This is a genomic window from Sphingomonas aurantiaca (assembly GCF_003050705.1).
In the GTDB taxonomy this organism is placed as follows: domain Bacteria; phylum Pseudomonadota; class Alphaproteobacteria; order Sphingomonadales; family Sphingomonadaceae; genus Sphingomonas; species Sphingomonas aurantiaca.
In genome coordinates this window covers 57,358-230,298 of the sequence record NZ_QAOG01000008.1, presented here as the reverse complement: position 1 = coordinate 230,298, position 172,941 = coordinate 57,358, and the positions used below count along the sequence as shown (strand labels likewise).

The window sequence follows — 172,941 nt, the reverse complement described above, 5'->3', positions numbered from 1 at the left end:
TTCGCTAACGCGAATGTCGCGGGGTGGAGCAGCCCGGTAGCTCGTCAGGCTCATAACCTGAAGGTCACAGGTTCAAATCCTGTCCCCGCAACCATTTCCCTACTACGACAACGCCGCCCTTACGGGCGGCGTTGTCGTTTGTGGCGCAGGTCTTAAAGCTCGACCAAAACCTTGGCGGGGGGGCGTTGCGTACGTTCGGCGCCGTCGGCGTCAGTTCCTACGCGGTTCGACTATAGCGCTCGACGCGCGAACGCCCCCTGTAGTCGACCGCTATATCCACGATGCACCCCAGGCATTCTCGGCTGTCGTCATCGATACCGCGTACACATATGGAATCGTCTATTGCAGGCCAACGCGTCCGGGTGTGTTGCCTAGCGACCAACGCTGGTTGGGTGCCTGCGGGCCGGCTGTTGCGTTTGCGCGCCGTCGCTGGTGCTGGCGGTGCAGCCGGTAAACGGAGTTGCTGCATCGCTTCTCCCGCTGATCCGCTCCGCTACCAGCGATAGATTTCTGGCGAGCAGGTCAGGGGTGGTAGCGGGTACCGATATGGCATTGGCGTATCGAGACGCGGTCCGACCGGAAAAGGGCAGATCGGTTTGCCGACCAGAGAGTGCGCGCAGAACGGAAATATAGAACGATCCGCTTTCTAGAGCCGCTGAAACCATCGGCGTCAGGCCGACGCCCCCGGAAAGCAGTATTACAGGCCGCCGCGGCATGTCGGCGAGGCAAGAGTCGCCAGCGGGAGGTGTGGTCTCCAACCGGTCGCCGATCTGGATATCATCATGCAGAATGCAGGAATCGCCTTGGCCTGCCGCTTCCCGCTTGACCTAGATCCGGTAGTATTCCCCGTTCGACGGACAGGATATCGGGGAGTTTCGCGCGCGTTTCGGGGCACCGTTCGGTTTCAACCGGAACGTCAGATATTGGCCCGGCTTGTGGCGGAGCACGGGGTGGCCGTCCTGCGGCGTCAGAATGAATGACGTGATGTGGCTGCTCACGCGGATGCGCTCGACCACCGTAACCGAACGCCAACCGGTCCATCCGCCCTCTGCGGCCAATATCTCGTCCATCAGAACCGGCATTTTCGCGGGCGAGGGCACCAATCAGCCTGACTCCACGGTCGCTTACCTAACCGCCGTACCGAACTGCATCGGCCTGACGTCGATCCGCGTCCTGCCGCTACAGGGCACCACGTTTTTGAGCGCGGCGACGCTTTCGGACATCAGGCCGCACCCGTCGGCCAGGTCGGTGCCCCGTTCCTACCGATGAAGGTCGTGGCGTAAGGGATTTTGTGTAGCGCCTGCCGTCTCAGGTCGAGCCACCGTTCGAAATTTCGATCGCATGGGGACTCGCGACGCACCGTTGTGCATCGTGCCCGCGGAGGCATCGGCTTGGGGTCTGCGAGAAGACGAAAAAGGGCGGCAGGTGGATGACCTGCCGCCCCAGATATCGGACCCGAAGGTTCGATTACATGTCGATAGTCAGGCCGACGAACAGGTAGCGGCCGATAGCCTCGTAGATGCCCGGATAGGTGTTGCCATTGCCGAGCGAGCCGATCGGCGATGCTGCCGCACTCAGGATCGGCGGCGTCTTGTCGAGGATGTTGTTCACGCCCATGCGGTAGGTGAACTTGTCGGCGACCCGCACGGTTGCGGCCAGATCGAAATAGTTCTGCGCCTTCACGCGGGCATCGTTGACGAAGAACGGACCGGCGAGATCGCTGTCGCTGCTGGTGCGCTCGAACTTCGTTGCCGATAGGTACCGCCAGTTGCCGGACAGACCGATACCGTTCGGCGTCGTCAGCGATACACGAGCCTGATGACGCCACTTGGACATCGGATAGCCGCACTGCGCGCCGTACAGGCCTGCGCAATCGAACTTCGCGCCAACCTTGTCCGACGTGAACTTGTCGACATAGGTGCCGTTGAACGACAGCCCGATCGTGCCGATGCTGTCCGACCGGTAGGTGTAACCCGCCGACGTTTCGATGCCCTGTGTCGTCAGCGTACCCGCATTGACGTTGGTATCGACGATGTAGCCGGCATTACCCTGCCACAACGTGCCGCTGGCATCGCGTTTGATGGCACTGCAGAACTGCTGGTCGGCGGTCTGGAGGCACTGCGCGATGATCGTGTCCGCGCCGATGACGCCGATGCGGTCCTTGAGCTTGATGCGGAAGCCATCGACCGACAGGTTGAAGCCCGGCAGGAACGACGGACGCAGGATCACGCCGGCGGTGAACGTATCGGCCTTTTCGGGACGAAGGTTCGGGTTGCCGCCCAGTAGCCCGTTATACTGCTCGGACGGGTTGGCCGCGATCAGGCCGAAACGGTTCGCAGGCACGCCGGTGAGTGCGCACTGCGCCGCGGTGTTGCCGTTGACCAGGCCGTTGACCGCGGCGCCTGCGCAAGGGTCCGTCGCACCGTCCAGCTGGACCGATTGCTGTGCGAACAATTCCTGCGTGTTCGGTGCACGCACCGCGCGGTTGTAGCCACCACGGAAGCGGATGTCCGAAATCGGCGCCCAGACCAGTTCACCCTTGTACGAGCTTGCCGACCCGGCGGTGCTGTAGCTCGAATAGCGATAGCCACCGTTGACGGTCAGCTCATTGAAGAACGGACGATCGCTGACGAGCGGCACCTGGATTTCGCCGAACGCTTCCTTGACGTTGTAGCTGCCGCGGATCGGCAATGTCGCACCGCCCTGGCCGGCCAGATCGCCGCTCAGGAACGCGTTGTCGACTTCGAGGCTCAGCGATTCCTTGCGATACTCACCACCGACGTTCAGCGCGATGCCCTCGTTCGCGAACGGCGACTGAACGCCGTATTCGGCGCCCTTGAAGGTGAACGACGCGTTGAGGACCGTCTCCTTGTTCTCACCCGACTGGAAGCCCGGCGTCTGGACATAGTTCAGCGCTGCTGGGGAGATGCCAGCTGAACCGAAGATGTTCAGCGGTACGCAGTTCGGATCGGTACCGTCGACGACCGACCGGCAGACCGCCTGGCCGTTCGTCGCCGAACCCGGGCGCGTATCGGTGATGGCATCGAGCGCGCGCGTCGTACGCGACACCGAGAACTCGTTGCGATACACCTGGTTGAACACGGTGCTGCCGAACTGGCCGTACGCCTCGTACGAGATACCCTTGTCGAGCGTGCCGCTCGCACCGGCCACGAAGCGGTATTGCGTGTGGCGGAGATCGGCCTGGCGACCGCCACCTTCGACGTTGCGGCGGCCGATGCGGACATTGGCCTGCTGGTACTGCGAACCGTCCGGGTTGGTCAGGTTGATGACGTTGCCGTTCGCGTCCCGCACCAGGTTGGTGTCACGGAAGAAGGTAGCCTTCTGTGCAGCCGACAGGAACGGGTTGTTGCTGTTCAGGACCGAGGTGTTGTTGAAGTCGCCCGACGGTGCGATCTGCGCCACCGAACGGTCGTCCATGAACATGAAATCGGCGTAGGGCTTGAACGCGTCGCTGACTTCGTACTTTGCGAGGAAGCCTGCGGTATAGCGCTTATCCGGACGCTGATAATAGTTCAGCGGGTTGGCGTTATACAGCGTCGTACCCGGGACGAGCTGGCCTGCGGAATTAAGCGTATAGCCGGTTGGCGGCCCGCCCTCGACAGCGTCGTTGAGCGAGAAGTTTGCCGGGAACGCGGTTGCGGATCCGCCGCAGACATAGTCGTTGCCGACATTGCCCGTCGGTGCGTTGAGGCCGCACGCGCTGTAGTCGCGCGAACCCTGCAGGATCGCGCCGATCTTGCGGTAGCCGCCATAGCCGACGATGTGGCCGCGGCCGTCGCTGGTGCCGACGCCAACCTTGAAGTTGATGTCGAACTGCGTCCCGTCGAACGATTGACCGGTCGGCGCCGAATTGCCGGCGGTGGTGTTCAGCGCCTTGAAGCGGTCGCTGCGGTTGTTGTGGTTATAGATGCCGCCCGATGCATCGACGCTGAAGCCCTCGTAATCGGTATCAAGCACGAAGTTGACGACGCCGCCAATCGCATCCGAACCATAAACCGAGCCTGCGCCGCCGGTCAGCACATCGACGCGCTTGATCAGCGACGCCGGGATCATGTTGACGTCGGCAGCAGCACTTGCGGTGCTGCTCGACGACGGGTTGCCCGGCATCAGGCGGCGGCCGTTGATCAGCACCAGCGTGCGCGATTCACCCAGATTGCGCAGGTTGACCGTCGCCGTGCCGGTCGAGCCGTTCGATACCGACGAGTTCTGCGCGGCGAAGGCCGATGGCAGGCTGTTCAGAACGTCTTCGATGCGCGTCGCGCCGCGCAGCTTGATCTCTGCTGCGTTGACGACGGTCACCGGGCTGGCCGACGTCAGGTTCGGGTTCGAGATACGCGAACCGGTAACGACGATGTCGCCGCCGCCGGTCGTCCCGGCTGCGGCCGGATCCTCGCTCGGCGTGTTGGAGATCGCAGGCGTCGTGGCGGCTGCGCCGTCATCGCTTGCCGTGCCCTGAGCCGCGGGGGCGGGGGCCGGCGCCGGCGCCGTTGCGGTCTGGGCAAAGGCCGGCAATGCGCCAACCGCGCCTGCCATCATCGTCGATGCCAGCAGGCAATCTCGAAACATGTGGTTACGCATAGTCTTAATTGGTCCCTTTTCGGTATCGGCGAATTCTCGCGTCACGCGATCATTTGGGGGTCGAAAAGCCCCGATGGCGTCGATTTTTACAAGGCGAGCCCGGCTTGTCCAAAACAAAGTTACAAATTGGTCCCAGTTCATCGCATTGCGACGGTGTTGTTGCTTAATGGCAACATTGCTGACGTGATGCAGCACCGGACGGCGCCAGGCGCCGATTGCGGCATTCGGCATGTCGGCCTATCGATCGGCCTCACCGTAAAACCAGGGGGCGACATGCGGGTCACGATGACGTCGACAATCACCGGCTTGATCGGGGTCGCGGCGATTGCAGCGACGACCACCGCGGCCAAACCGCGCGATAGCGAACGTCCGCCTGTATTGCGCGCGGTAACGCAGTGCCGCGCCGTAGCGGAGGCTGCTGCCCGCCTCGCCTGTTTCGATCGATCGGTAGCCGCACTCGATGAAGCAGAGACCAACAAGGTCGTTGTCGTCATCGATCAGCAACAGGTGCGCGAAACGCGTCGCAGCCTGTTCGGCGTCTCGCTTCCCGATGCGGGCCTGTTCGGCAATGGCAACGCTCTGCCGCAGATCGAAACGACGCTCACCAGTGCGTCGGTGGATGACGCCGGGCGGTGGAGCTTCGTCCTCGCAGACGGCGCACGGTGGACGCAGACCGACGATTATATCATCGCGCGGCGGCCGCGGGCGAACGACACAGTCATCATAAAGCGCGCCGCGCTCGGCAGCTTTCGATTGAGCGTCGGCGGGCAGCCCGGTGTAAAGGCCAGGCGGCAGAATTAGCGCATAGGCAATGCTGGCGTGCCGACATGGATTTCGCGACCGCGCGTGAGTTGCGGCAGCCGACGAGATCCTGCGCTGCCGCGGAAAACAAGAAGGCACCGATCGATGAAGGCGACTGTCCATCGCGTTGTACATTGGGCCGCGCGCGCAGGTTTCTGTCTGTTGGCCACCAGCGCGATGGCACAGAGCGGGCCTATCCAAGCTGACCACAATCCCAATCTTCAACGCCACTGGAATCAGAAATTTGATGTCACTCTTCCCAAGGGCGTGGCGTCAGATGATCTGAAGGGGCGTTGCTGGTCCCAGCCGGCGCTGGAATCATACGTGCTCAATGGCCGCTTCTGGATCGAAGACATCTACGGACTTCCCTACGGTTACGTCGACAGTCACTGCCTCAGAGAACAGCTTTCGAAGATGAATTCGAGCCTTAACGCGTCCTACAAGCTTCTTCTGCGGTCACTTGCCGCGAACCGACGTCAGACTATCATCGCGTCTGAACGGCGTTGGGTTGTCGAGCGAAACAGGGAATGCAACGTCGCGGACGGGGTCAGTTACGTGATGTTGGGGTCGTTCGTGTGCCTCATGAACATGACAAATGACCGCCTGAATTGGATCACCTTGCGCCAACGATCGCTGGTCGCCCGATGGTTGAGGACGAATGTTTATGTGGTTTGATCGAGCATTGGTGGCACTCATGGTGCTGTCTGCCCCCGCGACCGCGCAAACGTCGAAGGACCGGGCACGCGCCATGGCGGGCGAACCGGCAAGGGCCGCCCAGCGGCTGACGCTGACGGACATACCCGTGCCGACCAGCAAGCCGACCGCGTTGTTCGACGGGCGCAGCCTGAAGGGCTGGACGCCTTGGCTGGGCTATGCCGATCCCTCGATCACCTACCAGCCGAACCCGGGTGTGCCGCCGATCGGTACCAGCCGGAATACCAGCGGCGACTTCGCCGTGCGCTCCGTCGAAGGTGCGCCTGCGATCTGGGTGAAGGGCAAGACCTGGGGCAGCCTCGTCCACACGGCCGACCTTGGCGACTATCACCTGCGGCTGCAGTTCAAATGGGGGGCGAAGACCTGGGCGCCCCGCGCGACGCTGCCGCGCAACAACGGGCTGCTCTATCATACCCACGGCACCGCCGGCGCAGTCTTCGGCACATGGCGTCCATCGGTCGAGTTCGAGATCATGACCGGATCGACCGGCATGATCGTCGCGGTGGGCGGCAAGCTGCGTGGGCGCACCGGCGTGACGTTCGATCCCGCGTTGGTCGAACCGCATCTTCGCTTCCGCGCCGGAGGCCGCGAGATCGACATCGTCAACGGCACCCCGACCTGGAACGTCGAGGCCGCGACCGATGCCGAGCGTCCGATCGGCGCGTGGAACACGCTCGACCTGTATGTCGTCGGCGATCGCGCAGTGCATGTCGTCAACGGCGTACCGGTCGCCGAAGTACACGACCTGGCGACGATCGCGCCCGACGGCACCCGGCGGCCGCTGACGCATGGCCAGATTCAGCTGCAATCCGAAGGCGCGGAGACGTGGTTCCGGGCGATCACGGTCGAACCGATCACGACACTTCCGAAGATCGTCGTCGCGGGACGGTAAACGTCCGGGTTCGCCGCGACGTCATCACGCCCGCTGCAAGCCGGGCTTGCCGCGCTTGGTGACGAAGCTGTCGTCAGTCGACAGCGTCCCGTTCCGCGTAGCGATCGTGTCCAGCACCCTCAGGTGGTCGCGGCCGACGTCACAGAGAACATAGCCACGGAAGTCCGTCAGCGCCCTAAGGTTCGAGTTCTCGGCGCGCGACGACCGTGTGTAGTCGTCGTTCTCGCCGACTCCGTCCGCGCCCGAACTGATCGAGGTCGCGAGATATTCGCTGCTGATGATCTGGCCGTTGCCGTGATCCTCGATCAGGGCTCCGAATCTTGCACCGCGGTACATCTGCATAGGGGATCCGTCGGGCATCGACGTGTCGACAACCCGCAAGCTAGCGGGGAAACGGGTGCTGCGCTGTCACGTGATGAACCCGCTGTTCATCGTCGTTCGCTTGCGTCCCTCGAACAGTAGTGCCCTGGCATAGGCGATCGGCGGTCTGTTTCGACCGTGATCCGCCATTGTCAGCCACGCCATGGCTTCGGCGACGCGTGCGGTGGGTTCGAGCGGGATGCGCGCGAGTTCGACGTCGAAGGGGGCGAAGTAGGCGGGTTCGCCCTGCCATTCGATCAGCCGCTCGCGGGCGCGTTCGATCGACCAGCCGTGTAGATGAATGCCGAGATCGACGAGCGCGCGGGCGACGCGGAAGAGGAGCCAATGGACATGGCCGAGCGCGTCATGGGCGTCGGCATAGGCACCAGCCCGGTCCGCCAGTTGCTCGGCGTAGATTCCCCATCCTTCGACGAACGCGGCGGCGTAGTCGACCCGGAGCGGGTGGGGCGGCCTGGCCCCCTCGAGCCCGAGCTGGATCATATGCCCGGGGAGGAGTTCGTGCGCCACGACGCTGGGCAAGGTCCAGCGGGGGCGGCGGCGGATTTCCTTGAGGTCGACGACATAGGTGCCAGGGCGGGTCGGCGTCGGAACGTCACGATAGCCGCCGCGGCCCGCGGCCATCTCCTGCGTCGTCAGCGCGCGGGCGCCGGCGGCGACGGACCATGGCGGAACTTCGCCGAACGCAGACCGGATATGCGCGCGCGCAGTGCCGAGCATGCGGTTCATGTCGGCGACCGCGCGCGCGCGCCCATCATCGGTGTCGGGATAGAGAAAGCGCTCGTCGCGCCACAGTCTGGCGTAGCGATCACCGATCGATGCCTTTGGCGCGCCGACGCTGTCGAACAGATCGGCGGCCCGTGCCTGGAGGCGGCTCAGTTCGGCGTAGAGTCGACGTTCGGCACAAGCAGGCGTCATCGATCCGAGCGAGCGCTCGAGTTGAAGCGCGTACCAGTCCGTTCCCCCGCGGAACCTCCCCACCCCGGGTGCGGAGGGGGCGGTGTCGCGCAGGCTTTCCAGCACCGCGATCTGTCGGTCGATAGCGGGATGTGCAGCCGCGGCGCGGAGCGCGGCGACCGTCCGATCGAGCGAGAGGCGCGGGAGAATTATGCCGGTTTCCGCGTCCGCCAGAACGGCCGCGGTGTCCGCGTCGATCTTTGCCGGATCGGGGCGTTGCGCTTTCCAGGCTCCGGTCGTCGGGGTGACCCGGTAGAGGCTGCGTCCGGTCCGGCCGAACCGCGATCGCGCGATGGCGGCGTCGATCGATAGACCGCTGCGGGCGGTAATCAGGTCCAGGCGGTCACCCGGTTTCAGCGCGCCCGCGTCGAAGCGAGCGAGCAGGCGTAGCGCGTCGTCCGGGTCGGTTGCGCCGGCCGCGTCGAGCGCCTCGCGCAGGGACGCACTGGACTGCGCGCCTGCGCTCACGGGCAGGATGATCGAGGACGCCAGGCCGCCCAGCACGCTTCGGCGGTTCGGGGTCATCGACGTCACGGTAGCGGGACTCGGTTGTTGGCCTGGGTGATCTCGGGCTCGTCACCCGCGAGTGTGACGCGCACGGCCAACGTAGCGCGATCGATGCGCGCCGGGCGTACCAGGTTGACGACCGCCGTTTTCGGCCGAAGATCGAGCGGGGCGGATAGCGGCGGAATGCGTGCGGTCGCGACGACGTGTCCCGCCGCGTCGATCAGATCCGCCCGCCCGCCTTGGACAGCCTTCGCGCCGAGGCTGTGGACGGTGACCATCACGTTGCGCCCCTTCGCGACCACGTCGTCGGTGCCGATGCCGAGGTCTGCGCGCTCCTCCACGGGGGATCCCGGCTGTACCAGCGTGAAATCGAACACCGTCGTTCCGGGGGCGAACGTCACGTCGGTGCCGGCGCTGCGTTCGAGCGTCATGGCCTGCGCGTGGCCGATCGGCGTCAGCGTCTTGCCGCCGTCGGTGCTGCTCGACGCCTGCATCGACCAGCGGCCTGCGGTGACGGTCCAGGTCGACATCGTCGCGCGCTGCGCATGGTCGGTCGTGTTGTAGGCGATTACGCGGAACCTGGTCGGCGTCGCGCCCGGCAGCAGGATCGCGACGCGCTCGGCGGCGCCCGGCTCGGCGAAGCGCCAGCTGACCGTGTTGCCGGGCCAGCTCTGATTACGGCGCAGCGCGATGCCGCCGAGGCGTTCGCGTTGCAGGATCTCGCTTGGCTGGTCGACGCGGTCGCTCCACCAATGCCCATCGGTGTACATGTCCATGTGCTGCGACTTGTCCGCGATCGCATCGGCATGGAGGGCTGCCAAGGGAGCTGTGTCACCGGTCGCGACCCAGGCGGTATAGCGCGCGAACGGATCTTCGGATTTGCCCGCTGCCAGTGTCGCGCGCGCCGCCGCGCCGCCGGGGAGCGCGTCGAACGCGTTTTCGTTGAACTCGGCGAGCGCGCCGGGTCCAGCCTTGGCCAACCGCGCGTCGATCGGGCGAAGATATTTCGCATCGCCGGTATAGCGCCACGCGGCCCAGGTCGCCTGCAACGACGTCGAAATACCCCCGCCGTCGCCGACTCGTTCGGCATCGGTGCGCCAGTTGATCTCGTTGGGATAGCGCCAGCTTCCGTCCGGACCCTGTTTGCCGTGCGCCATCCAGCCGTCGATCACGCCGGTGACCAGGCCTCTGGCGAACGGATTGGCGTTGTAGAGGCCGACCAGCATCGGGCCGTGCAGGACCGTGAAGGCATAGGGCTTCTGCCATTCCCACGCGCCCTCGCGGTACATTTTGCGGCCGCCATACCAGTTGCTGGCGAAGTGCATGTGGCCGGCGGGATTCTTGAGGATGACGCTCTGGAGTGCGCGCGTGGTGTCCATCAGGCGTTCGACCGCCTTCGGCTCGCCCCAGTTGAGATACAGGCGCTCGGCGTTGCTGTTCAGCCCTTCCTCATAGGCATGGAGTTCGTCCGCGGTGACATAGCCGAGGCCATTCACGATCATGCCGTTCCTGTAGACCGCGTCCGACAGCGCGCGGAGCGAGGCGTTGATCTTGTCGGGCTCGACCCCCATCAGCGCGAGGCCCGGCCATTGCTGGGTAAGATCGGTGTCGTCGGAGATGCCGCCGCCAAAATCGCCGTACGCGACCTGCCGCTCGTCGATCCACCAGGTGACGAACTGGCGGACGCGCTTCAGGTCCTCGAGCTGGCGGAACGCCCAGAGCGGGACGCCGGCGGGGGCGACCGGCTGAACGAACGCCGGCAGGTTCTCCGGGCGATAGTTGATGTCGGCCCAATAGGCGCGCGCACGCGCGTTGTCGGGGTCGACGCGAAGCAGATCGGACATGTCCGCGAACAGGCGCCGGTACAGCCCGGCGCGCTTGGAGGCGGTGTGCTCCTCGACGAGGAAGCCCCAATTGTCCTTCACCTGCGCCATGCGGTCGGCGACGTGTTCGGACAGGGCCGCAGCGCGGGGTTTGAAGACGAGGCGGATCCTGGCGCCGTCGAGTGCGGTGGCATCGAAGTCGGGGGCGGCGCTGGCGATCGTCAGATAGAGGCTGTCGTTCGGAAGGATGCGGTCGCGAAGGTCCAGCCATAGCGTGCGCGCCGCGTTGGGCCGCACCGAGACGGACAGGTCGATCATGTCGCGGCCCGGCCAGATCGGGTCCTTTACGCGGATATTGAGCGCGATCAGGCCGGCGCCATCGGGCTTGGCGTTCAGCGCGGGGATGTCGATCGCGATGCCGTCGAGGCCGTCGCTGAGATTTTGCCAGCCATAATCGAACGCGCGCGCGAGCGGCCGGTCGGGGAGCGCGTCGCCGAAGCTTGCGGGGATCAGGATGTGGATGATCGGCGCGGCGTCCTTGCGACGAACCGGTGCGCCCGATGCGCCGCCGCTGCCTGCGCCGACCGCGGCTTTCAGCCCGGCGGACGGCATCGCGACGACGGTGCTGCGCTCGTCGGGGGCGAAGCGACCGGTGATATAGGCGTTGAGCGGCGTGAGCGCGGCCAGGTCGGCGGACGCGTTCAAGTCGACGGTGTAGGATAGCTTGAAGCTGCCGGCGGGTTCTTCGCCTGCACCGATGTCATAGGCCCAGAGTTCCTGGATCGGCTGTTCCTGCATCGCATTGATGAAGCTGAGCGTGCCGCCGGTGCGGGGCGCGAACTGGTCGACGCTGCGAACGATGCCTTGGCTACGGTTGGCGATCGGGATGGTCCTCGTCCCGTCGCTCCAGTCGAGCCGGCCATAGGCCGCGCCACGGATCTCGACGCGGTTGACGCGTTCGCCGGCGGGGATCGTCAGGTCGTAGCGCTTGCCGCCGTCGACATAGGTGTTCCAGTCGGGCAGCTGGAAATAGTCGTCGCGGCCGGGCAGGCGCGAGCGGTTGTAGACGCCGGGCCAGGTTGTCTCGGCAATGCCGTCGACGCCTTTCCACATCCATTGCTTGAGGTCCTTCGCGTCGGCGAATTCGACCTTTCGAACGCGGGTTACGGCAGCGTCGAGAACGGGCGGGGCGGTCTTGTCCCAGCCGTAGCGGTGGAGCCATGCGGTGCGTTTGGCGGCGGGGTCGGATGGCCGCGCGGGGGAAGGCTCGCGCTTGTCGGCGAGCGCCGCGACGTCAGGGGCCGCTAGCATATGGTCGTAGACGCGGATCTCGTCGAGGTCGGACCCGCGCATGAAATTATAGCGGCTCTGGACCTGGTGCGGGGACATCACGCGACCGGCGAGACCGAACTGGTCGAGGCCGCTGTCGAGGTCGGCCTTCTGATCCTTCCGGGCGACCAGCGCGCCATCGACGTAGAGTTGCACGCCGACCGTTTCGTCCCAGACGAAGGCGATGTGCGACCAGGCGTCGGGGGCGGGGGCTTGCGGAATAGTCCAGGAAACGCGGATGCGCGACAGGTTCGCGTCGGTGACGAAAGCGTCGAAGCCGTGGCCGTTCCAGTCGATCCGCAGGAACGCCATGTCCCAGCTGGAATGGTCCGCGAACCCCGCGCGGAAGATCACGAACGGCGCTTCGCCGACCGGCGTGCGGGCCCGCCAGAAGAAGGCGAGCGTCCCGCGGTCGGCGCGCATGTTGCCCGGCGCCTTCCACGCGACATAGCCGTCGTCGGCCCAGCGTGCGGCACCGCCGATCGCGCCATCGGGGGTGACGTCGACGCCGCTGCGGAAATTGGGCACGGGGTCGCCTGTGGCGTAGTCGGCGGTCAGCGATGTGTCGGCGGAGGCGCGGAACAGAAGGCCGGTCGCGTCCTGCGCGGCGGCGGGCGCGATGCTCGCGGCTGCCAATGCGAGGACGGACGAAGTGGCAAAACGCTTCACGGCTCTCTCCTTGGGGCCAATCGACATTGCGCGATCTGGCCGGGTATCTCTGCGTCTCAAGCCTGTCCGCCGGTGCGCGCGGACAGGGAGGGCGGAGCGTCAGTCGGCGTCCACGCGCGCCAGCCTGGGCGAGAGCAGGTGCACGACGGTGATCGCGATCAGATACGTACTGCCCGCGACCGCGAAGATCAGCGTGTAGCTGCCCGTGGTCTGCAGGATATAGCCGGTGAACTTGGCCATCATCATGCCGCCGATCGCGCCGACGGTGCCGCCGATCCCGACGACCGACCCGACCGCGCCGCGCGGGAACATGTCCGAGGGGATCGTGTAGAGGTTTGCCGAGAACGCCTGATGCGCCGCCGTCGCCAGCCCGACGATCCCGACCGCGAGCCATAGATTGTCGACATATTGCGCGAAGAAGATCGGCATCACCAGAAACGCACAGGCCAGCATCGTGATCTTGCGCGCGAAATTGGCGCTGTACCCGCGCTTCATCAACTTCGACGACGACCACCCGCCCGCCACGCTGCCCAGATCGGACAGCAGATAGATCGCGACCAGCGGCGGGCCGAAGCTCTTGAGATCCAGATTATAGGTTTTGGCGAGAAAGTCCGGCGTCCAGAACAGGAACAGCCACCAGATCGGATCGATCAGGAACTTGCCCAGCGCGTATGCCCAGGTCTCGCGGTAGCCGAGCAGCTTGATCCAGCCGATCTTCTTCGCCGGATCCGCCGGATCGCTTTCGATATGCGCGAGTTCGGCGGGCGAGAGCTTCGCCACCTCGCGGGGACGGCGATAGATCGCGATCCACGCGACCAGCCAGACGAGGCTGATCGCACCGGTGATGATGAACGCCATCCGCCAGCCGAACGCGATCGTGATGATTGGGACGATCAGCGGCGTGATGACCGCACCGATATTGGCGCCTGCGTTGAACACCCCGGTCGCGAACGCGCGTTCCTTGGCGGGAAACCATTCCGACACCGCCTTGATGCCCGCGGGGAAATTGCCCGCCTCGCCAAGTCCCAGCACCACGCGCGCCGCCGAGAACTGGAACGCGTTGCCCGCGAACCCGCACAGCGTATGCCCGAGCGTCCAGATCACGAACGCGACCGAATAGCCGATCCGCGCGCCGAGCACGTCGACGATCCGGCCGAAGCTCAGATACCCGATCGCATAGGCCGCCTGGAACCAGAAGATGACGTCCGCATAGGTCGTCTCGTTCCAGCCGAGTTCGGCGGAGATGGTCGGCTTCAGCACGCCAATCATCTGCCGGTCGACATAGTTGATCGCGGTCGCGGCGAACAACAGGCTGCAGATCAGCCAGCGATAGCGGCCGATGGTGCCGCCTGCGCCTGCGCCGTCCGAGCCAGCCCCGGCCGCGCCCGGGTCCACCATGTTGATGCTCGCCATTGGCTCTTCTCCTAAACCAGCCTCTAGCGGGCCTTGATGGTGCAATGGACGGCAAAGCGTCCGTCGAAACGCGCCTCGACGCGGTCGCCGACCGCGACCGGATGGACGCCGGTGACCGCGCCGGTCGATATCCATTGTCCCGGCGACACCGTTATGCCGCGCGCCGCCAGATGTTCGAGCAGATAGCGGACCGCACCGAACGGCCCGTCGAGCATCGCCGCACTCGTGGCGGCGCCGATCAAGGCGTCGTTGATCCACAGTTCGACAGGCCAGTCGTTGATGTCGGCGTCGCGCCAGCCCTCGGCATCGGCGCCGACGACCAGGCCGTTGTTATTGCCGAAATCGGAGACCGTGACGGTCGGCCCCAGCGCGTTGATGCCGGGGAACGGCGAACTCGCAATCTCTATGCCGACATGGACCGCGTCGATCATCGCGCGCGCTTCGTCCGTCGTATAGGTCCGCTTGGCGGGGTCGGGGGCCGTGCCGATCCGCAGCAGGAACTCGGCCTCTGCGGCGGCAAAGCCTTGCGCGAACACCGGCATCGCCACCGGATCGGCACCGGCCTGGACGATCTGGTCGGCGAAGATCGGCCCCGTGAGGCGATCGATCCCGTCGAGCGGCGGGTTGATCCGGCCGACCTTCCACCCGGCAACCACGCCGTCGGCCAGCAGCAACGCTGCGTCCTGCACCGCATAGCCATCGTCGAGCGTGACCGGCACGTCGCCGGGAAATTCGGGAACGACGCCACCCTCCCGGCGCGCCTCGACAAAGGTCCTGGCGATCCGTGTTGTGTTGTCGTTCGTGTTCGGCCGTGCCGCCAAGAACCCCTCCTGTCATGTCATTCTATTTTGCCGAACGGTATGGGAAACCGGTGTCATTGACAAGCGGGCACGTTCCCCGCCTGGATTTGACGATGCTAACGCCGGGTGTTCGACCGGTTTTCGAGGGGCCGTACGGAACGCCGCAGGGTAATGAGGCTTGCCGGAGACGGCCGGATCACAGCGTCACGCCGCGCTTCCAGATGGCGATCTCGCGCTCGCCATTGCGCTCGGCGGCGGTTTCGGCACCGGACGCGACCTGCAGGATCCGCGCGAGCAGTGCCGCTTCGGTCGCCGCAAAGCCGTCCTCCAGCACTGCGCCTGCGTCGAAATCGATCCAGCCCGGCTTGCGCTTGGCGAGGTCGGTATTCGAGGCGATCTTGATCGTCGGCACGGGAAAGCCGAGCGGCGTGCCGCGCCCGGTGGTGAACAGGATCGCGGTCGCGCCAGCCGCGGCCAGCGCGGTCGAGGAGACCGCGTCGTTGCCGGGCGCCTCCAGCAAGGTGAGGCCGTCGACCCGGATCCGCGCGCCATAGCCTATGACGTCGGCCACTGCGGCGCGGCCCGCCTTCTGGACCGCGCCGAGCGACTTTTCCTCGAGCGTGGTGATGCCGCCGGCGACGTTGCCGGGGGAGGGGTTCTCCGACACCGTCTCGCCGTGATCGAGGAAGTAGCGTTTGAAATCATTGACCACGTCGACGATCCGATCGAACACGCCTCCGCTTGCCGCGCGGTTCATGAGCATCTGTTCGGCGCCGAAGATCTCCGGAATCTCGGTGACGAGGACGCGGCCGCCGGCGGCGGTGACCTGGTCGCTCATCCGGCCGACCAGCGGGTTGGCGGTAAGCCCGGACAGCCCGTCCGATCCGCCGCATTTCACACCGAGCACGAGCGTGTCGAGACCGACCGTCTGCCGCGGCGCCCTTGCCAGCGGGGCGAGTTCGGCGACCAGCGCGCAGCCTTCGGCGATCTCGTCGCCGCTGGCCTGCGTCGTCAGCGTACGGATCAGCGGGCGCCGCGCCGTGGGGATCGTCGCGAGCAGCGCCTTGATCTGGTTTTCCTCGCAACCGAGCCCGACGATCAGCACGCCGCCGGCATTGGGATGGCAGGCAAGGCTCGCTATGATCGTCCGCGTGCCCTCGAGATCCTGGCCGAGCTGCGAGCAGCCATGCGGGTGCGTGAAGGCGTGGACGCCGTCGACCGCATCGCCGACGAGCGCGGCGGCCTTCGCGGCGATACGCTCGGCCGTGCGGGCGACGCACCCGACGGTCGACAGGATCCAGATCTCGTTGCGCGTGCCGACGCTGCCATCCGCGCGGACATAGCCTTCGAACGTCGCGGCCGATGCACGGGGCGCCGCCACGGTGTCGACCGGATCGAATCGATAGGCGAGCGTGCCTTCGAGCGCGGTCTTCAGATTGTGCGAATGGACGTGCGCGCCGGCGGCGATCGCCTGCGTCGCGGTGCCGATCGGATAGCCATATTTGAGCAACGGGTCGCCCGCCGCGATCGACGCGAGCGCAACCTTGTGGCCTCGGCCGATATCGTCGGACAGCGTCAGCTCGCTATCGCCAACCGTCACGACAGCGCCTGCCTGCGCGTCGTCGAGCAGCGTTGCGACGCTGTCGCGCGGATCGACCCTCAAAGCCTTGGCCATCGCATCCTCTTAATCGGTAACCGGTGTCAAGATTATGAGGCGGTGACGGCTTTTCCGCAAGACGGCTCGATCGCGTCGGGCTATGTCGTTGTTATGCAGAAGACCGGTCAGCCGACGATCAACGATGTGGCCCGGATCGCCGGGGTTTCCAAGAAGACGGTGAGCCGGGTGATCAACCGATCGCCGCTGCTGAACGACGATACGCGCAAGCGGGTCGAGGACGTGATTGGCGAGCTCGGCTATATTCCCAATCCGCAGGCGCGCGCGCTGGCGCTCCGCCGCAATTTCCTGATCGGGCTGGTGCACGACAATCCCAATGCGCAGACCGTGCTGAACGTGCAGCAGGGCATGCTCGAGGCGTTGCAGGGGACCGAATTCGAGATGGTCGTGCGACCGCTCGATCGCGGTTCCGCGACGATGCTCGACGATCTGCGGCATTTTCTCGAGCGGCAGCGGCTGTTCGGGGTGCTGCTGATGCCACCGGTCAGCGAGAATGACTCGGTCGCCAAGCTTTGCGACTCGATCGGCTGTCGCTACGTCCGGATGGGCTCTGCGGTGATCGACGACAGCGAGCATATGGTCGCCTCGAACGACCGCGAGGCGGTGCGGACCGCGACCGAATATCTGATCGAGCAGGGGCATCGCCGGATCGGCCTGGTCGCCGGGCCGCACGGTTTCCGGTCCGCGCGCGAACGCCGCCTGGGCTTCGAGGATGCGCTGGCCGCGGCGGGAATCGCCTTGCCGCGCAGCATGATCGCGGACGGGAATTACACGTTCGAGTCGGGGCTGGTCGCGGCCGAGCGGTTGCTCGACGTGATGCCGCGGCCGACGGCGATCTTCTCGTCCAACGACGAGATGGCAGCGGGGATCATCCACGCCGCGCGGCAACGCGGGCTCGATATTCCGCGCGACCTGTCGATCATCGGGTTCGATGACACGCCGATCGCCGCGCATGTCTGGCCGCCGCTGACGACGGTGCGCTGGCCGATCGCATCGATGGCGCGCTCGGCGGCGCTGAAGCTGATCGCGGGCGCCGACGACGGCAGCGATCTCGTCGAGGAACCGTCGCTGTTCCTCTCGACGCTCATCCGCCGTGCATCGGTCTCGCCGCCGGCAGACGCCGATACCTGACGGCATGGCTCGAAATCGCGGTTGCACGATCTCCTGACACCGGTTACCAGATCACCTGAGGATCGCGTCAAGCGGCGAGGAGGATGGATGATGGCTAGGGCGCTGGAACTGCATCCGGACCGTCTTTTCCCGGCGGACCCGAGCGCAGGGGCGGGCGCGGCACTACGTCGAGCGCGCGGGATCGACTGCGGTTTCCTTGCTCGGTTGGTGACGGGCCACCGGCTAGCCGACCGGGAAGCCGCTGACCTCGCGCACGATCTTGCCAGCGGCCTCGTCCGCCGCGCCTGCCGTATCGACGACCCCCTTTTTGCCGCGCAAGCAGCCTGAACCGGAGCTCTTTATGTTCGACCGCACCTATTACGCCACGCATCCCGACATGATGGAATGCGTCTCCAACGACGAACTGCGCGACCGCTACCTCATCCAGAACCTGTTCCGCGATGGCGAATGCGTGCTCAATTACACGCACGCCGAGCGCTTCGTGATCGGCGGGGTCGCGGTCGCCAGCGGCAGCGTCAGGCTGCCCGACCAGGCCGAGCCGGCGTCCGCTGCCGGGCATCCGTTCCTCGAGCGCCGCGAGCTGGCGGTCGTCAACGTCGGCAAGGTAGACGGCACCGTCACCGTCGACGGCGAGACGTTCACGCTGGGCAACAAGGATTGCCTCTACGTGACGATGGGCGCGAAGGAGGTGCAGTTTGCCGGCGACGGGGCCCGGTTCTACTTGGCGTCGTGCCCGGCGCACAAGGCGTTCACGACGCGCGTGATCTCGGTCGGCGACGCGACGACGCTGGAGCGCGGGAGCCTGGAGGAGTCGAACGAACGGACGATCTACCAGATGGTCATCCCCGGTATCTGTGACAGCGCCCAGCTGGTGATGGGGCTGACGGTCCTGAAGCCCGGCTCGGTCTGGAACACGATGCCGCCGCACATCCATGAGCGTCGCAGCGAGATCTATTTCTACTTCGAGCTCGACGACCTCGAGAAGGACCGCGTGTTCCATTACATGGGCGAGGGCGACGCGACCCGCCACATCGTCATGGCGAACGAGGAGGCGGTGATCAGCCCGCCCTGGTCGATCCATATGGGGTCCGGGACGAAGGCATACGCCTTCATCTGGGCGATGGCGGGCGAGAACCAGGATTATACCGACATGAGCGTGCTGGATATCTGCCAGCTGGCGTAAAGCTCCCCTCCCGCGTGCGGGAGGGGTCGGGGGAGGGCGTGTCCACATGGGCCGGCACGCGTTTCCCCTCCCCTAGCCCCTCCCGCAAGCGGGAGGGGAATGAGCGAGGACATATGACCAACCCCTTCGACCTGACCGGCAAGGTTGCCATCGTCACCGGCGCGAACACCGGCATCGGCCAGGCGATTGCGGTCGCGCTCGCCACCGCCGGCGCGGATGTCGCGTGCGTCGGCCGCACCCCCGCCGAGGACACCGCCGCGCAGATCCGTGCGCTCGGACGCAAGGCGGAGATCGTCTCCGCCGACCTGTCGACGATCGAGCCGGTCCAGCGCGTCGTCGACGAGACGATCGAGAAGCTCGGCGGGCTCGACATCCTGATCAACAATGCCGGCATCATCCGCCGCGCCGACGCGGTCGACTTTACCGAGGCGGATTGGGATGCGGTGATCGACACCAACCTGAAATCGGTGTTCTTCCTGTGCCAGGCCGCGGGCCGACACATGATCGCGCAAGGCTCGGGCAGAATCGTCAACATCGCGTCGATGCTGACCTTCCAGGGCGGGATCCGCGTACCGAGCTATACCGCGTCCAAGTCGGGCATCGGCGGGCTCACCAAGCTGCTGGCGAACGAATGGGCCGCCAAGGGCATCAACGTCAACGCGATCGCGCCAGGATATATCGCGACCAACAACACGGCGGCGCTGCAAGCCGACGCGGTGCGCAACACATCGATCTTGGAGCGTATTCCTGCGGGGGCCTGGGGCGAACCGTCCGATCTCGGCGGGGCGGCGGTGTTCCTGTCCTCGGCCGCTGCGAACTATGTCCAGGGCCATATCCTGGCGGTCGATGGCGGGTGGTTGGCGCGCTAGCCTCGCCACCGCAGCGCGACGTACCGGCTCCATTACCGCTTCGGAAAGCGGTTCACCGCCCCGTGCCGGGCATGAACGAGAGGAGGGCGATATGGCGAAGTTTCTGGCATTCGGCGAAATCATGCTGCGGCTTTCTCCGCCGGGCCGCGAGTTGCTGCTGCAGACGGCCAGGCTCGACGTCTGGGTCGCCGGCGCGGAGGCGAACGTCGTCACGCAGCTTGCGCGATTGGGGCATGACGTCGGTATGGCGACGGTCGTGCCCGACAACGACCTCGGGCGGGCAGCGATCACCACGCTGCGGGGGCATGGCGTGGACACGTCGGCCATCACCCTCGGCGGCGAGCGGATGGGGCTGTATTTCGTCACCTCCGGGGCAGGCCTGCGCGCCACCGAAGTCATTTACGACCGCGCCTGGTCGTCGTTCGCGCAGGCACCGCTGGGCGCCTGGGACTGGGATGCATTGCTCGCGGGCGTCGATCGCTTCCACCTTTCCGGCATCACGCCCGCGCTGGGCCCGGTGCCGGCGCAGAGCGCGCTTGCCGCCGTGGAAGCGGCGGCTCAGCGCGGCATTCCCGTATCGTTCGACGGCAATTGGCGTGGCAAGCTGTGGGAGCGCTGGGAGTCGAACCCACGCGCGATCCTGACCGACCTCGTCGCGCATGCCGATCTGATGTTCGGCAATCACCGCGATATAGCCCTGCTGCTCGACCGTGACTTTTCGGGCGATGCGCCGCAGCGGCGGCGCGAGGCGGCGGAGGCGGCGTTCGACGCGTTCCCGCGCTTGCAGACGATCGCGTCGACCGCGCGGCATGTCGAGCATGTCGATCTCCACCGGCTTTCGGCGCGGATCGATACGCGCGCGACGCATGTCCAGACGGACGAGGTCGTGCTCGCCGGGATCGTCGACCGGATCGGTGGCGGCGACGCCTTTGCGGCGGGCGTGCTGCACGGGTTGCGATCGGGCGGGGACATCGGCGACGCCGCACGGATCGGGCTGGCGCTGGCCGCGCTCAAACACTCGCTGCCGGGTGACGCGAGCCTGTTCCGACAGGCCGATATCGACGCGTATCTGGCGGGTGGGCTCGATGTCCGCCGCTGACGGCTGGACGCGGCGCGGCGCTCTCGGCGGAGGCGCTGCGCTGATCCTGGCGTCCGGCGTGCGCGCGGCGTCCCCGCCCGCGGTTCGCGCCCCGGCAGGCGATTTCATCGGAACGGCGGACCGGAACGTCCTGGCCTTCAAGGGCATCCGCTATGGTCGCGCCGAACGGTTTCGCGCGCCGGTGGCCGTGGCGATGCCCGGCCAGACTCGTCCGGCACGGGAGTTCGGGCCGGTCTGTCCGCAGTCCGGACCCTATGGTCCGCAGGCCGAGGACTGCCTGTTCCTCAACATCTGGACGACTGCCGCCGACCCGCGCGCCCAGAAACCGGTGATGCTCTACATCCACGGCGGCGCCTATTCGAACGGCAGCGTCACCGATCCGCAGAATGACGGGCAGGCGCTGGCGGCGCGGGGCGACGTCGTGGTCGTGACGGTCAACCACAGGCTCAATGCGCTCGGCTATCTGTATCTCGCCCGGCTCGATGCGCGGTTTCCCGACAGCGGGAATGCCGGGCAACTCGACCTGATACTGGCGCTGCGCTGGGTGCGCGACAACATCGCGGCATTCGGCGGCGATCCGTCTCGCGTCATGGTGTTCGGCCAGTCCGGCGGCGGCGCGAAGATCGCGACGTTGATGGGGATGCCCGCCGCCGCCGGCCTGTTCCACCGCGCCGCGACGATGAGCGGGCAGCAGGTCACGGCGTCGGGACCGCTCAACGCAACATCGCGCGCGCGCGCATATCTGGGGAAACTGGGCGTGGCGGAAACCGACCTTGCGCCGCTGCTTGCGATGCCGGTCGAGACGCTCGTCGAGGGGCTCTCGGCAACCGACCCGGTCATGGGCGGCGGTGTGTATTTCGGGCCCGTGCTCGACATGACGTGGCTGGTTCGCCACCCGTTCTGGCCGGACGCCAATCCCCTCGGCAACACCATCCCGATGATGCTCGGCAACACGCATGACGAGACGCGGGCGTTCATCGGGTTGGACTCCCCGAAGGTCAGGGGCCTCGACTGGAGCAACGTGGCCGCGCGCATGGCCCCCGAACTCAGGATCGACATCCTGCCCGAATGGGTCGTGGCGCAGTATCGGGCGCGGTACCCGGACTGGTCGCCGACCGACGTGTTCTACGGCGCGACCACGGCGGGGCGCAGCTGGCGTGGGCAGGTGATCGAGGCCGAGGCGCGCGCCGATGCGGGGGCGCCGACCTGGGTCTATCAGGTGGATTTCGCGTCGCGGATGGATCCGCGGCGCGGCGCGTTCCACACGATGGATATCCCGTTGGTGTTCGGCACGCTGGGCGCGACCGGATCGCAGACGGGTGTGGCAGCGGATGCGCAGGCGGCGTCGAAGGCGATGCAGGACAGCTTCGTCGCGTTCGCGATCACCGGCGATCCCGATCATGCGGGCGCACCGAACTGGCCGCGATACGATCGGGCACAGCGGGCGACGATGGTCATCGACGCCCGGTCCAGGGTGGAACGCGATCCGCGCCGCTGGGAGCGCGAACTGTTCGCCCGCGTGCCGTATATCCAGCCCGGGACCTAGCTGTCGCGCCAAGTGCCGGGCGGAACGTTCAACGGCCGCCAGCGCAACGTTTCCCCGTCGTTTCATCGAACAATCATCGCCCCGTCACAGCGCGCCACACGGCGTGTTGACACGCCAAAGATCATGCGACATTGTTCTGACACCGGTTACCTAGGCAGGTAGGGGACGGTGGGGGGACCAGCAAGAGTTGGCCTTTCGGGAGAGGATCGGGTGCCCCCGTGGTCAGCAACGGGCCCAAATCTCCAATATAATCAGGTCGAAAGCGCAGCGGCGACATGTCGCGCGCGCAACCGGTGTCATCGGCGATGGCCGAATGGGGAGTGGATGCAATGGAAGTTCAAGCAACGGTTGCGATTCGGCGGACGGGCTGGCTTGGCGGCGTGTCCGCGGGCAGCCTGGTTCTCGCGCTCGCACTGCCTTCGATCGCAACGGCGCAGGCGGCCCAGATCCCCAGCAGCGTGACGCCGGGAACGCCGGCGCAGGTCGATCCCTCGCCCGCGCAGACCGCCGTCGTCCCGCAGGGTGGCGCAGCCGATCCTGCCGCGACGACCGCGCCGCAGGCCGCCCCCGAGACCGTGCCCGCCGACGGCCAGACCGCCGAGATCATCGTCACCGGGTTTCGCAAGTCGCTCGACGCCGCGCTCAACGTGAAGCGCCAGTCGGTCGCGGCGGTCGATGCGATCGTTGCCGAGGATATCGCCAAGTTCCCCGATCAGAACCTCGCCGAGTCGCTCCAGCGTATTCCAGGCATCTCGATCCAGCGCGACGCCGGCGAGGGCCGCGCGATCACCGTCCGCGGTCTGGGCGCCCAGTTCACCCGGGTCCGCGTCAACGGGATGGAAACCGTGGCGACGTCGACCGATGGCGCCAGTTCCAACCGTGATCGCGCGTTCGATTTCAACGTCTTCGCCTCCGAGCTGTTCAACTCGATCGTCGTCCACAAGACGGCGGAGGCCTCGCTCGACGAAGGGTCGCTCGGTGCGGTCGTCGACCTCAACACCGGCAACCCGCTTGGCGGCAAGATCGGTTTCACCGCGGTCGGCTCGGCCCAGGCCAGCTACAATGATCTCAGCAAGAACACCGGCCCCCGCCTCGCAGGGCTGCTGTCGTGGAAGTCGGCGGACGGCAAGTTCGGCGTTGCGGCGTCGGCAGCCTATTCGAAGACCAACAATTTCGAACTCGGCAACAACACCGTGCGCTGGGCCCAGGCGCCGTTTGACTCGGTCGACGGCACGCGCTGCTACACCACGCAGAACCGGGGCGGAGTCTATGTTCCCAGCACCGCCTGCACCGCGGCCGCGCTCGCCTTCCACCCGCGCATTCCGCGCTATGGCTCGGTGCGACACGAACGCGAGCGGTTGGGGATCACGGGCAGCGTGCAATGGGCGCCGAGCGATGCCACCAAGATCTCGATCGACGGGCTGTATTCGCGGTTCAAGGAAACCCGCGAGGAAAAATGGGGCGAAGTCCTGCTGCGCTCCAACGAGCGGTCGATCGACCTCAGCAACTACACGATCGATTCGAACAACAACCTGATCAAGGCGACGCTCAACGACGCCTGGGTGCGGACCGAGCATTATCTGCGCAAGTCGCAGACCGAATTCTATCAGCTCGGCGGCAGCTGGGATCAGGACGTCACCGACACGCTGCGCTTCACGCTGATGGGCGGCATCTCGAAGTCGGACGCGACGATCCCGGTCGAGACGACGTTCGTTTTCGACGACCGCGATGCGCAGGGCTATAGCTACGACTATACCGACATGAAGAGCCCGAAGCTGACCTTCGGCACCAGCGTCACCGATCCGGCGAACTTCCAGCTCGCCGAAATCCGCGATCGCCCGTCGGAAACGGTCAACAAGTTCCGCACCGCGCAGTTGCGGACCGAATGGGACGTCGCCGAAGGGTTCCAGATCAAGGCCGGCGGGCTGTACCGCAAGTTCACTTTCGACACGCAGGGCTTCTCGCGCGATGCCGTCGTCTGCCCCAATGCCGGCGGCCGCGACGTCGTGTTGGGTACGCTGACCTGCTCGCCGAACACGCTGTTCGGGCCGACCGCGGTCTACGGCTTCCCGGCCGGCAGCCTCGGCGAGATCTTTAACCTCGGCAAGGCAGGCCAGCCTTCGGGGACGACGACCAGCTTCCTCATACCGAACATCGATGCGTCGGCGGCGTATACGGGGCTCTATAACCGTCCTGCCACCGTGCTGGTCGGCGACACGCGCAGCGTCTCCGAGCAGGTGACCGGCGGCTATACCGAGTTCAACGTGAAGGGTGACATCCTCGGCCTGCGCTACGCCGCCAATGCGGGCATCCGGTACGTCCACACCAAGCAGCGCTCGACCGGGCTGTCTTCGGCGACCGTCGCCGGCGTGACCGTCAACACCCCCGCGACGGTCGGCCGCAGCTATGACGATTGGCTCCCCGCGATCAACGTCGCGCTGTTCCCGACGGAGGACGTCATCATCCGCGGCGCGATCGCCAAGGTGCTGACGCGGCCAAGTCTGGGCAGCCTGACGCCGGGCGGGTCGGTCGACGGCTTCAACTACCGCGTTACGTTCGGCAATCCGCAACTCGATCCGTTCCGCGCGACCGCGTTCGATATCTCGGCGGAATGGTATTTCGCGCCCCAGTCGATCTTCTCGGTCGCGCTGTTCAAGAAGACCGTCGAGAGCTTCCCGGTCTCGGCGACGCGCAGCGGCACGTTCGCATCGACCGGCCTGCCCTTGTCGGTCATCCCGGCAAGCTCGCCCGCGGCGGGCAACCCCGAAGGCCAGCTGTGGCAGATCACCTCGCCGGTCAACGGCACGGGCGCGTCGTTGAAGGGGGCGGAAATCTCGCTGCAGACCACGTTCCGCTTCCTGCCCGGGTTCCTGCGCAACTTCGGCGCGCTGGCCAACGCGACGTTCGTCGATTCGAGCGCAGGCTATTCGCAAGGCGGGCCGGCGACGGCGATCGTCCAGCCCGGCGGCACGCTCGGCGCGTTGCCCAACACGACCCGCACGGCAACGCTCTACGGCCTGTCGAAGCGTGCCTATAACGGCACATTATACTATGAGGATGCCAAGTTCAGCGCGCGCGGGTCGATCAGCTATCGCAGCCCGTATATCGACGGCGCGTCGGCGACCGGCAACTTGTTCGAGGGGTATGGTGCGACGACCAACGTCGACGCGTCGATGCGCTACAAGCTGACGCCAGCGGTGGAGGTCTCGCTCGAGGGGACCAACCTGACCGACAATTACCGCAGCCGGTACACCGATCTCGACGCCCAGCGGAACTATGAGAATAATCACTTCGGCCGCACCTTCCTCGTCGGCGCACGCTTCAAGATGTAGGTCCCGATCGACATCGTCTCTCTCTATCCTCGGGCGCATTCCTTCCGGCGTGCGCCCGTTTCTTGTGGACCCGAGCATATGATCGATCGTCGGCATGCACTGCTGGGAACGCTGGCCGCCGGCCTGTCTGTCGGCGTGCACGCACAGGCACCGCCGCCAGCGCGGATCGGACGCCGACGACCCAGGCAGCCCGACCCGACCGAAACGATCGAGCTCTGGCCGGATGGCGCGCCCGGCTCGCCCTCGAGATTGCCGATCGAGGTGGTCGAGGATCGAGCGACCGGTGACGCGGTTGCCGATCGCGCCGTCCACGGCATCGCGCGCCCGCGCATGGTCGTGTTCCGGCCGGCCAGGCCGAACGGATCCGCCGCGCTGGTGATGCCGGGCGGCGGCTATGCCCGGATCGTCGTCGACCGCGAGGGGTATGAGATCGCGCGCTGGCTTGCCGATCGCGGCTGGACGGTGTTCGTGCTGTTCTACCGGTTGCCCGGCGATGGCTGGGCGGCCGGGCCCGACGTCGCCCTGTCCGACGCGCAGCGCGGCCTGCGGCTGGTCCGATCAAGCGCAACGCGGTTCGGGATCCACCCCGATCGGGTCGCCGCGATGGGGTTCTCCGCCGGCGGCCATGTCTGCGGCGATCTGGCGACGCGGTTTGCGCAGCCAATCTACGCGCCGGTCGACGCCGCCGATCGCGTCAGCGCGCGGCCCGATGTCGCGGCGTTGCTCTATGCGGTGCAATCGATGGCGCTGCCGCTCGCGCATCCAGGCTCGCGAGCGCTGTTGCTCGGCCCCTCGCCGACGCCGGCATTGGAGCGCGCGCATTCGACTGCCGCCAACGTGACGTCGGCGACACCACCCTGTTTCCTGGTCCATGCCGAAGACGACCGAAGCGTCGCCGTCGACAATAGCCTGGCGTTCAGAGCGGCGGCGATAAAGGCCGGCGTCGCGGTCGAAACGCATCTGTTCGCCGCGGGCGGGCACGGCTTCGGCCTGAGCCGCGCCGTCGGCAAACCGGCGGCGTCATGGCCGATCCTGTTCGAAGACTGGTGCCGCGCACAAGGCCTTGGCTAACAAACTTCGCCTGCGATCACAGCGCCTCGTACCGGAAGTCGCGAAAGCGCGCCGCGCCGCTGCCGGCCGAATACAGACCGGGGCGCAGCATCAGGAACCCGCCGCGGACGTTGTGGTGATAGCCCGACACCTCCATCCCGCGATCGAAACGGTGCCAGGTCGTGCCCGCATCGCCGCTGGTATGGATCGCGACGATGTGCCGCGTATTCGTGATCCGGATGCGCATGCGGCGTCCGTGCGGATTGGCGGGACGGCCGCGCTCGTTGCCATATTGATGCGTGACGAACCGGTGTTCGTCGAAGCCCAGCCCGCAATACAGCTTGTCGTCGTAGAACAGCACCAGCCCCGCGGTTCCCCCCGGCGCGATCTCGATGTCGCAGTCGAACCGGTACGCCTGGTCGCCGGCGATCAGCAGCAGCGGCGATGAATCGACCGGGGCGGTGCCGCTGGCCTGCAGGATCAACGCGCCGCCTTCGGTGCGCGCGCGATCACGTTCGCCCGGCCCCGGTCGAAAAAAATTCCATTTGCTGCCGATTTGCAGCGTGCGGAAATCGTCCGAAAGCGGTTGGCCATGGGGTAGGGCCGTACCGCCGCGTGGCTTGGCGAGAGGTTTCGAAAGATCACCGCCGGTCATCGCGAACCAGCCATCGGCGGTCCAGCGGATCGGGTCGAGCAGCGCCTGCCGCCCGAGCGTCCAATACCCGTTCTCGAAGCCGTGATAGATCGACCACCAGCTCCCGTCGGGCGCCTCGACGAGGCTGGCATGGCCGCGCGACCACCATTTTTCGTCGGTGCTGACGGTCCGCACGACGGGGTTGGCGGGATCGTTCGTCCACGGGCCGTGGATCGAGCGTGACCGTGCGACGATTACCATGTGGCCGGTCGGTGGCCCGGCGGTGCCGCCGACCGCGGTGATCATGTAGAACCAGCCGCCGTGGCGGGTGATCTTCGGCCCCTCGGGACTGAAACCCTCGACGTCCCACGTGTCCGGATAGCGCCACGGGTCATAGACATGCTCGACCTTGCCGACCGTCGACAGGCCATCGTCGGCCAAGCGGATTCGGTCGCCGCCCGACAGGAACAGCCAGCGCGATCCGTCCTCGCCGACTGCATGGCAGGGGTCGATATGGTTGGGTAGTCCGAGGTCGATCGGGTCGGACCAGGGGCCGTCGATATGGTCGGACCAGATGACGTGGATCCCGTTCGGCTTTGCCTTGACCGGAATATACAGAAAGTACCGGCCGTTATGCTTCTCGAGGCTGACCGCCCACACCGATCCGATATTCCGGGTCAGCGCGGCCTTGCGCGGTTGCCAGTTCACCAGGTCGCGACTGTGCCAGATCGTCAGCCCCGGATAGGAATCGAAGCTCGAAAAGGTCATGTAATAGTCCGCGCCGTCCTTCAGGATGGCGGGGTCGGGATGGTCGCCTGCGATCAGCGGGTTGAGGAACCGGCCGTCGCCGAGGTCGGCCCTGCGCTGTCCTTCGAAGCCACGCCGCCAATCGCCGTCGAACCGCGGCACGCCCGCGCCGGGTTCGAGACCGTCCGCGCCCGAGGCTGTCGCGGGACCAAGTGCCGCGGCGCCACCCGCGAGCGCCAGTCCGAACGTCTCCCGGCGATTATAGACCATCCGCATCTTCCGTCCTGATTTCGCGCTTCTACCAAGTACGTCGTACCAGCAGGTCGCACGCAATACAGGGGACCATGGTCCTCGCCACCACTACGCCGCGGATCGGAAGGCGTCGTGCGTGGCGAGAAGGCGGCGGGCGCGGTCGACGACGGGTTTGTCGATCAGCTTGCCGTCGACCGCGACGGCACCGAACGCGCCGTCGATCGCGGACATGACCCGCGTCGCCCAGTCCACGTCAGCGTCCGAGGGCAGGAACGCGCGGTTGACGATCGCCACCTGGCGCGGGTGGACGCAGAGCTTGCCGCCAAAACCGAAGCGCCGCGCGTGTTGCGTGTCGCTTTCCAGCGCAGCGTCGTCCGAAAGGTCCGTCGAAACGCCGTCGACGGGTGCCGCAAGCCCGGCGCTGCGCGACTGCAGCACGATCTGCGTGCGGACATGATCGATTTCGGCCCGGTCGCCGTCGATGCCGGCATCGGCCTGGAAGTCGACGGTGCCGAACGACAGCCGCGACAGGCCGGGCGCGGTGACCAGATCCGCCAGGTTCAGGATTGCCGAGACGGTCTCGACCAGTGCGTGCAACGGCTTGCCCCCCGCCGCCTCGCGCATCGCGGCGAAATCGGACGCGCGCTCGGCCTTGGGCAGCATCAGCCCGGCGACGCCCGGCAACGCGGCGAGCGCGCGGACGTCGTCGGCATGCCAGTCGGTGTCCAGGCTGTTGACGCGCACGACGAAGCGCGGTTCGGTCAGGCTGGCGAGCGCATCATGCACCGCGTCGCGCGCGGCGCACTTGCGATCGGGGAGCACCGCGTCCTCGAGATCGATCACCACCATGTCCGCGCCGCTCGCGCGCGCCTTTTCGAAACGCTCGGCGCGATCGCCGGGGACGAACAGGATGCTGCGGGCGGCAATGGTCATGGAAAATCCTTTAGAGGCCGGATTCGGGATCGCGGCGGAAGGTCTGGGAATAGGAATAGCGGTCGGCGGGATGGGTATTGATCGCCATCTCGATCACCTCGGCGCGTGCGTTCAGATATTGGCGCGTCAGCCGCAGCCCGGGCGCGTCGGTCTCGGTTTCGAGCAGCGTGGCGATCGGTGCGCGGATCGCCACCGCCTCGATCTGCTGGCGAACCTCGGCGACGCGCTCGCCGAACTGTTCCTCGATCCGGCTGAAGATCGGCATCGACCCGACATCGTCGTCCAGCTTCAGGCTGCGAAACGCCGGATGGAGATAGATGTCCGAATAGGAGATCGGGCTGGTCCCGGCGGCGCGGCGCAGCGCGCGGAGATGGAGCCAGGTCTGGCCCGGCGTCGCGCCGACCTGATCGGCGATCGGCCCCTCCAGCACGATCGTCTCGCGCGCGATGATCGTGAGGCGGGTCTCGTTGGTATATTGCTGGAGATCGGACAGCCCCTCCATCACCTGGCGATAGGCGGCCGGTCGCGACAGCCCGAGGACTCGCGTGCCGACCCCCGCCTGGCGCGAGACCATGCCCGACTGCACGAGCCGCTTGATCGCCTCGCGGACGGTGAAGCGGCTCGCGCCGAACTGATCGCACAGGTCGAACTCGGTCGGCAGCAGCGTGCCGATCGGATAGCGCCCATCCTCGATCTCGTTGATCAGCGTCTGGGCAAGTTGCAGGTAACGCGGTTGCTGACGAAGCTGGGGCATTGGATATCCATCGGTCGCTTTGTCGGGTGATCCGGACAATAACTTATCGTTCAATGCCTTGGCTCTCGATGCAAGCGCTGGTGTCACCGTATCGCGCCACGCGTCCGCAAGTCCGCCACATCGTCGCCGCTATAGCCGAGTGTCGCGAGGATCGCGTCGGTGTCCGCACCGAGCGCCGGCGCCGCCTTGTCGGGATGTTCGACGCCGCCCGCGCGGATCGACGAGGCGATGCCGGGCAGGGGGCCGTGCTCGGGATGCTGGAAGTCGATGATCCGCTTCGACTCGGCGAGAAACGGATTGTCGAGCGCCTGCTGGACGTCGAGCACGGGCGCAGCGGGCACGCGGCCTTCGAACAGCTGCATCCACTGCGCGGTCGTGCGGGTCGAGAGCACCGCATCCAGGTCGGCATTGAACGCGGGCCTGTTCTCCAGCCGTGCGGCGAACGTCGCATAGCGCGGATCGGTCGCCCATTCGGGACGCTCGATGAGGCCGCACAGGACCTCGAAGAACTTCTCCTTGTTGCACATCACGAAGATCCAGCCGTCGCTGGTGGTGTAGAGCTGGCTCGGGGTCAGCGACGGGTGGCTCGAGCGCGACGTGCGTTCGACGGTGACGCCGCCGTTGAGATACCATTCGGCGACATAATTGAGGTTGCCGAGCGCGACGTCGAACAGGCTGACGTCGAGATCGCGGCCGATCCCGCTGCCGCGCGCCGAGACGACGCCCGCCAGGATCGCGAGCGCCGCGGTGGTGCCCGTCATGAAGTCGACGATCGACAGCCCGAAGCGCGCAGGCGGTGTGCCAGGCTCGCCAGTGAGCGACAGATAGCCCGCCTCGGCCTGCATCAGATAATCATAGCCCGGCCACGCCGCGCGACTGCCGGTGCGGCCATAAGCGGAGAGGTGGACGCACGCGATTGCCGGGTTGAACGCCGACAGCGCGGCATAATCCAGCCCGAGCTTGGCGGGCAGGTCGCCGCGCAGGTTGTTGAACACCACGTCCGAGTCCGCGACGAGTTTCTCCAGCACCGCCCGTCCGTCCGCGCTCTTCAGGTCGAGCCCGATGCTGCGCTTGTTGCGGTTGAGCGATTCGTAGAAATGGCTGTCGCCCGGCGCGAAGAAATACGGGCCGACATGGCGACCGATATCGCCGCCATCCTTGTGGTTCTCGATCTTGATGACCTCGGCGCCGAGATCGGCGAGCTGCTGCGTACCGAAGGGGCCCGCGCCATATTGCTCGACCGCGACGATGCGCAGCCCGGCGAGCGGCTGATTGGGGGCTGGCTGGCTCATGCCGGGTTCCGCGCGATGATCTGCTTGGCGATGATGATCCGCTGAAGTTCGTTGGTGCCCTCACCGATCGTCAGCAGCGGGGCGTCGCGGTAGAGCCGCTCGACATTATATTCCTTCGAATAGCCATAGCCGCCGAAGATCCGCATCGCCTCGATCGCATTCTCCAGGCCGGCTTCGGTCGCGAAATACTTCGCCATGCCCGCCTCCATGTCGCAGCGCTCGCCGCGGTCATACGCATTGGCCGCAGCCTCGGTCAGCAGGCGCGCGGCGTAGGTGCGCGTGGTCATCTCGCCGAGCTTGAGCTGGATCGCCTGATGCTCGCAGATCGGCTTGCCGAACGTCTTGCGCGTCTGCGCATAGGCGACCGCCTCGTCGAGCGCCGCCTGCGCGATCCCGACGCCGCGCGACGCGACGTTGATGCGGCCGAGCTCGAGCCCGCCGAGCACCTGCTTCAGCCCGACGCCTTCGACGCCACCGATCAGGCGGTCGACCGGCACGCGATAGCCGTCGAAGGTCAGCGCGTTGCTGTCGATGCCCTTGTAGCCGAGCTTTTCGAGCTTTTTGGAGACGATGAACCCGTCGCCCTTCTCGGCGATCAGCAGGCTCATGCCCTTGTGGCGCGGCTCGGCGGTCGTGTCGGTCTTCACCAGCAGCAGGATGGTGTTGCCCGAGCCCGAATTGGTGATCCACATCTTGCTGCCGTTGACGACATAGTCGTCGCCGTCTCGGACCGCAGTGGTGCGGATCGCCTGGAGGTCGGTGCCCGCGTCGGGCTCGGTCAGGCCGATTCCGCCGCGCAGCTCGCCGGTCGCGAAGCGGGGCAGATAATGATCCTTCTGCGCGTCGGTGCCGCAGCGCTGGACGGTCATCGCCATGATCATATGGCTGTTGATGATCCCCGCGACCGACATCCACACGGTCGAGATCTTCTCGATGATGCGGGCATAGGTCAGCGTCGAGACGCCGAACCCACCGAATTCGGGCGCGATCATGAGCCCGAACAGGCCCATTTCCTTCATCGTGTCGACGATCTTCTGCGGATATTCGTCGTCATGTTCGAGCTGGTGGACGAACGGCTTCACATCGGTTTCGAGGAACTTGTCGATCGAATCGAGGATCATCACCTCTTCGTCGGTCATCGAGGCGGGGGGGAGAGCGGACTGAGTCGTCATGAGGGATCTTCCTTGAATTCAGGCGCGCTGGGCGAGGATGTCGCCGAGTGCGGAAGCGGGGTGGCGGTCCATGTCGAGCACGGCGGCGCGGATGTGGGCGGCGCGGGTCGCGTCGACCGTGCGGTCGGCGTTCTCCGAATATTTCGCGTCGATGTCGGCATTGCTCAGCGGTCGGTCGGACGCGCCGCGATTGATCCCCTCGCGGTGCGCGAGCCTGCGGCCATCGCGGGTTTCGACGATCACTTCGCCGGTGAAGTGCTTGGGATAATCGCTGTCGGGATCGATCGCGTAGGTGACGCGCGCGGCCAGATCGAGAACCTCGGGATCGTTCAGCGCGGCCGGATCGAGCGCATCCAGCGTGAACTTGCCCGTCAGCAGCGCGGTGGCCACGGTGTAGGGGATCGAGAATTGCGCGTCGTAGCCGGTGCGCGGCGTCCGCTTCGGTGCGACGGGTTCGCACACGATCGGGATCACCGCCTCGGGCACCAGCACGGTGACCTGCGCAATATCGGCTGCGGTCAGCCCGTGCTGCGACCGCAGCGCGATCGCCGCGTCGATCGCGGCGTGCGTCATGTGGCAGGCGGGCAGCGGCTTGACCGACACCGCCTCGATCTCCCAGGTCTCGCCGAGGCCTGCGGTCGCCTGGTCGAGCAGCGCAGGGGCGGCGTCGCGCAGATAGAGCGCGAACAGCCCGAAGCGCCCCTCATAGGCAGCGGGAGGTCCGACGAAGCCGCGCTTGGCGAGCGTCGCCGCGGTCAGCGCGGAACTCGCCGCCCAGCCGGGGTGGAGCCGCTTGGTCCAGGCGCCATCGGCGAGGAATTCGAGGCTGCCGCCTGCCATCGACAGGACGATGCCCTGCGCCATCGCGATCTGCCGCGCGTCGAGGCCGAGGAGCCTGCCCGCCGCGAGTGTCGACCCGAACGCGCCGATCAGTCCGGTCGGGTGAAAGCCGAAGCCATGGAACCCGCCCGCACCGACCGCCGCGACGCGGGTCGAGACCTCCATCGCCGCGATATAGGCGACGAGCAGGTCGGCCCCCAATGCACCCGCCTTGTCCGCCGCGACGAGTGCGGTCGGAAAGGCGCTGACGGTGGCATGGATGATCCCGCGCGCATGCGTGTCGTCATAGTCGAGCCCGTGCATGACGAGGCCATTCATCAGCGCCGCATCGCGCATCGCCAGCCCGCGGCCATAGCCGAGCACGGGGGCGGTGCCGCTTCCGAGATCCCCGGCGGCGGCAAAGCTCGCCTCCGCCCAGGGTGCGCCGACCGCGGCGAGGCCAGTGCCGACCGAGTCGAGGATCAGGTACCGCGCGCGTTCCCTGACCCGCTCGGGGATGGCATCGATCGTCAGACGCGTCGCGAAGTCGGCATAGGTTTGCGAGAGCGTCACTTGGCGCCCCCCCCGGTCACCAGCGAGTCGTCCGAGACGTCGTCGAGCGACTGGCCCGTGGTCTCGATGTTCAGCAGCCCGACCGCGGCGATCATGCAGGCGAGCACCACCCCGACCATGCCGAGCACCCCGTGGAGCCCGAAGCGTTCGAACAGCGCAACGGTGGCATAGGGCGTGAGCATCGACGCAGCACGCCCGCACATCCCCGCGAACCCGGTGCCGCGCAGGCGGTAGGCGGTCGGGAACAGCTCGGGGATGTAAGCGAACAGCGCGAGCGTCACGAGCGTGTAGATGCTGGAGACGAGCAGGAAGCCGGTCAGCGGCACCATCAGGTCGCCCTGCGCAGTGGGATAGAGAAAGCCGAAGATCATGATCGCGACGGCCGCCGCGATCAGCGAGGCGCGGCGCGAGATACGGTCGGCGATGCCGATCGCGACGACCGCGCCGAACACGCTGCCGAACGACATCAGCGTCGTATACCAGAGCGAGGTGACGATGCCGGTGCCATGGCTGACCAGGAAGGTCGGCAGCCACGCGACGAAGCCATAGACCGAGACGTTGACCGCGATCGCGGCCAGCGTCGCGGCGATCAGGCGGCGGCGCAGCTTCGACCCGAACAGCGCGCTGAGCGGGGCGTGGACCTGCTGCACGGCGCGGACCTCGGGGACCTCCGCCAATGGGCCCTTGTGCGCGACGACTTCGGCTTCGATCTCGCGCAGCGTCGCCTCCGCCTCGTCGTTGCGACCGACCGATTCCAGCCAGCGCGGCGATTCCGGCATCTTCTTGCGCATCACCCAGACGATCAGCGCGAGGATGCCACCGATCGCGAACATGTAGCGCCAGCCGAGCGTCGGAATGACGATGTACCCGACCGCGGTCGCGACCAGCAGGCCCGAATTGACGACCATGCCCATGATCGAAACCCAGCGCCCGCGATAGGCGGGCGGGATGAACTCACCCAGCGTCCCCGCCGCAACGACCAGTTCGGCACCGAGGCCGATGCCCATGACGAAGCGGCAGACGATCAGGAACGTCATGTTCGGCGAGAAGATCGCGACGATCGACGCGAGCCCGAATAGCGCCAGGTTGAACTGGTACGACGCACGGCGCCCGAAGCGATCGCCGACATAGCCGGCCATGCCCGCCCCGATCATCATGCCGAGGAACGTCATCGACATGAACACCGCGGCCTGCGCCAGCGTCGAGAAGCCCTCCGCCTTCAGTGCGGCGATCACGCCACCGGCCAGATACACGTCGAACGCGTCGAGGAACGCGCCCGCGCTGATCAGCCCCAGGATACGCCAGTGGAATCGGGAGATGGGCAGACGGTCCAGCCTGGCTCCGGCGTTGACGGCGATGGTACTGGCCATGGGGCTACCTCTCAAGGGAATGGCGATGCGTCGGGGCGTCTTGGTCGAAGCTCTCGCGGCGCATGCGGGGGATGTCCGGCTACCAAGGGCAGCCGGTTAGCCGGTCGGATTACTTGTCGTCGGGGGACTCGCCGCGCTTGTAGACCAGCGAGTTGCGCGTGAACTCCATGATCTGCTTGGCGTCCTGGTTGAAGGCGCGCGTCCGCGTCGTGACGATCCCCTGGGTCGGACGCGACTTCGACTCGCGGATCTCGAGCACTTCGGTTTCCGCGGTCAGCGTGTCGCCGCCGAACACCGGATGTGTCAGCTTGATCTCGGTCCAGCCGAGATTGGCGGGCGACTTGCCGCTGACGTCGTTGACGGTCATCCCCAGCACGATCGCCAGCGTCAGCCCGCTATTGACCAGCAACCGTCCGAACTCGCTCTTCGCGGCATATTGCGCGTCGCAGTGCATCGGGTGCGCGTTCATCGTCATCAGCGAGAACTGGATATTGTCCGCGTCGGTGATCGTCCGTCCGGGGCGGTGCTCGTAAATGTCGCCGACGACGAAATCCTCGAGATAGCGGCCATAGCTTGCGCGGTAGCGCTGCTCGCCGACCTTGATAGCCGATAGGCTCATACATCCTCCTTATCGCTTTGTACGGACATTACCGAACTTGCTCCAGGTTTACAAGTCCGCTGCGGTGCCGGCGTTTAGAACGCCACTTCGGCGCGGGCGGCAAACGTGTCGCCGGAATCGCGCCCGACGAAACTGCCCGTCCGGTTGTCGGTACGGAAATGCGTATAGTCCGCCATGAAGCGGAAATTGTTGGTCAGTGACCAGTTCAACCCGATCGTGCCGGCCGTACCGGTGCCGCCAAGCGGAAGGCTCGAACTGTCGAGATCCTCGTAGCGCACCACCGCCTCCAGCGCGCCCCAGCCGCCATCGAGAACCGAGTTCAGCACGTTCGGCGCGACATAGGTGCCGCTCCGCGCCGAATAGGTCGGCGTCTCGCCGGTGATCCAGAACCCGCCATTGACCGACAATGCCTTGATCTTGCCACTGCGGAAGGTCGAGGTCGGCCCGCCATGCACGGTGCGCTGGCCATATTCGCTGAAGGCATAGAACGGTCCGAGCGTTCCGCCGAGTTCGAGCCCGAACGCCTTCGACCCATCGGCGCCGGTCAGCGCGGCGGATTCGACGCGGACGCTGTTGTTGAGTGCCCCCGCCATGCCCTGCGCGAAAGTAGTCGGCAGCGTCGTGTCGGGGATGTTCTCGCTATACGCCCAGCCGCCGATATGGATCAGCCCGCGCTTGGTCAGGACCGGGTTCCAGTGCGCGCGGCCCAGGAACATGCGGTTGTCGCTGCGCGTGAAATCGCTGTCGATCGCATCGCCGTGCACGCCGAAGCTCGCATGCCAGTTCTTGCCGCCCGCGCGGCCGACCGCGCCCATCAGGAAGACCTTGCCGCCCTGCGTCGCGAGCGCGGTGGTGTTGATGTTAGTGGTGATGAACGGGTTGGCGGTCGATGCGGTGCCGATGTCGATGCCGCGATCGGTGATGAGATTGCCGAAGCGGACGTCGGCGTCGGTCTTGCCGAACTTCTCGCGGTAACCGACGAACGCCTGCACGACCTCGGTCGCGTTGCGGCGGAAATCGGTCTCGAACTGGTAGAACAGATGATCGCCGATCGTGCCGATCGCGCCGACTCGGAACTGGCGCAGCGTCGAGACGGTAATGTTGCGACGGTCGAAAGCCGATCCGCCCGTGGACGACACATCGGCGAGCAATCGCCCGCGCATCTTGAAGGTGAACTTGCCGTCGCGGCTGCTGAACACCGGCGCGCCCCGGCTCCAGTCGACCGCGAGGTCGGCGGGCAATGCGACCCCGCCGGTGCGGGTCACCTGCTCGTTGCCGACCGGGACGGGGGCGATCTTGGCGCCGGCATCACGCTCCTGCTTGGCGACCTGCACGGGAGTCGACACGCGTACCGGGGCGGCCGGTATCGGGGCAGGGGGTAAGGGCGCTGCCGGCGCATTCGCGGCCAGTGCGCGTCCTGCTCTCGCCTTGGCGGTGGCGATCAGCGTATCGGCGCGTTCGCGGCTGACCAGCTTGTTCTCGACCATCTCGTCGATCAGCGCGAGCATCGTCTGGTACGATGCATCGGTATCGAGCGGCGATGGCGACGGGGACAGCGGCGGCGACGAAGTCTGGGCATGCCCCGCCGATGGCAGCATGGCGAGCAACGCGCAGAGCGATACGGCGTACGAATGACGCATACAGACATCCTCAAGTGACCGGGCTCACGTCATCGGCATCGTCCGTCTTCAGCGGCGCGACGTCCCGAGATCAGCCTCGCTAGTTCGACTTGATCTTAATGTCCGTACAAATGCGCTGTCAACGTCGTTCTGTGCGGTGAACGGAGCGGCGACCCGATCAGGGCATGTGCGGAATGGTGGTGCGCGGTGCCAGATCCGGCCGCAGCCGGATCAAACCCTCCTGCGTCACATGCGCGATCGCCCGCCCGTCGCGGCTGTGGAAGACGCCGCGCCCGATACCGCGTCCATGGCCCGACCACGGGCTTTCGCTCGAATAGAGCAACCAGTCGTCGAGCGGCACGTCCTCGTGAAACCACATCGCATGGTCGAGGCTGGCGGTCTGCATGCTGCGATCGAACATGTTGACGCCGTGCGGGATCAGCGATGCGCTGAGCAGCGCATAGTCCGACAGATAGGCGAGGATGCCGCGCCGCAGCGCCGGGTCGGCCGGCGCGCGGCCGCGCAACCGAATCCAGACATGCGACACCGGCGCGCCGGGCTCGGTCTGGAGAAACGCGGGGACGCCGCACGGTCGGATATCGAAGGCGGACGGTCGGCGGAGGAACGCGGCGGCCTGCGCCGAGCGGTCCGCATAGTCGCCCGCGAGCAGGTCGAGCGAGCGGAGCGCCTCCGGGGGCGGAAGATCGGGCATCGCGACCGCATGCTCCAGCCCGGCTTCGGGCCGTTGGAACGATGCGGCCAGCGTCAGGATCGTCGCGCCGCGCTGGCTGGCGGTGACGCGGCGGTTCGCGAACGACCTGCCGTCGAAATCGCGTTCGACGCGGAAGATGATCGGGTGCGTCTCGGCGCCCGCGCGCAGGAAATAGGCGTGCATGCTGTGCGCAACCGCGGGTCCGTCGACGGAGCGCTGCGCCGCCATCAGCGCCTGCGCGGCGACCTGGCCGCCGAACACGCGCGCGCTCGCGCCGGGTCGCTGGTGTCCCCGAAAGAGGTCGGTATCGAGCTGTTCGAGGTCGAGCAGGGTGACGAGTTCGGCGGTCAGGTCTGGCGTTGAGGGTCGATCGATCATGGTCGCCCGTACCCCGCGATCGCCGTTGATCAAAGCCGGCGCGTCAGTTGCGCTCGGCGGCAAGCGGCTTGGTTGGCGCGATCTCGTCGACGCGTCCGGCCAGGTCCAGCAGGTCGCGGTGCAGCCGACCGGCCGCGAAGGCGAGGCCGAACACACGGCCCGACGCCTCGAAATCCAAGGTCGCCGCGGCCTCGGTCCGGCGGAACAGATCCAGCGCGGTGCCGAATGTGCGATAACAGGTCTCGACATCGGCGCGGTCGACGGTTCCGCGCGTGCGCAGCGCCTCCGAACACCGTGCCGCCAGCGCCGCATGCGCGGTCAGCATCGTCGCCGATGGCGTGGCGAGCGCCGCCATCGCCGCAGGCGGCAGCGGCTCGTCGAGCGCGCGCCCGCTCAGCACGAGGTCGTTGCGGATCCGCCAGAGCGTGCGCGGCACCGCCGCCGGAATGCCGTGATCGGCAAGGCGCGACGCCCGTTCGCGGTCGGCGTCCTTCATCGCCAGTTCGACCGCGGCCAGCGCCTGGCGGAGCGCTGCGTGATCGGGTGACGAGGGCAGCGCGAGCCCGGCCGTCAGTGCGTCGGCCTGCGTGTGCAGCATGCGTTCGATGTGCCGCAGCACGGCGCGCGTGCGCGCGATCACGACGCCGTGCGACCGCGCCGGCAGGATCAGCATCGCCGCCAGCACGCCGATCACGCCGCCCAGCCCGATCTCGATGATACGGTCGCGGACGAACAACTGCACCGAGGCGCCCGGCGGCGCGCTCAGCAGCATGATCGCCGCGGTGACCGGCGCGATCCGCAACCGCGGTCGCAGCGACGCGACGAGTGCGGCAATACCGGTGACGGTGACGAGCACCAGGCCGAGTTCGAGCGTGTCGGTTCGCCCGAGCGCCGCGCCGATGCCGCCGAGAACCGCGCCCAGCAACGTGCCGAGCAGGCGATCCGTCGCCGCGCCGAGCGTCCCGCCGATCGACGCCTGCATCACGATCAACACGGTAAAAACCGCCCAATAGCCTTCGTGCAGCCCCATCGTCTTGTAGGCAGCAAACGCCGCAGCGGTCGCCACGATCACGCGCACCGTCTGGCGCAGGCTGTCCGCATTCGCCTTGATCAAGGCACTCGGCCGCAATTCCACTGTCAGCGGGCTTTCCTTCGATCGTTGCCGGACAGGTCGTTAGCAGCAATGCCGCGGCCCGTGATCGTAAATCGCAGCACGCCGGGCGATCCATTGCGGGGCCGATGAGCATGGACCTGGTCGGCAAAGCGCGGCATCCTCTCGCCATGAACGACGATACTGGTCCGCAACAGCCGATGATCCACCGGGCGCGCACGATCGCGACCGGTCTGGCCGATGTCGGGCTGACGCATGCCGAAGAGCTGCTCCGCCGCCTGTCGCCCGAAGGCCGCGAGCAAGCCCGCCGCGAGCGCGAGGCGAAGGCGCGACGGCAGAAGCGGGTGATGATCCGGCTGGTCCTGGCGGCGATGGCGTCGTTGGTGGCTTTCGGATTGGTCGCGATCGTCGCCCCGGCCGGGCTGTCGCTGGCCGTCGCGTCGGTGCTGATGCTGCTGCTCGTCACTTTGGTGTTCCTGCGCGCCGATCCCCCTGCGCCGGGACGCGAAGCCTTGACCGAGGCGCCACTCGCGACCCTGGCCGAGCACGCCACGATCTGGCTGGCCGCGCAACGCCGCGGGCTACCACCGCCCGCGCTCGTGCTGGCCGACGCCATGGCCGGTCGGCTGGAAGCGCTTGCGCCGCAGCTTGCGCGCCTCGATTCACGCAGCCCCGCGGCGGCGTCGCTGCGCAAGCTGATCGCGGAGGAGCTCCCGGCCCTGGTCCAGGGGTGGCGGATGGTGCCTATTCCGGCGCGGCGTATCCGCCATGCCGATGGCCGCACGCCGGACGAGCATCTGGTCAACGGCCTGCAGATCATCGACGCGGAGCTCGGTCGGGCATCGGAGCAGCTCGGCAAGACGACGCTCGACGATATCGCGGTGCAGGGGCGCTATCTGGAACTGAAATACAGCGACACCGGCCACGCCATATGACGCGTGTGCCGCGCTAGCCGCACGCTGGTCTGACCGCGCGCTGTTCGCCGTACCGGCGGCCGCGCGTCCGCGGCATCGGATCACCCCGTGGTCGCGGCGTTTAAATTCTGGACCAAGGCTGTGCGCTGACCGAGCGGCGGCGATACCGCGACGGCTTCCCCGATCAGCAGTAGCGACGGATCGGAGTCGCTGATCGTCTCGACCAGGAACGCGAGCGCCGACAGCCGGCCGCGCAGGATACGTTCGGTCGGGAGCGAGACGTTGACGGCGACCATCACCGGCGTGTCGGGCGCGCGGCCGGCGGCGATCAGTTCTCGCGCGACTTGGGCAGCGGCGGCGCGACCCATATAGACCGCGAGCGTGGCGTCGGGCGCGGCCAGCGCGGTCCAGTCGAGATCGAGCGCCTCGCCGGCACGGGCATGTGCGGTGACGAAGGTGAGTTTGCGCGCAAGACCGCGTAGCGTCAGCGAGGCGCCGCCCGAGGCTGCGGCGGCGCTGGCGGCGGTGATGCCGGGGCAGATGCGGACCGCGATGCCATGCGCGGCGAGGTGGTCGAGCTCCTCGGTCGAGCGGCCGAAGATCGACGGGTCGCCGCCCTTGAGGCGGACGACCCGCTTGCCCGCGAGCACTGCGGCGGCGAGCAGCACGTTGATCGAGACCTGGTCCTTCGAATGGCGTCCCGATCGTTTGCCGACGCCGACCATTTCGGTGCCGGGCGGGACGAGCGCCAGGACGCCGCTGCCGACCAGCGCGTCGTAGAAGACGATGTCGGCCACCGCGAGCAACCGCTCCGCCTTGCGCGTGAGAAGGTCGGGATCGCCGGGGCCGGCGCCGACCAGCCAGACCGAACCGGGCGGGAAATCATGCGACATGCGCGGATCCTTGCGTGACGAGGAGTTTGGCGAGCGCGGGACGGCACGATCCGCAATTGGTGCCGGCGTTGAGCGCGGCACCGATGGCGGGGACGTCAGCGAGATGCTGGTCGGCGATCGCGGTCAGGATGGTCTTCAGCCCGACGTCGAAGCACGCGCAGACGATCGGCCCGCGATCGACCTGCACGCCCGGCGCGCGGCCTGCGAGGAGGGTGGGCGCGGCGACCGGTTCGTTCAGTTGCGCGACGAGCCAGTCGCGGGGTGGCAGCGTGGCGTCGCGGGTGACGAACAGGACGGCGGCGAGTCGGCCATTGTCGAGGATCGCGATCCGGCGGCTGCCGCGGGCGGAGTCGATCGCCTCGATTCGCTGGCCTTTGGGGAGCAGCGCTTCGAGTGCGGCCGCGTCGCCATCGCCCGCCATGTCCCACGCCGTTCCGCACGGCACCGCGACGCGCGTCGCCCACAGGCAATCGGGGCGGCGCGCGAGTTCGCCGCGCACGACGATGAAGCCACGCCATTCGGTGGCCACCGCCTCGATCCGCACGGGAGTCGACTTGAACCCCGGCTGGCCCGAGATTGGATCGGCGAGCGGGCGGGGGAGCAGCCCGGCACGGCCGCCGGTCGCGGTCCGATCGGTCCAGTGGATCGGCACGAACAGCTCGCGGATCCGCTGCGTCGCGGCGACACTCGCGCGAAACACGCTGTCGCCCTGCGGCGTCGACACGCGCGCCAAGCCGCCATCGACGATCCCCAGCCGCGCAGCATCGTCGGGGTGGATCTCGACCAGCGGCTCCTCGCGGTGCCGCGCGAGCTTGGGCGACAGACCGGTGCGCGTCATGCTGTGCCACTGGTCGCGATACCGCCCGGTGTTGAGCGTCATCGGCCATTGCTTGAGCGGCGCGGCGACCGGCTTCTGCTCGACCGGGATCAGCCGTGCGCGGCCGTCCGGCGTCGAGAACCGGCCATCCGCGAACGGCGTGCCGCCCCAGCGGAACGGGGTCATCGCGTCGTACTCGGCATTGCCCTTGGCGGCGTGGCCGGGAAGCGCGAACAGCCGCGCGCCATTATTTTCATAGGCCGACAGCCGGCAATGTTCGCGCCAGATCTCGGCGGGGCGATCATAGGGGAAGGCGCTCTTCCACCCCATCCGCCGCCCGACCTGCGAGACGATCCACCAGTCGGGTTTCGCCTCGCCGGGCGCGGCCAGGAACGCGCGCTGGCGGCTGATCGTGCGGTCGGAGTTGGTGACGGTGCCGTCCTTCTCGCCCCAGGCGGCGGCGGGCAGGCGGACATGCGCGTGGACCGACGTGTCGGTCGTCGCGACCACGTCGGAGACGACGACGAACGGGCACGCGGCCAGCGCCTCGCGGACGCTGCCGGCGTCGGGCATCGAGACGGCCGGGTTGGTCGCCATCACCCAGAGCGCCTTGATCCGGCCGGTACCGAGCTCGCGGAACAGGTCGACCGCCTTCAGTCCCGGCTTGGTAGCCATGTTGGGGGCCGCCCAGAACCGGCCGACGCGCGCGACGTTCTCGGGCGCGAAATCCATATGCGCGGCGAGGCTCGAGGCGAGCCCCCCGACCTCGCGACCGCCCATCGCGTTGGGCTGGCCGGTGATCGAGAAGGGGGCCGCACCCGGCTTGCCGATGCGGCCGGTCGCAAGGTGGAGATTGGTGATCGCGTTGACCTGATCGGTGCCCGACAGCGACTGGTTCACGCCCTGGCTGAACAGCGTCACGGTGCGCGGCGTCGCGGCGAACAGCTCGAAAAAGCGCCTGAGGTCCTGCGGCGATACGTCGCAGGTGCGCGCCACCGACCACAGGTCGCTGCCGTCGCCGACCTGATCCCAGAACGCGTCGGGTGTCGCGACGTGGCGCGTGAGATAGTCATGGTCGACCACGCCCGCGTCGCGGCACCAGGCGAGCAGGCCGTTCATCAGCGCGACGTCGGTGCCGGGCCGGATTGCGAGATGCAGGTCCGCCTCGTCCGCGGTCTCGGTCCGGCGCGGGTCGATCACGACGAGCTTGGCGTCGGCCTCGCAGCGCGCGCGGATGCGTTGATAGACGATCGGATGGCACCAGGCGGTGTTCGATCCGACCAGCACGATAAGGTCGGCGACGTCGAGATCGTCGTAAGCGGCGGGCACGATGTCCTCGCCGAACGCGCGCGTGTGCCCGGCGACCGCGCTCGCCATGCAGAGCCGCGAATTGGTGTCGATGTTGGCCGAGCCGATAAAGCCCTTCATCAGCTTGTTGGCGACGTAATAGTCCTCGGTCAGCAACTGCCCCGAGACGTAGAAGGCGACGCTGTTCGGCCCGTACTGAGCGATCGTGTCGCGGAAGCGTCTGGCGACGAGGTCGAGCGCCTTGTCCCAGGAGGCGCGGCGCTGGCCGATCATCGGGGTGAGGAGGCGGCCTTCGAGCCCGATCGTCTCGCCGAGATGCGTGCCCTTCGAGCAGAGCTTGCCCGCGTTGGCGGGGTGGTCGGGGTCACCCTTGATCGTGACGCCGCGCTCACCGGTCGGCGTCGCGAGGACGCCACAGCCGACTCCGCAATAGGCGCAGGTCGTGCGGACGGACGTCATTAGCCCTCTCCCCCTCGGGGAGAGGGTACGGTGAGGGGCAGTTGGGAAGCGCAGCACGCACCCCAACCCCTCACCCCGACCCTCTCCCCACAGGGGAGAGGGAGCAGCGATGCGATCACGCCGCCGCCTTCATCGTCGAGGCGCGGCAGATAGCCCTCTCCCCCTCGGGGAGAGGGTACGGTGAGGGGGAGTTGGGAAGCGCAGCACGCACCCCAACCCCTCACCCCGACCCTCTCCCCGCAGGGGAGAGGGAGCAGCGATGCGATCACGCCGCCGCCCTCATCGTCGTGGCGCGGCAGATAGCCCTCTCCCCCTCGGGGAGAGGGTTGGGTGAGGGGCAGTTGGGAAGCGCAGCACGCACCCCAACCCCTCACCCCGACCCTCTCCCCGCAGGGGAGAGGGAGCAGTGACGCGATCACGCCGCGGCCTTCATCGTCGAGGCGCGGCAGAGAAGCACGCGGCCGCCCGACACCTTCACCGGAATCACCGGCGTACACCCCTTGTCCTCGCCCAGCGCCTCGCCGGTATCCAGCGCAATGCGCCAATTGTGCAGCGGGCACGCCACCGCGCCGCCGTGCACGATCCCCTGCGACAACCGACCGCCCTTGTGCGGACAGCGATCGGCGAGCGCGTAGACCCGGCCGTCGCCGGTGCGGAACACCGCGATGTCGTCGCCGCCCGTCACCTGCACCGTGCGGCTGCCGCGGACCGGGATCTCGTCGACCCAGCCGATATCAAGCCATTCGCCGATCATGCCATTTCCCTCGTTGCATCGATGGGGGTGAAGCGCGCCATCGGGGCGTGCTGTTCGCGGTGCTCGCCCGCCGCGCGTGCCGCCCAGGGATCGTCCTGCGTGAACTGCTGCGAGAACAGGAACCGCGCCGCCAGCGCATCGCGACCCTCGGCATCGTCGGCGATCCGCTCGCGGATATAGGCCACGCCGATCCGCTCGATCCACGGCGCGGTGCGCTCGAGATAGCGCGCCTCCTCGCGGTACAACTGGATGAACGCGGCGCAATAATGCATCGCCTCTTCCTCGGTCGCGACCTTGCACAGGAAATCGGTCGCGCGGACCTTCATCCCGCCATTGCCGCCGACCGACAGCTCGTAGCCGCTGTCGACGCAGACCACGCCGAAGTCCTTGATCGTCGCCTCGGCGCAATTCCGCGGGCAGCCCGATACCGCGATCTTGAACTTGTGCGGCATCCACGATCCCCAGGTCATCTGCTCGACCTTGACGCCGAGCCCGGTCGAATCCTGCGTCCCGAACCGGCACCAGTCGGACCCGACGCACGTCTTCACGGTGCGCAAGCTCTTGCCGTACGCATGGCCGCTGACCATCCCGGCGGCGTTGAGATCGGCCCAGACCGCGGGCAGATCCTCCTTCCTGATCCCGAAGATGTCGAGCCGCTGGCCGCCCGTCACCTTGACCATCGGCGCGTCGTATTTCTCGACGACATCGGCGATCGCGCGCAGTTCGCGTGGGTTGGTGAGCCCCCCCCACATCCGCGGCACGACCGAATAGGTGCCGTCCTTCTGGATGTTGGCGTGCACGCGTTCGTTGACGAACCGGCTCTGCTGGTCGTCCTTATAGTCGCCGGGCAGCGCGCAGAGCAGATAGTAATTGAGCGCGGGCCGGCACGACGAGCAGCCGTCGGGCGTCGACCAGCTCATCTTCTGCATGACTTCGGGAATCGATCGCATGCCCTGCGCGACGATCTCGCGGCGGACGTCGTCGTGGCCGAAGCTGGTGCATTTACACACCGTCTTCACCGCACGTTCGCCCGAATACTCGTCGCCCAATGTGACCGCGAGCAACGTCTCGACCAGGCCGGTGCACGACCCGCACGATGCGGACGCCTTGCAGGTGGCGCGGACCGCGTCGAGCGTCGCGTTGCCCGCGCCGATGCACGCCACGACCTGTCCCTTGCTGACGCCGTTGCAGCCGCAGATCTCCGCATCGTCGGAGAGCGCCGCAACGGCCGCCTTAGGGTCCGCCTGCGCCCCTCCCGATGCGTAGGCCTGGCCGAAGATCAGCATGTCGCGCAACCCCGAGATATCCTCGCGCCGCTTGAGCAGGTCGAAATACCAGCCGCCGTCGCTGGTATCGCCGTACAGCACGGTGCCGACGATCCGGTCGTCCTTCACCACAACGCGTTTGTAGACGCCGCGCGACGCATCGCGCAGGACGATGTCCTCCGCGCCAGCACCGCCCGAGAAATCGCCCGCCGAGAACACGTCGAGCCCAGCGACCTTCAGCTTGGTCGAGGTCACCGATCCGCGATAGCCGGTGTGGCTGTCGGTCAGCCCGTCGGCGAGCGCGCGGCACATGTCCCACAGCGGTGCGACGAGGCCGTAGACATTGCCATCATGCTCGACGCATTCGCCGACCGCGAGGATCGACGGGTCGCTGGTGACCATATGGTCGTCGACCTTGATCCCGCGGCCGATCTCGAGCCCGGCGTCACGCGCAAGGGCGACGGAGGGGCGGATGCCCACTGCCATGACGACAAGGCTCGCGGGGATCAGCGTGCCGTCCTTGAGCCGCACGCCCTCGACATGCGTGTCGCCGACGATCTCGGCCGTGTTGGCTTCGGTCAGGATGGTCTGGCCGCGCGCCTCCAGTGCCGATTTCAGCAGCCACCCTGCCGCCTCGTCGAGCTGGCGTTCCATCAGCGTCGGCATCAGGTGGATCACCGTGACCTTCATGCCGCGCAAGGTCAGGCCATGCGCGGCCTCGAGCCCGAGCAGGCCGCCGCCGATGACGACCGCCGCGCCACCCTTGCCGGCGGCCTCGAGCATGTGATCGACATCGGCCATGTCGCGGAACGAGATGACGCCGGGCAGGTCCTTGCCGGGGACGGGGATGATGAACGGATCGGAGCCGGTCGCGATCAGCAGCCGGTCGTACGACACGCACAGCCCCGACCGCGCGGTGACGGTCTTCGCCGCGCGGTCGATCGCCTGCACCGGATCGCTCGTCACCAGGTCGATCGTGTTGGTCGCGTACCAGCTATGGTCGTTGATGACGATCTGCTCGAACGTCTTCTCGCCCGCCAGCACCGGCGACAGCATGATGCGGTTGTAATTCACGTGCGGCTCGGCGCCGAAGATCGTCACGCGGTAGCGGGTCGGATCGCGCGCGATCAGCTCCTCGACCGCGCGACAGCCGGCCATGCCGTTGCCGATCACGACGAGATGCTCGCGGGTATCGTGGGGGGAGGGGGTCTGGTGGTCCATCAGATCGTCCAGTCGGGTTGGAGCCGGGGAAGGGGGGGCATCAGGCGGGGATCGCGCCGTTCACCGCGCGGTCGCCGGTGCGGCGTGCGTCGAGCGCGGCGTCGAGCAGCGCGCGCTCGTCCGACTTGTGCGAGGCGGAGAAGCGGACCGCGAGCGCGCAGACCGCGGTGCCCGCGACGATGTAGCCGAGTATGATCAGGCATTGCTGAGGGCTCGCCGACGCCTTGTTGAGGAACCCCGCCGCGACCGCGCCGATGTTGCCGCCGGCGCCGATCAGCCCGGCGACCCCGCCGAGCGCCTTGCGATCGACGAACGGCACCAGCGCATAGGTCGCGCCGCATGCCATGTGCGTGAACAGCCCGAACATCGTCATCGCCAGGATCGCGAGCATCACGCTGCCGGCATGGCCGAACAGCACCAGCCCGACGCCCTCGCCGAGCATCAGCGCGAACAGCAGCAGCGCGCGGCCGTCGAGGCCTTTTTTGAGCGCGATCCGGTCGCTCGCGATCCCGCCGAGCGCCCGCGCGAACAGCGCCAGCCCGCCGAAAATCCCCGCCGCCAGCCCGGCGCTCGTCAGCGAAAGCCCGAACCGGTCAACATAATAACTTGCGGCAATATTATGAATGAAGATCTCCACCCCAAAACACGCGCCATAGGTCGCGGCGAGCATCCAGGTCCGGTAGTTGGCGGCGGCGCGGCGGAGGATCGCCATCCCCGTCGCCTTGCCGCCATCGAGTTCGATCCCCGCCGCGCGGAGGTCGACGATGTCGCCCTGCGGTGTGTCCTGCGTGTAGCGCGCATAGACGAACGCCATCGCGACCATCGCCACGCCGGGTACGAACATCGCCGCGCGCCAGCCGAAGGCGTGCTCGACACCGAGCCCGACCAATGCTGCGACGACCAGCGGCATCAGGCTCTGCGCCGCGCCGCCGCCCGCATTGCCCCAGCCGCCGACGGTCGCGTTGGCGGTGCCGACGACGTTGGGCGCGAACATCACGCTCGTATGATATTGGGTGATGACGAACGACGCGCCGATCGCGCCGATCGCGAGGCGGAAGACCAGGAACGCTTCATAGGTCTGCGCGAACGCGAGCCCGAACACCGGGATCGCGCCGAGCAGGAGCAGCCACGTATAGGTTCGGCGCGGGCCGAACCGGTCGCAGAGCGGCCCGACCACCAGCCGCACCAGGATCGTGACGGCGACCGCGGCGATGTTGATGTTGGCGATCTGATCCTTGCTGAGGCCGAACTCGGCCTTGATCAGCGGCATCAACGGTGCGGCGGCGAACCACGCGAAGAAGCACACGAAGAATGCGAGCCACGTGACGTGGAACGCGCGCATCTGCGGTGTTGCGGCGCTGAACAGGTCGATCCGTGTGGCCTTGGGCGCGGCGGTGTCGATACCCGGCGATGCGAACAACATGGTTGGTCCCCCATCTGCGATGGACAAAGAAAAAGCCGCCCCGACGGCGACCTTGCGGACGCATCGGAGCGGCTTCGTTGCCTATGGACGATCGGTGGATCGTCCTACGCGGTCGGGCCCCTTCGTTGGAACCGGTCTCGCGATGATTTCGTGTCCGACTCCCTTGCCGGACGATGCGAAGATGACCGAAGTGGCTTTATCGCGCAAGCGTCATTTCGCACGTGCAGCAGATTTGGGTTTGACGACCCGGCTACCGTCGTCATTCCCCATTGTGTCCCCGCGAAGGCGGGGACCCAGACTGGGCTCCCGCCTTCGCGGGAGAACAAGTGAGGGGGCCAGCGTTCGCCTTTTACGGCAACCCGGCCAGATACCCCTCGATATCGTCCGGATCGAACGCGCGCTTGTCGAAGAACGCATCGCGCCCGAGGATCAGCCGACCCTGCGTCGATCCCGCGCCGATACCGTCCGCGTCGATCGCCCCTTCCAGCTTCGAGCTCGCGTTGGGCAGTGGCGCGTCCGACCCCGCCAGCGCAGCGCGATACACGTCGGGACGGAATACGCCTTGCGCGACGTCCGCCTCCTCGGCTGAAAACGGCGTACCGTCCCAGCGGGCCATCTGCGAATACAGCCACGCCGCCTGACTGCGCCACGGGAAGTTCGCCGCCTCGCGGTACTGGAACATGAAGTCGGGCACGTGGATCGGCACCGCGTCCTTCACCAGCCGCACCTGATCGCCGATCGCGCGCGCTACCGCACCGACCGGCGCATCGAGATACGCAGGGCGCGCCAGGATCGCCGCATTGGCCTCGCGCGTGGCCGGATCGACGAACTGCGCCGCGGCGGCGTGGAGCGCGCGGATCAGCCGGTGGACGACGTCGCCGCGCTCTACCAACGTCGCCGCGCGCATCGCCAGCACCTTCTCGACGCCGCGCCGCCAGACCTGCGCGGTGACCAAGGCGATACGGCCGACGCCGCGATCGACTGCGACGCCGTTCCACGGCTCGCCGACGCAGATCCCGTCGACCTCGCCCGCCGCCAGCGCATCCGCTGCAAAGGGCGGGCTGGTCGTGACGATCTCGACGTCGATATCGGGGCGGATGCCGACCGCGGCGAGCCAGTAGCGCAGCATGTAGTTATGGCTCGAATAGCGATGCACCACGCCGAACCGGAGACGGCGCCCAGCCGATGCGCGCGCGGTCGCGACCGCCTTCAGCCGCGCGCCGAGCACCACCGGATCGCCGAGCGCATCGCCCTCCATCACCTGCGCGGCGAGCGGCAGCGAGAGCGTGATCGCGTTGCCGTTGAGCCCCAGCACGAACGGCACCGCCATCGGCACAGCGGGCCGGCCGCGTCCCAGTGCGGTGGCGATCGCAAGCGGCGCGACCATGTGCGCGGCGTCGGTATGGCCGTAGAGCAGCCGATCGCGCACCGTCGCCCAGGTCATGTCGCGGACCAGCTCGATCTCCAGCCCCTCGGCCTCGGCGAACCCGCGTTCGCGCGCGAGGATCGGCAGCGCGGCATCGACCAGCGGCAGGAAGCCGATGCGGACCCGGTCGAGCGCCATCACAAATCTCCCATGAGCACGTCGCTCGTGATGATCGCATCGGCGATCTCGGCGATCCGGCGGTTGGATCGCATCGCCTGCGCGCGGAGCAGGCCGTAGGCGGTCGGTTCGTCGATGCCGCGGCGTTTCATCAGGATTGCCTTGGCGCGGTCGATCGTGGTGCGGTCGGCGAGCGCGCTGCGGGCCTCGTGCAGTTCGGCCTGCAACCGCGCGAACGCCTGGAAGCGCCGGATCGCGAGATCGATGACGGGCTTGATCCGCTGCTTGGCGAGCCCGTCGACGATATAGGCCGAGACCCCGGCGTCGACCGCGGCGGCGGTGGATTCCGCATCGCTCTGGTCGACGAACATCGCGATCGGCCGGGCGAGCGCGCGCGATACCGCAAAAAACTCTTCGAGCACGTCGCGGCTCGGGTTTTCGAGGTTGATCAACACCACCTCGGGCGCGGCCTTCTCGAGTGCGGCGACCATCCCCGGCGTACCGTCGATCACGACGATATCGTCGAGCCCCGCCTCGCGCAGGCCATCCGAGATGATCGCCGCCCGCGTCGTGCTTGTGTCGATGATCGCGATCCGCATGACGCGGTCTTATGCCGCACCGTTCGCGATGGCGAGAGCGCGTCGACAGAACGGGTCCGACTCCGCGCGTACACCGAGCTCCATGGTTGATCGCTTTTGATATCGTGGAGCTCCGCGCAATCGAGCGATGCCTGCTCGCGTGGTTCTATTCTTCCTGCACGTCACCCCGCACCGCTCGCAAGCTTTCGTAAAATAATCAGGCCTATCCCCCGATTCCCGAACATGGGGTTTACTAAAGCCGGTTAGTATTCACCGATGCCGATCGGAGGCAGCTTGCAACAGGTCGTGGCGTGTCATAGCTGATGTCCGGGGCATGACGGGGGCAGTTGCAGGCGTGAAAACATTCACACGGTCGTATCGCGTATTGTCATTCCTTTTGCTGACGTCGGGCGTCGCCGCCGGTGCCGCGCAAGCGGCGGATGACGGTCACGCGGCGAAGACCGCGTCCGCGCCGGTCGTAGCGATCGAAGCCGAACCTGTATGGATACGCGAGCGGACGATCCCGGAGGCGACCAAAGCCCGTGTGGCGAACGCGCAGAGTGGTATCGCATTCCTATTGCTCGACGAACAGCACCGGACGCGCGCCGATGGTCATGACGACTGGTTTCGCACAGCGACGAAGGTAACCGACCGCAGCGGGCTCGAATCCGCCGGCCAGCTAGCGCTGTCTTTCGACCCCGCGTTCGAAACTGCGGGAATCGCCTTCATCCACCTGATCCGTGACGGGAAGATCATCGACCTGACGCAGGATACGAAGTTTCGGATCGTCGAGCGGGAGGACAGCCTCAAGGACGGCATCGTCACGGGGACGCTCAAGGCGATCGCGAACCTGCGGGACGTCCGGGTCGGCGACGTGGTCGATTATGCGACGACGGTCCACACGCGCACGGCGCTCTGGCCCGGCCACGCATTCTATCATCTGTCGCAACGCTTTTCCGACCCGCTGGCGACGCGCGCGCTGCGCTTCGTCTGGCCCGCGGGGACGACGCCCCGGTTCAAGGCGTTGAACAGCGATGTGGCCTTTCCCCCACGTAAAATCGCAGCGGGTACGGAATGGGAGTGGATCGTCACGGATCCACCGGCGATGCGCGGCGAGGAGGACGTACCCCCGGGCACGTTCCAATGGGGGCGGGTCGATATATCGACGATGAAGGACTGGGCCGGACTCGCCCGCTGGGCGACGGCGCTGTATCAGGGCGACGAGAGCCTGCCCGGTGCCTTTGCCGCGCGGCTCGACGCCATCGCCAAGGCCTCTCCCGCGCCAGCCGATCGACTGACCGCCGCGGTCCGGTTCGTGCAGGACAATATCCGGTACGTCGGGGAAGAACTGGGTGAGGGATCCTATGTGCCGCGCCGTCCGGCGATCGTGCTCGCGCGGGGCTATGGCGACTGCAAGGACAAGAGCCTGCTGCTCGCGGTCGCGCTGCGTCGACTTGGCATCGATGCAGTTCCGGCGCTCGTGTCGACGACCGGCGGGGAGCGGCTTCCCGATCGTTTGCCGTCCCCGCTGGTGTTCGATCATGTCATCGTCCGCGTCGTGATCGACGGCAAGGTCCTGTGGCTCGATCCTACCGGTACGCACCGCGGTGGTACGGGACGCGGCATCGTGCCCTCCGATCTCGGCTATGCGTTGCCGATCCGCGCGGAGCAGACCGCGCTGGAGCATATCGACGGCTATGGCGACCGCGCGGGGCGCGTGACTGTGCTCGAGCAGTTTGCAGTGGACGAGACGGCGGACATCCCGTTGCGGCTCCACGTCGAGACGCGGTTTACCGACGCACGCGCCGATACGATGCGCGCGCGCTGGGCCAACGGATCCGCCAAAGCCATCTCGGATGCGAACCTGGAATTCTACCATGATCGGTTCCCGGGGCTCGTCGAGAGCAAGACGCTGGAACTGATCGACGATCGCGACCGCAACGTCCTGACGTTGAACGAGAATTACACGATGCCACGCGACGCGTTCGGCAAGGCCGGCATCCCCGCCAAGCTGACCACGCGCGCCTATATCGTGCAGAATGTTCTCCCCGCACGACAGTCCAGCCCGCGCATTCAGCCGCTTGCGCTACCGACCGATCTGGCGAACGATCAAACGATCGAGCTTCGCGTCAAAGATCGCGTGCTCACGCCGCTCGACGATCTGGATGCACGGGCCGGGGCCATGACGTTCTCCCGGAAGACCACCGCGTTGCGCGACGGCCTGCGCGTGATCTACCGGCTCGATACCGGCACGCGCGATGCCGTCCCGGCGAGCGCCGCCGCCGAGGTCTATGCGTTGTCGGATCAGATCAAGGACAATGCGGGGATCGAGTTCTACCTGGAGAAATCTCCCCACACCGCGTTCGCGCCAAAGGGTATCGACGCCGCGACCTGGGCACCGATCAAGGCCGACATGGAAAAGGCGGTCGCGCTCACACAGAAGAACGAACAGTCCACCAATCTCCAAGCGCTGGCACTGCTGTCGACGGCGTCCGGCAAGGTGCCGCATCCCTCCGCCGCAGCCGGTCTGATCGACGGGTTGAAGGGGGCCATTCTCAGCGACCTGCGCCGCCCCCAGGCAGCGTTCGCCGCGCTGCAATCCGCCACGGCGCAATATGACGGCAATCCGCCGGTCTATCGCCTGTGGCTCGGCTATGAACTCGACTTGGGAACGGCTGAGTCCTTCGTCAAAGCGCTGGAGCGGACGATCGCTGTCCAGCCGAAGGAGATCGGCACGCTGGACAAGCGATTGATCCAGCTGGCGCTGCAAAAGATAGTCGCGCTGGCACCGGAGAAGCGTGAGGCGGCACGTGAATCGTTGTGCATGACGCTCGACAAGGGTGGGTGGCAGCAGGATCCGAGGACGGATTTCGGCAACAGCATGCTGGGCTGCGCGATTGCGGCGCACAGTGTGAGGGGGAATATCGTCGAAGCGCGCAGCGGGCTGGCGAAAGATCCGCCCACCGAGGCATTGCTGACGATGGCGATCGACCGCCGTCACCAGGCGCTCTGGCCGGACATAGACCGGATTGGCGGCGATCGGTTTCGCAGGAGCCTCGAACGCGAGGCGGCACGCGCCGCTGCCGTCTCCGCTGCGACGCCAAAAGACTATGCCGCGATGACGTATCGGATGCAGACGCTACGTGCGCTGGGCCGCTTCCAAGAGGCGCTGGACGCCGGCAAGGCGTTAGCGAGCGATACGGCGCAGATCGAGATCGTGGGAACCGACGCATTCTGGCTGGTCAACGAATATGCGAGCAATCTGTCAGCGCTCGGTCGCGGCGATGCGGCGATCGCGGCATTGGACGGCGTGCTAGCGCTGGGTCTCGACCGCTATCCCGAACTGGTGTCGTTCGCCATCAATCGCGCGGAGATCGTCGTTCAGGCGGGACGGTTCGATGCGGGGCTGGTCAGCGTGACCGAGCTCGACACGCGCCATGCGAGCGGCTTGAGCGACTATGGCCGGATGTGGGTCTGGACGACCAAGAGCTGCGCATTGCGCGCACTGGGTCGCGTGGCGGAGGCCGAGGCCGTCGAGGCGAACATTGCGAAGACGCCGCAGAACAACTGGAGCGCGGCGACTGAGGCTGCCGCATGTCGGAACGACGGCGGGGCGATCGCCGACCTTATCAAGCTTCGGCTGGGCGACAGCGAAGCGCGCCACGACGCGCTGGCCCTGTTGATCACGTTCGACACGAAAACGTCGCAGACTGCGTTTCAAAAGCGGTTGCGTGATGCGCTGGCCGCCGCGATCGCACGGCCCGATGTCCAACAGGCATTCGCAAAATATGGGCGCGCGGTTCGCTATGCCGGGACGACGCAAGGCTGGAACGAATTCTGACGGGATTGCTGTTCAGCGGTGAGCGCGTGTTAGCGACAGGAGATGTAACCGGAGGCGGGGGGGGGGGCTGTGACCGGTGCGGTTTGATCGCCGTCAATGTCGGGGACCGGGTGCCGTGCACAGTGGCGGCATGGAGAGCCGCGATGATCGATCATGACGAATTCGGCGGATTAGTCGTACCGTTCGTGCGGCGGCGGCCTGTCATCCAGGACACCGATCTCGCCGCCATCTTCGCCTATCATGCCCGCCTTCGTGACGTGTGCGACAGCCTCGAAGCCTGTGCCGACGCACTCCCCGATCGACCCTCGGACGCAGCGGCGTTGCGGCTGAGCCTGCGCGGTGTGGTCGCCAGTCATGACCGGGAAGAGGCTACGGTAATTGACACGCTGTTCGCGTGCGACCTAGGCGATCCGCTGACCGCGGCGCTGCTTGGGCGAGTGCAGGCGCGGCGCCTGAGCGATGCGATCCATGCGGACGACGTCCTCGCGGCGCTGTCCGAACTATCGACGTCCGAGCGATGGCAGCCCTGTGCGGAAGCGTTCGGCTATATGTTGCGCGGCGTTTTCGACAGCTGCCGGCTGACGATGGACTTTACCGAGCTGGCGATCCTGACGCTTGGCACCGGACGGCTCAGCCGCAGCGCACGCGCGATGCTCATCGACGGGCTGTGCGCGCGGCAGGCGAGTTAGGCGGCTTCGGCGCTATCCTGTAGCGCGCGTTCATCGGAAATCGTGACCGCGCGGCCGCCCGGCAGGGCGATGATGCCGGCGATCTTCAGCCGGGTCATCTGGCGGCTTACCGTCTCGATCGTCAGCCCGAGCACGTCGGCGATCTGTCCGCGCGTGAGCGGCAGGTCGAACGTCATCGGTGCGTCCGGCGTCGCGCGGCACCCGCTCGCGGTGGCGCGCGACGCCATGTCGAGGAGGAAGCCCGCAATCTTCTCCTGCGCGGATTGGCGCGCGAGCGACGCGATCCGCGTTCGCGCGACACCGAGCGCCGCCAGCGTCCGTTGCAGCAACAGCCGCTCCATCCGCGCGTGATCCTCCAGCACGCGTTCGAACGCGTCGCGCGGGAAGATGCACAGCTCCGCATCGGTCAGCGCGGTAATCGTGAAGTCGGCCTGGCCGGCATAGGGTTGGCCGACGAAATCCGCCGGATATAGCAGCCCGACGATCTGTTCCCGACCATCGGGCGTCGCCGCCACCAGCTTGAGGACGCCCGACAACAAATTGGCGCAGATGATACTCTCATCGCCCGCCCAGATCAGCGTCTGGCCGCGCGTGATCGTGCGACGGCGGCCGAGTGTATTCAGCGTCGTCAGCTCGCTGTCGCTGAGACTGCTGCACAGGGCCTGGTCGCGGATCGCGCAATCCGTACAGATATCGATGTGAGCCATCCGCCGGCTATAGTGTACGCGACCCCAAAACCCGCCTGAATTCTTTCGCTGCCGTTACGAGTTGGCGGTTGCATCCGCATCGTCTTCGATCGGCAGGTGGAATTCATGCCAGATGCCATTGAGAATGCCGAAGCCAAGCGCGAGGCCGAGGCCGAGGATCCAGGTGAAATACCACATGATCAGATGTCCTTGATGTTCGGGGTCAGTAGAAATCGGGGTTGGTCGCGACCTCGTGCGCCGTCACGCGACCGAACATCACCTTGTACGCCCAGGCGGTGTAGGCGAGCACGATCGGCAGGAACACGACGGTGACGACCAGCATGATGCCGAGCGTCCTGGCGCTCGACGATGCGTTCCAGACGGTGAGGCTCGAGTGCGAGTCGATGCTCGACGGCAGGATGAACGGGAACATCGACAGCCCGACGGTCGCGATGATGCCGATCGCCGAGGCGGACGAGCCGGCGAACGCGGCGGTTTCCGACCCGCGGCGGATGCCGAACACGGAGAGCGCTGCGCCGCCGAACCCGAGCAGGGGGGCGATCATCATCCAGGGGTAGAGGCCGTAATTGACGAGCCAGCCGCCGCGTGCCGCTTCGCTGGTGGTGCGCAACGGATTGGACGGGCCTGCGGGATCGATCGCGCCGACGATATGGTAGCCGATATCGCCATAGGCGACGAACGCCCAGCCTATCGCGAACAGCACGAGCGAGGCGAGTCCGGCGACCGTCCCGAACGTACGCGCGCGATCATGCACCGCGCCGTGCTCGACCTTGATCGCCAGCCATGCGCTGCCGTGCAGGACGAGCATCGCCACCGACAGCAGCCCGCACAACAGCGTAAACGGCGTGAACAGTCCGAGGAAGCTGCCGTCGAAGAACGTGCGCAGGTCGTTGTCGAGGCGGAAGGGCGCACCCGACAGGACGTTGCCGACCGCCACGCCGAACACGAGCGCAGGCACGAACCCGCCGACGAACAAGGCCCAGTCCCATCGCGACCGCCACGCGGCATCGGGCCGCTTGGACCGGTATTTGAACCCGACCGGACGCAGGATCAGCGCCGCCAGCACGAGGAACATCGCCAGGTAGAAACCCGAGAAGCTGATCGCGTAAACGAACGGCCATGCCGCAAAAATCGCACCGCCCGCGAGGATGAACCACACCTGGTTGCCCTCCCAGGTCGGGCCGATCGCGTTGATCACCATCCGCCGCTCGGCATCGCTGCGCCCGACGAACGGGAGCAGCGCGGCCACCCCGAGATCGAAGCCGTCGGTCAGCGCGAACCCGATCAGCAGCACGCCGAGCAACCCCCACCAGATCAGACGCAGCGTTTCATAATCGAACATCGTCATGTCTCCAGTCAGGCGGTGAGGGCGGGGGCGGCCGCATGTTCGGGCGCATGCTGCGGATCCTCGTCATGCTCGAACGGTCCCTTGCGGATCGTCGCGAGGATCAGCCGCACCTCGATCATCGCGAGCGTGCCGTAGAGCGCGGTGAAGCCGACGATCGTCGCCCACAACACCCCGCGGGTCAGCGACGATGCGGCCAGGAAGGTCGGCAGCACGCCCTCGATCGCCCAGGGCTGACGGCCGATCTCGGCAAGCATCCAGCCAAGCTCGATCGCGATCCAGGGCAACGGGATCGCGACGACCGCCAGCTTCAGGAACCAGCGCGTCTGCGTGTGCAGCCGCAGCGAGGTCAGGAGGAATGCGGTGCCGAACAGCGCGATCATGAAGAAGCCGATGAACGCCATGATCCGGAAGCTCCAGAACATCAGCGGGACATTGGGCACCACGTCCCACGCGGTCGCGGCGATCAGCTGCGGGCTCGCCGTTCGCGGGTCGGCGACGTGGCGTTTCAGCAGCAGCGCATAGCCGAGGTCGCGCTTGTGCGCCTCGAACCGCGCGCGCTGGACGAGGTCGGTGCGATCGATCTTTAGATGCTCGACCGCGTCATAGGCGATGACGCCCGAGGTGATCCGTTCCTGCGCCTTGAGCACCAGTTCGGACATCCCCGTCACTTCCTTGTCGAGGCTGCGCGTGGCGATCAGGCCGAGGACCCAGGGGATCTGCACCTCATAGCGCGTCTCGCGCGCGGCGACGTCGGGTATCCCGAACAATGTCAGCCCGGCGGGAGCGGGGGCGGTGTGCCAGGCAGCCTCGATCGCGGCGAGCTTCATCTTCTGGTTGTCGGTCAGCGCATAGCCGCTCTCGTCGCCGAGCACGACGACCGACAGCGATCCGGCAAGGCCGAACGCCGCAGCGACGGTCATCGAACGGCGCGCGACCGCGACGTAGCGTCCCTTGAGCAGCCAGAAGGCGGAGATGCCGAGTACCACGACGGCGGCGCAGACATAGCCCGCGCTGACGGTGTGGACGAACTTGGCCTGCGCGATCGGGTTGAACAGCACCGCGCCGAAATCGCTGACCTCCATCCGCATCGTGTCGGTGTTGAACACCGCGCCGGTCGGGTTCTGCATCCAGCCGTTCGCGACCAGGATCCACAGTGCCGACAAATTGGTGCCGAGCGCGACCATGAACGTGACGATCAAGTGGCCGAGCTTCGACAGGCGATTCCAGCCGAAGAACATCAGCCCGACGAACGTCGCTTCGAGGAAGAACGCCATCAGCCCCTCGATCGCGAGCGGCGCGCCGAAGATGTCGCCGACATAATGCGAGAAATACGACCAGTTGGTGCCGAACTGGAATTCCATCGTCAGCCCGGTGGCGACACCCAGCACGAAGTTGATCGCGAAGATGCACCCCCAGAACCGCGTGATGACCCGCCAGATCGGCCGGTTCGTCATGACGTACACGGCCTCCATGATGACCAGCATCATCGACAGCCCGAGCGTCAGCGGCACGAACAGGAAATGGTACAACGCGGTCAGCGCGAATTGCAGCCGCGACAGATCGATGACCCCGAGGTCCATAGTGATGCTCCCCACATGGCCAAGGAGGTCATGTCCGGAGCGCGATCTAGGCGCTGGCCGCGGTCCGAACATTGACCGCGGTCAAAGACGCGCACGGGCGCCCCGTCGATGGCGGAGGGCATGACCAGTATCACCAAAGACCGCGCGCGCGTCTCCAGAACCTATCTCAAGGAGGTGGTCGCCGATGGCGGGGGCGTCCGGACGTCGACGAGCCTGCTCCTGCTCGACACGGTGGCGGCGATCGGGTTCGCGGCAGGGCTGGCCGGCGGCGTCGTCGCGGTGTCGTCCGGCGTTTTGGCGATGCTGCCCTGGGCGGTCCTGGCGGGCGCGTCGGGGATCGGGCGCGGGGCTTGCGCGATGCTGGCGGCACGTGTCGGCGCGCGTGGTGCGTATCGGGCGAAGACCCGGTTGCGGCGGCGGATCGTCACCGCGGCGCTCCACCGATTGCCCGGATCGGACGCCACGACGGGCACACTGATGAGCGCCGCGGTCGACGAGGTCGATGCGATCGACGGCTATGTCGCGCGCTTCCTGCCCGCGCGGATCGCGGCGTCGATCGCGCCGCTGATCGTGCTCGCCGCGACCGCAGTCGCCAGCCCTATCGCGGCGGCGGTCTTGGTGACGACGTTCTTCCCGTTCGTCGTGGCCATGATCCTCGCGGGCGGCGCCGCCGCGGACGAGTCTCGCCGCCAGTTCGTCGCACTCGCCCGCCTGTCGGGGGTGTTTGCGGACCGGATCGGGGCGCTGCCGATCGTGCTCGCGTTTCGCGCGGAAGCACGCGAGGCGCGTGCGCTGGGCGAGGCGTCGGAGGACCTCGCGCGGCGGACGCTCGGCGTGTTGCGTGTCGCCTTCCTGTCGTCGGGGGCGCTCGAGTTCTTCGCGGCGCTGTCGGTCGCGCTGGTCGCGGTCTATGCCGGGTTCAACCTGCTGGGTTTGCTGCCGTTTCCGGTGCCGGAGACGCTGACGCTCGGCCGCGCGTTCTTCGTGCTCGCACTTGCGCCCGAATTCTACGCGCCGATGCGCCGTCTCGCGGCGGCCTATCACGATCGGCAGGCGGCGGAGACCGCGGCCGAGCGGTTGGCCGCGATCGAGCAGGCAAGCGTGGCGCCCGCGACGGTCGTGCCGACATGGCCGAGGACGCTGCCGTCGATCCGCTTCGACTCCGTGTCGGTCCGCTATGACGGGCAGCACAGTGCCGCCGTGTCGGACGTCTCGTTCGAGGTCCGCGCTGGGACGATCGTCGCGCTGGTCGGCCCCTCGGGAAGCGGCAAGAGCAGCCTGCTGCATCTGCTGCTGGGCCTCGCCCCCTTGTCCGGGGGGCGTGTTTCGATCGGCGACCACGACCTTGCCGAGATCGGCAGCATCGCGCCAATCGCCGCGTGGGCGGGCCAGTCGCCGCTGATCCTGACAGGGACGATCGGCTCGAACATCGCGCTCGCCGATCCGACGGCGTCGGCCGAGCGGATCGCCGAGGTCGCGCGGGTCGCCGGGCTGTCGCCCATGCTGCTGGCGCGGGGCGGGTTGGGCGCGGCGATCGATGCGCGGGGTGGTGGGATATCGGGCGGCGAGCGGCGCCGGATCGCGCTTGCGCGCGCGCTGTTGAAGCCCGCGCCCGTCATGCTGCTCGACGAGCCGACCGCGCATCTCGATGCGGACGCCGAGGCGCGCCTGATCGAGGTGATCGCGCACGTCTGCGCCGGGCGTACCACGATCTTCGCGACACATAGCGCAAGGCTCGCCGCGATCGCCGATGTCGTCGTCGATCTGGGAGAAATCGCATGACGGCATTCGATACGCTGATCGCCGGCGAGCGGCGGCGGCAGCGGCGTCGTCTGTGGCGCGCGAGCGGCTATGCGGCGGTCGTCGCGCTGGCCTCGGTCGTGCTGCTCGGGCTGTCGGGATGGTTCATCACCGCCGCCGCGGTTGCGGGGCTCGCGGGCACGATCGCCGCGCAGGGGTTCAACTACGTGCTGCCTAGCGCGGGGATCCGCCTGCTCGCGATCCTGCGGACCGCCGGGCGCTATGGCGAGCGGCTCGCCAGCCACGACGCGGCGTTCGGCGCGCTCGCCCGCATCCGCCCCGCTTTGTTCCTCGGTTTCGCAGCGGGCCCGGCGGACCATGCTCTGGCGCTGACGCAGGGCGAGGCGACCGCACGCATCGTTCAGGACGTGTCGGTCGTCGAGGCGCAGTTCGTCCGGCTGTCCGCCGTGCCGGGGATGATCACGGCACTGTCGAGTGGTCTGCTCTTGTGCGCGCTCGGGGGCTGGCGTCCCGCGCTGGCGCTTGGCGTGTGCCTCGCCGGAGTGCTGGCCCTCGCGACCGTCCTTGCCCGACGTCTCGAAGCGCCGGGACGCGAGGTGCAGCGCGCGAGCGGCGCGCTCAAGGACGCGTTCGCCGGCGTGGCCGATGCGGCCGCGGAACTGCGCTGCTATGGCGCCGAGGCGGCGGCGTTGGCGGCGGTCGATGCCTGCAGCCTGCGTCTCGCCGAGGCCCAGCGCGCGCAGGCGGGCGTCTCGGGCTGGTTCGACTTCATCCAGGCGGTGGCCCTCGGCATGGCGGGCGTGTCGGCGTCGCTGCTTGCAGGCCCGTCGGGCGCGCCGATCGCCGCCTTGTGCGCATTGGCGGCGGTGATGACGGTCGACGGCGCAGGACCGGTCCTGCGCAGCCTCGCTCAGCGCAGCGCGGTGCGCGAGGCGACCGCGCGGCTCAACGAGCTGCTGCCTGACGCGGTGGCGGAGGCGCAAGTGGCCAATTGCCGTGCCGCGCCGTCGCTCGCTCTGCTCGGCACGCATTTGCCCGCAGGCGCACGTGTCGCGCTGATCGGCGCATCGGGGACGGGCAAGACGACGCTCGTCGAAAGCCTGCTCGGTTTGCGCGCGGTGACGGCGGGGACGGCGTTCATCGACGGGACCGACATTGCCGCCATCCCGCTCGCTATCCGGCGCGCGACGTTCGGCTGGGCGCCACAGGATGCTGCGCTGCTGGCCGGCACCGTGCGCGATACGCTCGCGCTCGGCGATCCGCTCGCCGACGAGGCCGCGATGTGGGCGGCGCTTGCCGATGTCGCGCTTGCCGACGTGGTCGCGACGATGCCGCACGGCCTCGACAGCTGGGTCGGCGAGCATGGCGTGCGGCTGTCGGGCGGCGAACGTCGGCGGCTGGCGCTGGCGCGTGCCTATCTCGTCCCGGCCCCATGGCTATTGCTCGACGAACCGACCGAGGGGCTCGATGCCGCCACCGAGCGACGGGTTGCCGACGGTCTGGCCGCGCGCCTCGAAAGGACGATGCAGGGGCTGGTCATGGTCAGCCATCGTCCGGCGATGGTGGCGCTGTGCGACCGGCACTGCCCGATCGTGGCGGCACCGGGTTTGGTCGTCACGCTACCCACGGCTACCGAGCCGCAACCGCGTCGCTCTCGCCGACGGTGATGACCGCCGGAGTTTGCCGGCGGTCGGACGGGCGGCCAGAGGCGGGATTCTCCACCGCCGGGTTGTCCGGCGGGAGGAGGGCCGCTCCCCCTCGCCGCGGTTACAGCCGGATGCCGAGCCCAACGCCCAGCACCAGCGGATCGAGGCTGATCGCGACGTGCTGCGTGCCCGCCGCGGTCGTCCGCAGGCGCGCGGTCGTGTCGATGTCGATATATTTGACGTCGAGGTTGAGGAAGACCTTTGGCGTGATGTCGATGTCGACGGAGGCCTGCGCCGCCCAGCCAAGGCTGTCCTTCATGTGGACGTCGGTCGCGCCGACGGCCTTGACGAGCCCGTCGGACGCCCTCTCGTTCCAGAAGATCGTGTAGTTTACGCCCGCGCCGATATAGGGGCGGACCTTGCCCGTCGGGTTCAGATGATATTGCGCGGTCAGCGTCGGCGGCAGGACCCAGGTCGAGGCGAGCTTGCCGATCGATCCGGTCGTGCCGGTGCGGCCGTCGGCGTGATGCTTGGTGGTCGCGGCGATCAGCTCGAAGCCGATGTTATTGGTCGCCATATAGGTGACGTCGACCTCGGGCATGACGCTGTTGTTCACGCGGACACGCTCGCCGGGAAACGCGGGCAGGACGCTGCCGGATTTCTCGTTCGGCGCGACCAGGATGGTCCGGACGCGCAGCAGCACGTCGCCGGCGGCGATGCCCTGGCGCGGGGCCGCGTCGGCTCGCGCCAGCGCGGGGGTGGCCATGGCCATCCCGGCAAGCGCCGCAACGATGGCTAGGCTAGTGTTCGACGATGTCATGGTCCGGCTCCTGCAATCCAAGGCCATCGGGCTAGGCGCAGGGGGCGGCAGTGGCGTTGACCGCGGACAAGGATCGGGTTGACCGCGGTCAAAGACGGCGCGTGGTTCGCAACCGCAGGGCTAGAACGCCGTCACATGCCCGATGCTAGGATGCAGTACACAAGTACTGGCACGCCAACCAACAGGATCAGGAAGAAAAGATTGAGCTCCATCAGCCGGTTGAGCCAATTCGGCGTTACGTCATGCCCGTCATGGGCATCGGCCTTCGAATAGTGCTGGACGATCGGCTGATCGAATTTCCCGGGAAACGCGTGGCCCGGCCTGGATCCCGAGACTGGTATGGCCGGAGCGGGCTTGGCCTGCTGTCCGGTGTCGGCTGAAGCATGCGCGTCGAATTTGGAGATAGGGTCTGCCACGACAGGGTTTCCGCTTACTCGAGAACATGGGTGTGCAGAGCACATCACAAAGGTCAGATCGAATAATGCCCGAACTCAAACGGCTATTGGCCGCGAGCTCGGGCTAACCCCGTGCGGCGAGTTGGCCGGCGTGGTCGATAAAACGCTTATGTGTCGCGGGAGCGTACATGCGAATACAATCGGGGAACCGCCGCGTGTTGTCAACATCGGACGGATTTGCGCCGCCGGACTTGATCTCCACTGATGAAGCATTAGGTTGATACTGCGGGCCGGGCCCCTCTGGCGTTCGTCTTGGGACGAGCGTGATGTCGGACCGCATCGGGTGAGCCCGGTGGTAAGGCCTGGCCTGATTGCCTCTTGTCATCGCGGCTGATCCGATCTTCCAATCGTCGATCGGAGCGCGGCTATGACCATTTTCTCGTACAAACTGACACAGTTGCACAAGCGGCTGGACGACCAGATCCGGGCCGAGATGAAAGTGCGCATGCCCGATACGCTGCGCCTCCTGCGGCTCAAACGGTTGCGTCTGAGCGTGAAGGATCAGCTGCACGCACGCGCCCTGCGCCAGCAGGTCTGCTGACGCGACGGGTCGACAGGTCGGCATCGACCATCGTCCACACAGATGAGCGTTACCGGTCACGATGGACCGGAACGGCAAAAGAAGGAGAGCGAACATGGCCTATTATCTACTCGCCGGATTGGCGCTCGCCGCCACGGGCACCGCACTCGGGCTGACAGTGGATCATCAGAACCAGGTGGATCATCATAGCGGTCCGGTCGCGGTCCAGTATCGCGGCGATGTCGCGATCACGCACAAACAGGTCGGCGCGGTTGCGCCTGGGGGAAGGGCGTCGTCGCTGCGTTGCGACTGGGCGGCGACGATGACGGTCGCGCGCCATGCCGTCGCCTCGTCGGGCACGACGCTGGTCCGTACGATCGACAGCGAACCGCTGGTCTCGGGCACACGGCCTGGCTGGTGCGCGACGAGCCACCGCGCGATCGCCAAGGAAGTCGCGGGCAAGACAGTCGCCATCCGGGATCATCTGGTGGTCGTCGCCGGGCAGGACGAGGCGATGCTGCGTGCCGAGCTGGACCGGATCCACGGCCCGCAGCGCGCCGGATGATCCGGGCATTGAAGCGCGCAGGCGTGCTGGGTTTGGCGACCTGCGGACTTGTGGCGCCCGCGTTTGCACAGACCGCCCGGTCGGCCACTGTCGAGGGCATGACGGACGAGGAACGGCGCGGGCTCAGCTGGAGTGGGGGACGCGCCGCCTTGGCGGGTGACGTTCGTGTGTCGCTGGGGCGGCTGGACGCCTCGGCCCGCGCGGTGACGACGCGCGGCAGCGCGCGGCATGGTGGCGCCGATGCGGTCGTCGACCTCGGCATCGGCACGGGATGGGATCTCGGTGCGATCCGGCTACGCGCGGATGCCATCGGGCATGCGTTCGCCGGTGCGCGCGGGCGGATGGATTATGTCGAGGGCGGCCTGTCGGCGAGTTACGGCTATGGCCCGCTCTAAGTGACGCTGGGTGCCATCGGCGCGCCGTCGCAGCGCGCGATCGGCGGCAGCAACGTCTATGCCTATGCCAACGCCAATGCGGGTATCCCGGGGACGCCGTTCACCGTCCTCGCCGAGGTCGGGCATTCGTCCGGCAGTGTCCGCAATCCCAATCATGCCGAGCGCCTCCGACCGGGCGGCGATTACACCAACTGGCGGCTAGGGCTCGAACATCGTCGTGACCGATTGACGGTCGGCGTCGACTATATCGGCACCGATGTCTCGCGCTCCGGTGAAGCCAGCCGGTTTGCGGATCGGCGCAATGCGGCGGACCGGCTCATAGGGCATGTGCAGCTGTCGTTCTGACCGGTGTGCATTTTGTAGAGGGACTTCACGCCTCGCCGAACAATTCCCGTTGGGCCTTGTCCAGTTCATCGGCGTAGCGGCGTCGGACGTAGGATTCCGACAACACGCCGAGCACGGTTCCGTCCCCCGTCACGACGGCCATCTCGTCGGCACCGGCCGCGTCGAACGCGGCCATGACGGTCGTGATGTCGGCGTCGGGGGCGAGTGTCTCCTGCCGGTTGATCGCAAGCGTCCCGATCGGTTCGCTCGCGACCACCGCCTCGGCAAACGCGCTCGCGGTCTGCACGATGCCGGCATAATGCTCCGCGCCGTCGACCAGCACGATCCGGCTCGTCGACCCTAGCGGGAACAGCCGCCGAAACTCGGTCACGCTGATGGCTGCGGGCGTCGCGCGCTCGACCCGGCGCATCATCTGCCCCGCGGTCAGCGTGCGGACCCAGCCAATGTCCCGCGCGCTCTTGATCGTCTCGCCACGCAAATGGAGCCGCCAGGTCGAGAAGGAATAGCCGAACGTTTCGCGAACGATCGTCGAGGAGACCAGCGCCGCAGCGATCGTCGCCCCCGCGAGCGAGAAATCATGCGTCGCCTCGAGCACCAGCATCGCCATCGTCATGGGACCGCCGACGACCGCGACCGCGAGCGCCGCCATGCCGACCAGCGCGGCGTTCTGGGGATCGACCAGCGGTTGCCCTGCGATCCACGCCAGTCCGCCCGCATAGAGCTGTCCGAGCAGGCTGCCGAGGAACAGCGAGGCGAAGAACAGCCCGCCGCGAAAGCCGAAGCCGAGCGAGACGACTGAGGCCGCGCACTTGATGATGAAGATTGCCGCAAGAAAGGTCAGCGGTACGGCGAAGGCGAGGTCGAGGTGGAGCGCGCCGTGCCCGGCCGACAAGACCTGCGGCGTCAGCCATGCGAGCGGGACGAGCAGCGCGCCGCCGACGACAGGACGCCATGTCGTCCGGATCGGCAGGCGGCGGGTCAGTGCCTCGACGTCCGCGACCGCGCGCATCAGCAGAATCCCGACCCCGGCTGCGACCGCGCCGAGCCCGGCATAGATGAGGTAGTGATGAGTCTGGACCTGCTCGCTGACCATGGCGTCGACCAGATAGGGCTCCGCGCCGAACGCCTGCGCGACGAGCACGCCCGACAGCGACGCCGCGGCGACGGGGGCGATCGCGGCAGGGGTATAGGCGCCGATGACGATCTCGAACGCGTAGAATGCCCCCGCCAGCGGCGCGCCGAACGCGCCTGCGATCGCCGCGCCCGTGCCCGCCCCGACCAGGATCCGCAGGTCCCCACGCCGCAGCCTGAACCACCCGCCCGCGATTGATGCGATGACCCCGCCGAGCTGGGCATAGGCGGCCTCGAGTCCGACCGAGGCGCCAAAGCCGTTCGAGATGATCGTCTGCCCTGAAATGACGATGCTGTCGCTCCACGACATCCGGCCGCCGTGCAGTGCATTGGCTTCGACCGCATCGACCATGTGCCGGTTCCGCGCCTTCGTCGCCCAGGAGAATAGCACCAGTGCGAGGCCCCCGACCGGCAGCGCGACGAGGACCAGCACGGGGATCGCGGGCGTCGCGCTGAGCCGCTGTCCGATCGGCAGGCCGAAGAGCAGATGCTGAATCGTCCGCGCAATGGCACCCTGCGCGACGCTCAGCAGGCCGGCACCCCCACCGATCGCCACCGCCAGCAGGATCAGCACCGCCTCGCTCGCGCGCAGGCGGCGGCGCAACCACGACGTCGCCGATCGGATGGCGGCGATGTTCAGCGTCACGCGACCTTCGTCCGCACCACCGTGCGACGGCGCGTGGTCGGCGGCGGTGCAAGGGCAGGGGAGCGAGGAGGGCGCATGGCTCCGGTTAAACCCAACGCTGCATCCGGGCTATGCCAATCTTGTTGGTGGCGGCTTGCCGGCGTCGCTGCGCCGAGCGGAGTGTGTCGCACGGCGAAGTCCCTGCGCGCCGGTTCCGCTCCGGGGTCAGGCGCTTACAAGACCTAAAAAGGGAAGTGTCGTTGCCATTTGAATCGCTGTTTCGTCGCATCGGCATCGTTGCCGGTCTGTCCGGTCTCGCGGCCTGCGTCCCCGCCGGACGCGAGACACTGTCGCCCGCAGCGCTGCCGATCACGGTGCAAACGACCACGCCCGCGCGCACGCCGCCGAGGCTTCCCGCGAGGCGATCGCAGCCATCGGCCGACCTGCTCAACGCGGTGCAGGCGCTGGGCGCGGGGTTCGATGGCGCGGTCGGCATCAGCGTCCGCGATATCGACGAGGGCTGGGTCGTCGCGTGGGAAGGCGACACACCGCGTCCGCAGCAAAGCGTCAGCAAGCTGTGGGTCGCGATCGCGGTCATGGATGCGGTCGATCGCGGCCAGATGTCGCTCGCCGATCCGGTGACCGTCACGCGGTCCGATCTCACCGTCTTCCACCAGCCGATCCGGGCGCTCGTCGGGCCCGACGGCTACAGGACGACCATCGGCGCGTTGCTGAGCGGTGCGATGACGCGCAGCGACAACACGTGCAACGACGTGCTGCTCTGGCGCGTCGGCGGACCGGTTGCGATCAACCGGATGCTTGCGGCGAAAGGCATCGCGGGCGTCACGTTCGGCCCCGGCGAGCGCCACCTGCAAGCCCGCACCGCAGGCCTCGAATGGCGATCCGAATGGGCCGGCGGCTGGGGGTTTCTGCAGGCACGCGCCGCGATGACCTACGAGGCACGAGACAGAGCCTTGCGGCGCTATCTCGCCGCGCCGATCGATGGCGCGTCGAGCAATGGCATCACGCTCGGGCTATCGTTGCTCGCGCAGGGCAAGCTGCTGAGCGCGCGCTCGACCACGTCGCTGCTGACGTTGATGCATTCGAGCAAGACCGGCCCGCTCCGCCTCAAATCGGGGCTTCGGCCGGGCTGGACGCTCGCGCACAAGACGGGGACGGGGCAGGAGCTCGGCACCCTGTCGACCGGGTATAACGATGTCGGATTGCTCGTCGCGCCCGATGGGCACCGCTATGCGATTGCCGTGATGATCGCCAGCACGCGCAAGCCTATCCCTGCGCGGATGCGGCTGATGGGCGACCTCACGCGAGCCGTCGTCGCGGCGGCGGATCGGTAACATCACAATCATGTCGTGATTGGAGATCCGCGTGCGAGCCGGGGAGCTCGCACGCGTGAACGTCACGGCTGGCCGCTACCGCCCGCGGCGCCGTAGATCTGGCCGTTGGCATAGCTCGCGTCCGACGCGGCGAGCTGGACGTAGATCGAGCCCAGTTCGGCCGGCTGCCCGGGGCGGCCGAGCGGAGTATTGCCGCCGAACTGCTGCAGCTTCTCCATCGTCGCGCCGCCCGAGACCTGGAGCGGCGTCCAGATCGGTCCAGGGGCCACGCCATTGACCCGGATACCCTTCGGCCCGAGCTGCTTGGCCAGCGACTTGGTGAAGTTCATCATCGCCGCCTTGGTCATCGCATAGTCGACCAGATCCTTCGACGGATCATAAGCCTGTTCCGACGTCGTCTGAATGATCGCGGAGCCGGGTTTCAGATGCGGCAGCGCGGCCTTGGTGACGTAGAACATGCCGTACAGGTTGGTCTTCATCGTCGCGTCGAAATCCTCGTCGGTGATATCGAGCAACGACTGCTTCTGCTGCTGCCGGCTGGCGTTGTTGACGAGGATGTCGAGGCCGCCGAGCTGTTTCACCGCGGTATCGACGAGCCTCAGGCAATAGGCACGGTCGCGCAGATCGCCCGGGATCGCGACCGCCTTGCGCCCAGCCTGCCGGATCAGTGCGACGACTTCGCGCGCGTCGGGTTCCTCCGCGGGGAGGTACGCGATCGCGACATCGGCGCCTTCCCGCGCGAACGCGATTGCCGCCGCGCGGCCCATGCCGGAATCACCGCCGGTAATCAGTGCTTTGCGTCCCTTGAGCCGGCCCGAGCCCTTGTAGCTGGTCTCGCCGTGATCGGGGCGCGGGGTCATCTTGCTCGCAAGCCCCGGAAACGGCTGCGACTGGCGTGCGAATGGCGGCTTGGGATATTGCGTGGTCGGATCGGTCAGCGGCGTATCGGATACAGCCGCTGCGCCCTGACCGAACGCAGGGACGGCAGCGGCCGCGAGGCCGACCGCCGCGCCGCCGACGAGACCGCGCCGGCTTACATGGTCGGACCCGCTCACGACTTGGCGCTGCCTGGCTCGGCCATCTTGCGATGCTGTTCGGCGAGCACAGATCCGGGAATGACGTTGGCCAGCACCCCCTGGACCTTGGTCATCAGCCCCGAGAACACCGACGGCTTGCCGCTCATCAGCGCATCCCAACCGTCCTTGGCGACATCGGCCGCGTCGCGCTTGTTCGGATCGGTGCCGACCGAGGTGTCGTTCATGTCGGCGCGGTCGAAGAATTCGGTGTCGACCGGGCCGGGCATCAGCGTCGTCAGCGTGACGCCGTCTGCTTCCTTGATCTCGTTGCGCAGCGCCTCGGTGAAGCTGTCGATGAACGCCTTCGTGCCATTGTAAACCGCCTGGAACGCGCCCGGAATATAGCCTGCGACCGATCCGGTCACGAGCACCTTGCCATCGTTGCGCGCGACCATCGCGGGCATCACCTTCTGGACGAGGTAGAGCGTGCCGGTGATGTTGGTATCCACCACGTTGCGCCAGTCGGCGAGCGCCTGGTCGAGGAAGCCGTGGCCGAGCCCTTGGCCGGCGTTGGCGCACAACACGTCGACCTTGCGGCCGTTGGTCGCGGCGAGCAGCGCGTCGACGCCCTCGATCGTCGAGAGGTCCGCCTCGACCGCGGTCACCTCGGTGCCGAACTGCTTGAAGTCGGCGGCGGCGGCCTGGATCAGCGCTTCGTTGGCGACGACGAGGATGTCGTAGCCATCCTTTGCCGCCAGCGTGGCGAGTTCGAAGCCGATACCCGTCGAGGCACCGGTGATGATTGCGAATTTATCGGCCATGTCGTCAAATCCTCTCAATTGAAGCCGGGTTTCAGCACGACTTTGGTCACTTCGTTCTGGTTGTTCTTGAACATGTCATAGCCCTTGGGGGCGTCCTCCAGGTCCATGCGGTGCGAGATCAGGAAGGTCGTGTCGATCTTGCCTTCCATGATCGCGTTGAGCAGCGCGGGCATGTAATGCTGGACATGCGTCTGGCCGGTCTTGAGCGTCAGGCCCTTTTCCATGAGCGCGCCGAGCGGGAACTTGTCGATGAACCCGCCATAGACCGCCGGCATCGACACGCGCCCGCCCTTGCGGCAGGCGATGATCGCCTGGCGGATCGAATGCGCACGATCGGTACCGAGGAAGGTCGACGCCTTGATCTGGTCGAGCACGTTGTCGACGAAGAACCCGTGTGCCTCCAGCCCGACGCTGTCGATCACCGCGTCGGGGCCGATCCCGCCGGTCATCACCATCAGCGCCTCGTAGACCGCGCTTTCCTCATAGTTGATCGTCTCCGCGCCAAACCGCTTGGCGAGTTCGAGGCGGTGCGGGAAATGGTCGATCGCAATGACTCGCTCGGCGCCCATCAGGAAAGCCGACTGGACCGCGAACAGCCCGACCGGGCCACAGCCCCAGACCGCGACCGTGTCGCCGGGCTCGATCTGCGCGTTCTCGGCCGCCATCCAGCCGGTCGGCAGGATGTCCGAGAGGAACAGCACCTTCTCGTCGTCGACGCCGTCCGGGATCACGATCGGCCCGACATCGCTGAACGGCACGCGGACATATTCCGCCTGACCGCCGGCATAGCCGCCGGTCATGTGGCTGTAGCCGAACAGCCCCGCCATCGGCTGACCGTATAGTTCCTGCGCGATGTCCTGATTGTCGGCGGGCAAGCCGTTGTCGCATGCCGAATATTGATGCTTGCCGCAGTGATAGCAGCTGCCGCACGCAATCGTGAACGGCACGACGACCTTCTGACCCTTCTTCAGCGTCGACTTCGCGCCGACCTCGACGACCTCGCCCATGAACTCGTGGCCGAGGATGTCGCCAGCCTGCATCGTCGGGATATAATTGTCGTAGAGATGCAGGTCGGAGCCGCAGATCGCGGTCGCCGTGACCTTGATGATGCAGTCGCGTGGGTTGATGATTTCGGGGTCGTCGACGGTATCGACGCGGACGTCATGCTTGCCGTGCCATGCCAGAGCGCGCATCAGGCCATCTCCTCTTCATGCTGCTTGCGGGTCATCGCGGCGGTCGCGATCTCGCCGGTTTCCATCAGTTGCTTGAAGCGTCGCAGGTCGCGGCGCGCCTGGATCGCGGGTTCGCGCTGGAACAGCTTGGCGATCAGTTTGCCGACGATTCCGGCGGGCGGATCATAAGCAATCGTCGCGGTGACGACGGTGCCGCGCGCGCCGGCATCGCGAAACTCGACCCGGCCGCTGTTCGCGACATCGGCGCCGGGCTCGGACGTCCAAGCGATGACGCTGTCCTGCGCTTCCTCGGTCACCACGGCGTCCCACTCGACCGTCTTGCCGGCGGGCGCCTTCACGACCCAGTGCGACCTTTTCGCGTCGAGAATGTCGATCCGCTCGACATTCTCCATGAACGTCGGCAGGTTCGCAAAGTCGCGGAAATAGGCGAAGACTTCACCGACCGGGCGATTGATCGTGACCGCGCGCGCAACCAGAGAGTTTCCTTGCTCGCCGGGGATTGCGGACTCCGCCAAAGCATCGCCTTTCTTCCACGTCGTCGGTGGGGCGTCGTCGGTATGATCGGTTTTCTTATCCGTCATGTCGGTTGATCCTCTGTTTGCTGAGCGACGATCAGATCAAGATCTGACGGCGTCACGATGCTGCGTTTGCAGCTGTTACTCTGGTGAACGGCGGGACCTTGAGGGCTTCGCTATGTGCGCAGTGGCCGGTTCAACCAACTTTTCCGCAGGTAAGGGGGTCGTCGCTATCTGGTATTTGCCCTGTTTCTCCACCGTGAGTAGAACAGCGGGAATTGTTGTTCGTTCCGCTCGTCCGCAGATAACAAAATTGTATTGATCGAGGTTGTGCGCGTCTTGCCTCAGGGCGAGCAATCGGATTGCTGGCCGATCAAAATACGCAGCGCGCGGCCAGCCCGCTTCCCGGCACGCAGCCTGCCGGCGCCACGTTGCCCAAAGTTGCCGTTCGGCATAACAGAACTCATGGAACGGCGGGCGGCCAACGGCACCGCCCCGCGTTCCAGCGAACGGGGCAAGGAATTCGAAGGCAATGCGGTTGGGGGTAACGAGGCACTGGTCGATCGCGATCGCGCTGACGGCAGCCCTTGCGTCAGCCGCCAATGCCCAGACCGCGCAGACTGGACCGACCGCGCTCAGCTTCGATGCGGCGCAATTGCGGTTCGATCGTAGGTCGCGCGCGATCAGTGCGGCCGATCACGGCGTCGATGCGGCGAAGGCGGGGGCGGATGCGGTGCGGACGCTGCACCGGCCGATCGTCACCGCCTCTGCGCAATATCTGGTCTACCAGAAGACTCTGTCGGTCGACGTAACCGGAGAGAAGAGCGCGGCGCTGGGCAACACGCAGGACTTCCTCGCCGCGTTTCCCGGGAGCGTGCCGCCCGCGTTCCAGCAGATCGCGAGCGAGATCAGCGGTCGTCTCTCGCAGGCGCTGCCGGGACTGTTCGATGCGATCCCCGATCAGCTCAGCTACCGCTTCCGCGACGAGGTGTTTCGGCCGACCGTGCAGGCGGCGCTGCCAATCTATACCGGCGGCGCGATCCCCGCGGTCCAGCGCGCTGCGCAAGGCGGCGTCGCGATGGCCGAAGGACGCCGTGCGCAGGTTGTCGATCTGGCGCGGCTCAACCTGATCCGCGCCTATTTCGGGCAGCAGGCCGCCGCCGGACTGCTCGAGGCGGCCCGCCGGAGCCGCGACGCGCTGGACAAGATCGTGTCGGATTCGCGCAAGCTGGAGGCGGCGGGCGTGATCCCGCACGCGCGCACGCTGGAGGTGCAGGTCGCACGCGACACCGCCGAGCGGACCTATCAGCGTGCCGAGCTGTCGAGCGCGACCGCGCGCGACGAACTGGCGCGGCTGCTCGATCTCGACACGGTGGTGCCGACGACAGCCTTGTTCGTGCAGACCCGCCCCCTCGCGCCGGTCGAGACTTTCCTCGGCAGCGAGGGCAGCGCGCCCGAAGCACGGACCGCGGATGCCGGGCGCCAGATCGCCGATGCCGGCGTCGCGCTCGCCCGCTCGCGGCGCCTGCCGCAGGCCTATGCGTTCGGCGAATATAATCTCAACCGCTCGAACGCGCTGCCGATCGAGCCCGACTGGATCGCCGGCGTCGGCGTCCGCTACACGATCCTGTCCAACATCGATCGCAGGCGTACCGAGGATGCCGCGCGCGCGCAGGCGGCGGCGGCGGCCGACACCGCCGCGGAGGCGCGCCGTATCGCCACCAGCGCGACGATCCGCGCGTATAATCTCGTCGAGGGCGCGCGGCGGTCGTTCGTCCTGCTCGACAGCAGCATCGCCGCGGCGCGCGAGAATGTGCGAGTCCAGTCGGTCGCGTTTCGCGAAGGCGAGGGCACCGCGACGCCGGTGATCGCCGCGCAGGCCGCGCTCGATACCGCGGAGGCGCAGCGGATCGCGGTCGCCTATGAATATGATCTCGCGCTTGCCGGGCTTCTCGCCTCGGCCAGCCGGCTCGACGCGTTCGGCAGCCACCTCGCGCGCGCCGACCAGCGCCTCGTCTACGGAACCGGACAATGAGTGATCCCACCGCACCCCCCACACGCCGCGCACGCATCCTTCTCTATGTCGGCCTCGTCGTCGTCGTGGCGATCGTTGGCGTAGGATTATGGCTGGCCAGCCGCCCGGCGCCCGAACAGATCCAGGGCATGGTCGAGGCGGACAGCGTCAACGTCGCGACCAAGGCGCTGGCGCGGGTCGACCGGCTGCTCGTCGACGAGGGCGCGCGCGTGAAGGCGGGGCAGGTGCTGGCGACGCTGTCGAGCCCCGAGCTGGGCAATGCCGAACGTCAGGCGCAGGGCGCGCTCGACACTGCGCGCGCGCTGGACGCGGTCGCGCGCGCGGGGGCCCGCAGCGAGGATGTCGGGTCGCTCCGGGCGATCTGGCAGTCGGCGCAGGCCGCCGCGACGCTCGGCGCGACGTCGAGCCGCCGCGCCGACACGCTCTATGCCGAGGGCGTCATCGCGGCGCAGCGGCGCGACGAGGCACATGCCGCGCGCGACAGCAGCCAGCGGTCGGCGGAGGCCGCGCGGCTGCAATATGAAAAGGCGCTGGCGGGCACGCGGAGCGAGGACAAGCAGGCCGCCGCAGCGCAGGTCCGGATCGCGCAGGCGGGGCTGTCGACCGCACAGTCGCTGATGAACGAGACCAGGCTGGTGTCGCCGATCGCCGGCGAGGTCTCGCGCAAATTGCTCCAGCCGGGGGAAATCGTCAGCCCGGTGCTCCCCGCCTATCAGGTGATCGACATCGATCATCCGCGCGTCGAGATCACCGTGCGCGAGAGCCACTATGCCGGGATCCACCCCGGCGGGATTCTGGTCGGCCATGTTCCCGCGCTGGCGCGTGACATCCGGTTCCGCGTCGTCCGGATCGCGCCGGAGGCCGAATTCGCCACCGTCCGCACGACGCGCCAGTCGAGCGGCTACGACGTGCGCGCCTTTGGCGTGCAACTGCGACCGGTCGAGCGCGTGGCCGATCTGCGGCCGGGTATGAGCGTGCTGTTCGACTGGCCACGATGACCGCGTTCCGCGCCGCGCTGGTCGAGGAGCTTGCGCATCTGTGGCGCGACCGGTTCGATCTCGCGCTGCTGACGTTGGTCCCGCTCGTCTGCCTGGTCGTGATGGGCGGGATGATGGCGCGGGGGTCGCCGCGCGGGCTCGGCGTGGTGATCGTCGACCAGGATCGCAGCACCGCGTCACGCGCGATCGTACGCGCCGTCGGGTCGGTCGATGCGCTGAGCGTGATCGATAGCGTATCGACGCTGTCGGAAGCGTTCGCGGCGATCCGTCGCGAACGCGCGGTCGCGGTCGTCGTCCTGCCACGCGGTCTTGGCAGCGCCCGGCGTGCGGCGACCCCGCCCACGGTCGAGATCTTCTACCAGACCGCGTTCCTGTCGACCGGCGCGCTGACCTCGGCACTGCTCCAGGCGACGATCACCGCGGAACTCGCCCGACAGGCGCCGTCGCAATCCGGGCTGGCGGGGGTGGCACTGCTCCGCGTGCCGTTGCCGGGGGTGGAGGTGACGTTGCTCGGCAACGCGTCGGCGAACCTCGAATGGTATCTCGGCCTGCTGATCGGTCCGGCGGTCCTTCATCTGCTGATCGCGGTGACTGCGGCTGCATCGCTCGGGCGCGAGCTCATCGACGGTTCGCTCGGGGGCTGGGCGGCGCGGGTCGGTTCGCCGGTGCTCGCCGTCGCCGGGCGTCTGGTGCCGCATGTCGCGATCGGTACTGCGTGGCTGTGCCTGTGGCTGGTGTGGCTCACGCTGGGGCAGGGCTTTGCGTTCACCGGCGCGATCGGGCTCGTCGCGATCGGCGGGCTGCTGCTGTTCGTGGCGAGCGCGGCGATCGCGGCGCTGCTGATCCTGCTGACCGGCGAGGTCGCTACCAGCCTGTCCGCCAGCGTGATCTATGCCGGCTCCGCGCTCGCCTATTCGGGAGCGTCGCTGCCGATCACCGGCGGCCTTGCTTTCGCCCGGATCTGGAGCGCGATCCTGCCGCTCACGCATTATGTCACGCTCGAAATGGATCAGGCGATTGGCGTCGATCTCGCGGTCTGGGCGAAACAGGCCGCTATCCTCCTTTTGGCGGCGGTCGTCGCGAGCGGCGGCGCGGCGCTGCTGCTGCGGCGCCAGGCGCGGAGGGCGGCATGACCTTCCGCCACGCCTTCGAAAGCGCGCTGCTCGAAATCCTGCGGACGCGCGATCTCGTCGCGGTCGCGGTGGTGTCCGTGCTTTTCTACGCCTTCTACTATCCGGCGCCCTATGCGCATCAGGTCGTCGAGCGGCTCCCGATCGCGGTCGTCGATGCCGATCGCAGCGTGCTTTCGCGGGCGATCATCCGCAACCTGCAGGCGGCGCAGGAGGTCGAGATTGCGGCGGATGCCCCCGACATGCTGGCGGCGCGCGCGCTCGTCCGTAGCCGGCAGGTTGAGGGTATCCTGCTGATACCGCACGATGTCGGCGCGTCGGTGGCCAAGGGGCGGCCCGGCGCGGGAATCGCGGTCTGGCTCAACGGCGCATATCTGCTGCGCGCCGAGGCCGTCGGCAAGACGATCGCGACGGCGATCGGCGCCACGCTGGAGGCGCGCACGTCGGGCCTGGCGACACCGGGCCTGGCGCCGGTCGTCACGCGGCCGCTGTTCAACACGACGGAAGGGTATCGCGATTATATCTTCCCCGCGGTCGCCAATATCATCCTGCAACAGACCTTGCTGTTCGCGGCCGCGCGCTTCGTGGCGGAGCGGCGGCGCACCGGCCGGTGGCAGCTCCAGCGGCGCACGGGCCTGGGCGTCTGGGCCGCCTGCGCCACGATCGGTACGCTGAGCGCGCTCTTCTATTTCGGCCTTATCTACTGGCTTCAGGACATTCCGCACGGCGGCAACATACCGGCGTTGCTGCTGACCGTCCCGCTGTTCGCCGCCACCGTTGCCGCTGCCGCGCTGATGGTCGGCAGCATGGTACGGAGCGGCGACGACGCGTTGAAGCTGCTCATTCCCACCTCGATCCCGTTCGTCTTCCTGTCGGGGTTTGCCTGGCCGCTCGTCGCGATGCCCGGCTGGGTGCAGGCGATCGCCTGGACGATCCCCGCGACACCCGCGATGCACATCTTCATTCCGCTCAACCAGATGGGCGCATCGTTGGGCGAGGTCCGCGGCGCGCTCGCGATCCTCGTCGTGCAGCTGGCGGTATTCGGATCGGTGGCGGGCTATAGGCTGACCCGACGAGCGCGCGTGCGATCGGCACCCGTCGGACCCTGATCGGCTCGGCGCCTGCCGAGATTGCCCCCGACTATCCCAGCCGCTCGCGGGCGACCTTCTCCAGGACCGTGAGCGGCATCGCGCCCATCGTCAGCAACCGGTGGAACGCCTTGGGATCCCAGTTCGCACCGGCCTTGCGCTTGGCCTCGTCGCGCAGCCGCACCCAGACGGTGTGGCCGATCTTGTAGCTGCACGCCTGGCCTGGCCAGACCGTATAGCGGTCGATCTCGCCCTGGCTGCGCCCGCGCGCGATCCCCGTGGTGGCGATGAGATAGTCGGTCGCCTTCTCGCGGCTCCAGCGCTTGGCATGCATGCCGGAGTCGACCACCAGGCGCGTCGCGCGGAACAGCAGCGATTGCAGATAGCCGATCTGCCCGAGCGGATCGCCGTCATAGACGCCCATCTCGTCGGCGAGCTGCTCGGCGTAGAGCGCCCATCCCTCGGAATAGCCCGAGTAGAACCCGCGACGACGGATCAGCGGAATGTCCTCGCTCTCGAGCGCGGACATGACCTGGAGGTGATGACCCGGCACCGCCTCATGGTAGCTAAGCGTCGCCAAACCGAATTTCGGCCGGTCGAACGTATCGCGCAGATTGATGAAGTAGATGGCCGGCCGCGTCCCATCGAGCGAGGCGGACTGGTAATAGCCGCCGGGCGACCCGGCCTGGATAGCCTCGGGGACGCGGCGGACCTCGACCGGGGCCCGTGGCAGGACGGCGAACTGCTCGGGCAGCCGCTTCGTCATGGCGGCGATCTGACCGCGCAGCTGCTCGAGCAGTTGCTCGCGGCCGGCATCGGTGTTCGGATAAAGCTGATCGGGGCGCTTGTTCATGGCTACCAGCCGCTCGCCGACGCTGCCTTGCGTCAGCCCCTGCGACTGGAGGAGGCGGTCGACGCGTGCGCCGATCTCCGCCACCTGCGCCAGCCCGAGCCGGTGAATCTCGTCACCGGTCATCTCAACCGTGGTCGCGGCGCTGGCCGCCGCCGCATAATAGGCGTCGCCATCCTTCAGACGCCAGACGCCCGCATCGTGCCCGGCGCGCCCGCGCAGCTCGGTGACAAGCGCACGCTGCCGGTCCAGCGCCGGAAACACCTGATCGGCCATCAGCTTGGCCACGACCGCCGCGCGCTCGGGCGGCAGACCGGCGGCCTTGAGCTTGGCCGACAGATCGGTCACCGGGCCGCTTGCACCAGGCACCTTGTCGCGGACCGCGGCGAGTTGCTTGAGCGTGGTATCCAGGATGTAGTCCGGGGCAAACACGCCCTGCGCAGCGTCCTCGCGCTGGCGGTCGGTTTCCGCGTCGATCGCACCCGCGAACGCCTGCACCCGCGCGACATAGGCGTCGGCGTCGGCGGCATTCCGGATGCTGTGCTGGTTGGCCAGAAAGTCTGGCACGTTGCGATAGGCCCCCGTCAGCTGCGACAGGACATAGGGCGCGTACCGACCTGCGCTCGCGCCGAACGCATAGCGCTGGCCTGCGATCACCCGTTCCAGGCTATACTGCACGACATCGTAATCCAGCTGCGCCGTTGGGCTCAGCGCGTCGCGCCGCACGCTCTTCAGTGCCGCCAGCTCCTGCCTGGCCCGGGCGAATTGCTTCGCCTCGCCGGCGCGCGACGTGTCGTCCAGCCGCGACTTCAGCCCCGCTCGCGCGCCCGTATCGAGACCGAGCGACGTCGCCTGCTCGGGGCTGTCCTGCAACCGGTCGTAGAAGAACCGATCGAGCATTGCGCGAAAATCGGCGTCGCGCGACTGCGTGGTACCGCTAACCGCCCCCGGCAGGGCGACGGCTGCGGACAAGAGACTGGTAGAGGCGAGAAATTGACGGCGATGCATGGAACACTCCCGGTGATCTATGCCCGACTGTCTACCGGAGCCCGACGCGGTCGCAACCGAATTGCAGGCGCTGCACGCTAAGGTTCATCAATCCTCGGCCCAGCGCCGCAGGAGATTGGACTGAGTCTTCGCCAGCAGGTCGAGCTCCGGCGTCTTGCCGAGGCGTTCGAACAGCGCGTGGCGGGCGGTTTCCAGATCGAAGAGCAGCTCACGGGAGTCGGCATCGCGGATCAGGCTGCGAACCCAGGTGACCGCGGCCAGCCGTTCGCCGGATGTCACCGGCGCGACGCGGTGCAGCGCGGTCGTCGGATAGACGACCGCATCGCCCGCGGCCAGCTTCACGTCCTGTTCGCCCGCCGCGGACTCGATGACCAGTTCGCCGCCTTCGTACGTGGCGGGATCGGAGAGGAAGACCGTAACCGACACGTCGGTACGCATGCCCCCCATGATCGCGTCGTCGACATGGCTGCCATAGGCCATGCCCGGCTCGTAGCGGCTGAACAACGGCGGGCGAACCACGTGCGGTCGCGTCGCCATCCGGAACAGCGGGTTGGCGAGCAGGCGGTCGACGACAAGGTCCTGCATCTCCACCAGCCGCGGGTCGGCGCGGTCGACCTGCTCGTTGCGCTTGACCGGGCTGGCTTCGCGGCCCGCCGTCTGGCGTCCGTCGACATAGCGGGTCGCCGCGAGATTATCTCGCAGCGACTGGAGATTGTCGGCGTCGAGAACGTTGGCAATCATGATCAGCATTAGGAATCCCGTGGCATCGGCATGACGTCGGAACGCGCGGCCTAACAGTTTGACTCCAGGCAGCAACCGCCAGGTGAGTAAAGGGACAGAGTATGCGTACTAAATTGTGGATGGGCGTCGGCGCCTTCGTGGTCGCGCAGTCGGGCCAGGCGATTCTGACCGAGGCCACCGCGAAGCCGTTGGCGACGTCGGTCGACCAGGTCGGTGAAGGCGGCGAAAGCGAGCGCGGCGAGGGTGAGGGCGAAGGCGAGGGACGGCAGGTCGTCCGCCCGACCAAGTCGCGCCACGTCGTTCGCAATCGGCGCCGCGCGCGCGCTGCGCAACAGCATGCCGGCCAGCGTGGCGAAGGCGAATATGAAGGCGGCGAAAACGAGCGCGGCGAAGGCGGCGAGGGCGAACGCTGATCCCACGAGGCGTCCCCGCGTACGCGCGCGGGACGCCTCAGGGAACCGAGATCAGGTCTCCCGCCCTGGCAAAGACGGCCGGGTCCTTAGCTTCTGTCCTGTCCAGATGGAGATACGCCGCGCTGAATTGCGCAAGCGACTTCAGCCGCGCCGGATTTGCAATGGTCAAAGTCCGGCTGCGTAGCTCGATCAGACCATCCTCGCGGAACCGTTGCAGGACACGGTTGACGTGCGACGGGGTCATCCCCGTGGCATCGGCAAGGTCTGTCTGGGTGATCGGAAAGTCGATCGCGTTGGTCTCGGTCGCCCCGCTGACCCTATAGCGTACCAGCATCTCGTAAAGTAGATGCGCAAGACGCTCCGTGGCGTCGCGCCGGCCTTGATCGATGATCCGTTCGCGCAACACCCCGAGGTCCGTCATCGTGCCCCACCACAAGGCCTCGGAGATCGGCGACGCCTCGCGCAGCAGCATCTTCATCTCGCTCGAATGGATCATCGCGGTCGTGCTGGCGGTCAGCGTCCCGACCGCGTGATCCATCTTCTTCAGGATGAAGATCTCCGCATCGCAAAGATCGCCCGGGACCAGGAACGCCATGATCTGCCGTTCGCCGTCGGGCAGGATCTTGTACCGGCAGGCGAGTCCGGTGAGCAGGACATGGCAGTAATCCGAGTGTGCGCCATCCGCGATGATGTCTTCTTGCGCCTGGAACGCCTGCTGCCTCGACGCCAGCACCGTATCGAGACGCGTGCGTTCGTCCGCGGTGAACGCGGTGAACTGCTCCATCTTCGTAGCCCAGGGATTGCGCATAGCCGTCCGATCCGGTCGAGGCGAAATGCCAACCATTCTCACTCAACGCACGGGCGGCGGCGATGGGCAACGCGCGACATGCCATCCGCCGGGTTGCGATCAACGCTTGGTGCTCGGTAATTAAATTACGAACACTGTGATCTAGCGCAGAGAATTCCCGCATAACATCGTTTAAAACTCCTAATGCAGCCAATAATTGAACTGCATGGGTTGCGCGTTACCGCAACGGTGTAACCGCGATGTCCTTGATGGCAGACGATATTCTTACGTTGGCGCTTAAAAGACTTGAGCGGCGATTGGCATTGTCGGCAGTCGATCGCTCTGCATTCCTAAGAATGCCGTTCTATGTAAAGCAGATGGTGCCTTCGGCGTACATCATCCGGGAGCAGGATCTGACGAAGACCTGTTCTATCCTGCTGTCCGGCTTTGCATTTCGAAGCAAGGTCCTCGGCAATGGCGGTCGGCAAATCCTGTCGGTCAACATCCCCGGAGAAATTCTCGATCTCCAGCACGCGTTCCTCGGCAAGGCCGACCACAGCATTCAGATGCTGACGGCGGGGACTGTCGCCTTTGTCGCCGCGGACGCTGTACGGGACATAGCCTTTGCGCACCCGGCGATCGGTCGGGCGATGTGGCGCGAAACGCTTGTGGAGGGCTCGATCTCGCGCGAATGGATCGCCAATATCGGCCGGCGCGATGCGCGGACGCGCGTCGCGCACCTGCTCTGCGAGATCGCCGTCCGCCTCCATGCCGCCGGGCTGATCACCGGAAACCGCTACGAACTGGCGATGACGCAGGAGCAGCTGGGCGATGCGACCGGCCTCACCCCCGTCCACGTCAATCGCACGCTGCAGAAGTTGCGCGCCGACGGGCTGATCACGCGCGACAAGCGCTCGATCACGATCGAGGACTGGAAGGCGCTGTCGGCGGTCGGCGATTTCGTCACCGACTATCTGCACCTCGAGACGGAACATGGCCCGTCCTCGATCCTGAACGGCGGCTATCATGCCTGACGTGATCGCGCCGACCGATCCGGATCGACTTGGGCAGGGTCATCATCGAGCGCAACATGCCCGCGCGTGCATCTGATGGCGTCCGCAAGGCGGACCCTGTTCCCCAGCCGTTGAACGGCCTCGCCGTGTTGCTGGTCGAGGACAATATGATCGTCGCGCTGACCGTCGAGAACTTCCTCGAGGACCTCGGCGCACGCCGCATCTGGACCGCGTCGCATGTCGAGAGCGCCAGCAAGATTCTCGACCGCGAGACGGTCGAGATCGCGATCCTCGACATCAATCTCGGCGAGGATACGAGCCTGGGCATCGCCCGGCGGCTGCGTGCTGCGTCGATCCCGTTCTTCTTCGCAAGCGGCTATGGCACGGATGCAGGGCTGAGCGCCGATCTCGACGCCAGCCTCGTCGTGCGCAAACCTTACGGCAAACGCGATCTGCAAAAGGCGATCATCTCCGTTCTGGGAATGTAACGTCCGATCCCACACGTCCGATACTGCCGGGGAGGTGCCGCAACCCGCCCCGTCGATGCGACGCACTGTGCATCGATACGACGCCGAACGAATTGGTCATGCAGAAATAGCCTGACGGTCGCCCATGGTATCGCACTCACCGTGGCAAACCCCTAAAATTGGCCATGCCGGAAGGCCTTGACTCGGTCACCGCACGCCGTAAGATAGCGCTATCAATAGCCTGCTACAGACGGGCGTGATCGGGGGGGTGGATGGTTTTGGCGCTTCAGTTTTGTTCGATCACCATGCCGCGACGCCTTGTGCTTCGCGACGCCTGACGCGTCTCCAGACACTCACCAAAACATGCTTTCTCGCCGCAACGACGGCGAGGTTTCAGAGAGGATCCTGATCGTGGTACCTTATAAGACGGCACCTGGCCTGACACGCGCGTCCTTGTTGTGCGCGACGACACTGGCGGCGCTTTGCGCGACGATGGCAACGGCGCAGACCATCCCGCCGACGCAGGATCCATCGCCCCCCGTGGCGCAGGACGGCGCACCCGCCGCCGCCACACCCAGCGATGCGCCGCCCGCCGCGAGCTTGCCCGATGCCGATCAGAGCCCCGGTGCGATCGACGCCGCGAGCAGCAACGACATCGTCGTCACCGGCTATCGCTCCAGCCTTGCCAAGTCGACGAATGCCAAGCGCGCGTCGACCGGCTTTACTGATTCGATCTTCGCCGAAGATATCGGCAAGTTCCCCGACACGAACATTGCCGAATCCTTCAACCGCATCCCCGGTATTACGATCACGCGCGACGTGACCGGCGAAGGCACCAACGTCGCGATCCGCGGACTTGGATCGAACTTCACCAACGTGACGCTCAACGGCGCGACGATCGCGGTGGCCTCGTCTGGCGCGACCGATGCGCAGGGCACCGATCGATCGGTCGATCTGAGCTTCTTCCCGACCGACCTGTTCACCAAGCTGACCGTCAACAAGAGCTATACCGCCGACCTCCTCGAAGGCGGCGCGGCGGGCAATATCGACCTGCGCTCGGCGCGTCCGTTCGATCGCGCGACCTCGTTCCTTGCCTATAACGTGCAGGGCACCAAGCAGTCGCCCGAAGACCGGATCGGCGCGCGCGGGTCGCTGATCGGTAGCTGGCGCAACGACAAGGTCGGCATCCTCGCCGGCGTGTCGGCGCAGCGGCTTTTCACCGACACGCGCGGGTTCGAGACGATTGGCTATACCAATCCGGCACTGACCGCGGCGCAATGTGGTGCGACGTCCGGCTGCAACACGACCGGCGGCGGCAACTGGACGATCCCCTCCGTCGTCCCGGCGGGCGCCGGCGCAGGCCTGGTGGCGGGCACGCCGATCACCAGCGCGTTCCTGCTCGCGAACAATCCGGGTGCGACGATCCAGCAGATCGACAACGCGCTGCTCCCCCGGCTCGGGCGTTCGACCAGCATCCGCGGACCGCGCGATCGGCTCAACGCGATCGTCAGCGCCGAGTGGCAGCCGACCGACACGCTGCATTTCTACATCGACGGCCTGTACGGCTACAAGAAGAACGAGCTGATCCGCGAGAACGTGGCGTGGATCGTCCGCAACGGCGCGATCATCCCGACCAACTTGACGTTCGACAAGGCGGATTGCACGGTCGGCTGTGTCGTCACCGGCGGTACCTTCGCCAATGCGCAGTTCTTCAACGAATTTCGTCCCTATACCGAGACGACCAAGCTGTTCAGCGTCAATCCGGGCGGCGAGTGGGACATCTCGGACAAGCTCAAGCTCAACCTGCAGGGCAATTACGCGCGCTCGACCTTCCATCGCGAGAGTCCATCTGTCGGCCTGACGACTCCGCTCGGCGTCGGCAACACCGTCACCTATACCAATAGCGGCAACGGCATTCCGACGATCCAGAGCGGGCTCGACCTCGACGATCCGGCGAATTTCGGCTGGAACGCGGGCAGCCGCGTCAACATTCAGGACGAGCGCCGGCTCAACAAGAGCAAGGGCGCGCGCGGTGACCTGACCTGGGGCGGCACGGGGCTCAACCTGAAGGTCGGCGGCGCGTTCGACGACGTGTCGCGCCGGATCACCGGCTTTGACAACAGCCAGGCGTGGCAGAATGCGGTCTGCGGCAACAACCCCAGCGTCTTTGTCGGCTCGCCCAACTCGCAGCCGCCGTGCGCCGGCCTGAATGCACCGGGCGCGGCACCCGCCGGCTATCCGACCTATCCGGGCTATGGCACCGGGGCGACCGCCGGCATGACGGGGCCGGTGACCTATGGTGGCTCGCTGATCCCCAATTCGGCGGTGCCGGGCTATCTCAGCCCCGGTCCGGCAGGGTTCGTGACGGTCGACTGGCCGAAGTTCGCAGCCGCCAGCAACTATGACTTCTACCACGACAACGCGCCGGAGACGGGTGCGGCGAACACCGGCGCCAGCGGCGGTGCGATCCGCGAAGTCGTCAAATCGGCGTTCGCGACGCTGAACGGCGCGCAGGAACTCGGCGGTAACATGTTGCGGTTCAACGTCGGCGTGCGTTACGTCAACACGATCCAGACGATCACCGGACGCGTGTCGTTGCCCGATCCGCGCAACACGACCTCGACCGGCGCGGCGCTGCCCGATGGCAGCCGCTATCCGAACCTGGTCAGCAACGTGTCGACGCGCAACGAATATGCCAAGTGGCTGCCCGCGGCGACGTTCGCCTATGACGTCAGCGAGCATGCCGTGGTCCGCGTCGCGGGATCGCGGACGATGACTCGTCCGGATCCGTCCGCGCAGCTGCCTGGCGTCAACTTTGGTGCGCCGTCGGCGGATCAGGCATCGATCGGCAATCCGGCGCTCAAGCCGTACATGTCGACCAACCTCGATCTGGGCTTCGAATATTATACCGGCCGCGAAGGCGTCGTCAGCTTTAACGCGTTCCGCAAGTCGATCGAGGGGTTCACCAACACCGCCATCGCCACCGTGCCATTCTCGAACCTGGCGCAATATGGCATCACTTACGACACGCTGAACCCAACGCAGCAGATCGCGCTCAACTCGCGCGGCGGCCCGACCGTCGCGCAGGTGCAGGTCACCTCGCAGGTCAACGTCCCCAACAAGCTCACGATCAACGGCCTCGAATTTCAGTGGGTCCAGCCGCTCGACTTCCTGACCAAGCACATCGGCATCACCGGTTTCGGCTTCAACGCCAACGCCACGATCGTCGACCAGCGCAGCGACGGTCCGGCACAGGCGTTCGGCGTGGCGCCGTTCACCTACAACATCACCGGCTATTACGAGAAGCATGGCGTGATGCTCCGCGTGTCGACGACGTCGCGCGAAGGATCGCAGAACAGCGGGACGGCGCAGAACGGCATCCCGGCCGCGGCACTGTTCGGCACCGACTATACGACCTACGACTTCTCGTCGTCGTTCGATCTCGACAAGATCTTCGGCCTGAAGAACGCGCCGCAGCTGACGATCAACGTCGCGAACTTCACCAATGCGACGCTGCGGTCGTACTTCCAGTTCGAGAACGCGACCTTCACGCAGTACAAGCCGGGTCGTCAGTTCCTGATCGGTCTGCGCGGGACCTTCTAGGACGATCGTCGGGGCGGTCGCGATGCGGCCGCCCCGACGGCACGATGCGCCGAGGATCGCGCGACGAGGTGGTCAAAGCTCAGCCTCGGTCGTCGCGCCGTGCGACGATGGCCTTTCCAGGCGGCCGCGTCCTGTAGTAGCATCTGCAGCAATTTGAGATTGGTAAGTCCGATGGCGAAAGCTGCATCACGCACCATTGTATCCGCGAACGGCCCCTACGACGCGCCGGCCAATGATCGCCTGTACCAGCGGATCGCGCGGCGGCTGGTCGAGGAACTGACCGGCGGGACCTATGCGATCGGCGATCGCCTGCCCGCGGAACGTGAACTCGCGACCGAATACGGCGCGAGCCGGCCCGCCGTCCGCGAGGCGCTTATCGCGTTGGAAGTGCAGGGTTTCATCGAGGTTCGCGTCGGCTCCGGGGCATATGTCTCCAGGCTTCCTGGGCAGGGGGAGGAGCCCGGCTTCGCGATCACCGCGTTCGAACTGACCGAGGCGCGGATCCTGTTCGAGGGCGAGGCGGCGGCGTTGGCAGCGGCGCAGATCACCGATGCGGAGGTGGCGCACCTCGACGCGCTGGTCGAGGCGATGACGACCGAAAACCTGCTCGCCGAAGTCACCGAAGTCGCCGATCGCGACTTTCACATGGCGATCGCGAAGGCGACGCGGAACGCCGGTGTCGTACGCACGATCGAGGATCTGTGGCATTTGCGGTCGACATCCCCCGAATGCGCGCTGCTTCACGCCAAGGCGCGCAATGCGAAGGTCCGCCCGGTAGTCGCCGAACATGCGGTGATCGTCGAGGCCTTGCGCGCGCGCGATGCGGCCGGCGCGCGCGCGGCAATGCGTGCGCACCTGACGTCGGTCATGGATCACCTGCTGTTCCAGACCGAGGAAATGGCGATGGAACAGGCGCGACTCGCGCTTGCCGAAACACGGCAACGCTATGGCGGCGGCACCGGCGCATAGCGCTCGCGTTAGCCAGGACTTGCAACATGTCAGACCAATTCTATAGCTTGGGTCGACACGGTGGATCGTGCGTCAGGCGCGCGACGACTTGATACGGGGATAGGCGGCACATGATGATGACCCAGACCATGCGCTGGTTTGGCCCGAACGATCCGGTGCCGCTGCATGCCATCCGCCAGGCCGGTGCGACCGGGATCGTCACCGCGCTTCACGAGGTCGCCAATGGCGAGGTCTGGACCGCAGACGCGATCGCCGTACGACGCCGGATCGTCGAGGACGCCGGGCTTGAGTGGAAGGTGGTCGAGAGCCTGCCCGTCGCGGAGGCGCTGAAGACCCGGTCGACGGACTGGGATCGGTTGATCGAGGCCTATGTCGCCAGCCTGCGCAACCTGGCGGGGCAGGGCGTCGAGGTGGTGACGTATAATTTCATGCCGCTGCTCGACTGGACCCGGACCGACCTGAGCTGGGCCTTGCCCGACGGCGCACGCGCGCTGCGCTTCGAGCTTTGCGCGCTCGCGGTGTACGACATCCACATCCTGCGTCGCCCCGGTGCCGAGCGGGACTATGCGCCCGACGTCGTCGCGGCGGCGGCGGATCGCTTTGCGGCGATGGACGAGGCGGCGCGCGCGACGCTCGAGCGGACGATCATCGCCGGGCTGCCGGGCAGCGAGGAGAGCTTCAGTTCACCGCAGCTGCTCGCGCAGATCGAAACCTATGCCGATGTCGATGCAGCGCGGCTTCGGGCCAACCACGTCGCGTTCCTCGAGGCGGTGTGCCCGGTGGCGGAGGCGGAGGGCATCCGGCTGGTGGTGCATCCCGATGATCCGCCCTTTCCGATCTTCGGTCTGCCGCGCGTCGTCAGCACCCAGACCGATGTGAGCGCGCTGTTCGCGGCGGTGCCCTCCGTCGCCAACGGGCTGTGCTTTTGCAGCGGATCGTTCGGCGTCCGCGCGGACAACGACCTGCCCGGCATGGTGCGACGCCTCGGTGACCGCATCGGCTTTGTCCATCTGCGCTCCGTCCAGCGCGAACTCGACGGCGCGTTCCACGAGGCGGCGCATCTGGAGGGCGACGCCGACATGCCCGCAATCATGGCCGAACTTGTCGCGTTGCAGGCGCGCACCGGGCAATCGCTGCCGATGCGTCCCGATCACGGTCACCAGATGGCGGACGATCTCAACCGGCACACCAATCCGGGCTATTCGCTGATCGGGCGGTTACGCGGACTGGCGGAGTTGCGCGGGTTGGAAACGGGGCTCCGCTACGCACGCGGCGCGGCTTCGTCATAGGCAACGCTATCTAGCGGTCACACGCGTTCGAGCAGCAACGCGATCCCCTGGCCGACGCCGATGCACATGAACGCCATCGCATAGCGGCCGCCGGTACGGTGGAGCTCCTCGACGGCGCTCATCGTGATCCGTGCGCCGGACATGCCGAGCGGATGGCCGAGTGCGATCGCGCCGCCGTTGCGATTGACGCGCGGATCGTCGAACGGATCGATGTCGAGGTCGCGCAGCGTCGCGATCGCCTGGCTGGCGAACGCTTCGTTCAGTTCGATCACGTCGAGCTGGTCGAGCGTGATGCCGCCGATCCGCATCAGCTTGCGCGCCGCCTCGATCGGGCCGACGCCCATGATCCGCGGCGCGACACCCGCCGCCGCCATCGCGACGATCCGCGCGCGCGGCGTCAGGCCGTGGCGCGCGGCGGCCGCCTCGGACGCGATCAGCGTCGCTGCGGCACCGTCGTTGAGGCCCGATGCGTTGCCCGCGGTGACGGTGCCGTCGGCGCGGACCACCGGCTTCAACGTCGCCAGCGCCGCCAGGCTGGTGCCGCGCAGATGCTCGTCTGCGGCGAACAGGATCGGGTCGCCCTTCTTCTGTGCGAGCGTGACGGGCACGATCTCCGCGGCGAAGCGACCGCTGGCCTGCGCAGCGGCTGCCTTTTGCTGGCTGGCCAGTGCGAACCGGTCCTGGTCCTCGCGACTGACCTGCCATTGCTCGGCGACGGTCTCCGCAGTCTGCGGCATGGTATCGACGCCGTATGCCGCCTGCATCGCCGAATTGACGAAGCGCCAGCCGAGCGTCGTGTCCTCCAGTTTCTGGGCGCGATCGAACGGCGCCTGCGCCTTGCCCATGACATAGGGCGCGCGCGTCATGCTCTCGACGCCGCCTGCGATCATGAACGCCGCATCGCCGCTGCGGATCGCGCGTGCGGCCGATCCGATCGCGTCGAGACCGGATCCGCAGAGTCGGTTGATCGTCGATCCCGAAACCGCCTCGGGCAGTCCGGACAGCAGGACGGCCATCCGCGCGACGTTGCGATTGTCCTCGCCCGACTGGTTCGCGCATCCCAGGATCGTGTCGTCCACCGCCGCCCAGTCGACGCTCGGATTGCGCGCGATCAGCGCCTTGATCGGCAGTGCGGCCAGATCGTCCGCGCGGACCTGCGCGAGCGATCCGTTGAGGCGGCCAATGGGGGTACGGATCGCGTCGCAGAGAAAGGCGTCGGCCATGATGTCAGTCCTGTACGATGGCGGAATCGAGTTCGGCGATGATCTTGCCCGCCTCGGCAAAGGCGGTGTTGGCCGCAGGCACGCCGGCATAGATTGCCGACTGCATCAGGACTTCCTTCAACTCGTCGCGCGTGAAGCCGTCGCGCATCAGTCCGGTCCGGACATGCAGCGCGAATTCTTCCCAGCGGCCGAGCGCGACCGTGATCGCCAGCACGATGAAGCGGCGGCTGCGGTCGTCGAGCCCCGGGCGCCCCCAGATCTCGTTCCACGCGATCCGCGTGATCATCGCCTGGAAGTCGGCGGTAAAGGCGGTGCGCTTGGCGAGCGAAGCATCGACCCAAGCGTCGCCCAGCACGCGGCGCCGGTTGAGAAGCCCTGCCTCGAACAGGGTATCCGCCGCATCCCGCTTGGCATCGTTCGGCGCGAGGAAGCCGCGCACCCTCGCGGCGAGCGCAGCCGGGGTTTCGATCGGCGCCAGATGTGCAGCATCGAGATGGACGACCGTTGCGCCCGGGATCGCTGCCGCGATATGCTCGCCATGCCCGGCGAACGGCGTCGAGGTGTCGCGGTCGCCGGCGACGACCAGCGTCGGTACCGCAATACCGGGCAGCCGCTCGATCACCGCCATGTCGCGGATCGCCGCGCCGCATCCGGCATAGCCGTCATCCGCCATCGCGATCAGCCCGGCGCGCACGCTCTGCGTCGCACCGACATGCGTTTCGGCAAATTTCGGCGACAGGAACCGCCCCATGGCCAGGTCGGCGATCGCGACCGTGCCCTCGGTGCGGACCTTGGCGATGCGCGCCTGCCACGCGGCTGCATCCATCGTCGCCGACGTGCAGACCAGCGCGAGTGCGGTGACTCGCGCCGGATGCCGCAGCGCCAGCTCCATCGCGATCATGCCGCCGAGCGACACGCCCGCAATCGCGGCCTGCGTCACGCCCGCCGCGTCCATCACCGCGACGACATCGTCCGCCAGCATCGCGAGCGTATAATCGCCCGCTGGCGCATCCGATGCACCATGGCCGCGCGTATCGATCCGCAACAGGCGGAACGCGGGCAGGAGGTGCGGGGCGCTCGTGTCCCACAGCGCCATGTCGGTGCCGATCGAATTGAGCAGGACGAGCACCGGCAGATCCGGCGCACCGTCGAGCTTCCAATAGAGGCGCACCGCCTCGCGGACTGCAAATGGCATGACCTTATCCTTGTTGGCGGGTGATCAGCGCGCGCACGATCGCGGCGCTGTCGCCGATGTCGGTGCCGATCCCCGCGGCGGCGAGGTTGCGGGCGATGGCGGGCGCGTCGATCTCCAGCCCCTCCGCGATATCCGCCATCGCCGCGGCGGATCCCGCGGCCAGCAGGAAGAGGTCGGCGAGGACCGGCGTTTCCGCCTGCCAGCCGCCGAGCCCGCGCTCCTCTTCCTGCGGCAGACCGCCGAGCAGCGAGGCGGCAAGACCGGGCGCTCTGGTCGCCGCCGACAGCGCGACCTGGCACCCCGTCGGATTACGCTTGTGCGCCATCGCCGATGATCCGCCGCGTCCTGCGACGGCGGGCTCTCGCGCCTCGCCGACCGCGTTCTGCGACAGCAGCGCGACGTCGCGCGCCATCTTGCCAAGCGCGCCGATCGCCATCGCCAGACTCGTGCCGATCGCCGCGACGCCGATCCGGCGCGCATGCCACGGGGCTCCTGTGCCGAGTCCGAGCATGTGCGCCATGTGCGCCGCCACGGCCTCGCCCGTTCCGTTCAGGCCGGCGCGGGACCCGGCTGCACCGCCGAGCTGGAGGAGTGCGTGATCCGCGACATCGCGCCGTAACCGCGTCGCCGCATCCTCGATCCCCGCCATCCAGTGCGCGATCCGCAAGCCGAACGCGACGGGCAGCGCGTCCTGCAACAAGGTGCGGCCGATCGCGGGCGTCTCGGCATGTTGTGCGGCCAGATCCGCCAGCGCGACCGTCGCGCGGGCAAGATCCGCGAGTACCAGATCCGCCGCCGCACGGGCTTGCAGCATCAGCACGGTGTCGGCGACGTCCTGGCTCGTCGCACCCTTGTGCACCGCCGCCGCGGCCTCGCCGCCGACCGCCGCCCGCAGACGCGCGACCAGCGGTATCGCCAGCGTGCCCGCGAGCGCGGCTTCGTCGGCGAGCTCGGCGGGATCGATGTTGAGCGTCGCACAGGCGTCGGCGATCGCCTGCGCGACATTGGGCGGGATCACGCCGGTCCCGGCCTGCGCCCGCGCCAGCGCCGACTCGAACGCCAGCGCGTGTGCGATCGTCGCACGATCGGAAAAGACTGCCAGCATCGCGGGCGTCGTCACCGGCCGGGTGCGCAACAGATCGGTCATGCGGCTATCGGTCATGATGCGGGCGGTCTTCAGCGATCACAGCGCAAAGAACACGGTTTCCCGGTCACCTTGCAGATGGATGTCGAACCACCAGCGACCGTCGGCCTGTTGTCGCGCGATCAGCGTGTGCCGTCGCGCCTCGGGGACTGCACAGAGTACGGGATCGACGTCATTTCCGTCGCCGCCATCAAAATAGAGCCGCGTCGCGAGACGTTTGAGGATCCCGCGCCCGAAGACCGATACGGCGAGATGCGGCGCCTGGAGCGTATTGCCGGGGCCGGGTACGCGACCCGGCCGGATCGTCCGGAACCGGTAGACGCCATCGGCATCGACCGAAGCACGCCCGAAGCCGATGAAATGGGGGTCGAGCGGTGCGTCGTCGCGCGCGTCGTCGACGCTCGCATAGCGACCCGCGGCATTGGCCTGCCAGATCTCGATCATCGCATCGAGGATCGGCACGCCCTTCGCATCGAACACCTGCCCGGCGAGCTCGATCACCACGCCGTCGGGCGTGCCGGTCGAGGACGACCGGTTAAGCACATAATGCTCGTCGGCGAACAGGTCCGGCCGCGCGCCCATGTCGGATGTGCCGACCAGATCCGCGCCGCCCTTCCACGGCAGGCCGTAGTGGAAGAACGGGCCGACCGTCTGCCACGGCGTCTGGCCGAAGATCGACGGATCCTGGTTGTCGAGCCGCGGCGCGGACTCGCGGTCCTCGACGGCAATCTCAGTGGTCATGGTGATCGTCCTCGAACGGCGTCTCGTCGCGGCCCTTCAGCACCACGTCGAACAGATAGCCGAGCGCCCAGGCGGGCTTGGTCGTCTTGATATCGAACCGCCCGACCATCCGCTGCCGCGCCGGCATCGGCACGGCGTTGGCGATCGGATCGATCTCGATCAGCGGATCGTCGGGGAAATACATCTGCGTCACCAGCCGTGTCGCGAATGCCGGGCCCAGCAGCGAGAGATGGATATGCCCCGGTCGCCACGCATTCTTGTGATTGCCCCAGGGATACGCACCCGGCCGGATCGTCACGTAGCTGTAGCGACCTTCGGCGTCGGTGACGACGCGGCCCGCGCCGGTGAAGTTCGGATCGAGCGGCGCATCCCAGCTATCGGCCGAATGGATATAGCGCCCGGCGGCATTGGCCTGCCAGATCTCGAGGACGGTGTTGGGCACCGCACGCCCGCGATCGTCGAGCACGCGGCCTGACACGATGATCCGCTGGCCCTGCGGGACGCCCTTATGCTGCGCGGTCAGGTCGAGGCCCTGGGGGCCGACCATCAGCCGGTCCCATTGGTCCGGACCGGTCGTCTCGGTCAGCGTCGGCGGGATCGCGATCAGCGGCTGGCGCGGGCTGCGATCGACGGTCGACCGATAGTCCGGCACCAGCGAGGGCGGCATGCCGTCGTCGTCGCGCGCATAGGCAATCGGGTCGCGGCGGGCGGCGCTCATGCCGCCACGCTTTCGACGACCGCGCCCGCATCGAACTTGGCGCCGGTCTTGGCGCGAACCTCGTCCAGCGTCACGCCGGGTGCCAGTTCGATCAGCGTGAGGCCGCCCGCTTTCTTGTCGCACGCCAGCACGCACAGATCGGTGACGATCAGGTCGACGACGCGCTTGCCGGTCAGCGGCAGCGTGCATGCCTCCAGGATCTTGGGTTCGCCTGCCTTGTTCGCATGGTCCATCACGACGACGACCTTGCGCACGCCCGCGACCAGATCCATCGCGCCGCCCATGCCCTTCACCATCTTGCCGGGGATCGTCCAGTTGGCGATATCGCCATTGGCGGCCACCTCCATCGCGCCCAGCACCGCCATGTCGATATGGCCGCCGCGGATCATCGCGAAACTCTCCGCGCTCGAGAAGAAGCTCGAGGTGGGCAGCGCGGTGATCGTCTGCTTGCCCGCGTTGATCAGGTCGGGGTCCGCCTCGCCCTCAAACGGGAAGGGGCCCATGCCGAGCATCCCGTTCTCGGACTGCAACGTGACGTCGACGCCGTCGGGGATGTAGTTGGCGACGAGAGTCGGGATGCCGATGCCCAGATTGACGTAATAGCCGTCCTGCAGCTCGCGTGCGGCGCGCGCCGCCATCTGCTCGCGCGTCCAACCCTTCGAAGCCACGCCAGTTTCTACCGTGGCCATCATGCCGCCTCCCGCCGACGCTCGGTCAGCTTTTCGATACGCTTTTCGTTGATCGTCGACAGCACGATCCGGTCGACATAGATGCCGGGGACATGGATGCAGTCCGCGTCGAACGTTCCCGCCTCGACGATTTCCTCGACTTCGACGACGGTCACCGTGCCCGCGGTCGCCATGTTGGGGTTGAAGTTGCGCGCGGTCTTGCGGAACATCAGGTTGCCCGCCGGATCCGCGCGCCACGCCTTGATGATCGACAGATCGGCCTTCAGCCAGGTCTCGCGGACATAGTCCTCGCCGTCGAACGTCTCGACCGGCTTGCCCTCGGCAACGACGGTGCCGACGCCGGTCTTTGTATAGAAGGCCGGGATGCCCGCGCCGCCGGCGCGGATGCGTTCGGCGAGCGTACCCTGCGGCGTCAGCTCCAATTCGAGTTCGCCGCTGAGATATTGCTGCTCGAACAGCTTGTTCTCGCCGACATAGCTCGAGATCATCTTGGCGATCTGCCGGCTCTCCAGCAGCATCCACAGGCCGAATCCGTCGGCGCCCGCATTGTTCGAAATTACGGTCAGTCCGGTCACCCCCGCCGCGCGGATTTCCGGGATCAGGCTTTCGGGATTACCCGACAGACCGAAACCGCCCGACATGATCGTCATGCCGTCGAACACCACGCCCTCCAGCGCCGCCTTGGGCGAGGGGAATATCTTGCTTTTCATGCTGCCTCCAGGGGAAGTCCGACATAGTTCTCCGCCAGCGTCTTTTGCGCGGCGGGCGAGCCCTTGATATACTCCAGCTCGGCCATCTGCAGCCGACGCGCGAACCCGTCCATCTCGGGAAATCGGTGCGTGATCGAGGTGAACCACCACGAGAACCGCTCCGCCTTCCAGACGCGGGCCAGCGCGCGCGCGGAATAGCCGTCGATCCCCGCGGTCGAGCCCGACCCGTAATACTCGGCCAGCGCCTCGCCCAACATCGTCACGTCCGATACCGCGAGGTTCATGCCCTTCGCGCCGGTCGGCGGCACGATATGCGCGGCATCGCCAGTCAGGAACAGGCGGCCCCAGCGCATCGGTTCGGAGACGAACGACCGGAGCGGCGCGATGGACTTTTCGAACGACGGCCCGCGCACGACCTTGGCTGCGGTTGCCGGCCCGAGACGCAGGCACAGCTCGTCCCAGAAGCGGTCGTCGGGCCAGTCCTCGATCTTCTCGTCGAGCGCGCACTGGATATAATATCGGCTGCGCGAGGCCGACCGCATCGAGGCGAGCGCGAAGCCGCGTTCGTGATTGGCGTAGATCAGCTCGTGCTCGGCGGGCGGGACGTCCGCCAGGATGCCGAGCCAGCCGAACGGATAGACGCGTTCGAACGTCTTGAGCACATCGGCGGGGATGCTCGCTCGGCTGACGCCGTGATAGCCGTCGCACCCGGCGATGAAGTCGCAATCGAGCCGTATCGGTTCGCCATCCTGCGTCGTCCACGTGACCGACGGCGAGTCGCTGTCGACGTCGTGCAGCGCGACATCCTGCGCGTTCCAGACGATGTCGACACCGCGCGGACCCGCGGCGTCGAACAGGTCCTTCATCACTTCCTGCTGGCCATAGACCGTCACGGTCGATCCGCCCGTCAGCGCCGCCATGTCGATATGGAACAGCTCGCCGTCGAGCGACAGGTTGGTGCCGCCGTGGATCAGCCCCTCCGCGACGAGCCGGTCGGCAATGCCGAGACGGTGCATCAAGTCGACCGTGACCTGTTCCAGCACGCCGGCGCGGACCCGCCCCTCGACATAGTCGCGGTCGCGGCGTTCGATCACGCGCGCGTCGATCCCGGCGGCGGCCAGCATATGTCCCAGGAACATGCCGGCAGGGCCGGCTCCGATGATGGCGACTTTTGTCCGCACGATCACGATCCTCTTCAACTATGTCTGACGATCTTGGCCGTCATGCGCCAGAAGCTACCGCAAGCGGGCAAATACGCTATGGACGCAGCGGGCGAATAGGTGGACTATTCGACAGGTATATGAGTCCCCCACTGGGAAGGGTGCCGTTCGATGGATACGCCGGTTCCGCGCTTTTATCTGTACGGCGAAGCGCACCGCGTGGCGGATCGCCGTTTCGTGCATCTCGAAGCGCTCGACGACCGATCGCGCCCGAGCGAATGGACGATCCGGCCGCACGCGCATGCCGATCTCCACCATATCTTCCACATCCGCGGCGGCGGCGGGGCGATGCGCGCGGAGGCGGCGATCCTGGCGTTCGAGGCGCCGTGCCTGATCGTCGTGCCGGCGGGCGTCGTCCACGGCTTCAGCTGGCAAAGCGAGTCGAACGGCAGCGTGTTGACCGTCTCCAGCGCCTATGTCGATCTGCTCCGCCAACGGAACGAGGAGCTTCGCGGCGTCTTCGCGCTGGCGCAGGTCGCACGTCTCGACATGGCGGGTTCGACGGGGTTCGCCACCGCGTGCGACGCGTTGCTGGAGGAATTGTCCTGGAACGCGCCGGGCCACCGCGCCGCGGCCGAGGCCGGGCTGCTCGGGTTGATTGTCCGGACGATGCGCGCGACGCACGGACGCGAGGCGGACCTGTTCACGCCGCCAGGGCGACAGGCGGCGCTCGTCGCGCGCTACCGCGAGCGGGTCGAGACGCATTTTCGCGCGCGCGAACCGGTCGGCGTGTACGCCGCCGCGCTCGGCACCACCGAAAGCCGGTTGCGCGCGGCGTGCCAGGCCGCTGCCGGCCAGACCCCGACGCAGATCCTCGACCAGCGCGCGTTCGTCGAGGCACAGCGCGCGCTGCTGTATTCGAACCTGTCGGTGGCCGAGATCGCGAACACGCTGGGGTTCGACGATGCGCATTATTTCTCGCGCTATTTCCGGCGCTGTGCAGGATGTTCACCGCGGTCGTATCGCGCGGCGCACGCCGATACGGCGCTGGCTGACACCTGATCGGGGGTCAGGCCTTGCCGAGCGTCAGCGTTGCTTCCAACCCGCCACCGGGATGATTGGCGAGGCTGATATGCCCGCCGATCGCGGTGGCCTGCGCGCGCGCGATGGTCAGCCCGATACCCGTCCCGTCACCACTCGATCGCGACGTATCCGCGCGCACGAACGGGTCGAACGCCTGCGCGAGCATCGCGGCGGGAATACCGGGCCCATGATCGCGCACCGTGATGATCACTGTGCCGCGCGTGCGGCGCGATGCGATATCGGCATCGCCGCCATGCTTGATCGCGTTGTCGATCAGGTTGGACAGGCACCGGGTGAGCGCATCCGGCCGCACGCGGACGAGCGCGCCGCAGCCCTGCGTGAAGCGGACGGCATGCCCGAATTCGGCGGCATTGTCGGCCAGGCTCGACAGCACCGAATCGAGATCGACCGTCGACCAGTCCTCCGCGCTGTCGCCGCTGCGCGCGAGATCGAGGCCGCGCTTCATCATCGCAAGCGTCGCCGACAGATCCGCGACGAGCCGGTCGCGCAACGCCTCGTCCTCGACCTGTTCGAGACGCAGCCGCAACCGGGTCAGCGGGGTCTGGAGGTCGTGGCTGATGGCGGCAAGGATCCGCGTGCGCTCGATCAACCCGGCACGAACGCGTTCCTGCATGAGGTTGAAGGTCGCGAGCGCCGCGCGGACGTCGGTGGGACCCGTTTCCAGCACCGGTTCGGCATCGATCGATCGGGCGAACGCGTCCGCGGCTGCGGACAGGCGACGTAGCGGTGCCGTCGCGAGCCGCGCGACGATCAGCGAGAGCGCGAGCGCCGCTGCCAGGACGAGGAACAGGAATAGCCGGTCGGTGGTCCAGCTCGGCGGCGCGGGCAGTTGCGGGAGATCGATCGCGACCGCGAGCGACCGGCCATCGACCCGCGCGGTCATCAGCCAGCAGTCGGGCAGCATCATCGGTTCGATTCCCGCGGCGCGCGGGCGTTCGCGGATGGGATCGCTCGCCTGGCAAATCGTCGTCGGTGCGCGCGCGATGCTCGGTCGCGCCGGCATGTCGGTACGGCTGGCCAGCATGCTCGTGAGCAGCGCGTCCTCGACGACGGGAACCGCGTCCTGCCGTTCGACGAAATGCGCCCCGACCAGCCGGCCGTCGCGCAAATTGGCGATCGTGGCGGCCGGATTGCGGTGGAGCCGGTCGAGCACGTCGAGCGCGCTGGCGATCACGCGCTCGTCACGGATCCGCATGAACTCGCCGCGCCGGCCCTGTTCCGCGATCAGCAGCGCGCCGACCGACGCGATCAGGATGCCGACGGCGAGGATCAGCGCGATCCGGCCGGTCAGCGAACCGAGGAACCGCACCAGCCGGGCGATCAACCGCCTCATTCGAAACGGGTGGTCGCAGCGAGCATATAGCCCTGGCCGCGGACCGTGAGGATCAGCTCTTCGCCGTCGGGCTTGAGCTTCTGGCGCAGTCGGCTGATCTGGTTGTCGATCGTCCGGTCGTGCGAGGCGGTGGCGGCGCGCGCTGGCACCAGCGCCTCGCGCGAGAGCGGCCGACCGGCGGCGTTGACGAGGCGCGAGAGCATGTCGAACTCGGCGGTCGACAGCATCACGACGCTGTTGCCGGGCGCGAGCAGGCGCCGCTTGACGAGATCGAGCCGCCACCGCCCGAAGATCGCGACCCGCGCGGGCGTTGCCGCGCCGACATCGCGCGCGCCCCGGCGGAGCAGGTTGCGCACGCGCGCGGTCAGCTCGCGCGGCTCGAACGGCTTGGTGAGATAATCGTCCGCGCCGAGTTCGAGGCCGAGCACGCGGTCGATCGCGCTGTCGCGTGCGGTAACCATGATGATCGCGCCCGGATAGCCTTCGCCGCGCAGTTCCCGGCACAGCGTCAGGCCGTCACCGTCGGGCAGGCCGAGATCGAGGACGATCAGGTCGACGGGGCCCGCTGCCAGCGCCGCGCGGATGCCGGCTACATCGCCCGCCGGGGTCAGCGCATAGCCTTCGCGGGCCAGTTGCGCCGTCACCAGATCGCGAATGTCCGCGTCGTCGTCGGCGATCAGGAGGTGAGGGCGATCCGCCGTTGCGCCGGGCATTATGTCGTCATCGCTCCGATCGGGCGGCATCACGTCGCGGCCGTGATGCCGGCATAAACGAGCGTGCCTCGCATGCCCAGCGGTAGCTGCGTCACAGCGTGTCGTCCGATCCGATCGCCTGATACAGCGTCACGCGGTTCTGGAGATCGGTCAGATCCGTCGTGATGGCGCTCTGCCGTGCGGAATAGAGCGTGCGTTGCGCAACCAGTGCGGTCAGGAAACTGTCGGTGCCTTCGCGGTACCGCGCCTCGCTGACCGTGTAGCTCTTCTGCGCAGCCGCAACGAGATCTGCCTGCGCCGCGCGCTGTCGGGCGATCGTCCCGCGGCGGGCAAGCCCGTCGGCGACGTCGCGATACGCGGTCTGCGCCGCCTTGCGATACGCGGCGAGGTAATAGTCGACCTGCGCCTTTGCGTAATCGAGGTTGCCGCGGTTCGTCCCGCCCAGGATCGGCACGCTGGCGGACGGCGAGGCGGACCAGGTGGAGCCCGAGAACAGGCTGGTCAGCGCGGAACTGGCGACGCCCAGCGCGCTGGTCAGCGAGATCGTCGGGAAGAACGCCGCGCGCGCCGCGCCGACATTGGCGTTGGCCGATTTCAGCTGGTGCTCCGCCTCGACCACGTCGGGGCGGTCGAGCAGCACGGTCGAGGACAGCCCGGCGGGCACGGTGGCGATACCCGTATCGAGCGCGGCCAGGCTGGCGGACAGCAGCGCATCCTCGACCGGGGCACCGACCAGCAGCTCCAGCGCGTTGCGATCCTGCGCCACCTGCGTGGTGTATTGCGCGACGTCTGCCCGCGCCTGCGCGAGCAACGTCCGCGCGTCGGCCGGATCGGCGCCGCTCACCAGCCCGACATCGTGGAGCTCGTCGTTGAGCTTGACGGTGCGTTCGCTGCTGGCGACCTGCGCGTACGACACGGCCAGCAGGTCGCGGTCCGAAACGAGCGTGAGATACGCGGTCGCGGTTTCCGCGACGACCGTGAAGCGCGTGTTGCGCGCGCCGCTCTGCGTGCCGAGATAGGTCTCGAACGCCGCGCGCGACAGGTTCTTCTGACGCCCGAACAGGTCGAGCTCGAACCCGCTGATACCGACGCTGCCGGAGAACAGCGTGCTGGATCCGCCAGTACCGGTGCCGCCGCTGGAGCTGCCGCCGCCGGTCACCGCGCGGTCGATCGTCGCGCCGGCATCGGCCGACAGCGTCGGCAGCTGGTTCGACTTCTGGACGCGGTACAAGGCGCGCGCCGAGGCGACGTTGGCGACCGCTTGGGCCAGATCCTGGTTGTTGACGAGCGCCCGTTCGATCACCGTGCGCAGCTTGGCGTCGACCACCAGGCTGCGCCACGGCATCCCGGCCCGGCCAGCGGCATTGGGGGCGTAGGCTGCACCCGCCGGCCACCCGGTCGGCACGAAATCGGCGACCGAGCGGACGTAATGCGGGGCGAGGTTGCACCCGGCAAGGGCAGTGGCGCCGATCAGCGCCGCCGCGATACGCAGCCGGATCATGCCGCCGTCTCCTTGGTACCGTGGAATAGTCGGGCGATGATCACGAAGAACATCGGCACGTAGAAGATCGCGAGGACGGTGGCGGTCAGCATCCCGCCAACCACCGCGGTGCCGATCGCGATCCGGCTGTTGGCGCCGGCGCCGGTCGCGACCGCGAGCGGGAAGACGCCGAAGATGAAGGCGAGGCTGGTCATCAGGATTGGCCGGAGCCGGGTCCGTGCCGCTTCCAGTGCGGCCTCGACGACGTCCTTGCCGCCGCGCCGCGCCTCTTCGGCGAATTCGACGATCAGGATCGCGTTCTTGGCGGCAAGACCGATCGTGGTGATCAGCCCGACCTGGAAGTAGATGTCGTTGTCGAGGCCCCGCAGCGTCACCGCGATGACCGCGCCGATGATCCCGAGCGGCAGCACCAGCAGCACCGCGATCGGCACCGACCAGCTTTCATACAGCGCGGCAAGGCACAGGAAGACGATCAGGACGGACAATCCGTACAGCATCGGCGCCTGTCCGCTCGCCTGGTTCTCCTGAAACGACAGGCCTGCCCAGGCATAGCCGGTGCCGGGTGCGAGTTGCTTCTGCAGCTTGACCATTTCCTGCATCGCCGCGCCCGAACTGCCGCCCGACGCGGGCTCGCCCTGGATCTCGTAGGACGAGCGGCCGTTGAAGCGGGCGACGCTGTTGGGGCCCTTTTCCCACGACAGGGTCGCGATCGCCGAGAAGGGCACCATCGTCCCGCTTGAAGTTCGCACGAACCAGCCGTCGAGGTCGTTCGGCAGCATGCGGAACGGCGCGTCGGCCTGCATGTAGACACGCTTCACGCGGCCGCGATCGACGAAATCATTGACGTAGACACCGCCCCACGCACTCGACAGCACGTTTGTGACGTCGTTCTCGGTCAGCCCGAATACCGCGAGCTTGGCATCGTCGAGCGTCACGCGAAGCTGCGGCGTGTCGGGCAGGGTGGAGGCACGGACCTGCGCGAGCTTGGGATCCTTGTTGGCCGCCGCGATCAGCTTGTCGCGCAGCGCGACGAACGCGTCGCGGCTCAGCCCGTTGGTGTTCGTCAGCTCGAACGTGAAGCCGTTGGACTGGCCGAGCCCGGAGATCGCGGGCGGAGTCAGCGGGATGACGGTGGCATCGCGGATCTGGCTGAAGCTCCGCATCGCGCGTGCGTTGATCGCCGAGGCGCTCTGGCTCGCATCCTTGCGTTCGTCGAACGGCGTCAGGCTGGCAAACGCCATGCCGGCATTCTGTCCCGATCCGCTGAACCCGAACCCGGTGATGCTGAACGCGTTGGCGACCGTCGCCTTCTCATGGTTGGAGAAATAGCTCTGGACTCGGTCGCGCACCGCCTCGGTCCGTTCGTTGGTGGCGCCGGCGGGCAGGGTGTACATGACCATGACCTGGCCCTGGTCCTCGGTCGGCAGGAAGCTGGTCGGCAGCCGCAGGAACAGCACTGCGAGCACGATCGTGATGACACCGACCACCGCCACGTGCAGGCCGCGCCGGCCGATCACCGCGCGCGTCGCGCCGACATAGCGGTGCGTCGAGCGATCGAACCACCGGTTGAACCGACCGAACACGCCCTTCCGCTCGAGCGGGTCGCCATGCGTCGGCTTAAGCAACGTCGCGGTCAGTGCCGGGCTGAGGACGAGCGCGACCAGCACCGACAACAGCATCGCCGACACGATCGTGACCGAGAACTGGCGGTAGATGACCCCCGTCGATCCGCCGAAGAACGCCATCGGCAAAAACACCGCCGACAGGACGAGCGCGATGCCGACCAGCGCCGAGCCGATCTCGCTCATCGACCGGATCGTCGCCTCGCGCGGGCTCAGCCCTTCCTCGGCCATCACGCGCTCGACATTCTCGACCACGACGATCGCGTCGTCGACCAGCAGGCCGATCGCGAGGACCATTGCGAACAGCGTGAGCGTGTTGATCGAATAGCCGCACACCGCGAGCACGCCGAACGTGCCGAGCAGCACGACCGGCACCGCGATCGCGGGGATCAGCGTCGCGCGCCAGTTCTGCAGGAAGACGAACATCACGACGATCACCAGGATGATCGCGATCACCAGCGTCTCGACGACCTCCTCGACCGACAGCTTGACGAACGTGGTCGTGTCGCGCGGGTAGGCGATGGCGTAGCCGGCGGGCAGGTTCGCCGACAGCTCGGCCATCCGCGCCTTCACCGCGGTCGCGGTCTCCAGCGCATCGGCGCCGGTCGCCAGCTGGATCGCCATGCCCGACGCCGGATGGCCGTCGAGCTGGGCCGATGAGGTATAGCTGTCCTGCCCCAGCTCGACCCGCGCGACGTCGCCGAGGCGGACGATCGAGCCGTCGGTCTTGGTCTTCAGCACGATCGCGCGGAACTGGTCCGGGGTTGTCAGCCGCGACTTGGCGCGGACGGTCGCGTTGAGCATCTGCCCCTTCACCGCGGGCAACGCGCCGACCTGTCCGGCCGAGACGTCGACATTCTGCGCCTGGATCGCGCTCTGCACGTCGGACGGCATCAGCTGCACCGCGGCCAGCTTGGTGGGATCGAGCCATACGCGCATCGCATATTGCGCGCCGAACACCTGGGTCTGCCCGACGCCGTCGACCCGCGCGAGATCGTCCTGGAAATTGCTGACCAGATAGTCGGCGATGTCGTTGGCGGTGGCCTTGTCGGTCTTGTCGTACAGCGCGACGATCATCAGGAAGTCGCTGTTCGACTTTGACACGGTGACGCCCTGCGACGTCACCGCGCTCGGCAGCCGGGCCTCCGCCTGCTGGACCTTGTTCTGCACCTGGACCTGCGCGGTATCCGCATCGGTCCCCTTGACGAAGGTGACGGTGATCGATGCCGAGCCCGAGGAATCCGAACTGGACTGGAAATATTGCAGCCCGTCGATTCCGGTCAGTTGCTGCTCGATCACCTGCGTCACGCTGGTCTCGAGCGTTTCGGCCGATGCGCCCGGATAGGTGGCGCTGATCGAGATCGTCGGCGGTGCGACGTCGGGATATTGCGCGATCGGCAGCGAGCGCAAGCCCGCGACCCCGCCGAGCATGATGACGATCGCGATCACCCAGGCGAAGATCGGGCGTTCTACGAAGAAGCGGCTGATACCCATGTCAGTTGGTGGTCCCGAGCTTGACGGTAACCGGCTTTACGGTCGCGCCGGGCTGTGCCTTGTCGACGCCCTGGACGATCAGCCGGTCGCCAGCCTTCAGTCCGGCGGTGACGATCCATGTGTCGCCCACCGCCTGCGCGGTCGTGACCTGGCGGAGCGCGACCTTGTTGTCGGTACCGACGACCAGCGCGGTGGCGTTGCCCTTGGCATCGCGCGTGATGCCTTGCTGCGGCGCGAGGATCGCGTTGCGGATCATGGTCTGCGGCACGGTCAGGCGCACGAACATGCCCGGCAGCAACAGCCCCTTCGGATTGGCGAACCGCGCGCGCAGCGTCACGGTGCCGGTGGTGGTATCGACGACCGCCTCGCCGAACTGGATCGTGCCGGTCTGCGGGTAGCTGCGACCATTTTCCAGCGACAGGCGCACGGTCGTGCTGGCCGGCAGCGCTTCGCCGGTCGCCAGGCTCTGCCGCAGATCATACAGCGCGCTGCTCGATTGCTGGATGTCGACGAAGATCGGATCGAGCTGCGAGATCGTCGCCAGTGCCGTGGTCTGCGCCGCAGTGACGAGCGCGCCCTGCGTGTAGGTCGATCGGCCGATCCGCCCCGAAATCGGCGCATAGACTCGCGTGAAGCCGAGATTGACGTTCGCGGTGCGCAGGGTGGCGCGATATTGTGCGATGCTGGCGCTGGCCTGACGCGATGTCGCCACGGCATCGTCGACGTCCTGCCGCGCGACCGCGTCGGCGCTCTGCAGCCGACCATATCGCTTCACCTTGGCCTGCGCGGTGGCGGCGGACGCCTGCGCGCTCGCCAGCTGCGCGGCGACCTCGTCACGCGTCGCCCGGTACAGGCGGGGGTCGATCTGGTACAAGGGCTGGCCAGCCCGGACCAGCGTGCCCTCGGTAAACAACCGCGCCTTGATGATCCCGTCGACCTGCGGACGGACCTCCGATGTCACGGTGGCCGTCGTACGGCCGGTCAGCTCGGTCGTGGTCGTGACCGGCTGCGTCGCCAGCGTGACCACGCCGACCTCGGACGGTGGCATTTTGGGCATCGCGTCCTTGGACGTGCCACAGCCGGCAAGCGCCACGGTCAGCAGGAGCGTCGCGGTCACGCGCGCGGTCGACGGGATCATGGTCACGGCCGGCTCAGCGCGGGCAGTGCTGGCGCTTGCCGCGGGCGTCGCGATACGTGCCGGTGCGGGCATCGTAGCCCTTGTGGGTCTTGCCGCAGCCCGCGACCGGCGCGCGGTTGCGGGTCTGGCGCTGGTCCGTCTTGGCGCGCGTGGCGGGGCGGACGATCGCCGAATAGCGGTCGGGTTCGATATATTGGGGCGCGGCGGCCATGCCCAGCAGGGCGGCGGCCAGTTCGAGTGCGATCATGAGGAGGACCTTTCTATGGTCCTCCCGAGCTAGGCCCTACGCCTTCCGCCAAACATGCTCGCCGGGTAAACAAAGGTAAGCGTTTGTAACGGTCGCGCGGCGCGCGCGTTTGGTACACTGTCGGTTGGATCAGGCGACCGCGACGGGATCGAGCACGACCGCGCTGCGCTCGGCAAGCTCGTTGATCGCCGCGAGGTAGCGCTGGAAATGCGGCGTGGCGCGATGCGCGGTCACGGCGTCGAAGTCGACGTACAGCTCGTCGAGCGCGAACACATCGGGATCGTCGCGATCCCGCCACAGGTCATAGCGAAGATTGCCCGGCTCCGCCCGGCTGGGACCGAGCATGCCGTCGAGCAGCGCGGCGAGATCGTCGGTCCTGCCCGAGCGCGCGCGGAGCATCGCCATGATCTTTACGGTCGCCATAGGTCGTCTCCCCCTGATCGTGCGGCTACAACGCGCACGCCCCCGTTACGCACTATCTCGCCTGAGCGAGCAACGGCGTCATCCGCTTGGCCGCGAACGGGGGGAGCTTCGCCGCCTTGGCGGCCGCCAGATTGGGGGAGGGCCCGTCACCGACCTGGACCAGCGCGATCATCCCCATCGCGTAATGCGGCTGGCACTTGATGCCGTACAGGCCGGGGGAAGAGACCTTCAGCACGAACTCCGTGTTGACCGCTCCCTTCGACGAGGCGACGCCGGCCGGTAGCATCGTCGGGATCGTCTCTGCATTGTGGCCGGGGTCGGTCGGCAGGAAGCGGACCGTGTCGCCGGGCATCGCCTTCACGAAGGCGGGTTCGAACACCATCACGCCGGCCGCACCCTGGTTGCGCATATGGACGACCACCTCCTTCGCGACCGCCGGAGCGGCAACGGTCGAACAGATCGTCGCGAGGGCAAGGATCGGCACCGCGGAAAGTCTACGCATCGTCATACTCCAACACAGGTCACGGGCGATTCTGGCGAAACAGGGCAGGTCGGGACCGCGATCCGGGCCGCCGACGCTGCGTGGCTCAGCGACTCTGCGCCTTGTCCTTGACGTTCAGCTCGAGCTTGCCCGTCGTCGGATCGAGATAGTCGCGGTTATCGGTGCAGGCCCATTCCTGCGGCTCGTTGCGCCGCTCGATCCCGCGGATGAACTTGCGCGGCTCCAGCGCATAGGGCTTCTTGAAGACGGTATCGTCGTACAGCGTGGTCTGGATTTCGAGCGTGTTGAAATCGATTAGGCGGATGCGTTCGACTAGCCGCAAATTGGGGCCGTGCGGCCCGAAGATCACGCCCGACACCGGCGAGTGATCGCCTTGCGGGCGCAGTTTTTCGCTCAGCCGGCCCATCTGGAACACCGTGTCCGCCGCGAGACCGGTCGTATCGACGACCAGCGTATCGCCTTCCCACCGACCGATCGATTCGCCCAGATACGCAGGATTGGGTTCCTCGCTGTGCTTGCGGCCGTCGGTATGGATGAATCGGGTCATCCCCGACGTCTCGATATAGAGCGCGATCATGCCGGGGGACTGGAAGAACTTCATCGGCATTCCGCCGATATTCTGCACGAACGGCATGCCCAGCGGCTTGCAGTTGGTGAACGGGCTGTCCTCGGCGGGTTTATACGCCTTGATATAGGCCAGCGCCGAGGGCGTATAGTCGGGCGGGATCGTGAAATTGTCCGCGATCGGCGCGATCGACTGCCATGTACCCTGCCAGAAATCCGGGCGGCTCGCGATGTCCTGCCACGCCTTGGCCTGCTCGGCAGCCGATTTGGGCGCGGTCGGCGTCTCGGTCGTCTGCTGGGCCTGGCCGGCATCGACCGCGAGCGTCAGGGCCGCCATCGCGGACAGCCCGCCGCACAGCGCACGGAGCACCGGAGTCTTCATGCGAAACGCTGGAATATGGGTCATTTATAGGGTTGTCCCTGCGGTTTGGTCGGTACCTGGCTGGGGCCGCCGGCGAGCGCCTGTCCGGTCGAGCCGGCCGGGTCGCCCAGGACTTTGCCCCGGGCGGTGAACACCGTCTGCATCGCGCCGATCGCGGTGCCGTCGCGGCCCGGGTGGACGTCGACCGTCACCTTGTCGCCGACCTTGATGTCGCTGGCGTTCCAGCCCCAGCGGCTCATCATGTTGGGGCTCGATCCGACCAGCGCCCATTGCTCGGTCGTGCCATTGGCCTTCTTGACGATGACGATCAGCCAGGTGTGGGGGTTGGCCCAGGTGAATTCGCGGACCGTGCCCGTCAGCGTCGTCAGCTTGCCCATGTCGAACTTGCCGAACGAATGATGCGCATCGGCGGTCTGGGCAAAGGCCGTCGCCAGCGCGACGATCGCGAGCCCCCAAGTTCGCACGCGGGTTCGTGGTGTGTCGGTCATGATGGTCTCGTCATCGAAAGTGGGGGAACGAAGGCGGGAGAAGTCATGCTTTGGCCTTTCTCGCTGCGCGCGGCCGGATGCCGTAGCGGCCGACGGACATGATTCCGTTGGGATCGACCGCGTCCTTCAGCGTCTCGAGAAAGTCGCGCAGCGCATGGTCATTGTACGAATAGGTCTCCATGACCGTGTCGTAGAAGGCCGGTGCGGTGCGGTATTCGCCCCAGCCATGCTCGGCCGACACCGCGATCAGTTCGCGGACGACGTCGCGGACCTTCGCGTTGACCGTGGCCGACCGCGTGACCGGCAGGCCCATCGCGAACAGGAACGCGCGCTCGAAGATCGACGAGGGAAATTGCAGCGGCGGGGAGGGGAGCTTGTACTTCCGTCCGAGCTTGGCGAACACGTCCATCGCCTCGATCGCGGCTTCGCCCGTCCGCGGGATGACCGGCGAGAAGAAGACATGGCCGACGACGTCCTCGCCTTCGTACGAGATCATCGGCCCCATGCTGAAGGTGCGCAGCGACGGGATGCCGAACGGGCCGGTATCGAACAGCGGCGCCAATTCCGCGGCGGGCAGCGGCAACGGCCGAATCGCGTTCAGCTTGAACTGCGCGCCGGGGATCGTGCGGATCGCGTCGCAGATGCACTCCCACTGCGCCGCGATCAGCTTGGCCGGCCCGTACAGGTTGAACTCGCACGCCCAGAACGGCACGCCGGCGGCCTGTGCCGCGATGTCGAGCTTGGTCATGTCGGCGCCCGCCGGGTCGTTCATCACCGCGGTGATCCGCGGATCGACCTGCGGGGGCACGCCGCCGATGATGTGCGCCGCGTCGCCGCGAACGCCGGTGGTCGGGCTCGACAGGGTCCAGAGGCCCTGGACAATCTTGCTCTGCTCGAGCCGGCCGATGGTGTCGACGAGCGGGATCAGGTCGTGGAATTTGGGGACGGTGACGACGCCGGTCGCGAAATTCTCCGGCGCGGACATCAGCCAGAAACCCATCTTGGTGACCACGCCGAAGTTCGATTGCTTGAACAGGCCATCGATGCGCGGGCCGAACCCGGGGCGGAATTGCTGCCAGGTCTTCGCGTTGGGCATCGCGCCCATGCCCGTACGCATCATCCGGCCGTCGGGCAGCACGACCTCAATGCCGCACTGCGCGTCGAAATGGCTGCGGTAGGAGGCCAGCGTGACGCCGACGCCGCCATCGAGCGCATTGCCGATCAGGCTGCCCCAGCCCGGGCTGGGACAATCGATCCACAGCTTCAGGCCCTTATCCTGGATGTAGGCGTAGAGATCAAAATAGCTGACGCCGGGCTCGACGACGACATAGGCGTTGCGCTCGTTGATCTCGACGATCCGGTTCATCCGCTTCAGATCGAGTACGACACTGCCCGCGACCGCGGGGGCCGCGCCGCCATAGCCCAGGTTCTTGCCGGTCGAGATCGGGTAGATCGGAGTCTTGTAGCGGTTGGCGATCTTGACGAGCTCGACGACCTGTTCCGACGTATCGGGCGCGACCGCGGCGGAGGCGGTCGGCTCGGCGGTCTCGTCCCAAAGGATCGAATAGGAATCGCGGTAGAGTTCGAGATCCTCGTCGCTGGTGAACAGCCATTCGCTGCCGACGATCGCGGCGAACGCCTTGAGCGCGGCCGCGAAATCGGCCTGGGTGACGTCTGGCGGTAATTTCATGTCCGGGATTCCGTGTGATCGGACCGCGTCCGCGCATCCTTGCGCATCGCCCAGGCGTGCAACATTCCATCGTTCAGCGACGGCCGGTAGGCGGCAGCGGGGAGGGCGGGCGAAGCGGTGAACGGATGCGCGTCGTTCAGGAAGGCGGCGACGACCCGGCGACCATTCTCCGCGTTGAAATCGGCGTGGCCCCGCTGTGTCCGCGCGGCCAGGCGATAGCCATGCTCCCACGCGATCCGTTCCACGCAGAACAGGGTCGCGCCAGCGGTGATCCCGACGATGACGTGACTCTCGTTCAGGACGCGGTTGAGCGCGCTGTGCCCGGCGGCGTCGAGCCGGATGGTGACGACCGGCAGCGTCCGCGCTCGCGCCGTGACGAAGTCGGCCAGCGGCCGGGGCAGGTCGAGGCCGTCGTCGATCAGCATTGCATCGATCGGACGTATCGCGGCTCGGTTGTCCGCCGCCCGGGCAGAGGCCGCGGAGCTGCCGGCATAGGCAAGCGACGCGGCGACCGCGCCTGTGCCGATCACGGCGCGTCGGGTTATCAGTGGGGCGGTGGTGTCGGGGAGGATTGTCACGGCCGCTTGGCCGCGGGGCGGGCCTGATGCGGCGCGGTCAGGTAACCCGCCAGCTGCGCCAGCTCGGCATCGGTGATTTCGGTCTTGCGGAACGAGGGCATGAACGACACGCCGTTGCGGACAGCTAGCTTTACATATTCGGCGGTCAGATCGGTTCGCTGCAACAGGATCGCGGACGGATTGCCGTTATACTTCCGCTGCAAGGCAATGCTGCCCGGGCCGGTCGGCGGCGTATGGCAGTCGCTGCACCATTTCTGATAGGTTTGCTGGCCCGAGGCAACCGTCGGGGTCGCTGCCGCGGCGCGCGGCGATCCGGCGAAGGCGAGCTGCCCCATGGCGGCGCAGCCGAGCGATGTGGCGAGCAACAGACGCGGTGTTCGACTCATGTTTGCATGCCCCAGGTCCGACCCCGTCCGGGTCGGCTCACGCCGAATTCAGATGATCGCCATGCCGTCCGAGAAAAAATGATCCGGACACAAAACGTTACCTTCCGAAACTAGCAGCCATCCGGCCCCGAGATAGGTGGATGAATTAACAACATCTTTCGGGCGCCGCGTTCGGACGATGGACGTGCGGGATCAGGCAAAGCTGAAGCTTCGGCTGACGAACCAATACACGCCCTCCAGCACCAGGAACGACGCGCACACATCGACCACGATCGGCCTCGGCAATGTCAGCCTGACCCGCCGGAGCAGCGCCACGACCCCCACCAACGTCGTGACGACCGTGAGCTGGCCGATCTCGACGCCGAGGTTGAACCCGACGAGCAGCTCGGCGAGCTTGGCGGGCGGGATCGACTCGTTGAGCAGGTCGGCGGCGAAGCCGAAGCCGTGGATCAGGCCGAAAATCAGCGTGACGACGAGCCGCAGCCGACCGGCATCGCGGACATGGCCCGCCACCATCAGGTAATTGGCGGCGAACAGCCCTGCGCCCAGTAACAACGTGAACGGGAGCAGGCCGATGCCGAGCAGCCTGAGCCCCGCCATCGCGAGCAGCGCACCGCCCGTCCAGAGCGCGAACAGCCCCGGCCGCTGGATCTGCACCGCGAGATTTTCCACCCCGATCAGCGCGATCGTCAGCGCCACCAGCGCGTCGATGAACTCGGCGTGCGGGCGGATGATTCCCGTGACGGCAAGCGCCAGCGTCAGGCTGTGCCCCAGCGTAAAGCCGGTGATGACGAAGATCAGATCCTTGAACCGCCGCGAGATCAGCACGAGCCCGAGCAGGAAGCTCATATGATCGACGCCGGTGAAGATGTGCATCAGCCCCATCTTCACGAACGTCAGAAACCCGGCGCCCTCGATCTCGCCGCCCTGCGCCTTGCTCAGGTCGATCGTCTGTGAGTCGGCGGTCAGCACGTCTTCGACAAAGTCCCCCTTGGCGGTCTGGATCTGCGCCAGGTTCACATGCGTCGGCACCAGTTCGAAGAAGGCGCCGTCGTGGAGCATCACGCCCTCGGCGGATGGGCAATCGTAGAAGAACTCGACGCGGCGATAGCCAGTGACGGCGGCGACCGGGCGCGGCTTGCCGGTCAGTGCGCAGGCCTTGCCTTGCGCGGAGGCGCCGAGTTTGGGCTTCAGATACGCGATCAGCTGCGGCGTGTTGGGGGGACGACCATCGGGCGTGAGCCGGCGCGCTTCGAGATCTGACACCGAGAAGGTCAGATGGACCGAACTGCCGTCGACCAGCCAGGTCGAATGCGATTCGGACCGCGTGTGTGCGCTGGCCGGCGCGAGCTGCCAGATAAACGTCGCGCACAACGCGAGCAGCCACCGGACGATGATGCGCATTGTCATTGCAGGTCCGCGGCGATCTTGATGTCGGCGCGCTTCTTCAGGAAGCGTTTGTTGCCCTCCTGAAGCCGCGCGATCTTGTCCGCGAGAAAATCACGCAGCACCTGATCGCGCGCTTCGGGATAAGGCGTCGCGACCGGCCGCGTGTTGCGGATCATCTGGACGATATGAACCCCATCGGGGCTTGGGATCGGATTCGAGATCGCGCCGTCGGCCAGACCGCGCGCGACCGCGAAGACGCGCGTGCCGAGATGCTCGTGCGCCGCGAAGTAGAATTCCTCGCCGTCGTCGACCCGGCCGGTGGTCTTCAACCCCAGCGCGTCGGGCGCGGTGCCGCTCCGCAGCGCCGCCACCGCGCGTTGCGGATCGGCACCCGCCGGCACCCGCCATTCGTGCAGCGTCATCAGGCCTTCGCTCGCGTATTTTGCCCGGTGTGCGGTGTACCAGCCGCGCAGTTCGTCCTCGGCCGGCTTCGCGGTTGCGGCGTCCTGCGCGATCTGGCCTTCGGTCGCCTGGACGAGTGCCTGGCGGACGTCGATGTCGTCGTTCGAAAGCCCCATCTCGACGCCGCGCTGCACATAGAGCTCCTCGCGGACCATATCGTCGAGGACCTTCTGTCGCTGCGACCGCGTCGTCTGCGCATAGGGGACGCTGTACAACGCGGTGACCTGCGCGATCAGGTCGGCGCGCAACACGGGGATGGCGTTGACCAGCGCGGCGTCCTCCGCGGGGATCGAAGCCGTCCGCGTGCCCTGCGCGGTGAACAGACCGTAGCCGGCGATCCCGAGCCCGAGCAGCGCACCGATCGCGGCGAGCAGCAGAGAGCGGCGCCCCACGGGTTGATGGACGTCCCACAGCGCGCCCGCGGGCGCCAGGGTCGGGGGCGGGGTCGGGGTCGGGGAAGCGGTATCCTGGGTCATTTCCTGTCCGATTGGATTGGCGCCAGCGAGGCGACGTAGACCGCTACGTTGCGCAATTCGGCGGGGGTCAGCTTGCGGGCGAAGGCCGGGCTCATGCCGGCACGGCCGCGACTGATCGACCGGCGGATGTCAGCGATCGAGCCGCCATAGAGCCAGATGTCGTCGGTGAGCGCGGGCGCGCCGATCGCGCCGTCGCCGCCCAGATCGCGACCGTGGCAATCCCAGCAGCCGGCCTTGTTATAGGCATCGCGCCCGCGTTGCTGCGCGGCGGGATCGGTGACGCCGGCGGTGAACGCATGGATGAACCGCGCCAGCGTCTCGATCTGCGCCGGAGTCTGCGGCGGAAGCGGCTCGGCGGCGTCGGGGTTCTTGCTGGCATAAGCGGGCATCACCGCAAGGTTCCAGCCATGCTTGTTGCCCGCACGGATGCCGTAGCGCGCGATATCCTCGATCTGCGCGACGGTACCTTCGCGGTACAGATGTTCGCTATCGGTCAGGTCGGGAACGCCCAGCGTCCTGTCGCCCTTGCCGGCCGCGCCGTGGCACGATGCGCAATGCTGTGCGTAGACCGGATGTCCCGCGGCGATCGCGGCATCGCGCAGCGTCGGGTCGCCGAGGATCGCCTCGGGATCCGCCCGCAGCACCTGCGCCGCGATCGCCCGATAGCGCACGCCGTGCGTGACCACGGCGGCGATCAGCAAGAACAGCGGTATGATCCACAACAGCCGTCGCCGTGTTGCGGCGCGGGCGAAGGTCGGGGGGGGCGTCATGGCGCCGGTCGTCTATCCAGCGCGCCCCCTGCGTCCAGCACCGAACGGTAACGTACAGGTTACGAAACAGTCGGGCGCGCCGCATTGGGAATGTTTGCGCTTGCCCGGCCGACAAAGACTGATAGCCACGCGGAATGACGGGGACGGATACAGACTATCGGGAGCGCTTGGCCGCAGAAGCCAAGCGCGTTCGCGATAGCGGCGATCTCGGTCGGTCCGAACCGCTGATCCGGCTCTTCGATTTCCTCGTCGAACGCTCGCTCGACGGTCGCATTCCGCGCGAGATCGAGATCGCTCAGGACGTCTTCGACAAGACGCATGATTTCGACGGGATGCTAGACGCCTCGGTGCGCGTCTACATCCACCGCCTTCGTCGCAAGCTTGCCGAGCATTACGCGCGAGCCCCCGGCGATCCCGACTGGATCTCGATCCCGCTCGGCGAATACCGGGTCGTTCTCGCATCGCCGCCCGCGGCCGACGAGGCCGCGGAGCAACCCGAGCCCCCCGTCGCGCCGCCCAAACGATCGATCAACCGGGTCTGGCTTGCTCTTCTAGCGCTCGCGCTGGTCAACGCACTCGCCTGGATCGTCTATGTCGATCGGTCGTCGGGCGACGACGCTGCGGTGCGGAGCAATTTGTGGCGGCCGATCGCCGACAACAAGCGGCCGACGCTGGTCGTACTGGGCGACTATTACATCTTTGGCGATGCGGCCGACGGGATCGTCGTGTCACGGCTAATGCGCGACTTCGCGATCAATTCGCGCGAGGAACTCGACCGCTATCTTATGCTCAACCCCGACAAGGTCGGCAGCTATGTCGACGTGAACCTGCATTATCTGCCGGTCAGCGTCGGGCGAGGCTTGCGCAGCCTGCTGCCGATCGTCAACGCCGCGACGAACGCCAGCGGCGAGCGCCCTGGCGTCGAGACGATGTCCGACATGAAGCCCGAGATCTTCAAGGCGGCCAACGTCGTCTATCTCGGTTTCCTGAGCGGGCTCGGCGCGTTGCAGGACCCGCTGTTCCGCGCATCGGGGTTCAAGGTCGGCGACAATTTCGACGAGCTCATCGACAAGGCGACCGGCCGGCGGTTCAAGTCGGACTGGGGCGTGGTGGCAGACGGCAAGGTGCCGCAGCGCGACTATGGCTATATTGCGAGCATGCTGGGGCCAACCGGCAACCGCATCCTGATCATCGCCGGAACGCGCGATCCCGCCGTGGCGCAGATGGCCGAGATTGCCGCCGATCAGGAGCAGCTCAAGGCGATCGATGCGAAAAGCGGTGGCGGCGCGTTCGAGGCGCTGTTCGAGGTGCGGACGCTGGGCAATCTTAACCTCGGCAGTTCGCTCGTTCTGGCGCGGCCGATCCGCGCCGAGAGCATCTGGCAACCCGAACGCCCGTCCGGCGCCGGCAATTCGTCGCATCCGGCCAACTAGCCATGTCGCTGTATTCAAACGCGTAACGCTATCCGACCGCACGTTCGATCCGGCGCGGTGACCGTACGGAACTGGCGCGGTCGATCGATTTCGTCTCAGGACCCCCGCCACAGACCATGAAGGGGGATCGATTTGACGCGATCGATACGTATCTTGCGATATGCCGGCTCGAGCCTCTCGATCGTTGCGGGACTGGCGAGCGCGGCGCACGCCCAGGCCGATACGGCGCAGCAGCAGGTTGCGATCGCGCCGGCTTCGTCCGCCCCGGACCAAGGGGGCGACGCTCCGGCCGATACCAACCGCGAGGACATTCTCGTGGTCGGGCGGAGCGTGTCGCTGGAGACCAAGACGGCGACCGGCAGCCGGCTCGGCCTGAGCCTGTTGGAGACGCCCGCGAGTATCGCGGTGCTCGACGGCGACGATATTCGCGCACGCGGCGACATGACCGTCGTCGACGCGGTCACCCGCGCGCCCGGGATCACCAGCGTCGCCAGCCCCGGCAATGGCGGCACCGCGCTCGCCGCGCGTGGCTTCTCCGGCCAGGGCTCGGTGCTCCAGCTCGTCGACGGGATCCGCCTGTTTCCGGCCGCCGGCACGATCACCTTCCCGACCGATCCGTGGACGATCGACCGGATCGAAGTGCTCAACGGCCCCGCTTCGGTGCTGTACGGGCAGGGTTCGCTCGGCGGCGCGGTCAACATGATCTCGAAGCGGCCGAGCGGGGATCGGACGCGGATCGACGCCGAGCTCGGCTATGGCTCGCAGAACAGCGCGCACGTCGCGGCGGGGATTGGCGGACCGATCGATCGGGTCCTGTCCTACCGGGTGGATGCGAGCTATCGACGGTCGGACGGCTATGTCGATCGCGGCGGATCGCGCAGCCTCGCGCTGTCGGGCGCGCTGCGGTTCGCGCCGAGCGACGCTTTCTCGCTGACGCTGCGCGACGATTATGGCGACGTGCACCCGTCGAAATATTTCGGCACCCCGCTGATCGACGGCAAGCTCGATACGGCGATCCGCGCGCGCAACTACAACGTGGCCGACGCGGAAATGTGGTCGAAGGACAATCGCCTGTCGCTCACGCTCGACTGGTCGCCGAGCGACACGATCACGGTCAGCAACGTCGGCTATTACCTGACCAGCAAGCGGCGCTGGCGGAACCTCGAAAACTATTGCTGGATCGATGCGAGCGGCAATTGCCCCAGCGGGTATAACAGCACGTCGGGCACGCCAGGCACGATCTATCGCACCGACAATACGGGCATCGTCCACGACCAGAGGCAGTGGGGCGATCAGGGGACCATCAAGCTCGCCACACCGTTCGGTGGCGGGGTGGCGAACGATCTCGTCGTCGGGTTCGACGTGAACCTCGTCAAGCTGACCTATTCGCATGATTTCGGCTCGGGCCTGCAGGAGGACTTCGTCGATCCCTACCGGTTCGACCCCGGCCGCTTTTACGATACGCAGGGCATCGCGCCGCGCTATCGCACGCGGACGGTCGAGTGGAGCCTGTTTGCCGAGGACCGGCTGAAGATCGGCGAAAAGCTGTCGATCGTCGGCGGCGTCCGCGCGGAGAGCGACACGGTATCGCGCTACACCTTCGTGTATACCGGCGACGCGATCACCGGCGAGGTCCCGGCGCTCAACGGCGGGGCGAACGCGTCGCGCAAACTCGACAACACCACCTGGCGCGTCGGCACGGTGTATCAGCCGACCCCCAACACCTCGCTCTATGCGCAATATGTGACGGGCGTCGATCCGCTGGGGACGCTCACCACCTATTCGACCGCGGCCAGCCAATATTACTTCACCAACGCGACCGGCGAGCAGATCGAGGGCGGTATCAAGGGCAGCTTTCTGGAGGGCCGCGTGTCCGCGACATTGTCCGCCTACCGGATCGTGAAGCATAATCTGGTCGCGCAGCGCACGCCGACCAGCCCGGTCGAGCAGATCGGCCAACGCTCGTCCAAGGGCATCGAGGCGACCGTCCGCGTCGCGCTGCCGGCCGGGTTCCTGATCGATGCCAACGGCACCGTGCTCAAGGCGCGCTATGACGATTTCGTCAGTGGTGCGAAAACGTACACCGGCAACGTGCCCACCGACGTACCGCAGACGGCGGCGAACCTCTGGCTGAATTGGACCGGCCAGAAGATCGGCGCGCGCGCGGGGCTGCGCTATGTCGGCGCGCGCTATTCGGACGATGCCAACCTGTTCCGCGTGCCCGCCTATGCTGTCGTCGACGGCAGCCTCAGCTATGCGCTCAGGCCCGAACTCGCGCTCGATCTCCATATCTACAACCTCTTCGACAAGGATTACGCGCTGACGACCTATAACGACCAGCAATGGATCCTTGGCCGGCCGCGCTCGATCGATGTCTCGCTCCGCGCCCGCTTTTAGCGCCCGGCGCCCGGCGATCGGCCATTGGCTGAAGCGCTGGCTGTATATCGGCCATCGCTGGCTCGGCATCGGCAGCTGCATCCTGTTCGCGATGTGGTTTCTGTCGGGGCTGGTGATGATCTATGTCCCGTTTCCGGCGCTCACCGCGCGCGAGCGGCTCGCGGGCCTGCCGACGATCGACTGGGCGCTGGTTCGCACGGTCCCCGGAGAGTCGTCGCGCACGGCAGGGGGCGATGCGCCGCCGCGGGTGATGCTGATCGAGATGCGCGGTGCGCTTCCCGTCTGGCGGGTGACCGGCGACGATGGTCGGGATCGCAGCATCTCGGCGCTCGACGGGACGGTGCAGACGCCACCGACCGAGGGTCAGGCGCGCGCGATCGCCGGGCGGTTCGGCCGCGATGCGGTGATCGGGATGCAGCGGATCGTGCGCGACCAGTGGACCGTATCGGGCGCGTTCGACCGCCACCGCCCGCTATGGAAGGCGACGCTGGCGGGCCCCGACGCGCGCGTCCTGTATCTCTCCGGCAGCACCGGCGCGGTGGTCCTCGATACCGTCCGTACCGAACGCTTCTGGAACTGGCTCGGATCGGTGCCGCACTGGCTGTATTTCACGGTCGTGCGGCAGGACAATGCGGTCTGGCGGCAGGTGGTGATGTGGGTGTCGGGGCCGTGCATCGTCGCCGGGCTGACCGGGTTCTGGATCGGCATCCTGCGCACGCGCTTCGGCCGCAGACGCTACCGCGACGGGCGGATGACGCCCTATCGCGGGTGGATGCTGTGGCATCACTGGGCCGGGCTGATCGGTGGCCTGTTCCTGCTCACCTGGATCTTCAGCGGCTGGTTGTCGGTCGATCCGTTCCGGTTGTTCGGCGGCGGTGGCGTCTCGGTGCAGGCCGAGGCGCGGTATGAGAACGCGCGCTGGGCAAGGACGCCGGACATGGCGCGCCTCGCGCGGATCGCCCGCGGCGCGAAACAGGTCGAGCTCGCCTGGGTGCGCGGTCGCCCGATGCTCGAGATCCGCTGGGCAGCCGGGACGCGGATCGTCGACGCACGGACCCTCGCCCCGTTCGCGCCGGTCATCGCGCCGGCGGCCTTGGTGCCGGGCGCGCGGATCGTCGCCGCCGAAAAGCTGACCGCGCCCGATGCCTATTGGTATGCGCTCGACGGTCTGCCCCAACTGCCCGTAATGCGCATCCGGTTCGACGATGCGGCGCGGACCTGGGTGCATCTCGATCCGGCGAGCGGCCGCGTGCTCGGCACGATCGACGCGCGCGGACGCGCCTATCGCTGGCTGTTCGACTTGCTGCACAAATGGGATCTGACGATATTGACGCTGCATCGCCCGGTCTGGGACATCGCGCTGTGGGCGCTGTCGATCCTGGGGCTCGTGACGTCGGTAAGCGGGATCTGGCTGGGCTAGCGGCGGCTGCGTCGCCCCAAACCCGTGCGGTCCAGGCGTCTCAATTGCGCGCCCGTCATCATGGAGAGGACATGACGACCATCCGGATCCGCCCGGTCGCGCTCGCCGCGGCGGCGATCGCGCTGTGCTGCGCGGGCACGGCGTTCGCGCACGACGTGGCCGAAGGCGACCGCGGCTATATCGCGACGACGACGGGCGTGCGGATCGGCGCGTTCTTCTATCTGGGCGCCAAGCACATGGTGACCGGGTACGACCATCTGCTGTTCCTGATGGGGGTCGTCTTCTTTCTCTACCGGCTGCGCCAGGTCGCGACCTACGTCACACTGTTCGCAATCGGGCACAGCACTACCCTGATCCTCGGCGTCTTGTTCGGGACGAGCGTGAACGCGTATCTGATCGACGCGGTCATCGCGCTGTCGGTGGTCTACAAGGCGTTGGACAATCTCGGCGCGTTCGAGCGCTGGTTCGGCCGCCGGCCCGACCCGCGCGCCGCAGTGCTGATCTTCGGGTTCTTTCACGGCCTCGGGCTTGCGACGAAGCTGCAGGATCTCGGGCTGTCGGCGGACGGACTGCTCGCCAACGTCGTCGCGTTCAACCTGGGTGTCGAGACCGGTCAGCTGCTGGCGCTGGCCGTGATCCTGATTGCGATGGGCTATTGGCGGCGGACCGCCGGGTTCGCGCGCCACGCCTTCGCCGCCAACGCCGTGCTGATGACCGCAGGATGTGTCCTGTTCGGCCAGCAGATCGCCGGCTACCTCATCGGAGTATCGCCATGACCGCGACCGGACCGCAGATCGAAACCGCGCCCCCCACGCTGCGACAACTGAACACCGCTGTGCTAATCGCCGCCGGCGCGGCCGCGGCGATCAGCATCGCGGCGGTGCTGCCGGCCGAATATGGCGTGGATCCGACCGGGATCGGCCGCGTCCTCGGCCTCACGCCGATGGGGGAAAGGCGGGTCGCGCAGGCGAATGGCGGCAAGGCGCCGGCCGGGCCGGTCGCGGGCGACGCGATCGCGACGACGCCCGACGGTGGCCGGCGAGTCCGGATCGTGCTCGGTCCCTATGCCGGCCGCGAGGTGAAGGCGGCGATGAAGGCGGGTGCCGAACTCACCTATCGATGGTCGACCGACGGCGCGCCGGTGGAGTTCGAGTTCCACGGCGAGCCCGACGTGCCCAGGACCCCCGGCGACTATTCGAGCTATGCAAAGGGCATGAAGGCCAGCGCGCAAGGCCGCTTCAAGGCGGGCTTCGCGGGGCATCATGGCTGGTATTGGAAGAACCCGACCGCGACTCCGGTCGTCGTCACCGCGATCGTCAAGGGCGCGGTGGAGTCGTTCGCGCCGATCTATGCCAAGGGCGCTGCCGTGGCCGCGCCTGCGACGGACTCGGTCGCTGGCGCAGCGGGGTCGGTCGAGACCACGCGCTATGCCACCGATCTACCGCTCAAGACCGTGATGCGCGCGGTGTTCGGCCATGCCGCGCAGGAGATCTGGAAGCGGCAGGGCTATGTGTCCGACGCGACGGGTGTCCACTCGCTGTTCCCGAAGGATGCCGAGGAATGGACGCTGGCCGAGAACGATGCGCTCAGCCTGGCGGAAATGACCAATATCCTGCTGCTGCCCGGGCGCCGGGTCGACGAGCAGGCCTGGATCGACAGCGTCGCGGGCGTGCGAAAATCCGCGCTGACGCTTGCGGCGCTGACCCGCAAGCAGGACAAGGACGCATATATGGAGGCGGGGCTTCACCTGAACGACGCCTGCAACGCCTGTCACGCACGCTATGCACCCGGCGTCGAGTGACGCGTCGGGCCGATGTCCAAACGAGAAAAAGGGGGCTGCCGGAATGATCCGGCAGCCCCCTTTTTTTCGTACGCATCGGGTGAAGCGGACTATTCCTGATTACGCCTGCGAGCGCGGAAGCCCATGCGCTGCAATTCGGGCTCCTTGTCGAGGAACTGGTGCTTCAGCGCGCCGCCGATGTGGAGGATCAGCAGCAGGATCATCAGATAGCCCCCGATCTTGTGCCACTCGGCAAACTCCTCGTGCAGCACGTGCTGAGGCTCCACGCCGCCGGGCTCGAGGCCGATGTTCGCGATCGGCGTGATCGCCGGCAGCGGGATCACCCACCAGATGCCCGGGGGAGGGGGTGGACCCTTGGACGCACCGGCAGGAGGCGCACCCGGCGCGCCATTGGCGGGTGCCGCCATCGGCGACGCACCCATTGGCGAGCGGGCGACCTTCGCGCCGGCAGACCCGGCGGGGGGATGCGCCGACAGGATCGCCCAGCCGGTCAGCGGCATCAGCATCATGCCCGTGTAGAGCAGGAAATGCGCGACATGCGCGGCGTGCCGCTCCCACGGCTTCATGGTGTCGGGGTAGGGCGGGGGCTCGTGGAGCAGCCGCCAGCCGATCCGCACGATCGTCAGCGCGAGCACGGTCAGCCCCGACGACAGATGCGAGGTGATGCCGAAGCCGTAAAAGGCCTTGTGCGCCTTGAAGAAACCGGCGGCGAGATCCCAGACCAGCAAACCGCTGACTAGGTTCCAGATAATCAGGATCGCGATCGCCCAGTGCAGCCACATCGCCACGCGCGTGTAGCGCACGCTTTCGGTACTGGGCCTGCCCGGCAGCCACCCCGCCTCGACCGATCTGGTTGCCATACGCTCTCCTCCATCCTGATGGTTCGGCATCGCTGCGCCGGGCCAATCCGACTGCTACTCGGGCGTAGGACCTGGCGGGCGACAGCAATGCTTTATTTGAACTAGACAGTCATCGTTGGACGACTTAGTCAAGAAAAAAGCAAGGTGGGGTGGTCGGGTCGAGGTCGTCTTGGGAGGCGCTCGAACGGTCGCCGACACCCGCTGCGCGCTCTGCCGCGACATTAGTCTGAGAGGATCGATCCGATGAAGCTTACCAGGTTTACCGTTGAAGGCCGCACCCGTCTGGGCAAGGTGGTCGATGACCGGATCATCGACATCAGCAATGCGGCGCCCGAGGCCGGTCACTCGATGCGTCTGCTGCTCGAACAGCTCGAATCGCTGCGCCCGGCGATCGAGGCGCTCGATGCACCGTCCTTCGCGCTGGCCGATGTCGTGCTCGAAGCGCCGATCGCCGATCCGCGCAAATATCTCGCGATCGGCATGAACTACCAGTCGCACGTCGACGAGGCGGAGGCCGCGGGCAAGACCGCGCCCAAGACGCAGATCTGGTTCAACAAGCAGGTGACGTGCATTAACGGCCCGTTCTCGGACGTTGACGTGCCGAAGGCGGGCCCCGACATGGTCGATTACGAGGCCGAAATGGGCGTCGTCATCGGCAAGCGCTGCCGCCATGTATCGCGCGAGGAGGCGCGGTCGATGATCGCGGGCTATGTCGTGTGCAACGACGTGACCGCGCGCGACTGGCAGTTTCGCTCGCCGACGTTCACGCTCGGCAAGTCGTTCGACACGCACGGCCCGATCGGCCCGTGGATCACCACCGACGACGAGATCGCCGATCCGCACGCGCTGACGATCGTGCTCGAACTCAATGGCGAGCAACGCCAGCATGCGTCGACCAGCGAGATGATCTACGACATCTATGACCAGATCGCGTATCTCAGCGAGGTGATGACGCTGGAGCCCGGCGACCTGATCGCGACCGGTACGCCGGCGGGCGTCGGCATTGCGGGCAACCGCTTCATGAAGGATGGCGACGTCGTGCGCGTTTCCGTCGACGGGCTTGGCGCGATCGAGAACCGGTTCGTCAACGAACGCTGAGATAGGGTGCGCGCCAGCCGGAACATCGGCGGCGCGCGCTGGCCCGTAATAACGATATTAATGTCTGGAGAGCGAGATGTCGGGTTTGAGCACCGAGCAGCAGCGTACGCGAACCTTCGAGCGGCGCAATCCGGTCACGGGCGAGGTCGCGACGACGGTCCACGCAGCGACCGTCGCCGACGCCAATGCGGCCTGCGATGCGGCGCAGGCGGCGTTTCCGGTCTGGTCGGGGCTGGGCCCGAACGCGCGCCGCGCGGTGCTCATGAAAGCAGCGGCCGAGCTGGAGGCGCGCGCGCCGCAGTTCGTCGCGGCGATGATGGGCGAGATCGGCGCGACGCAGGGCTGGGCCGGGTTCAACCTCGCGCTGGCCGCCGGGATCGTGCGCGAAGCCGCCGCGATGACGACGCAGATCACCGGCGAGGTCATCCCGTCGGACAAGCCCGGCTGCATCGCGATGGCGATGCGCGAACCGGTCGGGGTGATGCTCGGCATCGCGCCATGGAACGCGCCGATCATCCTCGGCGTCCGCGCGATCGCGATGCCGCTCGCGTGCGGCAATACCGCGGTACTGAAAGCGAGCGAGCAATGCCCGCGCACGCACGCGCTGATCGTCGAGGCGTTCCAGGCGGCGGGCCTCCCCGACGGCGCGGTCCAGATCGTCACCAACGCCCCCGAGGATGCCGCCGAGATCGTAGGGGCGCTGGTCGATCATCCCGCGGTGCGGCGGATCAACTTCACCGGCTCGACCCATGTCGGCAAGATCATCGCGAAGCGCGCGGCGGAGCAACTGAAGCCGGTGCTGCTCGAACTGGGCGGCAAGGCGCCGCTGATCGTGCTCGACGACGCCGATCTCGACGAGGCGGTGAAGGCGGCGGCGTTCGGCGCGTTCATGAATTCGGGCCAGATCTGCATGTCGACCGAGCGGATCATCGTCGTCGAGGCGGTGGCGGACGCGTTTGCCGCCAAGTTCCGCGACAAGGTCGCCGCGATGCCCTGCGGCGATCCGCGCGACGGCAAGACTCCGCTCGGCGCGGTCGTTGACCAGAAGACCGTCGATACGGTGACGGCGTTGATCGACGATGCGCTGGCCCAGGGCGCCGAAACGCTGGTCGGCGGCGATGCGACCGGCGTCCTGATGCCCGCGCACGTGATCGACAAGGTGACGCCCGACATGAAGCTGTTCAGGGACGAGAGCTTCGGCCCCGTCGTCGGGATCATCCGCGCGCGTGACGAGGCGCATGCGATCGAACTGGCCAACGATACGGCGTACGGCCTCTCGTCCGCGGTGTTCACGCGCGACACCGCGCGCGGTCTGCGCGTCGCCAGGCAGATCCAGTCGGGCATCTGCCACATCAATGGCCCGACCGTGCACGACGAGGCGCAGATGCCGTTCGGCGGCACCAAGGCCTCGGGCTATGGCCGGTTCGGTGGCAAGGCCGGGATCGACTCGTTCACCGAACTGCGCTGGATCACGATCGAGACGCAGCCGGGCCATTACCCGATCTGACCACCTGCAACGGCCCGTGTAACGGTAGCGCGATCGTAGAGGAACGGTTCTCTACGCGCGCTGCGCACAAACGCGGGTCATTGGCCAAGGGGCAGGGCTCGTCCTGCCACATTCACAGACACCCGAGCGGACCACCTTGCCAGACTCGGGCCTGCCAGACTCAGGCCGGCCAGACTTAGGACACCAGATCATGTCAGTCGCGAAGTTCGCCAACCACCTCTACGGCACCCCGCTCAGCACGGCGATCCGCGAGACCAGCTGGATCATCCCCGGGGTCCAGAGCATCCACATCATCGCGATCGCAGGCGTCGTCGGTGCGGCGATCGTGATGGACCTGCGGCTGGCGGGCGTGCTGGCGACCGACGAGGCGCCGCGCGCGGTGGTGAAGCGGCATCTGCCCTGGATGTGGTCGTCGCTCGCGCTGCTACTGACGAGTGGGTTCGTCCTCGGGCTTGGCGAGCCCTACCGCGTGCTGATGAACCCGGTGTTCTGGGCGAAGATGGCGCTGGTGCTCACCGGCTTCGTGCTGACCTTGCTGTTCCGCTATCCGCTGGTCGAAGACAATTCTCAGCGCGACAAAGGCAGCAACGTCGTCAACGTCCGCGCCGCGCGCACGTTCGGCGCGTTCCAGGTCTATGCCGAAGTCCTGAACATCCTAGACAGCCACGACAAGGATATCGCCTATCTGTACCAATCCTATATCCCGAGCTTCGATGCCGCACCGGTCGAGGGGCGGCTCAGTCGCGTGGTCGAACCGCGGACGCTGCGCGGTGGCGTGCGCGTCACATTTTGACGAGTCCGGACAAGGTCTGTAATTGGACGCCTTGGTCAATTCTGACCGCGTATTTGCAACCGTACCGGCGCGACCGTGCTGTACCGTATCGATAGGAACTCGCCATGGCCGCTCGCCCTCGACTCACGGACGGTACGAAGCAGGCGCCATCGTTGTTGGGCCAGCTCGACACCGCGCGCAAACCGGGCGAAACCGCGGGGCGCCGGGTCAACCGCACCCGCGTCGCGCTGCTCGAGGCGGCGCAGCGTCTGTTCGCGGCTCGGTCGATCGACAGCGTCAGCATCGACGACATCGCCAAGGAGGCGGAGGTCGCCAAGGGCAGCCTGTACAATCATTTCGACAGCAAGGAGGCGTTGGCCGACGAACTGTTCAAGATGGTCCGCGGCCATGTCGCCGAATTGCTCGACACGTCGGTCGACGACCAGACCCCGCCGCCCGAGCGGCTCGCGCGCGGCGCGTTCGTCATCCTGCGGTTCGCGATCGATCATCCCGAAAGCGTGGCGGCGCTGCTCAAGCTGTCGACGGCGTTGCTCGAGAATAATGCGCCGCTCAACGTGAAGGCGCGCGAGATCATCAGCGAGGGGCTGGAGTCGGGCCACTTCAAGGGCATACCGGCCGATTCCGCGACGCTGCTGATGGTCGGGGCGATGCTCGTGATGTTGCAGGATTCGATCGACCGCCAGAAATCGGTCAAGCGCCTGATCGCGCGGATCATCCCGCTGATGGGCGGCGTGCTCAAGGCGCTCGGCGTCGACAGCGAGAGCGCCGCGGCCGCGACCAAGGCCGCCGCGCGCACCACGCTGGAGTAGCCGCGGCCCGCGTCCCGAACCGCACGTTTCCAGTTGACCATATCGTTCAAATATGACTGTATGGTTCAACAAAGTCCGGAGAGGGATTCTGAGAGCTGTGCCAGGTTCGTGGCGCCCGTCAGTCGGGCGCCGCCGACCGGTAGCGATCATGTGCCTCCCGGACGTGCCGGCGGCAGCGGAGGTCCCCGCGCCGCCCATGTCAGGGGAACGTCGATCGTCATGACCAGTGATTTTGACTGTGATCTTCTCGTCGTCGGCCTGGGCCCGGTCGGCGCCGTCCTCGCGGCGCTCGCGCAGAGCCAGGGTGTGTCGGTGATCGTCGTCGAACGCTCGCCGACTCCATTCCCGCTCCCCCGCGCGGCGGTGTTCGATCACGAGATCATGCGCATATTCCAGATGATCGGGGTCGCCGAACGGATCGCCCCGCTGTGCCGTGCGCCCGAGCGGTATCAATTCCATACGGCGTGCGGGCAGGTCTTGCTCGACTTCGAAAACGCCAAGGTCGGGCCGTTCGGCTGGGCCGAAACCTATGCGCTTCACCAGCCGGCGGTCGAAGAGGTGCTACGCAACCGGCTGTACGAGCTTGGCGTCCGCGTTCAGACCGGCGTCGCGTTCGAGCGGCTGGTGCAGGACCCGGACGGCGTGACCGTCGGCGTCACCGACAACGGGATTTCGCGCGAGATCCGTGCGCGCTACCTCGTCGGCTGTGACGGATCGTGGAGCCCGGTACGCGAGGCGCTCGGCATCACGCTCGACGATTACAATTTCGACGAGCCGTGGCTGGTGCTCGACACGATCATCGACGAACCGGGCGACCTGCCGATCGTCTGCCAGCAGATCTGCGATCCAAAGCGTCCGGTGACGCACATGGCGATGAGCGGCAAGCGCTTCCGCTGGGAGTTCATGATCAAGCCCGGCGAAACCGCGGAGGACATGCTTGACGAGGCGCGCATCCGCGAACTGCTGGCGCCATGGAATTGCGCCGATCGCATCGAGATCGAGCGCAAGGCCGTCTATCGGTTTCACGCGCTGGTCGCCAAGCGGTGGCGCGACGGGCGGGTCTTGCTCGCCGGCGATGCCGCGCACCAGATGCCGCCCTTTGCCGGCCAGGGCATGTGCTCGGGGATCCGCGACTCCGCCAATCTCGCCTGGAAGATCGCGGCCATCGTCCGCGGCGACGCGGAGGACGCCGTGCTCGACAGCTATCAGCAGGAACGCGAGCCCCACGTCCGCGCGATCATCGGCACGGCGATCGCGATGGGCCAGATCGTTTGCCTGCTCGACGAGACGGCCGCCGCGGAGCGCAACCGCGACATGCTCGCGCGGAAATCGTCCGGCGCGCAGGACGTGTCGGTCCTGTATCCCGATCTGACGGGCGGGCATCTGACCGATACCGCCTGTGCCGGCGCGCTGTTCCCGCAACCGGTGAGCGAGGACGGCGAGCGGCTCGACTCGCTCTTCGGTCTCGACGCGGTGCTGATCGCGCGGTCGGCCATCGATCCGGCCGGCACAAGCGTGCGCACGTTCAGCCTGGATTCGCCGGAACTTCGCAAATTTGCCGAACCGATCGACGTCTGGCTGACAAAGGCGGGCGCGGATGCGGTGCTGATCCGACCCGACCGTCACGTCTTCGGTACCGGCGAGACCGCGGCACTGCTCGGCGCCTGGACCGAGCTGGCGCACCGCAAGATCGCCGCCTGAGCGCCCCCTGAGCGCCGCGCCTCTCCACATTCACCTTCCGCCCCTTCAACCGCAATGGAACCTGTCCAATGACATTCATTCCCAATGCCGCCTCCCGCTACCGCATGCCGATCATGTTCGGCCCGGCCCCAGGCCCCCGGCAACATGCCGAAGGGCGGATGTGGACCGCCGAGGAGGCGGGTGACATGACGGCGCACTGGATGAAGATCGGCTACCGGACCGATCCGGCCAAGCTCGAGAAGCTGCTCCCGGCCGGATTCAGCCTGCGCGGCGATCCGATCGTCTCGGTGAGCTGCGCGTGGTTCAAGAATCTCTATTGGCTGGCGGGACGCGGCTACGGCATCCTGTCGATCGATTTCCCGGTCACCTATCAGGGCAAGACCGAGCGGCTCGATGGCGCGCTCTGCCCGATCATCTGGGAGGGCCAGCCGGACGCGATCATGACCGGGCGCGAGGAGCTAGGCTTCCCCAAGATGTTCGCCAATTTCAGCGAGATCGCCTTCGATGAATCCGCGGGTCGCGCGACCTGCGACGCCGGCTGGTACGATCATACATTCTTCGACATCGCGCTGACCGATCTCGTCGAGGAGCAGAATCCGACGAAGCAGCTGCCCGGTTCGAATGGCGGTGCGCAGATGTATTACAAGTACATGCCGCGCACGAGCCCCGGCGGGCGTGAGGGCGCGGACGTCGCGTATGTCACGACCTCGGCGGCGCTGGCGGGCAGTGGCGGCGCGGTCGCCAACATCAACTTCGACGAGTTCGCGTTCCGCCGCTGGACGGGCAAGGGCTCGCTCGCCTGGCACCGCGCGACGTTCGAGCAGCTGCCGCTGTCGTTCCACATCGTCAACGGCATCGCTGACCTAGATATCCTCGAATATACCGATGCCGAGATGGTGCACTTCACGGGGCCGGGTGTCGGCGTCGCGATGAACAGCCATCGGGCGATCGAACCGGCCTGACGAACCGGCGACGCGAACGTGCGTCGCAGGCGGCGACAACTTAATAATCGAAACAACGGCCGTCGGCGCATTGTCGGCGGCCGTTTCATTGGGGTCGTCCAGACCGTCCGGGGATCCGGCCGCCGGGTTCTATCGGCGACTCGTGCACGGCCATATCGCGGCCGATCGCTGTGCCAAAATCGGACCGTTCGATCGCGGGATTGCGTCCGCGCGCGCCGCGTGCAGTTATGGCGCCGGAAAGGCCGATACGCATTTCTCGACACTTGACCGAAGTGTTCAAATGTGACTGAATGGTTCACACAAGAGGAATGAGTCCCATACCCTGGGCCTCGTCCGAAGGTCCCGTCCAAACGGATAGGTCCGGCTAGCTGCCACCGCCCTTGTTTGCCACCCTGGCGAACGCAGGGCCAGCGTTAGACCGGACTCGCGCGTGGACGGATGATGGAGAGTGATGATGCGAAGAGCTATGAGATCGTGGATCGGCGTCGCTGCGGTGCCGCTGTGCCTTGCCGGGTTCGCCCATGCGCAGGACCGGCCACCCGCCGGTCGGCCGCAGCCCGGCCCCATGGCGCCCGCCAGCAAGGACCCGTCGGCCGCGCCCGCGGGAACGTATCACGTCGACCTTGAACATGCGTCGGCGGTCGCGCGGGTGCTTCATCGCGGTATCTCGTACAGCGTGCTGCGGTTCGGCGTGCGCGATGGCACGCTGGTCTGGAATCCCGCAAGGCCATCGGCGATCACGCTGGCGGTGACCGTCGATGCCAAGCCATTCTACGCGCCGATCGTCTACAAGATTCTTCCCGAGGGACCCCAGTCGCTCGACGTCGCGAAATATCCAGACGCCAAGTTCGTCTCCACCGCTGTGCGCGTAAAGGCTGGCAACCGCGCCACCATCGACGGCCGATTGACGCTGATGGGCGTGACCAGGCCCGTGGTGATCAACGCCGAACTCGTCGGCGTCGGGCGGTCGATGGAGGGCGCCTCCACCATCGGCTTCACCGGCACCATGCTCGTCGACACGAGCCAGTTCACGCAGCAGCCGATGGCGCGAATGGTCGGCACGGTTACGGTCGTCCTCGATGCGGAATTCCTGAAGCAATGACCAACATCGCACAATATCGCCCCGATCGCGGTCCGCATGTGGCGGCGATGAATGCCGAACGCGTCTTCGGCGCGGGCACGGATGAATTGCAGCGGATCAGCGCCTGCATGCTGGGCGCGCAGATGCCCGCGAGCCTCGCGCATGAAGCCGTCCATGGTATGGAGATGTGCCTGTTGGGGCAGGGCTGGCCGGTCGGCCGCTCGCTCGGCGCGTTGCCCGACGTCCGCACGCGTCTCGGGTTGGGACGGCCGGCGTTTCGCGAGGCGATCACGATCCTCGAAGCGCGCGGGTTGCTCGACGTTCGCCGCGGGCCTGGCGGCGGCCTGTTCGTCGCGGCCCCCGCGCTTGAGGACGTCGTCGGTGCGGTGCTGATGTACCTTGCGCTCACCGGCGAGACGTTCGCGCTGATCGAGGAATTTCGGCTGCTCGTCTGGCGGATGATCGTTGACGCCGCGATTCAGCGGCACCCGACATTGCCGCAACCCGTCACGACGCTCGGAAGCTGGGGCTTCGCCGCCGACCTCGCCGAACAGACTGGCAATACGACCATGGCGCTGCTGGCGAAATTGGCCGAGATGCTCGTGCGGACGTCGCAACGAGACGCCGCCCCCGCGCGCGATGACGCGCTCGACGCCATGATCCGGCAAGGCGATCTGACCAAGGCCTTCGAGCGGCTCGACGCACTGGCCGGCCCGGTGCCCCGCGATGCGCCCGTCGTCACGCTCGAGGTCGCAGAGCGCGCTTTCTCGCTGTCCGGGCGCAAGTCGGCGATGGCGCTGGCCGCGCGGATGACCCGCGAACTGACCGCCCGCGCGGGCGCACAAGAAGCCGAGTGGGAGACGGCCGAGCGTCTGGGCTACACCGATGCCGTCGTGCGCCAGGCCAGGCGTATCCTGCAGGATTTCGGGATCGTCCGCTGCCGCCAAGGCCGCAAGGGGGCCGAACTGGCACCGCCCGCGGCCCCCACCGGCGTCATCCGCCTGCTGGCGCCATTCCTTATGGCGAGCGCGATGTCGGCGTCCGACGAAAAGGAGGCGATCGCGTTCCTGGTCGGCGAGGCGTCCGTCCTGGCCGCACGCCGCGTCCAGGCTGGCAGCGCGGTCCCGATCACCTGTTTTCCCTCCCCGCCGATGCCCGATCCGTTCGAGGCACTGGCGCTGGAAAACCACCTGCTCGAGCTGAGCGGCAATCCGCTGCTTGCGATCGTGGTCCGGTCGCTTGGTGTCGCGAGCATCTTCGCGTCGGCAGATCCGTTGCCGCCGATGGATGTACGCGACGTCACGGCGATCAACCGTCGCATCCTCCAGGCGATCGAGCTCGGCGACGTCGGCGCAGTCGCTGCGCTTGCTCGTCTCAAGATGGAGGTCATGCAGCACCCCGCCGACAGCTATCGAAAGGTCGCCTAGCCGTTGCGACGGAGATGATGCAGCTAACTTGCTAAGGCGCGGTCCCATAGCGTTGTGATCCGAACCCGTACGATAACTGGCGGGGACTGGAGAGGGGCGACCGACCGTGAATGCGCTGATCCGTGTCGATGTAGGCCGTGATGCCGCGATCCTGCACCGGGTGCGGGTCCGGCCTGCGCGGCTCGTGCCAACGCCCCGGCGCCGACCCTGCACGTCTGGAGTATCATCATGAATGCGTTGAAGGCATCCCGGTATTTATGGCCTGTTTTGGTTGCGAGCGTCGGCGTCGTGGCAGGCCCCGCGATCGCCCATCATTCCTTCGCTGCCTACGACATGAACCAGACCGTGTCGGCGGAAGGGACACTCAAGGAATTTCGCTGGGGTGCGCCGCACTCGTCGATGGTCCTGGTCTATCTCGACAAGGGCAAGGAAAAGCAGATGTCGATCGTCAGCGGCAGCCCGCTGATGTTTTCCAAGCAGGGGCTGACGCCGCGCGATTTCAAGCGCGGCGACAAGGTGAAGGTAACCTTCCACCCCAATATCAGCGGCCAGCCTGGCGGTGCGATGGCGAGCGTGAAGCTGTCGAGCGGCAAGAGCTTTTCGGACACCGAAGCCGCGCGTGCTGGCGGGAATTAAAGGGTGCGACATGGCGATTGATCACAGAATGACCCGACGGATCGCGCGCGCTTCGCTGGTGGGCACGATGCTGGGTCTAGCTAGCATGGCCTGCGGCCAGTCGGCACCGCCGATGGGCGCGAACCTGGAGGGCGTGTGGAAGATCGCGGCGCCGACCACGGTGCTCAAGCCGATCGCCGGCGCGGTGCCGTTCACCGCGGAGGGGCGCAAGGCCTATGAGGCGAACAAGACGCTCAGGGTGCAGCGCAAGTTCGACGATTACGACATCACGCTCTCGCGCTGCTCGAACCCGGGCGTGCCGCGGCTCGCGCTGACGCCGATGCGGTTCAAGATCTGGAACCGGCAGGGTGTCGTGACCTTCGATTACGAATGGAACCGCGCGCTTCGCCAGATCAATGTCGGGGTTCCGCCGCAGCCGGACCTGATGGGGCAGGGGCTCGTGCCGACGATGACCGGCAAGTCGAAGGGGCATTGGGAAGGCGATACTTTGGTCTCGGTCATGCAGGGCGGATCGGACCGCACGCTGATCGATGACTTGGTGCCGCACGGCTATGACCTCAAGGTCACCGAACGCTATCGCTTGGTCGATGCCAACACGCTCGAGGACCGCATCACGGTCGAGGATCCGGCGTTCTTCACGCAGCCCTGGACGTCGGTCGTGACCTATAAACGGCAACCCGACGCGATCTTCGCCGAGGACGTGTGCCTCGATCGGATCGCCGCGAAGCAGCCTGCGTTTTCCAAATGACGCGGCCGCACCCTGATCTGGAGCCTCTCCGCATGACGACCCGCTTCCCGTTCTCCACTACGATGCGCAGGCCGATCGCTGCGGCGACCGCGCTGATGCTGGCGGTGACGCCCGCGCTCGTTCAGGCGCAGCAGGGGCCGCCTGGTGGCCAGATGCAGCTGCCGCCGGGCGCCTCGGGCGGTCCGCCGCCGGGGGCGCCGACCGGACCGGTGCTGACGGATGCGCAGAAGATCGTCGCGGATCTGCCGCCCCCGGGGCCCGGCCTGATACCGCCGCGGCCGCCATTGCCCGCCGATGCGGTCATGCCCACGGCGGATCCGCGCGATCTGCAAGGGACGTGGGTCAACAATCAGCCGCTCCAGTTTCGGTCGCAACGCGACATGTACGGTGCGCTCGCGCCCTACACGATGGCCGGCGCCAAGGTGCTGTCGCGCCGCGTGATGTCGCTGAAGGCGGGCAAGCCGTTCATCAACGCGTCGGCGATCTGCAGGCCGCCGGGGCCGCAATGGCAGCGCGACCTGAATTTCCCGTTCTCGATCATCCAGGACAAGGATCATGTCGAGGTCCTGTTCGAGGAATATCACGGCCGCTGGTATATCTCGCTCGATCCGCAGGGCGTTCCGCTGCCGACGCAGAAGCAATATATGGGGCGCTCGATCGGGCATTGGGACGGCGGCACGCTCGTCGTCGAGACGACCGACTTCAGGCAGGCGATCTGGCTCGACGTCGACGGGACGCCGCTGTCCGCGAACGGCAAGCTGATCCAGCGGATGCGCAAGGTGAGCGACGTCGGGCGCGTCCCATTCCTCGAAGTCGTCACGACGATCATCGACCCGACCTATTACACCGCGCCGTGGACGATCGTGCGGACCTTCGGCTGGGCGCCGCATCAGGCGGTGTTCGCCGAGTATAATTGCGAAGAACAGGTCGGCGATCCGAGCGTCAGCGCCGATGCCGGTCTCGTTCCCGAACCGCGAGACTGATCGTGATGCGCACCCCAGGAGACATCATGCCGAAGTTCACAGCAGCGTTGAAGCCGGTCGGAATTGTATGTGCCGTGTTGCTGGCTTCCGCATCGCCAGCCTTGGCGCACGACGCACCGGCTGAGGCGGCGAACAAGCAGGTCGTGCTCGATTTCTACCAGGCCCTGAACGCAGCCGACGCGGCAGGTACCACCAAGACACAGATCCAGGCGATCGCCGAGAAATACCTCAGCCCCGACTATGTCCAGCATGCCGAACCGTTGGTCGATCTGCCGGGACCGGGCACCGCGCGCGACAAGCTGGTCCGGATGTTCCAGGCCATGCCGGCGATGAAGGCGATGCCAGCGCCGCGGACGATCGCGGTGATGGCAGAGGGCGACCGGGTCATGATGCTGACCGCGCGCGAGCTTCCCGATCCCGCGACGGGGCGGATGAAACAAGCGTATATCTTCAACATGTTCCGGGTGAAGAATGCCAAGCTGGTCGAGCATTGGGATGTCGGTACGCCGACCATGCCGACGCCGGGGGCGGGCGCGCCACCCAGCCCGTAAAGCGCCGCGCCGTCAGCAGCATCTCCGACAGGAGCGTCGTCGACACGAGCCTCCATCATGCGAGGCTCGGGGCTCTCGGGATACGCGCACATCTTAGGATAGCAGACCATGTCAGTCGCAAAGTTCGCCAACCACCTTTACGGCACCCCGCTCAGCACGGCGATCCGCGAGACCAGCTGGATCATCCCCGGGGTGCAGAGCATCCACATCATCGCGATCGCAGGCGTCGTCGGCGCGGCGATCGTGATGGACCTGCGGCTGGCGGGCGTGCTGGCGACCGACGAGGCGCCGCGCGCGGTGGCGAAGCGGCATCTGCCGTGGATGTGGTCGTCGCTCGCGCTGCTGCTGGCGAGCGGGTTCGTCCTCGGTCTCGGCGAGCCCTATCGCGTGCTGATGAACCCGGTGTTCTGGGCGAAGATGGCGCTGGTGCTCACCGGCTTCGTGCTGACCCTGCTGTTCCGCTACCCGATCCTGCACCCCGATTACCGCATCGAGCACACACGCGCCGCCGCATTGGTGAAGCCGCTGGCCTGGGCCTCGCTCGCGATCTGGGTGGCGGTCGTCTTCTGCGGTCGCTGGATCGCCTACTACCAGTGACACCCCCTATTTTTCCGGAGACCATGCCATGATGCCGGACACCGTGCCGCCCAACGCGCTCATGCAGACGCTGTACGATTCCACGATCGGGACCACCATTCGCGAGAGCGCGACGCTATTTCCGTGGATCGAGAGCGTCCACGTCCTGATGATCACGGCGGTCGTCGGCACGATCGCGATCGTCGACCTGCGGCTGATCGGCGTGGCCTCGCACCGCCGCGGTGCGCGTCAACTGATCGTCGACATGCTGCCCTTCACCTGGGTCGCCTTCGTGCTGGCGCTGATCTCGGGGACGTTGCTCTTCCTGTCCAACGCGACCGGCTATTACCAGAGCATGCCGTTCCGCTTCAAACTGCTGACGATCCTGATCGCGGGGATCAACATGGCGATCTTCCACATGACCGCGTACCGGAAGATCGGCGACTGGGACGACCGGCTGCCGACGCCGCGCGCCGCCAAAATCGCCGGGTTCAGCTCGCTCACGCTCTGGCTGGTGATCGTCTTCCTCGGTCGCTGGATCGGCTATTCCTACCCGCTCGCCTGACCGATCGCCATGCTACGCGAACGCCATGGAAGACTGATAAATCGGCAGGTTTAAATTGACCATATAGTCTAATAATGACTATATAGCCCATAATCAGCAGGGCGAATGGCGGCCGGTTTCGGGCCGCCGCGATTGCCCCGCCCCCGAAGCCTGCGCGCGCGAAAAGGTGCGGCAACAACGCGGAGTGGATCACCAATGAGCATCGCGAAAGCAGTGGATGTGGCGTATGTGCGCTTCAGCGCGCCCGACCTCGCCAAGATGCAGAATTTCCTGCTGGACTTCGGTATGGTCGACTCGGTGTCCGATCAGGCGTCCAATCGCTTGTTCATGCGCGGCACCGGCCGCGCGCCGTTCGTCCATGCGACCGAGCTCGGTGAACCAGGTTTCAAGGCGCTGGGGATCTGGGTTCGCGACCGCGCCGATCTCGAAGCGCTGGCGGCACATGACGGCGCCTCGGTCGAGCCGCTCGATGCTCCCGGCGGTGGGCTCGTGGTGCGGCTCACCGACCCGGACGGATTCCTGATCGAGGCGGTCGCCGAGCAGGCGACGCTGCCGCAGGTCGAACGGACGCTGTCCTATCCGATGCCGTGGAATCACGGCGGCGAACATCCTCGCATCGGGAGCTTCCGCCGGGTTCGGCAGGGGGCGTCGCACGTCCAGCGGCTTGGTCACTGCGTGTTCGGCGTATCCAATTTTCGGCGGTCCGAGCAGTGGTACAAGGAGCGGTTCGGATTCGTCACGTCGGACGAGATCCAGCCCGAGCCGGGCGTCGCGATCGGTGCCTTCATGCGCGCCGATCGGGGCGATGAACCGTGCGATCACCACACCATCTTCCTGTTCGAGCCGCCCAAGGGGCCGCCCGAGTTCATGCACTCGGCGTTCGAGGTGGCGGACGTCGACGACCTGATGGCGGGGCATGATTTCCTGATCCAGGCGGGGTGGCATCAGCATTGGGGTGTCGGCCGGCACATTCTGGGAAGCCAGATCTTCGACTATTGGAATGATCCTTGGGGTCACGAGATCGAGCATTGGACCGATGGCGATCAACTGCGCACCGCCGATGGCGGCGGCATCGCGGGTCTCGATCAGCTTCTTGGCGGCCAATGGGGACCGCCCAACCCGGTGCTCGAAAAACTCGGCAAGTAACGCGCTGCACCAGCAACCTCTGCTGTTCACAAAGGGAATGCCGCTATGCCGGTCGTACTGATTACCGGTTGCAGCTCGGGCTTTGGCGAGGCCAGTGCGCTGGCGTTTGCCGAGCGCGGCTATCAGGTCGTCGCGACGATGCGCAGGCCCGAGGCGGCATCGGCGCGGCTCAAGGCAATCGCGCACGCGAAGCCAACCGATTTCGTAATCGCGCCGCTCGACGTGACCGATGCCACGATGCGCCAGGGGATCGTCGATTTCGTGGTCGAGCAGTTCGGCCGCATCGACATTCTGGTCAACAATGCCGGCGTCGGCGCGCGCGGCTCGGTCGAGGATACCCCCGACAGCCAATGGCGCACGATGTTCGAGACGAACCTGTTCGGTCCGCTCGACCTGATCCGGCGGGTGCTGCCGATCATGCGCGCGCAGGGTGCGGGACGGGTCATCAACGTGACGTCCGTCGCGGCGCTCATGAAGACGCCGTTCATGGGGGCATATTGCGCCAGCAAGCATGCTCTGGACACGGCGACTGCCGCACTCAACATCGAGACGCGCGGCTTTGGTGTCCAGGTGGTCAGCGTCATGCCCGGGCCGTTCAAGACGGCGCTGCCGCAAAAGTCGCTCGATCGCGCGGCAAGCGCGCCGTACGCGGCAGCGGCAGCGAACTTCAACCGCAACTTCGATGGGCTGGAGGCCAAGGCGCCCGAAGACATCACGCCGGTCGTGACCGCGCTACTGGCCGCAGCGACCGATGCCGAGCCGATGCTGCGCTATACCGCGGGTGCCGAGGTCGTGCCGATCCTGCCGCCGATCCTCCAGGCGCTCGCGCCGATGGAGAAGATCGGGCTGCATCTGACGGGGCAGGGGTAAAACGGCGATCGTGAACGCAGGCCCCGATCGCCGCGCGTTGCTGCTCGGCGCGGCGGCATTGGTGCCGTTGGCCGCGGTGGCGGAATCGTCGGCCGCGCGGTTCGATCGGACCGCGTATGATCGCTATATCGGTCTGATGAACGCCGGCGATCTGCGGTTCGTCGACTATTATGCGGACGATATCCGGTTCGTGATGAACATCCGCGGCCGCGCCGGCGTGCTTGATTTCTATGCGCGTCAGCGTCCTTTCGTGAAGGAGCGGCTCGCCGTGACGTTCTTCTGTTCCGACCGCACCGGCGCCGCGGCCGAAGTGCGCAGCGAGGTCCGCTGCATTCGGGATTGCGCCGACACGACGATCTTCGGGCGCCCGCTCAAGGCCGGCGAGGTCCAGACGATCCGCGGCTGCCTGCTCTACGTGCTCGACGCGAGCGGGCTGGTCGCCGAGATCAAAGGGCCCCCACCCGAAATCCTGCAGCCCTGGACCGCAGCACGCTGAGCTGAAGCGAGCGTTTCGTCAGCCTACCGCCGACGCCTCCGTACGCGACGATCCGCGGAAGCGGCTGGCGAGCGCGATCGCGGCCGCGACGAGGCACAGGATGCCAAGGATCTGCAACGTCGCCGGCAGGTCGCCACCATTGTGGCCACGCATGAACGCGACCGCCTGGCTGCTCAGCGGCTGGCCGAGCCACCATCCGCTCATGAACATCCCCGTGCCGCGACCGCGAACCTCGAACGGCAGTCGGCCCATCGCCGAGACGACCAGCGCGGGCAGCAGCATGCCCGAGCCAATCTGGTTCACGACCAGCCATGTCGTGAACAGCTGCGGCGTCGGCGAATAGTTCATCAGCACGTACGACACGCCGAGCAGCCCGAACGCGATCAGCAGCTGGGTCGGCGTGATGAAACGCGCGGTAAAACGCCGGTAGAGCAATGTTCCGGCCGCGACCGACAGGCCGGCCAGCCCGCTGTAGAGGCCGAGCGCGCTCGTTGAGCTGATCCCATAATATTCGCTCAGCATGCTGCTGACCTGGATCTGCATCGTGAAGAACATCGTGCCGCCGAAGATCGCGAGCAGCGAGATCGGCAGGATGGTGCTCCAGGGGAAGCGGGCGCCGGGTGCGGCGAACTCCTCGAGCGGCTCGTCGCTCTTGCGCGGTTCCCAGGTCCAGAGGAGGAGGGCGATCGCGAAGACGATGCTGACGCCGTAGGCGGCGAAGGCACCGCGCCAGCCAAAGCTGCCGAGGGCGCCGCCCAGCAGCGCAAGGAAGATCGACGATAGCGAGGCGACCGCGGTCTGGTTGGCGAGCCATTTCTCACGGTCCCGACCGTGGAAATAGTCGCCGATCAGCGTCGTGCTGGAGATCACGACGAGCGCCTCCATCGCGCCGAGCACCACGCGGCTGATGATGATCGCGCTCAGGCTTTCGAGGAAGATCGGCAGGATGCCGACGATCGAGTAGATCACCAGCGCGCCGATGCAAGTCTTGCGCCGCCCGAAAAAGTCGACGACGACGCCGGCGACGGGCGAGAGCACCGCCACGCACAACGCCGGCAGGGTCAGCATCAGCGGGATCAGATAGTCGAAGCCGGGGACGTCACGGTAATGCGCCATCATCGCAGGCAGAATCGGCACCAGCACGATAAGGCCCATGACCGCCATCGTAATTGGCAGGAGCAGCAAGATGCCCTGTAAGGTGCCGGCCTGGCGTTCAGCGGTGATCATAGGCGTGCCTTTCCTCGACGAGGCCGGACGTCGCGCGTGATCGCAAGCCGTGGGGCGCGATCAGGCGGAGTCCTGCCGGATGCATCGGGTCGGCGTAGGTTGGGGGAGGCGCCCGAGTTAGGTGTAAATACTCGGCGCGAGGGCGGCGGACGTCAGTCCGCGGTCCAGCCGCCGTCGACGATCAGGCTGGTGCCGGTCATCATCGCGGAGGCATCCGATGCCAGGAACAGGACTGCGCCCATCAGGTCGGTCACCTGTCCGAGGCGGCCGAGCTTGATCTTTTCGAGCACGCCGGACCTGAACGCCCCGTCTTCGAAATACGGCCTGGTCAGCGGTGTCTCGATGAAGGTCGGCGCGATCGTGTTCGAGCGGATCCGGTGCTGCGCGAGATCCAGCGCGAACGCCTTGTTCATGCCCTCCAGCCCCCATTTGGAGGCGCAGTACAGCGATCGGTTGATCCCGCCGACATGCCCCATCTGCGATCCCATGTGGATCAGCGAACCGGGCACGCCATCCTCGATCATCCGCCGGACGACGGCCTGCGCGACGAAGAAGCTGCTCTTCAGGTTCAGGTCGAGGACTGCGTCGAAGTCGGCCTCGGCGACGTCGATCATCGACATCGGCCGGTTGGTCCCGGCATTGTTGACAAGGATGTCGAACGCGGGGCGCTCGGCAAAGAACCACGCGACCGCGCTGAGATCGGTGACGTCGAGCCGTGCCGCAACCGCACGCCCCCCCGCGGCGACAATCTCGGCGGCGGCGGCCTGGATCTCGTCGAGGCTGCGCGCGACCAGCGTCACGTCCGCCCCCGCCTCGGCCAAGGCGGCCGCGCTGGCGAGCCCGATGCCACGGCCTGCGCCCGTCACCACGGCGCGGCGGCCATCGAGCCGGAAACTGGGCGTGACGGGGAGGGTCAACGGGGTTCAACCTTTCCGGCGTACGGCACGTTGCGGCCGCCATAGCGACGTACGCGGATGTTGGCCTGTTCGCCATGCCCGGCAAAGCCCTCGAGCGCACAGAGCCGGCTGCAATATTCGCCGATCATCGCCGATGCCTCGTCGGTCAGCACGCGCTGATACGTGCAGGTCTTGAGGAACTTCCCGACCCACAGCCCGCCGGTATACCGCGCGGCCTTCTTGGTCGGCAGCGTATGGTTCGTGCCGATCACCTTGTCGCCATAGGCGACGTTGGTCCGCGCACCGAGGAACAGCGCGCCATAGTTGGTCATGTGGTGCAGGAAATAGTCGGGATCGCGCGTCATGACCTGAACGTGCTCGGACGCGATCTCGTCGGCAATGCGGACCATCTCGGCATCGTCTTCGGCGATAATGACCTCGCCGAAGCTGTCCCAAGCGCGGCGTGCGTATTCGGCGGTCGGCAGGATCAGCAGGAGCCGCTCGATCTCCCGCATCGTCTCCTCGGCGAGCGCGCGGCTGGTGGTGAGCAGGATCGCTGGACTGTCGGGGCCGTGCTCGGCCTGCCCAAGCAGGTCGGTCGCGGCGAGTTCGCCGTCGCAGCCGATCTCGTCCGCGATGACCAATGTCTCGGTGGGCCCCGCGAACAGATCGATGCCCACGCGACCGAACAGCTGACGCTTGGCTTCGGCGACGAACGCGTTGCCGGGGCCGACAAGGATGTCGACCGGCGCGATCGACTGCGTCCCGAGCCCCATCGCCGCGACCGCCTGGATCCCGCCAAGGCAATAGATCTCGTCCGCGCCCGCCATCGCCTGCGCCGCGACGATCGCCGGCGCCGGCTTGCCGTTGAACGGGGGCGCGCAGGTCACGACGCGGGGAACGCCGGCGACCTTGGCGGTGATGACCGACATGTGCGCGGAGGCGAGCAGGGGATATTTGCCGCCCGGCACGTAGCAACCCGCGGCGTTGAGCGGCAGCGTCTTGTGGCCCAGCACGACGCCCGGCAGCGTCTCGACCTCGACGTCGGTCATGCTGGCGCGCTGGATCTGCGCGAAATTGCGGACCTGCGTCTGCGCGAACGCGATGTCCTTCAGGTCCTGCCCGGAGAGCTGGTCGAGGCAGTCCTGGATCTCGCGCGGGGTCAGCAGATAGCTGTCGCGATCCCAGCCATCGAACTTGATCGACAGTTCGCGGACCGCCGCATCGCCGCGCGTCTCGATATCCGCGAGGATCGCCTCGACGGTGTCGCGAACCTGGCGATGGGTCTCGGCCTTCGCCGCCGCGGTCGCGCCGCGCTTCAGATAGATCGCCATGCGAACCTCCTTGATGCTATGTGAAATCTGCCGACGCATGCCGGCCCGATCAGGCTCCGGCTAACGAATGTCGGCACGGACATAGGTCTGATCGATCGCGCCGAAGATCGATCGCCCGGCGGTGTCGACCATCTCGATGCGCACGCGGTCGCCGAATTTCAGATAGGGCGTCCTCGGCGCGCCTTCGTCGACGAGTTCGATCGCGCGACGCTCGGCAATGCAAGCCGATCCCACCTCGCGGAAATTCGCATTCGAAATCGTGCCCGTGCCGATCAGCGTGCCCGCCGTGAGATTGCGCGTCCGCGCGGCGTGGCTGATCAACTCGCCGAACGAGAAGCCCATGGCGCCGCAGTCCGGGTGGCCGAACGCCGCGTCGTTCCAGTGTATGTGGAGCGGCAAGTGGACCCGGCCGTCGCGCCACGCGTCCCCCAGTTCGTCGGGCGTCACCGCCACCGGTCCGAACGTCGTCGCGCCCTTCGATTGCAGAAAGCCGAAGCCGGTCCTCAGATCCTTCGCCGCGAGCGCGCGCAGGCTCGTGTCGTTCGCCATCGTCAGCAGGCGGATATGGCGGTCGGCCTGCGCGACCGTCGTGCCCATCGGCACCCGGTCGAGGATCGCAACCAACTCGGCCTCGAAATCCATCCCATCCTCTTCCGATGGCAGGGGAACGTCGTCGCACGCGCCGAGCAGATCGTCGCCCGCACCCTGGTACATCAGGGGCACGGTGCGCTTCTCGGGCGGCGGATCGAGCCCGAACACCTTTTCGAGCAGGTCGCCATGCGAGTGGAAGGCGGACGCGTCGAGCCACTGCCAGGCGCGCGGCAGCGGCGCGGCGAGCCGGCACGTGTCGAGCGCCGCCGCATCGCGCGCGTTGCCGGCGTTGAGCGCGTCGTACAGGTCCTCCAGCGCACCCGCGACCAGATCCCACTGCTCGATCGCGGTCTGCATCGTGGGGGTGATCGCGGTTGCTGCGACGGTGTGCGTCAGGTCGCGCGATACGACGTGCAGCCTGCCGTCGGGCGACCCATCCTTGAGTGTTGCCAGCTTCATGGTCGTGCGCTGTCGCGTGCGTCGGCACGACGAGTTAGGTGCAAAGATTCCCGACGCTTCGATCGGTCCTCCGGCGGTGCGTGCGTGGCCAATTCTAGCACCTAACTCGCGGGAGTCCGGCGGTCTAAACCGAGGCAACGCTTTGGCTCTGTTGTGCCGGCGAGACTATGCTGTAGCCTCGGCTATTGGGAACTTCGAAAGGTGACTGCGGTGAAAGTGCTGAGTTCAACCCGTATTTCGGCAGCAGTGGCGGCTTCGTTGCTGGTCGCCGTAGCAATTCCAGTGGCCGCGCATCATTCCGCGGCACCGTTCGACATGACCAGGAAGATCAGCATCAGCGGCACCGTCGAGAAATGGGTGTGGTCGAACCCGCATTCCTGGCTCTACATCCGCACCACCAAGCCCGGCGGCGCGCAGGAAATCTGGGGGTTCGAGGCCGGCAGCGCCGGCATGCTCGCGCGCAGCGGCTGGAATTCGGGTGACATGAAGACCGGCGACAAGGTGACCGTCACCGCCAGCCCGAGCCGCAACGGCCGGACGGTCGGCCTGATCAGCGAGGTCAAGCTGGCCAGCGGCAAGGTGCTGGGCGCAGGGTTCGGTGCGCCGCCTCCTGGCGTCGCACCTGGTAATTGATCGGGGGGATGGTCATGAAAAATCGCAAGACATTGCTGGCGGCGATCATGGGCTCGGCCATGATGGCGCTGCCCTCGGCCGGCATCGCGCAGGCCGTTCCGCCGCCGGGGCCCGCGGGCTCACCGGCCCCAGGTTCATCGGCCCAGGGCGCACTGGAGCGTCCGACCGCGATCCCGATGCAGGCCCCTTCGCCGAACACGATGCAGCCCGCGTCGACGGCGCTCGGATCCAAATGGTCCGACGTCACCAAGCTGCCCGATTTCTTTGCCGGAAACTGGCAGAGCGTCACCTCATTCCTCGATCGTGAGCCGAAGACTCCGCTGACGCCGAAGGCGAAGGCCTATGCCGATGCGTTCAAGCCGATTACGGACATTCCGTTTGCAGGCGCCGGCTGCAAGACGCCGGGCATGCCGACGATCCAGCGCCTCGGTTCGCCGCTCAAGTTCTTCTTCGAGCCCGGCATGATCGCGATCTATATCGAAAACAGCAGCATGACCCGGTTCATCAAGGTCAACGGCAAGCATGCCGCGCGCCCGAACCCGAGCTATCTGGGCGACTCGATCGGCCATTTCGAGGGCAATGAGTTCGTCGTCGAAAGCATCGCCTTCGCCGACGACATCCTGTTCCAGTACACCAATTTCCCGGGAAAGGGCACGAGCCGCTTCGTCCTGCCGATCGAGTCCGTGTTTGGACCGCACGGACCCAATCTGCGGATGGTCGAGCGGATGAAGCTGCTCGATCCCGACACGATGGAGATCACGCTGACGATCTACGACGACACGGTCTGGACCAAGCCCTATGTCGCCAACACGCAGATCTTTAAGCGCAACCGCGGCGATGCGGGCATACCCGCCGAATGGGTTTGTGGCTCGGGCGCGGATCCGCTCGAATTCGATCCGGTGAGCAACGAATCGATCATGCAGGATCCCGCCGATGTGCTCAAGAAGCTCCAGGCGAAAGACGCGAAGTGACGTCACGACCGGTTTAGGGGGAAGAACGATATCATGCGACATTTGACGGGGATGGTCGGGGCGTGCCTGTTGCTCGCGTCCGGCGCGGTGCAGGCCCAAGGGCCGGGGCCAGCGGCGGCAGGCGCCAATGCGAGCGGTTTCAAGCCGACGGTCGACGACTGGGTGGGCGTGAACGCTGCCGTGGACAATTATACGCTCGGTCTCGAGCGCCACGACATGGCACAGTTCGATCGCGCGTTCTGGCCCGAGGCGACGATCATCGCGCAGCCCGAGCCGGGCAAGAGCTTCACGATGCCGTATCGCGCTGCAGCCATGCCACCGCCGGCGCCGCCGGGTGGAGGGCCGCTGCCCAACGCGATCGGCAATGGTAACCCGCCCTGGCATCTGTCGCTGAGCCATCACTTCGAGTTCCAGAGCCCGACGCGCGCGACGCAATATGGCTATTTCGTAAGCGTCTATCCCGATCTGAAGACGAAGACGACGATCGTCGGGTTGCCCGGCCATTACGAGGACGTCCTCGAAAAGCGTAAAGGCGAGTGGCGGATCCTTCAGCGCACGACGGTGATCGGCGCCAAATAGCCAAGGTAGACGGCGCTTCCGACGCCCGTCTGAACGAACGCAGCGCCGGGATTGGAATAACTTCCAGTCCCGGCGTTTTTCTTCGTTCGGTGCGTACGGCATGGCTCGCAAATTGAGGTGGTGTCGTCGATCAGCGCAAACGAAAAAAGGGCAGCGATCGGGGGATACCCGACCGCTGCCCTGTCGACGCAGCATCGATTCAGTAGCGGAAGCTGACGATCATTCCGAACGTCCGTGGATCGCTGAGCGCCGCGCGGTCGGTGCTCACCTGCAGCGGACCGCCCGGGGTCATGCTCGGCGTGACGCTGCCGATCGCCCAGCCGTCCGGCAGGAACCGGTTGTCGGTGAGATTGCGGACATAGCCGGTGATCGAGAATTGCGGGTTGATGATCAGCGTCGCGTTAAAGTCGGCGAGCGCCTGCGAATTGACATGGCCATAGGGACCGGCGCCAAGATCTGCCCATTCCTGCGTCAGCCGCGACCGGTCGTGCGCGGTGAAGAAGCGGACCACGCCGCGCAGCGCCAGCGTCGCTTCGCCGCCCAGCGGAATCCGGTGGTCATAGGCGACGTTGCCCTGGAGCGGGGGCACGCCTGATACCTTCTGCGTCGAGAAATAGGTCTTGTAGATGCCGAAGTCCCCATAGCGCGCATTGGTGTAGGACGCGTTCAGGCTGAACGTGCCGTTCGCCCAAGGACGCGCCTGCACCTCGAGCTCCGCGCCATAGGATCGCAGCGGCACGGTGATCGTGCGGAATGTCGGATTGCCAGGGTTTTCGGGCGTCAAGTTGATCTGCGCGGTCTGGTAACCGGCATAATCATAGTAAAAGAGCGCACCGTTGATCTGCAGCCGGTCGTTGAGGAACCGGTTCTTCGACCCGACCTCATAGGCCGTCAGCGTTTCGGCCTCGAGCGTCTGCACCACGGGCTGGAAATCCTGCCCGGTGGTCAGCGTGATGTCGCCCGGCGAGAATCCGGTCGAGATCGATGCGTAGACCAGGTTCCGCGGTGCCAGATCATGCTCGATCCGCGCCTTGTAGGTCACGTTGTTGAATTTGCGGACGCCCTGGTCGCCGCGCAGCGTCGCGGTCGTGCCGATCACGCTGGTATAGTCCTGCGTCACGGCGACCTTGGTATAATCATAGCGGACGCCCGCGGTCAGGCGCGTGGTCGGCGCGAACGCGTAGATGCCCTCGGCGAACACGCCAGCGGCGGTCGTCGTCTTGTCGGTAGTATCCTTGAACAGGAACCGACCGAGATCGAGATTGTACAGGTTGTTCACGGTATTCAGCGTGTTCCGGTAATACATCGCACCGGTTTGCCAGCTGAACTTCGAATCGTTCGGCGCGCTGTGGATCCGCAGTTCGTGAGTCACGAACTTGTCGTCGGGCGTCACGATGGTCTGGTCCGCGTTGAACACCGTCCCCCGCGCGACGATCGTCGCATTCTGATACCAAGTGCGCACCGCGGGGATATACGTGACCTCCACCGGCCCCAGGTCAAGTTTGAAATTCGCCCAATATTGCCGGAAATGGTTCCTGCCGGTCCCGACCTCCTGCGGCGTGTAGATGAAGTCGGTCGGTGAATCGCCCTGCCGGATCGAGACGCCACCCGAGTGCGTGACGTTGAATTCCTGCGCATAGCCGATCAACGCGGAGAAATTGTCGGTCGGGGTGAACAGCGCCTTCACGCGGAAGGCTTCGCTCGAGACGGCGCCGCCCTGGGCCGAATAATAGCCGTCACGCTTGTACAGGTTTCCCGACGCGCGCACCGCCAGCTTGTCCTGGATAATCGGGATGTTCACGTCGCCGGTCAGGTGGCGGAGCGCGAAGTTCCCGACCTCGCCGGTTCCCGACATGCTGATCGCGGACGCATCCGGCGCGCCGGTCTGGATCGCCACCACGCCCGATGTCGCGCTGCGCCCGTACAGCGTGCCCTGCGGTCCGCGGAGCACTTCGACGCGGTCGATGTCGTAGTTGCCACCGATGCCGTTATAGACGTCGTCGACATAGATCGCCGCGGTCGACGACGTCGACGTCGCGCTGCCGCCGGCGCCCGAGTTGGGCTGGACGCCGCGAATGACCAGGCCTGCCGCGGGGTTGTCCGTGCCGCTGCCCTGCGACGTCGCCACGGTCGAGGCGGCGCCGCCGACCACGCCGGGAACGTCTTCGAGGATGTTCTTGAGCTCATAGCGTCCCTGGCGAAGCATTTCCGCGCCCGGTCGCACGCTGATCGCCGCCGCGGTCTTCTGCGCGGTGTTGAAGCGGCGCTCCGCGGTGACGATGATGTCCTGCAGCGCCGCCCCATCGACGGGCGTCTGGCCGTCGGGCGCGCGCGCAGCACGGGCGGGGCTGGCCGATGCCGGCGCCGCGTCGTCCTGCGGACTGGCCGCGGGCGTGTCGGCGCCGGCGGGAACGTCCTGCGCGAACGCGGGCGCGGCGGCGGCAAAGCATGCCAGCAGCGATGTCGATAGAAGCAGGCTGAACTTGAACATTATCTTCCTCCCCAACTGCCCAATATTACTTGGGTCGGTTACCGCGTCGTGCAAATGGCTTGGCCGGGCTCTTGATGGCTAGCAGATCGCGATTTGATTTCAGGCGTGTGTCAGTGCATCCCCGTGGTTCATAAAGTCCTGTTGCTGGTGTCGAATTCAGTACTGGATGGGCGCACGACGATGCTGATATCGGACAGTAACACCGCGGGATGGGCCAGATAGGTGTCTGAATTCCCCGTATCGCGACGGAGAGGCGCGGTCCGACAAACTCAAAAGCGGACAGGATCTGCCGACGACCATGGTGGCCGAAGCGGCGCGCGCACCGATAATCACAGGGTGCAATGCGGCATGAACCGATCATGTCTTTAGAACGCGACGCCGCGCTTGGTTTTCTTTTTACCGACGTTAAGCGGCGTATACCTAGCCTGCATCGTGCTGAGCGGGCACGAGCTACTGTTGGCCTATATGACCCAGATAGCGGGGAACGGCATGGCTCACATTGCCCGAGAATTGGGCTTGGACGTGCTGCCACCGAGCATTTGGTCTCGCGGAATCCAGCGGGAAGGCGTGGACATCAGGGGCATAGGCCGGGATCAGCGCGATCGCCGCAGGTCCCTCGACATGGATGACTTGGACACGGCGCTCATGCGGTTCGAGCGCCGCCACCGAATCGGACTCTGCCGGGTCGATATGCGTTACGATCTGCACAATTGACGGGTTGATCGCGCGGATATGCGGCGAAATCGCCGCGGCTGTCGGTGACTGGCCGCGTCGTCCGAGCTCCTGCGCCCATATTCGCCCGTGGAGCGTTTCCCGGCTGCCGATGATTGGATCGCGTAAGTTGCTGTAAAGCGGCAAACATGACCTCGTCACCGACGGCGCCGAATTGTCGGCAACGCTTATTGCGAGGATATTGCATGCACCGGATCAAAAGCCTGGCCCTGATGGGCGCCGCACTGACGCTGGTCGCCGGATGCTCCGGCACCGGGACCGGCAACGACGCGACCGCCAACGACACCGCCGCCACCGCCACCGCTTCGACCGGCCGCGTGCGCGGCACCGTGCAGGCGGTGACCGCCGATGCGCTGACGGTGCAGACCTATGACGGCAAGACCGTCACGGTGCCGATCGACGCCAAGACCGGCTATGCCTGGGTGGTGCCATCGAGCCTCTCGTCGCTGAAGGATGGCGACTTCATCGGCACCGCGACCACCGGCCCCAAGACCGCGCTCCGCGCCGTCGAAGTGGTGATCTTCCCGGAATCGATGCGTGGCACGGGTGAGGGGCATTATGCGTGGGACGTCCCCGGTGTCGTGGCGGCCAATGGTGGCGATTCGGCGGGATCGAGCGCGATGACCAACGGCACCGTCGATGCGCAGAGTGCGATGACCAATGGTACGGTCGAGCCGCAGAGCGCGATGACTAACGGTACGGTGACCGGTGGTGCCACGCCCGGCGGCGGGGCGTCGTCGACCGATCGGGTGCTCTCGGTGTCGTACAAGGGCGGCAACGTGAAGGTCGCGGTACCCGCCGGGGTGCCGATCGTCCGGTTCGACCCGACGCAGAAAACGGTCCTGGCAAAGGGCCAGAAGGTGTTCGCGGTCACCCCGCCGGGCGCGAGCGCGGCAAAGTCGGTCGCGATCGGCAAGGATGGCCTGACACCACCGATGTAAACCAGCCGGCCGGGCTGCTGCCCGGCCGCCTTCGCCGCCAGTCGGCCGTTGCGTCGACGCGATGAACGTACGTCGCGTTGATCATAATCAGTTGCGTGGTGGCCCTTGAACAGGCCAACTCTTCCACCCTGCGAACGATAACAGCAATTTCGCTTGACGTCTCCTAGCGCTTGCCGAACGTCCGTTCGACTTGTTTCGAACGCGAAACGGCGCGCGTCGACTTGGTCGATGCCAGTAGAAACCATCTTCGGATCTAGGCGCGCCACTATAGGTGCGTGTTTTTATTGCGAACCTTGCTGGACAACGTCCCTCTTGTTCCGTTAGGCCGCTCACTGAAATTGGGGGATGCTACATGGTTGGAAGTATGTCGTCGGCGCGGCGCGTGCGCGCGCGCGCGTTGCAGACGAGCGCTCTGGTAATGACGCTGGCGCTGGCGGCACCCGCTGTTGCTCAGTGCGCGCCCGATCCTACCCAGACGAACGGTACGACGATCTGCTCGGGTACCGACGTCAACGGCTTGGTGGTGACGACGTACGGAACCAGCGTCAGCGTCCCGACCGGGGCAACCGTGCTGGGCGGTGGCCAGGCCGGGATCGCCGTCCAACTGCCGTCCACTTCGGGCGGATCCGCGGTGAACGTCTCGGTCGCCGGGCGTGTCGACGGCGTGGCGCAGTCGGGCGTGAGCGTGTTGTGGCAGCCCGCGGCGAACAACCAGGGCTATGCGACCGCCAACCTTCTCCTGACGGTCGCGCAGGGCGGCACGGTAACGGGCGCCAATGCGGTCGTGGTCGGCCAGGCCGGCACCGGCTACGGCAATGCCTATGCGACGATCGACAATGCGGGCACGCTGACCGGCACCGGCGGCATCGCGCTGCTGTCGACGACGCCCAATTATGCCGGCTTTTCGTCCATCACCAACCGCGCGACCGGCACGATCGGCGCGATCAGCGGACCGGTCGGAACGCTCATCAATGCGGGTCTGATCGACGGCGGCACGCGGAGCGCGGTCGACTGGGGCGTGGGCTATCTGCTGTTCGGCAACGTCACCAATTCGGGCACCATCACGTCGGCGAGCACGACCGCTACGCTGGCCAATCTTGGTTCGTCGCGCGCCGTCGCCAACACCGGCCTCATCGCCAACACTGGCACGGGCACCGCGCTGGCGGGCGACTTCATGATGGTGACGAACGCGATCGGCGGGCGGATCACGAGCGGCGGCGCGACCGCGATCCAGGCCAATACATCGCTGTCGCTGACCAATGCCGGCACCATCACCGGCAATGTCGTCACCGCCGCGCAGCCTGCCTACACCACCAACAGCACCATTGATTCCACTGCGGGGACGATCACGGGGTCGGTCACGTTCGGGGCGGGTAACGATACGCTCGTCGCCGGCTGGAACGGCAACGGGCTGGTTACCGGCATTACCGGCGCGATTAACGGTGGTTCGGGCACAGATACCGTGCGCGTGCGCATCGCGGCCGATACGACGCTCGCCAACGCCGCAGCGCTTCCCACCGCCTTTGAGCAACTCTCGATCGCGCCGGACGCAAACGTCACGGTGACGCTCGCCGACGGGTTTGCCGCGCCCGGACCGCTGGGGATCGCCGGCAGCGGCACCATCGTCAACCGCACCACCCTGACCGGCACCACGCAGGCGGTGGTCGCGAACGACTTTTTCTCGTCCGGCTATCCGACGTTCATCAATGCGGGGACGATCCGGACGACCGCGGGCACCAGCGGCGTGTTCGCCGCGGCGCTGGGGTTCAACGTCAACCGGTTTGAGAATAGCGGGACGATTGCCGCGACCGGCGACGGCGTGTCGTTCAGTTCTCAGGGCGAATTCGTCAACAGCGGTACCATCACCGCCGCAGGCACGGGCGTATCGCTGTTCGGGCCGAGCTTCGCCAATAGCGGCACGATCCGCTCGACCGGCGGTATCGGCGTCATCCTGTCGGGGTCGTACGGCTCGAACTGGACGAACAGCGGGCTGATCGAGGGGGCGACGGCGGGTGCGCGCGTCAGCAGCACGCTGGTGAACACGGGAACGATCACATCGGCAGAAACCGGCGTGCAGATCAGTTATTACGGTGTGCTCGACAACCGCGCGGGCGGCGTCGTGACCGGCGGCCTTGCGGGGATCGCTGGCACGTCCGATTCGCTTTTCAACGCCACGATTGCCAATGCCGGCACGATCAATGGCAATGTGCGCCTGATCGGAAACTCGGGCAGCAGCTATAGCGGCAACCGCTATTTTGCGTTGGCAGGCGGCGTGCTGAACGGTAGCCTGACGCTCGGCAATGGCGATACGCTGATCTCCGAATTCGCCAATGACGACGCCGGCGCGTTCGCGGGTATCACGGGCACGGTGACGGCGTCGGGAACGCTGCTGCGCTACCGCGTGCGCGCCGACGCGGCGGCGATGCTCGACCGGCCCGCGGGGTTTGCCGGCGTGGGCTATGACCTGTACGACGGTGCGACGCTCACGCTCACGGGTACCGCGACGCAGTCGGCGCCGACCTTCTACGCGGCGCCGCTGTCGCTGGCCGGCAATGGTATCGTCGACGTCGACGGCACGATCACCGCGACGAGCCAGCCTGCGATCCAGGTCACCTCGCTCGCAATTGCACCGGGCGAGACCGTACCGACCATGAGCGGTCTGGCCATCACCAGCCGGGGATCGCTGACCCTCGATCATCCGAACGATGCGACCTATGCCTATGCGGCGGTCACGCTCGGCGGTAGCGACAGCTTCACCAACGCCGGCACGATCACCGTGCGCGATCGCGCAACGACGATCTACAGCCCGATCTACGCGATCGGCGGCGGCAAGGATGTCGTCAACACCGGTACGATCACGCTCGCCGCCGCCGGCGGCGTGAGCGGTGCACGGAGTTTCACGAACTCTGGCGCGATCGTCCAGACCGGTGCGGCGGCGTCCACAGCCGTGATCAGCGGGGTTGCCGCAGTAACGAACACGGGAACGATCGACGCGGCGGGTACTGCCATCCTGCTGAGCTATGGTAATTCGATCGTGAATTCGGGACGGATCGCAAGCTCTGGCGCCGCAGCGATCGCGACGTCGGACTACTACACCGCGTACGGCGCGACGATCACCAATCAGGCTGGTGGCACGATTGCGGGGGCGAACGGCCAGGCAGCGATCCGGATTTCCGGCGGCACGCTATCCAATGCCGGGACGATCACCGGGTCGGTCGATCTGGGCTATTCGACCTATGGTCAAACGTACCTGCCGGCCACCTACATCGCCAACGGCGGCACGCTCGCGGGGGATCTGCGCTTCGGTGCGGGCGATGACGTGTTCGTCGCGGTCGACGATGTGAACGGGGTCAGCGGAACGATCGACGGCGGGGAAGGGACGGACACCTACACCCATGCCCGCACGACCAGCGGCACGGTCACGCTCGGCGCCCTCCTGCCAATCAGCTTCGAGCGGGAAGGCGTGCGTGCGCTCGGCACCGCAACCGTCGCGACGATCGCCGCGGCGACGCCGTTCGCGGCCGATGTCATCGTTTCGGGCGATGGCGCGATCGTCAACACCGCGGTGCTTCTGGGCCAGGTCTCGACCGAGTCAACGAGCTTCGGCCAGACCAGCGGCTCGGGACGCCTCGCATCGTTTACGAACAGCGGCAGCATCGCGCTGGGATTCACCGGCGCGGTGGACAGCTTCGTCAATGCAGGCACGATAGGCACGGATGCCCTTGGGGGCACGGCCGTGGCCATGTATCAGGACAGCCCGCTAACGTTCGCCAACAGCGGAACCATCGCCAGCAACGGCAGTGCGAACACGATGTATCTGGGCGGCCCGGGCATCAGCTTTGCCAATAGCGGCACGATCACCAATAGTGGGACCGGCCTCGCCGCATCGCTGTTCAGCTATTATGGCGGGACGATCGCTGCGACGAACAGCGGCAACCTCTCGGGTGGCTTCGACGCGTCGTCGTACAGCTATTATGGCCCAGATACCGAGACACCGGCAACCGCATCGGTATCGCTCGCCAACAGTGGCACGATCACGCGGGCCGACGGTACCGCCGTCGAACTCTATGTCTATCCTGGCGCGGCGGCCGCCAGTGTCTCGTTGAACAATTCGGGCATGATCGAAGCGACCGGCGCCGATGGCGTCGGCGCAATTGCTACCGTCGCCGGCTATGCAAACGATGCCGCACAGACCATCAACGTGGTCAATTCGGGAACCATCCGTGCAACCGGCAGCGGCGGCGTCGCGCTGCTTCTCAACGGCGATGCTTCAGTCACGGCGACGGTGGTCAACGCCAGCGCCGGGCTGATCGAGGCCATGGGAGCGAACGCCACAGCCCTGCTATCCTATGATGCGGGCGTCGATCTCACGAACGCGGGCGTCATCCGCGGCAACGCCGGCCGCACGATCGAGGCCGACGATCCCTTCGCGGACTATCTCGGCACGACCTATGTCGCCGGCGCGATCCAGACCGGCGGCAGCGCCGACGACCGGATCGTCAATACCGGCTCGATCATCGGATCGGTCGCGCTGGGCGCCGGCAACGACGCCATCGAGAATCGCGGCCGGATCGAGGGCGACGTTTTCCTCGGGTCCGGCGACGACAGCTTCCTGCAACTGGCGAGCGCGACGCTGATCGGCACCGTCGACGGCGGCACCGGGACCGACGACCTGATCGTCGACGCGACCGGCGGCGGTGCGGTCAATGGCGACCAGTTCATCAACTTCGAACGCTTCAGCCAGATCGGCCAGGGCAGCGTCGCCTATTCGGGCAATTTCCGCTTCGATACGATCGGCGTATCGCTGGGGACTGTCACGGTCGCCGCGGGCGAGACGCTCGCCAGCAACGGACCTGTCACGCTGACGGGGTCGGACTCGGCCGAGACCGTGATCAACAACGGCACCATCGCGGGGTCGGTCCTGCTGCTCGGCGGCAATGACCGCTTCGTCAACGCAGGGCAGGTCGGCGGTGCCGTGTCGCTCGGAGATGGCGACGATGCATTCGTCGAACAGGCCGGCAGCCGTGTCGTCGGCGGCGTCGATGGCGGCGCGGGCGATGATCTCTACACGATCGTCCTTGCCGGCGATCATGCGGGACTTGGCGCGCGGACCGGGTTCGAGCGGCTGGGCGTCACTGGCTCGGGCACGCTGTCGCTGACGCTCGACCAGGGCTTCGATCAGATCGCGCTGGCCGGTACTGGGCTGAACCTGGCCCTCGCCGGCTACACCGTCGGCGCCGTGACCGGATCGGCGGCGACTGAAACGCTCAGCGTCGACGGCGATATCGCCAGCGTCTCGCTCGATGCCGGCGACGATAGCCTCACGCTGGGCACGACGCGCGCCGCTGGCCGCTACGATGGCGGCGCGGGTACCGATACGCTGCGCTTCGGCGCGATGGCGCCGGTTACGCTCGCGGGCACCGCGACGGGCTTCGAACAGGTTGTGCTCGCAGGCGGTGCGCTAACCGTGACGGGCACGCTCGGCACTGCCGGGGCAGCGCTGGCGTTCGGCGCCGGCGACCAGCGGATCACCGTCGCCAACGGTGGCACGCTTGCCGGCACGATCGATCTCGGCGCGGGCAATGACGGTTTCCGCCTCGCCGCGGCCGGGACTCTCAACGGGACCGTTGCCGGCGGAGCCGGAACCGACACCGCGACGATCGAGTTGGCGGGCAATCGCACGATCGGCGCGGTGCTGACCGGGTTCGAGACGCTCGCCACCGAAGGCGCCGGCACGTTGTCGCTGACCGGCACACAAGCCTATGACCGCGTACTCGCAAGCGGCGACCTGACGATTGCGGCAGGCGCATCGCTGGTCGCACCGCAGGTCGTGTTCGCCGAGAGTAACAACCGCTTCACGATCGCCGGCACCTTCGCAGGGTCGGTGGATGGCGGTGCAGGTAGCGACACGATCGCCGTGTCGGGGGGCAGCCAGACCACGCCGGTCGCGTTCGGCTCGGTCGCCAATGTCGAATCCTTCGCGATGTCGGGCGGCTTTGCGACGGTGTCGGGTACGGCGGCGTTCGGCGCCGTCGATCTGACCGGAGGGCGTCTGGTCGGTCTTGCCGGTTCGACGATCGGCGCGTCGCAGATCTTCGTCCGCCAAGGCGCGACCTTCGGGTCGGCCGGCACGGTCAACGCCAACCTGACGGTCGCGGGCACGCTCAGCCCCGGCGCGTCGCCCGGCACGATGACGGTGAACGGCAATGTCGCGCTCCAGTCGGGGTCGGTCTCGCTGTTCGAGATCACCCCGACGGTGTCGGACAAGCTGCTCGTCAACGGTACGCTGACGATCGCATCGGGTGCGACGCTGCAGCTTGCGCCGAGCGGCACGCTGCGCCCCGGTACATCCTACGACCTGATCATCGCGAGCGGCGGGATCACCGGCAGCTATTCGACGATCGTCAAGCCGGACACGCTGTTCGGGTTCGTCGTCCAGCGCGCCGATCGGATCCAGCTGCTCGGCCAGTTCCTCGGCGATCCGGCCTTCTCGCCGCAGGTCTCGCGCAGCATCGCCTATGCCAATGCGACGCTCGCAGCGGTGCCGGCGACGAGCACGCTGTTCAACGCGCTGCCGTCGTTGCTAACGGCCAATGGCGCATCGAATCCGGTGGCCTTCGCGCAGATCACGCCCGAGGCCTATGCCTCGGCAACGCAGATCGGCGTCGACAACGCGCTTGCCCTGTCGGGTGTCGCGCGGGGTGCGGCATTCGGTACCGCGGGAGACGATACGCACGCCTACACCTTCGCGCAGACGCTGGGCGGTTGGCACCGGCTGGGCGGAGACCCCGCCACGGGCACCGCGATGGCGCAGAGCCGTAGCTACGGCTTCCTGGGCGGCATCGGTGTCGGCAACGCACGCTGGAGCGTCGGCGGGTTTGCAGGCTATCTCAACGATCGCCAGCAGATCGACGCACTTGGCGCGCGGACCAAGCTCGACGGTGTCGTCGCGGGCGTCCATGGCCGCTATCTCACCCCGGGTGGGTTCGGCGTGACCGCATCGGTCCTCTACGATGGTGGCAAGGCCCGGACCGACCGCGCCTTGCCGGGGGCGGCGTCCGCCAACGGGCGCTATGACCTCCACAGCTGGGTCAGCGACGTCTCGGCCAGCTACGAACTCGACATGGCGTCGGACTGGACGCTTCGCCCTCGCGCGGGTGTCACCTATGTCCGCACCACGCGCGACGGCGTGGCGGAAACGGGCGGCAGTCCGTTCGCACTGACCGTCGCGCGCGACCGGCATGTCGCGGGCTTCGCCGATGCCGGCCTGTCGTTTGCACGGCCCGAAGTGTCGACGAACCCCTTCCGGCCGTTCGTGTCGCTCGGCGCGCGGTACCAGATCGAGGGGACTCGGACCGATGCGGTCGCCGGCTATGCTGGCGGCGGCCTGGGCCTCGAGGCGCTCGGTGCGCAGCGGGCCCGGCTGGTCGGCACGGCGGCGGCGGGCATCGCCTATCGCCTGCCGAGCGGACTCGACCTGTTCAGCTCGGTCGGTTCGCAGACCGGCCGTGACGATCACCAGGAGAGCCTGACCGCGGGGTTGCGCCTGCGGTTCTGATGTCGGTGTCCGGGGCAACCGCGGCGGTCTTAGGCCCGCGGTCGCCCCGGACTACTGACTACAGCCGGACAGCCACATCGTGGGTTAACTTGGCGGACCAGTACAGAGTAGGGCAGGGGGATGCGTCCCACCGCGCCCCTCCATGACTAGAAAGCCTGCATGCTCCGCCTGATTCACACCGCCGACTGGCAACTCGGCAAACCCTATGGCCGCTTCGCCAGCGATGTCCGTGCGGCGCTCGGCGAGGCGCGGTTTGACGCGATCGACGCGATCGGCAAGGCCGCGGTCGAGCATGGTGCCGCGCACGTCCTGGTCGCAGGCGACGTGTTCGATACCGAGGGGCCGGAGGATCGCGTCATCGTGCAGGCGGTGTCGCGGATGCAGCGTTATGCGTGCACATGGTGGCTGCTCCCCGGCAATCACGACTTCGCCCGCAACAGCGGCCTGTGGGACCGTGTCTGCGCCAAGGGGGCAGCGAACATCCGCGTCGTCACCGAGCCCGTGCCGTGCGAGCTCGACCCCGGCCACTGGCTCCTCCCGGCCCCGTTGACGCACCGGCATAATCTGGACGACCCGACCGCCGTGTTCGACACGATGGAGACGCCGGGCGCGACGCTCCGCATCGGCCTGGCGCATGGGTCGATCCGGGACTTCTCGTCGCGCGGCGAAGCGCAGAACCAGATCGCGCCCGATCGCGCCCAGCGCTCCCACTTGGACTATCTGGCACTCGGCGACTGGCATGGCGCGCTGCGGGTGGACGCCCGAACCTGGTATTCGGGCACGCCCGAAACCGATCGGTTCCAGCGCGACGAGCCGGGCTTCGCGCTGCTCGTGACGCTCGAGCCGGGCGTCGAGCCGGTCGTGTCACCGATCCGGACGGGGCGGTTCCAGTGGCTGATGCGCGACTGGACGATCCCGGATGCGGACGGCTTTGCCGCGGCGTGCGACCGGCTGCTCGGACCGATCGAACCATCGGCGACGCTGCTCCAGCTGTCGCTTGCCGGGATCGTCAGCCTGTCCGACCGGATCGCGATCCTCGGCAAGCTCGACAATGACCTGCGCCATCGCCTGCGCCATCTCGCGGTTGCGGCGGACGATCTGGTCGGTCGGCCGAGCGAGCAGGATCTCGCCGATCTTCGCGTGGAGGGCATGATCGGCACCGCCGCGGCGAAGCTGATGACGATCATCGAGGCTGGCGGCAGCGACGCCGTCACCGCCAAGCGGGCGCTCGAGCGCCTGTTCGTGGAATATCAGCGCGGACAGGACGCAGCATGAGCCTCAAGATCCGGCGCGTCGCGCTGACCAACTTCCGCAAGTTCCGCGATCCGTTCGTGCTCGACGGGCTGACCGACGGCTTGAACGTCATTATCGAGCCCAACGAGACGGGCAAGTCGACGCTGCTCGAAGCGATGCGCGCGGCGTTCTTCATCCGTCACAATACCGCCAACCGACTGGCGCGCAGCTATGCCCCACATGGCGAAGCCGTCGCGCCGCAGATCGAGATCGATTTCGAGGCGCGGGGCGAGGACTGGCACGTCAGCAAGCGCTTCCTGAAAAGTGCGTCGGTCGAGGTCCGTGGACCCAATGGTCGCGCGCAGGGCGAGGATGCCGAAGCGCAGCTGCAGGCGTTGCTCGGCGCGCGTCGCGACACCAGCCAAGCGGGCGATGCGGCCGCGCACGGCGCGCTCGGCTTGCTCTGGGTCGGCCAGGCGCAGGCGCTGGACGTCACGCCGCCCGGCGAAATCGTCCGCGACAGCGTGCGTGCGACGCTTGAGGCCGAGGTTGGCACGATCATGGGCGGTGCCGCCTATCAGCGTGTCCGGCCCCGGATCGACAGCCAGTTCGCCGACTATTGGACCAACACCGGTCGGCCCAGCGGTCGGCAGTCGGCAGCGCGGACCGAGCAGGAGGCTCTGGAGCGGGTTGCGACCGAAGCGGCGGCGCGCCTTGCGGCGCTCGAACAGGGCTTCGCCGATCTGGAGGCGGCGCGCGCCCGGCTGAAGCTGCTGGACCGCGATCTTGCGGATACGACGGATGCGGAGCGGCGAAAGGCGCTGGTCGGCCAGATCGACGTGGCACGCTCCGCGGCACAATTGCGTGATACCAGGCGGGCCGAGCAAGGTCGCCTCGCCGATCAGGTCAAGGGGTTGCAGGATCTCACCGTGCGTCTCGCGGAGGCCAGGAAGGCGGTCAGCGACACGGCCGCCGCGCTTGCTAGTGCGCGGGACAAGCGATCCGGTCTGGAAGAGGAATTGGCCGGCACGCGAGAACGGGCTGGTACGGCGCGGGATCGGCTCGCGATGGCCCGTGACACGCGTCGCGCGGCGCATGCCGCGCTCGACGCTGCCACCAGGCTGGTTGCCGCCCGAACACGGCAGGCCGAGATTGCCCGCGCACGCCAGCGGCATGCCGAGTTGCTGCCGCTCGAGGCCGAACTCACCGCAGCGCGCGCGCTTGGTGCGACCGTGATCGCCGCGAGCGTCATCAAGGCGCTGGAAGACCGTGAACGCGCCGTCGACAAGGCGCGCGCGGCGGTCGAGGCCGGGGCGACCCGCGTCGAGTTCGCGGGCGACGTCAGCGGCGTCGAGATCGACGGGATCCCGGCCACGCCGGGCGACCGGACGCTCTCGCGCGAGACACGTATCCGACTTGGCGGGGCCGAGGTGATCATCCGTCCGCCAGCCGGGCTGCAAAGCGCCGAGACGACGCTTGCCAACGCCCGCGATGATCTTGCCGCGACTTTGGCTGACCACGGCGTCGCGAGTGTCGCGGATGCCCGCGCGCGTAACGAGGCGGCGCGCGATGCCGTCGCCAACGGTCGCACGATCGAGGCGCGGATCGTCGCGGTCACGCCAGCCGTGCCGTCGCTCGGGATCGCCGCGGGGGCGTCGGCGGTGAAATCCTTCGTCGCAGGGTTGTCGGAACGCGCGGACGCAGAGGCCGGTCAGGAAGAACCAGACCTCGCCGCCTTGACCGTGGCGGCGGCGGACACGGATTCCGCGCTCGCGCGGGCGGAAGGGACCGACGAGACGGCGGCGGCACAGCTCCGCGAGCTGGAAGCCCGCAACGCGCCGCTGATGGTCCAGGCAGCCGGTGCCGAGCGCGATGCCGTCAACGCGGTAGCGCAGCTCGCGGCGCTGGAAGCCAAGCCCGAGGTCGCGCGGCTGGAAGAGGCGCTGTCGGCGGCACGGCAGCACGAAGCCGAGGCATTGGTTCGTCTGCAGGATGCCGAACGGGCAGCGAACGCACATGATGTGGCGGCGATCGAACGGCAGATCGGCGTACTGGACAAACGTGCCGACGTCGCGCGGACGCAACGCATCGATCTCGAAAAGGCGATCGCCGGGCTCGAGGCGCGGATCGAGGCGGAAGGCGGCAAGGGGCTGGCGGACCGCGCCGCCGTCGCGCGCGAAGAAGCGGACGCCGCGGCCGCCAATCTCGCGCGCGTCACGCAGGAGGCGGACACGCTCAAGCTGCTGCGCGATACGCTGGAAAACGCGCGTGCAGAGACCTCGCGGACCTTCGTCGGCCCGGTTGCGCGCCGCGCGCGCCGCTACATCGAGCGACTCCTGCCCGGTGCCGATCCGAATTTCGGCGATGATCTGGGGCTGACATCGATCGCGCGAGGCGGTCCCGGCGAGAATTGCGGGGATTTATCCAAGGGCACCCAGGAGCAGCTCGCGGTCCTGACCCGGCTCGCCTTTGCCGACATGCTGCTCGAGCAGGGCATGCCGGTATCGCTCATCCTCGACGACCCGCTCGTCTATTCGGACGACACCCGCCTCGACCTGATGACCGAGATCCTTACCGACGCCGCGACGCGGATGCAGGTGATCCTGCTGACCTGTCGAGATCGCGCGTTCCGGCATCTCGGCAACCGCATCACGCTGACGGGAGCCCCGTAACGATACAAGGTGGAGGGCCCTATGACTGTCGAAAATCGCTCCGCCCAAATGCGCGCTAAGATGACAAAACCGTTAGAATGATAGTGACTCGCAAAAGCGATTAACATACGGGGCACCTGACAACGGGGGTTCGGTATGAGTTTTTCGAGTATATTGCTGGCGAGTGCAGCGTTGGCCGGAGCGCCGCTTGCGGCGAACGGCGATGAGCCCTCGACCGTCGGATCGGACGAGACGCAGAAGTCCGACGAGATCATGGTGATCGGCAAGAGCTATGGTCGCGAGGTCGGCAAGACCGTGACGCCGCTCAAGGACACGCCGAACACCATCACCGTCATCGATCGCGAGCAGATCGAGGCGCAGAACCTGTTCACGCTAGAGGACGCGCTGACCGCGACCAACGGGATCACCGTCAACGGCGTCGGCAGCGAGGATCCGTCGTTCTTCTCGCGCGGGTTCGCGATAACCAACTATCTGATCGACGGCGTACCGACGTTCGCGTTTAACTTCCCGTCCGCCGTCCCGGACCTGTTCTTCTACGACCGGCTCGAGGTATTGCGCGGCCCGGCGGGGCTGTTCAGCGGATCGGGCAACCCGGCGGGCAGCATCAACATGGTGCGAAAGCGACCGCTCGATGCGTTCAGGATGCAGGCGAGCGCCGGATATGGCAGCTATGACAATGCGCGGTTCGAGCTCGACGTTTCGACACCGATCGGCCCGCGCGCGGGTCTGCGCGTCGGCGCGATGGCGCAGGACCAGGACCAGTTTTTCGACACCGCACATCGCAACCGCATCGGCGGGTTCGCGGTCGGTTCGCTCGAGATCGGCGCGCGCACCACGCTGACCATCGGCGGCTATTACGATCGTTTCCGTCCGGCGGTGCAGACGGGCCTGCCGGGTATCATCGGCGGCGCGGACGGCAGCGACGGGCGGTTGCTAGACGTAAAGAGATCGACCTATCTCGGCGCCGACTGGAACCGGTTCAACGCCGAAACCTGGACCGGATTTGCCGAACTGGCGCACAAGATCAGCGATCGGTGGACGTTGCGCGCGACAGGGCTGGTCACCGACGTCGATCGCGTCGACATCTACAGCTATATCGGCAACCAGCCGGTCACCGCGACCAACGGCGCGACGAACCACATCGCCTATCGCGGCGACAGCAAGCAGCAGACGCGCGCGTTCGATTTCAACGGCATCGGCAGCTTCCCGCTATTCGGGCGCGACCAGACGCTGATCCTCGGTACCGATTATCAGGCGAGTTCGGGCACGTCCTACGCCACCAGGCTGTCCAACTATGCGCGGATCGACGTTTACAATCCGGTGTCGCCGTTCGAGCCGCCGCTGAACCCCTACGGCGCGTCGCCTTATTATCCCGTACAGGGCAGCGGCGCGACCTGTCCCGCCACCAGCACCGCGATCACGCCCGCCCCCGCCAATTGCGTCCTGCAAGTCTATGGCGGCACCGCGACCGACGTCGAACAATATGGCCTTTACGGACAGATGCGGCTCAGCCCGGTCGCCGGCCTGACGCTGATCGTCGGCGGTCGCGTGACATGGTGGGATACCACGACGACGACGCTCCTGACGCCGAGCGGCATCCTGCCGCCGTCGACGCGCTATGGCGTCGACAACCGCTTCACCCCCTATGCCGGGATCGTCTGGGACGTGGCGTCGCGGCTCAATCTCTATGCGAGCTACGCGGACAGCTTCACCCCACAGGCGGCACCCGTCGGACGGGCCCGTCTCGACGGCCAGCCGATCGAGCCGCTGATAGGCGCGCAATATGAGGCGGGGACCAAGCTCTCGCTGATGAACGATCGGCTGCTGCTGTCGGCGGCGGTGTATCAGATCACGCAGACCAACCGCCTGTTCAACGATCCCGACATCCAGACCGTCGTGCTCCAGACCGGCAAGGTCCGCTCCCGCGGGATCGAGGCGGAGGCGAGCGGCGAGATACTCCCCGGGTGGCGGATCAATGGCGGCTACACCTACACGAGGACCAAGTATCTGGAGGACCAGACCGCGGCGTTCGAAGGGTTGCCGCTGGTACCGATCGTGCCAAAGCACATGATCAAGGCGTTCACCAACTATGCACCGGTCGACGGGCCGCTGGCAGGCGCGAGCCTCGGCGGCAGCGTGACGTGGTTCAGCTCGACCTTCGGCGGCAACGCGGCGGTGTTCAACGCCGACGGAACGCTGCGCACGCGCTCCACGATCGTCCGCCAGCCGAGCTATGCGGTGCTCGACCTGCGCGCCGGGTACAGGTTCAGCGAGCGGGCCAGTGTCTCGGTCAATATCGCCAACGTGCTCGACAAAAGCTATTACGCCCGCATCGCCGCCACCGGTCGCGGAAACTTTTACGGCAGCCCGCGCACCGTGTTCGCGTCGCTCCGGTACAGCTTCGAATGACCGCGGGCGACGGGCATGTCCGCGCACGCTGGGCGCGTCGCGGCGACATAGCGCTGCGCGTCGTCGCTGCGGTGCCGCTCGGCTATGCGACGGCGAGCCTGTGGGCGATGGCGATCGCGCGGCTGCTGCCCGGCGACCGCGCCGAGGCGAGCGTCACCGCCTCGCTAGTCGCGCTTGCGTTGTGCGCGATCGCCGCGATCTGGGCCTTTGCCGCGCGCAGCGGCTGGCGAGCGATCTTGACGCTCGCCGTGGCCGCCGGACTCGCGGCTGCGATCACATGGATCTCGATCGACGCGACGGGGCGGGTATGAGCAAGGGCTTCCGCCAGTCGCAGGCATTCCTCCACACATGGTCCGGGCTGTTGCTCGGCTGGATCCTGTTCCTCGTCTTCGTCGCGGGCACGATCGCGTTCTGGCGCGAGGGGCTCAATCGCTGGATGCGGCCCGAGATCGCGCGCGTCGAACAGCCGATGCGTGTGCTCGCTGGCGCGCAGGCGTATCTCTCCAGGAAAGCGCCCAACGCCAAGAGTTGGATCATCCCGGTGGCGACCGAACGGTCAAACGGCGCGCAGCTGTTCTGGGTGCCGCAGCCAAAGCCGGGCGAAGAGCGCGGACATGGACGCCGTCGAGGACGTCGCGACACGCAGGCACTGATCGGTGCCGACGGGCAGGTCGCGCAGGCGCGCGAGACGCGGGGCGGGGAATTCTTCTACCGGTTCCATTTCGATCTTCACTACATGCCGGTGATCTGGGCGCGCTGGCTGGTCGGGTTCGCGACGATGATGATGTTGGTCGCGATCATCAGCGGGATCGTCACGCACAAGAAGATCTTCAAGGACTTCTTCACGCTGCGCCGCGCCAGGGGCCAGCGATCATGGCTCGATGGCCATAACGCGACCGCAGTGCTGGCTCTGCCGTTCCACCTGATGATCACCTATACCGGGCTGGTCACGTTGATGACGCTGCTGATGCCTTGGGCGGTCGTCGCGAACTATACCGACCAGAAAACCGTGTTCGCCGCGCTCTTCCCGACCGCCGCAGCCGTCGAGCGGACCGGACGTCCCGCGCCGCTGATCGACGTGCGACGGATAGCGACTGATGCGCAACGCCGGCTCGGCGCGCCCGCCAGCTTTATCGAGGTCAGCGATCCCGGCGACGCCGCCGCACGCGTGACGGTCAGCCAGAGCGCCAATTCGATGCTGTCGTCGCGGACGCCGCAACTGACCTATGACGGCGTTACGGGCCGCCTCGTCTGGCGTTCACCGCCACCGGGCGCCGCTGCCGAGACCGCGGGTGCGATGGTCGGGCTCCACGCCGGACGGTTCGCGGGGAACGGCGGACGCTGGCTATATTTCCTCTGCGGGATCGCGGGCACGCTGATGGTCGCAAGCGGCCTCGTGCTGTGGACCGTCAAGCGTCGCGAACGCCTGCCTGATCCGACCCGACCGCATGTCGGATTCCGCGTGGTCGAGCGGCTCAATGTCGCGGTGATCGGTGGCTTTCCGCTGGGGATCGCATGCTTCTTCTGCGCGAACCGCCTGCTGCCGGTCACGCTGCATGCACGCGCCGATTGGGAGGTGCATATGCTGTTCATCGCCTGGGCCTTGGCTGCCGCGATAGCGTTTGTCGCCAGGCCGGCGCGAGTCTGGCCTTCGCTGTTCGCGGCGACCGGCGTGCTGCTCGTCGCATTGCCGGTGTACGACGTCGTCGCGACCGATCGCGGGCTGTTCGCCATGCTGGCGATCGGAGACCTGATGATCGCGGGCATCGACGCGACGATGGCGCTATTCGGCATTGCCTTCCTGCTGCTCGCCCGCCGCGTCGCGCGCCATCGCCCCGCGGCTAGGCGCGTACGCAGCGCCCGCCCCGCCCCGGCCGCCATGCTGGAGCCCGCCGAATGAACATCGTTTCACTTCTTCTGACGACCGCCGCATTCGGGCTGCTGGGGCTCGCCACCGATGCGCATCATCGACGCCGCTTCGGGCACTGCCCGCAGGCGGCGCGGCGCAGGCTGCTGCGCAACGGCGGCTGGCTCGCGCTGGTCGGGAGCGTCGTCCCCGCGATCCTCTCGCGCGGGTGGATCTTCGGCCCGATTCTGTGGGCGGGCGTCGTCATGGCAGGCGCTGGGATCGCCTTCCTCGTGCTCAACGTCATTCCAGCGCGAGGCGACACCCGGTCTTGAACCAATGCGAGCCTAGTATGGGTCCCGGCTCGCAATCTCCGTCTGTCTCTCGAATACCGGCACGCCACCCCGACCGATCCGCGCGCGCTCGAGCCACCAGAGCAACCCGGCGACCAGCAGCCAGCCGATGAACCACGGCCAGGATGGTCCGCGACTGGCTTCGACCGTCCCCACGCTTGTACGCCCGCCGGATCCCACCAAACGGAGCGTCCCGGCGCGACGATCCACCGCACGAAGGCCTTGCAGCGCGTCGGCCGGATAGACGTAGAAGGGCCGGGCTGCCGGGCCAGACACATGGTGCCAGCCGGCAACATCGGGCCAATAGCCCGCACATCCGGCAGCCCCGGTCGCGGGATCGACGAGCGCGCGACCTCCACGTCCTCCGGGATCGGTAACGCTGATGGATCCAGCGCCGCAGATCGCCATGCGCTGGCCTGCGAATGCCGGAGCCTCGATCTGCACAGCCGGACCCGCCGGGCGACGCGCGACGGCGGACACGAGTTCGCTCCAGAGCTGGGCATGGACGTCGCCATGCCCGCTGGTGACGAGTGCGAAGCTGTCCTGCAGGCTGACCAGCGCGACCCTGCCGCGTCCGCTGCCCCGCGATGCCGCAAGGACGGTGCCGCGAATGTCGCGGAGGACCGGGATGCCCCCGGCGATGGTCACCGCCTGCCGCGTGAGCTCCGGCACGGTGTCGCGCGCGCCGGCGATCGAGGCGGGGGCGTCGCGCGTGCCCGGACCGCGCCGCGCGGCCAGCGCATCGTCGCTGGGCGCGTCGGCGCCCAACGTCACCGGCGCGACGTCGGCCGTGCCGCGGGCGCTCAGGCCGAGGACCTGCCAGCCACGTGGCACCGGCGCGGTGATCCGCACGACGAGGCCCATGCCGCCCCGTACCGCCGCCGCGAGCGCCTGCCGCCCGCCCGCGCCGAGCCCGTCCCAGGCGCGATCGTCGAGGATCACCGCGTCGACCTTCGCGAGCGTGGCACCGGTGAGGGCAGGCGGCGTATCGGCGAGCGACGCGCCGCCACCCACGTCGACGCGGACCTGCGGCGCCAACCCCGCATCGGTCGCCCAGCGGCGAAGATATTTCACTTCGGGCCCCGGTGCCCCGGCAAGGATCACCACGCGAGCGGATGGCGAGGCCGGGACCCAGACCGGCACCGCTGCCTGCTCGACCAGCGCACGCGATCCGTCGCGCAGACGCAAGGTGAACAGCGTCGTTCCCGCGGCGCGGACGGTGCCGGACAGCGCAATCTCGCCGGTCGACCCGATCGGTTGCGTATCGACGATCCGCGACGCGGGATCGAGCAGCTCGGCCGATCCGCCCGCCAGCTCTCCGGCGCGCGCCGTCACCGCGAACCGCGCGCCCGCCGCGATCGGTCCGGGCGGTTGTAGCGCGATCAGGCCGCGTGGCGCGCGTGCGGGTTCGAAGCGCACCGCCAGTCCCGCGGTCGCCTGCCGATCGCGCGGTTCCAGGCCCGAACCAACGATCCGCAGCGCGCCGGCATCGGGATGCCGCCGGACCGCCGTGCCGAGATCGGGCAGGCGCTCGGCACCGACCACGCCCGACGCTTCGGGTAGAGCGATCAGCCGGTCGCCCGCTCCAGTCGTGACGAAACGGGGCGCCCCGGCCGTTGCGATGACAAGCGTGCCCGTCGCCTTTCCGGCGCTCGCGGGCGGGAACAGCGTAGAGTAGAGCAACAGGCCGGCGATCGGTTGCAACGCCAGCAACGCGGCCAGTCGCCAGCCCCGTGTGCGCGACGATGCCGGGGCACGCCGCTGCCATAATAAGAGTCGCACCCAGCCGAGCACGACTGAAAACGCCAGGATTGCGGCAACGCTCTGCGCAACGGTCATGGCAGCGCGTCCAGATACCGGCGGCCGACCGAGTCCCCCGCCGGGCGTCGGGTCAGCCCGGGTGTCGGCCGTGGCAACGCGCTCCACAGCGTCCCGCGCAGCTTCGCACGGCAGGCGGCGCATGTCGGATCGCGGCGGACCGTATCGATCGCCGCGGACAGCGCGAGCGGATCGGGCACGCGCGCGTCGTTCGCGCGGAGCCAGCGCGCCAGCGCATCCAGCCCGCCCGCGTCGCTGCGCGTATCGAGTGCCGCCCAGATTGCAGCAGGTGTCGCGTCGACTGGGTCTGCAACGGTCGCGCCGAGCGTGCGCGCGGCCATGTCGGACCTGTCACCCGTCAGCCTGCGCGCGAGATCGACCGGGGGCAGTTGCGATCCCGTACGCGCCAGGAAGATGCGCGTCGCCTGCTGGACCTGTTTGATGAACCGCAGCGCCTTGTACGCGAACGGCAGCGCGCGCCTGGGATCGCCCAGACGGAGCGCGGTCTCGGACTGGCGCATATTGTCGAGTGCCAGTCGCAACGTCGCGCGCGTGCCGGGATCGAGCAACGTCGCGGCCTCGGATTCGTCATGCGTATGGCCGTATGTCTCGACGATCGCGCTCTCCTGCCCGAACTGAGGCGGCGCGGTAGGCGGTTCGCCCGCATGCTCGTCTGGCGGCGGCGCGGCGCCTTCCTCCGCGTCGCTGGTCGGCATCGCGTTGGTCGCGCCACCGCCGACTTCCTCCCCCATGAACTGGCCATAGCGCATGCGCAAAAGCCGCTGGTCGTCGGCGATCGCAGTCGAGCGCGCGAGGAAGCGGTCGGGCGCGGGGCGGGGGTGCTCGGCGAGCAACGTTTCGGCGTCGATGATGACTTGGCGCTGGCTGCTGAAATAGGCGGGCATGGTCCTGCGTGTCATGGCCTCCAGTCCACTCTCGGCACCGCTTGCCGGTGGGCGGCGAAGAATGACGCTCGGCCCGACGACCCGGTGCGGCGACGGTCTGCGCGCGTCGGCGACGGTAAGCTGCGCGACGAGGTCACCAGGTTCGGTAAAACCGGTTCCCGAGAGCGCGATGGTCGTCGCGAAGATGCGCTGGCGAGAATTACCGGTGCCACGGACTGCAACGGTCCGCTCGCTGAAGCGGATATTCTCGCCTTCGCCCTGCGCGACGACGAGGCGGAGCGATGCCACGGGCTGCACGCCGTAATCGTCGGTCGCCTCGAACGACAGCGACCAGCTGCGCTGGCCGGGGGACATCTGGATCAGCGTCGCGGCGGGCGAGACGAGGCGGATGCGCGGGGGTTGGTCGACGACCACGTCGATGCGGTGGAGCGGCGGCGCGGGTTGGCCGCCTGCTGCCACGATGCGGTAGAGGAGCGAGCGGTCCGCCGTCCGGGTTGCCGTCCATGTCGAACCGGATTTGGCGAGCGCGGTGCGGCTTGCGTCGAGGACGGCGAGCGCGGCGGCGGCAGGATCCGGCGTAAAGGCGAGCGTCCATTCGAGCCGCGAGCCCGCAGGAACACGTGCGTCGAGCGTGCCGAGCGCGCGCGAGGTCAGGCCGGTATAAGCGGGCGGGACGACCATCAGCCGCTGCGCCGTCAGCGTGGGGATACCCGGCCGCGCGACGCCCTCATGCGCCGGTGACAGCGGTCCACCGGACCCGGCTCGGTCGGGCCAGAGCGCGATCGCAGAGAGGACGGCGGCTGCGACGAGCCATAGCGCGACCCTCGTTCGGTGCGATCGGGCGGGATACAGCTCGGGCACCGGTTCGCCGGCCAGTCGCGCCTCGACCCGGGCGCGTTGCAGGCGTTGCAGCGGAGTCAGCGCTGCCGGATCGGCAAACAGCAGGTCGCTACTGTCCTCCACGTCGCTTCGCGCCGCATCGATCGCCGCGATCAACCAGCGGCGGTCGTAACGGCGTGCGCGGTTGCGGGCGATCAACACGGCCGCGATTGCGCCGAGCAATGCCATGCCTAAACCCGTGGCCGGGTTCGCTAGGCGCCAGCCCAGGGCCGCAACGATAATCACGATCGGCGTCGCGAGCAGCACGTCGTCGCGCATCGATCGCGTCCGCGCAGGCCTCGCCCAGTCGGCAATCGGCGTTTCCACGGTCATGGCGCGATCGCCCGTTTGGCGCGGGTCGCGAGCCAGCGCTCGACCAGCCAGGCGGCGGCGATGGCGAGCGCGAACCAGGGCCGGAGATCGCGCGACTGGCTTGCCGGGGGCAGGCCGCCGGGGAGCGGCCGGTACGCGCTCGCCTCGACCCGCGTTGGCGGTGGCGCAGGGGCGAGCAGATCCGCGAGAATCCTCGGAAAGGCGGGCTCTACCAGCGCTGGCATCGCGATCGGGTCGAGCGGTTGCAGCAGCCGCGCAACGTTTCCCTTGCCCTGCGACCGCGTTTCGACGAGCGGCCGGCCGGTCTCGTCACGCCATGCTGGGACCGTGAGGCCAGCCTCGATCACCGTATCGTTGGCGACGAGCGCGGTGCCGCCGTGTTCGATCCAGCGGGTGACGGCGGCGGGTAGGGGACCGCTCGCCAGCCAGATCAATGCCGTCGTCGGAGGCGGTACCGCGCGGGCGGGACCATCGCTATCAATCGGGAGCTCGAGTGCGGCGGCTGCGGCCCGGATATAGCGTGCGCCGGTCGCATGCGCGGTATCGGTGCGAAGGGCGAGGCGGAGCGGGGACGGGGCGGGCTTGCTCGCCGCCACGGCGCCGGGGACGATGTGCCAGCGCACGCGGTGCGACACGCGCGGGCGTTCGGCATCCGCGCCGTCGAGCGTGGCGGGGACGACGATTGTCAGCGGCGCCGTCGCAGCGGTCTGCGTGTCGAGCTGGCGGATGAGGCTACCGATCGGCACCGCGTCCTGCGGGGCGGGCGTGTCGATCGGGCGGAAGCCGGGGGCGAGCCATATCGCGCGAGCCTTTGCATCCCGGGCCACGGTCGCGGGGTCGATCCCCGGGGCGAAGGCGATCACGGGCGTCGCGTCCTGCGTGTTCAGAAGCGCAGGTCCGGCCAGGAAGACCGCTACCAGCGCGAGCAACAGGATCCGGGTCGCCAGCAACAGGAGCTCGTCGAACTTGGGCCGATGGCGCGGGCGCGGTTTCTGACGAAGCCAGCGTAGCGCGGCGAAGTCGGTCGGGCGCTGCTCGGTCCGCCGCGCGAGGTGGAGGACGAGGGGGACGAGGATCGCACCGAGCGCAGCCAGGCCGAGCGGCAGCAGCAGCGTCGGCGTCATTCGCCGCCCGCCCGGTTGCCGGTGCGGCCGAACAGCCGCTGCAACGGCGTGTCGAGCGGTTGATCAAGGACGAGGTCGGCGTGGCGGACGCCGGCCGCATCGAGCGCGGCGTGGAGGCCCGTCTGCGCCGCACCGAAACGGCCGAGATATTCGGCGCGTAGCGCGGCACCGTCGCCAAGCAACTCCTCGCCGGTCTCGGGGTCGCGAAAGCGGTAGCCGCCGTCATAGTCGAAATCGCGTTCGCCGATCGTCAGGATCTGTATCCCGAGCACTTCGCGCCCCGCCGCCGACAGCCGACGCGCGAGATCGAGACAGGCGGGGTCGAACCAGTCCGACAGGATGACGACCAGGTCGCGCTGGCCGATGCGTTCCCACAGCGGCGCCAAGGCGGTCTCCTCGGGGAAGCCGCCCGCCGCCGGCAGGCCGTGGAGGTCGAGGTGGAGGCGGTCGCGGTGTCGCGTGCCACTCGCCGGACGCGTGAGGGTGAGACCCGTGTCGCGCAACGCGGCGAACGCGAACCGGTCGCCTTGCGCCAACGCCAGTTCGGCCAGTGCGGCGACCAGGCCCTTGCCCGCATCCAGCCGCGAAAAACCGGCGCGGCGCGCATCGGCCTGCGCCATCGACGCGCTTGCATCGAGCAGGATCCAGAGCGCGACGGGGCTTTCCCGCTCGGCCTCGCGGACGAAGAAGCGATCCGAACGTGCGTAGAGCTTCCAGTCGATCTGGCGCGGCTCGTCGCCGAACTCGTATGGGCGATATTGCGCGAATTCGAGCCCCGTGCCGCGGCTGTGGCTCGCATGCAGCCCGATGCCGCGATCGCCCACCGCACGGCGGGCGACCAGCGACAGTCCCTTCAACCTGTGCCGGACGTCAGCCGGTATCAGTGGTTCAGGCACCCGGTCCTCTCACCGCGCCGACGAGCCGCGCGACGACCTGGTCCGGGCTGACACCCTCGGCCTCGGCGGCGAACGACAGGATCAGGCGGTGGCGGAACACCGGTGCGGCCAGCGCGAGGATGTCGTCGCGGGTCGCGGCGAGCCGCCCCTGGAGCAGCGCGCGGGCCTTGGCCGCGAGCACCAGCGACTGGCCGGCACGCGGCCCCGCACCCCAGCGGACATAGGTGCGGATCGCGTCGGGCATCCCGTCGCCGGGCCGGCTCGCGCGGACGATCCGCGTGATCCAGTCGAGCAGGTCTTCGCCGAGATGCACGTCGCGCACCCAGCGGCGCAACACCATCACATCTTCTGCGCCGAGCACGCGCGGCACCGTCGCGGTGCGGCTGCCGGTGGTCTGCGCGATGATCGCGCGCTCCTGCGCCTCGCTCGGATAATCGACGCGGACATGGAGCAGGAAGCGGTCGAGCTGCGCCTCGGGCAGCGGATAGGTGCCCGCCTGCTCGATCGGGTTCTGCGTCGCCAGCACGAAGAACGGGTCGGGCAGCGTATAGGTGGTGCCGCCATAGCTGACGGTGCGCTCCTGCATCGCCTCGAGCAGCGCGGCCTGCGTCTTGGGCGGCGTGCGATTGAGTTCGTCGGCCAGCAACAAATTGGTGAAGATCGGGCCCTGCTGGAAGCGGAAATGGCGCTTGCCGGTGCCGTGATCCTCTTCGAGCAATTCGGTGCCGAGAATGTCGCTCGGCATCAGATCGGGCGTGAACTGGACGCGGCGGAAATCGAGCGCCAGCGCCGCGCCGAGCGACCGCACCAGCAGCGTCTTGCCGAGTCCGGGAACGCCCTCCATCAAGCAATGGCCGCCGGCGATCAGTGCGATCAACAATTGCTCGACGACCGCGTCCTGCCCCACGATCGCCTGGCCGATCGCGGCGCGAAGATCACCGAGCTTGGCCAGTTGCGCGGCGATCTGGGTCTCGGAGACGTCGTTTTGGGTCATGTCGGTCCTAAAAGCATACTCGGGAGGGCCTAGTCAGACGGTCAGCGCATACATGACGATGTTGACGCCGAACTTGGTATTGTCCTGCGCGAGAAAGCGCTTGTTGCGCCAGTCATAGTCCCACTCGCACCCGTAATCTTTGTTGCTGTACAACAGCCCCAGCCGACCATCGATCGTGACACCCTTGAGATAGTCATGGACGAGGTCGTCGCCCCAGCCATTCAGCTCGAACGTCGTCGCTGGCGGCCCCGTAAATTTGAAGAAGCTCGTGTAAATCGGATGCTTGGGCGGCAACTTCTGCAGGGCGCGGGGACCGAATATCTTGGTCATCTGGCGTTCGAAGGACTGCGCGAACAGGCCGTCAATGTCGTGGTTGCAATCGTCGACCAGCACGAACCCGCCGCTTCGCACATAGCGTTCGAAGTTGCGCCGTTCGTCGGCTGAAAACTCGACCAGCTTGTGCCCGGCCATGTAGCAGAACGGCGCGGTCAGCATCTTCGGATCGGCGAGCGCGACGACACGCTCCTTCGGGTCGACGCGCAAATTGGTATAATCGATCAGCGACGTGATGATGTTCGACGGCATCCGCTGGTCGACGTCCCAGTCGCCGGATTGATAGCGCAGCCGCGTGAACCAGAAGTCATACGCCCCCGCGGCGGTGGCCGCACGCGGGAGTACCGAAGCGGCGAGTCCCGCGCCCATCAGCTTGAGGAAGTCCTGGCGCGTCATCATTCCGCGTGGTGTCTCCGCGTCAAGCTACCACCCCGGCGAAAGCCGGGGTGGTGTCAGTGGAGAAACGGGCAAGATCAGACCGCGTCCGACAGCGAGGTGAAGGTAAAGTCGCGCAGTTTCATCGGCGGGATCATCATCACCAGCGAACTCTCGTCGCCCGCGACGCGCACCGGCTTGCCGAGTTCGTCGATGTTGTTGAGCATGATGACCGGGCTCTCGTTGAAGCGGAAGTTCTTCACCGGATATTTGATCTCGCCATTCTCGATGTAGAACGTCCCGTCGCGAGTGAGGCCCGTCAGCAGCACGGTCTGCGGATCGACCATGCGGATGTACCAGGTGCGCGAGACAAGGATCCCGCGCTCGGTGCCGCGGATCAGGTCGGCGGTCGACTTGGTGCCGCCCGCCATCAGCAGGTTGCCCGGCGATCCAACCGCGCGCTTGCCCTGCTTCTGCGCCCAGTAGCGCGAGTAGTTGAGGTTCACGATCTTGCCGTCCTTGATGATCGGCATCGCCTCGCGCGGCAGGCCCTCTTCGTCCCACGGCATCACTGCGGCGCCGGGTGCCCAGGGGTCGGCGGTGAAGTTGACGCGCGGATCATATACTTGCTCGCCGACCTTGTTGCCGCCGCCCTTCTTCGACAGGAAGCTGCGTCCTTCGTCCGCCTGGCGCGCATCGAAGAAGTTCATCATGAAGCTGATGAGCCCCGCCGCCGCCGCGGGTTCGAGGATGACGGTGTATTTGCCGGGTTCCAGCGCGCGCGCGTCGACCGAGGCGGACGCCTTGCGGATGCCGGTGCGGATGTCGGTCGAGGCACTGAACGCGGACGAATCCTGCAGGCTGCGGCCGACCCAGCCGGACCCGCGACCGTCTTCGGACCGGACCGTGCAGGTGTAATCCATCGACGACGCGCGCTGATACCCGAAATTGCCCTTGGAGTTGGCGAACGCGACATAGCTCTGGCCGTCCTGCAGGAAGCCCGCGGCGATC

Annotated in this window: 142 protein-coding genes and 1 tRNA gene (1 of these 143 only partly in view); 66 read left to right on the top strand and 77 right to left on the bottom strand. The window is 67.0% G+C overall.

All coding sequences use genetic code 11. The features are described from left to right. Positions 1 to 17: 17 nt before the first annotated feature. Together C8J26_RS19080 and C8J26_RS19075 are read left to right on the top strand one after the other, a co-directional pair. Positions 18 to 94, top strand: a tRNA-Met gene (locus C8J26_RS19080). Between the two features lie 890 nt (positions 95 to 984). Then, positions 985 to 1,269: a hypothetical protein gene (locus tag C8J26_RS19075; protein WP_167398911.1), complete on the top strand. Its 285-nt coding sequence runs from the start codon at positions 985 to 987 to the stop codon at positions 1,267 to 1,269. Between the two features lie 198 nt (positions 1,270 to 1,467). On the opposite strand, the gene C8J26_RS19070 is transcribed toward C8J26_RS19075, so the two are convergent. Next, a complete protein-coding gene (locus tag C8J26_RS19070) occupies positions 1,468 to 4,587 on the bottom strand; it encodes a TonB-dependent receptor plug domain-containing protein (RefSeq protein ID WP_244185410.1) in 3,120 nt (1,039 codons plus the stop codon). Here C8J26_RS19070 and C8J26_RS21005 point away from each other — a divergent pair, their 5' ends adjacent. From C8J26_RS21005 to C8J26_RS19055, 3 genes are all read left to right on the top strand, one after another. Then, positions 4,588 to 5,400, top strand: a complete 813-nt coding sequence (locus tag C8J26_RS21005) for a hypothetical protein (RefSeq protein WP_244185409.1) — start codon at positions 4,588 to 4,590, stop codon at positions 5,398 to 5,400. Between the two features lie 105 nt (positions 5,401 to 5,505). After that, positions 5,506 to 6,075, top strand: a complete 570-nt coding sequence (locus tag C8J26_RS19060) for a lysozyme inhibitor LprI family protein (RefSeq protein ID WP_107959853.1) — start codon at positions 5,506 to 5,508, stop codon at positions 6,073 to 6,075. Between the two features lie 19 nt (positions 6,076 to 6,094). Beyond that, a complete protein-coding gene (locus tag C8J26_RS19055) occupies positions 6,095 to 7,006 on the top strand; it encodes a 3-keto-disaccharide hydrolase (protein WP_244185414.1) in 912 nt (303 codons plus the stop codon). A 24-nt stretch (positions 7,007 to 7,030) separates the two neighbouring features. Here the strand turns inward: C8J26_RS19055 and C8J26_RS19050 are convergent, their stop codons facing one another. From C8J26_RS19050 to C8J26_RS19025, 6 genes are all read right to left on the bottom strand, one after another. After that, entirely contained in the window at positions 7,031 to 7,348 is a 318-nt protein-coding gene (locus C8J26_RS19050; protein ID WP_107959849.1) for a hypothetical protein, read from the bottom strand. 66 nt (positions 7,349 to 7,414) lie between these two features. After that, the gene (locus C8J26_RS19045; protein WP_107959901.1) at positions 7,415 to 8,866 is read right to left on the bottom strand and encodes a DUF885 family protein; all 1,452 of its coding nucleotides are present in this window, start codon (positions 8,864 to 8,866) and stop codon (positions 7,415 to 7,417) included. 5 nt (positions 8,867 to 8,871) lie between these two features. Further along, positions 8,872 to 12,696: a LamG-like jellyroll fold domain-containing protein gene (locus tag C8J26_RS19040; RefSeq protein WP_107959847.1), complete on the bottom strand. Its 3,825-nt coding sequence runs from the start codon at positions 12,694 to 12,696 to the stop codon at positions 8,872 to 8,874. Between the two features lie 72 nt (positions 12,697 to 12,768). Then, complete coding sequence (locus C8J26_RS19035; RefSeq protein ID WP_107959845.1) at positions 12,769 to 14,082, bottom strand: MFS transporter; 1,314 nt, start codon at positions 14,080 to 14,082, stop codon at positions 12,769 to 12,771. Positions 14,083 to 14,105: 23 nt separating this feature from the next. After that, positions 14,106 to 14,903, bottom strand: a complete 798-nt coding sequence (locus tag C8J26_RS19030) for a 2-keto-4-pentenoate hydratase (protein WP_107959843.1) — start codon at positions 14,901 to 14,903, stop codon at positions 14,106 to 14,108. A gap of 175 nt (positions 14,904 to 15,078) precedes the next feature. Then, complete coding sequence (locus C8J26_RS19025) at positions 15,079 to 16,557, bottom strand: UxaA family hydrolase (RefSeq protein ID WP_107959841.1); 1,479 nt, start codon at positions 16,555 to 16,557, stop codon at positions 15,079 to 15,081. Positions 16,558 to 16,650: 93 nt separating this feature from the next. On the opposite strand from C8J26_RS19025, the gene C8J26_RS19020 reads away from it, so the two are divergent. The 7 genes from C8J26_RS19020 (at position 16,651) to C8J26_RS18985 (ending at position 26,788) form a co-directional block, all read left to right on the top strand. Beyond that, positions 16,651 to 17,688 carry a LacI family DNA-binding transcriptional regulator gene (locus tag C8J26_RS19020; protein WP_056415690.1) on the top strand — a complete coding sequence of 346 codons (1,038 nt, stop codon included), beginning with the start codon at positions 16,651 to 16,653 and terminating at the stop codon, positions 17,686 to 17,688. A 340-nt stretch (positions 17,689 to 18,028) separates the two neighbouring features. Continuing rightward, complete coding sequence (gene kduI / locus C8J26_RS19010) at positions 18,029 to 18,871, top strand: 5-dehydro-4-deoxy-D-glucuronate isomerase (protein WP_107959839.1); 843 nt, start codon at positions 18,029 to 18,031, stop codon at positions 18,869 to 18,871. 113 nt (positions 18,872 to 18,984) lie between these two features. Beyond that, positions 18,985 to 19,740 carry a 2-dehydro-3-deoxy-D-gluconate 5-dehydrogenase KduD gene (gene kduD, locus C8J26_RS19005; protein ID WP_056414202.1) on the top strand — a complete coding sequence of 252 codons (756 nt, stop codon included), beginning with the start codon at positions 18,985 to 18,987 and terminating at the stop codon, positions 19,738 to 19,740. Positions 19,741 to 19,831: 91 nt separating this feature from the next. Beyond that, entirely contained in the window at positions 19,832 to 20,839 is a 1,008-nt protein-coding gene (locus C8J26_RS19000) for a sugar kinase (RefSeq protein WP_107959838.1), read from the top strand. Further along, a complete protein-coding gene (locus C8J26_RS18995; protein WP_107959899.1) occupies positions 20,826 to 22,385 on the top strand; it encodes a carboxylesterase/lipase family protein in 1,560 nt (519 codons plus the stop codon). The genes C8J26_RS19000 and C8J26_RS18995 overlap by 14 nt, the downstream gene beginning before the upstream one ends. A gap of 329 nt (positions 22,386 to 22,714) precedes the next feature. Next, positions 22,715 to 25,717, top strand: coding sequence for a TonB-dependent receptor (locus C8J26_RS18990; RefSeq protein WP_107959836.1), 3,003 nt, complete (start codon positions 22,715 to 22,717; stop codon positions 25,715 to 25,717). Between the two features lie 78 nt (positions 25,718 to 25,795). Next, positions 25,796 to 26,788, top strand: coding sequence for an alpha/beta hydrolase (locus C8J26_RS18985; RefSeq protein WP_107959834.1), 993 nt, complete (start codon positions 25,796 to 25,798; stop codon positions 26,786 to 26,788). A 16-nt stretch (positions 26,789 to 26,804) separates the two neighbouring features. On the opposite strand, the gene C8J26_RS18980 is transcribed toward C8J26_RS18985, so the two are convergent. The 11 genes from C8J26_RS18980 to C8J26_RS18930 form a co-directional block, all read right to left on the bottom strand. Then, entirely contained in the window at positions 26,805 to 28,418 is a 1,614-nt protein-coding gene (locus C8J26_RS18980) for a family 43 glycosylhydrolase (protein ID WP_107959832.1), read from the bottom strand. Between the two features lie 90 nt (positions 28,419 to 28,508). Continuing rightward, positions 28,509 to 29,333 carry an HpcH/HpaI aldolase/citrate lyase family protein gene (locus C8J26_RS18975; RefSeq protein WP_107959830.1) on the bottom strand — a complete coding sequence of 275 codons (825 nt, stop codon included), beginning with the start codon at positions 29,331 to 29,333 and terminating at the stop codon, positions 28,509 to 28,511. Between the two features lie 10 nt (positions 29,334 to 29,343). Then, entirely contained in the window at positions 29,344 to 30,087 is a 744-nt protein-coding gene (locus C8J26_RS18970; protein WP_107959828.1) for a GntR family transcriptional regulator, read from the bottom strand. A gap of 83 nt (positions 30,088 to 30,170) precedes the next feature. Continuing rightward, positions 30,171 to 31,379 carry a CaiB/BaiF CoA transferase family protein gene (locus C8J26_RS18965; protein ID WP_107959826.1) on the bottom strand — a complete coding sequence of 403 codons (1,209 nt, stop codon included), beginning with the start codon at positions 31,377 to 31,379 and terminating at the stop codon, positions 30,171 to 30,173. Further along, positions 31,376 to 32,551, bottom strand: coding sequence for an acyl-CoA dehydrogenase family protein (locus tag C8J26_RS18960; protein ID WP_107959824.1), 1,176 nt, complete (start codon positions 32,549 to 32,551; stop codon positions 31,376 to 31,378). Before C8J26_RS18960 ends, C8J26_RS18965 begins: the two co-directional genes overlap by 4 nt. Before the next feature lie 18 nt (positions 32,552 to 32,569). Beyond that, positions 32,570 to 33,943 (bottom strand): MmgE/PrpD family protein, encoded by a 1,374-nt coding sequence (locus C8J26_RS18955; protein WP_107959822.1) that lies wholly within the window; start codon positions 33,941 to 33,943, stop codon positions 32,570 to 32,572. Then, positions 33,940 to 35,313, bottom strand: coding sequence for an MFS transporter (locus tag C8J26_RS18950; protein ID WP_107959820.1), 1,374 nt, complete (start codon positions 35,311 to 35,313; stop codon positions 33,940 to 33,942). Before C8J26_RS18950 ends, C8J26_RS18955 begins: the two co-directional genes overlap by 4 nt. A 109-nt stretch (positions 35,314 to 35,422) precedes the next feature. Beyond that, the gene (locus C8J26_RS18945) at positions 35,423 to 35,932 is read right to left on the bottom strand and encodes a MaoC family dehydratase (protein WP_107959818.1); all 510 of its coding nucleotides are present in this window, start codon (positions 35,930 to 35,932) and stop codon (positions 35,423 to 35,425) included. Positions 35,933 to 36,006: 74 nt separating this feature from the next. Continuing rightward, positions 36,007 to 37,572, bottom strand: coding sequence for an OprO/OprP family phosphate-selective porin (locus tag C8J26_RS18940; RefSeq protein ID WP_107959816.1), 1,566 nt, complete (start codon positions 37,570 to 37,572; stop codon positions 36,007 to 36,009). 157 nt (positions 37,573 to 37,729) lie between these two features. After that, on the bottom strand, positions 37,730 to 38,641 hold the full coding sequence (locus tag C8J26_RS18935) for an acyl-CoA thioesterase (RefSeq protein ID WP_107959814.1): 912 nt from the start codon (positions 38,639 to 38,641) through the stop codon (positions 37,730 to 37,732). Positions 38,642 to 38,684: 43 nt separating this feature from the next. Beyond that, positions 38,685 to 39,755 carry an FUSC family protein gene (locus C8J26_RS18930; protein ID WP_208631465.1) on the bottom strand — a complete coding sequence of 357 codons (1,071 nt, stop codon included), beginning with the start codon at positions 39,753 to 39,755 and terminating at the stop codon, positions 38,685 to 38,687. Positions 39,756 to 39,922: 167 nt separating this feature from the next. Here C8J26_RS18930 and C8J26_RS18925 point away from each other — a divergent pair, with 167 nt between their 5' ends. Beyond that, positions 39,923 to 40,687, top strand: coding sequence for a hypothetical protein (locus C8J26_RS18925; RefSeq protein WP_146168914.1), 765 nt, complete (start codon positions 39,923 to 39,925; stop codon positions 40,685 to 40,687). 80 nt (positions 40,688 to 40,767) lie between these two features. Here C8J26_RS18925 and cobA read toward each other — a convergent pair whose 3' ends face one another. The 7 genes from cobA to C8J26_RS18890 form a co-directional block, all read right to left on the bottom strand. Next, on the bottom strand, positions 40,768 to 41,559 hold the full coding sequence (gene cobA, locus C8J26_RS18920) for a uroporphyrinogen-III C-methyltransferase (protein WP_107959810.1): 792 nt from the start codon (positions 41,557 to 41,559) through the stop codon (positions 40,768 to 40,770). Beyond that, the gene (locus tag C8J26_RS18915; RefSeq protein WP_107959808.1) at positions 41,549 to 44,143 is read right to left on the bottom strand and encodes a nitrate reductase; all 2,595 of its coding nucleotides are present in this window, start codon (positions 44,141 to 44,143) and stop codon (positions 41,549 to 41,551) included. Before C8J26_RS18915 ends, cobA begins: the two co-directional genes overlap by 11 nt. Positions 44,144 to 44,558: 415 nt before the next feature. Further along, complete coding sequence (gene nirD / locus C8J26_RS18910) at positions 44,559 to 44,897, bottom strand: nitrite reductase small subunit NirD (protein ID WP_107959806.1); 339 nt, start codon at positions 44,895 to 44,897, stop codon at positions 44,559 to 44,561. After that, positions 44,894 to 47,383, bottom strand: coding sequence for a nitrite reductase large subunit NirB (gene nirB / locus C8J26_RS18905; protein WP_107959804.1), 2,490 nt, complete (start codon positions 47,381 to 47,383; stop codon positions 44,894 to 44,896). The genes nirD and nirB overlap by 4 nt, the downstream gene beginning before the upstream one ends. A 40-nt stretch (positions 47,384 to 47,423) precedes the next feature. Next, positions 47,424 to 48,806 carry an MFS transporter gene (locus C8J26_RS18900; RefSeq protein WP_107959802.1) on the bottom strand — a complete coding sequence of 461 codons (1,383 nt, stop codon included), beginning with the start codon at positions 48,804 to 48,806 and terminating at the stop codon, positions 47,424 to 47,426. Between the two features lie 349 nt (positions 48,807 to 49,155). After that, positions 49,156 to 50,370 (bottom strand): CmpA/NrtA family ABC transporter substrate-binding protein, encoded by a 1,215-nt coding sequence (locus tag C8J26_RS18895; protein ID WP_107959800.1) that lies wholly within the window; start codon positions 50,368 to 50,370, stop codon positions 49,156 to 49,158. Beyond that, positions 50,370 to 50,948 carry an ANTAR domain-containing response regulator gene (locus C8J26_RS18890; RefSeq protein WP_107959798.1) on the bottom strand — a complete coding sequence of 193 codons (579 nt, stop codon included), beginning with the start codon at positions 50,946 to 50,948 and terminating at the stop codon, positions 50,370 to 50,372. Before C8J26_RS18890 ends, C8J26_RS18895 begins: the two co-directional genes overlap by 1 nt. A gap of 364 nt (positions 50,949 to 51,312) precedes the next feature. Between C8J26_RS18890 and C8J26_RS18885 the strand changes: the two genes are divergently transcribed. Together C8J26_RS18885 and C8J26_RS18880 are read left to right on the top strand one after the other, a co-directional pair. After that, positions 51,313 to 54,768 (top strand): DUF3857 domain-containing protein, encoded by a 3,456-nt coding sequence (locus tag C8J26_RS18885; RefSeq protein ID WP_167398910.1) that lies wholly within the window; start codon positions 51,313 to 51,315, stop codon positions 54,766 to 54,768. Positions 54,769 to 54,911: 143 nt separating this feature from the next. After that, positions 54,912 to 55,457, top strand: coding sequence for a hypothetical protein (locus C8J26_RS18880; protein ID WP_107959794.1), 546 nt, complete (start codon positions 54,912 to 54,914; stop codon positions 55,455 to 55,457). Here the strand turns inward: C8J26_RS18880 and C8J26_RS18875 are convergent. From C8J26_RS18875 to C8J26_RS18860, 4 genes are read right to left on the bottom strand one after another with little or no spacing between them, the layout of a single operon-like run. Next, entirely contained in the window at positions 55,454 to 56,164 is a 711-nt protein-coding gene (locus C8J26_RS18875) for a Crp/Fnr family transcriptional regulator (protein WP_107959792.1), read from the bottom strand. The two genes, C8J26_RS18880 and C8J26_RS18875, sit on opposite strands and share 4 nt — an antisense overlap. Positions 56,165 to 56,218: 54 nt before the next feature. Next, entirely contained in the window at positions 56,219 to 56,341 is a 123-nt protein-coding gene (cydX, locus tag C8J26_RS18870; RefSeq protein ID WP_107959790.1) for a cytochrome bd-I oxidase subunit CydX, read from the bottom strand. Positions 56,342 to 56,366: 25 nt separating this feature from the next. Then, on the bottom strand, positions 56,367 to 57,506 hold the full coding sequence (gene cydB, locus C8J26_RS18865) for a cytochrome d ubiquinol oxidase subunit II (RefSeq protein ID WP_107959895.1): 1,140 nt from the start codon (positions 57,504 to 57,506) through the stop codon (positions 56,367 to 56,369). A 14-nt stretch (positions 57,507 to 57,520) separates the two neighbouring features. Further along, the gene (locus C8J26_RS18860) at positions 57,521 to 59,092 is read right to left on the bottom strand and encodes a cytochrome ubiquinol oxidase subunit I (RefSeq protein ID WP_107959788.1); all 1,572 of its coding nucleotides are present in this window, start codon (positions 59,090 to 59,092) and stop codon (positions 57,521 to 57,523) included. A 120-nt stretch (positions 59,093 to 59,212) separates the two neighbouring features. On the opposite strand from C8J26_RS18860, the gene cydD reads away from it, so the two are divergent. Together cydD and C8J26_RS18850 are read left to right on the top strand one after the other, a co-directional pair. Then, entirely contained in the window at positions 59,213 to 60,874 is a 1,662-nt protein-coding gene (gene cydD / locus C8J26_RS18855; RefSeq protein ID WP_107959893.1) for a thiol reductant ABC exporter subunit CydD, read from the top strand. Next, positions 60,871 to 62,520, top strand: a complete 1,650-nt coding sequence (locus tag C8J26_RS18850) for an amino acid ABC transporter ATP-binding/permease protein (RefSeq protein WP_107959786.1) — start codon at positions 60,871 to 60,873, stop codon at positions 62,518 to 62,520. The genes cydD and C8J26_RS18850 overlap by 4 nt, the downstream gene beginning before the upstream one ends. A 100-nt stretch (positions 62,521 to 62,620) precedes the next feature. On the opposite strand, the gene C8J26_RS18845 is transcribed toward C8J26_RS18850, so the two are convergent. Together C8J26_RS18845 and C8J26_RS18840 are read right to left on the bottom strand one after the other, a co-directional pair. Further along, positions 62,621 to 63,319: an OmpW/AlkL family protein gene (locus C8J26_RS18845; protein ID WP_279628958.1), complete on the bottom strand. Its 699-nt coding sequence runs from the start codon at positions 63,317 to 63,319 to the stop codon at positions 62,621 to 62,623. Positions 63,320 to 63,450: 131 nt separating this feature from the next. Then, on the bottom strand, positions 63,451 to 63,735 hold the full coding sequence (locus C8J26_RS18840; protein WP_107959782.1) for a hypothetical protein: 285 nt from the start codon (positions 63,733 to 63,735) through the stop codon (positions 63,451 to 63,453). Positions 63,736 to 64,141: 406 nt separating this feature from the next. Between C8J26_RS18840 and C8J26_RS18835 the strand changes: the two genes are divergently transcribed. From C8J26_RS18835 to C8J26_RS20990, 4 genes are all read left to right on the top strand, one after another. Next, a complete protein-coding gene (locus C8J26_RS18835; protein WP_082445169.1) occupies positions 64,142 to 64,315 on the top strand; it encodes a DUF465 domain-containing protein in 174 nt (57 codons plus the stop codon). A gap of 94 nt (positions 64,316 to 64,409) precedes the next feature. After that, positions 64,410 to 64,859, top strand: a complete 450-nt coding sequence (locus C8J26_RS18830) for a hypothetical protein (protein WP_056414297.1) — start codon at positions 64,410 to 64,412, stop codon at positions 64,857 to 64,859. Beyond that, positions 64,856 to 65,254 carry a hypothetical protein gene (locus C8J26_RS20995; RefSeq protein ID WP_244185407.1) on the top strand — a complete coding sequence of 133 codons (399 nt, stop codon included), beginning with the start codon at positions 64,856 to 64,858 and terminating at the stop codon, positions 65,252 to 65,254. Before C8J26_RS18830 ends, C8J26_RS20995 begins: the two co-directional genes overlap by 4 nt. Next, positions 65,255 to 65,599 (top strand): TorF family putative porin, encoded by a 345-nt coding sequence (locus tag C8J26_RS20990; protein ID WP_244185406.1) that lies wholly within the window; start codon positions 65,255 to 65,257, stop codon positions 65,597 to 65,599. Positions 65,600 to 65,624: 25 nt separating this feature from the next. Here the strand turns inward: C8J26_RS20990 and C8J26_RS18820 are convergent, their stop codons facing one another. Next, positions 65,625 to 67,370 (bottom strand): chloride channel protein, encoded by a 1,746-nt coding sequence (locus tag C8J26_RS18820; protein WP_425275421.1) that lies wholly within the window; start codon positions 67,368 to 67,370, stop codon positions 65,625 to 65,627. A gap of 245 nt (positions 67,371 to 67,615) precedes the next feature. On the opposite strand from C8J26_RS18820, the gene C8J26_RS18815 reads away from it, so the two are divergent. Continuing rightward, positions 67,616 to 68,710: a serine hydrolase gene (locus C8J26_RS18815; protein WP_244185404.1), complete on the top strand. Its 1,095-nt coding sequence runs from the start codon at positions 67,616 to 67,618 to the stop codon at positions 68,708 to 68,710. Positions 68,711 to 68,772: 62 nt separating this feature from the next. Here the strand turns inward: C8J26_RS18815 and C8J26_RS18810 are convergent, their stop codons facing one another. From C8J26_RS18810 to C8J26_RS18795, 4 genes are read right to left on the bottom strand one after another with little or no spacing between them, the layout of a single operon-like run. Then, entirely contained in the window at positions 68,773 to 69,765 is a 993-nt protein-coding gene (locus C8J26_RS18810) for an SDR family oxidoreductase (protein ID WP_107959780.1), read from the bottom strand. Continuing rightward, positions 69,762 to 70,547, bottom strand: a complete 786-nt coding sequence (locus tag C8J26_RS18805; RefSeq protein WP_107959779.1) for an SDR family NAD(P)-dependent oxidoreductase — start codon at positions 70,545 to 70,547, stop codon at positions 69,762 to 69,764. Before C8J26_RS18805 ends, C8J26_RS18810 begins: the two co-directional genes overlap by 4 nt. A gap of 14 nt (positions 70,548 to 70,561) precedes the next feature. Then, positions 70,562 to 71,740 (bottom strand): zinc-dependent alcohol dehydrogenase, encoded by a 1,179-nt coding sequence (locus tag C8J26_RS18800; RefSeq protein WP_107959776.1) that lies wholly within the window; start codon positions 71,738 to 71,740, stop codon positions 70,562 to 70,564. After that, on the bottom strand, positions 71,740 to 72,321 hold the full coding sequence (locus tag C8J26_RS18795; RefSeq protein WP_107959774.1) for an SRPBCC family protein: 582 nt from the start codon (positions 72,319 to 72,321) through the stop codon (positions 71,740 to 71,742). The genes C8J26_RS18800 and C8J26_RS18795 overlap by 1 nt, the downstream gene beginning before the upstream one ends. Before the next feature lie 466 nt (positions 72,322 to 72,787). On the opposite strand from C8J26_RS18795, the gene C8J26_RS18790 reads away from it, so the two are divergent. From C8J26_RS18790 to C8J26_RS18775, 4 genes are read left to right on the top strand one after another with little or no spacing between them, the layout of a single operon-like run. Beyond that, positions 72,788 to 74,290, top strand: coding sequence for a TolC family protein (locus C8J26_RS18790; protein ID WP_107959772.1), 1,503 nt, complete (start codon positions 72,788 to 72,790; stop codon positions 74,288 to 74,290). Next, the gene (locus tag C8J26_RS18785) at positions 74,287 to 75,288 is read left to right on the top strand and encodes an HlyD family secretion protein (RefSeq protein ID WP_107959770.1); all 1,002 of its coding nucleotides are present in this window, start codon (positions 74,287 to 74,289) and stop codon (positions 75,286 to 75,288) included. Before C8J26_RS18790 ends, C8J26_RS18785 begins: the two co-directional genes overlap by 4 nt. Beyond that, positions 75,285 to 76,421, top strand: a complete 1,137-nt coding sequence (locus tag C8J26_RS18780; protein WP_107959768.1) for an ABC transporter permease — start codon at positions 75,285 to 75,287, stop codon at positions 76,419 to 76,421. Before C8J26_RS18785 ends, C8J26_RS18780 begins: the two co-directional genes overlap by 4 nt. Then, positions 76,418 to 77,527, top strand: coding sequence for an ABC transporter permease (locus tag C8J26_RS18775; protein WP_107959766.1), 1,110 nt, complete (start codon positions 76,418 to 76,420; stop codon positions 77,525 to 77,527). The genes C8J26_RS18780 and C8J26_RS18775 overlap by 4 nt, the downstream gene beginning before the upstream one ends. Positions 77,528 to 77,558: 31 nt before the next feature. Here the strand turns inward: C8J26_RS18775 and C8J26_RS18770 are convergent, their stop codons facing one another. Together C8J26_RS18770 and C8J26_RS18765 are read right to left on the bottom strand one after the other, a co-directional pair. Continuing rightward, on the bottom strand, positions 77,559 to 79,364 hold the full coding sequence (locus C8J26_RS18770) for a DUF885 domain-containing protein (protein WP_107959764.1): 1,806 nt from the start codon (positions 79,362 to 79,364) through the stop codon (positions 77,559 to 77,561). An 87-nt stretch (positions 79,365 to 79,451) separates the two neighbouring features. Next, positions 79,452 to 80,114, bottom strand: coding sequence for a Fe2+-dependent dioxygenase (locus C8J26_RS18765; RefSeq protein ID WP_107959762.1), 663 nt, complete (start codon positions 80,112 to 80,114; stop codon positions 79,452 to 79,454). 92 nt (positions 80,115 to 80,206) lie between these two features. Here C8J26_RS18765 and C8J26_RS18760 point away from each other — a divergent pair, with 92 nt between their 5' ends. Next, positions 80,207 to 80,518 (top strand): hypothetical protein, encoded by a 312-nt coding sequence (locus C8J26_RS18760; RefSeq protein ID WP_146168913.1) that lies wholly within the window; start codon positions 80,207 to 80,209, stop codon positions 80,516 to 80,518. Positions 80,519 to 80,555: 37 nt separating this feature from the next. On the opposite strand, the gene C8J26_RS18755 is transcribed toward C8J26_RS18760, so the two are convergent. Then, positions 80,556 to 81,326 (bottom strand): Crp/Fnr family transcriptional regulator, encoded by a 771-nt coding sequence (locus C8J26_RS18755; protein ID WP_151990124.1) that lies wholly within the window; start codon positions 81,324 to 81,326, stop codon positions 80,556 to 80,558. A gap of 335 nt (positions 81,327 to 81,661) precedes the next feature. Here C8J26_RS18755 and C8J26_RS18750 point away from each other — a divergent pair, with 335 nt between their 5' ends. The 5 genes from C8J26_RS18750 to uxuA all read left to right on the top strand — a co-directional run bounded on the left by C8J26_RS18750 (position 81,662) and on the right by uxuA (position 88,646). Then, positions 81,662 to 82,339, top strand: a complete 678-nt coding sequence (locus tag C8J26_RS18750) for a Crp/Fnr family transcriptional regulator (RefSeq protein WP_234422555.1) — start codon at positions 81,662 to 81,664, stop codon at positions 82,337 to 82,339. 56 nt (positions 82,340 to 82,395) lie between these two features. Next, positions 82,396 to 82,806 (top strand): response regulator, encoded by a 411-nt coding sequence (locus C8J26_RS18745; protein WP_208631463.1) that lies wholly within the window; start codon positions 82,396 to 82,398, stop codon positions 82,804 to 82,806. Between the two features lie 471 nt (positions 82,807 to 83,277). After that, positions 83,278 to 86,388, top strand: a complete 3,111-nt coding sequence (locus tag C8J26_RS18740; RefSeq protein WP_208631470.1) for a TonB-dependent receptor — start codon at positions 83,278 to 83,280, stop codon at positions 86,386 to 86,388. Positions 86,389 to 86,559: 171 nt separating this feature from the next. Then, the gene (locus tag C8J26_RS18735; RefSeq protein ID WP_107959750.1) at positions 86,560 to 87,357 is read left to right on the top strand and encodes a FadR/GntR family transcriptional regulator; all 798 of its coding nucleotides are present in this window, start codon (positions 86,560 to 86,562) and stop codon (positions 87,355 to 87,357) included. Between the two features lie 110 nt (positions 87,358 to 87,467). Next, a complete protein-coding gene (uxuA, locus tag C8J26_RS18730) occupies positions 87,468 to 88,646 on the top strand; it encodes a mannonate dehydratase (protein ID WP_107959748.1) in 1,179 nt (392 codons plus the stop codon). A 17-nt stretch (positions 88,647 to 88,663) separates the two neighbouring features. Here the strand turns inward: uxuA and pcaF are convergent, their stop codons facing one another. The 8 genes from pcaF to pobA are packed head-to-tail and all read right to left on the bottom strand — an operon-like array spanning position 88,664 to position 96,247. Next, on the bottom strand, positions 88,664 to 89,869 hold the full coding sequence (pcaF, locus tag C8J26_RS18725; protein WP_107959746.1) for a 3-oxoadipyl-CoA thiolase: 1,206 nt from the start codon (positions 89,867 to 89,869) through the stop codon (positions 88,664 to 88,666). Between the two features lie 4 nt (positions 89,870 to 89,873). Next, positions 89,874 to 91,064, bottom strand: a complete 1,191-nt coding sequence (gene pcaDC, locus C8J26_RS18720; protein WP_107959744.1) for a bifunctional 3-oxoadipate enol-lactonase/4-carboxymuconolactone decarboxylase PcaDC — start codon at positions 91,062 to 91,064, stop codon at positions 89,874 to 89,876. Between the two features lie 4 nt (positions 91,065 to 91,068). Then, positions 91,069 to 92,226 carry a 3-carboxy-cis,cis-muconate cycloisomerase gene (pcaB, locus tag C8J26_RS18715; RefSeq protein ID WP_244185402.1) on the bottom strand — a complete coding sequence of 386 codons (1,158 nt, stop codon included), beginning with the start codon at positions 92,224 to 92,226 and terminating at the stop codon, positions 91,069 to 91,071. A gap of 21 nt (positions 92,227 to 92,247) precedes the next feature. Further along, positions 92,248 to 92,949: a protocatechuate 3,4-dioxygenase subunit alpha gene (gene pcaG / locus C8J26_RS18710; protein WP_107959742.1), complete on the bottom strand. Its 702-nt coding sequence runs from the start codon at positions 92,947 to 92,949 to the stop codon at positions 92,248 to 92,250. Then, positions 92,939 to 93,667: a protocatechuate 3,4-dioxygenase subunit beta gene (pcaH, locus tag C8J26_RS18705; RefSeq protein WP_107959740.1), complete on the bottom strand. Its 729-nt coding sequence runs from the start codon at positions 93,665 to 93,667 to the stop codon at positions 92,939 to 92,941. The genes pcaG and pcaH overlap by 11 nt, the downstream gene beginning before the upstream one ends. Further along, positions 93,664 to 94,359, bottom strand: a complete 696-nt coding sequence (locus C8J26_RS18700; protein WP_279628957.1) for a 3-oxoacid CoA-transferase subunit B — start codon at positions 94,357 to 94,359, stop codon at positions 93,664 to 93,666. The genes pcaH and C8J26_RS18700 overlap by 4 nt, the downstream gene beginning before the upstream one ends. Beyond that, the gene (locus C8J26_RS18695) at positions 94,356 to 95,066 is read right to left on the bottom strand and encodes a CoA transferase subunit A (protein WP_107959738.1); all 711 of its coding nucleotides are present in this window, start codon (positions 95,064 to 95,066) and stop codon (positions 94,356 to 94,358) included. Before C8J26_RS18695 ends, C8J26_RS18700 begins: the two co-directional genes overlap by 4 nt. Beyond that, positions 95,063 to 96,247 (bottom strand): 4-hydroxybenzoate 3-monooxygenase, encoded by a 1,185-nt coding sequence (gene pobA / locus C8J26_RS18690; RefSeq protein ID WP_107959883.1) that lies wholly within the window; start codon positions 96,245 to 96,247, stop codon positions 95,063 to 95,065. Before pobA ends, C8J26_RS18695 begins: the two co-directional genes overlap by 4 nt. A 150-nt stretch (positions 96,248 to 96,397) precedes the next feature. Between pobA and C8J26_RS18685 the strand changes: the two genes are divergently transcribed. Next, on the top strand, positions 96,398 to 97,288 hold the full coding sequence (locus C8J26_RS18685; RefSeq protein WP_107959736.1) for a helix-turn-helix domain-containing protein: 891 nt from the start codon (positions 96,398 to 96,400) through the stop codon (positions 97,286 to 97,288). A gap of 7 nt (positions 97,289 to 97,295) precedes the next feature. On the opposite strand, the gene C8J26_RS18680 is transcribed toward C8J26_RS18685, so the two are convergent. The 16 genes from C8J26_RS18680 to C8J26_RS18605 all read right to left on the bottom strand — a co-directional run bounded on the left by C8J26_RS18680 (position 97,296) and on the right by C8J26_RS18605 (position 113,488). Beyond that, positions 97,296 to 98,663 (bottom strand): ATP-binding protein, encoded by a 1,368-nt coding sequence (locus C8J26_RS18680; protein ID WP_107959734.1) that lies wholly within the window; start codon positions 98,661 to 98,663, stop codon positions 97,296 to 97,298. After that, entirely contained in the window at positions 98,660 to 99,376 is a 717-nt protein-coding gene (locus tag C8J26_RS18675) for a response regulator transcription factor (protein ID WP_107959881.1), read from the bottom strand. The genes C8J26_RS18680 and C8J26_RS18675 overlap by 4 nt, the downstream gene beginning before the upstream one ends. 91 nt (positions 99,377 to 99,467) lie before the next feature. Continuing rightward, a complete protein-coding gene (locus C8J26_RS18670; RefSeq protein WP_107959732.1) occupies positions 99,468 to 100,877 on the bottom strand; it encodes an efflux transporter outer membrane subunit in 1,410 nt (469 codons plus the stop codon). Further along, positions 100,874 to 103,993 carry an efflux RND transporter permease subunit gene (locus C8J26_RS18665; RefSeq protein WP_107959730.1) on the bottom strand — a complete coding sequence of 1,040 codons (3,120 nt, stop codon included), beginning with the start codon at positions 103,991 to 103,993 and terminating at the stop codon, positions 100,874 to 100,876. Before C8J26_RS18665 ends, C8J26_RS18670 begins: the two co-directional genes overlap by 4 nt. 1 nt (position 103,994) lies before the next feature. Beyond that, the gene (locus C8J26_RS18660) at positions 103,995 to 105,131 is read right to left on the bottom strand and encodes an efflux RND transporter periplasmic adaptor subunit (RefSeq protein WP_146168916.1); all 1,137 of its coding nucleotides are present in this window, start codon (positions 105,129 to 105,131) and stop codon (positions 103,995 to 103,997) included. A gap of 13 nt (positions 105,132 to 105,144) precedes the next feature. Beyond that, positions 105,145 to 105,378 carry a BA14K family protein gene (locus C8J26_RS18655; RefSeq protein ID WP_107959728.1) on the bottom strand — a complete coding sequence of 78 codons (234 nt, stop codon included), beginning with the start codon at positions 105,376 to 105,378 and terminating at the stop codon, positions 105,145 to 105,147. Positions 105,379 to 105,507: 129 nt separating this feature from the next. After that, positions 105,508 to 105,801, bottom strand: a complete 294-nt coding sequence (locus C8J26_RS18650) for a putative quinol monooxygenase (protein WP_107959726.1) — start codon at positions 105,799 to 105,801, stop codon at positions 105,508 to 105,510. Positions 105,802 to 105,853: 52 nt separating this feature from the next. After that, positions 105,854 to 106,303: a pseudoazurin gene (locus tag C8J26_RS18645; RefSeq protein WP_107959877.1), complete on the bottom strand. Its 450-nt coding sequence runs from the start codon at positions 106,301 to 106,303 to the stop codon at positions 105,854 to 105,856. Positions 106,304 to 106,388: 85 nt separating this feature from the next. Continuing rightward, positions 106,389 to 107,273 (bottom strand): hypothetical protein, encoded by an 885-nt coding sequence (locus C8J26_RS18640; RefSeq protein WP_146168912.1) that lies wholly within the window; start codon positions 107,271 to 107,273, stop codon positions 106,389 to 106,391. Further along, complete coding sequence (locus C8J26_RS18635) at positions 107,270 to 107,737, bottom strand: DUF6152 family protein (protein ID WP_146168911.1); 468 nt, start codon at positions 107,735 to 107,737, stop codon at positions 107,270 to 107,272. The genes C8J26_RS18640 and C8J26_RS18635 overlap by 4 nt, the downstream gene beginning before the upstream one ends. A 43-nt stretch (positions 107,738 to 107,780) precedes the next feature. Continuing rightward, positions 107,781 to 109,427, bottom strand: a complete 1,647-nt coding sequence (locus C8J26_RS18630; protein ID WP_107959720.1) for an FAD-binding oxidoreductase — start codon at positions 109,425 to 109,427, stop codon at positions 107,781 to 107,783. Continuing rightward, positions 109,424 to 109,852 (bottom strand): hypothetical protein, encoded by a 429-nt coding sequence (locus tag C8J26_RS18625; RefSeq protein ID WP_146168910.1) that lies wholly within the window; start codon positions 109,850 to 109,852, stop codon positions 109,424 to 109,426. Before C8J26_RS18625 ends, C8J26_RS18630 begins: the two co-directional genes overlap by 4 nt. 149 nt (positions 109,853 to 110,001) lie before the next feature. Further along, positions 110,002 to 110,391 (bottom strand): c-type cytochrome, encoded by a 390-nt coding sequence (locus tag C8J26_RS18620; RefSeq protein WP_146168909.1) that lies wholly within the window; start codon positions 110,389 to 110,391, stop codon positions 110,002 to 110,004. A gap of 192 nt (positions 110,392 to 110,583) precedes the next feature. Further along, positions 110,584 to 111,801 (bottom strand): HupE/UreJ family protein, encoded by a 1,218-nt coding sequence (locus tag C8J26_RS18615; protein ID WP_107959714.1) that lies wholly within the window; start codon positions 111,799 to 111,801, stop codon positions 110,584 to 110,586. Then, positions 111,798 to 112,718 carry a peptidyl-prolyl cis-trans isomerase gene (locus C8J26_RS18610; protein ID WP_107959712.1) on the bottom strand — a complete coding sequence of 307 codons (921 nt, stop codon included), beginning with the start codon at positions 112,716 to 112,718 and terminating at the stop codon, positions 111,798 to 111,800. Before C8J26_RS18610 ends, C8J26_RS18615 begins: the two co-directional genes overlap by 4 nt. Further along, positions 112,715 to 113,488 (bottom strand): c-type cytochrome, encoded by a 774-nt coding sequence (locus C8J26_RS18605; protein WP_107959710.1) that lies wholly within the window; start codon positions 113,486 to 113,488, stop codon positions 112,715 to 112,717. The genes C8J26_RS18610 and C8J26_RS18605 overlap by 4 nt, the downstream gene beginning before the upstream one ends. A gap of 167 nt (positions 113,489 to 113,655) precedes the next feature. Here C8J26_RS18605 and C8J26_RS18600 point away from each other — a divergent pair, with 167 nt between their 5' ends. The 5 genes from C8J26_RS18600 (at position 113,656) to C8J26_RS20725 (ending at position 120,539) form a co-directional block, all read left to right on the top strand. Beyond that, entirely contained in the window at positions 113,656 to 114,921 is a 1,266-nt protein-coding gene (locus C8J26_RS18600) for a helix-turn-helix domain-containing protein (RefSeq protein ID WP_107959708.1), read from the top strand. Between the two features lie 153 nt (positions 114,922 to 115,074). Next, positions 115,075 to 117,318, top strand: coding sequence for a TonB-dependent receptor (locus C8J26_RS18595; protein ID WP_244185401.1), 2,244 nt, complete (start codon positions 115,075 to 115,077; stop codon positions 117,316 to 117,318). After that, positions 117,293 to 118,738, top strand: a complete 1,446-nt coding sequence (locus C8J26_RS18590; RefSeq protein WP_107959706.1) for a PepSY domain-containing protein — start codon at positions 117,293 to 117,295, stop codon at positions 118,736 to 118,738. Before C8J26_RS18595 ends, C8J26_RS18590 begins: the two co-directional genes overlap by 26 nt. A 71-nt stretch (positions 118,739 to 118,809) precedes the next feature. Next, positions 118,810 to 119,514, top strand: a complete 705-nt coding sequence (locus tag C8J26_RS18585; protein WP_107959704.1) for a HupE/UreJ family protein — start codon at positions 118,810 to 118,812, stop codon at positions 119,512 to 119,514. Next, entirely contained in the window at positions 119,511 to 120,539 is a 1,029-nt protein-coding gene (locus tag C8J26_RS20725) for a hypothetical protein (RefSeq protein WP_208631462.1), read from the top strand. The genes C8J26_RS18585 and C8J26_RS20725 overlap by 4 nt, the downstream gene beginning before the upstream one ends. An 89-nt stretch (positions 120,540 to 120,628) precedes the next feature. On the opposite strand, the gene C8J26_RS18575 is transcribed toward C8J26_RS20725, so the two are convergent. Continuing rightward, a complete protein-coding gene (locus tag C8J26_RS18575) occupies positions 120,629 to 121,399 on the bottom strand; it encodes a cytochrome b (RefSeq protein ID WP_107959702.1) in 771 nt (256 codons plus the stop codon). Positions 121,400 to 121,642: 243 nt separating this feature from the next. Between C8J26_RS18575 and C8J26_RS18570 the strand changes: the two genes are divergently transcribed. The 17 genes from C8J26_RS18570 (at position 121,643) to C8J26_RS18490 (ending at position 137,348) form a co-directional block, all read left to right on the top strand. After that, positions 121,643 to 122,497 (top strand): fumarylacetoacetate hydrolase family protein, encoded by an 855-nt coding sequence (locus C8J26_RS18570; protein ID WP_107959700.1) that lies wholly within the window; start codon positions 121,643 to 121,645, stop codon positions 122,495 to 122,497. 76 nt (positions 122,498 to 122,573) lie between these two features. Continuing rightward, the gene (locus C8J26_RS18565; protein WP_107959698.1) at positions 122,574 to 124,004 is read left to right on the top strand and encodes an aldehyde dehydrogenase; all 1,431 of its coding nucleotides are present in this window, start codon (positions 122,574 to 122,576) and stop codon (positions 124,002 to 124,004) included. Positions 124,005 to 124,194: 190 nt separating this feature from the next. Then, complete coding sequence (locus C8J26_RS21140; RefSeq protein ID WP_208631461.1) at positions 124,195 to 124,797, top strand: DUF6644 family protein; 603 nt, start codon at positions 124,195 to 124,197, stop codon at positions 124,795 to 124,797. Positions 124,798 to 124,901: 104 nt separating this feature from the next. Further along, positions 124,902 to 125,606: a TetR/AcrR family transcriptional regulator gene (locus tag C8J26_RS18555; protein ID WP_107959696.1), complete on the top strand. Its 705-nt coding sequence runs from the start codon at positions 124,902 to 124,904 to the stop codon at positions 125,604 to 125,606. A 219-nt stretch (positions 125,607 to 125,825) separates the two neighbouring features. Beyond that, positions 125,826 to 127,307 carry a bifunctional 3-(3-hydroxy-phenyl)propionate/3-hydroxycinnamic acid hydroxylase MhpA gene (mhpA, locus tag C8J26_RS18550; RefSeq protein WP_167398909.1) on the top strand — a complete coding sequence of 494 codons (1,482 nt, stop codon included), beginning with the start codon at positions 125,826 to 125,828 and terminating at the stop codon, positions 127,305 to 127,307. Positions 127,308 to 127,375: 68 nt separating this feature from the next. Continuing rightward, a complete protein-coding gene (locus C8J26_RS18545; protein WP_107959692.1) occupies positions 127,376 to 128,269 on the top strand; it encodes an acetoacetate decarboxylase family protein in 894 nt (297 codons plus the stop codon). Between the two features lie 466 nt (positions 128,270 to 128,735). Further along, positions 128,736 to 129,371 (top strand): YceI family protein, encoded by a 636-nt coding sequence (locus C8J26_RS18540; RefSeq protein ID WP_167398908.1) that lies wholly within the window; start codon positions 128,736 to 128,738, stop codon positions 129,369 to 129,371. Beyond that, complete coding sequence (locus C8J26_RS18535; protein ID WP_107959688.1) at positions 129,368 to 130,777, top strand: hypothetical protein; 1,410 nt, start codon at positions 129,368 to 129,370, stop codon at positions 130,775 to 130,777. Before C8J26_RS18540 ends, C8J26_RS18535 begins: the two co-directional genes overlap by 4 nt. A 228-nt stretch (positions 130,778 to 131,005) precedes the next feature. After that, complete coding sequence (locus tag C8J26_RS18530) at positions 131,006 to 131,413, top strand: DUF6152 family protein (RefSeq protein WP_107959686.1); 408 nt, start codon at positions 131,006 to 131,008, stop codon at positions 131,411 to 131,413. Between the two features lie 28 nt (positions 131,414 to 131,441). Next, entirely contained in the window at positions 131,442 to 132,161 is a 720-nt protein-coding gene (locus tag C8J26_RS18525) for a hypothetical protein (RefSeq protein WP_341871512.1), read from the top strand. Positions 132,162 to 132,193: 32 nt separating this feature from the next. Continuing rightward, positions 132,194 to 133,144 (top strand): hypothetical protein, encoded by a 951-nt coding sequence (locus C8J26_RS18520; protein ID WP_107959684.1) that lies wholly within the window; start codon positions 132,194 to 132,196, stop codon positions 133,142 to 133,144. A 26-nt stretch (positions 133,145 to 133,170) separates the two neighbouring features. Further along, complete coding sequence (locus C8J26_RS18515; protein ID WP_167398907.1) at positions 133,171 to 133,695, top strand: nuclear transport factor 2 family protein; 525 nt, start codon at positions 133,171 to 133,173, stop codon at positions 133,693 to 133,695. Positions 133,696 to 133,803: 108 nt separating this feature from the next. Then, positions 133,804 to 134,292 carry a DUF6644 family protein gene (locus tag C8J26_RS18510; protein WP_107959680.1) on the top strand — a complete coding sequence of 163 codons (489 nt, stop codon included), beginning with the start codon at positions 133,804 to 133,806 and terminating at the stop codon, positions 134,290 to 134,292. Positions 134,293 to 134,320: 28 nt separating this feature from the next. Next, positions 134,321 to 134,836 (top strand): DUF6644 family protein, encoded by a 516-nt coding sequence (locus tag C8J26_RS18505; RefSeq protein WP_234422548.1) that lies wholly within the window; start codon positions 134,321 to 134,323, stop codon positions 134,834 to 134,836. Positions 134,837 to 135,031: 195 nt separating this feature from the next. Continuing rightward, positions 135,032 to 135,982, top strand: coding sequence for a VOC family protein (locus tag C8J26_RS18500; protein ID WP_107959678.1), 951 nt, complete (start codon positions 135,032 to 135,034; stop codon positions 135,980 to 135,982). A gap of 45 nt (positions 135,983 to 136,027) precedes the next feature. Next, positions 136,028 to 136,852, top strand: a complete 825-nt coding sequence (locus C8J26_RS18495; RefSeq protein WP_107959676.1) for an SDR family oxidoreductase — start codon at positions 136,028 to 136,030, stop codon at positions 136,850 to 136,852. Positions 136,853 to 136,862: 10 nt separating this feature from the next. Beyond that, positions 136,863 to 137,348 (top strand): nuclear transport factor 2-like protein, encoded by a 486-nt coding sequence (locus C8J26_RS18490; RefSeq protein WP_107959674.1) that lies wholly within the window; start codon positions 136,863 to 136,865, stop codon positions 137,346 to 137,348. Between the two features lie 18 nt (positions 137,349 to 137,366). Here the strand turns inward: C8J26_RS18490 and C8J26_RS18485 are convergent, their stop codons facing one another. From C8J26_RS18485 to C8J26_RS18470, 4 genes are all read right to left on the bottom strand, one after another. Next, on the bottom strand, positions 137,367 to 138,575 hold the full coding sequence (locus C8J26_RS18485) for an MFS transporter (RefSeq protein WP_107959672.1): 1,209 nt from the start codon (positions 138,573 to 138,575) through the stop codon (positions 137,367 to 137,369). A 152-nt stretch (positions 138,576 to 138,727) separates the two neighbouring features. Then, positions 138,728 to 139,492, bottom strand: a complete 765-nt coding sequence (locus C8J26_RS18480; protein ID WP_107959671.1) for an SDR family NAD(P)-dependent oxidoreductase — start codon at positions 139,490 to 139,492, stop codon at positions 138,728 to 138,730. Further along, positions 139,489 to 140,805 carry a histidinol dehydrogenase gene (hisD, locus tag C8J26_RS18475; protein WP_107959669.1) on the bottom strand — a complete coding sequence of 439 codons (1,317 nt, stop codon included), beginning with the start codon at positions 140,803 to 140,805 and terminating at the stop codon, positions 139,489 to 139,491. Before hisD ends, C8J26_RS18480 begins: the two co-directional genes overlap by 4 nt. 60 nt (positions 140,806 to 140,865) lie before the next feature. Further along, positions 140,866 to 141,855 (bottom strand): fumarylacetoacetate hydrolase family protein, encoded by a 990-nt coding sequence (locus C8J26_RS18470; RefSeq protein WP_107959667.1) that lies wholly within the window; start codon positions 141,853 to 141,855, stop codon positions 140,866 to 140,868. Between the two features lie 153 nt (positions 141,856 to 142,008). Here C8J26_RS18470 and C8J26_RS18465 point away from each other — a divergent pair, with 153 nt between their 5' ends. Genes C8J26_RS18465 through C8J26_RS18455 form a run of 3 tightly spaced genes read left to right on the top strand, consistent with a single transcriptional unit; the run spans position 142,009 to position 144,038 of the window. Further along, positions 142,009 to 142,488: a DUF6152 family protein gene (locus tag C8J26_RS18465; RefSeq protein WP_341871511.1), complete on the top strand. Its 480-nt coding sequence runs from the start codon at positions 142,009 to 142,011 to the stop codon at positions 142,486 to 142,488. Positions 142,489 to 142,502: 14 nt separating this feature from the next. Further along, positions 142,503 to 143,459 (top strand): hypothetical protein, encoded by a 957-nt coding sequence (locus C8J26_RS18460; protein ID WP_146168907.1) that lies wholly within the window; start codon positions 142,503 to 142,505, stop codon positions 143,457 to 143,459. 33 nt (positions 143,460 to 143,492) lie between these two features. Then, positions 143,493 to 144,038, top strand: coding sequence for a nuclear transport factor 2 family protein (locus C8J26_RS18455; protein ID WP_107959663.1), 546 nt, complete (start codon positions 143,493 to 143,495; stop codon positions 144,036 to 144,038). 199 nt (positions 144,039 to 144,237) lie between these two features. Here C8J26_RS18455 and C8J26_RS18450 read toward each other — a convergent pair whose 3' ends face one another. Both C8J26_RS18450 and C8J26_RS20715 read right to left on the bottom strand, forming a co-directional pair. Next, complete coding sequence (locus tag C8J26_RS18450; protein WP_107959661.1) at positions 144,238 to 146,529, bottom strand: TonB-dependent receptor; 2,292 nt, start codon at positions 146,527 to 146,529, stop codon at positions 144,238 to 144,240. A 450-nt stretch (positions 146,530 to 146,979) separates the two neighbouring features. Then, positions 146,980 to 147,387 (bottom strand): beta/alpha barrel domain-containing protein, encoded by a 408-nt coding sequence (locus tag C8J26_RS20715; RefSeq protein ID WP_208631460.1) that lies wholly within the window; start codon positions 147,385 to 147,387, stop codon positions 146,980 to 146,982. A 59-nt stretch (positions 147,388 to 147,446) separates the two neighbouring features. On the opposite strand from C8J26_RS20715, the gene C8J26_RS18440 reads away from it, so the two are divergent. The 8 genes from C8J26_RS18440 to C8J26_RS18405 all read left to right on the top strand — a co-directional run bounded on the left by C8J26_RS18440 (position 147,447) and on the right by C8J26_RS18405 (position 164,255). Then, entirely contained in the window at positions 147,447 to 148,202 is a 756-nt protein-coding gene (locus C8J26_RS18440; RefSeq protein ID WP_107959659.1) for a hypothetical protein, read from the top strand. Between the two features lie 352 nt (positions 148,203 to 148,554). Next, positions 148,555 to 155,760, top strand: coding sequence for an autotransporter outer membrane beta-barrel domain-containing protein (locus tag C8J26_RS18435; RefSeq protein WP_146168906.1), 7,206 nt, complete (start codon positions 148,555 to 148,557; stop codon positions 155,758 to 155,760). A 159-nt stretch (positions 155,761 to 155,919) separates the two neighbouring features. Then, on the top strand, positions 155,920 to 157,035 hold the full coding sequence (locus C8J26_RS18430) for a metallophosphoesterase family protein (RefSeq protein ID WP_107959655.1): 1,116 nt from the start codon (positions 155,920 to 155,922) through the stop codon (positions 157,033 to 157,035). Then, positions 157,032 to 159,665 carry an AAA family ATPase gene (locus C8J26_RS18425; RefSeq protein ID WP_107959653.1) on the top strand — a complete coding sequence of 878 codons (2,634 nt, stop codon included), beginning with the start codon at positions 157,032 to 157,034 and terminating at the stop codon, positions 159,663 to 159,665. Before C8J26_RS18430 ends, C8J26_RS18425 begins: the two co-directional genes overlap by 4 nt. A gap of 135 nt (positions 159,666 to 159,800) precedes the next feature. Then, positions 159,801 to 162,074: a TonB-dependent siderophore receptor gene (locus C8J26_RS18420; protein ID WP_107959651.1), complete on the top strand. Its 2,274-nt coding sequence runs from the start codon at positions 159,801 to 159,803 to the stop codon at positions 162,072 to 162,074. Continuing rightward, the gene (locus C8J26_RS18415) at positions 162,071 to 162,385 is read left to right on the top strand and encodes a hypothetical protein (protein ID WP_107959649.1); all 315 of its coding nucleotides are present in this window, start codon (positions 162,071 to 162,073) and stop codon (positions 162,383 to 162,385) included. Before C8J26_RS18420 ends, C8J26_RS18415 begins: the two co-directional genes overlap by 4 nt. Next, entirely contained in the window at positions 162,382 to 163,974 is a 1,593-nt protein-coding gene (locus C8J26_RS18410) for a PepSY-associated TM helix domain-containing protein (RefSeq protein WP_107959647.1), read from the top strand. The genes C8J26_RS18415 and C8J26_RS18410 overlap by 4 nt, the downstream gene beginning before the upstream one ends. Continuing rightward, positions 163,971 to 164,255 carry a DUF3325 domain-containing protein gene (locus C8J26_RS18405; RefSeq protein WP_107959645.1) on the top strand — a complete coding sequence of 95 codons (285 nt, stop codon included), beginning with the start codon at positions 163,971 to 163,973 and terminating at the stop codon, positions 164,253 to 164,255. Before C8J26_RS18410 ends, C8J26_RS18405 begins: the two co-directional genes overlap by 4 nt. A 12-nt stretch (positions 164,256 to 164,267) precedes the next feature. Here the strand turns inward: C8J26_RS18405 and C8J26_RS18400 are convergent, their stop codons facing one another. From C8J26_RS18400 to C8J26_RS18370, 7 genes are all read right to left on the bottom strand, one after another. After that, positions 164,268 to 166,112, bottom strand: coding sequence for a ThuA domain-containing protein (locus C8J26_RS18400; RefSeq protein ID WP_146168905.1), 1,845 nt, complete (start codon positions 166,110 to 166,112; stop codon positions 164,268 to 164,270). After that, positions 166,109 to 168,208 carry a DUF4175 family protein gene (locus C8J26_RS18395; protein WP_107959641.1) on the bottom strand — a complete coding sequence of 700 codons (2,100 nt, stop codon included), beginning with the start codon at positions 168,206 to 168,208 and terminating at the stop codon, positions 166,109 to 166,111. Before C8J26_RS18395 ends, C8J26_RS18400 begins: the two co-directional genes overlap by 4 nt. Then, positions 168,205 to 169,332 (bottom strand): BatA domain-containing protein, encoded by a 1,128-nt coding sequence (locus C8J26_RS18390; protein ID WP_107959639.1) that lies wholly within the window; start codon positions 169,330 to 169,332, stop codon positions 168,205 to 168,207. Before C8J26_RS18390 ends, C8J26_RS18395 begins: the two co-directional genes overlap by 4 nt. Then, on the bottom strand, positions 169,329 to 170,228 hold the full coding sequence (locus tag C8J26_RS18385; RefSeq protein ID WP_107959637.1) for a DUF58 domain-containing protein: 900 nt from the start codon (positions 170,226 to 170,228) through the stop codon (positions 169,329 to 169,331). The genes C8J26_RS18390 and C8J26_RS18385 overlap by 4 nt, the downstream gene beginning before the upstream one ends. Further along, entirely contained in the window at positions 170,221 to 171,222 is a 1,002-nt protein-coding gene (locus C8J26_RS18380) for an AAA family ATPase (protein WP_107959635.1), read from the bottom strand. The genes C8J26_RS18385 and C8J26_RS18380 overlap by 8 nt, the downstream gene beginning before the upstream one ends. A gap of 33 nt (positions 171,223 to 171,255) precedes the next feature. Then, the gene (locus C8J26_RS18375) at positions 171,256 to 171,954 is read right to left on the bottom strand and encodes a DUF4159 domain-containing protein (protein ID WP_244185399.1); all 699 of its coding nucleotides are present in this window, start codon (positions 171,952 to 171,954) and stop codon (positions 171,256 to 171,258) included. Positions 171,955 to 172,028: 74 nt separating this feature from the next. Beyond that, positions 172,029 to 172,941 carry the 3' portion of a TldD/PmbA family protein gene (locus tag C8J26_RS18370; protein WP_107959633.1) on the bottom strand. The gene runs 422 nt beyond the window's last position, so the window shows 913 of its 1,335 coding nt (coding positions 423-1,335); its start codon lies beyond the right edge, outside the window; the stop codon is at positions 172,029 to 172,031.

What these genes read in the sequence shown, in the direction of transcription:
- C8J26_RS18575 (WP_107959702.1), bottom strand. Translation starts at nt 121,399, where the DNA reads ATGGCAACCAGATCGGTCGAGGCGGGGTGGCTGCCGGGCAGGCCCAGT.
- C8J26_RS18415 (WP_107959649.1), top strand. Translation starts at nt 162,071, where the DNA reads ATGACCGCGGGCGACGGGCATGTCCGCGCACGCTGGGCGCGTCGCGGC.
- C8J26_RS19020 (WP_056415690.1), top strand. Translation starts at nt 16,651, where the DNA reads ATGCAGAAGACCGGTCAGCCGACGATCAACGATGTGGCCCGGATCGCC.
- C8J26_RS18460 (WP_146168907.1), top strand. Translation starts at nt 142,503, where the DNA reads ATGAAAAATCGCAAGACATTGCTGGCGGCGATCATGGGCTCGGCCATG.
- cydD (WP_107959893.1), top strand. Translation starts at nt 59,213, where the DNA reads ATGACCAGTATCACCAAAGACCGCGCGCGCGTCTCCAGAACCTATCTC.
- C8J26_RS18615 (WP_107959714.1), bottom strand. Translation starts at nt 111,801, where the DNA reads ATGACAATGCGCATCATCGTCCGGTGGCTGCTCGCGTTGTGCGCGACG.
- C8J26_RS18740 (WP_208631470.1), top strand. Translation starts at nt 83,278, where the DNA reads ATGGCAACGGCGCAGACCATCCCGCCGACGCAGGATCCATCGCCCCCC.
- C8J26_RS18775 (WP_107959766.1), top strand. Translation starts at nt 76,418, where the DNA reads ATGACCTTCCGCCACGCCTTCGAAAGCGCGCTGCTCGAAATCCTGCGG.
- C8J26_RS18430 (WP_107959655.1), top strand. Translation starts at nt 155,920, where the DNA reads ATGCTCCGCCTGATTCACACCGCCGACTGGCAACTCGGCAAACCCTAT.
- C8J26_RS18890 (WP_107959798.1), bottom strand. Translation starts at nt 50,948, where the DNA reads ATGCGGATCGCGATCATCGACACAAGCACGACGCGGGCGGCGATCATC.
- C8J26_RS19025 (WP_107959841.1), bottom strand. Translation starts at nt 16,557, where the DNA reads ATGGCCAAGGCTTTGAGGGTCGATCCGCGCGACAGCGTCGCAACGCTG.
- C8J26_RS18450 (WP_107959661.1), bottom strand. Translation starts at nt 146,529, where the DNA reads ATGTTCAAGTTCAGCCTGCTTCTATCGACATCGCTGCTGGCATGCTTT.
- C8J26_RS18380 (WP_107959635.1), bottom strand. Translation starts at nt 171,222, where the DNA reads ATGACCCAAAACGACGTCTCCGAGACCCAGATCGCCGCGCAACTGGCC.
- C8J26_RS18835 (WP_082445169.1), top strand. Translation starts at nt 64,142, where the DNA reads ATGACCATTTTCTCGTACAAACTGACACAGTTGCACAAGCGGCTGGAC.
- C8J26_RS18650 (WP_107959726.1), bottom strand. Translation starts at nt 105,801, where the DNA reads ATGGCGACCGTAAAGATCATGGCGATGCTCCGCGCGCGCTCGGGCAGG.
- C8J26_RS18945 (WP_107959818.1), bottom strand. Translation starts at nt 35,932, where the DNA reads ATGAGCCTATCGGCTATCAAGGTCGGCGAGCAGCGCTACCGCGCAAGC.
- C8J26_RS18980 (WP_107959832.1), bottom strand. Translation starts at nt 28,418, where the DNA reads ATGGTCTATAATCGCCGGGAGACGTTCGGACTGGCGCTCGCGGGTGGC.
- C8J26_RS18975 (WP_107959830.1), bottom strand. Translation starts at nt 29,333, where the DNA reads ATGACCATTGCCGCCCGCAGCATCCTGTTCGTCCCCGGCGATCGCGCC.
- kduI (WP_107959839.1), top strand. Translation starts at nt 18,029, where the DNA reads ATGTTCGACCGCACCTATTACGCCACGCATCCCGACATGATGGAATGC.
- C8J26_RS18390 (WP_107959639.1), bottom strand. Translation starts at nt 169,332, where the DNA reads ATGACGCCGACGCTGCTGCTGCCGCTCGGCCTGGCTGCGCTCGGTGCG.
- C8J26_RS18630 (WP_107959720.1), bottom strand. Translation starts at nt 109,427, where the DNA reads ATGAAATTACCGCCAGACGTCACCCAGGCCGATTTCGCGGCCGCGCTC.
- C8J26_RS18880 (WP_107959794.1), top strand. Translation starts at nt 54,912, where the DNA reads ATGATCGATCATGACGAATTCGGCGGATTAGTCGTACCGTTCGTGCGG.
- C8J26_RS18860 (WP_107959788.1), bottom strand. Translation starts at nt 59,092, where the DNA reads ATGGACCTCGGGGTCATCGATCTGTCGCGGCTGCAATTCGCGCTGACC.
- C8J26_RS18970 (WP_107959828.1), bottom strand. Translation starts at nt 30,087, where the DNA reads ATGCCCCAGCTTCGTCAGCAACCGCGTTACCTGCAACTTGCCCAGACG.
- C8J26_RS18495 (WP_107959676.1), top strand. Translation starts at nt 136,028, where the DNA reads ATGCCGGTCGTACTGATTACCGGTTGCAGCTCGGGCTTTGGCGAGGCC.
- C8J26_RS18680 (WP_107959734.1), bottom strand. Translation starts at nt 98,663, where the DNA reads ATGAGGCGGTTGATCGCCCGGCTGGTGCGGTTCCTCGGTTCGCTGACC.
- C8J26_RS18425 (WP_107959653.1), top strand. Translation starts at nt 157,032, where the DNA reads ATGAGCCTCAAGATCCGGCGCGTCGCGCTGACCAACTTCCGCAAGTTC.
- C8J26_RS18700 (WP_279628957.1), bottom strand. Translation starts at nt 94,359, where the DNA reads ATGATGGCCACGGTAGAAACTGGCGTGGCTTCGAAGGGTTGGACGCGC.
- C8J26_RS18665 (WP_107959730.1), bottom strand. Translation starts at nt 103,993, where the DNA reads ATGGGTATCAGCCGCTTCTTCGTAGAACGCCCGATCTTCGCCTGGGTG.
- C8J26_RS18960 (WP_107959824.1), bottom strand. Translation starts at nt 32,551, where the DNA reads ATGACGACTCAGTCCGCTCTCCCCCCCGCCTCGATGACCGACGAAGAG.
- C8J26_RS18610 (WP_107959712.1), bottom strand. Translation starts at nt 112,718, where the DNA reads ATGACCCAGGATACCGCTTCCCCGACCCCGACCCCGCCCCCGACCCTG.
- C8J26_RS18555 (WP_107959696.1), top strand. Translation starts at nt 124,902, where the DNA reads ATGGCCGCTCGCCCTCGACTCACGGACGGTACGAAGCAGGCGCCATCG.
- cydX (WP_107959790.1), bottom strand. Translation starts at nt 56,341, where the DNA reads ATGTGGTATTTCACCTGGATCCTCGGCCTCGGCCTCGCGCTTGGCTTC.
- C8J26_RS18470 (WP_107959667.1), bottom strand. Translation starts at nt 141,855, where the DNA reads ATGAAGCTGGCAACACTCAAGGATGGGTCGCCCGACGGCAGGCTGCAC.
- C8J26_RS18995 (WP_107959899.1), top strand. Translation starts at nt 20,826, where the DNA reads ATGTCCGCCGCTGACGGCTGGACGCGGCGCGGCGCTCTCGGCGGAGGC.
- C8J26_RS18545 (WP_107959692.1), top strand. Translation starts at nt 127,376, where the DNA reads ATGACATTCATTCCCAATGCCGCCTCCCGCTACCGCATGCCGATCATG.
- C8J26_RS18965 (WP_107959826.1), bottom strand. Translation starts at nt 31,379, where the DNA reads ATGAGCCAGCCAGCCCCCAATCAGCCGCTCGCCGGGCTGCGCATCGTC.
- C8J26_RS18520 (WP_107959684.1), top strand. Translation starts at nt 132,194, where the DNA reads ATGACGACCCGCTTCCCGTTCTCCACTACGATGCGCAGGCCGATCGCT.
- C8J26_RS18900 (WP_107959802.1), bottom strand. Translation starts at nt 48,806, where the DNA reads ATGTTGTTCGCATCGCCGGGTATCGACACCGCCGCGCCCAAGGCCACA.
- C8J26_RS18535 (WP_107959688.1), top strand. Translation starts at nt 129,368, where the DNA reads ATGACCAACATCGCACAATATCGCCCCGATCGCGGTCCGCATGTGGCG.
- C8J26_RS18850 (WP_107959786.1), top strand. Translation starts at nt 60,871, where the DNA reads ATGACGGCATTCGATACGCTGATCGCCGGCGAGCGGCGGCGGCAGCGG.
- C8J26_RS18940 (WP_107959816.1), bottom strand. Translation starts at nt 37,572, where the DNA reads ATGCGTCATTCGTACGCCGTATCGCTCTGCGCGTTGCTCGCCATGCTG.
- C8J26_RS18500 (WP_107959678.1), top strand. Translation starts at nt 135,032, where the DNA reads ATGAGCATCGCGAAAGCAGTGGATGTGGCGTATGTGCGCTTCAGCGCG.
- C8J26_RS18830 (WP_056414297.1), top strand. Translation starts at nt 64,410, where the DNA reads ATGGCCTATTATCTACTCGCCGGATTGGCGCTCGCCGCCACGGGCACC.
- C8J26_RS18510 (WP_107959680.1), top strand. Translation starts at nt 133,804, where the DNA reads ATGTCAGTCGCAAAGTTCGCCAACCACCTTTACGGCACCCCGCTCAGC.
- C8J26_RS19040 (WP_107959847.1), bottom strand. Translation starts at nt 12,696, where the DNA reads ATGTCGATTGGCCCCAAGGAGAGAGCCGTGAAGCGTTTTGCCACTTCG.
- C8J26_RS18735 (WP_107959750.1), top strand. Translation starts at nt 86,560, where the DNA reads ATGGCGAAAGCTGCATCACGCACCATTGTATCCGCGAACGGCCCCTAC.
- C8J26_RS18845 (WP_279628958.1), bottom strand. Translation starts at nt 63,319, where the DNA reads ATGACATCGTCGAACACTAGCCTAGCCATCGTTGCGGCGCTTGCCGGG.
- C8J26_RS18895 (WP_107959800.1), bottom strand. Translation starts at nt 50,370, where the DNA reads ATGGCGCTCGACCGGGTCCGCATCGGCTTCCTGCCGCTGGTCGATGCC.
- pcaH (WP_107959740.1), bottom strand. Translation starts at nt 93,667, where the DNA reads ATGAGCGCCGCCCGCCGCGACCCGATTGCCTATGCGCGCGACGACGAC.
- C8J26_RS18695 (WP_107959738.1), bottom strand. Translation starts at nt 95,066, where the DNA reads ATGAAAAGCAAGATATTCCCCTCGCCCAAGGCGGCGCTGGAGGGCGTG.
- pcaG (WP_107959742.1), bottom strand. Translation starts at nt 92,949, where the DNA reads ATGACCACTGAGATTGCCGTCGAGGACCGCGAGTCCGCGCCGCGGCTC.
- C8J26_RS18435 (WP_146168906.1), top strand. Translation starts at nt 148,555, where the DNA reads ATGGTTGGAAGTATGTCGTCGGCGCGGCGCGTGCGCGCGCGCGCGTTG.
- C8J26_RS18525 (WP_341871512.1), top strand. Translation starts at nt 131,442, where the DNA reads ATGACCCGACGGATCGCGCGCGCTTCGCTGGTGGGCACGATGCTGGGT.
- pcaF (WP_107959746.1), bottom strand. Translation starts at nt 89,869, where the DNA reads ATGGCCGACGCCTTTCTCTGCGACGCGATCCGTACCCCCATTGGCCGC.
- C8J26_RS18770 (WP_107959764.1), bottom strand. Translation starts at nt 79,364, where the DNA reads ATGCATCGCCGTCAATTTCTCGCCTCTACCAGTCTCTTGTCCGCAGCC.
- uxuA (WP_107959748.1), top strand. Translation starts at nt 87,468, where the DNA reads ATGATGATGACCCAGACCATGCGCTGGTTTGGCCCGAACGATCCGGTG.
- C8J26_RS18640 (WP_146168912.1), bottom strand. Translation starts at nt 107,273, where the DNA reads ATGACCCATATTCCAGCGTTTCGCATGAAGACTCCGGTGCTCCGTGCG.
- C8J26_RS18585 (WP_107959704.1), top strand. Translation starts at nt 118,810, where the DNA reads ATGACGACCATCCGGATCCGCCCGGTCGCGCTCGCCGCGGCGGCGATC.
- C8J26_RS18655 (WP_107959728.1), bottom strand. Translation starts at nt 105,378, where the DNA reads ATGATCGCACTCGAACTGGCCGCCGCCCTGCTGGGCATGGCCGCCGCG.
- C8J26_RS18395 (WP_107959641.1), bottom strand. Translation starts at nt 168,208, where the DNA reads ATGACCGTGGAAACGCCGATTGCCGACTGGGCGAGGCCTGCGCGGACG.
- C8J26_RS18410 (WP_107959647.1), top strand. Translation starts at nt 162,382, where the DNA reads ATGAGCAAGGGCTTCCGCCAGTCGCAGGCATTCCTCCACACATGGTCC.
- C8J26_RS18530 (WP_107959686.1), top strand. Translation starts at nt 131,006, where the DNA reads ATGAATGCGTTGAAGGCATCCCGGTATTTATGGCCTGTTTTGGTTGCG.
- C8J26_RS19055 (WP_244185414.1), top strand. Translation starts at nt 6,095, where the DNA reads ATGGTGCTGTCTGCCCCCGCGACCGCGCAAACGTCGAAGGACCGGGCA.
- C8J26_RS18760 (WP_146168913.1), top strand. Translation starts at nt 80,207, where the DNA reads ATGCGTACTAAATTGTGGATGGGCGTCGGCGCCTTCGTGGTCGCGCAG.
- nirB (WP_107959804.1), bottom strand. Translation starts at nt 47,383, where the DNA reads ATGGACCACCAGACCCCCTCCCCCCACGATACCCGCGAGCATCTCGTC.
- C8J26_RS18950 (WP_107959820.1), bottom strand. Translation starts at nt 35,313, where the DNA reads ATGGCCAGTACCATCGCCGTCAACGCCGGAGCCAGGCTGGACCGTCTG.
- mhpA (WP_167398909.1), top strand. Translation starts at nt 125,826, where the DNA reads ATGACCAGTGATTTTGACTGTGATCTTCTCGTCGTCGGCCTGGGCCCG.
- C8J26_RS19035 (WP_107959845.1), bottom strand. Translation starts at nt 14,082, where the DNA reads ATGGCGAGCATCAACATGGTGGACCCGGGCGCGGCCGGGGCTGGCTCG.
- cobA (WP_107959810.1), bottom strand. Translation starts at nt 41,559, where the DNA reads ATGTCGCATGATTTCCCGCCCGGTTCGGTCTGGCTGGTCGGCGCCGGC.
- cydB (WP_107959895.1), bottom strand. Translation starts at nt 57,506, where the DNA reads ATGTTCGATTATGAAACGCTGCGTCTGATCTGGTGGGGGTTGCTCGGC.
- C8J26_RS18925 (WP_146168914.1), top strand. Translation starts at nt 39,923, where the DNA reads ATGAACGACGATACTGGTCCGCAACAGCCGATGATCCACCGGGCGCGC.
- C8J26_RS18990 (WP_107959836.1), top strand. Translation starts at nt 22,715, where the DNA reads ATGGAAGTTCAAGCAACGGTTGCGATTCGGCGGACGGGCTGGCTTGGC.
- C8J26_RS19045 (WP_107959901.1), bottom strand. Translation starts at nt 8,866, where the DNA reads ATGACCCCGAACCGCCGAAGCGTGCTGGGCGGCCTGGCGTCCTCGATC.
- pcaB (WP_244185402.1), bottom strand. Translation starts at nt 92,226, where the DNA reads ATGACCGATAGCCGCATGACCGATCTGTTGCGCACCCGGCCGGTGACG.
- C8J26_RS18645 (WP_107959877.1), bottom strand. Translation starts at nt 106,303, where the DNA reads ATGCGTAGACTTTCCGCGGTGCCGATCCTTGCCCTCGCGACGATCTGT.
- C8J26_RS18800 (WP_107959776.1), bottom strand. Translation starts at nt 71,740, where the DNA reads ATGCGCGCTCTGGCATGGCACGGCAAGCATGACGTCCGCGTCGATACC.
- C8J26_RS18985 (WP_107959834.1), top strand. Translation starts at nt 25,796, where the DNA reads ATGATCGATCGTCGGCATGCACTGCTGGGAACGCTGGCCGCCGGCCTG.
- pcaDC (WP_107959744.1), bottom strand. Translation starts at nt 91,064, where the DNA reads ATGCCATTTGCAGTCCGCGAGGCGGTGCGCCTCTATTGGAAGCTCGAC.
- C8J26_RS18685 (WP_107959736.1), top strand. Translation starts at nt 96,398, where the DNA reads ATGGATACGCCGGTTCCGCGCTTTTATCTGTACGGCGAAGCGCACCGC.
- C8J26_RS19050 (WP_107959849.1), bottom strand. Translation starts at nt 7,348, where the DNA reads ATGCAGATGTACCGCGGTGCAAGATTCGGAGCCCTGATCGAGGATCAC.
- C8J26_RS18405 (WP_107959645.1), top strand. Translation starts at nt 163,971, where the DNA reads ATGAACATCGTTTCACTTCTTCTGACGACCGCCGCATTCGGGCTGCTG.
- C8J26_RS18485 (WP_107959672.1), bottom strand. Translation starts at nt 138,575, where the DNA reads ATGATCACCGCTGAACGCCAGGCCGGCACCTTACAGGGCATCTTGCTG.
- C8J26_RS18515 (WP_167398907.1), top strand. Translation starts at nt 133,171, where the DNA reads ATGCCGAAGTTCACAGCAGCGTTGAAGCCGGTCGGAATTGTATGTGCC.
- C8J26_RS18790 (WP_107959772.1), top strand. Translation starts at nt 72,788, where the DNA reads ATGCGGTTGGGGGTAACGAGGCACTGGTCGATCGCGATCGCGCTGACG.
- C8J26_RS18745 (WP_208631463.1), top strand. Translation starts at nt 82,396, where the DNA reads ATGCCCGCGCGTGCATCTGATGGCGTCCGCAAGGCGGACCCTGTTCCC.
- C8J26_RS19070 (WP_244185410.1), bottom strand. Translation starts at nt 4,587, where the DNA reads ATGTTTCGAGATTGCCTGCTGGCATCGACGATGATGGCAGGCGCGGTT.
- C8J26_RS18440 (WP_107959659.1), top strand. Translation starts at nt 147,447, where the DNA reads ATGCACCGGATCAAAAGCCTGGCCCTGATGGGCGCCGCACTGACGCTG.
- C8J26_RS18765 (WP_107959762.1), bottom strand. Translation starts at nt 80,114, where the DNA reads ATGCTGATCATGATTGCCAACGTTCTCGACGCCGACAATCTCCAGTCG.
- C8J26_RS18675 (WP_107959881.1), bottom strand. Translation starts at nt 99,376, where the DNA reads ATGCCCGGCGCAACGGCGGATCGCCCTCACCTCCTGATCGCCGACGAC.
- C8J26_RS18455 (WP_107959663.1), top strand. Translation starts at nt 143,493, where the DNA reads ATGCGACATTTGACGGGGATGGTCGGGGCGTGCCTGTTGCTCGCGTCC.
- C8J26_RS18620 (WP_146168909.1), bottom strand. Translation starts at nt 110,391, where the DNA reads ATGAGTCGAACACCGCGTCTGTTGCTCGCCACATCGCTCGGCTGCGCC.
- C8J26_RS19060 (WP_107959853.1), top strand. Translation starts at nt 5,506, where the DNA reads ATGAAGGCGACTGTCCATCGCGTTGTACATTGGGCCGCGCGCGCAGGT.
- nirD (WP_107959806.1), bottom strand. Translation starts at nt 44,897, where the DNA reads ATGATCGGCGAATGGCTTGATATCGGCTGGGTCGACGAGATCCCGGTC.
- C8J26_RS18780 (WP_107959768.1), top strand. Translation starts at nt 75,285, where the DNA reads ATGACCGCGTTCCGCGCCGCGCTGGTCGAGGAGCTTGCGCATCTGTGG.
- C8J26_RS18570 (WP_107959700.1), top strand. Translation starts at nt 121,643, where the DNA reads ATGAAGCTTACCAGGTTTACCGTTGAAGGCCGCACCCGTCTGGGCAAG.
- C8J26_RS20725 (WP_208631462.1), top strand. Translation starts at nt 119,511, where the DNA reads ATGACCGCGACCGGACCGCAGATCGAAACCGCGCCCCCCACGCTGCGA.
- C8J26_RS18565 (WP_107959698.1), top strand. Translation starts at nt 122,574, where the DNA reads ATGTCGGGTTTGAGCACCGAGCAGCAGCGTACGCGAACCTTCGAGCGG.
- C8J26_RS19000 (WP_107959838.1), top strand. Translation starts at nt 19,832, where the DNA reads ATGGCGAAGTTTCTGGCATTCGGCGAAATCATGCTGCGGCTTTCTCCG.
- hisD (WP_107959669.1), bottom strand. Translation starts at nt 140,805, where the DNA reads ATGGCGATCTATCTGAAGCGCGGCGCGACCGCGGCGGCGAAGGCCGAG.
- C8J26_RS18420 (WP_107959651.1), top strand. Translation starts at nt 159,801, where the DNA reads ATGAGTTTTTCGAGTATATTGCTGGCGAGTGCAGCGTTGGCCGGAGCG.
- C8J26_RS18670 (WP_107959732.1), bottom strand. Translation starts at nt 100,877, where the DNA reads ATGATCCGGCTGCGTATCGCGGCGGCGCTGATCGGCGCCACTGCCCTT.
- C8J26_RS18755 (WP_151990124.1), bottom strand. Translation starts at nt 81,326, where the DNA reads ATGCGCAATCCCTGGGCTACGAAGATGGAGCAGTTCACCGCGTTCACC.
- C8J26_RS20995 (WP_244185407.1), top strand. Translation starts at nt 64,856, where the DNA reads ATGATCCGGGCATTGAAGCGCGCAGGCGTGCTGGGTTTGGCGACCTGC.
- C8J26_RS18795 (WP_107959774.1), bottom strand. Translation starts at nt 72,321, where the DNA reads ATGACGGATAAGAAAACCGATCATACCGACGACGCCCCACCGACGACG.
- C8J26_RS18590 (WP_107959706.1), top strand. Translation starts at nt 117,293, where the DNA reads ATGTCTCGCTCCGCGCCCGCTTTTAGCGCCCGGCGCCCGGCGATCGGC.
- C8J26_RS18660 (WP_146168916.1), bottom strand. Translation starts at nt 105,131, where the DNA reads ATGATCCCGTCGACCGCGCGCGTGACCGCGACGCTCCTGCTGACCGTG.
- C8J26_RS19075 (WP_167398911.1), top strand. Translation starts at nt 985, where the DNA reads ATGTGGCTGCTCACGCGGATGCGCTCGACCACCGTAACCGAACGCCAA.
- C8J26_RS18875 (WP_107959792.1), bottom strand. Translation starts at nt 56,164, where the DNA reads ATGGCTCACATCGATATCTGTACGGATTGCGCGATCCGCGACCAGGCC.
- C8J26_RS18785 (WP_107959770.1), top strand. Translation starts at nt 74,287, where the DNA reads ATGAGTGATCCCACCGCACCCCCCACACGCCGCGCACGCATCCTTCTC.
- C8J26_RS18375 (WP_244185399.1), bottom strand. Translation starts at nt 171,954, where the DNA reads ATGATGACGCGCCAGGACTTCCTCAAGCTGATGGGCGCGGGACTCGCC.
- C8J26_RS18505 (WP_234422548.1), top strand. Translation starts at nt 134,321, where the DNA reads ATGATGCCGGACACCGTGCCGCCCAACGCGCTCATGCAGACGCTGTAC.
- C8J26_RS18625 (WP_146168910.1), bottom strand. Translation starts at nt 109,852, where the DNA reads ATGCTGATCGACGACGGCCTCGACCTGCCCCGGCCGCTGGCCGACTTC.
- C8J26_RS18935 (WP_107959814.1), bottom strand. Translation starts at nt 38,641, where the DNA reads ATGATCGATCGACCCTCAACGCCAGACCTGACCGCCGAACTCGTCACC.
- C8J26_RS18400 (WP_146168905.1), bottom strand. Translation starts at nt 166,112, where the DNA reads ATGACCGTTGCGCAGAGCGTTGCCGCAATCCTGGCGTTTTCAGTCGTG.
- C8J26_RS21140 (WP_208631461.1), top strand. Translation starts at nt 124,195, where the DNA reads ATGTCAGTCGCGAAGTTCGCCAACCACCTCTACGGCACCCCGCTCAGC.
- C8J26_RS18915 (WP_107959808.1), bottom strand. Translation starts at nt 44,143, where the DNA reads ATGACGTCCGTCCGCACGACCTGCGCCTATTGCGGAGTCGGCTGTGGC.
- C8J26_RS18750 (WP_234422555.1), top strand. Translation starts at nt 81,662, where the DNA reads ATGCCGTTCTATGTAAAGCAGATGGTGCCTTCGGCGTACATCATCCGG.
- C8J26_RS18805 (WP_107959779.1), bottom strand. Translation starts at nt 70,547, where the DNA reads ATGGCCGATAAATTCGCAATCATCACCGGTGCCTCGACGGGTATCGGC.
- C8J26_RS18605 (WP_107959710.1), bottom strand. Translation starts at nt 113,488, where the DNA reads ATGACGCCCCCCCCGACCTTCGCCCGCGCCGCAACACGGCGACGGCTG.
- C8J26_RS18635 (WP_146168911.1), bottom strand. Translation starts at nt 107,737, where the DNA reads ATGACCGACACACCACGAACCCGCGTGCGAACTTGGGGGCTCGCGATC.
- C8J26_RS18540 (WP_167398908.1), top strand. Translation starts at nt 128,736, where the DNA reads ATGAGATCGTGGATCGGCGTCGCTGCGGTGCCGCTGTGCCTTGCCGGG.
- kduD (WP_056414202.1), top strand. Translation starts at nt 18,985, where the DNA reads ATGACCAACCCCTTCGACCTGACCGGCAAGGTTGCCATCGTCACCGGC.